Source organism: Corynebacterium bouchesdurhonense, assembly GCF_900078305.2.
GTDB classification, from domain to species: domain Bacteria; phylum Actinomycetota; class Actinomycetes; order Mycobacteriales; family Mycobacteriaceae; genus Corynebacterium; species Corynebacterium bouchesdurhonense.
This window is the reverse complement of record NZ_LT546028.1, coordinates 518,611-744,791: the sequence shown is the minus strand read 5'-3', so window position 1 is coordinate 744,791 and position 226,181 is coordinate 518,611. Positions and strand designations below refer to the sequence as shown.

Below are 226,181 nucleotides of genomic sequence, written 5' to 3'. Positions count from 1 at the left end.
CGGGCGCACGTCGAAGTAGTAGATGCCCACCGCAACCGCGGCGAACCACGCAATGAACGGCAAGCGCAGCAGCAACGCGAGCGCCGAAACCGCGAGGATGGCTACCCACGCGGACTTTGATTGGCGCCCGGCCGCATCGAACGCGTCCGGGCGGGTCACGGCCGCAAGCACCGCCCCCACCGCGCCAGCGATTCCCGCCAGCACGTAGAGCGCCCGCTCCACATACAGCGGGGCGCTCATGATCAGTGAGATCTGCTCAACGGCCGTGGAATCCATACGGCGAGCTTACTCCACGATCTCGCCGTCGATGACCTCGCCGCCCTTGGCGTTCTCGCTGCCCTTGGCGTTCTCGGTGCCCTTGGTGTCCTCGCCGGCGAACTGGTCCTGCAGGCGGTTCACCAGGGAATCGAAGCGGCCGCGGAGATCATCGATCACGCCGCCCTCGCCCTGGGAGTTCTTGTCCAGCTTGTCCAGGCGCTCGTTGAAGTTTGCGCGCACGTCCGCCACAGAGGAACGCAGCGTCGCCTTCGCGTCCTCGGTGAACTTCACGTCACGCTCGCGGAAGCTGTTGAACGCCTTCTCCGCCTCGTTGGTCACGTTGGCGGCCCAGGAGCGCACCTCGCCCTCGGTGTTCGCGGAGTTGAGGGTCTCTCGCGCGGAGTCGGTTGCGCTCTTAAAACGCTCCGGCACGCCCTCGGCGAACTTGCCCAGCGCCGCACCCAGCGCGGAGCCGGCGGCCAGCAGCGCGTCGCCCGCCTCGCGGAGGTTGTCGCGCACCTCACCGGAGCGCTGCGCGCCCTCCTCGGCGGTGTTCGTGGTGTTTTCAGTGACGTGGTCGTTGGGAGTGTTGTTCTCGGTCATGGTTTGCGGCCCTTTCGTGGCTAAAAGAACAGGATCTGCGACACAGTGTAAATAAGGAGCCCGGCCAGCGCACCGACAATCGTGCCGTTGAGGCGGATGAACTGCAGGTCTTTGCCCACCATCAGCTCGATCTTGTCCGCCGCTTCCTCGCCGTCCCACCGCTGGATGGTCTCCGCGATGATGCCCACGATCTGCCCAGCACCGTTCTCCGCGGCGAAGTGCGTGACCCGCTCCAGCCGACGCTCAGCCGCCGCCCGGGTCTCGGGGTCCTCCGCGAGCTTTCGGCCGATCTCCAGCACGGAGCTTGTTGCTTTTCGACGCAAACTGGAGTCCGCGTTCAAACTTGCGTCGACAAGCGAGCGCGAGAGCTGCTCCCACATACCGGAAGCGGCGGAGCTGACCGCGCTCGAACCCATGATGTCCGCCTTGAGCTCCTCCACCCGGGTGATCATCTCGCCGTCAAACTGCAGGTCCTGGGAGAACTGGTAGATCTGCCGCCGGATGGCCAGGCGGGCCTCGTGGTTGGGGGTGGAATCCACGTCATCCATAAAGTTGACCAGCTCCCGGTAGACGCGCTCCCCCACCAAGTCCCGGGCGAACTGCGGGGCCCAGCGCGGCATGCGCTCGTCGATCATGGTGATGATGCTGGATTCCATGGTGCGCAGGCGCTTTTTGCCCCACCCGACCACATCATCCACGACGGGCTCGACCTTGCCGTCTGCGATGAAGCCCTCGAGCATGCGGCCCAGCGGCGGGCCCCAGATCGGCTCCGCGACCTTGTCCACCACGTAGGTGTTGATGAAGGCCTCTGCCTCGGCCGGGTCGATGCCCTCAACCATGCGGGCCGTGAACGTGCCGGCCTCGGCGCTGACCCGCTGCGCGTTCTCGGGCTTGGACAACCACCGTCCCGCGCGCTCCGGGATCTGGGCCTGCATGACCTTGTCGGTGATGGTGCGGGCGTTGAGGAAGTTCTCGCTGACGAACTCGCTGAGCGCATCCGCCACCTGGTCCTTCTTGTTGGGGATGATGGCGGTGTGCGGGATGGGGATGCCCATGGGGTATTTAAACAAGGCGGTGACGGCGAACCAGTCCGCTAAACCACCGACCATGCCGGCCTCCGCCGCGGCGCGCACGTAGCCCACCCACGCCGGAGCATGCCCGCCCGACTGCCACCAGGAGCGGGCGAGGAAGATCACCGCCATGACGCCGAGCAGGCTGGTGACGAAGATCTTGTGGTTACGCAGGACTTTCCGCCGTTCGGACTCATTGGAGGGCGACGGCATGAGCGGCATCTGGTTAGCCATACAAGCGATTAAAGCAGCTCACCCACACACGGAAAATCCCCGGCTCCGCAGTGGGAGCCGGGGATGGGTGCCGCGGGTGAATGCCGCGGGTCGAGGCCGCGGATCTGTACCGCGCCTTAGATCCTTTAGTTCCGGCGGCCGGTGGTGCGGCGGTACTCCTTGTACCCCTTGCGGCCGCGCGAGATCAGCAGGAAGCCGAGCGCAAGCGTGACCGCCATCTCGATGGCGCCGAGCATCATCAGGGCGTTGGAGTAGTCCTCGGACTGGGCGCCCCAGCCGTAGAAGTGGGCACCGATACCCCAAACCATGATGCCGAAGCCGAAGAGGGACGCGAGGATCAGGCCCATGGCCACCCAAGTGGAGTACTGCGTCAGGGAGGAGTGCGGCGAGCCCAGGGAGACCGGGTCGTAGCCCTCAATGTATGAATCTTCGAGCTTGGTCTGGTAGCCCGGGAAGGACTCCGACCGGATGTCCGCTACCGCATCTTGGGAAGCCATGGTGTGTTCCTTACGTTTCCTTGAGAGGTATTACTTCGAAACTATACGGTACGAGCTCTTAGTCGTCACCACCGCGGAAAGCAGCGCGAGCGCGCTCCGCGTTGATGGCGCCGACCGCATCCAGCGGGATGCCGGCCGGGCACACGTCCGCGCACTCGCCGTACAGCGAGCAGTGGCCGAAGTTGGTCTCCAGCTCGTCGACCATCTTGCGGGCGCGACGGGCACGCTCCTGCTTGCCCAGGGGCAGCAGCTTGAGGTGCTTCAGCTTCGCGCCGGTGAACAGGTGCGCCGCACCGTTCGGGCAGGCGGCCACGCATGCGCCGCAGCCGATGCAAGCCGCGTAGTCGAGCGCCAGCTCGGCGTCGTGGTGGTTCACGGCCAGAGTGTCGGCGTCCGGGGCGGTGCCGGCGGCCACGGAGATGTAGCCGCCCTGCTGCATAACGCGGTCGAGGGCCGAGCGGTCAACCGCGAGGTCCTTGATCACCGGGAACGCACCGGAGCGGAACGGCTCGATTTTCAGCGTGTCGCCGTCCTTGTAGTTGAACAGGCGCTGCAGGCAGGCCGTGGTGTTCTGGCCGGCGCCGTGCGGGCGGCCGTTCACGGTCAGGCCGCAGGTGCCGCAGATGCCCTCGCGGCAGTCGTGCGCGAAGGTGAAGGGCTCCTTGCCCGCCTCAACGTAGGTCGCGTTGACGTGGTCGAGCAGCTCCAAGATCGACATCTGCTCCACGGCGTCGTCGACCTGGACGGTCTCGAAGTGTCCGTCAGTATCGGGTCCGGCCTGACGCCAGATCTCAAGTGTCAGTTTCATTACTTGTAGTTCCTTGCCATCAGCGGGATCGAATCGAAGTGCAGGGGTTCTGCGTGGCGGATGAACTGGCCGTCACCGGCCGGCTCCCAAGCCGACACGAAGCACCAGTTCTCGTCGTCGCGCTCGGCCTCGCCGTCCTCGGTAAGGTGGTCCATGCGGTAGTGGGCGCCGCAGGACTCATCGCGGTCCAGCGCGTCCACGCACATCAGCTCGCCCAGGTTGATGTAGTCAACCAGGCGCAGCGCGGCCTCGAGGGTCTGGTTCATGTCGTTCGGGTTGCCCGGGATGTGGAGGTTACGCCAGAAGTCCTCGCGCAGGGCGCGGATCTTGCGGATGCCCTCTTCCAGGCCCTCCACGGTGCGGGACACGCCGCAGTGCTCGTAGAGGATGGCGCCGAGCTGCTCGTGGAAGTACTCCGGGCCGTGCGGCTCCACAGCCTCGATGCGCATGAGACGCTCGATGTGGTCCTGGGTGCGGGTGATTGCCTCGGCAACCTCCGGCGCCTCCAGCGGGAGGACCTCCTCGCCAAGGTGGTCGGCGAGGTAGTTCGGCACGGTGAACGGGAGGGTGAACCAGCCGTCCACGGACGCGGACAGCAGGGAGTTCGCGCCCAGGCGGTTCGCGCCGTGGTAGGTCCAGGAGCACTCGCCGGCGGCGAAGAGGCCGTCGATGGACGTCATCTCGTTGAAGTCCGTCCACAGGCCGCCCATGGTGAAGTGGACGGTCGGCGCGATGCGCATCGGCTCGTGGTACGGGTTGGCGCCGGTGGAGTCCTCGTACATCTCGAAGAGGTTGGAGTAGCGCTCGCGGATCGTGTCCTCGCCCAGGCGCTCGATGGCGTCGGTGAAGTCGAGGTACGCCGAGTTGTGCAGCGGGCCCACGCCGTAGCCGGCGTTGAGCTGCTGGGAGATGGCGCGGGACGCCACGTCGCGCGGCACCAGGTTGCCGAAGGCCGGGTAGCGGCGCTCCAGGAAGTAGTCGCGCTCCTCCTCCGGAATGTCCTTCGGGTCGCGGTCGTCGCCCTTCTCCTTGGGCGTCCAAATGCGGCCGTCGTTACGCAAGCTCTCGGACATCAGGGTGGTCTTCGCCTGCCACTTCGCGTTGACCGGCAGGCCGGTCGGGTGGAACTGTACGAAGCACGGGGAAGCCAGGTACGCGCCGCGCTCGTAGGCGCGCATCATCGCGGAGGCGTTGGAGTTCTTGGCCAGCGTGGTCTTGTGGTACACGTTGCCGTACCCGCCGGTGGCGAGGATGACGGCGTGGCCGGTGAACGGGGTGATCTCACCGGTGATGAGGTTGCGGGTGACAATGCCGCGGCACGCCTTCTTCCCGTCCTCTTCGGTGACAATGAGGTCCATCAGGTCGTTGTGGGTGAAGATCTCCACGTTGCCCAGGTGGATCTGGCGCTGCAGCGCGGACGCGGTGGACAGTTGCAGCTGCTGGCCCGTTTGGCCGCGGGTGTAGTAGGTGCGGGAGACCTGCACGCCACCGAAGGAGCGGGTGGCCAGGGTGCCGCCGTACTCGCGGGCGAAGGGGGCGCCGATGGCGTTCATGTGGTCGATCACGCGCACGGACTCGACGGCCAGACGCCAGCAGTCGGACTCGCGGCAGCGGTAGTCGCCGCCCTTGACGGTGTCCTTGGTGTGGCGGTACGCGCCGTCGTTGTCCACCTTCTTGCCGCGGGCGGAGTTCACGCCGCCCTGGGCCGCGATGGAGTGGGCGCGGCGCGGGGCGTCGTGGTAGGTGAACACCTGCACCTTGTAGCCCAGCTCGCCGAGCGCGGCCGCGGCGGCGCCGCCGGACAGGCCGGTGCCAACAACCAGCACGGTGAACTTGCGGCGGTTCAGCGGGGAGACCAGGTTCATGTGGTCCTTCTGGTACTCCCACATGTCGCGCATGCGGACCTTGGTGCGGTCCGGCTCGTTGCTCTCCAGGATCTCGCCCGGGGTGACGCCGGGCACGGCGGATGCCGGCTGGCGGAAGCCGGCGTTGACGTCGGCACCCTTGGTTTGCTGGGCACCCTGCTGCGCGGCGCCGGCGGAACCGGCGTTCGCGTTGATAGAGGTAGTCATAATTTTCTCCGTGTAGTCCTAACGGGTAGTCCTAGTCAGCCTTTACCGAGAGAATTCCGGAACCCAGCCGAGGGCGATGGCGATCGGCATCACGATGTTGCCGACGACGACGATGAATGGCAGGACGTAGGCCAGCAGCACCATCCAGCCACGGCCGCGCTCACCGAGCCAGCCGAGGTCAGAAACCGCCAGGTAGATACCGTGGGTGAGGTGCAGAGCCAGCGCCACCATGGCCAGGACGTAGAACAGGGTGACAAACCAGCGCTCGGGGGCGAAGGTGGCCAGCAGGTTGTCGCGGACGGCGCCGTGGACGAACTCGTCGGAGGCCACAACCTCGCCGAAGGTGAGGTCGAGCAGGTGGAAGATGATGAACAGCAGCAGGATCACGCCGGTGGCGAGCATCGCGCGGGTGGCGGTGGACTGCCAGCCGCCCATCAGGTTGGTGCGCTTGAACTTGCCGCGGGAGCGCGCGGAGCGGGCGCGGAGGGTGAAGGCACCCCAGATGTGCAGCGCCAGGCAGGCGAGCAGCACGATGCGCACGATCCAGAGGAATCCCTCGCGCGGGAACAGCGGCTCGCCGATGGTGCGCAGCCACTCGCCGTACTCGTCAATCGGCGCGACGCCGTGGTTGAGCGGCATAAAGATCTTCAGGTTGCCCACCATGTGGCCCAGCACGAACAGGCCGAAGATGAGGCCGGTGATGGCCATGGTCAGCTTGACGGCCCAAGTTGGGAAGGACGGCCGCTCGCGCAGCGGCGCTTCAGTGATTTTTCCGTGACGAATGGCTTCACGGTCTGCGTTTTTTACAGTCATGGCACCTCCAGTGTCGATTTCACTTTAAGGAAGGGGCCCGTCTCTTACCTACTTTCCGGCCAGCGTTCGCGCACCCCGCCTGCCGGCACGCGCCCGCTCGTTCGCGCAGCGGCGGGCAGGGTGCCTTCTATTAGGGATTTCCGCAAAAACGCGTCTGCATGTGATTTCCGCCACTCACACCGTGCGCCACCCCTTTAAGCGTCAAACTTTGGTTGGTAAGTGGCACCTAACCACGGGCTTTCCAAAAAGTCTGTATCGTCGGACGCATGGCTGATAACAACAATGACAACCTGAACAACTCCGCGTCCCGCGTCATCGACGCCCCCGCGAAGGAGATCTTCGACATCCTCTCCAACCCGGAGCGCCACCCCGAGACCGATGATTCCGGCATGGTGCAGTCCGTCGACCAGGGCGAGCGCCTGAAGGCCGTGGGCGACACCTTCACCATGAACATGACCAAGGAAGACGGCGATTACCAGACCGTCAACGAGGTCTTCGCCTTCCAGGAGGGTCGCGTCATCGGCTGGAAGAACGTGGAGAACATCACCGCCGAGGTCAAGGTCGGCGCAAAGTGGCTCTACGAGCTCGAGCCGGTCGATCCGGACCACACCCGCGTCGCCCTCACCTACGAGCGCGACGAGATCGAGTCCGACCAGGTGCGCAAGATGAGCGAGAACTTCGACGACGACTTCCTGGCCAAATCCCTCGACGCCCTCGCGGAGGCTGTCTCCGGCACCGAGAGCTAGTACTTGTCGACACAACCTAGGAGCACGCACCGGCCACCCCAGGCCGGTGCTTCTCTTCTGTGTCGGCCCGCGCACTGCGGGCAAACAGCAAGAACGCCCCGGACAGCGCCCGGGGCGTTCTTCACCTACCCGCTGCTTACAGGTTGATCATGTGGCCCTCGATGCCGTGGGCGATCTCCTTGAGCGCCTCCGACAGCGTCGGGTGGATGTGGATGTTGCGCGCGATCTCGCCTGCGGTGAGGTCGAAGCGCTGGGCCAGGGTGACCTCCGGCAGCAGCTCGGAGACGTTGGCGCCCACCAGGTGCGCACCAAGGATCTCGCCGAACTCGGCGTCCGCCACCAGCTTGGCAAAGCCGGCGGTCTCAGCCAGGCCCACGGCCTTGCCGTTGGCGGTGAACGGGAAGGTGGCCACCTTGATCTCGCGGTCCGGCCACTTCTCCTTCGCCTGCTCCTCGGTGTAGCCCATGGAGGCCACCTGCGGGTTACAGAAGGTGGCGCGCGGCGTCATCATGTAATCCTCGATCTCGAGGGTCTCCGCATCGGCGATGGTCTCCGCGGCGATGATGCCCTGCGCCTCGGCCACGTGGGCGAGCTGGAGCTTCGCGGTCACGTCGCCGATGGCGTAGATGTGCTCGACGTTGGTGCGCATGCGCTCGTCGATGGCGATGGCGCCGCGGTCGGTAAGCTCCACGCCGGTGTTCTCCAGGCCGTAGCCCTCGGTGCGCGGGGCGAAGCCGACGGAGATCATGACGCGGTCCACCGTCAGGGTCTGGGTGTCCTCGGTGCCGTTCTTCTGAATATCCACCTCAACGGAGTCGCCGTTGTCGCGCACCGCGGTCGTGGCGTGGCCGGTGAGCAGCTTCACGCCCAGCTTCTTGTACGCCTTGGCAATTTCCTTGGACACGTCCTTGTCCTCGTTCGGCAGGACGCGGTCCATGTACTCGACCACGGTGACGTCCACGCCGTAGTTGGACAGCACGTAGGCGAACTCCATGCCGATGGCGCCGGCGCCGACGATGACCATCTTCTCCGGGGCCTCGGGGTTGAGGATCTGCTCCTCGTAGGACACCACGTTGTCGGACAGCTCGATGCCCGGCAGGGTGCGGACCACGGAGCCGGTGGCGATGATGCAGTCGTCGAAGGTGATGACCTTGCCCTTGTCGTCGCCCTCGGTGATCTCGATGGTGGAGGCGTCCTTGAACGAGCCGAGACCGTTGATCTCGGTGATCTTGTTTTTCTTCATCAGGTAGTGCACGCCGCCCACGATCTTCTCGGAGACCTTGCGGGAGCGCTTGTGGGCATCGGTGTAATCGAATTCCACGTCGCCCTTGATGCCGAAGGTCTTCGCGTCGTGCTTGAAGATCGACGCCACCTCGGCGTTCTTGATCAGGGACTTGGACGGGATGCAGCCCACGTTGAGGCAGACACCGCCCCAGTACTTCTTCTCAACTACGGCAACCTTCTTGCCCAGCTGAGCTGCGCGGATAGCGGCAACGTAGCCACCGGGGCCCGCGCCGAGGACAACAACGTCAAAATGTTCGTTACTCACGATCTCAAGGATACGTGCCGCCCCGCATCGGCGTGAGGTCTCGGCCGGGTAATGCCGGGGATATCTGGCAATATATATGGAGCGAACGCACACACCCCTGCCTTGAAGCCTAGAAAGCCACACCGATGAAGTTTTCCCGCCCCGCTGCATCCGCCGCAGCTGCGGCCACCGCCGCCGCAGTAGCCCTCGCCGTCGCCGCCGTTCCGGGCGTGCGCACCGCCTCCGACGAGCAGCCCCAGGCGCTGGCCACCCAGGTGGCGCCGGTGCGACCCGCCAACCTGGAAACCGAGGCCGTGGTGCCAGCGGCGCCAGCGGTGCCAGCGGAGGAGCCGGAGAAGATCCCCAGCGCCACCGCGCCGAGCCCACGAGACGGACTCCTATCTCGTATGCCGTCTTCTGCTTGAAAAAAAAAAAATATTCATACGTATGGCGGTGTCTGGTGCGGATCTCCGAGCCCCGGCAACCCCGCCCCCCGCCTGTTCCGCCTCCCCGCGGACAAGGCCATCTTGAACCGCATGGGTTTTAACAACGAGGGTGCCATCACCGTGGCGGAGCGCCTGGCCAAGCGAAAGCCCCGAAGGCGTTGACCCGGTTGGCGGCTCCGTCCCGGACGGGGACAAGGCCGGCCTGGCAAACGCCGTGGAGGAGCTGCTGGGGCCGGACGCCGAGGGCGCCGAGGTGGACAACATGCCCGCGGTGGCCGGGGAGAACCTGGCCGGCAGCACAGCCACGCCGGAGAAGGTGAGCGAACTTACGGCCGCGCCCGTCAACTACAAGGGCAACCCCCAGGCCTGGTTCCACAACATCGGGCTGATCAAGGGCGGCAAGGCGTACCAGGTGTACTCCGACTCGATGGGCCGAAACATCCCGGTGGCGGTGATCCGCGCGACCAACCCGGACGGCACCTTGCTCACCGGCGCACCCACCTACTACCTACTCAACGGCGCGGGCGGATCCGAGCAGGACACCGACTGGCTCACCCAGGCGTTTGAGCAGGTGCGCGACACGTTCCAGGACGAGCCGGTGAACGTGGTGATCCCGATGGAGGGCGCGTTCTCCTACTACGTGGACTGGCTCAGTGACCCGCAGCCGAACACGTACCTGCACGGCAAGCAGAAGTGGTCCACCTTCCTCGGCTCCGAGCTGCCCAACTCCATCGAGCCGTTCCTGAACGCGAACGGCACGCGCGCCGTGTCCGGCTTCTCCATGTCCGCCACCTCGGCACTGCTCCTGGCGGAGCACAACCCGGACCAGTACGCCGCCGTGGGTTCTTTCTCGGGCTGCGCCGCAACCTCCACCGCGCTGCCGTCCTTCTTTGTGGGCCTGACCGTCAACCGCGGCTCCGCCGGGCGCGGCAACCTCTCCCCCGCTGACCTGTGGGGCGCGCGCGGTTCCGAGTACAACCGCTACAACGACGCGCTGGTGATGGCGGAGAAGCTGCGCGGCACGCAGACCAAGCTCTATATCTCCGCCGGCACCGGCCTGCCCAGCAGCACCGACATGATCGGCGAGCTAAAGAAGGCCAAGGAGCTGACGTCCTCCGAGGCGCTGGCCCAGGCACTGACCCTGCAGGTGGAGGGCGGCGCGATCGAGGCGGCGATGAACGCCTGCACGCACGACCTGCACACCAAGCTCAAGGCGCTCGACGTGCCCGTGACCTTTAACAAGCGCGCCACCGGCACCCACTCCTGGCCGGTGTGGCACGACGACCTCAAGGTCTCCTGGGAGCGCGTGATCGGGCCGGCGCTGCTGCCCGGGAAGTTCCAGCAGTAGGGGCGGGAAGTCAGGTAATAACGCAAAAACCGCGGTGGCCGGGTGGCCGCCGCGGTTTTTGCGCTGGGTACTTGGGTTCTCGGGTCGAGAACAGGCCCTAGAACAGGCCCCAGAATAGGCTCTAGAACAGGCCCAGGCCGTACGCGATGGTGGACGAGGTGGAGGAACCGAGGTGGATGACCTGGCCGAGGACCTCGTTGACCTGAAGCTGCAGCTGCTCGATCGGATTCATGGGAACGCTCCTTTTGGGGTAGTGGATTGCGCACTATTGTTGCACAAGTTGCTTAAAGTGACCGTAATATAGCGAGGCATGAGCTTGAAGCGCACCGTCACCGCCACCCTCGCCGCCGCAGCCGTCTCCCTCAGCGCGCTGGGCGCGGTGGCCACCGCCCCGTCCGCGGGCGCCGCGATCCCCGCCGCGCAGGTTGCGGGGCAGACCCCCGTCGGCACCGTGAAGGCGTGGGACGCGCCGCGCAGCCCGTCCCTGGTGGCGGGCACCACCAAGCCGCAGGACTGGGTCCAGCAGGTGGACCACAAGACTGTGCTCTCCTACAAGGTCTACTCGCCGTCCATGCGCCGCGACATCCCCGTCGCGGTGATCCCGGCCACCAACGCGCAGGGCCAGCGCGTGTCCGGCGCCCCCACCGTCTACCTGCTCAACGGTGCCGGCGGCGCGGAGCAGAACCAGGATTGGCTGAAGATGGCGCCGGTGAAGGAGTTCTTCGCGGGCAAGGGCGTCAACGTGGTCATCCCGCAGGCGGGCGCGTTCTCGTACTACACCGACTGGCTTGATGACACGATGAACACCGCCTACCTGCAGGGCCCGCAGAAGTGGGAGACCTTCCTGGCCAAGGAGCTGCCGGGCCCGATCGAGCGGACCCTGGGAGCCGATAGCCGCCGCGCGATTGTGGGCTTCTCCATGTCCGGCACCTCCGCGCTGGTGCTGCCGGAGCACTACCCCGGCTTCTACAACGCCGCGGCCTCCTTCTCCGGCTGCGCCGCCACCAGCTCCCCGGCGGGCTACAACTTCGCGCGCCTGACGGTCAACCGCGCGGGCAACAGCGATTTCACAACCATTACGCCGGAGCGCATGTGGGGCCCGATGAACGGCCCGTACAACCGCTGGAATGACGCGCTGGTCAACGCCGAGCGCCTCCGCGGCACCGCGCTTTACATCTCCACCGCCACCGGCCTGGCCGGCCGCCCGGACCAGGTGGGCTACCTGCTGGGCCTCGGCGCGCCGGACGGCGTTGCGCAGGTGGCGTCGGCAAAGCTGCAGGTTGAGGGCGGCGTGATCGAGGGCGCCATCAACCAGTGCTCGCACGACCTGCGCGCCAAGCTGGAGGGCCTGAACATCCCCGCCACCTACGAGTTCCGCAACGTGGGCACCCACTCTTGGCCGTACTGGCGCGATGACCTGCAGAAGTCCTGGTTCACCACCATCGCTCCCGCGTTCGGCATGTAGTTCGGGGCCGTTGCTTGTCGACGCAACCGGGGGCGTCGACAAGCAATAGCCCCGCGCTGAGGGGGCACTAGACTGGCAGGCAATTATGAGCAATCTCAGGCTGCGAACCACGCCAATCCCAGGCCACCGCGACTCGTACACCGGGGTGGACTTCAACCTCGGCTTCCACGTCACGCACTACGACCTGGACCTCTTCTACAAGATTGTGCCCAACCGGCTCGAGGGCACGGCCACGCTGACGCTAACCACCTGGCGCGACCTGGACCACCTGACGCTGGACCTGGCCGACACGATGCGGGTACGCAGCGTGGCCACTGCCTCGGCCGCGGTGAAGCGGTTCCGCCAATCCGGCAACAAGCTGCGCATCTCGTTCGCCGAGCCGGTGCCGGTGGACACGGAGTTCCGCCTGGCCATCCGCTACCAGGGCAACCCCCGGCCGCGCCGCACCGCGTGGGGCCACCTCGGGTGGGAGGAGCTGACCAACGGCGCGCTCACGGCCAACCAGCCCAACGGGGCGCCCACCTGGTTCCCCTGCGACGACACCCCGGACGAGAAGGCCACCTACTCCATCCGGCTGCGCCCGGACCAGCCCTACCAGGTCATCGCCACCTCCACCGCGCGGCCGATCCCCACCTACCTGGCCACGGTGAACGTAGGCGAGTTCGTGCGCCACCAGCTGGGCCGCAACACCGTGGGGTGGCTGCCCCGCGGAGTGGCGCCCGGGGATTTCGCCCTGCAGCAGCGGATGCTGGACTACTTCGAGGGCGTCTTCGGCCCCTACCCGTTTGAGGATTACCAGGTGGTGGTGCACGAGGACACCCTCGAAATCCCGCTCGAGGCCGCCGGCGCCAGCATCTTCGGGCGCAACCACACGAGCGGCAACGAGCGCCTCATCGCGCACGAGCTGGCACACCAGTGGTTTGGCAATTCCCTGGGCATCGCGCAGTGGAACGACATTTGGCTCAACGAGGGCTTCGCCTGCTACTCCGAGTGGCTGTGGGCGGATTTTTCGGGGCAGATGCCTATCGACGCCTCCGTCCGCGCGCACTACCGCGCCCTCACGCCCCAGGACTTCACCATCGCGGACCCGGGCCCGCGCAACATGTTCGATGACCGCGTGTACAAGCGCGGCGCCATCACCCTCCACGCGCTGCGCCGCACGGTGGGCGACGAGGCCTTCTTCGCCGCCGTGCGCTCGTACGTGGCCCGCTCCTCCTACGGCGTGGTGGAGCCGTTCGACCTGGCCAACGCGCTGCGTCCCTACGGCGACATCGACCCGGTGTGGGATGCCTGGCTCAACCACACCGCCCTGCCGGAGTGCCCGTGAGGAACCTCTCCCTCGCGACCCTGTTCTCCGCCGCCGCCGGCTTCATCCTCATGTGGGTGGCCGGGTGGGCGCTGAACCCGGAGACGGAGCTGCGGTACTTCATCGCGTTCTGGGGGCTCTTCTTCGCGGGCACCGGGCTCATTGACGGCATCACCCACGAGACCACCCGGGCCGTGGCAGCGTCGCGCGAGACCGGGGCGCGCGGCTCCGCCAACCCGTGGCGCTTCGCCGCCCGCGCCGCCGCCCTGGTGGTGCTGGCTGGCGTGGGCCTGGGCGTGTGGGCCATGCGCGCGCTTGTGCCAATGTCGCCCGGCCTGGCCACCAGCCTGCTGGTGTTCGGCCTGGTCAGCTACATCTTCCAGGCGGTGCTCGCCGGCATTTTGAGCGGCGCCAACCTGTGGGACGAGTACGCCGGGCTGGTGGCGCTCGACGCGGGGGTGCGCCTCGCCCTGGCGGTGGTGGCGTGGGCGCTGGGCTGGGGCCTGGGTGCCTTCTTGCTGATCACGGTGATCGGGGCGGCCAGTTGGCTCGTGATTTTGGGGGCTTCCCCGGCGGCCCGCGGCAAGATCCGCGTGGCCCTCGACGTGGACAAGGAGGCCTTCATGGGCCGGGTGGCCACCGCGATGGTGGCATCCGGCGCCTCCGCCGCCCTGATCACCGGCTTCCCCACCGCCATCTCCGCGGCCGTGCCGGACACGGACGCCGCGGCCTCGGTGCTGGTCGGCGCGATCAGCAACGCCATCATGCTCACCCGCGCTCCCGTGCTGGTGCCGCTGCAGCGTTTCCAATCGGCCCTGGTGGTGCGGTTTGTGCGGCAGCGCGCGCACATCTACCGCGCACTGGCGGCCCCGGTCGGCGCGGTGCTGGGCCTTGGCGCGGTGGGGTTCGCCGCGGCCTGGCTGGTGGGCCCCTGGATCCTGCGCGCCGCCTTCCGCCCCGAGCTCTACGTGGGCGGCCTGACCCTGGGCCTGCTCACCTTCGCCTCCGCCTTCATGGGCACGCTGATGGTCACGGGCGTGGCCGTGCTCGCCATGGAGCGCCACGGCTGGTACGTGGCCGGGTGGATCGCGGCCTCGGCCGTGGCCTTCACCATCCTCTTCGTCGGCCCGTGGGGCGTGGTGGCCAACGTGGTCGTGGCCCTCTACTTAGGCCCCGTCGCCGGCGCGCTGGTGCACGCGGTGGGTCTGCGCCGCGCTTCCCGTGACCCCGCTGGAGACCCGGCGGCGCCGGCGAGCCCGGCGGCCGAGCCGCGCAAATAGGCATATCTGGGGGCACGCGCCGCAAACAGGCATATTCCAAACAGGCATATTGGCGCCCCGCAAAATCTGACCTGCGGATATGCCTGTTTGACGCCCGTGAAGCCGCCCGCGAATATGCCTGTTTGGGCCAATATGCCTGTTTGAAGCACCGGGTACAGTGGCTGGGCATGGGAGAAATGCTGGTGACGGGCGGTGCCGGGTTCATCGGCTCGAACTTCGTGCGCATGGCGCTTGCGCACACCGACGATCGCATCGTGGTGGTGGACAAACTCACCTACGCGGGCAACCGCGCCAACCTCGCGGGCCTAGAACAGGGCCTAGAACATGGCCGAGAACAGGGCCCAAAACAGGGCCGGGTGGAGTTCGTGCGCGGGGACATCGCCGACGCCGAGCTGATGGACCGCCTGGTGGCGTCGGCGGACACGGTGGTGCACTTCGCCGCCGAGTCGCATAACGACAACTCACTGCGAGACCCGGGCGCCTTCGTCCACACCAACGTGGTGGGCACGTACGCACTGCTCGAGGCGGTGCGCGCGCACGGCGCCCGGTTGCACCACATCTCCACCGACGAGGTGTTCGGCGATCTTCCGCTGGGCACAGACGAGCGGTTCACCGAGTCGACGCCCTACAACCCCTCATCGCCCTACTCGGCAACCAAGGCCGGCTCGGACCACCTGGTGCGGGCGTGGGTGCGCTCGTTCGGCATCAACGCCACCATCTCCAACTGCTCCAACAATTACGGCCCCTACCAGCACGTGGAGAAGTTCATCCCGCGCCAGATCACCAACATCCTCACCGGCCGCCCCGCCAAGCTGTACGGCTCGGGTGCGCAGGTGCGGGACTGGATCCACGTGGACGACCACAACTCGGCGGTGCTCGCCATCCTGGAGCACGGCACGCCGGGCGAGACGTACAACATCGGCGCGGACCAGGCGGCGGTGAGCAACAAGGAGGTGGTGGAGCTGATTTGCGAGCTCACGGGCGGCACGTACGAGCACGTGGCGGACCGGCCGGGGCACGACCTGCGCTACGCCATGGACGCCTCCAAGCTGCGGCGCGAGCTGGGGTGGCGGCCGCGCTACACCGACCTGCGCGAGGGCCTCGCGCAGACGGTGGCCTGGTACCGGGAGCACGTGCGGTGGTGGGAGGGGGTGAAAGATGGCGTCGAAAAGCAATATGCCCAATCCGGGCAGTAGCTTGGCAGGCATGCAAACCCCCATCGAAGGCCTCACCGTGCACGAGCTGGCGGTGCACGAGGACAACCGCGGCTGGTTCAAGGAGAATTGGGCGGGGCAGGCGCTGGTGCCGAGGCAGCAGAACGTGAGCTTCAACGCCAAGGCCGGCACCACGCGCGGCATGCATGCCGAGCCGTGGGACAAGTGGGTCTCGGTGGCCACCGGCAGGGTGTACGGCGCGTGGGTGGACATGCGCGAGGGATCGGCGACCTTCGGCGAAAAGTTCGGCACCGAGATCGCCCCGGGCACGGCGGTGTTCGTGCCGCGCGGGGTGGCCAACGGCTTCCAGGCGCTGGAGGACAACACCGCCTACATCTACCTGGTCAATCAGCGCTACCGGCCGGGCGGGGAGTACGCGTTTTGCTCCTACCGCGAGATCCAGTGGCCGCTTGCGCCCACCGAGCTTTCAGCGGCCGACAAGGAGCATCCGCTGCTTGTCGACGCCCCCTTGGTACCACCCCGCAAAATCCTCGTGACCGGCGCCGGCGGGCAGCTCGGCACGGCGCTGCGCGCGGTGTGGGGTGAGCGGGAGGCGGAGTTTCGCACCCGCGCCGAGCTGGACATCACCGACCACGCTGCGCTCGCCGGGGTGGACGGCTCGCGGTACTGGGCCGTGGTGAACTGCGCCGCGTACAACGACGTCAACGGCGCCGAAGCGGACCGGGCGGGCGCGTGGGCCGCGAACGCCGAGGCCCCAGCGGCGCTCGCGCGGCTCTGCAACGAGCACGACCTGACGCTGGTGCACGTCTCCTCGGACTACATCTTCGACGGCACCCGCGACGTGCACACCGAGGACGAGGTGCCGAGCCCGCTGAGCGCCTACGGGGCGTCCAAGGCCGCGGGCGACACCGCGGCGCAGACCGCGCGGAGGCACTACGTGGTGCGCACGAGCTGGGTCTTCGGCCACGGCGCCAACTTCGTGGCCACGATGGCGGGGCTCGCGCGGGCGGGCAAGCAGGCCAACGTGATCATGGACCAGCGCGGGCGCCCCACCTGGGCCGAGGACCTGGCCAAGGGCATCGCCCACCTGCTGGCCGCGGGCCCAGAGCGGGCGCCGTACGGGGTGTACAACCTCACCTCCGACGGCGACACCGCGGGCCGCGACGAGATTGCCATGGCCGCGTTCGTGGCGGCGGGCGGGGACCCGGCGAGCGTTCACCCCGTGACCACCGAGCAGTACCGCGAGCTGGCCGGGCCCGAGGCGCCGCGCCCCGCGGAGTCCACCCTGGCGCTGGACAAGATCAAGGCCACCGGGTTCTCCCCTACCAACTGGCGGGCGGCGCTAGCGCTGTACCTGGCGTAAACCTGACTGCGGGCTGCCGAAGGGATAGACTTGCCGCCATGAATCGCACCCGCACCTCCATCGCCCTGGCCACCGCCGCCATGTGCGCCACCGTCCTGGTGAGCAACGCCGGGGCCGAGCCCACGAGACGGACTCCCATCTCGTATGCCGGCCTCTGCTTGAAAAAAAAAAAAAAAAAAAAACTGCCGTAAAAGGTTTGGGAACCGCCACCCCCACCACCACGGGCCCGAAGAGCGACACGAAGTCCATCCTCCAGGCGTTTTCCTCGCGCGACTTCTCCGACGTGAGCACCCCCGCGGTGATCCTGTTCGTGATCGGCATCATCACCGCCCTGCTCAACGCGGCCATGCGCATCGACCCGGCGCAGGTCGACGCCGTTATCAACCAGGTGCGCTCGCAGCTGCCCTTCTAGCCTATGAAGGGCATTATCCTCGCGGGGGGATCGGGCACGCGCCTGTACCCGATTACCAAGGGCATCTCCAAGCAGCTGATGCCCATCTACGACAAGCCGATGGTCTACTACCCGCTGACCACGCTGATCAGCGCCGGCATCCGCGAGATTTTGGTGATCACCACGCCCGAGGACAAGGCGGCTTTTGAGCGTTTGCTTGGCGACGGCTCCCAGCTCGGCCTCATCCTCCACTACGCCGTCCAGCCCGCGCCGGAGGGCCTCGCCCAGGCCTTCCTCATCGGCGAGGAGTTCATCGGCGACGACGATGTGGCGCTCGTGCTGGGCGACAACATCTTCGACGGCCCCGGCTTCGCGGGCGTGCTGGGTGACGCGCGCCGCGCGGACGGCGGCGCCATCTTCGCCTACGAGGTCTCGGACCCCCAGCGCTACGGCGTGGTGGAGTTCGACGAGCGCGGCACCGCGTTGAGCATCGAGGAGAAGCCCGCCGCGCCGAAGTCCAACTTCGCTGTGGTGGGCCTGTACTTCTACGACAACGGCGTGGTCGACATTGCCAAGTCCATCACCCCGAGTGCCCGCGGGGAGCTGGAGATCACCTCCGTCAACGAGGCCTACCTGCGCGAGGGACGCCTGCAAGTGCACCGCCTGCAGCGCGGCGACGTGTGGCTGGACACCGGCACCATCGACTCCATGGCCGAGGCGAGCGCGTACGTGGAGGTGCTGCAGAAGCGCACGGGGCAGGTGATCGGCTCGCCGGAGGTGGCCGCGTACCGCGAGGGCTTCATCGACGCGGCGCAGCTGGAGCGCCTCGCGCAGCCGATGCTGAAGTCCGGCTATGGGCGCTACCTCATCGACGCCGCCAGAGACTAGAGAGAAGGAGCCACCCATGCCCACCCTTGCCGCCCTGATCACGGTGTACCACGGCACCGACGCCGGCGAGCTGGCCGTGGCGCTGCAGTCCCTCGCCGTGCAGACCAGGCCGGCGGACGAGATCCTCATCGTGCTTGACGGCCCGGTCGACGCTTCGGTGGAGGGCGTGGTGCAGGGGTTCGTCGAGAAGCAACAGCGCGCACGGGTGCTGCGCTTGGAGCGCAACCTCGGCTCCGGCCCGGCGTCACAGGCAGGCCTGGAGGCGACTGACGCCGAGTACGTTGCCCGCCTCGACGCGGACGACGCGGCCAAGCCCGAGCGCTTCGCCGTGCAGCTGGACTACCTTCAGGCGCACCCCGAGGTGGCGGCGCTCGGCACCGCCGTGGAGGAGTTCGAGGGCGCGCTCACCGGCGGCGGGAAGATCCGGGCCCTGCCCGCGGACCCCAACGGGTACGTGAGGCTGAACTCGCCCATCAACAACCCCTCGGTGATGTTCCGCCGCGACGCCGTGGTGGCGGTTGGCGGGTACAAGGACGTGCCGTTCATGGAGGACTACGACCTGTGGGCGCGACTTGTGGCCGGCGGCTACCGCCTGGCCAACCTGCCGGAGGCGCTGACCTACTTCCGCGTGGGCGAGGGGCAGCTGGCGCGGCGCTCCGACCCGCGGACCCGCCGCTCGGAGCGGCAGATGCAGCGCAATTTGGTGGAGTACGGCCTCATCTCGCGGCCCCGCGCGGTGGGCAACTGGTTGGTGCGCAACCTCTACCGCGCGCTGCCCGTGGGCGTACTCGAGCGTGTGTACTCGCTTCTCTTCCACCGCGCCGAGTAACGTTAGGCGGCGATGACTACCTCTGCCGCCTTCGCCGACACCTGGCTGATCGTGCCCTGCTACAACGAGGGCCCCGTGATCCAGCAGGTGCTCGAGCACGCGCGCGGGACGTTTCCTAACATCGTGGCGGTCAACGACGGCTCCGCCGACAACTCCGCGGAGGCGATCCGCGCGGCTGGCGCCCACCTGGTCAACCACCCGGTGAACCTGGGTCAGGGCGCGGCGATCCAGACCGGCGTGGAGTACGCCCGCGCCCAGCCCGGCGCGCAGTACTTTGTCACCTTCGACGCGGACGGCCAGCACCAGGTCAAGGACGTGGTGCGCATGGTCGAGCGGCTGCGTAGCGAGCCGGTGGACATCATCGTGGGCACCCGCTTCGCCGGCCAGGAGGAGACCCAGGTGCCGTGGATCAAGCGGGTGGTGCTGAAAACCGTGGTGCTGCTCTCCCCGCGCACGCGCCGCCTCGGGCTGACGGACGCGCACAACGGGCTGCGCGCCTTTAATAGGCGCGTGGCGGACGAGATGAACATCCGCATGAACGGCATGTCGCACGCCTCGGAGATCGTCGCAATGATTGACCAGCGGGGCTGGCGCGTGGCCGAGGAGCCGGTGGACATCCTCTACACCGAGTACTCCATGAGCAAGGGCCAGTCCCTGATCAACGGTGTGAACATCTTGGCCGACGGTTTGGTTGCGCGGAGGCTGCCATGATCCAGATCCTGTTGCTGCTGGCTGTCATTGGGCTGGCGTGGTACTTCTTCACGCACCGTCGCAAAGCGAATGCGAAGGCGTGGGTGAAGATCGGGTTTGTGGCGATGATGCTCGCCGCGGTGTGGGCCATCGCCAGGCCCGACGACGTCACGGTGGTGGCCAACTGGCTGGGGGTGGACCGCGGCACCGACCTGATGCTCTACGTGCTCATCATCGCATTCTTCTTCACCACGCTGTCCACGTGGACGCGCTTCCGCGAGCAGGAGCTGCGCTACGCGCGCCTCGCCCGGGCGGTGGCGCTGCAGAACGCCGAGCCGCCGCGCGCGGGCCAGGCGCGCGGCGCGGGCTAGGGCACGGGCACGGGCTAGCTAGTAGCCGCGGCGGATCCACTCCTCCAGGTGCGGCGCTTCCTCGCCGATGGTGGTGTGGTCCCCGTGGCCGGTGCGCACCACGGTCTCGGCCGGCAGGTCGAGGACCGACTTCTGCAGTGAGTGGATGATGGTGTCGAAGCTGGAGAAGGAGCGCCCCGTCGCGCCCGGGCCGCCCTGGAAGAGGGTGTCGCCCGAGAAGAGCTCGCCGGCCTCCGGGGCGTGGATCACCACGGAGCCGGGCGAATGGCCCGGGGTGGACAGCACGCGCAGCTCGGTGCCGGCGATGGTGAACACGTCGCCATCGCGCAGCTGGCGGTAGTGCGCGCCCGGGTTCTGGCGCTGCCACAAAAAGCCGTCGGTGGGGTGGAGGTACACCGGGGCGTCGACAAGCGAAGAAAGCTCCGGCGCGGCGTCGATGTGGTCCGAGTGGCCGTGGGTGGCCAGGATGCCCTTGACGCGCCTGCCGCCCACCGCGTCGGCGATGGCGCGGGCGTTGTGGGCGGCGTCGATGATGTACACCTCCGAGTCGTCGCCCACGATCCACACGTTGTTGTCCACCTCCCACTCGCCGCCGTCGAGCTTGAACAGGCCGGAGGTGACAACGTTGTCGATACGCAGCTGGCTCATCAGAACTCCACCACGCTCCGCAGCACATCGCCGCGCTTCATCTTTGCAAAGGCCTCCTCGATCTCGCCGGCGCCGATGCGCTCGGAGACGAACTCGCCGAGCGGGAAGCGGCCCTGCCGGTACAGCTCCACGTAGGCCGGGAAGTCCCGCTCCGGCAGGCAGTCACCGTACCAGGCGGGCTTGATGGAGCCGCCGCGGGCGTACAGGTCAATCGCGGGGATGTCCACGTGGTCGGTCTGATTCGGCACGCCGACCATGACCATGCGGCCGGCCAGGTCGCGCGAGTAAAAGGCCTGGCGCCAGGTGGGCTGGATGCCCACGGCGTCGATGGACACGTCGGTGCCGAAACCGCCGGTGAGCTCGCGCACGCGCTCGATCACCTCGTCCTCGCTCATGTCCTTCGCGCAGACGGCGTGGGTGGCACCGAAGCGTTCCAGCGCTGCGTCGCACTTCCGCTCATCCACGTCCACCGCGATCACCGTGGTCGCCCCGGCCAGCGCCGCACCCGCGACGGCAGCCAGGCCCACGCCACCGAGGCCGAACACGACCACGGATTCGCCGCGCTGCACCTCGCCGGTGTTCACCGCGGCGCCGAGGCCAGCCATGATGCCGCAGCCCAGCAGGCCGGCGGCCGCCGGGTCCGCCTCCGGGTCAACCCTGGTGCACTGCTTCTCGTGCACCAGGGTCTTCTCGGCGAAGGAGCCGATGCCGAGCGCGGGCGTGAGCTCGGTGCCGTCGGCAAGCGTCATGCGCTTCGACGCGTTGTGGGTGTTGAAGCAGTTCTTCTGGTCGCCCTTGCGGCAGGCGCGGCACTCGCCGCACACGGCACGCCAGTTCAGCACCACGAAATCGCCGGGCGCCACGTGCGTGACGTCCTCGCCGACCGTTTCCACGATGCCAGCGGTCTCGTGGCCGAGGAGGAAGGGGAACTCATCCGCGATGTCGCCGTCGCGGTACGCGAGGTCCGTGTGGCAGACGCCGGTGGCCTGGACCTTGACCACCACGTCGTTCGGGCCGGGATCAGGGATGACAATGTCCGTGACCTCGACGGGGGCGCCCTTTTCGCGGGCGATGACTCCTGTGACTGTTTGTGTCATGTCCCCTAACTTAGGAGCGGGCGATCACATTTGCCACATGGTCGTGCCCGCGCTGGTTCACGTGGATGGGCAGGTTGCCGGGGCCGCCGTAGAAGTCCACCATGCCGGCCCACATGCGCAGGTTATCCGGCGCGCACATGTTGTTGTTCCAGGTGGACGGCTTCATGTCCAAGAACTCCACGCCCGCGGCGCGCGCGAGGTCCACCTGCGCCCACTGGGCGGTGTTCTCCCACTCCTGCACCGCGGCGAACCGGGTGAAATCGGAGACGTTCGGGGCGACGTGGAAGAGGCAGACGCGATCCCCGGCGGTGATCTTGGGGTAGCCCACGATCTGGATGCGGGCGTTGGGGGCAGCCGCGCGGATGCGGTTGATCTGCGGCACCATCGCGGCCACGAAGTCGCGGCGGATGGCGGCGCTGTCCCGGCCGTCATTGTGGTACGTGTCGTTGAACCCGGTGGTAATGATCACCCGCGCGGTGGCGGGGTTCAGGCCGCGGTCATTGATGGCGCGGGTGACCTGGGAGGCGAACTGGGGGCCGGGGTGGATGGACACGGTGCCCGTGCAGGAGTAGTCACGCGCCGCCAAGCCGAGCTTGCCGGCCGCCTGCTTGCCCCAGTTCACGGGGGAGGTGGGACACCAAGTGGTCACGTCGGACTTGCCGCGCGGGTCCAAGCCCAGCTTGCCGGCGGCCCACTGGGGCACGCTCGGGTCAGAGATCACGGAGTCGCCCAAGATGACCATGTCGCGCTCCTGCGCACCCGCCGCCGGCGCGCAGAGGCCCGCGGCGGCGAGGAGGGCGGTGGCCGCGGCCGCTACCCGGCGACGGAAGGGGTGTGTGGGCATGGGGAACCTTTCTGCTCGGTGCCTGGCTGGGACACGCCGGCCGTATTACCACCAGCACCATACGTCACAGGAAGAACTTACGCTACATTACGTAACATGCGACCAACTCGCCGCCCGGCGTTCCTCCTTCGTTCATTCGCCCGCTTCCTGCCCGCCGTTACACGCGCCGGCATCGTCAGCACCGAAGGCAGCCCCCGCGCCGCCGCGCAGCTCGTGCCCAACCTCGCCCGCTACTGGTTCTCCACCGCCCGCGAGCTCGAGCAGGGCGCCGCAGCCACGCCCGATCGCACTGCGCTTATCGACGACTCCGGTGTCCTCTCCTACCAGCAACTGCGCGACCAAGCCCGCACGGTGGCCTCCTGGCTGACCCAGCTCCAAGAGGACCGCGGCCTAGACGAGCTCCGCATCGGCGTGATGGCCCGCAACGGCCGCGGCATCATCCTCCCCCTCGGCGCGAAGGGCTACACCGGCGGCCACATCTTCCTGCTGAACATCGGCTCCTCGCCCGAGCAGCTGCGCGGCATCTTCGCCGAGAACCGCATCAACGTGCTGTTCATCGACGACGAGTTCGCGGACCGCGTGCCCGCGGCCGTGGCCGAGGAGGCCGGCATCACGGTGGTGCGCGCCTTCACGGAGCCAGCCGCGCCCGGCGCGCCCGGCGGGGCGGGCCTGACGTTGGAGGACGTGGTGCTGGGGGGCGTCGACAAGCAACTGCCCCTCTTTCCCAAGCACGGCAACATGGTGCTGATGAGCTCCGGCACCACCGGCATCCCCAAAGGCATCGTGCGCCCCGAACCGCGCCTGCCGTTCGTGCTCGCAGGGTACCTGGAGGCGATCCCGTGGCGCTCCGGCGACACCGTGCAGCTGTCCGCCTCCATCTTCCACACGTGGGGCTGGTCCGCGCTGCAGGTGGCGCTGGCAAGCCGCTCCACCATCGTCACGCGGCGCGTGTTCGACGCGGAGGCCTGCTTCAAGCAAATTCAGGATTACCGCTGCGACGGGCTGATCTCCTCGCCCATTTTCTTCAAGCAGATGCTGGCGCTCGACGAGGACTTCGACACCTCCAGCCTGCGCTACCTGGCCTCCGCCGGCAACGCGATCACGCCGGCGCTGCTGCGACGCACCACCGAGCGCTTCGGGCCGATCCTGGCCAACATCTACGGCTCCACCGAGCTCGCGCTGGCGGCCGCGGCCTCCCCCGAGCAGATGCAGACGGACCCGACGATTGCCGGCAAGGTACCCCCGGGAACGGTGCTGAAGCTTTTCGACGCATCCGGAGAGGAAGTCCCCACCGGCCAGACCGGGCGCATCTTCCTCCACAACGAGACGGCGCTGAAGGGCTACACCAACCCGAACACCGAGGTGGTGGAGATCGACGGCCTGGTGGAGATCGGCGACCTGGGCTACATGGACGAGCACGGCTTCTTGCACGTGCAATCCCGCAACGACGACATGATCATCGTCGGCGGCGAGAACGTGCACCCCCAGTCCGTCACCGAGGTGCTCGAGGAGATGCCCGGCATTGGCGAGGTGTACGCCCACGGCGTGGACGACGAGGAGATGTTCAAACGCATCGCCGTGTGGGTGGTGCCCGAGGAGAGCGAGCACGGCCGGGGCCTGGACGCGGACGCCGTGCGGGACTGGGTGCGCGCGCGGCTGGCGGACCACTCCATCCCCCGCGACGTGCACTTCATGGACGAGCTGCCGCGCAACCCCATCGGCAAGGTGGTGCCACGGCTGCTGCCCGGCATCTAGCGCCGGGACGCGGGACGCGGTGGCCGATCCCGCAAATAAAAAATGAGCCACCTGCGAGAATCGAACTCGCGACCTTCTCATTACGAGTGAGATGCTCTACCGACTGAGCTAAGGTGGCCGGACCCGCGGCATGCGCGCGTACCGAAAAGGAGTGTAGCCGACCGCCGCCTCGCGGTGAAACTCGCAGGTGAGCGCGGGTGCTGGGCGGGCGGCCCGGGTTAGCGCACGCCGCAGGCGAGGCGGATGCGCCCCAGCATCCCGTTGAAGGCCACCGCGGGCATGACGTTCTGCCCCAGGCGCTCGCGGCACTGCCCCACCGCATCGAGGCACTCCACCAGCCCCTCCTGGCTGACCCGCTGCGCGATCTCGGCGGACAGGCCCTCGAAGTCCGGGTGCGTCAGCGGCACGCCAGCTTGCGATTGCAGTACCAGCGCGTCCCGGTACACCCCGGCGAGGTCCACCAGCACCAGGTCGAACATGTCGCGCTTGCGGCGCGTGCCCCGCTTCTTCTGGTCCTCCTCCAAGCGTTTGACCTCCGGGGCGCTGTCCTCGGTGGCCCTGCCCACGCCCTTGCCGCGCGCGCCCCGGCCGATGGCGGCCTCCAGCTTGGCCACCTCCGCGGCGTCGGCCTCCGCGTACGCGTCGATGGCTTCCTTGTTCACCGCCTTGACCAGCGCGCCGGCAGCCTGAAACGCGCGGGCGCCGAAGAAGACGTGCTCCGCCAGCTGGATCGCCGCCGCGCGGCGGCGCTGCGCCTCCGGCGAGGTGACCATCTTGCGGGCCCGGCCGATGTGCCGCAGCGAGGTGGCGGCGGCGAGGCGGGCGTGCTCCTCCGAGGCGCCCTCCTCCTCCATCAGCACCCGCACCACCTCGGCCTCCGAGGGAACGGGGATGTAGATGTGGCGGCAGCGCGAGCGCAGGGTCTGGGAGATGTCCTCCGGGCCCGTCGACGGCGCACACAGGATGATCACCGTGTGCTCGGGCGGCTCCTCCACGGTCTTCAGCAGCGCATCCGCGGCCTCGGTGGTGAGCCGGTCGGCGTTGTCGATGATGACTACGCGGTGCTTGGCCACCGTCGGCAAGCGTGCGGCTTGGGCCACCACCCCACGCATCCCCTCGACGCTGATGCTGAGCTTGTCCGGCACCACCCGCACCACGTCGGTGTGGTTGCCGGCGAGCGCGTGCCGGCACCCCTCGCAGCGGCCGCAGCCGATCTCTTCGGTGTTGGTGCACACCAGCGCGGCGGCGAACGCGAGCGCGGCGTTGGAACGACCCGACCCAGGTGGGCCCGTGAACAGCCAGGAGTGCGCCAGCGCGCGCGGGTCGGCGCCGGGCACGCCCCGGGCGGCGGCCGCAGCGGCGAGGATGGTGTCGCGCACCTTGGGGGCGTCTGCCAAGCGCTCGCTCACGCTGCGGGTACTCACAAGGCGACAGCGTAGTCGTTCCTGCGGGGACGGCGCTAAGGTGATCAGCATGAATCGACTCAGGCACGGCGCGCGGTGGCTCCTGCGCACGTCCTGGCCGCTGTACGCGGCCAGCGTGCTGGGCACCAGCGTGATCGGCGCCGTGCTGATCATGATCTTCATCCGCTACTTCATCCCCATGCCGGAGGTCCAGGAACTCACGCTGCAGCACCTCGGCCTAGGGGCCATCGGGGTGGCGTACCTGCTCATCGCCGTGGTGCTGGGCGTGGTGGTCACGCTCTTCCTCTTCCGCCCCGTGCTGGAATGGCAGCTGCGTCCCGACGACCACGACCCCAACATGGTGCGCAACCTGGTGCTGCGCCTGCCGGTGCTGCAGACGCTGATTGTGGTGGCGGTGTGGGCCGTGGGCATTGCCATCATCACCGCGGTGGCGTTCCAGATTGACTGGCAGCTGGCGCTGGTGATCTTCGTGGCCACGTCCATGGCCTGCTTCGTGGTGGCGGTGCTGACGTACTTGCAGGCGGAGCGCCTAGTGCGGCCCGTGGCCGCCACCGCCCTGGCGCGCCGCTTCGAGGATTCCACGCTGGAGCCGCCGATCAAGCAGCGCCTCTACATGACGTGGTTCACCACCTCCGGCGTACCCATGATCGGGGTGCTGCTGCTGTTCATCGCGCAGCAGCGGGGCTTTTTCACCCAAACCCCCGGCGAGCTGTTCCCCGCCGTGTTCGCCCTGACCATCACCGCGCTGGTCACCGGCGCGCTCGGCATCGCGTTCTCGGTGATGAGCGTGGTGGACCCGATCAAGGAGCTCCAAGACGCCATCAACCGCGTACGCCGCGGCGAGGCCAACACCCAGGTGGATATCTATGACGGCTCCGAGATCGGCGTGCTTCAGGCCGGGTTCAACGAGATGATGCGCGGGCTCAACGAGCGCCAGCGCGTGCGCGACATCTTCGGCCGCTACGTGGGCATCGAAGTGGCGCAGAAGGCGCTCGAGGAGAAGCCGGAACTGGGCGGCGAGGACCGCAAGGTGGCCGTGGTGTTCATCGACGTCATCGGCTCCACCACCTTTGCCGTCGAGCACACGCCCGAAGAGGTGGTTGAGGAGCTGAACAAGTTCTTCGAGATCGTGGTTGAGGTGGTGCACCGCAACAAGGGCGTGATCAACAAATTCCAGGGCGACGCCGCCCTCGCCGTGTTCGGCGCGCCCGTGTCGCTGCACGACGCCGCCTCGCACGCCCTCCAGGCCGCCCGCGAACTGCGCCGGGACCTGGGCGGACTCGAGCTGCAGGCCGGCATCGGCGTGGCGGCAGGGCACGTGGTTGCCGGTCACATCGGCGGCTCGGACCGGTTCGAGTACACCGTGATCGGCGACGCGGTCAACGCCGCCGCCCGCCTCACTGAGCTGGCCAAGGACACCCCGGGCCGCGTGCTCACCAACGCCGCCACCCTGCGCGCCGCCAACGAGGTGGAGCAGCAGCGCTGGACGCTGATGAAGTCCGTCGAGCTGCGCGGCCGCAACAAGATGACGCAACTCGCCCGCCCGGTGCGCTCCACCCTGGCGGACCGCTACTAGCGCCGCCCGCGGGCGCTACTTCTTCCGGGCCTTGACCACGCGCTTGGTGGTCTGCGCCGGTTTCTTCACGGTTTTCTTGGCCGTCTTCTTGGCCGTTTTCTTGGCGGCCTTCTTCGCCGTCTTCTTCGTGGCCGTCTTGCCGCCCTCCTCCGCCTCGCGGGCGCGGCGGGCGGAGAGCAGCTCGTTGGCGCGCTCGTCGGTCATCGTCTCCGGGGTATCGCCGCGCTGCAGCGAGGCGTTTGTCTCCCCGTCCGTGACGTAGGGCCCGAAGCGGCCGTCCTTGATGGTCATGGGCTTGCCGGTCACGTCGTTGTCGCCCAGCATCTTCAGCGGCGGCTTCGCTGCTGCCCGGCCGCGACGCTTCGGCTCGGCGTAGATGCGCCGCGCCTCGTCCAGGGTGATGGAGAAGATCTGGTCCTCGCTGGCAAGCGAGCGCGAATCATTCCCCTTTTTCAAGTACGGGCCGTAGCGGCCGTTCTGGGCGGTGATCATCTCGCCGTCCGCCGGGTCCTCGCCCACCTCGCGGGGCAGGGAAAGCAACCGCAGCGCCTCCTCGAGTGTCACACTCGCGGGCTCCATGGACTGGAAAAGGGACGCGGTGGCGGGTTTGAGCTGCTCCTCCACCAGCTCCTCGATGCGCTTCTCCTTCTGCGCCGCGGCCGTCTTGGTCTCCCAGTTCTTGGCCCGCTTGCCCTCCTTGGCGCGCTCGGCGTCCTCGGCGGCGCGCTCGGCGGCTACCACCTCCTCGGCGCGGGACTCGGCCTTGGCGCGCTCGTCGTCGCGCACGAGCTCGGTCACGTACGGCCCGAAGCGGCCCTCCTTGGCCACCACGATGCGCCCGTTGGCGGGGTTGGTGCCCAGCTCACGGCCCGACTGGGGGGTGGAGAAGAGCTTCTCCGCCATGTCCAGGGTGATCTCGTCGGGGGTCGCGGACTCGGGGAGGTTGGCGCGCTGGTATTCCGGCTCGCCGCCCGCGCCGGTGCCCACCACCCGCTCGATGTAGGGGCCGTAGCGGCCCACGCGGACGAGGACGGGGCGGCCCTCGGAGTCGTCGAAAAGCTTGAGCGAGTTGGCCTCGCGCGCGTCGATGGACTCGAGGTTGTCCTCGATCATGTGCTTCAGGCCGCCGCGGCGCGCGATCGCGTCCGCCATGGTGTCGCGCGCGTCCGCGTCGCCGAAGTAGAAACCGGAGAGCCACTGCGTGCGGTTCTCGTTGCCGTGCGCGATCTCATCCAGCTCGTCCTCCATAGAGGACGTGAAGTCATAGTCCACCAGCGCGTCAAAGTTGTTCTCCATCAGGCCCACCACGGAAAACGCAACCCACGTGGGCACCAGCGCGTTGCCGCGCGCGGCCACGTAGCCGCGGTCCTGGATGGTCTTGATAATGCTGGCGTACGTGGACGGGCGGCCGATGCCCAAGTCCTCCATCTTCTTCACCAGCGATGCCTCGGTGTAGCGCGCGGGCGGGTTGGTGGAGTGGCCATCCGCGGTGACCTTGGTGGTCTCCAGCGCGTCGCCCTCGGACACCTGGGGCAGGCGGGTCTCCTTGTCCTGCGTGTCGCTGTACGCGCGCAGCCAGCCCGGGAAGGAGATGGTGCGACCGGTGGCGGCGAACTCGGCGCGCTCGCCGGACCGCGCCGTGCCCGCCACGGTGACCTTGGTGGAGTTGCCGCGCGCGTCCTCCATCTGCGAGGCAACGGTGCGCTGCCAGATCAGCTCGTAGAGCTTGAACTCCTCCGCGTCGAGCGAGCCGGCGAGCTGGCCGGGGGTGGCAAAGCGCTCGCCGGCGGGGCGGATCGCCTCGTGCGCCTCCTGCGAGTTCTTCACCTTGCGCTCGTACACGCGCGGGGACTTGGTTACGTAGTCCGCGCCGTAGAGCTCGGTGGCCGCGCTGCGCGCCGCGTCCAGGCCCTGCTTGGACAACGCGGTGGAGTCCGTACGCATGTAGGTGATGTGGCCGTTTTCGTACAACCGCTGCGCGATGCGCATGGTGCGCGCGGAGGTGAAGTGCAGCTTGCGACCGGCCTCCTGCTGCAGGGTGGACGTCATGAACGGCGGGTACGGGCGGCGGGTGTAGGGCTTCTCCTCCACCGCGGTGACCTGCATCGGGGACCCCTCGAGGCCCTCGGCGAGCGCCTGGGCGGTGTGCTTGTCCACAACCCGGACGTCGCCCGATTTCACCCGCCCGCGGTCATCGAAGTCCCGGCCCTGCGCAACCCGCTCGCCGTCCAAGGCGACCAGCTTGGCGTCGAACTCAATCTTCTCCGCCGCGGGCAGCAACGAGGCGGTCACGTCCCAGTACTCGGCGGAGATGAACGCCATGCGCTCGCGCTCGCGCTCCACAATCACCCGGGTGGCCACGGACTGCACGCGGCCGGCGGACAGGCGCGGCATGACCTTCTTCCACAACACCGGGGACACCTCGTAGCCGTAGAGGCGGTCCAGGATGCGGCGCGTCTCCTGCGCGTCCACCAGGTCCATGTCCAGCTCGCGGGTGTTCTCCGCCGCCTCCTGGATGGCGGACTCGGTGATCTCGTTGAACACCATGCGCTCCACCGGCACCTTCGGCTTCAGCGTCTCCAGCAGGTGCCAGGCAATGGCCTCGCCCTCGCGGTCTGGGTCTGTGGCGAGCAGGAGGCGGTCCGACTGCTTGAGCTTGTCCTTGAGGTCCGCCACCTTCTTCTTCTTGTCCGGGCTGACCACGTAGATGGGGCTGAAGCCGTCCTCCGGGTTCACGCCGAGCTTGGCCCACGGCTCTTTCTTGTACTTGGCGGGGATGTCCGCCGCGCGGCCGGGCAGGTCGCGGATGTGGCCCACGGAGGCCTCCACGATGTAATCGTTGCCCAGGTACTTCTGAATCTTCTTCGCCTTCGTCGCCGACTCCACGATGACGAGCGTCTTGCCGTTAGCAGCCACGCCGCGCTGACACCTCACTTCGAACGTTGTTACCGGCCCTGGAACAGCACCTATATATAAGGACACGCGCCGGTAGCTCAAACTCCCCTATTTGTATCAGACGCTATTGACGGCGCGGTCTCGAACACCTCACCCCCGGGGGCTACACTCGCGGAGGTGTTCCGCCGTGGTTGCTCGCTGAAGGAGGTTGCATGAGCATCGTCGACACACTCGTCGAGTTCCTCCACTCCCTGATGGGCATGCCGCTGTACTACCCCCTGGTCAGCCTCATCATCATCGGCGACGCCCTGTGCCCGCTGTTGCCCAGCGAGACGGTGCTCAACCTCTCCGGCGCGTTCTCCGCCTCGCAGGGCGTACCCAACCTGTGGGGGGTGTTCGCCGCCTCGGTGGCGGGCGGCATGATCGGCGACAACTTGTGCTTCGCCATGGGCGGCAAGCTCATCGGCTACGTGGAGCGCCTGGACCCGGCCTCCAAAGCGGGCCAGGCCATCACCTGGGTGCGCCGCAACATGAAGCGCGGCGCCGGCATCACCATCATCGTGGGCCGCTTCCTGCCGTGGGTGCGCTGGGTGGCCACCATCGTGCTCGGATCCGTGCAGTACCGCTGGGGGGCGTTCTTCTTCTACGACACGCTCGGCGTGATCCTGTGGTCCCTCATCGGCGTGGGCAGCGGCTACGTCGGCGGCGCGCTGCTGGCGGATTACCCGTTCCTGGCCATGATCGCCGGCCTCGTGGTCGGCTCGCTGGTGGGGGCGCTCATCCGGTGGGCCCAGGTGCGGATCTCGGAGTGGCGCGACGTCCGCCAGGGCGTGTCGGTTATCTAGGCGGCGCTTCAAGGGTGCGTCGACAAGCAAAAGCCCCCGCTTAAAAACGGGGGCTAATTCAGGCTCGGCGCGCGACGCTTAGATAACGTGCACCTGCTGCGCCTGGGGGCCCTTCGCGCCCTCGCCGATTTCAAACTCCACCTGCTGGTTCTCCTCCAGCGTGCGGAAGCCCGAGCCCTGGATCTCGGAGTAGTGGACGAACAGGTCGGCGGAGCCATCGTTCGGGGCGATGAAGCCGTATCCCTTCTCAGCGTTAAACCACTTGACGGTGCCAGTTGCCATTGTCAGTGAGACCTTTCAAAACATGTGATTGATTTGGTTTTCCGTCCACCAGGACTTCGAAAAACCGTTTTCGAAAGACCTGGTGCCCGCGTACACAATCCTCGCGAGCACCTGTTTAAGGGCGCACACAAAATCTGTGACCGTCCACTAGTCTGCCACGAAACGCGACCGCCGGCACGCCTTTGCCCGCGCGGTGGCTAACGTTGGTTGGGTGGCAGACATGACGGCGGGGCACGGATTCGGCGGGGAGCTGCTCGAGGCGCTGCGCCGGCGCTTCCCCAACTCCACGCTCACGCACGTGGAGACGGTGCCGGCGTCCCCCGCCACCTACGGCGAGTGGCCGGCGTGGGTTGAGCCGAGCTTGGAGCGTTTGCTTATCGACGCCTCCATTCAACGCCCCTTCTCCCACCAAGCCGCCTGCGCCGAGCTCGCGTGGGCCGGCACGGACGTGGTGATTGCCACCGGCACGTCTTCCGGCAAGTCGCTCGGCTACCAGCTGCCGGTGCTGTCCGCCCTGGCCGCGGACCCAACCGCCTGCGCCATGTACCTCACGCCCACCAAGGCCCTCGGTTCCGACCAGCTGCACGCCACCGCGGAGATGGTGCGCGGCGCCGAGGGGCTGCGCACCATCTCCGCGGTGGCGTGCAGCTGGTCGGAACCGAGCATGTCCGGGTTGGTGAACACGAAGCGGGTCTGCTCGCGGATGCCGAGGCCCGCCCCGGCATCCGCGAGCAGACCCGCTTCGTGTTCACCAACCCGGACATGCTCCACGCCGGCATCCTGGCCGCCCACCCGCGGTGGGCGCGGCTGCTGCGCCACCTGCGATTTGTGGTGGTGGACGAGTGCCACACCTACCGCGGGGTCTTCGGCGCGAACGTCTCCCTCGTGCTGCGCCGCCTCCTGCGCATCGCCGCCGCCTACGGCGCGCACCCCACCATCGTGTTCGCCTCCGCCACCGCGGCCGACCCCGCCGGCCAGGCGTCGCGGTTGTGCGGGCGCCCAGTCGCCGCGGTCACCGAGGACGGCGCCCCCACCGGCGAGCGCACCATCGCCCTGTGGGAGCCCGGCTTCATCGAGGGCGCGGAGGACGAGCTCGGCGCGCCAGTGCGCTACCCCGCCACCACGGAGGCAGCTGGCATCATGGCCAAGCTGGTGGACGAGGGCGCGCGCACCTTGACGTTCGTGCGCTCGCGCCGCGCCGCCGAGACCGTGGCCATGCGCACCCAGGAGGAGCTGGTGCTGCTGGGCCGGCCCGACTTCGCCCCGCGCATCGCCTCCTACCGAGCCGGCTACCTGGCGGAGGACCGCCGGAGGCTCGAGCGCGCGCTGGACGAGGGTGAGCTGCTCGGCATGGCCACCACCAACGCCCTCGAGCTGGGCATCGACGTGGGCGGCCTAGATGCCGTGGTGATGGCCGGCTTTCCCGGCACGGTAGCCTCCTTTCGCCAGCAGGCTGGGCGCGCGGGGCGGCGCGGCCAGCACGCGATGGTTGTGCTGGTGGGCCGCGACGACCCGATGGACACCTACCTGGTGCACCACCCCGAGGCCCTGTTGGGCCGGCCGGTGGAAAGCAGCGTGTTCAACCCAGCCAACCCCTACATCCTGCGCGGCCACGTCTACTGCGCCGCGGTGGAGCGGCCGTTGAGCCCGGCGGACGTGGAGGCGTTCCGCGCCGCCGAAGTGGTCGACGAGCTCACCCGGGCCGGCTACCTGCGCCGGCGCGGGGACCGCTACTACGCCGTGCCGCGCCTCGAGGGCGAGCTGGCCCCGGAGACTGCGCACTCGTCCGTGTCCCTGCGCGGGGGCTCGGGCCACGAGGTGGCCATCGTGGACGTCACCGACGGGCGCCTCCTCGGCACCGTCGACGCGGCGCGGGCGATGAGCCAGGTGCACGACGGCGCCGTGTACATCCACCAGGGCGAGCACTTCGTAGTGCAAGCCCTCGACCTGGAGGAATACGTGGCGCTGGTGGTGCCCGAGCAGCCGGACTACTCCACCCAGGCCCGCTCGACCACGGACATCACCATCCTCGGCGAGCCGTCTGCGCTGGTGAACCCGTCCCCGGGCCTGTGGGTGGCCAACGTGGATGTGGAGGTGACCGACCGCGTGACCGGGTACGTGGTGCGGCTTGCCGACGGCACCGTGAGCGAGCACATCCCCCTCGACCTGCCCGAACAGCGGCTCACCACCAGGGCGGTGGCGTACACCATCGACCCGCTCGCCCTCGACGCCATGGGCATCACACCGGGCGAGGTACCCGGCGCGCTGCACGCCGCCGAGCACGCCGCCATCGGGCTGCTGCCGCTGTTGGCCACGTGCGACCGCTGGGACATCGGCGGCGTGTCCACCGCCCTGCACCAGGACACGATGCTGCCCACGGTGTTCGTCTACGACGGCCACCCGGGCGGCGCCGGCTTCGCGGACGAGGGCTTCGCCCGCTTCCACGAGTGGATCACGGCGACGTACGAGGCGGTGCGCTCCTGCGAATGCGAAGACGGCTGCCCGTCCTGCGTCCAATCGCCGAAGTGCGGCAACGGCAACCAGCCGCTGGACAAGCACGCCGCCCTGAAGCTGCTCGGCGCACTCGTGACCATGACCGCCGGCTGAGGGGGCGCACCGGCTAGCCCGGGCCGGCCCTGGCGTTGGCGGTGGCCCGCCCGCGAGCCGCGCCCACAACCACGTCGCCCCCGGCCACCTCGCAGCCGTGAAGCTGCGCGCCGTTGAGCTCGGCGGTCCGCGCTGCCGCGGCGCAGGTGTCGGCGCCCGCGTAGTAAGCGGTGGCCCCCGCGACGGCGGCGAGATCCGCCGCCACCCGCGCCCGGTGGCTGTCCGCCACGCCTGCGACCACCGCGGCGACGGCCAGGGCGAGCACCGCCACCGCGGCGATGATGCCGGCGGAGGTCACGGTGGCGGAGCCGTCGTCGCGAAGCAGGCGCTTCACTGGAACTCCACCGGGAAGACGGCGGCGGCGCGCATGGTACCGATAGCGGCGGGTACCGCGGCGGTGGCGGTGACCAGCCCGCCGGATTCCGCGAGCGAGACGCTGCCCCGGGACGGCTCGTAGGCGACCCCGATGGCGGCGGCGCGGGCCGCGGCCCCGGCGATATCCACCGCAGAAACGTAGGCGGCCATGGTGGCGATGCCGGCGACGATCGCCGCGGCGACGCTGACCAGCACGCCGAGCGAGAGGGCCGTTTCGATCGTGGTCATCTACTTGGGCGTGTTGCTCAGCGCGTCGGTGATCACGCCCTCGATGCCGGAGACGACGCCGTTGCCGTTGACCACCATGTAGAGCACGCCTGCCAGGGCCGCGGCGGCCAAAGATCCAAAGGCGTATTCGATGGTGCTCATGCCCTCGTCGCTACGAAGTTTCCTAAGCGTGTTGGCGGTGAAGTCGACGCAGGCGGCGGCGCGGGTGTGAGCGGCCGCGGAGACGGCGAGCAGTTGGTTGTGCATGGCAGGTCCTTTCGGTGAGTGTGTGTGATGTGCGGGGAGTGCTATGGCGCTCAGTGCAGGAGGCTCGCGCCGAGGCTGATCACCACGGGTGCGAGCCCCAGCGCGAAGAACGCCGGGAGGAAGAAGGCGGTGAGCGGGATCGCAATGAGCACGCCCGCCCGCTCCGCCTTGGCGGTGGCGGTGTCGGCGGCTTCCTCGCGCAGGCGTTCCGCAATGCGGTCGCACGATTCAGCGAGGGCGGCCCCCGACGAGTTGGACAGGGTGACAAGGTGGGCCAGGTCGGCTCCGCCCGGCAGGGCGCGGAGTTCGGACCAGGCGCGCTCGGGATCGGCCCCGAGCGCCAGAAGCGCGGCGGTGGTGTGCCACGGGCTGGTGTCGCCGGCATAGGTGTCGGCGACCGCCGCGGCGGCGAGGGCGGGCGGCAGTCCCGCCTGGGCACAGGCAGCGAAGAGCCCGATATCGCCCGCGGCGCGCTCCGCGGCCGCCGCAGGCGCCCCCGGCGGGCCGTCCCGGGGGCGCTTCGGGTCCCGCGCCCCCGCCCCCAGGCGGCGCGACGGGAGCGTCGAGGGGACGGCGAGCGCCGCGGCCGCGAACAGCGAGGCGGTGACGGGGATCATGCGGCGGCCCTCCCGATGATTTGGCTCGAGGCCACCACGCCGGCGCAGACCAGCGCGGTGCCGCCCACGAGCAGCGCCCCGCCGATGCCCGGCGACAGCAGCAGCTGCAGCGGGTGCGCCCCCATCGCCGCGCCCAGGGCGATCCCCGCCAGCGGGAGCAGCGCCAGTACTGCCGCCGTGGTGCGCGGGCCGGCGAGGGCGGCGTGCGTGGCGGCGCGGTGCCGGAGCGTGTGGTCGATCTCGTCGCGGGCGAGGCTGAGCAGGCGCGTCACCGGCACGCCGCGGGAGATCGACAGGGCCCACAACGCCGCCACCCGCGAAAGCTCCGGGGTGGCCAGCTGCTGCGGCGCCACCCCGCGCTGCGCGGCGGCGGTGAACTGCACCACGTCGCGCCGCAGCTCCGGCGGGGCGTCAGCGGGCAGGTGGGCGGCGGCCCGGGACGCGGCGTCGGCGGGCGGGGCACCGGCGCCGAGCGCGGCCGCGAGGGGACCGGGGAATTCCGCGGCCGCCGCCGCCCCCGCGGGTGCGGCGCCGGCGCGGCGGCGCCTGGCCACCGTGTGCACCGCCGGGGCCGCGGCCGCGGGTCCGGCGATGACCACCGCCGCGCGGTCGAGCGCGAACGCCGCGAGCGCCACCGTCGCAACACCCGCCGGGATGGCGGCGGGGCGCACCCGCGGGGAGACGGCGCCGCCGAGCCGGCTGGCGGGGCTCGGCGCGCTGACCGCGAGCGCCCCGGCCGGGAGCATGGCGGCGGGCATCATGCGAGCTCCCCGTAGCCGGGGCCGGGCCCGGTCTCGGCGTCCCACACCACCCGCACCGTGACCGGCTGGCCCTCGAGTACGCCGATCTGCTGGACGCGCCGGGTGCCGTCGACAAGCCGCTTCACCCCCACCACCGCGTCCACGGCCGCCGCCAGCTGGGCGTGCAGGCCGGCGCGGTCGAGCCCGCCCAGCGCGGCGAGGGCCTCCAGGCGCGCGGGCACCTCGTGGATGGAGTTGGCGTGCAAGGTGCCTGCGCCGCCCTCGTGCCCCGTGTTGAGCGCCGCGAGCAGGTCGATCACCTCGGCTCCGCGGATCTCGCCCACCACAATGCGGTCGGGTCGCATGCGCAGGGACTGGCGCACCAGGTCCGCCACGCTGATCTCGCCGGCGCCCTCGGTGTTGGCGGCGCGGGTGGTCAGGTTCACCACGTGCGGGTGGGCGGGTGTGAGCTCGAGCGTGTCCTCGATGGCCACGATGCGCTCCTCCGGTCCAGCCTCGGCGAGCAGCGCGGACAGCAGCGTGGTTTTGCCTGACCCGGTCCCGCCCACCACCAGGAAGCTTTTCCGCCGCCGCACCAGCTCGCGCAGCAGGTCCGCGCGCTCGGTGTCCACCGAGCCGCGCCGGCGCAGATCGTCCAGGCTGGCGGTGGCTGTGCGCAGCACGCGCAGCGAGAGGCAGGTGCCGGGCTTCGCCGTCGGGGCGAGCACCGCGTGGAAGCGCAGCAGGGTGCCGCCGGGGCGGGTGAGGTGGCCGTCGCAGAACGGCCGCGCGTCATCCAACCGCCTGCCTGAGCGCAGCGCGAGGCGGGTGGCCAAACGCCGCACGTCGTTGTCGGTGTCCAGGCCCGCCACCTCCACTCGCTCCAGGCCCCGGCCGCGGTCCACGAACACCTTCCCGGGGCCGTTGACGCAGATGTCGGTCACGTCGCCCGCCGCCAGCAGCGGCTCCAGGGGCCCGACGCCGGTGGTCTCCTCGCGCAGGCGCCGCATCAGCTCGAGCACGTCAACGTCGCTGATCACTACGGCTTCCTCGCGGATCAGCTCCGCTAGGCGCTCGGGTGTGGGGGTGTCCGGCTCGTCCGCCAAGCGCCGCTGCACCCGCTCAAGTACCTCGTGGTTTGCGCCCATCAGCCCATGACCTCCGCGAGGATGGCGTCGCTGGGCCGCGCGAGCTGGCGGGGTAGGTGCCGCGGCAGCCCCCCGCGCTCCACGCTGCGGGTCAGCCCGCGCGCGCTGCCCACGCGGGTAAGCACGCGCGAGCCGGTGATGCGCTCGAGCTCGCCCGTCTCGAGCGCCTGCCAACCGGAGTCGCGCACCACCAGCGCGTGCGGCACGCCGGCCGCAGCAAGTTCCGCCACGATGCGCGCTGCCGCCGCGGCCGGCCGCAGCTGCGGGGTGAGCACCACGCAGGCGAGATCGCAGCGGCGCGGGACGAGCTCCACGGGCGCGTCCAGCACCGTGAGCCCCGCCGATCCGACCGTGCCCACCACGGCCTCCACGTCGCGCGCGCCAACCCGGTACGGGTCCGCGACCGTGGTGCGCGGATACGTCAGCACCGCAACCCCGTCCGCGGTTGCCGGCAGCGCGCGCCGCACGTCCGCGCGCGCTACCACGCCATCGCCGAGCTCGATCTCGCCCCACCTCGCGCCGGGCTCGTTCTCGATGCCCAGCAGCAGGTCGAGGCCTCCCGAGCACCGGTGCGCGTCAACCAGCGTCGGCTCGTGCCCGCCCGCGCGTTTGCTTATCGACGCCCCCAAGGTGGACACGCCCACCCCACCCGCGGCGCCAACCAGCGCCACCACACGCCCGGTGTCCGGCTGCGCCCCGGCGGGCTGGCGGCCCCCGGGGCCCGCCCCCCCGGGGGCCGCCGGGCACCCGGCGCGGGGGGGCGGCGGGTCCGGCCCCTATAAACCTCCGACGGCGGCCACCGTCCTAAAAATCCTACTCTACTGGAGGTGTAATCAGAATGGAACCACGTGGGGCGAGAGCACGAGCAATAGGAGCACGACCAGCACCATCAAGACACGCGAGATAGTCGGCAGCGTGAGATGTGGCGAGGAGGAACGTGTTTGGTGAGGGGGCGGTGGCAAAGGGGGCGTCGACAAGCACAGCGAACGCCCCGGGCCGCGCGCGGGCGAGCTCGGCGGAATCGGCCGCGCACAGGACTGGTCTGCCGCAGGCTGCAGCGATGTGGAGGGCCTCGGGGTGCAGCGCCGGGTCATCGACGGCGACGACGATGGGGGCGACGCGGCCCCGCTGGCTATTCGTTAGTTGCATCTGCGGCATGAACGCAGCATGGATCGTCGAAACGAACAGCGCAAGACCCCCGCCCTGTTCTGTGGATAACGTGGGGCCGCGGACCGGTTCGCGCCCCGGAACCTGTGGATAACTAGCACCTTATTGGCACAGGATTTTCAACAAGCCGGTTGACGGGAGGTCTACACTGCCCCCTATGGCGACCACGGCGGCAGCGTTTTTCGATCTGGACAAGACGATCATTGCCACGTCCTCCGCCTTCGCCTTCGGCAAAGAGTTCCTCAACAGCGGGATGATCACCCGCCAGGAGGCTCTGGAAATCTCCCTGGCCAAGGCCAGCTACATGTGGCTGGGCCAGTCGAGCGAGAAGATGGACTCCACCCGCGACGCCCTCGCGCAGATGGCGGCGGGCTGGCGGGTCGAGGACATCCAGAAAATCACCACCGAGACCATGCGCACCGTGGTCACCCCCGCCATCTACGCCGAGGCGCGCGAGCTCATCCGCAGCCACCACGAGGCTGGCCGGGAAGTCATCATCATCTCCGCTTCCGCCTCCATCCTGGTGGAGCCCATCGCGCGCGAGCTGGGCGTGGACACGGTGGTAGCCACCGAGCTGGAGGTCGAGGACGGCGCGCTGACCGGCCGCGTGACCCGCTACCTCAAGGGCGAGGCGAAGGCCGACGCGGTGCGCCGCTTCGCCGCCGAGCGCGGCTATGACTTGGAGGACAGCTACGCCTACTCCGACTCCGCCACGGACATCCCGATGCTCGCCCTGGTAGGCCACCCCGTGGCCGTGAACCCGGACCGCGCGCTGAAGAAGCACGCGATGCACAGCGGCTGGGGCGTGCTCAGCTTCAAAAACCCGGAGCCGCTCATCGCCGTCCCCAACGCGCGCGAGGTGGGCATCGGCGCCGGCATCCTCGCCGCGGTGGGCGCCGCCCTCGCCGCCGGCTTCGCCGTGACGAAGGCGCTGCGAAATACTAAGGAGAGCGCTTAGCCGGGTATTGGGCCGGGTATTGGGCGCAGAGACCGGTTTATGGCTAGTGTGGTGTGGGATAACGCACACGCAGGAAGGTACGAAACAGTGAGCAACAAAGGTCTCTACACCAGCGGTTCCACGGCAGTCTCCGCCAAGGTGGATTCCATCCCGCTGCATGACGCCGGTGTGACCCAGCCGGGCCACGATTCCATCGGCACCCTCATTTCCAACGCCACCGAGCAGGTGTCCACCCTCGTGCGCGGCGAGATCGAGCTGGCCAAGGCCGAGGTTGTTCGCGAGGTAAAGAAGGGCGCCATCGGCAGCGGCCTCTTCGGCGCGGCCGGCGCCATCGCCCTGTTCGCCTCCTTCTTCCTCTTCATCGACCTAGCGGAGATGTTCGCGTCCTGGATGCACCGCGGCTGGGCCTTCCTGCTGGTCTTCCTCATCATGCTGCTGGTCTCCGGCCTGCTCGCTTTCATCGGCTTCCGCAAGCTGCGCAAGATGCAGGCCCCGAAGCGCACCATCGAGTCCGTCAACGAGCTGCGCAACCTGGTGCCGGGCCAGGCGCAGGAGAACCTGCGCAAGGATGAGAGCGGCCTCTACACCACCGCGCCGGTCTCCGCGCCGGCCAACGCAACCCGCCCCACCGGCGGCTCCACGGCGGTCACGAACCGCTAAGCGCCCGGCAGATGGGCCACACGGTGCGTCGCAACCCGCCGAGCGTGGTGGAGCTCGAGGGCGACTTCACGCACCGCATGCTGCACACCCGTGGCATCCGCCTCCACGTGGCGGAGGCCGGTGACCCGTCGAACCCGCTGCTGCTCCTCGTACACGGCGCGCTCGGCGGGTGGTTCGATTTCAAGGACGTGATCGCGCCCCTGGCGGAGCTGGGGTACCACGTGGCGGCGCTGGACCTGCGCGGCTACGGCATGTCGGACAAGCCCGCGCCGCGCGCGGGGGACGTCACGCACATTCTGGCGGGGGACATCGCGGGGGCGGTGCGCACCATGGGCCACCGCGAGGCCCGCATCATCGGCGCTGACACGGGCGCAGTGCTCGCGGACGCCGCCCAGCTGCGCTACCCGGACCTTGTGCGGTCGGTGGCGGCGCTGCCGCTGTCCCGCGGCGCGGCGGCCGCCGCGGGCAGGCTACCGTCCCGGGCCCTGCGCGCCAGCGGCCGGGTCCTCGACGCGGTGCTGCGCGCCAACCTGCGCGCCGACACCACCGACGCGTTCCACGGCACGGAGCGCTTCGAGGAGGCGCTGCGGCTGCGGAGCCAGGCCGCTCGCATCGACCACGCGCTGCCCCACATCGCCGCGGTCTCCCGCCTGCGGCCGCTGCGGTGGCGCGGCGCCCGGACAGCCGGGGCGCACCCCTCACCCTTCGGGCCGGGTAGGTTGCCGCAGGTGGAGGACCCGGCGGCGTTCGTGGGGGGCGTCGAAAAGCAACTGCTCTAACCCACGCAGGCTTGCGTGGCGGCCGGCGCCCGCAACGTACCCACATCCCCGACGCGGTCCGCGATCTGCGCGGCGGTGAGCGCGTAGCCGGTGTCGGTGGCGTCCATCGAGGCACCGAAGATCATGCCCGCCACCTCGCCGCCCGGCGTGAGCAGGGGCCCGCCCGAGTTGCCCTGGCGGATGTTGCCGCGGATGGTGTAGGCCTCGCGCTCCACGCGGCCCTGGGCGTAGATGTCCGGGCCGGAGATGTGCAGGCGGCCGCGGATGCGCGCCGGGGCCGCCTCGAACGGGCCCGAAAGCGGAAAGCCCATCACCACGGCGTCGTCACCGGTGGCCAGCTCGTGCTCCGCCCACGCGAGCGGAGCGATGCCCAGGCGGTCGGCGCGCAGCACGGCGATGTCCACGTCCGGGTCGTAGAGCACCACGTCCGCGGACTTCACGCCCACCACGGTGTCTAGCGAGACCGCGTCGGTGCCGGCCACCACGTGGGCGTTGGTGAGCACGTAATTGTCCTCGATGACAAAGCCCGTGCCGGTCAGGCGCCGCTGGCAGGAGCCCGCGTCGCCCATCACCTGCACCACCGCGGGGCGCACACGCGCCACCACGTCCGCGTCCAGCGCCGCCGCGTCGGGGGCGTCCACGTGGGCGCCGCGCGGCGCGTTGAACGGGGAGACGAGCGGGGGCATGCCCGACTCGTCCAGCAGCGCGGCCAGGCGGGCGGGCAGGGTGGCCAGGACGTCCGGCGCGGCGGCATCGATGGCGGCGAGCACCCGGGAGTTGCGCAGTGCCTGTCCCGGCTCCCCGGGCAGCGACGCCGCCAACGGGATGGAGATGAACCACAGCACCAACGCCGCGGCCAGGGCCTGGAACACGGCGCCCAGCACGGAGTCCACCACCCGGGCGAAGCGGCGCCGCACCCCGGCGCGCAGCTGCGAGCCCGCGGCCGCGCCGCCGATGTTGCCCAGCGCCACAAAGCCCACCACCACGGCTGTGAGGATCACCACCCGCCAGGGCGCGGACTCGGACAAGCCGGTAACCGCGGGCGCGAGCGCGAGGCCCACCACCAGCCCGGCGAGCACGCCGACGGCGGACAGCACCGCGGCCAGCGCCCCCTGGCGCCAGCCCGCGTAAACGGAGAGCAGGATCAGCGCGGCGAGGACGGCGTCAAGGGCGAGCTGCACGCGTGCCACCTCCTCGCCGTACCGATGTTCCGGCTCATGCTACCCGTGGCGCTCGTTGTTGCGGGAACGCGCGAGGGAATCGGCGAGGTCGTGCACGGGGGCGTCGACAAGCAATGCCCAGCCCCCAAGCTCGAGGAGCACCGCAAGGAGCACGCCGGTGAAACCCCAGATGAGGTAGCCGCCAGCCCAGAACGCGGGCCCGGTCCAGCCGCGCCAACGCACGCTGAGCCGGTTGGCGGGGGCTGCGAGGTCTGCCACCGGCACGAAGAACACGTCGTCCGTCTCGTCCTCGCTCGCGGGGTGGACGGGGCCCGGGTCCGACGCGTACGCCACCACCGGGCGCACGCGGCGCGCGGACCCGCCGGTGGTCACGGCGTCCAGCACCGCCAGCGGCACGACCCGGCCGCGCTCTAGCCCTGTCTCCTCGGTTGCCTCGCGCAGGGCGGCGTCCACGGGCCCGGCATCGCCCGGGTCGATGCGGCCGCCAGGAAACGCCATCTGCCCCGAGTGGCTGCGCATGTCGGGGTGGCGGTGGGTGACCAGCACTGCGGCGTCAGCCGGCAGCTCACGCGCGTGCGGGTCGCCGGTGAAAAAGATGAGCACGGCGGCCTCGTCGCGCGAGGCGCTCCTGGGCAGGCGCCCGTTCAGCATCCGGCGCACGCGCGCCGCGCCGCCCGGGCTCACCGCGTCACCCTCCAGCGCCCCGAGCAGCGGCCGCATCCACGCCGGCGCCGCCGCCGGGCGCAGCGCCACGTCCTGCGCGCTCTCCACCTACAGCACCCCCGCCACAGCAGTTTCGAGCTCGCTTGCCGACGCAAACGGCCTCGCGAACACCCCAACCTGCTCGCCGCCGCGGTACACCAACAGAATCGGCACCACGCCGGGAAGGCCGAGCTGGCCCGCGAAGGCGCCGTGAGAGTCCTGGTAGCTAGGCAGGCGCACGCCGAGGTCATTGAGCAGCGCCACTCCGGCCGCGGCGTTGGCGTCCGCGTGCACGCCCACCACCTGCACGTCCGGGTGGGCGTCGGCGTAGGCCTGCAGCAGCGGCAGCTCCTCGCGGCACGGCACGCACCACCAGGCCCACAGGCTCACCAGCGTCACGCCCGCTCCACCCGCAGCGCCCTCAGCACCGGTTTCCCCGCCCAAGCACGGCAGCTCCACGCCGCCCACGCCTGCGCCGGGGCAGTCGGGCCGCAGCTCGGCGCCGGGAATCTCGGCCGCGCTCGAGGCGGCGCTCGAGGCCGCGCTCGAGGCAGCGCTCGGGTCCACACCCTCAGCGCCGCTCCCCGCGCCCGCGCCGCCGCCGCGCAACAGCACCACCGCCCCGGCGATCACCGCCGCGGTCAGCAGCACCGCCGCCGCGACCCCGGCGATTGCCATCCGCTTCGATTTCCTGTCCACCTACGCCTCAGCCCCGTCCTGCGCCGCCGCGCCGCCGAGCCCGACCATGTCCAGGATGTGCCCGCGCTCCGGCCCCGTGACCAGCTTGGCCGCCTCCTCGGGCTCCGCCGGCCCCACCAGCCCGAAGCTGGGGCAGTCCCACGCGATCGGGCAGGCCCCGCACGCCGCCTTGCGCGCGTGGCAGACGCGACGGCCGTGGAAGATGATGCGATGGGAGAACATCGTCCATTCCCGCTTCTCTATCAGCTCGCCCACCGCCCGCTCAATTTTCACCGGGTCGGTCTCCTGCGTCAGCCCGAGGCGCTTGCTCAGCCGTTGGAAGTGCGTGTCCACGGTGAGCCCCGGCAGGCCGAAGGCGTTGCCGCGCACCACGTGCGCTGTCTTGCGGCCGACGCCGGGCAGCTTCACCAGCGCGTCGATCTCCACGGGCACCTCGCCGCCGTGGTCGGCCACCAGCGCCTGGCCCAGCCCGATGAGGTTGCCGGCCTTGGAGCGGAAGAAGCCGGTGGAGCGGATGATCTCCTCCACCTCCGCCTGGTTGGCCGACGCGTACGCCTGCGCCGAGGGGTACGCGGCAAATAACGCCGGGGTAACCATGTTCACCCGCGCGTCGGTTGTCTGCGCGGAAAGCACCGTAGCCACCAGGAGCTCCAGCGGGTTTGAAAAGTCGAGCTCAGCGTGCGCGTTTGGGTAGGTCTGCGCCAGCGTGCGGTTCACGCGCCGCGCCCGCCGCACGAGCCCTAACCGCGTCTCCGTGCCCTTCGCCGCCGGGTGCGCGCCGGGCCGCCGGTGGGAGCTTTTGCTTGTCGACGTCATACGGGACATGCTAGCCACCCGTTTCCTTCCCGCTTCGGCCCCGTGACCGCTACCATGGTTGGTATGACGTTTCTGCTCGCGATCCTCGCGCCCCTCGGCCTCGGCCTGTTCACCGTAGCGATGGAGCGCATGGAGCGGTCCGTGGTGGGCCCCGTGTTGGGTTCTGTGGTGGGCCCTGCTGCCGGTTCAGCGGTGGGCTCGGCTGTGGGCGGCGGGGCGTCGGCGTAGCAGCAGCGGGACAACCACGCGCCTGCAGCGGTGATGGTAGTCTCACGGGGGAAAGCGCGGGTGTGACAAACCCGCAAACACTCCCCCGGAGTGAGCGTTACCACGCGTAGGGCCGCGGCTGGGACATTCGCATCCGGCGCTGAGCCGGGAGATTCGAGGAGGTTTTATGGACGGCGTGCAGCAGACCCTTGCCCGAGCGGGCATTTTCCAGGGGGTCGATCCCGATGCAGTGTCCGAGTTGATCCAGGACATGGAGACGGTCACGTTCCCACGCGGAACCACGATCTTCGACGAGGGCGAGCCGGGTGACCGCCTCTACATCATCGTCGACGGCAAGGTGAAGCTCGCCCGCCACGCGCCGGACGGACGCGAGAACCTCCTGTCCGTGATGGGCCCGTCCGACATGTTCGGCGAGCTGTCCATCTTCGACCCGGGCCCGCGCACCTCCTCGGCCGTCTGCGTCACCGAGGTCACAGCCGCCACCATGGACTCCACCCTGCTCAAGCAGTGGATTGACCAGCATCCGGAGATCTCCCAGCAGCTCCTGCGCGTCCTCGCCCGCCGCCTGCGCCGCACCAACGCGTCCCTGGCGGACCTCATCTTCACCGATGTCCCCGGCCGCGTGGCCAAAACACTGCTGCAGTTGGCCAACCGCTTCGGCACCCAGGAGGGCGGCGCCCTGCGCGTGAACCACGACCTCACCCAGGAGGAGATCGCCCAGCTGGTGGGCGCGTCCCGCGAGACCGTGAACAAGGCGCTGGCCACCTTTGCCCACCGCGGATGGATCCGCCTGGAGGGCAAGAGCGTGCTCATCGTGGACACCGAGCACCTGGCCCGCCGCGCGCGCTAGGCGGAAGCGGCACACCAAAAACGCCGGCGGCGGGGAGTTCCCCGCCGCCGGCGCTGCCGTAGGCTCCTAGCCCTGGTTCTGCAGGTAGCGCAGCGCCACGCGGGTGGACTGTTCAGCGGCGCCGCGCAGCACCGGGTCCACGTCGTCGTAGATCGCGTCGACCAGGGTGTTGATGTCCGCGTCCTGGCCGTGGGTGGCCAGCGCCTCGCGGATCTGGTCCAGGCGCTGGTTGCGGCGGTCGATGTACTTGCGCGCGTACGCCGAAAGGTCTTCGCCCTCCGGGCCGTGGCCCGGCAGCAACATCACGCCTCGGCCGTCCTCCTCGAGCTTCGCCAGCGTCTCCAGGTAGGCGCCCACGTCACCGTCCGTCTCGGAGATCATGGTGGTGTGGCGGCCCGCGATGGTGTCGCCAGTGATGATGCCCTCCAGCTCGCTCTCCCCCGGCTGGCCGGAGTAGACGTAAAAGGACACCGAGTCAGCGGTGTGGCCCGGCGTGTGCACCACCTTCAGCGTCGGGGTAACGCCATCGACGCTGATCAGCTCACCGCTCACAAGCGGCTCAGCCCCGCTGCAGTACTGGGGGTCGAAGGCGCGCACCGGCGCGCCCGTGAGCTGGCGGAAGCGCTCTGCGCCGTCAGCATGGTCGTGGTGGCGGTGGGTGAGCAGGATCAGCGCCACTTTTTCAGCCTTGGACTGCAGCACGTTGAGGTGGCCCTCATCCTCCGGTCCCGGATCCACGACGATGCTGTACTCGTCCTCCGGATCCCGGATCACCCAGGAGTTCGTCCCCTCAAGCGCCGCGTAGCTCGGGTTGGGCGCCAGGACGACAGCGGCGGATGCCGTCACCGGGCGCAGTTGACTGTAGGCGGGGTGTTTCATACCCCCTACCCTACCGCGTTGGCCGGCTGCCCAGCCCCCGATGTGAGCTCCACTACCAGCTCGATCTCCACAGGGCTGTCCAGCGGGAGCACCGCCACGCCCACGGCGGAGCGAGCGTGGCGCCCGGCCTCGCCGAAGATCTCCCCGATCAGCTCGGATGCGCCGTTCACCACGGCGGGCTGGCCGGTGAAAGATGCGTCGGAAGCCACAAAGCCCACAACCTTCAGCACGCGGGCCACGTTGTCAATGCCCACCAGATCATCCACCGCGGCAATTGCGTTGAGCGCCGCGGTGCGGGCGAGGCGCTGCGCGTCCTCGGCGGACACCTCGGCGCCCACCTTGCCGGTGGCGGGCAGCGCGCCGTCGACGAACGGCAGCTGGCCGGATGTCCACACCTGGTCACCGGCGCGAACTGCCGGCACGTAGGCGGCAACCGGGGCGGCCACCGGCGGCAGCTCGATCCCCAGCTGGCCCAGTTTCGCGGACCACTGGCCGCCGTGCTGCTCCGCCACGGCCTACTCGGCCTCGCGCTTGAGGTACGCGACCACGTTGTCCGGGTTCGGGCCCGGGGTCACGGTGACCAGCTCCCAGCCGTCCTCGCCCCAGGTGTCGAGGATCTGCTTGGTTGCGTGGGTGAGCAGCGGAACGGTGGCGTATTCCCATTTCTTCATGGGCACCACCCTACCGCGGCGCGCGCCACCGGCGGCGGGGTTATGCGGCGTTAGAGGCCCTCGATCTCGTTGCCGGCGGAGAGGTACGCGGCCCAGTCGGTCACGTCCGGGTTCTTGCGCAGCACCGCGCGGCGCTGGCGCTCGGTGAGCCCGCCCCACACACCGAACTCCACCTTGTTATCCAGCGCATCGGCGCAGCACTCGATCTGCACCGGGCAGCGGCGGCACACCACGGCGGCCTTGCGCTGCTCGGCACCGCGAACGAAGAGGGCGTCCGGGTCGCCGGTGCGGCAGCTTGCCCTGGTCACCCAGTCACCGCGGTCAAATACAAGGGTGCCGGAGGAGTTGCACTTGCGGGCGGTCGACGGGGTTTCTGCGGGGGTTGGTCGTCCAAGCGTAGTGGTCATGGTGTGCCTCTTTTCCGGATCACGTTGCACTTGTAAGTGTATTCACAGCCTCCCATTACTGTCGAATGGATCACAAATTCAGGGGAGTTTTCGATTCACCCACCACGGGCAGATCCTTTACTGTAAGGGGGTGTCTGCCCTACGTTCCCTCGGGAAATTGCTGCTCGCGCTGCTGGCCGCCGCGCTCGCTATCACGCTGTGTATCGCCCCCCTCGCGGGGCTGGGGGGCTACGCGGTCGCCCGCACGGACGAGACGATGCAGTCCAACCTCTCGGACATGTCCGGGGGCGACGTACCCGGCGTAACCACCATCACCGACGTGAACGGCACGCCCATGGCGCGGATCTTCAGCCAGCGCCGCTACGAGGTGGAGAGCAACCAGATTTCGGAGCACGTCAAGCACGCGCTCGTCTCCACCGAGGACCGCCGCTTCTACGAGCACGAGGGCGTGGACATGCAGGGCTTCGCCCGCGCGATGGTCACCAACGTGTTGGCCGGCGGCGTGGAGCAGGGCGCGTCCACCATCAACCAGCAGTACGTGAAGAACTACCTGTGGCTCATCGACGCGGAGAATGACGAGGAGGCCCAGGCGGCCACCGAGCAGTCCATCCCCCGCAAGCTGCGGGAGATGCGCATGGCCTCGGACCTGGACAAGACGCTGGACAAGGACCAGATCCTCACCCGCTACCTCAACCTGGTCAGCTTTGGTAACCACGCCTTCGGCATCGAGGCCGCCGCGCGCACCTACTTTGACAAGCCGGCCGCCAACCTCGACCCGGCGCAGGCGGCGCTGCTGGTGGGCCTGCTGCAGTCCGTGGAGTGGCTCAACCCCTACACCAACCCGGAGGGCGCGACGCAGCGCCGCAACACGGTGCTCAACAACATGGCGGCGGAGGGCTACCTCCCGCAGGAGGAGGCGGACCGCTACGCGGGCGCGCCGCTGGGCGTGCTGGAGAAGCCGAACCTGCTGCCCCAGGGCTGCATCACGGCGGGCGATAACGGCTTCTTCTGCGACTACGTGCTGCGCTACCTGGCGGACAAGGGCCTGAGCCAAGAGGACATCAAGCACGGTTCCTACACCATCACCACCACCCTGGACCCGGATGTGCAGGCCTCCACCATCGCGGCCGTGCGCAGCTTCGTGGCGCCCACCACCCCCGGCGTGGCGCAGGTGCTCAACGTGATCCAGCCCGGCGAGGACACCCGCCCGATCACGGCCATGGCCTCCTCGCGCTACTACGGGCTGGACCTGGACCAGAGCCAGACCATCCTGCCCCAGCCGGCGTCCGTGGTGGGCAACGGTGCGGGCTCCGTGTTCAAGGTGTTCACCGCGGCGGCCGCGCTCGAGCAGGGCTACGGCCTAGACACCATGCTGGAGGTGCCCACCCGCTCGGTGGTCTACGGCATGGGTAAGGGCGGCGCCGAGAACTGCCCGCCGGACGCGTACTGCGTGGAAAACGCCGGCGTGTACGCCCCGCGCATGACGCTGCGCGATGCCCTGGCGCAGTCCCCCAACACCACCTTCATCGAGCTGATCCAGCAGGTGGGGGTGTCCTACACCGTGGACTTGGCGGTGCGCCCGGGGCTTCGCTCCTACCTGGACGAGAACAGCTTCGGCGACGGCCGCTCCATCGCCACCGCGGCGAAGGAGGAGAACATGGGCGCCTTTACCCTCGGGCCCCTCGCCGTGAACGACCTGGAGCTGTCCAACGTGGGCGCTACCCTGGCCTCCGGCGGCCGGTGGTGCGAGCCCACGCCCATCGTCAGCGTCAAGGACAAGCACGGCCAGGAGGTCTACCTCAAGCGCCCCGCGTGCGAGCAGGCCATAGACCCGGAGATCGCCGCCGCACTTGCCAACGGCATGGCGCAGGACGCGGTCAACGGCACCGCGGCCAAGGCAGCCGGCGCGGCCGGGTGGACTGCCCCGGTGGCGGCCAAGACGGGCACCACTGAATCCCACCAGTCCACCGCGTTCCTCGGCTTCACCCGCGGCATGTCGGCGGCGTCCTACATCTTCAACGACGGCACCCAGCAGGCCCCGCTGTGTTCCGCCCCCGTGCGCCAGTGCCCGCAGGGCAACCTCTACGGCGGCGACGAGGCCGCCTCCACCTGGTTCCAGGCCGCCCTGAACGTGCCCGGCGCGGCGTACACGGGTCTGCCGCCCTCGACGTACGAGTACAACCGCGGCACCCGGCGCGGCGTGCTGGATGAGACGATCGGCATGAACCAGTGGTCCGCCAAGTCCTCGCTCGAGGCGCAGGGCTTCACCGTCACCGTGGTCACCGTCTACGGCGCGGGCTCCCCGGCCGGCACGGTGGTCTCGGCGGTTCCGAGCGACCCGAACCTTTCGCGCGGCTCGGTGATCACGCTGAACATTTCCGACGGCACCGGCACCGCCGCCCCCACCACCGCGGGCACCGCGACGGGCACTGCCACGGCCCCGTCTCCTTTACACAACTCACCCCGGCCGCCGACCTACGCCGTGTGCGCTCGGTGGGCGCCCGGCCCGGGACGTCCGCCGGCGGCGTCAGGGGTGTAAAAGAGACGGGCCGCCCCCACCACGCCGGTTGACTTGCGCGAAATCGGCCGCCAGTTCGGGGACATGGCGGACGGCCTCTCCGGCCTGCTGAACTAGCCGCTACCAGCTGCTACCAGCCGGAGCTCGCCGCTACTGTCCCAGGCGCGCCTTCACGGCCGCGGAGAGGCGCTTGCCGTCGGCGCGGCCATCGGCGCGGGCGGTGACCTCCTTCATCACGGCGCCCATCTGCGCCATGGATGAGGCGTTGAGGTCGGCTACGGTTGCGTCGACAAGCGAAGCAAGCTCCTCGTCCGTGAGCTGCGTGGGCTGGTACCCCTCGAGGATCCCGGCCTCGGTGAGCTCCTGCGAGGCGAGGTCCTCGCGCCCGTTGCTCTGGTAGATCTCGGCGGACTCGCGGCGCTTCTTGATCTCGCGGGCGATGATCTTCTGAATCTCCGCGTCGTCCACCTCGTGCTTGGTGCCCTCGGTCTCGGCGGTCTGGATCGCGGCCAGCAGCATGCGGATGGTGCCGGTGCGCTCCTTCTCCTTCGCCTTCATGGCTTCCTTCAGGTCCGCGCGGATTTTGTCCTTCAATTCACTCATGGCACCCAGCGTATACAGTTAGCCAAATGAAGTTGCGCACGCTGTTTGGGGCCTTTTGCTTGTCGACGCTCACCTGGGCCAACCTCCAAACCCGCAACTTCCACCTCCAGGAGTACGAGCTGCCGCTGCTGCAGCCCGGCACCCTGCGGCGCGCGAAGACGGGCAAGCGCAGCTTCGACATCCTGCACGTGAGCGACCTGCACATGATCCCGGGGCAGCGTCGCAAGGTGGAGTTCGTCTCCTCCCTCGACGCGCTCGATCCCGACCTGGTGATCAACACCGGGGATAACCTCTCCGACGAGCAGGCGGTGCCGTGGGCGCTCGACGCGCTCGGGCCATTGCTCGACCGCCCCGGCGCCTTCGTCTTCGGCACCAACGACTACTGGGCGCCGCGGCCCGTCAACCCACTGAAGTACCTCACCGGCACCAAGCGCGAGCCGAGCTACGTGGACTTGCCCTGGCAGGGCATGCGCGCCGCCTTCATCGAGCGCGGCTGGCGAGACGCCACGCACCAGCGCCTGGAGTTCAAGGCCTCCGGCGTGCGCCTCGCCCTGGCGGGCGTGGACGACCCGCACCACCAGCTTGACGAGTACGCGCAGGTAGCCGGCGCGCCAAACCGGGACGCGGACCTGTCCATCGCCCTGCTCCACGCCCCGTACCGGCGGGTGCTCGACGCCTTCGAAGCCGACGGCTACCAGCTGGCGCTCGCCGGCCACACCCACGGCGGGCAGATCCGCCTCCCCGGCGGAAAGGCGATTGTGACCAACGCGGACATTGACCGCCGGCGCGCCTCCGGCCTCCACCGCTACGGCCGGATGTGGATGGAGGTCTCCCAGGGCCTGGGCCAGTCCAAGTACGCGCCCGTGCGCCTCTTCTGCCCGCCCGCCGCGACGCTGCTGCGCGTCACCGAGCGCGCCGAGTAGCGCGGGTAGGGTCCGCGTTGAGCCCGCTCACCTGCCGTTTTGGCGCGGCTGCCCCGCGGGGGTAGGCTGTTTCGAGTACCGAGGGCGATCGCCCAAGGCACAGCCGGGATATGGCGCAGCTTGGTAGCGCGCTTCGTTCGGGACGAAGAGGTCGCAGGTTCAAATCCTGTTATCCCGACCAACACACCCGCCAGTGGCACCGCCGCTGGCGGGTTTCGCGTTGGGCGGTCCCGCTGGCCGGCGGGCCGCGGGGCTAGGAGCGGGGTTGGATCTCGCTCTCCACGACCCACTTGTGGCGCTTCATCTGCATGTCCGGGTCATCGATGTCCACCATGTAGACGGTCTCGTCGGTGGAGGAGGCGATGGTGGCCTCGGCGCCCTCCATGCCCTGCATGTGGTCGGCGAGGACCTGCTTCACGGTGCCGTCGGCAAGCCGCTGCGTCCCAGCGTCCCGAAGCTCCTCCTGCACCACCCACTTGTGGTCCAGCACCGGCGCGCCGCCCGTGGTGGGCGTGTAGTCGATGGCGTACGCGATGGTGTCGTACGCGCCGGAGATGGTGGCGTTTGCGCCGTCCATGCCGGGCATGTGGTCGGCGGTGAGCGTCACCTCGGTACCCACCGGGTACTTCGGGCTCGCGGCCTCGGCGATGCCGGCGGGGGCGGGGCCGCCGTCCGCGGGGTGGTCGTGGCCCGCGTGGCCCCCGTGGTCCCCGTGGTCGTGTGCGGCGGCCTCGCTGGACATGGTCACGGTCTCCGTCTCATCAGCGGACTCGGAGTTGGAGCAGGCGGCGGCGCCGGCCAGGGCGAAGGCGGCGGCGCCAACCGCGGCGGTGAACTTGCGCGAAACAGGAAACGAAAGAAATGTAGCCATGCCGGCCACTGTACGCCGGCGCCCAAAGCCAGCCGCCCCCCAAAAGCCGGAACGCACCCTGTGCGGCTGGGGGCTGCACAGGGTGCGTCGACAAGCAGGCGCGAAGCAGGTGCGAAAACTAGCGCTTGCTCGAACCCGCGATGGGGCCGAGGAGCGCATCCACCTGGAACGGGAAGATCAGCGCGATGAGGCTGAACAGGCTGACCAGCCCGGTCAGGCCCGCGAGGATCCAGAGGATGATGCTGGAGGCGGAGGAACCGGTGGCCTGCGCCGGCTGCTCCTTCTCCCACTTGGTGCCCAGGTCAACGGCGCCGTTGGTGTTCAGGGCGTCGATGCCGAGCGCGTTGTTCACGGCGAAGAAGATGTCGGTCTGGTCGATCTGGCCGGTGATGTTCGCAGCACCCGGGCCGGAGGCGGCGACGCGCAGCTGGGCACCGGTGTGCTCCTGGCCGCCGAGGGCGTCCTTGTCCTGGTTGGTCTTGGAGGTGGCGAAGTTCACCGTCATGTCGGAGCCGTCGGCGGTGGTCAGCTTGGTGGTGCGGCCGGCGGTCGCCGCGTCGTTGTAGGTGATCTGCGCGGTGTGGGCGTGGTCCGCGGTGGCGATGATCAGGGTCTCCTCGCCGGTTTCCTTCACCCACTGCTGCACGGCCTGCACGGCCTCGTCCAGCTGGCCAACCTCGCCGATCAGGCCGCAGGCGTCCGCCTGGTGGTCGGCCTTGTCCGGGGAGGCGGACTCGACCTGGAGCAGGAAGCCCTTGTCATTCTGCAGCAGCTCGAGCGCCTTGGTGGTCATGGCTGCCAGGCGCGGGGTCTCGGCGGTGAACTCGGGGTTGGCCTCGCAGGTGGCTGTGGCTTTTTCAGCGTCGGTGGTCGGGATGGTCTGGTTCAGCACGCGCGGCATGTTGCCCTCGGAGAACAAGCCCAGCACCGGTTTGTCGGCGCTCGCCTCGGTGATGCCGTTCAGCTCGGACGCGGTGGTGACAACCTGGTAGTTGTTGTCTTTCGCGTTCTCCAGCACGGACTTGCCGGCGGTCCAGGTGGTCTGATCCCAGTTGCCGCCCTTGACCACCTCGGCGTCGAAGTACTTGCGGCCGCCGCCCAGGGTCACGTCGGCGCGCAGGTCTACCAACTGCTCGGAGATGGAGCCGAGGCCGCCGTTCTCGCGGGCGTCCTCCGCGCCGACCACCTTCTTGTCGCCGGACGGCGCGTAGTAGGAGCGCTTCTGGGAGTGCACGGCAAACGCGGCCGGGGTGGCATCCTGGATCTCGGCGGTGGTGACGTTGCCGATCTTCATGCCGTTGGCCTTGGCCAGCTCACCCATGGTGGGCACCGGCTTACCGGCGTTGTCCACGCCGAGGGCGCCGTTGTACGTCTTCACACCGGAGTTCCAGCCGGTGCCGGACGCCGCGGAGTCGGTGACGTAGTTGGGCAGGCCGGTCTCCTTATCCAGCGCCCAGGTGGTCTGGTAGCCGGTGTAGTCCAGGTTGTCCAGGCCCTCGAAGCGGCCGGCGGAGCCCTTGAGGTAGTTGCGGGCGGCGGTGATCTCGGAGTCGCCGGTGCCGTCGCCGATCAGCACCACCACGTTCTTGGCCTTCGCCTTGTCCACCTGCTGGCCCTCAGTACCGAACTGGGCGCACTCGCCCACCTTCGGGGCCTCGCCCGGGGTGACCAGGTAGCACAGCTCGCCAGAGCCCTTTGCTTCTCGACGATTAGCCAGCGACATCACCTTGCTGCCCTTGGTAATCTCCCACGGCTCCTGGCCACCCTTGGTGCCGCCGTTGAGGCCCAGCGCGTTGGCCATCACGTAGAAGGCATCGGTCTGGTCCAGCTGGCCGTTGACGTTCTCGGAGCCCGGGCCGAAACCTGCAATGCGCACCTGGGTGCCGGTGTGCTGCATGGAGAAGTTCTTGTTATCAAAGGGGTCGCCCACCTGCTTGGCATCGAAGGTGTCATTGCCATCCTTGTCCTGCCACGCAAGCGTGCCGAAGGCCACGGACATCACGGAACCGCCGTCCTTGGGGGTCTTCAGGCGGGTCACGGCGGAGACGGACGGCTCGCCGTCCGGCACGATCTCGGCGGTGTGCGCGTGGTCCGCGGTAACCACGATGAGGGTGTCGCCGTCCTGCTTGGCAAAGTCGAGCGCTTCCTTGATCACTTCGTCGATCTGCTCGGTCTCGCCGATCATGCCGCAGGCGTCTGCGTCGTGGTCAGCCTTGTCAATGGAGGCGGACTCAACCTGCAGGAAGAAGCCCTTCTCGGCGTTCTTGTCGTCCAGCAGCTCGATGGCCTTCTTGGTCATCTCCGCGGCGGTCGGCTCGTTGCCGGTGTTTCGCGGCGTGCAGGTCTCCGGCGCGGTGGTGCCGTCGGTCTTCACCGGCACGGTGCGCTCGTAGCGGCGGGTCATGTTGCCGTCGTTGAACAGGCCCAGCACCGGGTGCTTCTGGTCGGCCTTGGTAATGCCCTCCAGGCCGGCCTTGTCGTCCACCACGGTGAAGCCCTTGGCCACCGCGTTCTCGCGGACCGACTTGCCGGCCGCCCACGCAGCGCCGCCGTCGTTCTTCTCGGTCAGGAACGGGTTACGGTTCTCGCCGCCCTCAACAACAGCGGCGTTGAAGTACTTACGGCCGCCGCCGAGCGTGACGTCCGCGCGGGTGTCGATCAGCTGCTCGGAGATGGAGCCCAGGCCGCCGTTCTCGCGCGCCTCCTTGCCCTTGACCGGCTTCGAGGTACCAGACGGTGCGTAGTACCCGCGCTGCGAGATGTGCGAGCCCATCGCACCCGGGGTTGCGTCCTGGATCTCCGCGGTGGAGACGTTGCCGGTGCGCATGCCGGCGTTCTTGGCCATCTCGATGAGGTTCTCGTGCGGCTTGCCCTTGATATCCACGGACAGCGCGCCGTTGTAGGTCTTCACGCCCGCGGACCAGCCGGTTGCGGAGGCCGCCGAGTCGGTCACGTACTGGCGCTTGCCGTCCTTGCCCACGGCGAAGGTGGTGTACGCGCCGGACGCGGTCAGCTCGTCCAGACCCTCGAAGCGGCCGTTCGCGCCCTTGAGGTAGTTGCGGGCCGCGGTGATTTCCTGGTGGCCCATGCCGTCGCCGAGGATGAAGATGACGTTGCGGGCCTGGGCGTCGGTGTTGCCCTGGCCGCCCTTGCCAAACTGGGTGCAGTCGCCGGGCTGCGGCGCGCGCACGGTGCCCTGCGAGTCGATGGTGATGCAGGACTCTTTTCCGTTGAAGCTCTGCTCCGCCGAGGCGGCGAGAGCGGTGGGCAGGTTGGCCATGGCCAGCGCGGAAACGCTGACCATGGCGGTTGCTGCCTTGTGGGAGAAGCGCATGAGAACTCTTTCTGCGAGAAGACGTATCTGGTTTTTAAACCGATAGGCAAGCTATTCCCACGAACTTTCCAGAAAGCAGCATTTACGTGAACTTTGCGTAACGCTCGCATTCTCCCAGCTCACAGCCCCAGCACAGGCATTCGCTATTGAAAACGGTTGCGTTTTGGGGCATCGTGCTTATCGACGCCCCCTTCCCACCTACCTCCCCCCACCCGGCATAACCATGGGCATCGCCACCGCGGCCGCGCCCACAACCGCGAGCAGCGCGAGCACCACACCGATCACGATTCCCACACTGCTCGATCCCCCGCCCCCGTTACCCGCGGGCGGATTGGCGGGCGAGGGGTTCTGCGTCGGCGGCGTCGTCGTCGACGCGTTGGTTGACGTTGTCGGCGTTGGCGACGTGGGCTTCGAGGGGACCGTGGGGGCGGAGCTCGGCGGCGTTGCGGGCTTCGACTGCGTAGGGCTGGTTGACGTTGTGGTGGACGGCTTTGCGCTCGGGGGCACCTTCTGCGTGGTTGTGGTTGCAGGGGGCGCGGCCCCAATCTTCTGCCCCGTTACCAGGGGGTCCAACCCCGCCGGGGCCCCTTTCGTCTTATCCCAGGTGTGCGTGACCTGCCCCTCCCCCTTTGCCTGCGGCACCACCGTCCCGGTCTCGCCGCCCTCGAAGGAGACAGCCAGGCTCACCGTGTGATTTCTGGTGTCGGTAGGGTTTGGAACACCCGGGACACCGAGGCGGGCGCGGGCCCCCGCCGGTACGTAGAACGGGGCGCCGCTCGCGATGGCAGCCTCGGTCGCGTCATCCCGCTCCGCCTGCCCACTCTGCCCGTCATCTGTGACAACCGGAGTGTCGTCGATGAAGAACATCGTGGTAGCCCAGATCTCACCGCGTGCCGTACGGACGAGCCCCAGACCCACCCCCTGATAAACGGGTGAAAGCATGTTTGCGTTGTGGTCTGGGGAGTTGCGCCAATCCTCGAAGAGTTCCGAGGCGGCCCTCCTCCAAGCCTCCTCAGAATCGGCGTAGGGGCCGCTGAACACAATATTCTCGCCCGAGTACCCCCAATCTTCCCGGTTCGAATGGCGGAACGCGCCGTCATTCACCCGGACACCATTCTTGAACACCGGTTCGCCGAACTGAGGGTTACGCAGATCCTTAACCATCTGCTGGGACCACCCGAGTGCTTTGGCGTCGTACACCTCGTGCGTGACCAAGCGGTTGAGGCCGTTTGCTTCCCGGTATTCGTTGATGAGTTCTTCGATGGCCTGGGCGGCGAGGCGGGCGTTCTTTTCGGATGCTTGATTTGCGGCTGGTTGCGCGGGCTGGGCTATACCGGACGGCGCCTCGGCGACCTGAATCCCAGAGAGCGCGAGCGCGGCCGCTAGAGCGACCGCGGTAATGCGAGTGCGTGTCATACGCAGGATCGTAGCCGCACGCGCCAACGAGCACACAGCGAATGCGCAGATTCCCGCCAGCGCAAAGCCAAAAAAAAGAAGGCGGCCCGTTTCCGGGCCGCCTTCGTTTAGTTCATCGCCGTGCTGGCAGCGCGACTACTTCTTCGAGCTGAGCGCAATCAGCCCGTTGTCGAAGCCGTCCTCAGAACAGGCCTGCGCGATAAGCACACCGGTCAGGGAGACCGCGGCGATCGCCCCGAGCACGATGCCAACCGGCTCGAGCTGCTTCGCCAGAGGAGCGAACTGGCGGTTGATGGCGTCGACCTGAGCGTTAATCTGGCGCACCCATTCCGGCTGCTCGATGCCGAAACCGAAGTCCGGGATGCTGCGGCGGATCTGCTCGTTGATCTGGGCGCTTGCCTGCTGGATCTGCGGACCGAACGCCTCGTTCACGCCGTAACCGATTGCGCCCAGCAGCGCGACCGGCAGCAGCCACAGGATCGGGCTGTTGGCCGCGAACGCGTTAGACACGCAACGCTTGGCCGTGTCCGAAGAGCCCTTGCCGTTATCCGGCGCGGGGACAACACCTGTGCCGTTCACCTTCACCTTGGCAAAGACGGTGGACTTGACACCGTTGGCATCCACCTCGATCGGAAGGTCAACCTCGCTGCCCGGCGTCGCATTCGCGGGCACGGTCACGTGGACCTGGCCGGTCTCGGGATCGACGTCTCCAGTCCAGCCCTTCGGCCAGTCGAGCTTGCTGTACCGGTTGCCCAGAACCGCGTTGGTCGGCTGGATGTCCGCAGACTGACCCGGCAGCAGCCCAACCTCGCTGTAGACCGGCTTCTCGCCCTTGGTACCCACCTTGATGATGTGATCCGTCGGCTCGGTGGTCGTCTCCGTACCGTCCGTGTTGTGGACGGTACGACCCGGCTTGCCCTCCTGGGCAACGACGTACTTGCCGGCCTCGAGGGTCGGGTCCTCTACAACCTTCACCTCGTAAGCCTTCTCCTCGGTCCACTCGACTCCGTCGGCCGGCCTGCTGCCCACGCGGACAACGCGCTGGACGGGCTCCTTCACGGTTGCAACGGTCGGCTTGCCGTTGATCACGGTGACCTTCACCTGGCCGTTCTCACCCGGGATATCCTCGACCTCGGTACCCGGCTCGAGCGTCGGGTCGAAGACGATCTTGGTGGTGAACGGCAGGTCGACTACCTCGGAAAGCTCCGGGGCGCCCGGCTTCTTGGTGCCGATGCGGATCACCGCGTTCTTCGGGGCCTTGGTGACCTGCGTCTTGGTGACAGGGTCGCCAGAAGGCTTGCCGTCGACAAGCTTCTGCGTCGTGGTGACTACCTCTTCACCGAGCTCACCCTGGACGATGACCTGCGTGCCCTCGTCAAGGGAGTCGTCGTAGATGACGCTGGTCTTGAACTCGACCGGGCGGGTCAGCTGGTTGACGATCTCATCATCCTTGGCGCGCGGGCCGTACTCGATGATGCGGTTCACCGGCTCGATGCGCTGGTCCTTGTTCTCAACCGTCGCGGACTCGCCGTTGGCCTTGAACTCGACGTGGTAGGTGATCTGACCGTCCTGGCCTTCTTGGACGACGCGGGTATCGCCCGGTGCCAAGTTCGGGTTCTCGCGGAACTCGGTGGAGAACGGGATCGGCTCGGTCCAGGTGACATTCTCACCAGCCACAGGCTGCTTGGTGCCGACCTTGATCACGCGCGGCTTCGGCTCGGTGATGACCTTCTCGGCCACCTCCGGCTGGCCGTTGACCAGCTTCTGGGTGACGGTGACTTCCTTCTCACCATCTGCGCCCGGGTTAGCGGGATCCTCCTGGTAAGTGCCAGCCGGCAGGTTCGGGTCGTACTCGATCCTGACCGGTGCCGGGATCGGAGCCTTGAACGTGCTCTTGACAGGCTCGGCGTTCTTGGTGCCGACCTTAATGATCTGTTCAGTCGGATCAGTCTTCTCGGTCGTACCGTCAGCCTTGTGGACGACCTGGCCCGGCTTGCCTTCCTGGGAGACGACGTACTTACCGGCCTCGAGGTTCGGATCCTCTTCAACCTTGACGTTGTACGGGGTCTCCTCAGTCCACTCGACGCCTTCAGCCGGCTTGCTTCCGACGCGGACAACGCGCTGGACCGGCTCCTTGACTGTCTCAGCCGTGGCCTCGCCATTCTCGAACGTGACCTTGACCTCGCCGTCGACGCCCTTGACATCCTCAACTTCCGTTCCCGGCTCAAGAGTCGGATCGAAGATGATCTTCGTCGTGGACGGGAGCTTCACCGTCTTGGAGACAGGCTGCGGTTCAGCCTGAACCGTGGTGGTTGCGGTTGCCGTTTCCTTCACCGTCGTCGGGATCGTGGTGGTGATAGTCGTCGGGACTTCCTTGGTCTCCGTGACCGTAGTCGGAGTGCCGCTGACCGTAGTCGGCACTTCCTTCGTCTCCGTCGTCGTAGTCGTGATGGTAGTCAGGACTTCCTTGGTTTCGGTCTCCTTGACCGTGGTCGGAACCTGCGTGGTTTGCGTTTCCTTAACCGTGGTAGGCACGGTCGTCGGAACTTCCTTGGTCTCCGTAATGGTCGTAGGAACCGTTGTCGGGATCTCCGTCGTCTCCGTAATCGTCGTCGGCGTTCCGTCGACAGTCGTCGTCACCTCGGTGGTTTCAGTGACAGTTGTCGGAACTTCCGTCGTCTGGGTGACGGTGGTCGGGACCTGTTCCGTTGCGGTAGACGTAGTGGTGATCGGGTTCGTGCCAACACGAATGATGGCATTCTTCGCCGGCTTGGTCTTCTCAGTGGTGATGGTCGGCTCGCCAACGGGCTTACCGTCCTTGATCTCCTGGGTAGAGGTGATCTTCTCTTCGCCGTTCTCACCTTGCTGGTCGACCTTCTGCTCACCAGCCGGCAACGTGTTGTCGAAGATGATCTCGGTCTCGAAATCGATCGGACGGGTTGTCTCAGACTTCAGAGTCTGGTCTGCAATCGTCGGACCGTACTCAATGATCTGGTCCTTCGGCTGCTTCGTGATCTCTTCACTCGTGCTCGAGGTTGCGTCGCCGCCAGTGGCCCTGAAGTTGGCCGTGACATTCTTCTCGCCATTCTCGCCCCGCTGGGCGGTCTTGACCTCGCCCGGCTTCAGATCCGGGTTCGGGCGAACGACCGTGTCGTACGGGATCGGCGCAGTCCAGGTCACTGCACTGGTCGCAGAATCAGGCTTGGTACCGATGGTCACGACCTGCTCAACAGGCTGCTCAACAATCTCCTCAGTGGTGGTCGCTTTACCGCTCGGCTGACTGTTGACCACAAGCTGAGTAATCGTCACCTTCTTCGTGCCCGGCTTACCCACCTGAGTCACCTTCGACTCGCCCGGAGCAAGCGTCGTGTCGTAAACGAAACGAGTCGGGAACGGAATCTCCGCCTCGTACGAGTTGACGGTCTCACCCGTAGTCATCGTGCCAACGCGGACAACCGCGTCGACCGGCTCCTTCGTGCGATCCGTGGTGATCGTCGGCTCGCCAACAGGCTTGCCGTCTTTGATCTCCTGGGTCGAGGTGATGGTGTCGACACCGTTCTCACCCTGCTTATCGACGACCTGCTGACCCACCGGCAACGTCGGGTCCGCCACAAACGTGGTGTTGAACGGAACCGGGTTCGTCGTGGTCGACGTCAGGCTCTGGTCCGCAATCGTCGGGCCGTACTCGATGATCTGGTCGGTCGGCTCGGTGCGGCTGGTCTCTTCCTTCACCGCAGCCTCACCGTTGGTGCCGGTGAACGTCGCGGTGTACTTCGCCTCACCGTTGACGCCTTCCTGGACGGTCTTGACCTCGCCCGGCTTCAGATCCGGGTTCGGGCGCACGACCGTGGAGAACGGAATCGGCTCGGTCCACTCGACCTTGTCGGTGGCGGTTGCCTGCTTCGTACCGACCTTGATCACCTCGGTGACCGGCTGCACCGTGACATTCTCTTCACGGTTGGTCTCGGTGACCTGGCTGTTGACGATGGTCTGCGTGACCTTAACGGTCTTCTCGCCAGCCTTACCCGGCGTCACAACCTCGTAGGTCCCGGCCGGCATATTCGGGTCGATCTCAACCTTGGTCTCGAACGGCACCGGCTCGGTGTGCTCAACCGTGGTCGCACCCTCGGTCTTCGTGCCCACGTGGATGACAGCATCCTGCTTCTCGGTCACCGTGGTGGTCGTGACCACCGGGTCGCCGGACGGCTTGCCGTCAACAAGCTTCTGGGTGCTCGTGACCTTCTCCTCGCCGACAACGCCCTGCGTATCGACGACCTGCTGACCCGCCTCGAGGGTGTTGTCAAAAACGATCTTCGTCTCGAACGGGATCTTGCGGGTGGTCTCGGTCACCAGCTCCTGGTCATCCAGGCGCGGGCCGTACTCGATGATCTCCTCGACCGGCTGCTTCGTGTCCTCGGACTCAACGACCGAGGCCTGATCACCGGTAGCAGTGAACTTGGCGGTGTAGGTGCGCTCGCCGTCCTCACCCTTCTGCACAACCTTCTGCTCGCCCGGAGCAAGCTCAGGGTTCGGACGCGTCGTCGTGCTGTACGGGATCGGAACCTTCCAGGTCACATCCTTGGATGCCTCGGCCGGCTTGGTGCCGATGTGGACGACTTCGTTGGTCGGCGCAGTGGTCTGCTCCCACGTGCCGTCGCGCTTCTGCTTCTCCACACCTGCGACGCCTTCGGTAACCGTCTTGTACTCGCCGGCGGGGATCTCCGGATCGTAGACGTACTCGACATCGAATGGCACCGGGCGCGTCGGAACGTCGACGACGTTCACAACCGCCTGAGTGGTATCCGTGGAACCGTCCGCGTAGGTCACAGTGACGGGAATCTTCACCTGGGTGCCCGGCTTCGCGTCCGCCGGTGCGGTCGCGGTGATCTTGCCGTCGTTATCGATGCTGACGGTCCAGCCTGTGGGAACCTCACCCAATTCGTAGGGGTTGTCCTCGGCGAGGCTAACGTTATCCGGCTTCTGGAGATCGACAACCAAATTTGCCGTATCACCGGGGTAGACAGTCTCAACAGGGTAAGAGGGCTCAGCCTCCCAGTTGTTGGTCAGCTTCACGACGGTGGTGACGGGAACCTGAGCCACCAACCCATCCTGGGTTTCCACCCTGACGGTCGCGGTGTTCTTGTCGCCAGGCTTCGCGTCAGCTGGCGGGGTGGACGAAACGACACCGGTGTTCGGGTCGATCTTGTATTTCCAGCCGTCTACTTCCTGCTCAAGGATCGGCTGGTCCCCGTTCTTGCCGAAGGAGAACGTCGAACCCTTTGGAGCATCCTCGACCTGGTGCTCAACCGCTTGGTTCGGGCCGGTGGTCTCTACCGAGTAGACCGGAGCAAGATCGCCCTTGATTACGACGATCGTGGCCTTCACCTTCTGCGGCTTGTTCTCGTCGTAATGGGCGAGCACCGGAAGGTTGAGGACGTAGCCTTCGGGCGCAGTCTTCGGAATCGTAGTGGTGATTTCACCAGTGGTCTCATTGATCTTGACGTTCCAGGTGCCGCTGTCGTCCGTCAAGGTGAACGTCGTCGTGCCGTCTTCGAAAGTGTAGCGCTTCGGGGCCTCGTCGGTCGTGTTGCCACTCAGTCCGCGCTCGGGAACCTCGGGCTTCATGCTGACGTCTTGGTTCGGTTTGTTTGTCACCGTGTCGTAGTCAGGGATCTTGATGTCCACGATGGCCTGGAACTGGACCTCAATCTCATCCTTGGTGCCGTCCGGGTAGGTGGCCGTCACCTTCGGGGTGATGACGGTGCCCGGCTCGACAGACTCATCCGCTACCGCGGTGACCTTGCCGGTGTTGTCGACGGTGACGGTCCAGCCATCGGGCACGCTGGACGGGTCAACTACGTACTCCGCCGGGTGGACCGCCTTATAGCCCCTCATGATGGGCTTAAGTGCAATCTGAGAGGTGATCTCTTCGGTCACCTTGCCCTTGGCGAGGTTTGGGCGCACCAAGTCAGTGACCTGGGTGTTGTTCGGATCGACGATCACGAGCAGGCTCAGCTCATCCGTCGAGCCGTTTGAGTACGTCACGACGACCCTCGGCTGAGCAAACGTGCCCGGCTTCGGGTTTTCCGGGGCAGTGACGGTGACGTTGTATTCGCCGTCCATTTCGACGGTCCAGCCCTCGAAAACATATCTCTCGTCGAGCTCAACCGTGGCCTCGAAGCCGCCGTTGGCCTTCTTCTTTTCCAAGTCCGTGATCAGGTCCGGGACTTGAGTGAAGGTGACCTTTTGCGGCTCGGTTGCGAGCGGACCAGTGGCGCTATCGACGCCGGAGATGATCTTCGCTTCGGTCTTGTCGTACTTCGGGTCGTGGTATTCCGTGTCGTCCAGGGTGAACGTCGCCGAGTCAATGACGTTCGGCTTGCTGTAACGCCCGAGCGAGTTGGAAGCATCAAACGCTTTGCCCTCTCCGGTGTTGTTGTGCTCAACCGCAGTCTGGAGCTGAGCCACAGATCGTGGTTTCGCGGTAACGGAGAACTTCACGTTCCTGTTGTTCGCCAGCTTCGTTCCGCGATACTCGGGCCAGGTGAAGTAGATGTCTCCCTTATCGTCGATAAGAGCAGGGCCGATGTATTCGCCAGTATCGCTAAAGGCCTCAGCAACCATTCGGGACAACGAATCGTCCGTACCGCCGCTCTGAACCGCCGGAATGTTGATGTGACCGACCTTGGTTTTCTCACCAGGGACGATGACATGCTCCTCGAAGCTGTCCCACGACACCGTGATCGGGTTACATTCAATGTCCTCGCTCGGCCACGGGTTGACCACAGCCCTGTACCTAGCGTTTCCCCCCTTAGTGGCATGCTGAGAGCCTTGAGAGTTGTCTTTCGTATACGTTCCAACCCACGCGTAGCGCACCCGGTTATCGGTGCTGGCGTTTGCGAACTGCTGCACCTCTGCTTCGGTCAGGTCCGAGAAAACATTCAAATTTCTCTGGCCGCGGGCTGCCGTAATATCGATGCTCTCATCGGCCTTTGCGTTGACTGTGAGAGGCGGATCGACAGGAAATACAGCATCAGGATCCATGGAGGAAACCGAGCCAGTAGGCAAGAGGTCGCCATGGTTGCCCGAATTGCTGAAGCTCCAGTCCGCGAAGGTGCGGTCCTTCGAGTTGTCGAAGGCGAGGCTTAAACCCCACTCCGTCTTATTTCCAGTGGAGGTGCTCGGTTCAAAGCTCGTCCACGAAAAGCCCGCCTGGCTGCCACTCTCCGGTTTGCCCACCACGGCACACGTCCCTGAATCGAGGTCCGAATCCTTTTGAGCGTCCTTTTCAATCGCGCCCGTGCCGGCTTTGCCGCGGATGCCACCTTTGAATTCCGCCGCTGCGGCGGACGGCGCGAGGGGGCCCGGGCCGACGACACTAAAGGCGCCGAGCGCCAAAGCAATGACAGATGAAGCTGCGACACCCGTGCGGGCGCGCTTCTGTGAACGTCGAGACGAATCAGTCACAGTTACTCCTTAGTAAGTAGGATCGCCAAGCACCTGCGTACCCCCCGCTTCCGGGCAAGGTGTCCAGACAATGCGTCCGGGAGTTCCCCGGTACATCGATGCTCAATGCGATTGGAAACTAGTAATTGCCCCGAAAAGGGCAGACCATACAACTATCCCACGCCGCTGGTTTTGTGGTCAAGTGTTTTAACGGTGCCGAAAGGGATTCGACCGTTCTTGGGCAGTCTACAGAGTTTCGAACAAACCGGCTCCGGGCCTATACCCCGCCGGCCTCACCAAGTAGGCACCGAGCGCCGAACACCAGCCAAGCCCGCCGCCGCAACGGTGAGGCTCAGCAGCAGGCCGGAAACCACCAATCGGTAATCTGCTGCGTTGGCACATGCAGCAATGGCGGCGGTTGCCCAGTGCATCGGGAAGACCTGGGACGCGGTCACCCACGCGCCCTCAAGCGAGGTGGTCGCGGCCTGGCGCCACACCCAGCCAACCAGGCCAGTCTGCGCCACGGCCAGCACGCCGGCGATGCCCAGCCCCGCAGCCGGGCCAAAGACTCCGGCCAGCACCTGGGTGATCCCGGCCGAGGCGAGCACGCCGAGGGCCATGGAAATTGCAATGCCGGCAAGGGGGGCCGCTCCGAGGTGGCTCCCCAGAACCCACGCCAGCGCCGCACCAGCGGCGGCAATGCACGCGGTCCCGGTGCCCAGAATCCAGACGCGCCCGCGCGCGGCGAGCCACCCGGCGGCGGCCAGCGCCACGCCGCTCAGGACGGCGAGGGCTGCAAGCAGCATCGCAGCTAGCGGGGAGAGCGAGGGGCGAGCAACATCCGAAGCGCCGGCAACCTCCGCGGCAGCGCCATCGACCCCAGCGCCAGCGCCAGCGGCACCGGTGCCCGCGGCCACGGCGACGGGGAGGGCGGCGCGCACCGCGGAAACCTTGGAGGCGGACTGGTTGGCTAGGTTGTCCAGTTTGGAGGCGCCGTCGACAAGCTGCGCTATGCCCCCGGAAGCCTCCCCCACCTTGCCCTCAAGCTCGGCCAAGCCAGAGGCGAGCGAGGCGGCGCCGTTGGTGGCTGTATATATACCGTCGTGGTACGCGTAGCCGGGCACGGCGAGCTGGTTTGCCAGGTCGCGGGAGCCGTCGCGAAGCTGATTCATCTTGGCCACGGCGTCGGCGGGGATCTGCGCGGTGGCGGCCTGCTCACGCAGGGCCTTGAGCGAGTCTCGGGAGGCCACCACGTCCGGGTCGCGGCTGTCCTTCGTGCTCTCCAGCGCGCGGTCAATGGCGGCAACCACCTGGCCGCGGATGGCCTCGAAGCCGGCCACCTGGTCCACCACCTGGCCCACGGAGTCCGCCAACTGGGTGGCGCCCGAGCCGAGCTGGCCGGTGCCCGCCTGCAGCTGCACCATGCCGCCGGAGAGTTCCTGGGCGCCGGCGCGGGCCTGGGCGATGGCGTCGGTGAGCGCCGTCTTGCCCTCGTCGAGCTGGTCCACGCCCTTCACCAGCTGCGAAGTACCAGCTGTCAGGAGGCTGAGCTGCGCCGCGGCGTCGGAGGTTGCACGGCGAGCGTCGATAAGCGAATCGCCCCCAGACACCGGCGCGCTCCACGTGGACGCCGGGTGCATTGGCAGCATTGCCGCCACGGCGAAAATGAGCGCAACTATCCCCAGACGCCACTTCATGGCACAGTATTTAACTAAAAGCGCAGCCCTAACCGGGGAGGCGCACCGCTGCGGGAGCGATTGCTACGGTGAACCACGCGCTTCTTGTACAGGCGGCAGGCAGACACAACCGAGAATAGAAATACTCACCATGACACTTCCACTCGTGCTCGCGCTCGTGGCCGCGGCGGTGGTCCTTTCCCCGATTCTGGTGCGGTCCATGGATCGCGCGGCTGGGTACCCCATCGCCGCCCTCTTCTTCGCCGCGGCGGGGGTCCTCGGACGCCACCTCGGCGAGGTCTCGGACGGCAACCCGCTCACCTGGCACCGCACGTGGGCCAGCGACATCCTCGGCCCCGGCACAGGGGTGGAGTTCGCGCTGCGGGCGGACGGTCTCTCCATCTTCTTCGCGCTGCTCGCGCTGGTGATCGGCGGTGTGGTGATGTGCTACTCCGCCGCGTACCTGCCGCGCAACGAGGGCAACACCAGCTTCTACACCATCATGACGGCCTTTACGCTGTCCGTCCTTGTGCTCGTGCTTGCGGACGACGTGGTGCTGCTCTTCATCGGCTGGGAGCTCGTCTCCATCGCATCGTTCATGCTCATCGCCCGCTCCGGGTCCTCCGGCGAGGACGGCTCCTACCGCACGCTGGCGCTCACCTTCTTCGGCGGCCTGACCCTGCTCGCCGCGCTCGCGCTCGCCGCCGCAAGCACGGGCACCACCTCGCTGACCCAGATCCTGGCCTCCGACGTCTGGGCGCAAGACCACGGCCTGGCCGTCACCGTCGCCGTGCTGGTGGCCGTCTCCGGCTTTACCAAAGCCGCGCAATTCCCCTTCCACTTCTGGCTCCCGGAGGCAATGGCCGCGGCCACGCCGGTCTCCGCGTTCCTCCACGCAGCAGCCGTGGTCAAGGCCGGTGTGTACCTGCTGCTGCGCTTCTCCACCATCTTCGCGGACGTGACCGCCTGGAACGTCCTGCTCACCACCACGGGCCTGTTCACTGCGCTGATGAGCGCCACCTTCGCCATCACCAAGACCGACCTGAAGCACCTCACGGCGTATTCCACCGTGAGCCACCTGGGCTGGATTGTGGCGGCCATCGGCATCGGCACCCCGCTGGCGCTCGCCGCCGCGCTCACCCACACGCTCGCCCACGCCCTGTTCAAATCCTCCCTGTTCATGCTGATCGGCGTGGTGGACCACGAGGCCGGCTCGCGCGACATGCGCCGCCTGGGCAAGTTGTACGACAAGATGCCGTTCACCTTCGCCGCCACCTGCGTGGCCGCGGCGTCCATGGCCGCCGTGCCGCCCCTGTTCGGCTTCCTGTCCAAGGAGTCCATCCTCGACGCCTTCGAGCAGTCCCCCTACGGCGCGGTGCTGTTGGCGGTGGGCGGCGTGGCCGCCTTCCTCACCTTCGTCTACTCCGCCAAGATCGTCTTCGGCGGCTTCGTGGACGGCCCGAAGGACACCACCGGCGTGCACGAGGCGCCCGTGGCGCTGTGGCTGCCCGCCGCGCTCCCCGGCCTCATGTCCGCCGTAGTGCCCTTCCTCCTCGTCCCGGTTTCCGGGCCGATCTCCGCCGGCGTGCGGGCGATCACCGGCGAGGACTACCACGCGCACCTGGCCCTGTGGCACGGCGTGACCCCGCCGTTCCTCGTCTCCCTGGCAGTGCTGGTGGCCGGCATCGCCTTCATCCTCTTCGCCCGCAAGCCCTTCTTCGCCCGCGCGGAGAACAAGGAGCTGCTGCCGTTTAACGGCAACCAGGCCCTGCGCGGCCTCTACCTCTCCTCCAAGGCGCTGGGCCGGCAGTGCGGCAGGCTGGCGGACAGCTTCAACCCGTCGCGCCACCTCGTCCCTATCTTCGGCCTGGTGGTGCTGGTGGGGCTGTCCACCGCGCTGCTCACCTCCGGTGTGGACGGGGTGCCGCTCGCGCCGCGCGCCGAGGGCATCGACGTGTGGTGGGACCTGATCCCCTTCGCCATCATCGCGCTGTCCGTGGTGGGCCTGGTGTCCACGCGGTCCCGCCTGGCCTCCACGGTGCTCATCGGCACCGTCGGCGTGGGCATGAGCCTGCAGATGCTGATGCTGGGCGCGCCCGACGTTGCGCTGACCCAGATACTGGTGGAGTCCCTCACCGTGGTGGTGATGATGGTGGTGCTGCGCTACCAGCCGCGCATGTTCCCCGAGACCCCGCGCAGGCGCCAGGTGGCCGCCGCCGTCTTCGCCCTGCTGGCTGGCCTGGTGGCCTTCCTCGGCGTGTGGGGCCTGCTCGGCCGCCACGACCGCTCAGATCTGGCTGAGTGGTACCTCACCCAGGGCGGGGAGGCCACCGGCGCGGACAACATCGTGGCCGTGATCATCGTTGAGTTCCGTGGCTTCGATACCCTGGGCGAGCTCTCGGTGCTGGGCATGGCCGCCGTGGTCATCGCCGCGGTGACGCAATCCATGCCGCGGCACATGTTCGAGGCCGGCACCCGCCCCCGCCCGTTCGGCCAGTCCCAGTTCAACGCCCTGCCGCTGCGCAAGGCCGCGGCGCTGGTGGTGCCCGTGCTGGTGGTGCTCTCCGTGATCATCTTCTTCCGCGGCCACACCGCCCCCGGCGGCGGCTTCGTCGCGGCGCTGGTGCTCGCCACCGCATTCGCCCTGAACTACCTCTCCCGCGGCGCGGACACATTCATCGTCCGCGAGCTTTCCCCGGTGAAGCTGGCCGGCTGGGGCATCATCATCGCCATCTCCTCCGGCTTCATCGGCTTTGTCGAGGGCGGCTTCATGTACGCCATCCACGGCGAGATTGCGGGCCAGCACCTGACCACCTCGCTGATCTTTGACTTTGGCATCTACCTGGCGGTGCTCGGCATGGTCACCCAGGCCATCAACCGCCTGGGCGGCTACCTGCGCCCGGGCACCGAGGTGGCCAACCTGGACTACTCGCGCGACGAGCCGGAGAACCCGCTGCCCTCCATCCCGGAGCCCGAGCACCCGGAGAACGCCGTGGAGGCGCACCCCGCGCCGCTGAACCCGGCGCACGACCCGAAGCCAGTGACGGAAAAGGAGCTGTAGGAGCAATGGTTATCGCACTGACTATCGCGGTCCTGGTGGCCGGCGCCGTCTACCTGGTCATGCAGCGCGGCATGGTGCGCGTGGTGTTCGGCATGTCCCTGTTCGGCCACGCCGCCAACCTCACCCTGCTGGCCACCGGTGTGGGCGCCTGGCGCGGCGAGGCGTTTCCCTCCCGTACGCCGTTCGAGGAGATGTCCGACCCGCTGCCGCAGGCGTTCGTGCTTACCGCCATCGTGATTGCGATGGCCACCACCACGATCCTGCTCATGCTGGCGTCGCTTGGCCGCAACGACGATCCCTACGAGACCCCCACCTACACCGACTCGAACTACGCCCTGATGAAGCTGAGCCCCACCGCCCTGTCCCCCGCCGGGCGCCGCGCCCGCCTCAACCCGAAGAAGCTGCAAGAGGTCCACGACATGGAGGTGGAGCGGTAAATGGCTGCCACCACCGCGAGCGCACTCCTGCCCGTCTTCATCGCGCTGCCGCTGATCGTCTCCGCCATCACGGCGCTGAGCCCGGCGAAGAAGGTCAACGACGCGCTGTCCATCCTCATCCCGCTTGTCAACCTGGCCGGCGGCATCTGGCTCTACGCCTACACCGCCGAGCACGGCCCCATCTCGCACGTGCTGGGCAAGTACCAGGCCGGTGTGGGTATCTCGCTGGCTGCGGACCAGTTCTCGGCCATCATGTTGGTGACCACCATGATCGTTGCGGTGACGGCGAACTGGTTCGCCATCACCGCGGGTGAGACGCAGGCCCGCTATTACACGCCGCTGACGCTGGTGCTCATCACCGGTGTCTCCGGCGCCCTGCTGGCGGCGGACCTGTTCAACTTCTTCGTCATGATTGAGGTCATGCTCATGCCGTCCTACGGCCTGATCGCCATGACCGGAACCAGGCACCGCCTGCTCTCCGCCCGCACCTTCGTGCTGGTGAACCTGGCCGCCTCCACCCTGCTGGTGATCGGCGTGGGCTACCTCTACGGCGTGTGCGGCGCGGTGAACATCGCCGCCCTGCGCGGTGCCGCAGCCGGCAACGGACCGGTCACCGTGGCCGCCGGCCTGGTGGTCATCGCCATCGCCGCGAAGGCGGGTGTCTTCCCGGTGCACACCTGGCTGCCGCGCACCTACCCCTCCACCTCCGCAGCCGTGATGGGCCTGTTCTCCGGCCTGCACACCAAGGTGGCGGTGTACATGCTCTACCGCATTTGGGTGGTCATCTTCGACATGGACGCCCGCTGGAACACGATCATCATCGTGTTCATGGTGATCTCCATGCTGATCGGCGGCTTCGCCGGCCTTACCGAGTCCACCATGCGCCGAGTCCTGGCCTACCAGATGGTCAACGGCATGCCGTTCATCCTGATCATGCTGGCGTTCACCCAGGGCGGGGAAAATGCCCGATACGCCCTGGCCGCCGGCCTGCTCTACACGCTGCACCACATGATCACGGTGGGCGCGCTGGTGCTCAACGTTGGCGCGATCGAGGAGACCTACGGCACGGGCACCCTGTCCAAGCTCCCCGGCATCGCCAGGCGCGCCCCGCTCCCCTCGGCGGTGTTCGTGGCGGGCGCCCTCTCCCTCGTCGGCTTCCCGCCGTTCTCCGGCATCTTCGGCAAGGTCACCATCGTGCTCGCCGCGGCGAAGCCGGGAGACTGGCGCTCGTGGGTGGTCATCACGGCCATCATCGTCGCATCCTTCGGCGCGCTGCTTTCCATGATGCGGATGTGGAAGATGGTGTTCTGGGGCCGACCGATGCAGCACTACCCGCACGCCCTGAACGTGCAGTGGAAGTTCCTGCTGCCGTCGCTCACCCTCATGCTCATCTCGCTAGCCATGTTCGTGTTCGCGGGCCAGCTGTGGGACGCCACCACGGGCGCGGCCGACGCGCTGCTTAACGTGGACGCGTACAGCGCCGCGGTGCTGGGCGCCGACCCGGTGGGCGTGCCGGATACCGCTTCGATCCAGGGAGGCCAGCGATAATGAGCAAGTTCGGGCACGCGATCGCCTACACCGGCTGGATCATCAAAGAGATCTTCGCCGCCGGCATCGACGCCACCGTCGCCGCGTTCAAGCCGGACTCGGGGCTCGAGCCGGTGATCATCTTCTACCCGCTGCGCGTGGAGAGCGACTGGGACATCTTCTGGTTCTCCACCTCCATCACCGTCACCCCGGGCACCCTCTCCCTGGGCCTGCGGCACCGCACCGAGCCGGACGGGCCCGAGATCCTGATCGTCCAAGCCGCCTTCGGCTCCGATCCCGAGGACATCATCGCGGGCTTGGCAGACATGGAGGAGCACCTGAACCCAGCGGTGAAGGACATTCCGGTGGACGCCGCGGCTGTGCTGTGGGAGCCCTACGAGGTGCTCGAACCGGACCAAGCGGCGGAAGACACCCCGCCGGCAGAAAGGATGGAGTGATGTTCGAGACAATCATCTCCGCTTGCATGATCGTCATGGCCCTCGCCCTGCTGGTAGGCCTCGGCGCGGTGATCTGGACCAAGGACGAGCTCTCCCGCGCCGTGATCGCGGACCTAGTGTTCTACGCCATGATTGCCATCTACCTGGTGTGGACCTTAGTCACGGACACGATGATCGGCTACGACGTGGCCATCCTCGCCGCCCTGGTGTGCGGCGTGATCCCCACCATCTCCATGGCCCGCATCATCACCAGGGGGCGCCGCTAATGACCACCGCAGAAATCATCGTCGCCGCCCTCGTGGTGCTAGCCACCGTGTTCGTTGTGGCCACCGCCATCCTGCAGGTGCGCGCCAAGGAAGCGCTCACCCGCGCCAACCTGCTGGGCCCGCTCGTGTGCCTGGCGTTCCCGCTGCTGATCCTGGCCAAGCTCATCCGCTCCTGGAGCACCACCGGCTTTGACCTCGGCGAGCTCATCTTCGCCCTGATCGCGGTGGCCGGGGTGTGGATCGTCGGCTCCGTCGGCTCCTTCATCATGGGCCGCGCCCTCTACGGCGTCACCGTCGTTGACCGGCGCGACGCCAGCTAAAGTTACCGCTTGTGAGCAGGAGCGACGACGACTACGTCACCGACCTCGCCCTCAAGGCGGGGCGGGGCGACAAGGCCGCGCTCACAGAGTTCATCGCCCGCACCCAGGATGACGTCTGGCGCCTGCTGGCCCACCTCGCCGGCCGCGAGTACGCCGACGACCTGACGCAGGAAACCTACCTGCGCGTCCTGCACTCCCTGCCCAGTTTCGCCGCCCGCTCGTCGGCGCGCACCTGGCTGCTCTCACTGGCGCGGCGCACGTGGGTGGATTCGGTGCGCCACGACATGGCCAGGCCGCGCAAGTCCGCGACCGAGTACGACACCGTGGCGGCCACCACCGCCAGCCCGGACAACCCCAACACGTGGTCGGAGGTCATGGACGCGTGGGCGTTGGTGGATGCGCTGCCCAGTGAGCGTCGAGAAGCAATAGTGCTCACCCAAGTGCTCGGGTACACCTACGAGGAAGCCGCAAAAATTGCCGGCGTGCGGGTCGGCACGATCCGCTCCCGCGTCGCCCGGGCGCGGAAGGATCTGGTGGCTGGGGCCGACAGTGCCGCCGGGTCTGGCTAAACTTAGACCGCTCATTGTTAATTCGAATTTCATCGGGAGCGAGCTCCATGCTCAAGACCGCAATTCTCATCTCATTTGCATTCATCGGCACGCTCGTGGGCGCCGGCTTCGCGTCGGGCCAGGAAGCACTGCTGTACTTCTCGTCCTTCGGCACCCAAGGCATCTGGGGCGCCGTGCTCAGCTCCGCGCTGATGCTCATCTCGGGCGTGACCATCCTCCAGCTCGGGTCCTTCTTCCAAGCCAAGGAGCACATGGAGGTGCTGGGCAACATCACCTCCAAGGTCATGTCCTGGATCCTGGACATTGCCACCATTGTCACCCTCTTCGCCGTCGGCTTCGTCATGTTCGCCGGCGCCGGCGCCAACCTCAACCAGCAGTTCGGGTTCCCCGTCTGGATCGGCGCCGTGCTCATGCTTGCCATCACCATCGGCTTCGGCATGCTGGACGTGGACAAAGTCACCGGAGCCATCGGCGCGCTAACCCCCGTGCTGCTCGTCCTGGTGATCTTCGGCTGCAGCTACACGCTGATTAACGCCCACCCGGACTGGGCCGCGCTGAACGAGGCGGCCGCGCAGGTGGACACCACCTTGCCCAACTGGTGGGTCGGCGCGCTGAACTACACCGGCCTGAACGTGATCTGCGTGGTCTCCATGGCCTTCGTCATCGGCGGTAACCAGCTGGACACCCGCGCGGCCGGCCTCGGCGGGTTCCTTGGCGGCATGGCCTACCTGATCATGCTCATGCTGCTGGCCGTCACGCTGTTGGTGAAGGTGGAGGACGTTAGCGGCGAGGACATGCCGCTTCTGACGCTGATGAATGACATCAACCCCACCCTCGGCGTGGTGATGTCTTTGGTGATCTTCGGCCTCATCTTCGCCACCTCCCTGGGCATGTTCTTCGCCCTGGGCAAGCGCCTCGCGCGCGGCCGCGAGGAGAAGTTCCGCGTCATCTTCATCGCGGCCTGCCTGGTGGGCTTCGTGCTGTCCTTCGTGGGCTTCCAGCAGCTGGTTTCCGTGGTCTACCCCGTCCTGGGGTACCTGGGCCTGCTGCTGATCGTGGTCATGGTTGCCGCCCGCCTGCGCGGCGCGCAGAAGCTGCGCAAGGAGGGCCAGCGCCGCCGCCGCGCGATGGAGCTGACTCGCCTGAAGCTGGACCCGCGCGAGCGCTTTACCAAGAACGACCAGCGCGAGCTCGAGCACGTGACCGCCATGTCCGTGATGGACGACGAGGAGCTGGTTGAGGCCCTGGAAGAAGAGGTTGCCCAGGAGCTGGCGGAGGACGACGAGATCGACTTCGACCCCGAGGACCGCGACGGCGAAGTGGTGTACGTCTCTTACACCGAGCCGGTGACGCAGGACGAGTACGAGCCCGACGAGCCGTGGAACGACCACTCCATCGACGAGCTCATCGCCGCAGACGAGGAAGAGATGCGCGAGCGCGAGGCCGAGGAAGCCGCCGCAGCCGAGCAAGCCGCCGCAGCCGAGGAGGCCGCGGGCAAGGGCGGCGCCGAGCGGTAGCCGCGGCTAAACGCCGAGCGGTAGCCGCCGCCTAAACCAGCAGCTCGGCGATCTGCACGGTGTTCAGCGCCGCGCCCTTGCGCAGGTTGTCGCCGGACACCACGAAGATGAGGCCGCGGTCGCCGTCCACCACCTGGTCCTGGCGGATGCGGCCCACCAGGGAGTCGTCCTTGCCGGTGGCCTCGAGCGGGGTCGGCACATCCACAACCTCCACGCCCGGGGCGGCGGTGAGCACCTCGCGGGCCTGCTCCGGGGTGATGGCGCGCTCGAACTCGGCGTGCACCACCATGGTGTGGCCGGTGAACACGGGGATGCGCACGCAGGTGCCGGCGACCCGCAGCTCGGGCAGGCCGAGGATCTTGCGGGACTCGTTGCGAAGCTTCTGCTCCTCGTCCGTCTCCAGCGTGCCGTCATCCACCAGGTTGCCGGCCAAGGGCAGGGCGTTGAAGGCGATGGGCGCCACGTACGGGCCGAAGTCTTCGGGCGCCAACGCGGCGCCGGAGCGGGCCAGCTCGGACGGGTCATCCAGCGACGCGACCTGGTCCGTCAGCGCACGGACCCCGGCAAGGCCGGAGCCGGATACGGCCTGGTAGGACGCCACGCGCATGGCCACCAGCCCGGCGGCGTCATGCAGCGCCTTGGCCACCGGCATGATCGCCATGGTGGTGCAGTTCGGGTTGGCAATGATGCCCTTGGGCAGGTCGCGCGCGTCCGCCGGGTTGACCTCGGAGACGATCAGGGGCACCTCGTCGTCCTTGCGCCACGCGGACGAGTTGTCCACCACCTTCGCGCCGGCGGCGGCGAAGACGGGGGCCCACTCGCGCGACGTGCCGCCGCCCGCGGAAAACAGGGCGATGTCCACGTCGGCGACGGATGCCTCCGTCACCTGGGTGAGGTCCTCCACCTCAACGTCCTGGCCGCGGAACGTCAGCGTGGTGCCGGCGGAACGGGGCGAGGCGAAGAAGCGAACGCGGTCGCACGGGAAGTCGCGCTCTTCCAAGATGTCGCGCATCACGCGGCCGACCTGGCCGGTGGCGCCAACTACAGCAACGGTGGTCATAACTTTTCTCCTTATCGGCCGGTGCCCGCGTAGACCACGGCGGCCTCGTCGCCGCCGAGTTCGAACTTGGTGTGGATGGCGCGGGCTGCCTCCGCCAAGTCCGGCTCGCGCACCACGGCGGTGATGCGGATCTCGGAGGTGGTGATCATCTCGATGTTGATGCCGGCGTCGCGCAGCGCGTCGCAGAAATCGGCGGTGACGCCCGGGGGGGACTTCATGCCGGCGCCCACCAGGGAGACCTTGCCAATCTGGTCGTCGTAAGACAGGTCGTCCCAGCCCTCAGCCTGCTGCATGGCGCGCAGGGTCTCCAGGGTACGAGCACCGTCCGCCTTGGGCAGGGTGAAGGTGATGTCCGTCTTGTTGTCCTCGGCGTTGGAGATGTTCTGGATCACCATGTCGATGTTCACCTCGGAGTCCGCCAACGCGCGGAACACCTTGGCGGCCTCGCCAACGGAATCGCGGATCCCGGTGATGGTGATTTTGGCCTCCGAGTTGTCGGTGGCCACGCCGGTCAACACTGCTTCTTCCACGGGGATATCCTCCATTGCTCCGGCCACCAGCGTGCCGGGATCGTTACTGTAAGACGAGCGCACCCGCATGGGCACGTTCCAGGCGCGGGCGTACTCCACGCTGCGCAGCACCAGGATCTTCGAGCCGGACGCGGCGAGCTCCAGCATCTCCTCGAAGCAGAGCTGGTCCAGCTTCCGCGCGTCGGGCACGATGCGCGGGTCCGCGGTGTACACGCCGTCCACGTCGGAGTAGATCTCGCACTCGTCCGCGCCGAGCGCGGCGGCCAGCGCCACGGCGGTGGTGTCGGACCCGCCGCGGCCCAGGGTGGTCACGTCCTTGGTGTCCCGGTTCACGCCCTGGAACCCGGCCACGATGGCCACCTTGCCCTCCTCGATCGCGTCCTTCACGCGCCCCGGCGTCACCTCGATGATGCGGGCGTTGCCGTGGCGCTCGGTGGTGATCACGCCGGCCTGTGATCCGGTGAAGGACTGCACGTCCACGCCGAAGGAGGCCACGGCCATGGCCACCAGGGAGTTGGAGATGCGCTCGCCGGCGGTGAGCAGCATGTCCATCTCGCGCGCGGGCGGGGTGGGGTTGACCTGGGCGGCGAGGTCAAGCAGCTCGTCGGTGGTGTCGCCCATGGCCGAGCAGACCACCACCACGTCGTTGCCTGCCTGCTTGGTGGCCACGATGCGCTCCGCCACGGCGCGGATGCGCTCGGCGCTCTCGAGGGAGGACCCTCCGTACTTCTGAACGATCAAGGCCATAGGTGTGCCCTTCCTATATATCCGGCAATGCCAACCAGAATAACCTGTTCAAAGGGGCTCGTTTCAAGTAACGCAGTATTATCATTCGCCGTGCACAGCAACGTTTACGCGGTCATCCTCGCGACGATCTCCGCAGTGCTCATCGCCGCCGGCACGGTGTGGCGCCACCAGATTGTCCGCGGCGGCCACGCAGACGATGCCTCCCCCCTCGCGTCGGTGAAGCGGCCTTCCTGGTGGGGCTCGGTGGGGCTCGCCCTGTTGGCCTACGCGTTCCAGGTCGGCGCGCTGGCGTTCGGCTCCCTGCTGGTGGTGCAGCCGATCCTGGTGCTCTCGCTCATGCTCACGCTGGTGCTCTCGGCGCGGGTGGATGACCGGCGGATGACGGTGCCGGAGGTGTTCTGGGCGGTGGTGCTCACCGCGTGCGTGGGTGTGGTGGTGGTTCTCGGCCGCCCGTCCGCGGGCACGCGCGAGGTTCCGGCCTGGGAGTGGGCGGGGGTCACCGCGGGAGGGGCGGTGGTTGCGGCAGGAGCTTTCGCATTTGCTTACCGACGCTCCCCTGCCACCAAAGCCCTCACCCTCGGCCTCACCTGCGGCGCGGTGTTCGGGCTGCTGGCCGTGTACGCCAAGGTGGCCGTGGACGCCTTCACCGCGGGAGGCGCATCCGCCATGCTCACCACCTGGCAGTTCTGGGCGGTGCTCGGCTGCGCGGTGGTGGGCATGGCGCTGCAGCAGTACGCCTTCGACGCAGGCGAGCTCGGCTTGTCCCTGCCCGCCTCGAAGGTTGGCGAGCCGCTCACGGCCCTGGCGCTGGGCTACGCCCTGCTGGGCGAGAAATTTGCGGTGGGAAGCTCGTGGGGGTGGGGGCTGATTGGGGCGTCGATAAGCGGAATGCTCCTTGCAACCGCAATGCTGGCCCGCGAGGCCGCGGACTAGGGTAAGGTGCGCCACATGACGCGAAAGGCGCTCCTCCTTCTACGCCGCGGCGGGAATCAGGCCCAGTAACACGGCCGGCACCCCGCCGCGGAGTTTGTGACCGCCGGCCGTGGACACCCCCAACCGCCGCCGAAATAAAGGAGCAGCGAAGTGCCGAACCCCAACGAGTTTTACGTCCCCCGCGAAATTGTGAAGCCGAACGGCCCGCGCAACGAAGGCCAGCCGAGCTGGAACAAGCAGCGCGGATCCCAGATGCCGGTGGACCGCTACCTCTCGTTTGCCCAAGAGGTCGAGGACATCACCCTGCCGGACCGCACCTGGCCGGACAAGAAGATCACGGTCGCGCCGCAGTGGTGCGCCGTGGACCTGCGCGACGGCAACCAGGCCCTGGTGGACCCGATGAGCCCCGAGCGCAAGCGCCGTATGTTCACCCTGCTGGTGGAGATGGGCTACAAGGAAATCGAGGTGGGCTTCCCGTCCGCGTCCCAGACGGACTTCGACTTCGTGCGCGAGATCATCGAGCAGGACATGATCCCGGACGACGTGACCATTCAGGTGCTGGTGCAGGCGCGCGAGCACCTGATCCGCCGCACCTTCGAGGCATGCGCCGGCGCGAAGAACGTGATCGTGCACTTCTACAACTCCACCTCCAAGCTGCAGCGCGAGGTGGTGTTCCGCAAGGACCGCCCCGCCATTAAGAAGCTGGCCACCGACGCCGCCGAGCTGATCAAGACCATCGCGGAGGACTACCCGGACACCAACTGGCGCTGGGAGTACTCGCCCGAGTCCTTCACCGGCACCGAGCTGGACTTCGCGCTGGAGGTGTGCGACGCGGTGGTGGACGTCATGGACGCCACCCCGGATAACCCCATGATCATCAACCTGCCGTCCACCGTGGAGATGGCCTCGCCCAACGTGTACGCGGACTCCATCGAGTGGATGCACCGCAACCTGAAAAAGCGCGACTCCATCATCATCTCCCTGCACCCGCACAACGACCGCGGCGAGGGCGTGGCGGCGGCCGAGCTGGGCTACATGGCCGGCGCGGACCGCATCGAGGGCTGCCTTTTCGGCAACGGCGAGCGCACCGGCAACGTGGACCTGGTCACGCTCGGCCTGAACATGCTCACTCAGGGCGTGGACCCGCAGATCGACTTCTCCGACATCACCAAGATCCGCCAGACGGTGGAGTACTGCAACCAGCTGCGCGTGCCGGAGCGCCACCCCTACGGCGGCGACCTGGTCTTCACCGCGTTCTCCGGCTCGCACCAGGACGCCATTAACAAGGGCCTCGACGCCCTTGCGCAAAAGGTGCACCCGGGCGCCTCCTCCACCGACGTGAGCTGGGAGGAGCTGCGCGACACGGTGTGGGAGGTGCCCTACCTGCCCATCGACCCGAAGGACGTCGGCCGCACCTACGAGGCCGTGATCCGCGTAAACTCGCAGTCCGGCAAGGGCGGCGTGGCCTACATCATGAAGACGGACCACGGCGTGAACATGCCTAAGGCCATGCAGCCGGAGTTCTCCGCCGTGGTGCAGGCGATCACCGACACCGAGGGCGGCGAGGTGAACTCCAAGAACATGTGGGACATCTTCGCCGCCACCTACCTGGACCTGGATTCCCCGCTCGAGCTGGTGGATTATGAGATCTCGGGCGCCGCCAGCGACGACGATGACTCGGCCGTGACCGCCACCGTGGAATTCGACGGCGAACAGCGCGAGATCACCGGCAACGGCAACGGCCCCATCGCGGCGTTTGCCAACGCCCTTGAGTCCCTCGGCATCGACTTTGAGGTGCAGGACTACTCCCAGCGCGCCCGCTCCGCCGGCGACGACGCGGACGCCGCCTGCTACATCTACGCCGACATCGACGGCACCAGCGCCTGGGGCGTGGGCATCGCCGGTTCCACCACGCGGGCCTCGCTGAAGGCGATCGTCTCCGCCGTGAACCGCGGGCTGACGGAGGGCAAGACCGGGGGCGTGTAGCGAATAGCTCGCGGCGCGAGCCAGGAACCCGCCTGCCCCCCGCCGCCTCCCGCCAAAAATGGGTACCCTCGTGCGAAAAACGCGCGAGTGCGCTCCCCTGCCCTACCCGGAGGTGACCGTCGATGCCACCAGCCCTGTACGTGATTCCGGACCACGGTCTCGGACAGATCCGCTCCGTTGCCGTCGAGCGGGTGGACACGGCCGCGGTGGCCAAGCACCTGCGCACCTCCTCCAGCGATGCGGCGGACTTCGCCGTCACGCTGCGACGCGAAAGCCGCGAGAGCCGCACGGGCTTCGGCGTGTGGTTCCGGGAGGACCGCATCGGCGAGCTCGCCGCGGCCGACGCGGACGCGTACCCGGCGCTGAACACCATCGCCGACGCCGGCTACCGCCCGCTGGCCACGGCCCGGGCCGCGCGCGACGCATCCGGCACCGTCACCCTGGCGCTCCGCCTGCCCGCCCCTGAGCTGGTGCTGCCCGCCAACACCCCACCGGCGGAGCCGTGGCAGTTCCTGGAGCCGGGCGAGCCGCTCACCGTGCACTACCTGCCCGGTTCGCGCTACGCCCGGGTGGGCCGCAGGGTGCAGTACCTGGCCACCCTCGGCTTCGACGCCGCCGGCGAGGTGACGGTGTGCATCGACGGGGAGAAGGTGGGCTACCTCGACGCGGCCGCGGGCTCCAAGCTGGCGCCGACGCTGCGTTCGCTCGAGCGGTGGGGCGTGGTGGCCGTGGCCCGCGGGTTCCACGACCCGTCCGCGGGCGCGCCGCTTTTCACCGTCACGGCCGGGCCGGTGGAGTGCGTCCACCTCGACGCGGTGAGCCCGCTGCAGCCCCTCGACGCCGACGGGCGCCCGCGCGCCGCGGCCCTGCCGGGGCCGGTTGGGGCTGGGATTGGGTTTGTCGGGGGCGTCGACAAGCAAAAAAGCCCCGATCCCGGCGCGCGGCGGCGGGTGGCCGTAGCATCCGTGGCGGCGCTGACGCTGACGGGCACGGGCGTGGCGGCGCTGGCCGGGCGGAACCGGGCGGAGCACGAGGGCCACGAGAGTGCGGTGGCGATTGTGAGCAGCGACCCAGTGCTCACTCCAAGCGCGGCGGCGACCCCCACCCCGCTGACGCCGGAGCTGGAGATGGTCTCCGTGGAGGTCCTCCCCGCGGAGGCGACGTAGCGCCGGGCTAAGATGCGTGTAATGACCGCACCGAGCGAGCCGCAGGGCAGTGAATTCCCGTACGTGGCACTTACCGCGCAGGCGGCCGGAATTCACCCCTCAACCGGCCGCCTGCTCACGCTCGACGCGGTGACGTTCGACGGCACCGGGCGCGTCGGCGAGACGTTCTACCAGGTGTTCAACCCCGGCCGCGATGCCGGGCCGCGCCACACCCACGGGCTCGAGGCCAGCGACTTTGCCCAGGCGCCGCGCTTCTCGCGGTCGCTGCGGGGCTTAGACAAGCTTATCGACGGCCGCCAGCTCACGCTCCACAATTCGCCCCACGACTGGGGCTACATCGTGTCCGAGCCCCGCCGAGCCATGAACGCCGCGGCGCGCGCGAACCGGTCCCGGCGCGGGCGGGGCAACCGCCGCCGCCAGCGGGTGGGGCACGTGCCGAGGCCGGAGGGGATCGTGGACGTTCTGGCCACCGTGCGTCTGCAGGGCAACGTGCCGGTGGACACGCGCCTGCCCGCCCTGGCCGCCATCGCCGGCGTGTCGGTGCCGCCGCCCGCCGCCACCGAGGAGGAGCGCGCCCGCCAGCGCACCCTGACCCTGGTGGGCATGCACCTCGCGCTGCGGGACGCGGGCGAGCTGGCCGTGGCGGACCCAGCGGAGCTGGCGGCGGACCGCTTCGGGCTGCAGCGCAGCTCCCTGCGCGTGGACGCGGAGAAGGCGGCGGCCGCGGCCGACAACCCCGGCGTGTACACCCCCGCCACGGGCCTGCAACCCGGCATGGAGGTGGTGGTCACCGACGACGTGGCGTGCAACCCCGACGAGCTGATCGACCTCGGAGTGCGCGCCGGCCTCACCTACGCGGAGAAGCTCACGCGCCAGACCTCGCTGGTGGTCTCGGACGCGCAGGCCAAGGGCGTAGAGCTGCGCGGCAAGGCCATGCACGCCCACCGCAAGGACATCCCCATCCTCACGGCCGCGCAGTTCGCCCGCGCGGTGGAGGCGATGGAGTCTCGGGGCGGCGGCGCCGCGGAGTAGCCTGTAGCGCATGAATCCGAAAGGACCCCTTGCCCGGATCCGCTCCCAGATGGCGCTCTCGGCTGCCCGCCTGGCCACCACGGCGTCGCGCGCCACCGGCCGCGGCGCCGGCGGCATGATCGGCGGCCTTGTTGCCGGGGCGATCGACCCGACCATCATGGACCACCTCGGCGGCGGGCGCCCCGCGGTGCTGGTCACCGGCACCAACGGCAAGTCCACCACCACCCGCATGCTGGCGGGCGCGCTGCGCACCACCCACACCGTGGCCACCAACGACGGCGGCGACAACATGGACGCCGGCATCATCTCCGCGCTCATGGCGGGCCGCGACGCCTCCCACGTGGTGCTGGAGGTGGACGAGCTGCACGTGCCAAAGGTGGCGGAACGTCTCGAACCGCAGGCGATCGTCCTGCTCAACCTCTCGCGCGACCAGCTGGACCGGGTGGGCGAAATCAACTCCATCGAACGGGCCCTGCGCGCCGCGGTGAATGCGCACCCGGAGGCCACCGTCATTGCCAACTGCGACGACGTCCTAGTCACCTCCGCCGCCTGGGACCACCCCAACGTGGTGTGGGTAGCCGCCGGTGCCGGCTGGCTGGGGGATTCCGTGACCAACCCCCGCTCCGGCGGCCACATCGTGCGCACCGACGACGGGGACTGGTACGGCATCGAACAGCAGGGGGGCGCCCGCGAGTTCCGCCGCCCTACCCCCCACTACTCCGTGGACGAGGCCGGCCTGCACACCCCCGCCGGCACCGTGCCCCTGGACCTGAAGCTGCCGGGGCGCGCCAACCGGGGCAACGCTGCCCAGGCCATCGCCGCCGCGGTGGAGGCCTTCGGCGTGCCCCTGGACAAGGCGGTGCGCGCCGCCGAGGAGGTGGACAACGTTGCCGGGCGCTACACCACCGTGCACCTCGGCGAGCGCGACGTGCACCTGCTCCTGGCCAAGAACCCGGCCGGCTGGCAGGAGGCGCTGAGCATGCTGGACCGGGACGCGGACGGCGTGGTCATCGCCGTGAACGCCCGCCAGGGCGACGGCGAGGACGTGTCCTGGCTGTGGGACGTGGCCTTCGAGGACTTCGGGGACACCAAGGTGGTGGCCGCCGGCGAGCGCGCCACCGACCTGGCGGTGCGCCTGCTCTACGCGGGAATCGACCACCAGCTGGTGCACGACCCGGTGGAGGCCATCCGCGCCTGCCCGCCCGGGCGCGTGGAGGTGCTGGCCAACTACACCGCGCTGCTCAACCTGCGCCGCGCGCTGAGCAAGGAGGAGGACTACCGTGCCTAAGCTCACCATCGGCCTCGTGTTGCCGGACGTGCTGGGAACCTACGGCGATGACGGCAACGCGCTCGTCCTGCGCCAGCGTGCCCGCCTGCGCGGCATCGACGCCGAGGTCCGCCGCATCCTACTCACCCAGGACATCCCCGCCGACTGCGACGTCTACACCCTCGGCGGCGGCGAGGACTCCGCCCAGGTGATCGCCGCCGCCCGCCTCGCGGCCTCCCCGGGCCTGCAGGCTGCGGCCGCCGACGGTCGCCCCATTTTCGCCGTGTGCGCCGGCATGCAGGTGCTCGGCCACAGCTTCTTCGCGCACGGCACCGAGGCCCAGGGCATTTCGCTTCTCGACGTCTCCACCCAACCACTCCCCTCTCGAGCCATCGGCGAAGTCGCCTCGCGCCCCACCCGCGCCGGCGTCACGGCCCAGCTCACCGAACCGCTGACCGGCTTTGAGAACCACATGGGCGCCACCACCCTCGGGCCCGCCGCCGAGCCGCTGGGCAAGGTCACGCGCGGCACCGGCAACGGCGCGGGCGCCGGCTCCGATTCCGCCGGCTCTGCCGTGGAGGCCGTGGAAGCCGTCGAGGGCGTGGTGCAGGGCAGCATCATCGCCACCTACATGCACGGCCCGGCCCTGGCGCGCAACCCCCAGCTCGCAGACCTGCTGCTTGCGCAGGCCCTGGGCGTGCGCCTCGAGGACCTCGAGCCCCTCGAGATCCCCGTCATCGACCGCCTCCGCATGGAGCGCCTGAGCTAGCGCCTCTGATGCCCGCCGCTTCGATGTCTGCTAGTGGCTGCTAGCACACAACGCCCCAACGCCGAACTTCGTCACTGCGTGAGCAGGCATTTCGCTCTGACCAAATAAATGCGTGCTAGCGCCCCCGCCCAGGCTGCTAGCACACATGCCCGCGGCTGCGCCACCGGCGCCCCGGGCGCCCCGCCCCGCCCGCCTACAGCTTCAGCCGCCCGCTGAGCGCCCGGGACAGCGTCAGCTCGTCCACAAATTCCAGGTCCCCGCCCAGCGGCATCCCGGAGGCGAGCCGGGACACCGTGAGGTCCGGGAAGTCCTTCAACAGCCGCGCGATGTAGGACGCTGTCGCCTCACCCTCGGTGTCCGGGTCGGTGGCCAGGATCACCTCGGTGATGTCCGGGATCTCCCCGTCCGGCAGATCCGGCTGCACCCCGCCAATGCGCTGCAGCAGCGAGGCGATGGCCAGGTCTTTGGGCCCGATGTTGGCCAGCGGGTCGAGCGCCCCGCCCAGCACGTGGTAGCGCCCGGTGTACTCGCCGGTGCGCTCGATCACCTGGATGTCCTTGGCGTCCTCCACCACGCACACCGTGCTCTTATCGCGCCCCGAGTCTGCGCAGATGCGGCACACCTCCTCGCGCGAGACGTTGTTGCAGATGCGGCAGAAGGTCACGCCGTCCCGCACCGCCGCCAGCGCCGCGCGCAGCCGGTCGATGTCCTCCGGCTCGGTTTGCAGCAGGTAGAACGCGATGCGCTGCGCCGACTTGGGGCCCACGCCGGGCAGGCGCGCGAACTCGTCGATCAGGTCTTGCAGCGGTCCTTCGAACATGGCACTCCTCGGTAACCGTGAACTTTGTTACAAAAATGGCGTCAGATTCTTCATTTCCCCAGGTCGCCGAAACGCGTCCGGAAGAAAGTTCACTGCGCCGGCCACGCAAAAGCGCCCAGCCGCGGTGGCTAGGCGCTCGTGGCGGGGCAGGTTAGATGATGCCGCCGAAAGGAACCTCGCCCGGGCCGGCCGGCTGGCCGCCGCCGAACGGGCCGTCCTGCGCGCCGCCGGCAACGCCGGTGAGCGGGCCAATCTTCTCCTGCGCGAGCTGGCCGGCCTTGTTGTGGGCGTCGCGGTACGCGGCGAGGATGAGGTCCTGGAGGGTCTCGATGTCCTCCGGGTCCACGGCCTCCGGCTTGATGGTGAGGTCAGTAATCTCGGCGCCACCGGTCATGGTGACGGTGACGAGCTCGCCGCCGGCGGAGCCAACCACGGTGGTGTTCAGCAGCTCCTCTTGCGCCTGCTGCAGCGCGGCCTGCACCTCGGCGGCCTGGCGGATGAGTTCCTGCATGTCTGCCGGCATGTTCGGCTGGGTCATGGGTGTACCTTTCGCTTGGGTGTATTCTCCGCCCCACTGTACCCGCTCCCCACCGGGGTGGCGGGCCGCGCCCGGGGCCTACAGCGGTCGGGCGCCGAGCTCGCTGGCCAAGAGCTCCATCGCCACCTCGGTCGCGTCGCGGCGGTCGAAGGAGCTCGCCTCGCTCACGGCCTGGTCCGCCATGTCGCGCTCCTCGTCCTCGCGGGTGTATTCGGAGGCGGGAGCGGGCTCAATGCTTGTCGACGACTCCGACCCAACCTTCTCCTCCCCCCTCAACGGGTCCGGCGTGACGGGCGATGCCTCCCGGGCCTCCCCGCCGCCAGCTTCCCACGGATCGTAGGGCGGCTCGTCCTCGGCGGGCTCGGGCGGCGGCGGGATGTCGTCGCGCTCGCGCTTGGACTTCGAGGCCGCCTGCTCGCCGGCCGCGCGCGCCGCGGACTGCCAGTCCTGCGCCGCAGCCCGCGCAGGGGCGGGGTCTTCGGAGCCGCCGTCCCCGTCGCTTTCACTACTGCCTCCGGCCCCGGACTCCCCGCCGCCGGGGTTCCACACCTCGCGCCGCCCGCCGGCCTTCACGCCGGCCGCGGCCGGATCCGTTCCAATCACGCACCGCACCGCAACGTCCGCGCGCAGCTTCTCGGAAAACACCGCCGCGATGTCCGGATTATTGCTCGAGGCATTGATTCGCTCAGCCAGGGCACCCGTGTTGTGCCCCACCACCAGTGTATTTCCGTCGAAGCCGAGCGGCCTGGCCTCGGTGAGCATGATCTCTGCCACCTTGTTTCGCTCACCGACGGATTGCCGCAGCGAGGTCCAGTCCCGCTGCACGCGATCGAACAGCTCGTCGTAATTGATGGGATCGGGGCGTTCGCTTGCCGACGTCCCCGGCTCCCGCTCCGGCTCCCGGCGCTCCGGCTCCGGCTCCGGGCGCTTGGGCGCGGCAGGCTGCGGCTCGCTGGGCGCCGGCGTGGAGGAGCTGTGCACACCACGCCCCGCGGCGGCCGCGGCAGCAGCCGCCGCAGCTGCTGCCCCGCCGCCCTGTCTGCCGCCCGCCGCAGGGGCCGGCTGGGCGGTCGGTTGGGCGGTCGGCTGGGCGGTCGGCGTGGCCGGCGCAGCGGCCGCGGCCGGGCCGAAGGCGGCACCGCCGGCGGGCATGGTGAGCAGGTGGGCCATCACCACCTCCAGCAGCAGGCGCGGGGAGGTGGCGCCGCTGAGCTCCGGGATGCGGTTGTTGACCTCGGTGGCCAGCGCGGCGAGCTGAGGGGCGGTGAACTGGTCTGCTTCGGCGCGGAGGATCTCGGCGCGGTCCACGGGTGCGTCGACAAGCGATTGCCCAAAGGCGTCCGGCACGCTCTTGATCAGGAGCAGGTCGCGGAGGCGGTCGAGCAGGTCGGTGGCGAAGCGGCGCGGCTCGTGGCCGGCCTCCATCACGGCGTCGATGGTGCGGAACGCCGCCGACGCGTCGCGGGTGGCCAGGGCGTCGATCGCGGCATCCATGAGCGAAAGGTCCGTGACGCCGAGCAGCGGCAGCGCCAGCTCGTAGGTCAGGCCGTCCGGGCCCGCGCCGGAAAGCAGCTGATCCAGGATGGACAGCGTGTCTCGCGGAGAGCCGCCGCCGGCACGGATGACAAGGGGGTACACGTTCTCGTCCACGTGCACGCCCTCCTCCGCCACCACCTTCTCCAGCAGCTCGCGCATCTTCGCGGGGGCGAGGAGGCGGAAGGGGTAGTTGTGGGTGCGGGAGCGGATAGTGCCCAGCACCTTCTCCGGCTCGGTGGTGGCGAAGATGAAGATGAGGTGCTCCGGCGGCTCCTCCACGATCTTCAGCAGGGCGTTGTTGCCTTCCTTGGAGATCATGTGGGCCTCATCGATGATGAAGACGCGGTAGCGGGACTCCGCCGGCGCGAACACGGCGCGCTCGCGCAGCTCGCGCATGTCCTCCACCTTGCCGTGCGAGGCGGCGTCGAGCTCCATCACGTCCAGGTTGCCCGGGCCGCCCGGGGCGAGCGCGACGCAGGAAGCGCACACGCCGCAGGGGGTCGAGGTCGGCCCCTCCACGCAGTTGAGGGAGCGGGCGAGGATGCGGGCGGAGGACGTCTTGCCGCAGCCGCGCGGGCCGGAGAAGAGGTACGCGTGCGCGATCCGCCCGTTGTCCAGGGCGGTGGATAGGGGTTTGGTCACCTGCTCTTGGCCGATGACCTCTCCAAACGTCGCGGGGCGATATTTCCGGTAGAGAGCCACGCGCCCAACTCTAGTGGCTACAACCGACACCGGGCCGCGAGCCCGCTGCCGGTCGCCCGCTGCCCGCTACCCGCTACCCGCTACCGCTCGAGCGCCGCGAGGAGCACGCAGGTGGCCACCCCGTCCATGGCCTCCTCCACCTGCTCGATCGGCGGCATCGACGGCGCGAGGCGGATGTTGCGGTTCTCCGGATCCGTCCCGTGCGGGAAGGCGGAGCCGGCCTTGGTCAGGTTGATGCCCGCCTCCTTGGCCAGCTTCCACACGCGCGTAGCCGTGCCCGGCACCACGTCCAAAGAGATGAAGTAGCCGCCTTGCGGCTCGGTCCAAGACGCCACGCCCAAGCCGCCCAGGCGGTCCTCCATGATGCGCAGCGCCGCGTCGAACTTCGGGCGCAGCGAGCCCGCGTGCTTGCGCATCAGCGCGCGCACCCCCTCCGCGTCGCCCAACAGCTCCACGTGCGCCAGCTGGTTCTCCTTGTTCGGGCCGATGCCGCGGATGCCCGCGATGCCGCGGTACCAGTCCAGGTTGTCCTTGGACGACGCGAAGAAGGACACGCCCGAGCCCGCGTGCGTGATCTTGGAGGTGGAGCTCATGTACCAGAAGCGGTTCGGGTTGCCCGCCTCTGCCGCCATCGCCAGCACGTCCGGGTTCTCCGGGAACTCGTCGGTGAAGGTGTGCACCGCGTACGCGTTGTCCCAGATCACCCGGAAATCGGGCGCGCCCGTCTCCATCGCCGCCAGGCGCTCGGCGGTCTCGCGGGAGTAGACCGCGCCAGTGGGGTTGGCGTAGATGGGCACGCACCAGATGCCCTTCACCTGCGGGTCGAGCACAAGCTTTTCGACGCTCCCCATATCCGGACCGTTCTCCCCCATCGGGACAGGAACCAGCTCGAAGCCGAACTGCTCGGTGATGGCGAAGTGGCGGTCGTACCCCGGCACCGGACACAGCCATTTCACCGTCTCCTCTCGGCTCCATGGCCGCGGCGAATCGTTGGTGCCGAACGCGTAGGCGAAGGAGATGAGGTCAAACATGATGTTGAGCGAGGAGGCGTCGCCCGCGATGACGTTGTCCGGGTTGATGCCCAGCACCTCGGCCCACAGTTCGCGGATCTCGGCGATGCCGTCGGAGCCGCCGTAGTTCCGCACGTCCACGCCGCCCGCGGTGATGTAGGTGTCCTTCCCCGGCAGCGCCAGGAGATCCTGCGAGAAGTCCAGCTGCTCGCTCGACGGCTTGCCTCGCGTGAGGTCCAGCTGCAGGTTCTTGGCCTTGAGCTCCTCGTAGCGCTTGCGCACGTCCGCCTCGAGGGCCTCGCGTTCCCGGGGATCCAGTTCGTTCAAGGGGGTTGCCATGAACCGTGATTCTACCCACAGAAAGATTTAGGGGACCTCACGCACCTGACAGAGCTCGCTGACCCTTGCTGCGTTCCCGCCCTGGGGGAGTTCACAAGATAACACCGCGTGAGATCCTGCCCCACACTGTAGCGGGGGCCGTCGCCCGGACACAACCTGCCCCACTGGCCAGGTGTTTTGGCCGGGCGCACGGGGTGGTCTAACATGTCCGGAGACGCTTTCGGGCGTTGTAACAACTGGAGGATTCGACTAGCGGCCTATGTCACACGCCTGGAACGCGTGCGGGTAGCAATACCCTCGTGGGTTCAAATCCCACATCCTCCGCCGTATCCGGAACCGATCCGTGTGCTCTTTGGTGGGCGGCGGATCGGTTTCGTCGTTAAGCAAGGCTCCCCTTACCGTACAATGGCGGCCATGATTAACGAACAGCTCAAAGAAGCCATTACCCAGCAGGTCACCGAGGAGTACGGGGCCGCCTACACCTACCGCTACCTGGCCAACGAGATGGACGCGCTGTCCTTCCCTGGCATGTGCGCGTGGTTCACCGCGCAGGCGCAGGAGGAGCTGGAGCACGCGCAAAAGTTTGCGCAGCACCTGATCGACCGCGGCGAGCACGTGCAGCCACGCACCATCGAGGCCAACGCGCCCGAGATCCACGGCCCGCTCGACGCCTTCCGCGCCGCCCTCGAGCACGAGCGCAAGGTCTCCGAGCAGATCCGCACCATCACCCGCACCGCCGACGAGGTGGGCGACTTGGAGTCCCGCGGACTGCTCAACTGGTTCCTCACCGAGCAGGTTGAGGAGGAGGCGACCGTGGGCGAGATCGTGGATCAGCTCGAGCTCGTCGGCGCCGACGGTTCGGGGCTGTTGCGTATCGACGCCGCCCTTGCCAACCGCGGCACCACCCTGCCGCAGTAAGGCTGCGCCCGCGGGGGCGGCGGCGCGGGGGCGGCCTCTCCGGGGCGGCCGGACACCGCCCAGGCCCCTTCCGTACCCAAATGGTCATCAGTACCTGGTCATTAGTCATCGTCGCTTGGTAATACGAATCGGCGGGTCATCGACTAATGACCAGGTACTGATGACCATATGCCGTTCTGAGCCCCCGCCACCCCCCCCCCCCGCCCCCCCGGCCCCCCCCCCGGCCCCCCCCCCCGCCCCCGCGGGGAAACACCCTGCCCTATAAACCACTGACTCCGCCGACGAACCTACCCCGTTCACACTCGGTGTGCCCGTCCCCCGGGCGCAACCAAGGTAAACAGCAGCAGAACTTGCGGCGAAACCTGCGCAAAATCGCCCTCCCCACCGCGCGGGATAGGGGAACCTGCCCGAACATGTGAGGCGTGACAGGTTACGAGCCCCGGCAGACCGTGCCACAACCCGCGCCACAACCCGCGCCACAGACCCGCCGCCACGTCTCCCGCCGCACCTTCCTGCGCGCCACCGCGGTGACCACGGGTGCCGCCGGCGCGGGGATCACCGTCACCGCGCGGGCGCAGAGCTCCCAGACCGCCGCCCCGGCGCTGGCGGAGATGGACCTGCTGCCGCTGCCGTTCGTGCACGGCGTGGCCTCGGGGGATCCGCTGCCGGATTCGGTGGTGCTGTGGACGCGGGTGACTCCGGATGAATCCGCCACCCCGGGCAGCGGGCTGGGCGCCCCGACGCGGCTGCGCTGGGAGGTGGCGCTGGACCCGGGCTTCGGCCGCGTTGTGCAGGCGGGCGAGGTGGACTCCAGCGCCGAGACGGACCACACCATCCACGTTGATGTGCGGGGCTTGGGCGCGGGCACCGTCTACTTTTACCGCTTCACCGTTATCGGCGGCCCGCACGCGGGTGCCGTCTCCCCGCTGGGGCGCACCAAGACCGCCCCGCCGGCGGGCGCGCCCCTGGCCCGGCAGCGGTGGGCGGTGGCGTCTTGCGCGAACTGGGAGGCTGGCTTCTTCTCGGCGTACGCGGACATGGCAGAGCGCGGCTGGGCGGGGGACCTGGACCTCACCGTCTTTTTGGGCGACTACATCTACGAGTACGCCCAGTACGAGTACGCGGGCTACGGCCCAGTGCGCCTCCACGCCCCGGCGCACGAGATTGTGAGCCTGGCGGATTACCGCACCCGCTACGGCCGCTACCGCACGGACCCGGCGCTGCAGAACGCCCACGCGGCCCTGCCCTGGATTGTGGTGTGGGACGACCACGAAGTGGCCAACAACAACTGGCGCGACGGCGCGGACAACCACGACGCCTCCGAGGGGGACTTCTACACCCGGCGCGACGCCGCCATCCGCGCGTACTACGAGTGGATGCCGGTGCGCACCACCCAGGGGTCGCAGGAGGGCCACATCTACCGCTCCTTCACGTTCGGCGACTTGGTGGAGCTGACCATCATGGACCTGCGCACGTTCCGCGACGTGGAGTTCTGGCGGGGCGGCTCCCGCCAGCCGGGGGATGCGCGCACGATGCTGGGCTCGGAGCAGTACAACTGGCTCATCGGCACGCTGGAACGCTCGCGCACGAAGTGGAACGCGCTGGGGAATTCGGTGATGTTCTCCCCCATGCGCCTGGGCGCGGTGGTGCAGAACCCGGCGACGCGCCCGGTGGCCAAGGCGCTGTCCTCCAACATCCTGTCCTCGTCGGTGCAGGCGCCGGGCATCGACGAGGTCCCGCTGAACGGGGACCAGTGGGACGGCTACGACTTCGAGCGCCGCCGCCTGATCAACGAGCTGGGCCGCCTGGGCAAGCACCCGATCTTCCTCACCGGTGACATCCACTCGGAGTGGGCGCACACCATCACGCACAACGACACCCAGATTGGCTGCGAGGTGGTGTGCACCTCCATCACGGCGCCGAACGTGTCGGAGTCGACCAAACTGCGCCCGGGCCACCCGCTGCTGCGCACGGCCGAGGGATACATGCGCTCGGCCAACCCGCAGCTGCGCCACTGCGCGCTGGACACGCACGGCTACAGCGTGGTCACCATCACCGACGCCGAGGTGATGGCGGAGTGGATGCGCGTGGACGACATCCTCGCCCCCCTCTCCCCGGTCCGCCCGGCGGTGGCGCTGACGTGGCGCAAGAGCGTGGGCTTCACCGCCTAGGCCCACACCCAAGGTTCGCGCGGCAGGTCCGCGGGCTCGAAAGCCTGGGCCAGTTCCGCGAGGGTGCCCACGCCCGGGTGCCCGAGGGACGCCGCGATCGCCTCCACCACCGGCCGGTAGTCCCCGTCGGGCGCCATCTCGCGCAGGGTCACCGCCCCATCGCGCTTTGCTAATCTGCGCCCCCCTCGAGACACCACCAACGGCACGTGCACGTACCCCGGCTCCGCGTAGCCCAACAGGTGCGCCAGGTAGGCCTGCGCCGGCGCGGATGCCAAAAGGTCGTCGCCGCGCACCACCTGGTCCACGCCCTGGTAGCCGTCGTCCACCACCACGGCCAGGTTGTACGCCCAGTCCCCCGCCTGCGCCTGGTCCACCCGCCCGCCGCGTTTGAGAATCACGTCGTCCACCGCGCCCGTGTACTCGCCGCGCAGCGCGTCGCGCACGGTCCACTCGGGGGCTTGTGCTTTGAGACGCACGGCCGGCAGGCGCCCTTCTGTGTGCAAAAGGGAGCGTCGAGAAGCACGCTCCTGATCGGTGAGGTTCCGGCACGTGCCCGGGTACATGCCCGGCTGGGCGTGGGGCGCGGAGGCGGCCTCGCGGATGTCGCGGCGGGTGCAGTAGCACTCGTAGGTGGGCAGCGCGGCGAGCGCCTCGGCGTAGGCCGCGCCGCGTTCGTGCTGGTAGAGCACCGGATCGTCCCACTCGATGCCCAGGGCGGCGAGGTCCTCGAGCTGGCGTTGGGCCGACTCCTCGCTGGAGCGCTCCGAGTCGATGTCCTCCACGCGCATGTAAAAGCGGCGGCCGGACTGGCGCGCGAACAGCCACGCGAGCACCGCCGTGCGCAGGTTGCCGAAGTGGAGGTCCCCGCTCGGGCTGGGCGCGTACCTGCCGGCCGGGCCTTGAAATGCTGACATATGTGCCATGATATTGCGCATGTCACCCCGCGTTACCCGCTCGCCGTTCCCGTACCTGGTCGCCGTGTTCTGCGCCGTGTTCCTCATCTCCAACATCACCGCGCAGAAGGGCGTCGCCCTCGGCCCGTTGATCACCGACGGCGCCTTCTTCCTCTTCCCCATCTCCTACGTCATCGGCGACGTGATCGCCGAGGTCTACGGCTACAACGCGGCCAAGCGCGCGGTGTTCACCGGCTTCGGCATAGCGCTGCTGGCGGTCGCGTCCTTCTACATCGCCATCGCGCTGCCGGCCGCGGACTTCTACGACATGCAGGACACGTTTGCCGCCGTACTCGGGCTGCTGCCGCGCATCGTCGCCGCCTCCCTGGCCGGCTACGTGGTTGGCCAGCTGCTCAACGCGTGGGTGCTGCAGCGGATGAAGGACCGGTTTGGCACCGGCAACCTGTGGGCGCGCCTGATCGGCTCCACCATCGTCGGCGAGTTCGCCGACACCCTGCTCTTCTGCTCCATCGCCGCCGGGGTGATCGGCATCGCCACCGCGGGCGAGTTTGTGAACTACGTGGTGGTGGGCTTCCTGTGGAAGACCCTCATGGAGGTCATCCTCCTGCCCATCACCTACCCCACCATCGCGTGGGTGCGGCGGAAAGAAGAGGCGCTTAACGCGACCTCGTAGACCATGGGTTGACCCACGGCACCCCGAGATTTACAAAGTCCCGCTCGTTGCGGGTAACCACGCTCAACCCGTGCACCTGTGCAGTCGCCGCAATGAAGAGGTCCGCGAGCGGCCGTGGGTCGATGGCTTGTACATCAGCCGCTGCCACGGCAACCTCACTGTCGAAGGGCAACGTTCGTTCTTGAAATAACGGCTTCACTTGACCCTCAAGCCATAGCCGCAGACGAACTCCCTGATCTGGATCAACCCGTTCCTTGCGCTGCACTCCCACTTCTAGCTCAAATATGGTTAATGCAGAGACATACTGAGCGTCGAGAGGATGCCGCTGCGACCACTCTAAAACTCCACGGTCGACTTTTGTGGCGGGCTTCCGCAACTCGCTCACCACGTTTGTATCGAGTAGGTACCTCAAAACTTCGGTATCCGAGGCTCGAAGTCAACGCGCGGGGGATCGAATTCTATTTCGTCGCCGTCCATGTGCAGCAAACTGGCCCAATCCGTCGTCTGAGCCACCAGCGCTGAGTAACGCTCGGCTGAGAGCAACACGTGTGATGCCCTGCCGCTATCGGTGATGACTACCGGCTCCTGCAGCGCAGCTCGCTTTGCAGCTCCCACGTCCCGGCTGAATTCATTGGCACTCAAGGTTGTCATAGCCCACCTCCTGCAAAGACGCAGGTACAGAGTAAAGCGGGGCTGTGAGAACGTCAATACCCTCAGCAACTAGCGGCGGGACGCGTAGTAGCGCCCCAAGAACTCGTCCCGGTACGCCTCGTAATCCCCGGCCTCGATCGCGGCGCGGATGTTGTCCACCAGGCGGATCATGAACTCCAGGTTGTGCATCGTGCACAGCGTGCCCGCCAGGTACTCCTTGGCCTTGAGCAGGTGGTGGATGTAGGCGCGCGAGTAGTTCTCGGAGACGTCCCCGCCGAACTCCTCGTCCACCCCGCGGAAATCCCGCTTGAACTTCGCGCCAGCGAGATTCAAACGCCCATCCAGGGTGTACACGCCGCCGCGGCGCCCGAGGCGGGTGGGGGCGACGCAGTCGAAAGTGTCCGCGCCGGCCTCCACGGCAGTGAAGATGTCGTCCGGCTCCGAGATACCCAGCAGGTGGCGGGGCATGTGCTGCGGCAGCTCGTCCGTCACCCAGCCCACGATGGTGCCTAGGTTCTCCTTCTCCAGCGCGCCGCCGATACCGAAGCCGCCGAATCCGCGCCTGCCTGCGTCGCGCGCCTCCCGGTCCAGCTCGAGCAGGCCGCGCGTTGCTTGTCTACGCAGGTCTTCATACTGGGCACCTTGCACCACACCCCACAGCGATTGCTTGGGTTTACCTACCCGCTCGCGGGTGAGGCGGTCGTGCTCGTCCAGGCAGCGCTTGGCCCAGCGGCGGGTGCGCTCCACCGAGTGCTCCTGGTAATCCCGGGTGTCCACCAGCGTGGTCAGCTCGTCGAAGGCGAACATGATGTCCGCGCCGAGGGAGTGCTGGATCTGCATGGACCCCTCGGGCGTGAAGCGGTGCGCGCTGCCGTCGATGACGGACTTGAAGTCCACGCCGTCATCATCCACCCGGGCCATGCGGTCCTTGTTCGCGGCGCGGATGTCGCTCTCGGTCAAGCCGGCGATGTCCATGGCCAGCACCTTTTTAAAGCCCACGCCGAGGCTCATCACCTGGAAGCCGCCCGAGTCGGTGTAGGTGGGGCCGTGCCAGTTTTCAAAGGCGGCCACGCCGCCCGCCTCGTCCACGATGTCCGGGCCGGGCTGTAAGTACAGGTGGTAGGCGTTGGAGAGGATGGCCTGCGCGCCGGTCTGACGGATCTGCTCCGGGGTGAGCGTTTTCACCGTGGCCTTCGTGGCCACGGGGATGAACGCGGGCGTGGCGATGTCGCCGTGGGGGGTGTGGATGGTGCCGGTGCGGCCGTGCGCACCGGGTGCGTCGTCAAGCACAATGCCCTGCTCAAACGTGATGTCTTCACTCACTTCGCTACCTCCAATTCGGTGCCCTCAACATCGACCTCGGGCAGGATGCGGTCCAGCCACCTGGGCATCCACCAGGTGGAGCGGCCGAGGATGAACATGGTGGCGGGGACCAGGGACATGCGGACGAAAAATGCGTCGAACAGCACGGCGGCGCCGAGCGCGAAGCCGAAGATCTGGATGAACGGCAAAGGCTGGTTAATAAAAGCCACGAACACCGAGATCATGATGATCGCCGCGGCCGTGACCACGCGCGCGCCCTGGGTAAAGCCCTCCACGGCGGCCTCCTCCACCGCGCGGCGCTCGGCCTCCGGGTCGCCCGCGCCGCGCAGCTCGATGTAGTGCTCGCGGATGCGGGTAACCAGGAAGACCTGGTAATCCATGGCCAGGCCGAAGGTGACGCCGATGAGGAAGATGGGCAGGAAGGACAAGATGGGCGCCGGGGTGTTCACCAGGCCCCACAGGCCGTCCTGCCACACCAGCACCGTCAGGCCGAACGCGGCGCCGACCGAGAGGAGGAAGCCCAGGCCGGCCACCAGCGGCACCATGATGGAGCGGAAGACAATCATCAGCAGCACGATGGCCAGGCCCACCACAATGGCCAGGTAGAGCGGCATGGCGCCGGAGAGCTCCTCGGTGATGTCCATCTGCACGGCGGTGAGCCCGGTCAGGCCAACGTGCACGCCGGTGGCGTCCTCGATCCGGGCGTCGGACTCGCGCACCCCGTGCGCCACCTCAAGGGTGTGCTCCTCCTCCGGGCCGCCGTCCGGGGTGGCCAGGATCTGCGCGGCGGTGAAGTCCTCGTTCACCCCGATGATCTGGGCGTGCTCGATGCCGGCCACCGCGTTGGTTTCCTGCACCGCGTACAGGAAACTGGCCAAGGCCGCCTTCTGGGCGCGGCCGCCGGCGGCATCCGGGATGGCGTTCATGTACGGCCGGAGGATTTCGGCGTCCGGGTTCACGGCGTGGGCGTCCACCACCATCAACAGGGGCGCGTTCACGCCGGGGCCGAAGCCCTCCGCCATCAGGTCGGCGGACTTGCGCTGCGTGGTGTCCTTGTTGGAGGTGCTGTCTGAGGGCAGGGCCATCTCCAGGCCCAGCACCGGGGCGGACATGGCGCCGAGGCCCAGCACCACCGCGGCCATGACCACGGCCGGGAACTTGCGCACAAAGCCCACCCAGCTGCGGCCCATGGAGCGGGTGTCCAGGTCCTTGCCCGGGCGTGCGCCGGGGCCCGCGTTGCCGGCGATGCCCGGGATCTTCAGCCCGAAGGCTCGCTCACCCCACGCGCCGAGCAGCGCCGGCAGCATGGTCAGCGCCACCAGCACCGACACCAGCACGGTGAAGGCGGCGGCCAGGCCCATCCAGGAGAGGAACTCGATGCCGGCCAGCACGAGCGCCACCAGCGCCACAAACACGGTGGTGCCGGCGAAGACCACGGAGGAACCGGCGGTGCCCACCGCCATGCCCGCTGCCTCGGGCCCCGGGAGGCGGCGGCGCTCCTGGCGGTAGCGCGACAGGATGAACAGGGAGTAGTCAATGCCCACCGCCAGGCCGATCATGACGGCCAGCACCGGGGTGACGTCATTGAGCTCCACCCAGTGCGTGGTGGTGAGGATGGCCAGCGCGCCGATGCCCACGCCCACCACGGCGGCCACAATCGGCATGGTCGAGGCGATCAGGGAGCCGAAGGTGACCATGAGCACCAGAAGGGCCACGCCGATACCGATCAGCTCGGAGGTGGTGTTCACCGCGATGGCGTCGCCGTAGCCGGGGCCGCCCGCCTCCACCTGCAGGCCGGCTTCGCGCCCGATCTCCATGGCGTCCGCCACCACCTGCTTGTCCTCGTCCGTGACGGCGAAGTTGGTCTCCGCGTCGAACTCGAAGGTGGTGTAGCCGATCCGGGCGTCGTCGGAAAGCATGCGCAAGTAGTACGCGTCCTGCTTCGCGGCCTCCTCCGGCAGGCCCATCGCCGTCATCTGCCCCACCACCTGCCGCCCCAGGTCGTGGTTCACGCGCACCGGGTTGCCGAAGCGCTCCGTGCCCTCGATGCCGCCCAGGTTGTCGCGGATGTAGTCCACGGTGGCGTCCATCGCCGCCATGTACGCAGGCGCGTCGAGCCGCTGGCCCTCGGGTGCGGCGAAGACGAGGTTCACGCTGGGGGCTTTGGCAATGCCGCCCTGGCCCGGAAAGTTGTCATCCAGCGTCTGCAGCGCGTCGATGGCCGGCGTGCCGGAGACGTTAAAGTCCGAGGAGAACGGCTTGGACAGGGCGAACGCCGCACCCGCCGCGGCCGCCAGGATGAGCAGCCACGCGAGGATCACGCGCCACGCGTGCACGTAGGACCAGCGCCCAAGCTTGTACAGCAGTTTCGCCACAGCCACATCCTTCCCGGGTGCAAAACTTTAAAAAACCGGCACCGCCTGCGGCTGCAGGTGGTGCCGGTTATGTTTGGCGGTAGCGGCGGGATTTGAACCCGCGGTGGTTTGACCCACACTCGCTTTCGAGGCGAGCACCTTCGGCCGCTCGGACACGCTACCGCTAGCTAGCGTAACGGGTGAGCGTCCACGCGGCCAAATTGCTCGCGAGGCGCCTAGCGGTTCTCGGCCTCGTTCTCAGCCTCGTGCTCGTTGACCTTGTCCTCGACCTTGGCGGCAACCTCGTTGGCCTTGTCCTTGATCGCGTCGCCGGCCTCGGCGAGCTTCTCCTTCGCGCCGCCGAGGAGGCTGTCGGCCTTGCCCTCGTTCTGCAGCTGCTCGTTGCCGGTAACCTCGCCGGCTGCCTGCTTCAGATCGCCCTTGAGCTGGTCGCCCTTGCCTTCAAAAGCCATGATGGATCTCCTTTTCGTTGACGTAACGTGTTCCACCTAGTGTAGGGACGAAAGCTTGGGGCGGGGTAACAATTCCATTACAGGAGCGTTTGCTTATCGACGCTCCCGGAAGAACGCCCCCACCACCTGCGCCGCCTCCTCCTCCAGCACGCCGCCCCGGACCTCCACCTGGTGGAGGTGGTGCGGGTCCCGGATGGCGTCGAAAAGCGAGCCCACCGCCCCCGTTTTCGGCTCGAACGCGCCGAAGACCACCGAGCGAACCCTGGCGCCGAGTATGGCGCCGGCGCACATGGTGCACGGCTCGAGGGTGACCACCAACTCGCAGCCGTCGAGGCGCCACGAGCCGAGGGTGCGGGCGGCGTCGCGGATGGCCTCAACCTCGGCGTGCGCGGTGGGGTCCAAGCGCGCCTCGCGACGGTTCACGCCGCGGCCGATGACCTCGCCGGACGGCGAGTAGACCAGAGCCCCCACGGGTACGTCCCCCGGCGGCGTGGTCCGCGCCAGGGCGAGCGCCTCGCGCATCCGCTCCCGCGCCACCCGCTCCGGGCGGCTGGGGCTAGCCAACGGCATCCGTGAGCTCGTCCAAAAACCCCAGGTCCTCGGCGATGGTCTCGGCGAGATCGCGCGGATCCGCGTCGTCATCGAGCAGGATGCTCAAACGCTCCTCGGACAGGCCGAGGTCCTCGAAGATGGCGAAGTCCCCCTCGGCCCACGCCTCCACGTCATCCAGCTCGTCCGGGTCGATGTCCGGCACCTCGTAGCCTGCCTCGTCCAGGATGTCCGCGGCGAAGTCGTCGTCCACCGCCATCGTGGCGTCGGAAAGCAGGAGGCGCGTGCGACTCGGGCCCGGGCGCACCACCACCAGGTAGTCCTCCTCCACGTTGAGGATGGCAAAGGCCGCGCCCTCGCTGCGCAGCGCGCGCACCGCCTTGATGGAGGTGCTCAGGTCGGTGAAATCGTCCTCGAACTCGCGCACCACCCAGCCGCCGTCCGCGCGCGCGACCGTGCCCGCGTAGCCGTCCTCGTACTCCTGCGTCATGTTGCCCCGGCGTGGTCCGTCCCCGCCCCGCCCGCCCCGCCGCGCAGGCGCACTCGCCTACACTCGGACGGCATGAGCGACACCCCCACCCTCCGCCCCGTGTGCATCATCGGCAACGGTTTGATCGGCGGCTCCCTGATGCGCGACCTGGCGGCGCACGGTGAGCGCGTGTTCGGTTACACGCACTCCGGCGCGGGGGCGCGCAAGGCCGCGGCCGACGGCTTCGACGTCTCCACCGACCTGCCCGGGGTTCTGCGCCGCGCCGAGGAGGTGGGCGCCCTGATCGTGATCGCGGTGCCCTTCGACGTGGTGGCGGAGGTGCTGGACGCCATCGCAGCGCACGCCCCCACCTGCGGCATCACCGACGTGGTTTCCGTGAAGCGCCCGGTGCACGACCTGGTTGCTCAGCGCGGCATGCTCGAGCGTTACGTGGGCGGGCACCCCATGGCCGGCACCGAGGCGTCCGGCTGGGCCGCCTCGCAGGAGGGCCTGTTTGTGGGCGCCGCGTGGGTGGTCACGTACGACTACGCCGCAGAGGTCGAGCGCGTGCCCGCCGCCTGGGCCGACTTGTTCCGCGAGGTGTGCACCATGGCGGCGCTTGTGGGCGCCGAGTCCGTCCCCGTCTCGGCCGTGAAGCACGACGAGGCCGTCGCGCGCGTCTCCCACCTGCCGCACGTAATTGCGGAGTCCCTCTCCATCGTCGGCGACCGCGGCCGCACCCTCGCGCAGTCCCTCGCCGCCGGCTCCTTCAAGGGCGCCACGCGGGTGGCCGGCACGCAGCCCTCGCTGGTGCGCAACATGTGCGAGACCAACGCGGAACCGCTGGTGGGCGTGCTGGACGAGTTCATCGAGGTGCTGCAAGACGCCCGCGACAGCCTCGCCGCCGAGCACCCCTCGATGGAGCACCTCGCTGAGGCCGGGCACCGCGCCCACGTGCGCATGTCCGCCCGTTCCGGCGCCCGCCGCGAGTCCGTCTCCCCCGTGGCCATTTCTTCGCGCCCCGTCATGCGCGTCCACCCAGGCGGCCCCGGGTGGGTGCAGCAGCTGCAGCAGATCGAGTCGCTCGGCGGCCGCGTCGAGGTGTTTTAGGGGGCTTTTGCTTCTCGACGCCCCCTAGCCCCGCGCTTGGGCACAGCCCCCAGCGCGAGGCCCCTTGCGCGAGACCCCTACGCGTCTCGGCGGCGGCCGAAGGCGATGTATGCCCCGCCGATCAGAAGCGCCAGCACACCCAGCGTGATCACCGTGGTCATCGGGGTACCGGTATCCGCCAGATCCCCGTCACGCGCGGTGGTCTTGGTGGTGGACGTGCTGCTCTTGGTGCTCTTTGTGGACTTGCTGCCGCCGTTCGAGCCGCCGGAGCTGGCCGAGCCGCCCGAGCTCGCCTTCTTCCCCGCCGTGGTGGAGGCCGCGGTGGTGCGGCCGGTGACCACCGTGTCATTCAGGTTGGTGCTGCGCACGCCCGTGGTTGCCGTGGTGGTGGCGGACGTGGTCTTGGTGGTCGTGCTCTTGCCGGAGCGGCCGTTCAGGCCCGCGCCCACCGCAGCCGGACCCGCGATGGCGGCCACCAGCGGCTGCACCTCCTCGATCACGTCTAGGATCTCCTGCGGGCGCGACTTGGTGGAGCTGGTGGTGGTGGAGGCCTTCGGGAGCTTCAGCTCGAGATATTCCTTGGTCACCACAACATCCTCGGAGGTGGTCCGGTAACCGGACGGCGCCGTCTTCACCGAGAGCGTCAGCTTTTTATCGCTCTCTACCGGGCCCGGAATGTAGACAGCCACCCAGCCGTTCTCGTCGGTCAGACCGGCGTTCTCGGAGGTGTCGTTTAGGTTATCCCAGGTGCGGGTCTCGATCTTGGTCGCGCCCATGTTGTAGACCTGGGCGAACTGAACCGGGTCCCCGTTCGCGGTCACCACACGGACCTTAATGGTCTGCCCCTCGACCGTTTTCCCGGTGGCGGGCTTGCTGGCCTCGGATGAGGTCTGCTGATCCAACTGGATCTCTCGATCAGTGCCGCCCGCGGAAACTCGGATGTCCTTCTCAATACTTCCGAATTTGAGCTTCACCGGGTAGGAACCCGTGGCGGGCACCCGGATGAGCGCTACGCCGTTCGCGTCAGTCTTCGGATCAATAATTGTTACATTCTTGTCCGAGCTCGTGATCTCCGCGTCCGCAATGCCCTTGCCGGCGAGTTTGACGGTGAGCTGTACCTCAACCGACGCCGCAGCCTTATCGGTGTCCTTGTCGGCGGCGGGCGCGTCAGCCTCGCCGTCGGTGCCTGCGAACAGGGTAACGCGGTGGCTCAGCTCGCCCGCGGTCACCGTGGAGGGCTGGCCGTCGATGTAGGCGGTCACGTCGCCGGCGGAAGCCGGGATCTCCGCGGAGGCCTGGCCGTTCTTGTCGGTCTTGGTGGAGATGCCCAGCTCGTCGATCTCCACGGCTACGCCGGACTTGGCGTGGCCGGCGTCGTCGGCGACGGTGAACTTGACGGTGCGGTCCTGCGCCGGAGCCTCGGTGGTGGTCACCGCGGGCACGGCCTGGGTGTCGGCGGGCTGCTCGGGGGTGGCGGTTTGGTCCTCGGGTGCGTCGACAAGCGATGCGCTCTCAGACGCGGTCGGCTCCGACGAGGGCGCAACCACGGTGGGCACGCTGAAGGTGGGCGCGGCCTTCTTGGTGGTGGGCGAGACCGGTGCGCTGCCCGGCAGCGGGGCCGGCTTGTCCACCTGGGTGACCGGCTTGTACGGCGCGCCGACGCGCAGGTAGGCGATCTCGCGCAGGTTGTCGATGATCTCTCCGCCGAAGTTTGTGGCGGTGACCTCGTCGCCGCGCACCTCGAGGGTACGTGCCTCATCGTCCGCGAACACCAGCGTGTCCCGGTTCTTGGTGTAGGCGTAGTTCAGGCCCCCCAGCTCCTGCGGCTTGGCGCCGGCGGCGACCTTCAGCTCGGAGATGCGGATGCGGCCGGTGGTGGTGTCCAGCGCCCACTTGTACTCGCGGCCCTCCGGCGAGGAGGACACGGCGTAAAGCTCGTGCTCGTTCTCGCCGAGCGAGGCCCACGCGCTGGGCAGCCCGACGTCACCCGGGTTGCCCTCCACCTTCAGCTTCAGGCTCTTCACGGGCACGGCGGTGATCTGCTCCACGCGCTCCTTCACCACATCATCCGAGAGGTCGATGGTGCGGATCTGGGAGCCGGAGAAGAGCACGAGGGTGCCGTGCGGGGTGAAGGCGGCGGAGGCGATGTCCTTGGTGTCCACACCCTTGAGGTCGAGCGCGCCGAGGTCCGCGACCTCATCCATCCACGGGATGAAGCGCAGCAGGTGGCCGGCCGGCTTGCCGCCCTCGCCCGTGGAGACTGCGTAGAGGCGGTCCGCCGACGGGTTGTGCGCCACCGCGGTGTAGGTCCAGCCGCCGGAGGAGTAGCGCGCGTTGGCGCTGCCGCTGCCCGCGTGCGGGGTAAGGATGGAGCCCGCGGCGCGCTCCAAGCTGCCCACGCCGTTCTGCAGGGTGGCCACGATGCGCTTCACGTCGGAGGGATCGGCCTTCGGCGCCGCGGCCGGGGTGGCGGCGGCCGGCGCATCCGGGGCCGGGGTGCTCAACGAGGGCGACGGCTGCGCCTCGGCAGGCGCGACCGTAGCTGCGCCGGCGACCGCGATGGCCAGCGAAATGCCAGCAACGCGACGGGGGTTCCTTGAATTCTTCATGCGTACCTCTCGTTGAATAAGGGCGCGCACGGCGCGACCCACATAGCCACCCAACAACATAGCCGTCACACTGCGACTTCTCAACGCTTACGCCAAGGGAACTCTCACGCCACTCCCCCGTACCCGGAGACGCGAAAACCCCCGCTGAACGGGGGTTTTGTTTGGTGCGCCCGGAGGGATTCGAACCCCCAACCTTCTGATCCGTAGTCAGATGCTCTATCCGTTGAGCTACGGGCGCTTGCAACGAGAAGTGAGACTACACCGAACGGAGGGTTCCACCAAAACCGCAGGTTGCATGCTTTTCGACGCCCCCTTCCCACCTTTCCCCGGGGGCACCCGCCACATCCCGCGCCCCCAAATTTCGCGTTCCTTCCGCGTTCCGCTGTAAAAAACCCAGAAGGTTTTGCGATACTACCCATGGTTTTCAACGACTCCGCCCCGGCGCGAGTCCGCCGCCCCCCCCCGCCCCTGGTTTTCTGAAGGAGCCCCCGTGGCAAAACCCATCCGCTCCCGCCGCATCTCCGTCGCGGCCGGCGCCCTGTCCCTCGCGCTGCTCACCCCGTCCGTAGTAGTGCCCGAGACTGCATCCGTATCCTTCCTCCCGGCCGCCGCTGCGCAGACGGTTGCTGACTTCAGCCAGCGCTACACAACCGGCAACTTCTGGAATGTTAACGAAGCGGCCGTCGACGGCCTGCAACTCGACCCGGGAACCAAGGTGGCGCCGACCACCAACACCATCTTCAACTGGAAGTTCCGCAACGACAACGGCACCCTGATGCTCATTCGCCCGCAGTCCAGCACCGCATTCAGGACCGGGGACGTGGACATTCGAGTGAAGGTCACCCCCCAGGGCGGCCAATCCTTCACCACTACCCTGAAGGTCAACGTGGTTGACGAGCAGCCGACGGACCCAACGCAGCCGGAGGCCGCACCGGCGGGCGTCGACAAGCAAAAGTTCGACGACCGCTACGACACCGCGAACTTCTGGAACAAGAAGGAAGCCGCTGTGGAGGGGCTCCAGCTCGACCCGCGCACGAAGGTGGAGCAGGACACGCTTATCAAGAACTGGAACTTCCGTAATGACGGCGGCGCGCTTGTGGCGATCCGCCCTGCCACCAGCATCGGATTCAACAAGGGCGACAAGGACATCGCCGTCAACGTCACCGAGTCGAACGGCGCGACCTACAAGGCAACCCTGAAGCTCAACATCATCGATGAGGCCCCAGATAACGCTGACCAGGGCAAGTTCGACCAGCGCTACAACACCGCAAACTTCTGGAACGAGAAGGAAGCAGTGGTGGAGGGCCTCCAGCTCGACCCGGGCACGAAGGTCGAGCCGACCACCGACACGATTTTCAACTGGAAGTTCCGCAACGACAACGGAACTCTCGTCCTGATCCGTCCGCAGTCTTCCACCGCGTTCGAGACCGGCGAGGTGGATATCCCGGTTAAGGTCACCGAGGCCAACGGCAACACCTACCGCCCGACACTCAAGGTCAACGTGGTGGATTCCCGCACCCCGCAGAAGTGGGAGGATGACCTTAACGAGACCTACGAGCTGGACTTTGAAAAGACGAACCAGCCGAAGACCATTGAGGGGCTCACGCTGCCCGAGGGCGTGACCCTTGAAAAGGCTGGCATCACGCCTCCTCCGGGCTGGAAGATTTCCTCTCAGAACGGCAAGGTTGTGGTGACCCCACCGAACAGCTTCTCCGCCGGCTACCTTGAACTGCCGATCAGGGTTAACGACGGCACCGACAAGTTCGATGCCAAGCTGCGCATCATGGCCAAGAACCCGAAGACGGAGCCGAAGGATGTGGCCGGCACCGCGGCGGGCATCCTGGGCACCCTCTTGGGCGGGATTCTGGGCGGCGGCACCGGCGGCCTCGGCGGGATCCTCGGCTCCATCGGCGGTCTGCTTGGCGGCGGCGGTGGCGGCGGCACGGGTGAGGGCGGCGGTGGCGCAGGCCGGCTGATCAACGTGGTGATCACCAACAACGCCATTGCTTCCAACAACGGCAACCCGAGCGTGGTCATCACCAACAACGCTAACCCGACCGTGAACGTCGAGATCAAGGACAACGGTTCCAACAACGGCTCTAACAACAGCGCGGTGGTCACCGGCAACGCCAACCCAGTCATCACCGGCAACGCCAACCCAACAGTTGAGATCAAGGACAACGGCTCGAACAACGGCAGCAACAACAGCGCCGTGGTCACCGGCAACGCGAACCCAGTCATCACCGGCAACGCCAACCCAACAGTTGAGATCAAAGACAACGGCTCGAACAACGGCAGCAACAACAGCGCCGTGGTCACCGGCAACGCGAACCCCGTGATCACCGGTAACGCGAACCCTGTGATCACGGACAACGCGAACTCCTCGCTCGGCTCCTCTAACGGTGGCGGCGGCATCACTAGCCCGCGCTGCATCGTGGCCCTTGCCGGCCTGGGCCTGCCGCTCGCGGCACTGGTACCGATTGCCCTGGCGCAACAGGTGCGAATCCCGGGCTTGGAGCAGCTCGCGGCGCAGGCGGCCGAGGTGTTCAACAACGCCGCGGCGCAGTTCAACGTGCAGCCCGAACAGATCACCGCAGTAGCGGGCGGCGCGGTCGGCGCGGTGATCGCGCTGCTCGCGGCGGTTGCCGTGGTGTCGTGCATCCCCGGTGGTGCTGCGCCGGCGGCCCCCGCCCAGCCGGTGGAGAAGGCCGCACCGGTGGTGGAGACGAACCGCCCCGCCTAGCCCTGGAACCGCGAAAACCCCAGCTCAGCTGGGGTTTTTCTGTGCGCCCGGAGGGATTCGAACCCCCAACCTTCTGATCCGTAGTCAGATGCTCTATCCGTTGAGCTACGGGCGCCTGGCGGAGACGACAGGATTTGAACCTGCGGCCCTCGTCAAGAGGGCAACTCCTTAGCAGGGAGCCCCATTCGGCCACTCTGGCACGTCTCCAGACCTCGCAACAGTCTAGTCCACGCGGGTGCACCAACCAAATGGGGCCTTCGGAAATAGGACAAGGGACAACCGAAGGCCGCGTAGTTCCGAGGATCTTCAAAAATCTGCGGAAGCAGGACCTAAAAGACCAGGTAGGTGAATTATCTTTTTATATTCATGGCCGCGGGAAGCGGCGCGACCGCCCGTGGCCCGCGGTTGGCCACCACCAGCGCATTGCCCCGCGTGCGCACCGAAAACGCCCGTATACTCGTGCCCATGAAACTCAACACCTGGCTCAACTCCGGCTTTTGCGCATGCGGGGACCACACCGACCCCTCCAATTGGCTCGTTTGGTTCCCCGCCGAGCTTGCTTCGCTTACCGACGGCCCCCTTGCCGGCGACAGCGAGTCCGTTCCCTTCTTCCTCACTCCAAAGACATCCGCCCTCCAGGCCGGCAACGGGGAGATCGTGCTGCTCGGCGTGCCCCTCGGGGACCTTGAGGGGTCCTCGTGGCGTTTCGATGACCGCTCCGGCGCGGGCAGCGACGTGCGCTCCGCCGAGCGCCTCGAGGACGTCGCCCCGCTGATGGGCGCAGACTTCGGCCACCGCACCGGCGGCAGCGCTGTCGCCCAGGTGCGCGGCACCTTCCCCATCGAGCGCGTGCGCGTGGTTGCCGGCCAGAACCGCCCGGCCACCAAGCGCGCCATGGGCATCCTCAGCGCGGTTGCCTCCGACTTCGACGGCGAGCGCCAGTTCCATACCATGCCGGAGCTCTTCCCGGAGACCGCCGGGGCATAAGCGCCCTAGAAGGGGGCGTCGACAAGCAAATGCTCCCCCAGAAAAGAGCGGAGACGAGGGGATTTGAACCCCTGGAGGGATTAACCTCGCCGGTTTTCAAGACCGGTGCATTCGGCCGCTCTGCCACGTCTCCACGTTGCCCTACAGCAACGGAATTACCTTACTACATGAGAAAACGGGCCCCGCCGATCGGCGAGGCCCGTGCGAAGGGCGGCGTCCAGGATGGAGATGCCCGGTCCTGTGCGAGTAATTTCTCTCGCAGCCGCAGGACGACCGCGGGTTGACGTCAATATCGCTACGCTGAACAGGCATGAAAGCCATCACGCTGACTGATCCTGACAACCCGCGCTCCCTCGCGCTCACCGACGCCCCCATGCCGCAGCTCAAGGACGGCGAGGTGCTCGTGCGCGTCGCCGCGGCCGGGGTGAACCGCGGCGACCTAGTGCAGGCGGCCGGCAAGTACCCGCCGCCGAAGGGCGAGTCCGAGATCATCGGCCTGGAGTGCGCCGGCGTGATCGAGGACCCGGGCACCACTGGCCGGGCGAAGGGCGAGGAGGTGGGCTGCCTGCTGGCCGGCGGTGGGTACGCCGAGTACGTGGCCGTGCCGGAGGGCCAGCTTCTGCCCAAGCCGGACAACCTCAGCCTGGCGGAGCTGGCCGGGGTGGTCGAGGTGGCGTGCACGGTGTGGTCCAACCTGGGCATGCTCGCGGGCGTTGCGGAGCCGCACGCGGACGGCACCGCCAAAAAGGTGCTCATCCACGGGGGCGCGGGCGGCATCGGCTCCTTTGCCATCCAGCTGTGCAAGGCCCTCGGCTGCGAGGTGGCCACCACCGCAGGCAGCGCTGAGAAGCTCGAGTACTGCCGCGAGCTGGGCGCGGACATCACCATCAACTACCGCGAGCAGGACTTCGCCGAGGAGCTGCGCGGCTGGGCGGACGTGATCCTGGACATGGTGGGCGGGCCCTACCTCGAGCCCAACGTGAAGGCCCTGGCCACGGACGGGCAGATCGTGGTGATTGCGCTGCAGGGCGGCGCGAAAGGCGAGATCAGCCTGGGCCGGATGATGCCGCGCCGCCAATCGCTGCACGCCACCACGCTGCGCGCCCGCCCTCGCACTATGAAGGCGGACATCGTGCGCTCCACCGTGGAACACGTGTGGCCGCTCATCGAGGCCGGCCTGATCCGCCCCAACATCTCGGCCACGTTCCCGCTCGCCGAGGCCGCCCGCGCGCACGACCACCTCGACTCCGGCGCCAGCACCGGCAAAATCGTGCTCGAGGTGCGCTAGGCCAGGCTCGCCACGGTGCGCGTCAGCTGCACCACATCGGCCTGCGTGTTGAAGGGCCCCAGGCCCACGGTGACGGCGCCGCCCATCTCGCCCACTCCCATTTCAAGGAGCAGTGTGCTTAACGACGCCTCCGTTGCCACCACCCCATTCGCAACCAAGCGCTGCGACACGGTCGAGGACGGCACCCCGTTCACACCGAACGTCAGGCGGGGGATGCGGTCCAGGCTGGCGTGCTCCGCGGCCTCCCCGGACACGCCCACCACGTGCACCACCGGCAGGGTGCCCAGGAAGGTGTAGAGGTCCTCGCGCAGGTGGTCCATGTACTCGGCGGCCTCGCCCATGGATTTGACCAGGCGCTCCCGGCGCGAGCGGCAGCCCGCCCCGGCACCCGCCAGGGACGCGTAGTGCTCCACCGTGGCGGACACGCCGCCCGCCAGCCCCGGCGACACCGCCAGCTGCAGCACGTCGCGGTCGATGCGGCGGAACATGGTGTCGTCCCGGAACACCAGGGCCGCTATCTGCGGCCCGCCGAGCTCGGCCACGTCCAGGGCGATGATGTCCGCCCCGAAGCCCTCGAAGGACAGGGGGCGGTAGGGGGCGAAAGAGGATGCGTCGACAAGCACCCAAGCCCTGGAACGCTCCCGCACACGGTCCGCGATCTCGCGGACCGCAACCACCGTGCCCAGCTCCGGGTGCGCCGCCGGCACCGCAATGAGGCGGGTGGAGCCGTCCACCAACTCCGCGTACTGCCACGCCGGCAGCTCGCCGGTGGCCAAGTCCGCCTGCGCCCAGCGCAGCTCCGCGTCCACGCGGGTGAGAATCCGGTTCAGGCTCGGGCGCTCCACGTTGTTGAGCACCACCGAGGTGTGGCGGCGAAACAGCGGGCGCATCGCCGTGACCAACGCCATGTACAACGCCGGCAGGTCCGGGCCGAGAACCACGCGCTCCGGCGAGACGCCAACCAGGTCCGCCACGGCCGAGCGCGCGTCCGCCAAGTACGCGTCCCCCTCCGGGCGGCCCGCCTGCTGGCGGTAGTGGCTGCCACGCACCGGCTCCGGCTGCGGCACCGTGGACGCCAGACGGAAGGAACGCGCCACCGCCGAAGAGACCCGCTCCGGGACCTGCGGGGCGTCGTGCGCGTTGAGGTACGTCCAGCCGTCCGACAGCGACGTGTAGAGGCCGCGGACCTCAGCTACGTCATACGCCACGCCGCCTGCCCTCCTCACATGGTCTCTCCGGCCTACGGGTTACTTATTATGCACGGCCACCTTTGCGGCTGCATACCCCCTGCTCGTCCCCTTGCCAGCCGCCGCGTGCGGGTGTGCGGGCGGGTGCGTGTGGGTGCGGGCGCTAGGGTGAACACCGTGCAGGACAGAGATCAGCTGCGGGCCGACGCCGCCCGCATGACCAGCTCGCCCGTCTCCGAGACCCCGCCATCCAACTCCAAGACGTGGAGCATGGCGATGCGGGACCTCGCCCGCGGGTGGGGCCAGCACGAGCTGTGGCTCCAGCTCGGCTGGCAGGACATCAAGCAGCGCTACCGGCGCTCCACCCTCGGCCCGCTGTGGATCACCATCGCCACCGGCGTGATGTCCCTGGCGCTCGGGCTGCTCTACTCCATGCTGTTCCAGATCGACGTGGCCGAGTTCCTGCCCCACGTCACCGTCGGCTTCATCGTCTGGGGCTTCATCTCCGGGTGCATCAAGGACGGCGCCAACGTCTTCATTGAGAACGAGGGCCTGATCAAGCAGCTGCCCTCGGCCCTATCCGTGCACGTGTACCGCCTGGTCTGGCGCCAGCTCTTGTTCCTCGCCCACAACATGGTGATCTGGCTGATCCTGGTCATCATCTTCCGCATCCCGCTTTCCTGGCACACGCTCCTCGCCGTCCCCGGCCTGCTGCTGCTCGTGCTCAACGGGGTGTGGGTGACCATGCTCTTCGGCATCATCGCCACCCGGTACCGGGACGTCGCGCCCCTGCTCGAGGCCCTGGTGCAGCTGCTGTTTTACGTCACCCCCATTGTGTGGACAACCCAAACGCTGAAGGAGCAGGGGGGAGACGTCGCCAAGCGAGCTCTGCTTGCAGAGATCAACCCCCTCTACCACTACCTCGAGATTGTCCGCGCGCCCCTGATCAACCAGCCCGTGGCCGGCTACCACTGGCTGATCGTGCTCGCCTGCACCGCCGTGGGCACCCTGATCGCGCTGTTTGCCATGAAGCGGATGCGGTTCCGCGTACCGTACTGGGTCTAAGAGACGCTGAGGAGACACCCATGGTTTCTATTGACACCTACAACGCCTGCGTGGACTTCCCCATCTTCGACGCGAAGTCCCGCTCGCTGAAGAAGGCGGTGATGTCCAGCGCCGGCGGCAGGATCGGCAAAAACGCCTCCAACACCGTGGTGGTCGAGGCGCTGCGCGACATCAACCTGCACCTGCGCGAAGGCGACCGCGTGGGGCTCGTCGGCCACAACGGCGCCGGCAAGTCCACCCTGCTGCGCCTGCTCAGCGGCATCTACGAGCCAACCCGCGGCTCGGCGGAGGTGCGAGGTCGCGTGGCCCCGGTGTTCGACCTCGGCGTGGGCATGGACCCGGAAATCTCGGGCTACGAGAACATCATCATCCGCGGCCTCTTCCTCGGCCAGACGCGCAAGCAGATGAAGGCCAAAATGGATGAGATCGCGGAGTTCTCCGAGCTCGGCGACTACCTCTCCATGCCGCTGCGCACCTACTCCACCGGTATGAGGGTGCGCCTCGCACTCGGGGTAGTCACGTCCATCGAGCCGGAGATTTTGCTTCTCGACGAAGGCATCGGCGCCGTCGACGCCGCCTTCATGGCCAAAGCCCGCGTCCGCCTCGCCGAGATGGTGGAGCGCTCCGGCATTTTGGTTTTCGCCTCCCACTCCAACGACTTCCTGGCCCAGCTGTGCAACACCGCGCTGTGGGTGGACAAGGGCGAGATCCGCGAGGCCGGGCTGGTCGCCGACGTGGTAGAGGCCTACGAGGGCCCCGAGGCCGGGCAGTACGTGGCCGAGCTGGTGGACCGGTTCCACGGCGGGGGCGCCGTCTCTTTTACACATCTGACGCCGCCCCCGCCGTCTCTTTTCTCTCTTCCGGCGGCGGCCTCGCCCCACCAATTAACGACCACCACAACTCCTGACATCATAGACGAACTATCTTGTGGGCCGGGGCGTAGCGGCTGGCGGGGGCGTAGCGGCTGGCGGAGGCGTCGACAAGCAAAAGCCCCCGGCCCACAAGATAGTTCAGAGCGGCATGAACTATCTGACAAAAACCGCGTGAAACTGTTCATTTCCCCAGGTCGCGCGGGGAGGGCGGTAAGAAAGTTCACTCCGTGGCCGGCGAGCCGTGAACTTTCTTGCTCAGCAGCTCCCGCACCAGCGCCAACCCCTCAACCATGGTGCCGGAGGAGCACCGCACCAGCGTCCACCCGTGTGCCGCCGCCTTCAGGTTGATGAACGCATCCTTCTGCCGCTGCTCGTACCCCCAGTGGTGCTCGCCGTCGTACATGACCGCGACCCGCCGCTCCGGGATTGCCAGATCAAAAACGGTGATCAGTCTGCCGTTCTCAACCATATCCACCTGCTCGCACACGGAGCACCCGAACTCGCGGGCCAGTTGCTGGAGCAAAAGCCGCATCTCAGTTTCCTTGGGCGAATCCGCGCGACAACTGCTGTTTACCAGCACCGATTCAAGCCAGCGCCGATTCAGTTTGCCGCGGGCGGCATCCAGGATCTGCTCCGGCGTCAGCCCGAGGAACCGGCGAGCGCAATCCACCAGCTGCACCGCCATCACTTGCTCTGGCGAGAGGCCGGGAACGTCCACCGCCTTCCACCGGTGGGCGCCGCTTCTGATGTCCTGGAGTGCTTGCACCAGGGCGGCTGGTGGGGCAGCGGCGTTGAAGGTGCAGCCCCGGTGCTCGAGCTGCCACACCTGCAGCGGGGCGCGGGAACGGCGCCGCAGGCTGGGCGTGGTGCTGTCACCGTGGCTGTTGACGGCGTTCGCGTGCAACAGCGTGGTGTCGGCGCCGTCCACGAAGTAGCCGAGACCGTACAGCGCAAGCGCGCCGAACCCGCTCACCACGCAGCCCGGATGCTCGGCGGCGTGCGCTGCGGCCCGGGCAGCGGCGGGTGCGGGGTAGGCCACGCCGCGGGGATGCTGCTTGGCGTCGTGGGCCACCACCCATTCCTCGCGGCACTCCTCCGCAGCCAGGTAGTGGCGCGCGCTTATCTGCGTGTACGACACCCCGACGCGCCTCTGGGAGTGGTGCAGAATCAGCTCCGCGAGCTCTACGCGCATGCCGTCGAAAAGATTCACCATGCCCACTTAGACTGCGCCGGAGCCACGCAGGTTCCATCCGGCGGCCCGGTAGCGCACCATGACACAATGTTCACCATGACTGCCACACTGCACCGCACGGGGACAACGGCCGCCGTGATTGTCACGCACAAGCGCGTCGAGCTGCTGAAACACTCGCTGGAGCAGGTTGTGCACCAGACGCACCCGGTGGATTGGGTGATTGTGGTGGACAACGGCGCGCAGCCCGAGGTACGCGACCTCCTCACCCAGCTGGCCGGGGAAAGGGCCGTGTACCTGCCCAGCCGCACGAACCTGGGCGGCGCGGGCGGTTTCGCGTACGGGTTCCTGCACGCCCTCGCACTGGGCGCGGACGCGATCTGGTGCGCGGACGATGACGGCCGCCCCGCCGCCCACGACACCCTGGAAACCCTCTACGCGGCCGCGGAGGCCCACCGCCTCCACGAGGTCAGCCCGGTGGTGGCCAACATCGATGACCCGGCCAAGCTCGCCTTCCCGCTGCGCCAGGGCCTGACGTGGAAGCGCACCACGGCGGAGCTTGAGGGCGATTTCCTGCCGCGCTACGCCTCGCTGTTCAACGGCGCGCTGATCAGCGCCGAGGCGATGGAGATCATCGGCGTGCCGGATTACCGGCTGTTTATTCGGGGGGATGAGGTTGAGTACCACCGTCGATTAGCACAAAGCTCCCTTAAGTACGGCACGGCGCTGAACGCCACTTACCTGCACCCGGACGGCAGCGCGGAGTTCCACCCGATCATGGGCGGCCGGGCGCATGCGCAGTGGCCGGACAACCCCACCAAGCGCTACTTCACCTACCGCAACCGCGGCTACATCATCAACCAGCGCGGCATGCGCAAGATGAAGCTGCAGGAGGTGGTGCGGTTCGGCTGGTTCTTCCTGGTTGAGCAGCGCGACCCGGCCGCCTTTACTCGCTGGTTGCGCTTACTGCGGATGGGGGCACGGGAGGATTTCCGTCGCCCATAGGGGGCTTTTGCTTGACGACGGTCGGCTCAGCCGACGCAATCATCTTCGTCTCCCGGCGGAAAATCACATGCCTCTGGAGCACGAAGTTGGTCACCGTGGCCACGCCCTGGGCGATGACGAAGGAGACCAGGTCCCGCCAGAATTCGTGGAAGCCGAGGGCCTCGAGGGGGCGCGCCGCCCAGTCATAAATCAAAAGCTGTGCCGCCAGCGTGGAGGCGTAGAGGATGAACACCGCGCCGGCCTTCTTCGCGTTGACCTCGGCGCGGAACGCGAAGCGGGAGTTGAGCAGGTAGGCCGCGAGCGTGCCCACGCACCAGCCGACGGCCTTGGCGGGGATGCGCCCCAGCGGTGTGAGCTTGGTCAATGCGTAGGTGACGCCGAAGTCGAGGACGGCGCAGCCGATGCCGATGATGATGAAGGGCACCAGCTGTTTCTTCAGGGCGGAACCGTGTGCTGTCGAACTCACGCCGGGTGAGTCTACCCGCGCAGCAGGTCGCGGTAGAGATCCAGGCGACGCGCCAGCGGCAGGTCCGCCGCCAGCACGGCCAGTTCCACCAGGGAGGCGGCGCACAGGGAGCGGATCTCTTCGGCGTCCAGGTCGCCCCAGCCCAAAGACCGCATGATGGATTCGGTGAGGCGGCGGGTGGTGGGGTCGTCGGCGAAGCAGGCGTCCGCGAGCACGCAGGCCCAAAACGCGTCGCGGCTGCGCGGGTCGCGCTCCAGCGGGAGGTCGGCGAGCCGCGCGCGGACGCCCTCGCCCGCGGTATCCCCTGCACCGCGCTCAACCCCGCGCTCCACCCCCAGCGCCTGGATCAACGGCAGAAAGTCATGGGAGGCAGCGCGGCCGACCACGTCGCGCACGTCCCCGCGCAGCAGCAGCTCGAGCTGCTTCGCGCGCTCGGCGCCCAGCAGCCGGGCGTTGACGGCGGCGATGTCGAAGGGCCGCTCGCCGAACTCGCCAGACCCCGCCACGCACACGGACGGCGGGGTGGACTCGTCGCGCGGGTACACGTCCGCCAGCTGCATCTCGATGCGCCACAAGCCCCACCGGAAGCTGGTGGTGGCGCCGGCGGCTGAGAGGACGTCGCTAAGCACAAGCTCCGGATCGGCCTCGGCCCCCACCTGGCCGTCGATACCGAAGACCGTGGCCACCGTGCCGCAGCACTCGGCGATGGTGGTGCCCTCGTGGATGCCCACCCAGCGGTACACCGCGTCGTCGGACACGACGGAGCAGCGCACCATCAGCGTGTCGCCCGCGGCCTCGCCGCCCCGCCTCCCGGCGCGCGCCGCGTCGAGGCTGATCACGGGGGCGAGGTGCTCCGCGCGGTAAATGGTGCTGGACATGGGGCCCAATATAGCTACGCGGCGCGTTGCTTCGCCGCCACGTAGGCGGCCGCGCCGACGAGCCCGAGGAGGGCATTCGGCTTGGGCACGCCCCGTTCACCCAGCCAATCAGCCACCCCCGACACCGCCCGCGACGCGGCAGCCCCGGCCGTCACCGCCCCCGCCGCCAGGCCGCCGAGCACACCCCACGACACGGCCAGCGACTCCTGCTCGCCCTGCTCCGCCTCCACCACGGCCGTCAGGTCATTGCGCGGGTCCTCGTCAAAGGCGTTGCACACCGCCACCGCCGCCAGGTTCGCCGCGCCCAGCGCCAGCCGCGCCGGTGCAGAGCGGGCCGCGAGGATGGCGAAGATGAACCCCGCCTGCACCAGCTGGCCGCCGAGCGTGTTGTCCAGCGCGTTGTAGTCGATACGCGCCTCGTCGACGGCGTCTTGGATGGTCCCTGCGTTTTGCCCTGCGTTTTGCCCTGCGTTTTGCGTGGTCATGCCGGCCGATGGTACCCGGCCTGGGCGGGCGGGGCCCACCGGCTAGGGTTGAGCGCATGCACGCCGACCAGCCTCACCGCGCCGACCAGCCGGCCCCTCTCGACCACTTCATGCAGCAGCTGATGTCCCAGGAGCTGCCCATGCTGGACTCCGCCTCCCGCGCCCGGGTGGCGCAGCTGCTTCGCGAGCACCAGGAGGCCGGCCGGCCCACCATCACCTCGCAGGCGGAGCTGCCAGAGGAAATCCGCGCGCTGATGGAGCTGTAGCGCCCAGCCGCTGTAGCGCTAAAAGTCACACTTTTGGCTCCAGGCCACAGGCCGGCGCGCCGGTACGCTTGGGAGCCATGGAACTCCACACCGAACTGAAATCCCTCCACGGGTGGGGGCGCACCGCGAAGAGCACGGCGCACGTCCTCTCCACCCCGGACGTGGACGTGATCAAGGCGGCCGTCGCCCGGGTCGCGGACGAGAACTCGGAGCTGCCGGAGCACGCCCGCCGCGGCGTCATCGCCCGCGGCATGGGTCGCTCCTACGGCGACCCGGCCCAGAACGGCGGCGGCCTCGTGATCGACATGACGCCGCTAAACCGCATCCACTCCATCGACCCGGATTCCGGCATCGTCGACGTTGACGCGGGCGTGACCCTGGACCAGCTGATGAAGGCCGCGCTGCCCTACGGCCTGTGGGTCCCCGTCCTGCCGGGCACCCGCCAGGTCACCATCGGCGGCGCGATCGGCCCCGACATCCACGGCAAGAACCACCACTCCGCAGGCTCGTTCGGCGACCATGTCCTGTCGATGGAGCTTTTGCTTGCCGACGGCACCGTTTCCCACCTCGAGCCCCAAGGCTCCGCCGACGACCCAGACGGGACCCTGTTCTGGGCCACCGTGGGCGGCATGGGCCTGACCGGCATCATCCTGCGCGCCCGCATCCAGATGACGTTCACGGAGACGGCCTACTTTATTTCCGACACGGTGCGCACCAGCACCCTCGACGAGACGATCGAGGAGCACTCCCACGGCCAGGAGGAGGGCTACACCTACTCCTCCGCGTGGTTCGACGCCATCTCCGCGCCCCCTAAGACGGGCCGCTCCACCATCTCGCGCGGCTCCCTGGCCACCCTTGACCAGCTGAAGGAGTACGCGCCGAAGCTGGCCAAGGACCCGCTGAAGTTCAAGGCCCCGCAGCTGATGACGGTGCCGGACGTCTTCCCGTCCTGGACCATGAACAAGCTCTCGCTGATGGCCATCGGCGAGGCCTACTACCTCATGGGCTCCCCCAGCAAGAACGACATCAAGAACCTGACGCAGTTCTACCAGCCGCTGGACCTCATCGGCGAGTGGAACCGCGGCTACGGTTCCGCCGGCTTCCTGCAGTACCAGTTCGTGGTGCCCACCGACGCGGTCGAGCCGTTCAAGGACATCATTTACGAGATCCAGGCCTCCGGGCACTACACCGCCCTCAACGTGTTCAAGCTCTTCGGCGAGGGAAACCGCGCGCCGCTGTCCTACCCGATGAAGGGCTGGAACGTGTGCGTGGACTTCCCCATCCGCGACGGCCTGGGCGAGTTCCTGGACCGCCTGGATGACCAGGTGATGGAGTTCGGCGGCCGCCTCTACCTGGCCAAGGAGTCCCGCACCTCCGCCGAGAAGTTCCACGCCATGTACCCGGGCATGGCCGGCTGGCTGGAAACCCGCCGCGCCGTGGACCCCACAGGCGTGTTCGCCTCCGACATGTCCCGCCGCCTCGAGCTGAACTAGCCCAGAAAGGAACTTGAAATGCTTAATGCAGTAGGCCAAGCTCAGCACATCCTGGTTCTCGGCGGCACGTCCGAGATCGGCCTTGCCATCGCCCAGGAGCTGACTTCCCGCGGCGGTAACCCCGTGGTCACGCTCGCCGCCCGCGAGAACTCCCCGCGCATCGACGCCGCGGCAGAGACGCTGCGCGGCGCCGGCGCCTCCCAGATCCGCCTAGTCAACTTCGACGCCCTCGATTTCGACTCCCACCCCGCGGTCATCGACGCCGCCTTCGCCGAGCAGGACGTGGACGTGGCCGTGGTGGCCTTCGGCACCCTGGGCGACCAGGAAGAGCTGTGGCAGAACCAGGCCAAGGCCGTCGCGTCCGCCCAGACCAACTACACCGCCCCCGTGTCCGTCGGCGTGCTGCTCGGCCAGGCCATGCGGAAACAGGGCCACGGCACCATCATCGCCATGAGCTCGGTGGCCGGCACCAAGGTGCGCCGCTCCAACTTCGTCTACGGCTCCGCCAAGGCGGGCATGGACGGCTTCTACCTCCAGCTCGGCGAGGCTCTGCGCAAGGACGGCGTCAAGGTCACCGTGGTGCGCCCCGGCCAGGTGCGCACCAAGATGACGGCCGGTATGAAGGAGGCGCCGCTCACCGTGAACAAGGAAGACGTGGCCGAGGCCGCCGTGGACGCCGCGCTCAAGGGCGAGCGCTTCGTGTTCGTGCACAAGCTCTTCTGGCCCGTGTCGGTGGCGCTGCAGCTCATCCCGGCTCCCATCATGCGGAAGCTGAGCTTCTAGCCGGCGCCGCCCCGACACCGCCAATGTAAGAAAGTTCACCGGCCCGTGAACTTTCTTACGGAACAACCGCTTCGCGGCACCATTTCCCCAGGTCGCAAAACTGAGCGCGTAACAAAGTTCACGGTTTCCCCCAGGGACCGTGAACTTTTTCACCTGCGCCCACCAACCCGCCCCGCCGCGCCGCCCTGGGGAGGACGCGCAGGCGGTGTGCGAGACTAGGACGCATGACAACCACACCCGTCCGCACGCGCGAGGCCCGCGCGGAGGCTCCTGGAAATGACGCTCACGGTGTGCCGTTGGTAAGCGGCACCTGGATCCGGGTCCTCGCGTACGGCGCGGTGGGTGCGCTGCTGACCCTGGCCAGCTGGTTCGTGCTGCACAGCATCTCGCTGGCGGCGTTCAACACCTCCTACGTCACCAGGGCGTTGGCGGTCGGGGCGGCGTTCGCGGCGCTCATCCTCGCCGGACTGGCGGGCTGGATGTGGTGGCGCGGGCGCCGGAACCTGCTGTGGGAGGCGGTGCTCAGCCTCGCGCCGGCGATGCTGGTGCTGAGCCTGATCGGCGTGCCGCTCGCGGCCACGCGCCTTTACCTGGACGGCATTCAGGTGGACCAGGGCTTCCGCACCCAATTCCTGTCGCGGATGGCGGAGTCGGTCACGCACGGGGACATGAACTACGTGGACCTACCGTCCTTCTACCCGCTGGGCTGGTTCTGGCTGGGCGGGCGGCTGGCCAACGTGCTGGGAATGCCGGGCTGGGAGGTCTACCAGCCCTGGGCGCTGGTCTCCCTGGCGGCGGCCGCGTCCATGCTCACACCGATCTGGCACCGGCTCACTGGCTCGCTGCCGGCGGCCGCGGGCATCGCCCTGATCACCACCTCGGTGGTGCTCGCCGAGGTGGCGGTGGAGCCCTACGCCGCCGTGGTGGGCATGTTCCTCCCAGCCGCCGCAGTGGGTGCCCGGCGCGCCCTGGCCGGCTCGTGGCCGGCCACCATCGCGGTGATGGTGTACCTGGGCCTGTCCGCCACCTTCTACACGCTCTACACCGCGGTCGGCGCGCTCACCGTGGTGGTGTTGGCGCTGATCGTGTGCCTCACCGAGCGGCGCTGGTGGGACACCATCAAGCACCTGCTGGTGATCGGCTTCGGCTCCATCGCCATCGCGCTCATCTCGTGGGGCCCGTACCTGCGCAAGCTGCTCTCGGGCGAGTTCGACGCCCACTCCACCGCGAACCACTTCCTGCCGGAGGAGGGCACCTACATCCCCCTGCCCTTCTTCGAGCTCTCCATTGTCGGCCTGCTGAGCCTGATCGGCCTGGTCTACCTGCTGGTGCGGTCACGCTCCACAACGGCGCTGAGCCTCGGTGTGACCGCGCTGGTCTGCTACTTCTGGGTGGTGCTCTCCATGGCGTTCGCGCTGCTGGGCACCTCCTTGCTGGGTTTCCGCATCGAGGTGCTGCTGATGCTCATCTTCGCCACCGCGGGCGTGCTGGGCATCGCGGCGGCGGTCGAGGAAGGCGGCCAGCGTCTCTACCCGGAGCGGTGGAGCGCGCGGGCGAAGTCCACCGCCACGGTGGTGGCGGGCGTGCTGGTATGCGCGGGCACCCTGGCGTACGCGCAGCAGATCCCGGAGGAGAACCAGGAGTACATTGACCAGGCCTACGCGGACACAGACGGCTACGGCGAGCGAGCGGACCGCTTCCCGGCGGACGCGGCGCGCTACTACGCCGACGTGGTTGCTTTCCTGGAGGAGCACGGCCGCCGCCCGAACGAGGCCGTGATCTACACCGACGAGATCAACTTCATGGCGTTCAACCCCTACTACGGCTTCAACGCGTTTACCAGCCACTACGCCAACCCGCTGGGCGAGTTCGACCGCCGCAACGAGGAGCTGGTCTCCTGGGCCGAGCTCTCCCACTCGGACCCGGAAGCGCTCACGCAGGCGATCGACGCCTCGCCGTGGCGCGCGCCCGAGGCCTTCATCTTCCGCGGCGACATCGAAACCGGCACAGAGCTGAAGACGCACGTGGCGCACGACATCTTCCCCAGCCAGCCGAACGTCCGCTACGAGGGCCTCTTCTTCAACTCGGAGGCCTTCGGCGAGGCCGACTGGGACATGGAGCAGATCGGCCCGTTTGTCGTGGTCGTGCGTAAGTAACGGACCGTGTGGGACGGGAAAGTAGAGTGACTCACCGTGACAACTGTGTATAGCGCCACCGCACCGAGCCAGCCCACGCCGCCCGAGCGGGATCCCCGCCCGCAGCGGGCGCCGCGGTCCCTCACCGGCACCGCCATCTTCAGCGGCCTGCTGGCGTTCGTGCTCCTGGTTCTTACACCGCTGCTGCCGGTCAACCAGGTTCAATCCTCGCTGAGCTGGCCGCAGGACTCCTCGCTGACCGCGGTGAACGCGCCGCTGATTTCGGTGGCGCCGCAGGAGGTGGATCTGGAGGTCCCGGTGGGTGCCGTCGATAAGCTGCGCGATGGGCAGACCCTCATCGTGGGCACGCTGCCCACTTCCTCGCAGGAGGCCTTTGACCGCGGGCTGTTCGTCACGTCCCCCAACGGCGGCCTGGTGGTCTCCGCGTTGAACGAGGTCGTGCTTGACCTGCAGCCGAGCGAGGTCAAGGCGCTGCCCAAGGACGCGCTGCTGCGCGTGCACCAGACGGACGAGGAAACCACCGTGGAGATCACGGGCACCTCCATCCGCGAGGTGGAGGAGGATGACTACCGGGCGCAGTTCACCGGCATCTACACCGAGTTGGATCCGTCCGCGGGGCAGTTGCTTATCGACGCCGGCTTGAACGCCAACGTAGACATCAACTCCCGCTTCACCTCCTCGCCGAGCGCCCTGAAGTTGGCCGCCATGCTGGGCGGCCTCGCCTCCGCGCTGGTTTCGCTCGTGGCACTCGCGCGCCTCGACCGCCTCGACGGGCGCCGCCTGCCGGTCTTTGGCCCGCAGTGGCGCCGGCTGAAGCCACTGGATGGCCTGGTGGTGGCCGTACTGGGCTTCTGGCACGTCTTCGGCGCAAACACGTCGGACGACGGGTACCTGCTCACCATGGCGCGCGTGGCCAACGCCTCGGACTACATGGCCAACTACTACCGCTGGTACGGCGTGCCGGAGGCCCCCTTCGGCTCCCCGTTCTACGACCTGCTGGCGGGCCTGGCCAGGGTGTCCACCGCCTCTATGTGGATGCGCCTGCCCACCTTGGTCTCGGGCATCCTCATCTGGTGGATCCTCTCCCGCGAGATTCTGCCCCGCCTGGGCGGCGCCGTGGCGGGGCGGCGCGTGGCGTTCTGGACGGCCGGGCTGACCTTCCTGGCGTTCTGGCTGCCGTACAACAACGGCCTGCGCCCCGAGCCGATCATCGCGCTGGGCATCATCCTCACGTGGGCCCTGTTCGAGCGCGCCATCGACACGGACAGGCTGCTGCCGGCGGCGCTGGGCACCATCACCGCGGCCCTGACCCTGGCGTGCGGCCCGACGGGCCTCGCCGCGGTGGGGGTGTTCCTGGTCAGCCTGCCGGCGGTGTTCCGCACTATGGGGCGCAGGAAGGCGAGTGCCCCGCAGCTGGCTTTCATCGCGCCGTTCCTCGGCGCGGGCATGGCCGTGATGGTCCCGGTGTTCAAGGACCAGACCTTGGCCACGGTGCTGGAGGCCACGGCGGTGCGCGCCGAGGTCGGCCCGGCCCTGCACTGGTACGACGAGTGGACGCGCTACGCCACCCTGTTCCAGCAGACGGTGGACGCCTCGCTGGAGCGGCGCTTCCCCATGTACCTGTTCGCGTTCAGCATCGCGCTCATCCTGTGGGGCGTGGCGCGGCACGGGCAGATCCCGGGTGCGACGAGGGGCACGGTGCAGCGCATGCTGCTCATCGTGGGCCTGAGCACCTTCTTCCTCATGTTCACACCCACCAAGTGGACGCACCACTTTGGCATCTACGCGGGCCTGGCCGGCGCGGTGGCGGCGCTCGGCGCGGTGGTGCTGTCCCAGATCGCGCTGCAGTCCGCGCGCAACCGCACCTTCGCCATCGCGGCGGCGATGTTCCTGTTCGCCATCACTCTGGCCGGCTGGAACGCCTGGTGGTACGTGTCCTCCTTCGGTGTGCCGTGGTGGGACCGCACCGTGCAGTACAAGGCGGTGGAGGCCAACACGATCATGCTGGCGCTGACCCTGGTGGTGCTGCTCATCGGCGTGTTCCAGTCCCTGCGCCACAACGCCCGGCGCGCCGAGGCCAAAAGCATGGGCCTGGAGGCGGAGTTCGACGCGGCGAACCGGGTGGACACGCGCCGCTGGGCCGGGGTGATGTCCGCACCACTGGCGGTGCTCGCGGCCATGGTGGTGGCGTTCTCCTGCCTCACCTTTGTCAAGGCGTACGCGGCGCAAGCGCCGGCCTACTCGGTGGGCATGGGCAATGTGCGCACCTTCAAGGGCGATTCCTGCGCCCTGGCCAGCGACGTGCTGCTGGAGACGGACACGAACGATTCCTTCCTCACCCCGCTGGACGGCGTGCCGCTGGGCCGCTCCCTGGATTCCGGCGAGAACGTCGGCTTCACGCCCGACGGCGTGCCGGCCTTCATCGCCTCCGAGAACGGCAACACCACCGACGTGATCCAGACGGCGCAGACCGACGCGCAGGCGCAGCAGCCCGCGGACGAGGAGACGAGCGACGAGGCGCAGTCCACCTCGAGCGTGAACACGCAGGGCAACCGCCCGCGCAGCATGAAGGGCGTGAACGGCTCCACGGTGCGCCTGCCGTTCAACCTGGACTACACGCGCGTGCCCGTGGCCGGCACGTTCGAGGATGACCCGTCCACGGCCGCCCGCATCGAGACCTCCTGGTTTGCGTTGCCGGAGTCGTCCGAGAACGCCCCGCTGTTGGTCACCAGCGTGGCCGGGCGCATCGCGCACCACGACATCAACGGCGTGGAGCAGGAGGGAACCGAGCTGAAGCTCGAGTATGGGGCCCTGCTTGCCGACGGCACGGTGGACCCCCTCGGCGAAGTGGAGATGCTCGACCAGGGCCCGACGCCGTCATGGCGCAACCTGCGCTACCCGCTGGCGGACCTGCCGGCGGAGGCGGACGCGGTGCGCCTGGTGGGCAAGGACACCTCCCTGGCCGAGAAGGATTGGCTGGCCATCACCCCGCTGCGCAACCCGCAGCTGGAGGCGATGACCGAGGTGTTCGACGCCGACACCCCAGGCCTGCTGGACTGGTCGGTGGCGCTGCAGTACCCCTGCCAGCGCACCTTCAACCACTACGCCGGCGTGGCGGAGATCCCGCAGTTCCGCGTGATGCCGGACGCCCCGGGCAAGGCGCAGCTCTCCGGCTTCCAGGACTTCCTGGGCGGCGGCGCGCTGGCCACGGCCGAGGCCGTGAATTACTCTTACGAGGTCCCCGGCTACCTGCGAGATGACTGGCAGCGCGACTGGGGCTCCGTGGCCCGCTACGGGCTGCGGACGGACTCCACTGGTACCGCCCCCGAGCCCGCGCAGATCGACTACGAGACGGTGCAGCGCTGGGGCTGGTGGACACCCGGCCCCATGAAGATCCGCAACCCGAACGAGTAAGCAGATGCAGGTACGCCCCATGAAGTTGCCCCGTCTCGCAGGCGCCCTGATCGCCGCGGCCGCCCTCTGCGCGCCGGCGGCGCACGCCCAGCAGCCGGTCGCCCCGCAGCCGGTCGCGCCGATCACGTCCTCGGAGAACGCGGGAGCGCTCCTGCGCGAGCAGGGCTGCAAGCCGAACTACCTCATCGCGGTGCCGGGCGGGGCGAACACCGTGGCGGGCCTGCCCACGTTCCTGCCGCACGGCGGCCAGGTGTTCACCACGGGCCTGCGCACGCAGGCGGCCACCGGCGGGCGGATCCAGCCGCTGTGGGTGTCCTACAACTCGGCGGCGTTTGCCACCCGCCCGTACTTCGCCGTGTCCGCGGACGCGTACAACCACACGCGCGGCACCGTGGCCACGCTGGCCAACGCCTGCCCGCGGGCCACGTTCAGCCTGACCGGCTACTCGCTCGGCGCTGACGTGGCGGCCCGCCTGACGCGCGACATCGCGTACGGTGCCGGCCCCATCGGCCCGGAGCGCCTGGACGCGGTGGCGCTGATTGCCAACCCGTACCAGGGCGGTAACGGCGCGGTGCTCGGCCCCGGCACCTCCCCGGATTCGCGCGGCGCGCTGGGCCAGCTCGAGGGCGGCTACGGCCAGGTGTCCGGTCGCGTGCTGGAGATCTGCCGGGCGGACGACATCATCTGCTCCATGCGCGACAACCAGCGCGCCCTGGTGGACCCTGCGCTGCGAACCACCCTGGCCGCCGGCAGCGTGCCGGTGGCGGAGTACATCAACCAGTTCCAGCTGCTCGGACCGGACGTGGCCAGCCTGGTCACCGGGATGAGCGCGCACATGGATTACGGCCTGGGCACGCCGCAGCAGGCCGCGGACTGGATCGTCTCCCACAGCCCGGCCCACAGCCCGGCCCACTAGCCCGGCGCGCTCACCCCGCGCGCCCCGCTACAGTGGGGTCATGCACGACCTATTTGAGCTAGTCAACGGCGAGTGGGTGCGAAACCACGTCATCCCCGCCGACCGCGGCATCGACGGATCCTTCTACCAGCTGCGCGACAAGTCCGAGGCGGACGTCCACGCCCTGCTGGAAGCCGGTGGCGGGCGCGGCGGCGCGCTCTTCCGCTCCTTCATGGACACCGACGCGGTGAACGCGGCCGGGGTGCGCCCCCTCGACGCGGACCTGGAGAAGCTTGCGGTGTCCAACATCAACGAGCTGGTGCACAACTTCGGCGAGCTGGAGCGCGCCGGCATCGGCGGCCCGCTGACCTACTGGGTGGAGAAGGACTCGCAGGGCGAGCTCGCCGTGGCGTACCTGGTGCAATCCGGCCTGGGCCTGCCGGACGAGGCCTACTACCGCGAACCACAGCACGCCGAGACCCTGGCGGCCTACGAGCGGCACGTGGCGCGCATGCTCGGCTTCCTCGACGCCAAGTACCTCTTCGGCCTCACGCCGGAGCAGGCGGCCACCCGCATCCTCGAAGTGGAGACGCACCTGGCGGCCAGCCACTGGGACGTGGTCCGCGCGCGCGACGCCGTGGCCACCTACAACCCCACCGAGCTGGCGGAGCTGCCGCCGATCATCCGCACCCTACTGCAGGGTTCCGGCGTGCCGGAGGGCCGCCTGATCAACATGATGCCCTCCTACACCGAGGCGCTCGCCGGCATGCTGCGCCCGGAGGCGCTGCCGGACTGGCAGCTGTGGGCGGCGTGGAACATCCTGCGCTCGCGCGCGGGCGTGCTCAGCGAGGAGATTGGCAAGGCCAACTTCGAGTTCTACGGCACGCGCCTGTCCGGCGCCACGGAGCAGCGCGACCGCTGGAAGCGCGGGGTGGGCCTGGCCGAGTCGCTGGTGGGCGAGGAGATTGGGCGGGGTTATGTGGAGGAGCACTTCCCGGCGGCGTCGAAAAGCGACATGCTCGAGCTGGTTGCGTACCTGATCCGCGCGTACCGCGAGCGCATCACCAAACTCGAGTGGATGAGCGCCGGGACGAAGGACCGCGCGCTGGAGAAGCTGGCGCAGTTCAACGCCAAGATCGGCTACCCGGACCGGTGGCGCAGCTACGCGGGCCTGGAGTTCAGCGACTCCGGTGCCAAGCTGGTGGACAACGTGCGCGCCGGCGCGGCGTTCGAGCACGATTACCAGCTGGGCAAGATCGGCCAGCCCACGGACCGCGGCGAGTGGGTGACCACCCCGCAGACCGTGAACGCCTTCTACAACCCCGTGGTCAATGACATCACCTTCCCCGCCGCGATCCTGCAGCCGCCGTTCTTCGACCCGGAGGCGGACGCGGCGGAGAACTTCGGCGCCATCGGCGCGGTGATCGGCCACGAGATCGGCCACGGATTCGACGACCAGGGCTCGCGCTACGACGGCCTGGGCAACCTCAACTCCTGGTGGACGGACGAGGACCGCGAGCGCTTCGAGGAGCTCACCGCGAAGCTGGTGGGCCAGTTCCAGGGCCGCGTGCCGTCCGTGCTGGCCGCTCACGAGGGGCAAGGGGGCGTGAACGGCGAGTTCACCCTCGGCGAAAACATCGGCGACCTGGGCGGACTGGGTATCGCCGTGGAGGCATACAAGCTCTACCTGGCGGACCGCGATCTGCAGGACGTTAAGCCCCAGCCGTTCGGGGACCTAGAGGGCGAGTTCACCGGCTTCCAGCGCCTCTTCCTCGCGTGGGCGCGCGTGTGGCGCTCCAAGGCGCGCCCGGAGATGGCGGCGCAGCTGTTGGCGGTAGATCCGCACTCGCCCAACGAGTTCCGCTGCAACATCATCGCCGCGAACGTGGACGAGCTCTACGAGGCCTTCGACGTTGAGGAGGGCTCGGCCATGTGGCTCGCGCCGGAGGAGAGGGTGAAGATCTGGTGACGGAGCCGCTGAAGCAGGGCTCGCCCAGCGACTCCTACCCGGAAAACCGCCAGGACGCCGAGGAGTTCCAGGTCGGCGGCGTGGAGCGCACGCTGCCCGACGAGCTGCAGTTGGAGCAGCTGGTCTCCTACCTCGAGGCCACCTACGACGCATCCGCCGAGCAGTTCCTCGCGCTGTTGCCGGACCGCATCACGCACGCCGCGATGCTCATGCTCGGCTCCGCGGTGGACCACACCATGCCGGGCGTGGCCTTCCCCGGCGCCGTGCGGGCCGCCGCGCACGAGCTCGGCACCGTATTCACGCCCAGCGCACCGAGCGGGGCGTGGGGCATTTCGCTTTTCGACGGCCCCCCAAGCGCCCGCGAGCACTCCTGGCGCCCCGAAGTCGCCGGCGCCGCGGAACTGTCCGGCGCCACCATTCTGGACCTGGATGCACCGGCCGCCCTCCCCGCGGCGCTGGCCTTCGCCCGCGCGCAGGGCGCGGAAGCCGTGGCGGTGTGGGCCTTCGGCGCGGCCGCGGAGGCGCTGGCCGGCCTCACTGGCCCGCAGGACGCCCAGGTGGATGCCGTGGTGCTCACCTTCCCCACCGCCCTGCCGGAGCTCGACGGCGTTCCTGCGCTCGTGCAGGTGGCCACGCGCGACGAGGAGGCGCCCACCAGCTGGCAGCTCCCGGGCAGCGCCCGGCTCGCGCGGTACCACTCCACCCACCGCATCGCCACGCCGGCCGAGTCGCGGCGGCGGGTGCGCGACGTGGCCGAGTTCCTCGAGCAGGCTTTGGCCCGCTAGCCCTGCACGTGCAGGAGCTCGAGGATGCGCCGCTCGAGCTCGCCGAAGGCGGGGCTGGCCAGCTGGTCCACCCCGCGGGGGCGCGGCAGGTCCACCTCCACGATCTCGCGCACGGAGGCGGGGCGCGGGCCCAGCACCACCACGCGGTCCGAGAGCATGACGGCCTCGCGCACGTCGTGGGTGATCAAAAGCGCCGTCCACTCGTTGCCGGCCCACATCTCCTGTAGCCACTGCTGCATTTCCTGGCGGGTGAGGGAGTCGAGGGCTCCGAAGGGTTCGTCGAGAAGCAACGTGCTCCGCTCCTGCACCACCGTGCGAAGCAGCGCGGCGCGCTGGCGCATGCCGCCGGACAGCTCGAAGGGCAGGGCCTTTTCAAAACCCTCCAGGCCGAAGCGGGGGAACCACTCGCGCACCCGGGCGCGGGCATCGGCGCGGCGCATGCCCTGGACCTCGAGGCCGAGGGCGGCGTTCTCCTCGATGGTGCGCCACGGGAACAGCAGGTCCTTCTGGGGCATGTAGGCGGTCTGGTCGCGGCGGCCGCGGGCGTCGGAGCCGTCAAACAGCACGCGCCCCGAGGACGGGGAATCCAGGCCCGCGATGATGTTGAACAGGGTCGACTTGCCCGCGCCCGAGGGGCCGACCAGGGAGACGAACTCGCCGGGGGCAACGTCGAAGGAGACGCGGTCGAGCACCTCCAAGGTGCCGAAGGTGCGGCTGACGGCGTCGAGGCTCAGCCTTGGGGTGCTAGGCACGGCCCGCCCTCCTTTGCTTGACGTGCCACGGAATCACGGCGCGCTCAATCAGGTACGTGGACAGGTACAGCGCGATGGACATCAGCGCCGTGACCACCACGGCCGCCAGCACCAGGTCGGTGCGGAACGCGTTCTTCTGCACGCTCATGTAGATGCCCAGGCCCTGGCGGGCGCCGACGTACTCGGCGAAGATCGCGCCCGTCACGGCGTAGGTGATGCCCACGCGCAGGGACGTGAAGAAGGACGGCAGCGCCGACGGCAGGCGCACGAGCGTAAACTCGCGCCACCGGCTCGCGCCCATGCTGCGCAGCAGGGCCGAGGCGTCCCGGTCGGTGCGGTCGAAGCCCTCGATCAGGCCGATGGCCACGGGGAAGAAGGTCACCAGCGCCACCACCAGCATCTTCGGCAGGATGCCGAAGCCGAACCAGATGATCATCAGGGGCGCGATGGCGATGATCGGCACCGTCTGGGAGGCCACCAGGAGCGGGATCAGGCCCCGCTTGAGCGTGGGCGAGAAATCCACCGCCACGGCGATCACCCACGCGCACACCAGGGAGAGCGCGAACCCCGCCAGCGTCACCTCGAGGGTGGCCAGGGCGTGGGTGCCAATCACGCGGCGCTGCTCCCACCCGGCCGCGGCCACCCGCGTGGGCGCCGGCAGCACCTGCGGGCGCACCCCGGTCAGGCGCACGGCCGCCTCCCACACCGCCAGCGCGGCCAGCGCGAAGGCGACGGGCACCCAGGCGTTGGCCAGGCGCGCAGGGCGAGCCGGGCTAGTCGGCGACGTACTCATCGGTGAAGTAGGTGGACCAGTCGGGCTCGGTGGTAAGCGGGGTATCGGAGGCGTCGACAAGCAGCCCGTTGTCGTAGAGGAATTTGCCCAGCTCCGCCCACTGCTGCTCCGTCTGGTGGCCGAACTTGCCGTCCGCGTCCAGCATGTAATCCTTACTCAGGATGCGCTGGGAGCGCTTGAGAAAGTCCACGTCGGTGAGCAGGTCCGCGTTCTCCTGCTGCAGGATCTCGGCGGCGCCGTCCGGGTCCTCCACCGCGTCCTCGTAGCCGCGCTGCAGCGCCTGGATAAAGGCCTTCGCCTCCTCCGGGTGGGCCTCGAGGAAGTCATTGTTGCCAAGGATGATCACCTGGTAGCAATCCGGGAAGCCGTAATCGGTGTAGTTGTAGTGCTTCAGCTTCACGCCGCGGTCCTCGGCCTCTATGCCCTCCCACGCCAGGTAGGGCACGGTGAAGTCCACGTCGCGGGAGTACAGCGCCTCGTACGCGTTGGTGTTCAGGGTGACGTTGTCGAACTCGCCCTTGCCGCCGGCGGCCTTGATCACGCCCGACATCACGGCCTGGTCCGCCGGCGTGCCGAAGCCGCCGTACGTCATACCGTCCAGGTCCTTCGGACTCTGGATGTCATCCCGCTCCGCCAACACGCTCACCGCGGTGGCCCAGGTCTGCTCCACCGCCATGACGGAGCGCACGTTGGCACCGGCGGCCATGGAGATCGTCGCCGCGTCCTGGAAGCTCACGCCGAAGTCCGCCTGACCGGAGTCCACGATCACGTCTGGGTTGCTGTCGTTGAACGGCAGGATCTCCACGTCCAGGCCGGCATCCTTGAAGTAGCCCTTGTTCTGGGCCACGTAGAGGCCGGTGTGGTTGGTGTTGGGCGTCCAGTCCAGGGCGAAGCGCACCTTGGTCAGGCCGTCACCGGCCGTGTCGTCCTGGGCGCAGCCCGCCACGAACGCCGCGCCGAACAGGGCGGCGAGGGCGGCGATCACGGCCGCGAGTTGCTTGTGAGGTTTCATGTCCTCGGCTTCCTTTCACGCGGAGGAAGGCCGGGGCTTTGCCCGCGCGCGACAATCCCTCCGCCAGTACGAGCTGGATCAGGTTCTACGGGTTTACTCTCAGCCTCTCAGGCACCCCGTGTCACGTGTCTTCGTTTATAGCAGGCGAGCGCGGCAGGCTAGCGCGGCAGGCCAACGGGCAGGAGCCAGTCCACCGGGATGAGTCGCACGAACTCCTCGGGCAGATACGGCGAGAGCAGGTCGCGCACGCTGATTGCCGGAAGGCGCCAGGGGCCAAGCAGGATGGTCGGGCCCTCGGCCGGCGCCTGCGGCGGGGGCGCCACCGGGCCGGGCCGGTTGGTCACGTCGATGTCGCGCAGCGCCTCCGCCGTATTCGCGCCCGCGCCGCCGTAAGTCAGGGCCGCGGCGCTCCAGCCGTTGCCGAAGGAAACGGTACCGGTGGCGGTGTAGCGGTCATCGGACCAGCCGAACTTCGTGCCCTGCGCGCCCGGCAACAGCGAGGTGCCGTAGTTCTGCAGGTACCCGTCCGCGGCCACGGGCGCGGCCGTGCGCATCCCGGCCATGATCGGCGCGGCCACCGGGTCGTTGCGGATCTCCTGGATGAAGCGGGCCACGTCGTGCGCGGAGGTGGAGGTGGACCCCCAGCGGCCGTGGCGCTTGGTGGCGGTGAGGTTGAAGTCCCGGGCGATCTCGTCGATGGCCTGCGGGTAGCGCACGTCCAGAGCGGAGGCGATCGCGTCGTTGGAGAAGCGAATCATCTCCTCCACCCTGGCCTTATCCCCCGGCGCGCCGTGGTAGAGCACCCAGTAGCCCAGGTACAGCTTGGCCAGCGAGAGCGAGGGCCGCGGCGCGTCCAGGTCCGGCGAGCCGGTGGTCACCCCGTTGTCCCACACCACCGCGGTGGAGGCTGCGGCATCACCCGGAGTACCGGCCACGAGTACCGCCGCCGCCGTCAGCGCCGCCGCGCCCCGCCTGACCTGCTTCCGCATTCCCGTCACCACTGTTTCCTCCATTCCTTGTAGTCGGCCATCGTTGAGGCCGCCTGATCTTCCACTTGGCGGATGCCCACGCGGGTGTCCACCGTGTTCTGGTAGGCGCTGCCCTCGGTGAGCGCCGCGACGGCCCAGGTCTCGTCCCCGATCTCGCCCCAGGACACGCTCCCGGTGGCGCTCTCGCGGTCGTCCGCCCAGCCCATCTTCGAGCCCTTCACCCGCTCCAGCCGCGCGGTGCCGAAGCCCTGAATGAACCCGTCCTTGGCCACCTTCTCCTGCTGCTTCATCCCGGTGAGCAGCGGTTTCGCCACCGGGTCCCAGATGATGGAGGAGGTGAAGGTGGCCACGTCGCGCGCCGAGGTAACAGTCTTGCCCCAGTAGCCCGCGCGGCTGGTCTGCCGCAGGTCGAAGTCCTCCGCGATCTCGTCGATCGCCTCGGGGTACTTCGCGTCCAGCTCGGTTGCCACGGCGTCGTCGGAGGAGGCAATCATGCCCGCCACCTCGTCCTTCTCCGCGTCCGTGCCGTGGTAGAGCACGTAGTACCCCAGGTACAGCTTGGCCAGGGACAGCGCCGGGCGCGCGTCCTCCGCAGCCGGCGACATGGAGATGCGCCCGTCCGGGTGCACCACGGCCAGCGCCGTCCGGTCGCGGTCGTAGGCCGGATCCACGTGGTACGCGTGCGCGGTGTGGGGGGCAATGCTTATCGACGCCACCGCCAACGCCGCCCCCGCCCTCAGCCTCACACCCTTCACGGCCCGCTCCCCTACAGCTCCAGGATGGAGTCGGACTCGCGGGCGTCCTCGGAGCGGGGCTGTTCCACCTCGCACAGGAAGAAGCCGGCGCCGGCGGGGTCCTGGGCCACCACGATCTCGCCGAAGACGGTGGTCTCCGGGCCGGCGACGACCTCCCCGCCGAACTCGCCCACGGCGTGGGCGCCGCGGAGGGCGTCCTCCGCGCCGAAGTAGATGGACCAGAAGCCGGCGGATTCGGCGAGCTCGGGGTCGCTGACAAGCAACAAGCCCGCGAACGGCGCACCCTCGCGCTCCGCGAGCACGTACCCGCCCTCGCGGCGCAGCTCCCAGTCGAAGAGCTCGCCGTAGAAGTCGATGGCGGCCGCGGACGGCGCGACGTACTCGTACCAGACGGGCACGCCCGGCTCGCCGGCCGCGACAAACTGGTCCTCGCCCGCGGGCTCGATCAGGCCGAAGATGCTGCCGTGGGGGTCCTGGCAGACGGTCATGCGCCCGAGCGCCACGTCGGCGCTGCTGACCACCGCACCGCCGAGCTCCTCCACGCGCCGCACCGTCTCCTCCTCGCCCGCGAGGAAGTACACCACCCATGCGGGCACGCCCTGCTCGGCGCGCACCACGCCGGCTACCGGCAGGCCGTCCTTGCGGGCCACGCGGTAGGCGTCCTGGCTGACCTCCCAGCCCAGCACCTTGGAGTAGAAGTAGGCGGCCTGCTGCGGCTCGGCGGTGATGAGGTCCTGCCAGTACGGCATGCCCGGCAGGGCTTCGAAGGCGGGCATCTACATGTTCCTCCACTTTTCGGGGTCGAAGTCGTCGTTCGCGGTGCGCTCGTCGAAGTAATCCCCGTCGTCCCCGCCGCCCGCGACCACAGTGGCGGTGGTGCCGGCGACGGTCACCTCGGAGCCGCCGACCAGCAGAAAGCCCCGCGACGCCACGGGCTCGCCGTCCACCAGCACCTCGCCGCCGGCGATGAGCTCTTTCGCGTGCCCGCCGGTTTCCGCGAGGTTGGCTAGTTTGAGGAACTGGCCCAGTTTGATGGAGTCGCCTGCGATGGGCACCTCAACATGCATGGGCACAGTCTAAACGCTGCGGCTTCTTTAGCTGAATCCTGCGAGCGCGCTGAGGCCCTCCCACAGCATCCACACCGCCAGCGCCGCGAAGATCGCGCCCGTCACCGCGTCGATGACCGCGCCGTAGCGCTGGATCGGCCTGGCCAGCGCGCGGACCGCGGCCGCGAAGCCCACAAACCACGCCGTGCCCGTGACAATCAGGGTGACCGCGATCGCCGCCATCCACTGCCACCCCATGCCCGGGCGCACGAACTGGGCAAACACCGCCGCGAAGAAGAGCAGCGCCTTCGGGTTGGCCAGGTTGGTGGCCACGCCCAGGCCGAACGCCCGGCGCGGGGTGAGCTGGGGCGCCGCGGGCACGGCGGCACCCACAGGCGCGGCCCGCGTACCCCGCGCCGCCCGGAGCGCGCCCGCGCCCATGTACAGCAGGTACGCCCCGCCCACCACCTGCAGCACCGCGAGCACCCGCGGCGCGGCCTGCACCAGCGCGGAAAGCCCGAGGAGCGAGGCGAGGATCCAAGCGGTGTTGCCCACCATGATCCCCGCCGCGCACGCCATGCCCGCCACCCGGTCCCGCGAGCCGACGCGGATGATCTGCACCACGTCCGGCCCGGGGCTGGCGATGGCCGCGAGCCACACGCCGAGCAGCGCCGCGAACGCTGAGGCCGTCATCTACCGCTCCGCCTGGTCTGCCGGCATGATGCCCAGCGTGTCGATGTTCACGTGCGGCGGCAGGGACGCCACCCAGCGGATCGCCTCCGCCACGTCCTCGGCGGTTAAGTTGAGCTTGCCCTCGTACACCTTCGCGGCGCGCTCGGCGTCGCCGGCGAACCGGTTGAGGGAGAAGTCCGTTTTCACCCGCCCCGGGTCGATCTCGCAGACGCGGATGTCCGGCGCCTCCTCCCGCCGGAACGCGCGCGTGAGGCCGCGCAGCCCGTACTTGGCGGCGTTATAGCCGGACCCGCCCGGGTACGCGTCGGTGCCGGCCACGGATCCGATGTTGATCACCAGCCCCTTCGCCGCCTTGAGCTGCGGGTACAGGGCTCTGGTTACGCGCATGGTGCCCAGCACGTTCGTCTCGTACATCCATTGCCAGTCCGCCGTGTCCGCGTCGCGCAGGTAGTCCAGCTGCTTCGCCCCGCCAGCGTTGTTCACCAGCAGGTCCACGCGGTCAAGAGCATGAAGCTTGTCGACGCTCCCCTGATCACCCACATCCAGCACCATCGCCTCGCCCCCGATCTGGCGCGCGATCTCCTCGCAGCGCTCCCGCCGCCGCGCCGCGACGATCACCTTCCAGCCGTCGCCCGCCAGCGCCCGGCACGCGGCCTCGCCGATGCCCGCCGACCCGCCCGTGACCACCGCCACCTTCTGCTCGCTCATGGGGCACAAGACTACCGGCGCATCTGGCGCATCGTGATGTTTATCCGCCCCTCCTTCAGCCCGGTGCCCTCCGGGCCCGTCCCCGGCTTGGCGCCCAGCACCCCGTGCCGCGCCCGGCGCGCCGGCCCGCCGAACACCAGGGCGTCGCCTGACATGAGCAACAGGTCCCGGTTGCCTTGCGGCCCCTCGATGCGGAACACCGTCTCCTCCCCGATGGACAGACTGACCACGGCGTTTGCGGATTCCTCCTCGGCGTCCACGTGCATGCCCATGCCCGCGCCCGGCGGGTAGAAGTTCACCAGCGCCGTCTCCACCGCCGGCGTAGGCCCCACCCGCGGGTCGATCTCCCGCGCCGCCGCGAGGATGCGCTCCGCCAGCGCCTGGTAGTTCTCCGGCACCGGCGGCACCGGGTACCCGTCCACCTCGGTGAGCATGCGGTACGGCTGGGTGGCCCAGTACCAGCCCAGCGAGAGCATCCACGCCTGCATCTGCCCCGCCTTCAGCACGGGCCGCCGCATGGCCACCGGCGTGCCCTGGACGGACCTGGCCAGCTCGCGCGCCTGCGCCACCAGGGCTTCCTGCTCGCCGAGGGCCAAGAAGCCGGGCAGGTGTACCACGCCCGGGATGGGGTTGGCGGGGTCGCGCGGGAGGGCGTCGAAAAGCATAAGCTCCCAGTATGCAAGGAATGGACCGCATGCGCTCGGGGCAGTGGTACCTGCCCGGCGGCCCCGAGGCGGATGCGGCGCACGCACGCTGTTTCGCGCTCACGCGGGAGTTCAACCAGCTCGGCAACACCGATCCGGGCCGCGCCGCCGAGCTTTTGCGCGAGCTCTTCCCCCGCGGCGAGGTACCCGAGATCTGGGGGCCGGTCCACGTGGAGTTCGGCGTGAACACCCGCTTCGGGCCGGGGTGTTTCATGAACTTCAACTGCACCATCTTGGACATCGCCGAGATAACCGTCGGGGCGCGGACATTGTTCGGGCCCGGCTGCCGGCTCATCACCGTGGGCCACCCGGTTGATGATCACCGCATGCGCGCCGAGGGCTGGGAAATTGCGAAGCCGATAACCATCGGCGAGGACTGCTGGTTCGGCGCCGGCGCGATGGTGATGCCCGGCGTGACCGTGGGAGACCGCGTGGTCGTGGCGGCCGGCGCAGTGGTCACGCGCGATATTCCGTCGGATTGCCTCGCCGCCGGGGTGCCCGCGCAGGTGAAGCGGCGGTTTTAGCTAGTTTCGTGGCCCGCATCCTCCTGATTAGACATGAGCGAGCATCCACCGCAGTTCGCTAATGCGCTGCCAGAGACCTTGCTCTCGAGCCGTGAGCTCGTAGTCGTAGGCTCGGCGCTCAAACTCCTCCATTGGCCCCTCCACTCGCTGCTCAAGACTTGCCAGCTCGGCCTGGGCCTCCACGACGGTCAGCCGCCGCAAGGATGGAACAGTCATTTTGGCACCTCCAATCTGATTTCATTGTTGACTCAATTTTGGCACAGCGATCCAACGTGGGATCGGCAAAATTGTGTTAGCAATAGCGAGTTATCGAACTCCTGTTCCCGTATCATTATTGCCGCACCGCGAGTTTCCCCAGTCTGGCGGGCCAACTCACGCGGTAACGGGGCCACCCGCTGGATCAGGAGAACCTCATCCGCTGGCAGTCGATCGCAGACCGCCAGGCCCTGGCCAACAGCCGAGGCTAGCTGGCCTGCCGCCGCGCCGGGCCACGCAGGTAGAAGGTGTCCACCACCTCGTACTTCGGCCCGCCGGAGCGCCCTTTGCCCAGGTGGGACTCCATGAGGTGCACCTCATCAACCACCCAGCGTGGCCCGCGGTAGACCGACAGGGCGTGGGCGTGGTCCTCCAGAAGCCAAAAATCGCGCGTCCGGGTTCCGGTGCGCGCGACGGTGAGGTGGGCTCGCTGGCGCCCCCGCATATCCGGCTCAATCAGCGAGTCCGCCATAAGCTCGCGCAGCCCCAGCTTGTCGCCGCCCACGCCGATCCACAACGTCCGCCGGTCGAAGCACCCCGCCCCGCGCAGCTGCAGCTCCAGCGCCGGGGCCCACGCGGTCGCCTGCGCCAAAATGTCCGTGACCAGCGCCGCGTCATTGGGTTGAGCGCCGTAGAAGGCGAGGGTGATGTGCCAGTTGTCCGGGTCGGTCCAGCGCGACTCGGTGCCGAACGTGTCGCGGATGGGGCGCAGCGCCGTGATCAGGTGCTCGCGAACCTCGACGGGTGGGACGATTGCTGCGAACAGGCGTCTCATGCCCCCAAAGGTACCCTGGATCACAATGTTTAACCTGGAACGAATCGGCCGCGGCCTGCCCGTGTCCCGCGTGATCGACCAGCTCCCCCAGTCCGGCCCGCTCGTGGTGGAGGCGCCGCCGGGCACCGGCAAGACCACGCTTATCCCGCCCGCCATCGCCAACGCGCACGGCAAAACCCTGGTCACCGCCCCGCGCCGGGTTGCGGTGCGCTCCGCGTGGCGGAGGCTTTCGCTTCTCGACGACCCCTCCCTCACCGGCTACTCCATCCGCGGCGAGCACACCGGCGGGCGCCTGGTGGAGTTTGTCACCCCCGGCGTGCTGCTCAACCGCCTGCTCAAAGACCCGGGGCTGGACGGCGTGGGCGCCGTGGTGGTCGACGAGGTGCACGAGCGCCAGCTGGACACCGACCTGGTGCTGGCCATGTGCATGGAGGTCGCCGTGCTGCGCGAGGACTTCTACCTCGCCGCCATGTCCGCCACCCTGGACGCCGCCGCCATCGCCGAGCACATGGGCGCCTCGGTGCTCACCACCAGCGCGCAAACCCACCCGCTCGAGGTCGAGTACGCCCCGCACCCCGGGCGCGCGGAGGGCACCCGGGAGTTCTACGCGCACGTGGCGGAGCTGGCGCGTGCCGGCGGCCACGCGCAGGGGCGCACCCTGGTGTTCGTGCCCGGCGCGCGGGAGGTGGACCTGGTGTGCTCCCTAGTCGGCGCGCACGCGGTGCCCCTGCACGGGCGCCTGAGCAGCGCGGAGCAGGACGCGGCCCTGACCGGCGACGCCCCGGTGGTGGTCTCCACGGCGCTGGCGGAGTCCTCCCTGACCATGCCGGGCGTGCGCCGCGTGGTGGACGCGGGCCTGTCGCGCGAGCCGCGCCGGGACGCCCGCGGCATGACGGGCCTGGTCACCGTCTCCGCCTCCAAGGCCAGCGCCGACCAGCGCGCGGGCCGCGCCGCCCGCCTCGGGCCCGGCGCCGTGGTCCGGGCCTACTCGCAGGCGGATTACCAGCACTTCCGCCCCGACACAGCCCCCGAGATCCTGGTCAGCGACCTCACCGGCGCCGTGCTCGCCATGCGCGCCTGGGGCTCGCCGGACCTGCCGCTGCTCACCCCGCCCCCGGCACCGGCCCTCGCCGAGGCCGAGGCGACGCTGGCGGACCTCGGCGCCGTGGACCCCCAGGGCGCGGTCACGCCGCTGGGCGCCCGCCTCGCCGCCATGCCCGTGGACCCTCGCCTGGGTGCGGCACTGCTCACTTTCGGCGCGGGCGCCGCGCCCACCGTGGCCGCCATCGCTGAGGGCGTAAGCGGGGACCTCGCCCGCGCGCAAGCGCCGAAGCGCCAGGTGGAGCGCCTGGCCCGCCTCGCCCCGCCCGGCCCCCCGGTTGCGGCCGGTCAGGTGGTGGCCGCCGCCTTCCCCCAGTGGGTGGCCAGGCGCAGCGGCGACGAGTACCTGTTGGCGTCCGGCACCCGCGCCGCCCTCGGCGTGGACATGGGCCGCCCCGAGTGGCTCGCGGCCGCGGACGTGCAGCGCACCCGCGCCGGCGCCGTGATCCGAGCCGCCGCCGCGACGGAGCTGCCCGCAGAGCGCGTGCGGGAAGAAATCAGGGCATCGCTTACCGACGGCAAGGTGCGCGGCCGCGCCGTCAAGGCAGTTGGCGCCATCGAGCTGTCGAGCACCCCGGTGAAGCTGTCGCCCGAGGAGGCTGCTGAGGTGCTCACCGGCCTCACCTTTGCCGACTTCCCCCTGGACGCCGACGCGCAGCGGCTGAAGGAGCGCGTGGACTTCCTCCGAGACCGGCTCGGCGAGCCGTGGCCCGACGTCGCCCGGGGCGACTACTCGCCGGAGGTGTTTCAGGTGTGCAAGGGGGCGTCGATAAGCAAGCTCGACATGCGCGGCGCGATCATGCGCAACCTCCCCTGGCCCGAGGCCGGGCAGCTCGCCGAGCTCGCGCCCGAGCGCCTCGAGGTGCCCAGCGGCTCGCACCCGCGCGTGGACTACGCCACCGGCCGCCCCGTGGTGCGCGTGAAGCTGCAGGAGTGCTTCGGCCTAGCCGCCTCCCCGCTGGTGGCGGGCGTGCCGGTGCTGTTCCACCTGCTCTCCCCCGCTGGGCGCGAGCTGGCGGTGACGGATGACCTGCGCAGTTTCTGGGACGGCCCCTACCAGCAGGTGCGCAAGGAGATGCGGGGCCGCTACCCCAAGCACCCCTGGCCCGAGGACCCGTGGAGCGCCACCGCTACCTCGAGGACGAACCGCCGCAAGTAAACTTGACATTTATGACAACTGCCCAGAGCAGGACCACCGTGACCGTGTGGACGCTGGTCTCCCTCATCATCGGCTCCACCCTCGGCTCCGGCATCTTCGCCCTGCCCCAGAACATTGGCTCCGTGGCCGGTCCCGGCGCGATGCTCACCGGCTGGCTCATCGCCGGGGTGGGCATGCTCTCCATCGCCTTCGTCTTCCAGATCCTGGCCCGACGCAAACCCGAGCTGGATTCGGGCGTGTACTCCTACGTGCGCGCCGGATTGGGGGATTTCATCGGCTTCACCTCCGGCCTGGGCTACTGGCTGGGCTCGGTAATGGCGCAGGTGGGCTACGCCACCCTCTTCTTCGGCACGGTGGGCCACTACTTCCCCGTCTTCCAGAACCAGTGGGTGCTCGCGGTGGCCGTGTCGGTGCTCACCTGGGTGATCTTCTTCGCGCTCACCCGCGGCGTGAAGCAGGCGGCGGTGATGAACCTGGTGGTCACCGTGGCCAAGGTGGTGCCCATCCTGTGCTTCATCCTGCTGGTGGCGTTCCTCGGCTTCTCCTGGGACACCTTCACGGGGGACTTCTGGGGCGAGGGCACCGGCACCGCCTTCAACACCCAGCTCAAGGGAATCATGCTCTACACGGTGTGGGTGTTCATCGGCATCGAGGGCGCCTCGGTGTACTCCAAGCAGGCCCGCTCCCGCAGAGACGTGGGCCGCGCCACCATCATCGGCTTCCTGTCCATCCTCTTCCTCCTGGTGGCGGTGTCCACGCTCTCCTACGGCGTGCTCACCCAGGAGGAGCTGGCCGCGCTGCCGGACAACTCCATGGCCGCGGTGCTGGAAGCGGTGGTGGGTCCGTGGGGCGGCCTGCTCATCTCCGTCGGCCTGTGCCTGTCGGTGCTCGGCGCCTACGTGTCCTGGCAGATGCTGTGCGCGGAACCGATCGTGCTCATGGCGCGCGACGGACTGCTGCCCAAGAGCCTCGGCCGCGTGAACGACGCCGGTGCCCCGTTCGCCGCCCAGCTAGTCTCCACCGTGGTGATCCAGTTCTTCGTCATCGTGTTCTTTGCCAACGAGACGTCCTACAACGCCATGGTGCAGCTGGCCACCATCATGTACCTGCTGCCCTACATTTTCTCGGCCATCTACCTGGTCACGCTGTGTGCCCGCCCGGAACCCAACCCCCGCTCCGTGGAGGTGCGCCCGGGCGCCCGCGAGAACCGCCGCCACCTCATCCTCGGCCTGGTGGCCTCGGTGTACTCGCTGTGGCTGATCTACGCGGCGGACCCGGTGTACGTGCTGCTGGGCGCCCTGATCGTGGTGCCGGGCATCCTGGTGTACGTGTGGAACAAGCGCCGCCGCGGCGAGGCGCTGTTCAACCGCTTCGAGTGGTTCGTGGTGGCCCTGGTGCTGGTCGGCGCCGCGTTCGCCCTGGTGGGGCTGCTCAACGGCACACTCGTGCTGGATTAGGCGAACTCGTCCAGCATCAGCTTCGTGCTCAGCACAACTACCAGCCCCAGCAGCGCATAGCGCACCAGCTTCGAGCCGCCGGCAAGCACCGTGCGCGCGCCGAGCTGGGCGCCCACAAGGTTGGCCGCGGCTAGGCCCAGCGCGAGCTTCCACTGCACGTACCCGCCGAGGATGAACACGCTGAGCGCACCGAGGTTGGTCGCAGTGTTGATCACCTTCGCCATCGCCGAGGATTCGAGGAAGGACTGCGAGAAGATCGCGGTCAGCGCCATGATCAGGAACATGCCGGTGCCGGGCCCGAAGATGCCGTCGTAAAGCCCGATCGCTCCCGCCGCGCTAAGAGCAATCGCTTTTCGACGCCCACTTTCCACCCGCATCCCCCCACCCGAACCAAACTCCGGGCGGGCGGCGACGAACGCGCCGACAGCGAGCAGCAGCACGATGATCACCGGGCGCACCACCTCGTCGCTCACTAGCGACACGGCCCGCGCCCCGCACGCGGAGGCGGCGAACGCGGCTGCCGCCAGCGCCCAAGTGACGCGCGGGACGCCCACCCGCCGCACCAGCGTGACGGCCGCAGACGCCGTGCCCGTGACCGCCGCGATCTTGTTGGTGGCCAGCACGGAGGCGGCCGGCAGCCCCGTCGCCCCCATGAGTACCGGGATGAGCACGAGCCCGCCCCCGCCGATCACCGCGTCGATCCAGCCCGCGAACGCCGCCGCGGCTGCGAGTATGGCGACGGTCACAGGGCTCATGGGCCAACAGAGTACTCTGTGGGCCGTGAATCGCTGGGTGTTTGTGGTGCCGCTGTCGGTCGCGCTCGGCGCGGGCCTGAGCGCCCTCCACGTGCCGGCGGCCTGGATCCTCGGCGCGATCATCGCCTCCGGTGGTGCGGCGCTTGTCAGCGGCCGCGAGCTGAAGCTCAACAGCACCCTGTTTAAGGTGGCACGCGGCGTGATCGGCGTGATGGCGGCCGTGCCCCTGGTGGGCATCCCGCCCGCCGAGCTCGCGCCCTTCCTCATCCCAGGGCTGTGCTCCGCCGCGATCATCATCGCGCTGGCGTTCGGCGGCGGCATCGTGCTGTCCCGCCACGGTGTTTCACGGGAAACGGGCGTGCTCTCCCTCCTCGCGGGCGGCGCGTCGGTGATGCCCGCCATCGCCGAGGAGGTGGGTGCGGACGCGCGCTACGTGGCCCTGACCCAGTACCTGCGCCTGCTCACCGTGTCCTTCACACTGCCCGTGGTCGCGTCGCTGTTAGCCGCCCCGGCCGCGGTGCCCGTGTCCGAGGACGCGGCATCGCCCTGGATGTGGCTGCTCGTGCCCCTGCTGGTGGCCGTGGGCCTGCCGGTGGGCAAGTTCCTGCACCTGCCCAACTCGTCCGTGTTCGGCCCGATGCTGGTCACGGTGCTGGCGGGCACGGTAATGGATGTTCAAATCGTGCCGCCGAAGCCGCTCTCCGTCGCGGCCCTGATCACCATCGGGTGGCTCGCCGGCGGCGGCCTGAGCGTGCCGGCGCTCAAGCAGTTCAGCAGGATGCTGCCGGCCACCGTGGCGTACATCCTCGGGCTGATGGCCGCGTGCGCCGGGGTGGGCTGGGTGGTGTCCACGTGGCTGGGCATCACCTTCTTCGAGGGCTACCTGGCCACCACGCCCGGCGCGCTGGAGACGGTGCTGGCGCTGTCCGCCGAGGGCGGCGCGGGCCCGGCCGTGATCGCGCTGCAGCTGATCCGCCTGATCTGCATCCTGGTCTTCGCCGCCTACCTGCCGCAGATCCTGGGCCGGCTGGACAAGCGCGGCTAGTGGTTGAGCACCTCGCTGGCCAGCAGATCCATGGGCATGGAGCCGAGGCGCAGCGCCTTGTCGTGGAAACGGCGCAGCTCCATGCCCTGCGCGACGGCTTTGTCGCGCAGCGTGAGCCAGTCCCGGTACCCCAGCGCGTACGAGGGGGCCTGGCCCGGCCAGCCCAGGTAGCGGTCCAGCTCGAAGGCCAGGTTCGCGTCCCCCATCGCGCAGTTGGAGCGCAGGAACGCCTTGGCGTACTGGGCGTCCCACACGCCTGAGCCGTCCGGGGTGGCTTTCTTCAGGTGCACCCCGATGTCCACCATCACGCGCGCGAGCCTTAAGCGCCGCGAGTCGAGCAGGCCCATGCGAAAACCCGGGTCCTCGAAGTAGCCGTGGTCCGCCATCAGGTGCTCGGCGTAGAGGGCCCAGCCCTCGCCGTGCGCCGCGTTCCAGCACATGGTGCGGCGCCACAGGTTGAGGGTGCGGCGCTGCAGCATGGAAGTGGCCAGCTGCAGGTGGTGGCCCGGCATGCCCTCATGGAAAACGGTGGTCAGCTCCTGCCAGGTGTGGAAGGTCTCTTGGCCCTTCGGCACGGACCACCACATGGTGCCGGGGCGGGAGAAGTCGTCGCTCGGCGGGGTGTAGAAGATGCCGCCGGAGCCCGCCCGGTCCACCGCGCATTGCACCTGGGGCATGTCCTCGGGGACGGTGAAATCCACCCCGCCCAACTCGCGGTGCACCTCCTCGTTCACGGAGGCCATCCACTCCATGAGCGCCTCGGTACCGTGCAGCTGGTAGCGCGGCTCGCGGTCCAGCTTGCGGTAGGCCTCGAGCACGCCCGTGCCCTCCCCGTACAGCGCCTGGGCCAGCTGCTTCTGCTCCTCCACCGTCACGGCGAGCTCCTCGCGCGCCCACGCGTACGCCTGGTCCAGGTCAACCTCGCGGCCCAGGAAGTAGCCGGAGAAGAGCTCGTAGCGGTCCCGGCCCACCGCGTCTTCGGTGCCGGCAAGCGGCGCCAGCTCGGTGGAGAGCCAGTCGGCGAACTCGGCGAAGGCGTCCCGGGCACCCACCACCACCTGGGAATCGGGGTCCAGGCCCTGGTCCTGCAGCTGGGAGTGCTCGCCCGCGAGCGCCTCGCACTGCTCGATCACGGCCTCTACCTGGCGGCGCGCGGCCACGCGGCCGGCGGACGCAGCCTCGGCGAGGGACTCGGCGTAGCCGCGCAGCGCCTCGCGCACCTTGGACATGCGCGACGCCACGGCGTCTAGGGCCTCCGGGGTGTCCTTGGGCATTAGCTCGAAGGAGTCGCGGATGATCTGGACCGGGGAGTCGATGTTGTTCAGCCAGCGCAGGTCCTCGCCCCGGTGGTGGAAGGCCAGGTAGGAGGCCATGCGGTCGCGCACGATGGTGGCGGTGAGGTGGTCCACGTCGTCGAAGTCCTCGTCGTCGTCCGAGTCATCCGTGGTGTCGTTGAGCGCCTCCACGTCCGCCACCAGCTCGCGGATCCGGTCCGCCACCGAGCTGAAGTACTCGGGGCAGAAGTTCTGCAGCTCCCCGTCGTGGCCGGGGATGCCCGCCGCGGTGGCGTCGGTGGGGCTCAGGGCGGCGAAGTCCTCGGCGAAGGCGTTGCAGGTTGCGTCGAGAAGCGAAGGCTCCCGCAGCGGCGCAGTCTCGGAAGCGGGGACCGCAGCCGGAACGGCGGCGGTGGCGGGGCGTTGCGTCATGGGTGGGCATTGTATCCCAGCGGGCGTACGCTCGTTTTGGATCGTTTTGGACAATGCGGTCTAGTTTGCGGTACTACTCTTTCTATGGCCTTCTCCCGCCCCCGCACGCCGGCCGCCAAGTGCTTGCACCTTGTGCGCCTGGGAGAGCTGACGTCCCGCAGCGAGCTCATCCAGGCAACCGGCCTCTCCCAGCCCACCATCACCCGCGCCGTCTCCGCGCTGGTGGATGCCGGCTACGTCACCGAGCGCCTGGATATGGCCAGGTCGAACGGCCGCGGCCGGCCCACCATCCCCCTCGAGCTGGCGGATCCGGGCACCGTGCACGCCGGCATCGCCATGGGCACGGAGGAGACGTACATCGCCCTGTTTGACCTCAAGGGCCGCACCGTGCGCAGCGTGGACCTGAACCTACCGGTGGCGTCGCTGGACAAGGACGACGTGATCCAGCACCTCATGGCGGGCCTGAACCGCCTCACCGCCGGGCTGGACCGCAGGCTGGCCACCGTGGGCGTCACGGCCTCCGGCACGGTCTCCGAGGATGGCTGCGTCACCGCCCCCAACCTGGGCTGGAACCACGTGAACCTGGGCCGCCAGCTGCGCGAGCAGTTCTCAGTGCCCGTGCAGGTCACCTCGGTCAGCGCCGCCATCGTCGGCTCGGAGATGCAGTCCCGCGCGGACTTGGACGTGCCGTCCGTGCTCGCGCTCTTTGCCGACGACTCCATCGCCTGCGCCGTGACCACCGAGGACGGCGTGGTGCCGGTGGAGGTCACCCGCGACGAGCTGACCACCAGCGGCCTGTTGGCGGACATCGGCCAGCCCGCCGTGGCCAGCCTGGCCGACGCCGTGCGACGGGAGGACGCGCGCGACGCCCTAGACCGTCGCGCCCGGGGCCTCGGTGAGCTGGCCGGGGAGCTGTGGGAGACCTACCACCCCGCCACCGTGGTGGTGGCTGGCAGCGCCTTCATCGAGGACCCGCAGGCCCCCGGCCCCTTCGCCCAGGCCGCGCGCAGCGTCGCGGGCGACCAGGTGGAGCTTCGCATGCTGCCCACGCACCGCGAGATGGTGCGCGACATCGCCCGCGCGGCCGCCCTCGACCCCGTCCTCACCGACCCCCTGGACGCCGTGGTGGTGCGCCGCAGCGCTTAGCTATCTTAGGGGGCTATCTAGGGGGCGTCGACAAGCGTGAGCCCCTCGCGGTGCCTCCGCGCGAGATCCACGTACGCGGCCGCGTGCCGCACGCGGTCCGCCCGCGTCTCGGGCCCGAGCGCCCGCTTGACCTGCGCCGGCACGCCCGCCGCGAGCGAGTAGGGCGGGATTTCTTGGCCCTGGAGCACCACCGCCCCGCCCGCGACGATGGACCCCTCGCCCACCGAGCTGCCCGAGAGCACTGACGCCGACATGCCCACCAGGCACGCGTCCGCAACCGCGCACGAGTGGAGCATGGCCATGTGCCCCACCACCACGTCCTGGCCCAGCACGGTCTCGCCGCCGGTGTCCACGTGGATCACGCTGCCGTCCTGCACGTTGGAGCGCGCCCCGATCACAATGCGCCCCACGTCCCCGCGCAGCACCGCGCCCGGCCACACGCTCACGTCCTCGCCCAGCTCCACGTCCCCGATCACGGTCGCGCCCGGCGCCACGTACGCCGTGGGGTGGATGCGCGGGGCCTTGCCTTCGAATGCGTAGATCATGCGCCCATGGTAGGGGCTCTCGCTTTTCGACGCCCCCTTATAGACCGTCCTGTCTACTTCGGCCTATTGCTTTTTCGGCGAGTAGGTGTAGGTTATCGTTCTGTTCTCATTTATAGTGAACCAACCTGTCTAGAAAGCGTGACACATGCACCTCCCCAAGTGGGCCACGGGCTTCGGCGCCCAAGTGATCGCCGGCCTCATCATCGGCCTCCTCCTCGGCTTCGCCGCCGCCGGCATGGGCGACGGCAACTTCCTCGCCTCCACCCTTGACTGGGTGGGCTCCACCTACGTCAAGCTGCTCAAGCTCCTCATCCCGCCGCTGGTGTTCACCGCGGTGGTCACCTCCATTGCCAACCTGCGCAAGGTCACCAACGCCGCCCGCCTCGCGGTGCAGACCCTTGTCTGGTTCGCCATCACGTCCTTCTTCTCCGTGCTGATCGGCATCCTGGTCGGCCTGGTGGTCAAGCCGGGCGTGAACTCCACCGTGGACGCCGCCAACGCCGCCGAGCCCTCCTCCACCGGCTCGTGGATGGGCTTCCTCAACTCCGTGGTGCCCGCCAACTTCCTGGGCATCGGCGCGAAGGTGAGCGACACCGGCTCCGTCTCCGTGTCCTTCAACGTGCTGCAGATCCTGGTGATCTCCCTGCTGATCGGCATCGCCGCCGTGCGGGTGGGCAAGGCTGCGGAGCCCTTCATCAACTTCAACGCCTCCCTGCTCAAGGTGGTCCAGGAGGTGCTGTGGTGGGTCATCCGCCTCGCGCCCATCGGCACCGCCGCCCTGATCGGCAACGCCGTGGTGTCCTACGGCTGGGAAGCCCTGGGCTCTTTGGGCAAGTTCGTCTTTGCCATCTACCTGGGCCTCGCGCTCGTGCTCTTCGCGCTCTACCCGGCTGTGCTCGCCCTCAACGGCCTGCCGGTGGCCGGCTTCTTCAAGCGCGTCTGGCCGGTGACCACCCTCGGGTTTGCCACCCGCTCCTCCATGGGCGTCATGCCCGTCACGCAGCGCACCACGGAGGAGTCCATGGGCGTGCCCACCGAGTACGCCTCCTTTGCCATCCCCCTCGGCGCCACCTCCAAGATGGACGGCTGCGCCTCCATCTACCCGGCCATCGCCGCCATCTTCGTGGCCCAGTTCTACGGCCTGCCGCTCGGCTTCGGTGATTACGTGCTGATCGCCGTCGTGAGCGTGCTCGGCTCCGCGGCCACGGCCGGCACCACCGGCGCGACCGTCATGCTCACGCTGACCCTGTCCACCCTCGGCCTTCCGCTCTCCGGCGTGGGCCTGCTGTTGGCCATCGACCCGATCATCGACATGGGCCGCACCGCCGTGAACGTCACCGGCCAAGCCCTGGTGGTCACCGTGGTGGCCAAGCGGGAGGGCATCCTCGACCAGGACGTCTGGGACGCCGCCGAGCGCACCGAGCGGGACCCCGAGCCCGCCGAGCCCGCCGCGGTTTAGTAGAAGCCCATCTGGTGCCCCACCGTGGCCAGCACGGTGATCAGGGACACCACGGCGGTGATGATGCCGGCGATGGCCTGGATCTCCTCCAGCGACGCCCCGCCTTCCTTGCGCTGCGAGCTGGACGAGTGCTGCTGCGGGGTGGACTCGGCCACGCTGGAGGCGGGAGCCGGCGCCGGGTCAGCCAGCGCGGCGGGTGCGAGGGTCAGGGTTGCGGAGGCCGCGACGGCGGCGGCGAGCAGGCGGGTGCGCACGATAAGAGCCTTTCTCGGGCGGAGGGAAACGACGCCCAAAGAATAACCCCCACGCCGCATACGCCGCCATCGCGATCACCGGCACGAGCGTGAACGGCAGGCCCGGCACCGGGATATAACCGTGCGCCACGTTGTACGCCGTGTACGGCAGCATGAGCAACACCATGGGCACCACGCCCCACGCGCAGTAGACCACGGTGCCGAAGACGGCGATCCACACCCAGTGGTGGTGCCAGGAAAACGGGCTGACCAGGCAGCCGGCCATGCCGATGAAGGCTACGGCCAGGGGCACCTGGGAGCGCGAGAGGGCAACCAGCGCCGCCGCTGCCGCGAGCAGCGTGACCGCAACCGCGCACGCCAGCCACACGCCGGTGGACTCCACGCCGAACTCGCGCTCGAGCACCTGTCGCAGCGCCTGCGCGCCCGGGTTGTCGGCGTAGCCCACGCGGTCCGAGTTGAACATGGCGTCCGTCCAGAACCGCTTCGCGTCCACCACCTCGGCAAACCCGGTGGCCACGGTGCACAGGAAAGTGAACGCCGCCACAAACACCGCCCCCCAGCGCCGCTGCAGCACCATGAGCAGCAGGAAGAACGCCGGCGTGAGCTTGATCCCGGCGGCCAGCCCCGTCCCGATTCCCGGCAGCCGGTAGCGCCGCGGTAGAAAATCCAGGCACACCAGCCCCATCAGGAACACGTTGATCTGCCCAAAAAACAGGGTCGCGTGCACGGGCTCCGTACACAGCACAAAGAACGCCGTGAGCAGCAGCACGGGGCTTTTGCTTGCCGACGCCCCCTTCACCACCAACGCCAACACCACCACCGTGGCCACCTTCCACGCCACCCCGAGCGCCGGCGTGGCCTCCCCGAACCAGGAGAACACCACGCCCGCGAACGGCGGGTAGGTAAACGGCAGCCCGGGCAGCAGGTCACCCGAGTAGAGGGGCTGGTGGGCGGCCACTTGCTGCCCGCCCAGCAGGTACACCTCCAGGTCCGACGGCACCTTGGCGCCGAACGCGTTCTCCAGCACCCCGGCGTTGACCCGGTAGCGCCACACCGCAAAGGCGATGAGCGCGACCAGCCCGAGCGCGTTGCACACCGGCCAGGCCCTCCTCATAGGTCCAGCCCGTCCAGCACCTCGTCCAGCGCGTCGCCCACGCTGGTGCGCCACACCGTCTGCGCCTTGCCGTCCCCGCGGCCGGGCCCGCCGTTGATCACCGCCACCGGCTTGCCCTGCTTCACCGCGTCGAGCACGAACTTGTAGCCGCTCATCACGGCTAACGAGGTGCCGATGGCCAGCAAGGACGTGGACTCGGCGAGCCAACGGTCCGCCTCGGCCCGGCGCGCCCGCGGCACGTTCTCGCCGAAGTAGACCACGTTGGGCTTCAGCCGCTCGCCCCCGCACACCGGGCAGGGGATCATGCGGAAGCGCTCCACGTCCGCGGGGCTCAGCTCCACGTCGCCGTCGGGGTTGATCATGGAGCCGGTGACGCGCACCGACTCGAGGAAGTGGGGGTTGGCTTGCTCAAAGGATGCGTCGATAAGCGAGCGCTCGTGCAACGCCCCGCAATCCAGGCACACCACGCGCTCCATGTCCCCGTGCAGGGCGATCACCTCGCGGGAGCCGGCCTCGGTGTGCAGCCCGTCCACGTTCTGGGTGACAATGCCGCGGATCAGCCCGGCGCGCTCCAGCTCCACCAGCGCGTAGTGCGCGCGGTTCGGCGCGGCGGCGCGCATGTGCCGGATGCCCACAAAGGCGCGGGCCCAGTAACGGCGCACCTGCGCCGGCGAGTGCGCGAACTCCTGGTAGGTCATGGGCCGGCCCGTTCTCAGGCGGCCCCCAGGCGAGCGGTAATCGGGGATGCCGGACTCGGTGGACATGCCGGCACCCGTGACCACCAGCACCCGCGGGTTCCGCAGCATGCCCAGCACCCGCTCGCGCGCCTCTGCCGGGTCTGTCGGCTGGGCCGTCTCCTGAACCACCCGCTCTATCGAGCGCACGGCGCTGCGGTGCACCATGGCCACCGCCGGATCTTCAAACATCAGCGGAACGGCACCTCGCCGATCGTGCGCCGCAGCTTGCGGGTGCGCAGCTTGCGCGGGTCCTTGGCCAGCCGCTCCATCGCGCGGACCGCGCACATCACGTGCGCCTCCTTCGAGTTGGAATAGAAGGCCTGCGCGCCGGCCGGCAGTTTGGGCACGGCGTGCAGCGGCAGGTCGGAGACCGCCAGCAGGGTGCCGTAGGGCACGCGGTAGCGGTACCCGTTGGCCGCCAGGGTGCAGGACTCCATGTCCACCGCGGCCGCGGTGGAGCCGCGCAGCCAGTCCCACAGATCGCGCGGGGACTTCCACTCCCAGTTTCGGTCGCCGGTGCTCAGCACGGTGCCGGTGCGCATGAGGGAGGTGTCCTCCCCGTACACCTTGGACACTGCCTTCTCCAGCGTGCGCTGGATCTCGGGCACGGCGGGGATGGGCTGGTCGCGCCGGATGTGGTCATCCAGCACGTGGTCGTGGCGCTCGTACGCGTTGCCCAGGATGAGGTCCCCGATGCGCATGCGGGCGTCCAGGCCCGCGCAGTGGCCGATCATGATCCACGCCTCGGGCCGCAGCACCGCAAGCGAGTCCGTAATGGTCTTGGCGTTGGAGGGGCCCACCCCGATGTTGATCAGGGTGATGCCGTCCCCGTCCGCGGTAACCAGGTCGTAGCGCGGCATCTGGAACTTTGACCCCAGCTCCAAGTCCTCCACCGCCACGGTGTCGCTCACGGTCTCCCCCGACGGCAGCACCAGCCCCGTGTAGCGCGAGCCCTCCCGCGACAGCTCCCGCACGCCGAAGCGCACAAACTCGGTTACGTGCATGGCGTAGTTGGTAAAGAGGATGTACTTCTGCAGCGAGTCCACCGCAATGCCCGTGTAGTGCTCCAGCCTGGCTAGCGCCAGGTCGAAGCGCTGGGGCCCGAAGTGGAACAGCGGCTTCTCCTCGCCGTGGAACGCCGCCCAGTGGCCGTCCACAATCGCGTCGTCCACCTCGTCCAGGCTCGGCCGCGGCACGTCCTTGCTGGTGGAGGCCCGCACCTCGCTCAGGTCCCCCACCCCCGCGACGTACTCGGGCGGGATCTGCGTCTGCGAGTAGCCGACCCGGATCTCGCACTCGTAGTTGGAGGTCAGCGCCTCCAGCTGCGCCGTGAGGTAGCCGCGCATCAGGTCCGGCCGGGAGAGCGTGGCGGAGTAGGTCCCGGCCTCGTCCACGTAGCCGAACGGCTCGTTGCGGTCGATGGGCCGCCAGTCCGTCACCTCCACGGTGAGCTTGGGGTAGCGCACGTCGCGGTAGCGCTCCAGCTCGCCGCCCGCGATCGCGCTCCGCGCCAGATCGCACGACGCGCCATACAGCGATATCAGCTCGTCAACGGCCTGCTGGGCTCCATCAACTCGTTGCATGGTGCCCACCCTACTTGGGCTTTTTGCTTTCCGACGCTCCCACAGAGAAAGCCGCCAGCGTCCGCCGCACCTCCTCCATCCGGCGACCCACCTCTTCCGGCTCCGCGCCCTCGGCGAAGCCGCACACGAGCAGCGCCTGCGTGCCGGCGGCGAGGAAGCGCGCAGTGTCCGCCACCGCCTCCTCGCCCGCCTCCACGCCCGCCGCCTTGAGGTGGGCCTGAAGATCCGGGCGGATCGCGCCGGTGAGCTGGCCCAGAAGGTAGGAGGTGGCCTTGCCCTGGGTGCTCGAATCCATGAGCGAGCGCACCTCCGCGCCGCGCCCGTTCATCCCCATAATCAGCCCGGCCACCTGCTCCGCGTAGCCGTGCTCCGGATCGAAGCCCCCCACGAAGTCCGCGTAGATGGGCCCCAGGATCGATTCCGCGGCGGCGAAGAGCACCGACCCGCGGTCCGCGAAGTGCTCGTAGAAGACCTGCCTGCTCACGCCCGCCCGCTTAACGATCGCGGTGACGGACAGCTCCCGCGCCGGGTGGTCCGCCAACAGCTCCACCGTTGCGTCCACGAGCGCCCGGCGCGTGCGCACCGCGCGCGGGTCTGTACTCGCCTCACGGCGTGCCATCGGTTGTCCTCCTCCGTTCGCGATATTTATTCGCGCTACCTTACACCGCCTCCCCGCCCCGCTACGATGGGCCCCATGAGTACCGCCGAGGCCACGATTGCCCTGCTCAAAGACTTAATCCGCAACGGCTGCGTGAATGATCTCACCCCCGATTCCGGCAACGAGGCCCGCAACGCCGACACCCTGGAGGCCTTCTTCGCCGGCGCCCCCGGCGTGCGCGTCCAGCGCTTCGAGCCGCACCCCGGCCGCGTCTCCATCGCCTTCACCATCGACGGCACCGACCCGGACGCGGAGCCCCTGACCCTGCTCGGCCACACCGACGTGGTGCCGGTGGACGAGGCCAAGTGGACCCGCGATCCTTTCGGAGCCGAGGAGGTGGACGGCCGCATCTACGGCCGCGGCGCCACCGACATGCTCTACATCACCGCCGCCATGGCCGCCGCCGTGCGCGACGTGGCCGAAAGCGGCACCCGGCCCCGCGGCACCCTCACCTTTGTGGGCTGCGCGGACGAGGAGGCCCGCGGCGGCCTCGGCGCCGGGTGGCTGGCCGAGCACGCGGCGGACGCCTTCTCCTGGCGCAACTGCCTCTCCGAGGAGGGCGGCTCCCACTTGCCGGTCGCGGACGGCTCCGACGCCCTGGTGGTGGTGGTCGGCGAGAAGGGCGCGGGCCAGCGCCGCCTCACCGTGCACGGCGACGCCGGCCACGGCTCCACCCCCCACGCCCGCGACTTGGCCGTGGCCAAGATCGCCGAGGTAGCCCGCCGCGTGGCCGCCATCGAACCCGCCGTCACCCGCGATGAGCCCTGGCCCGGCTACGTCCGCGCCTTCAAATTCGACCCCGACACGGAGCGCCAGCTGCTGGAGGGCACCTCCTACGAGGCGCTCGGCCCCCTCGCCCGCTACAGCCACGCGATGAGCCACCTCACCATCTCGCCCACCGTGCTGCGCGCCGGCGGCGCCATCAACGTGCTGCCCTCCACCGCCTGGCTCGAGCTGGACATCCGCCCCCTGCCCGGCCAGACCCAGGAGGACATCGACGCATTGCTTGTCGACGCCCTGGGAGACCTCGCCCCCGAAGTAACAATCACCCACCTGATCACCGAGGACGCCACCATCTCCCCCACCTCGGGCCCGCTGTACGACGCCATCGTGGACACCTACGCCGAGTTCTCCCCCGACGCCGCCGTGGTACCCCCCATCGCCGCCGGCGGCTCCGACCTGCGCTTCGCCCGCCGCAAGGGTGGCGTCGGCTACGGCTTCGCCCTGCACCGCCGCGAACAGACCCTCGGCAGCGTCCTCGAGGAGCTCCACTCCCACGACGAGCACGTCGAAATCGCCGACGTCGAGCTCACCGCCCGCGCCTACCGCTCGCTAGTGCGCCGCTTCGTCGGGGCGTGATGGCGCTTAGTCGGCGCGCCTAGAACTCGTAGAGCGTCTCCCCGCCCGCGTGCACGCGCACACCCGGCTCCGGGTCGAGCCACGCGTCGAGCTGGAGGCGCTCACCCGCCCCGCCGCGCGCCTCGATCGAGATCGTCCCGTTCGTCTTGTCTAGCACCTCAACCTGCGCGTGGGTCAGCCACGGGTGCCGGCGCCGCAGCCCGATGAGCTTCTGGTGCTCCGTGAAGACCCACCCGCCCAGCGGCGAGAGCTCCTCAGGCGAGGCGGGCAGGGGCGGGCGCACGCTGTCGTCGGCGCTAAAGCCCTCGGAGCGCTCGCCCTCGAAGCCCTGCTCGTCCCCGTAGTAGATGCTGGGCATGCCGGGCACGCACATCAGCACCGCCAAGGCGAGGACCGCCTTTCGCTGCCCCACCTTCGACGCGATCCGGTCCACGTCGTGGTTGCCAATGAACGTGTTCGGCAGCACCCGCTCCGCGATCGCGTTGTGGCGCTCGAGGGAGTGGGCGAGCTCCCAAAAGTTTGCGTCGAAAAGCGAGCTCCAAATGCCCTTCCACAGCTCGTACTGGGTCACCGCGTCGAGCGTGCCGGCGGCGGCGATGGCGGCATAATCGCCGTGGATGACCTCGCCCAGGAACATGGCGTCCGGGAATTCGGCGCGCACGCGGCCGAGCACGTCGCGCCAGAACTCGGGCGGCACGGCGTACGCCACGTCGAGGCGCCAGCCGGCGATGCCGCGACGCAGCCAGTGGCACATGATGTCCGCCACCGCGTCCTTCACGCGCTCGTCCGCGTGGTGCAGCGCGGCCAGCTCGCCGTGGCCCTCCCAGTCTTTGTCCCCCGCCAGACCCTCGGCCACCCACGAGTGCGTGCGCGCGACGTGGTTGAACACGCCGTCCAGCATGACGTTGATGCCGCGCTGATCGCACTCGGCAATGAGGCGGTCAAAGTCCGCGTCGTCCCCCAGGCGCGCGTCGATGCGGTAGTGGTCGAGCGTGTCGTATCCGTGGCCGACGGACTCGAAGATCGGCCCCAGCAGCAGCCCGTTGCAGCCCAGCTCGATGAGGTAGTCCAGCCACCCCGTGAGCTGAGTCAGCCGGTGGCCGGCGTCGTCCCCGCCCCGGTCCCGGATCGGCGCCCCGGTCGCGCCGAGGGGGTACACGTGCCACCAGATGACGTGATCAAGCATGGCGATCATTGTACCGGTGCACTATGCGCGGCATAGTCGAACAGCGCGCTGCCCCGTGGCGGGATCGTTATCGCCGCGAATTATGCCGCGCATAGTTGCGCTGCCTGCTCCAGCGCTGGATTATGCGCGGCATAGAGATTTCGAACCGACAGCCTGCGCATTCGAACCTGCGTTCCATATTCGAAAACCCGTGTAGGACACCCCCACTACATTCTTCCCCATACCCAACCACCGACACCGCCACAGGGGGATCCGATGTCCGAGTTGCTCACCACCTTCACTCCGCCGCCAAGCAAGCTGGCCCGCAAGACGGAGGAGAAGATCCGTGCCTACCATCGCCACACCAACACCACCCGGGCGCTCCTGCTCGAGCAGATCGCGGTCTTCGACGAGAACGACTTCTGCATGCGCTACGGCGCCATCAGCACCGCGAGCTGGCTGGCCCGGGAGTTCAACTACCCGGACCCTACCGCCTACGAGTACGTGCGCGTGGCACGCAAGCTCCGCATGTTCCCCCTGCTCGCCGAGGCATTTAAGGAGGGCAAGATCGACTACACCACGGTGAGGTACCTGATCCGCTACCTCACGGCGGAGAACGAGGCCGAGCTGGTGGAGCTCGCCACCACGCTGTGCCACGCGGAGCTCAAGCTTGCCCTGGCCGGGGCCGATCCCGAGGACAAGGAGGACAAGGACAAGGACAAGGACGACAGCGAGCCCGACACGCCCTACCTCCGCACCCACACCCGCGAGGACGGCATGCTCAAGGGCGAATTCCTGCTCCCCGCCGTCGCCGGCGAGGAGTTCCTCGCCGCCCTCAAGATCGCTGAGCTGGCCGCAAGCGGCATCACCGAGGAGGAACCCGAGGAGCTCGACCCCGAGCTCGACCCTGAACCCGAGGCCGAGGAAGAGGCGTGCCCGGCCATGATGGTGGAGGGCCCGCGCGAGGACTCGAAACTGACCGTGGAGAAGATCCTGAACCTGCCCTCCCGGTTCGGCCCGCCGCTGAAGGACCGGATGTACGACGCCTTCATCACGCTGGTCAACATGGTGCGCGCCACGCCCACCAGCCCCCTGCGCGCCCCGGGCGCCAACGTGGCCATCGTCTGCACCGAGGACGGCCGGGCTTGGATGCCGCAGAACCCGCAGGCACCGTCGCGCGTGATCCGCGGGTACGTGGCCAACGCGATCGCGCGCGGGCACCTGCTGGACTCCACGGGGCTCACGCTGTTCGTGGGCAGGCAGCGGCGCCTCGCCACGGACGGCCAGGTAGCGGCGCTGTTGGCCGTGTGGGGCAACCAGTGCGCCATGCCCGGCTGCACCCACAGCAGATTCATCGAGATCCACCACATCCACGAATGGGCTGAAGGGGGCGAGACGGACATCGACAACCTCATCCCGCTGTGCTCGAGCTGCCACTCCAAGGTCACGCACGGCCTCGCACACATCGAGATCATCGGCGGCGAGATCGAGTTCCGCTTCCTCAACGGCTCCCGGTACCGCACGCAGAACCGCTGCCTACCCCGGCGCGCCACCGACTTCGAGGGCCCGCTCCTCGGCTACCACAAGGCGGGCGACCTCTGCTTTGCGTAGCGCGCACTATGCGCGGCATAGAGCGAGCCCGCTAGTCGACGGTAATCGGGGCCCCCTCCTCATCCCCACCGGCGATCCGGTCCAGGAGCGGCTGCAGGCCCTTGGCCAGGCGGTCGCGCCAGGTCTTGGCGGCCTCGTCGTAGCCGTGGTCGTGAGGCCAGAGGCCGCGGTGGGTGAAGTTCACCTTGGTCTGGCCGGAATCGTCGTCCTGCAAGTCAAAGATGAGGGAGGTGTCGTTCCACTCCGGGTTCTCGTTCTCCATGCCGCGGGGTTCCACGTGCCAGACCACGCGCTTGCCGTCGTCGGCCTCCTGCACCTTCATACCCATGTAACTGTCGTCGGATTCGGAGGAGAACTCGGAGCCCTCGGTAGCCGCGTTGCCCTCCACCTTGGAGCCCCACCATTCTCCGGGGCGGGTGATGGCGCTGTACACCTCTTCGCGGGAGGCGGGCACGGAGAACGAGGTGGTGAAGTCGCGGATGGCCTCGGCGGTGGTGCCGTCGGAGAACTTCCAGTCGGAGAGGTTGTGCTCCGGGTCGTAGATGCCCACCTCCACGCCGGCGTCGCGGTACTGCATCAAGCCGTCCTTGATCAGGTCGCGGCCGGCTTTATTGAAGGAGGTCACGCGGGAAACGTCGAGCACCACGCGGCCCGCGAGGTCGCGCTGCTCCAGGCCGTAGAGGATCTTCTCGGCGGCGGCGAAGTTGATCATGCCCTGCAGCCGCACCACGGTGGTGCCTCCCCGGCGCTCTACGCCGCGGATGCCCGGCGCGACGTAGAAGTTGGAGGACAGCAGATTCAGGCCCAGGCCGCTGGAGAGCTCGTGGAAGATCTTCACGCCGCGCACGGAGTTGCCCTGCTTGTCCAGGCGGGGGCTGAGGGAGGCGATGCCCATCTGCGCGGGCATGGTGCCGATCAGCCCGCCGGCCACCCCGGACTTCGCGGGGATGCCCACGTTGACCATCCAGCGGCCGGAGGCGTCGTACATGCCGGCGGAGACCATCACGGCCTGGGCCACGCGGCACGCCTCGGCGGAGAGGATTTTCTCGCCGGTCACGGGCTGGGTGCCGCCGTTGGCCAAGGTTGCGGCCATCACGGCCAGGTCGCGTACGGTGACCAGCACGGAGCACTGGCTGATGTAGCCGGCCAGGGCGTCGTCGGCCTCGTCGGTGACCATGCCCACCTCGCGCAGCATGTAGGTGATGGCGCGGTTGCGGTCGGCGCCCGCCATCTCGGAATCGTAAATGTCCTGGTCGATGGACAAGTCGCGGCCGGCCAGGCGCGAGAAGTAGGAGCGGATCTTCTCTATGCGCTCCTCAACCGGGATGTCCGGCCCGCCGATGAGCTGGTTAACGGTGATGGCCCCGGCGTTGATGAGGGGGTTGGCGGGGCGGCCGGTTTCGTCGTCAAGCGAAAGCTCATTGAAGGGGTCCCCGGAGGCCTCCACGCCGACGTGCTTGTGCACCTCCTCCGCGCCGTAAATATCCAGGGCGAGGGCGTAAACGAAGGGTTTGGAGATGGACTGGATGGAAAACTCGTAGTCGCAGTCGCCTGCCGCATAGATGTGGCCGGCGGTAGTGCAGATGGCCAGGCCGAGCTTGTCCGGGTCGGCCCGCTTCAGCTTCTCGATGTAATCAGCGTTCGCGCCCGCGTCCTGGTCGCGCACGCGGTCGAGGATGTCGTTGAGGTATTGCAGCACGGGCGAAGGCATGGCGCCCAGTGTAGGGAGGGAGCGTTTGCTTGACGACGCCCCCTTATAAACACGGTTATACTCGTGTTTATGTACCTCCCTGAGACCCCAGACCCGAAGAAAGCCCACCTCAGCGACGCGCACGCGGAGACGATCCGCGCAACCCTCGCACCGGTCGCGGCAAACATCGAGACCATCACCCGCACCTTCTACTCCAGAATGTTCGCCGCCCACCCGGAGCTCATTGCGGACCTGTTCAACCGCGGCAACCAGAAGCAGGGGGCGCAGCAGAAGGCGCTCGCGGCGTCGGTGGCCACGTTCGCGTCGCAGCTCGTCGATGAATCGGCTCCGGACCCGGTCATGATGCTCGACCGCATCGCCCACAAGCACGTCTCGCTCGGTGTGACGCGGGATCAGTACCAGATCGTGCACGACAACCTCATGGCCGCCATCGCCGAAGTGCTCGGGGACGCGGTCACGCCGGCAGTCGCCGAGGCCTGGGATGCCGTCTACTGGCTCATGGCGGACGTGTTGATCAGCCACGAGGAAGCGCTCTACGCGTCGGACGGCGTGGCCGCGGGCGACGTCTTCCGCACGGGCACCGTCACCGAGAAGCGGCAGCTCACCCCAACCGTCACCACGTACGTATTGGAGGGCAACTTCTCCGAGCCGCGGCCCGGGCAGTACACCTCCGTGGGCGTTAGGCTCGATGACGGCGCGCGCCAGCTGCGCCAGTACTCGATCGTGGAGGGCGACGCGTCGCACTACCGCATCGCCGTGCAGACGGACGGCGAGGTTTCCATGTTCCTCCGCGACCGCGTCGAGGAGGGCGACACCGTGGACGTCACGCTGGCCGCCGGTGACCTGGTCCTGCGGGAGGGCTCGAACCCGGTTGTGTTGATCTCCTCGGGCATCGGCTCCACCCCGATGCTGGGGATTCTGGGCCACCTGGCCAAGCACGGGGACGCGCGCCGCGTCACGTACATCCACTCTGACGATTCCGAGGACACCTGGGCGCAGGCGCAGGAGAGCAGGGAGCTGGTGAGCTCGCTTGCCGACGCCTCCATCCACCTCTCCTTCCGCGACCGGGACGAGCGGGTGGATATCACCGAGCACGACATCGCGGGCGCCGATGTCTACCTGTGCGGCGGCCCCGGGTTCTTGCAGGCCATCCGCGACGACATCGCGGCGCTGCCGGCGGACCACGCGCCGGCGAACGTCTTCTACGAGCTCTTCAGCCCGAACGACTGGCTGATCAACTAGACCCGTCCCGCGTGAACCGGACGCCGCACTGGCCGGGGCGGTCGAAGAGCATGAGCTCGACCTTGAGCGGCCCGGCCGCCTCGTCGAGGAAGCCCTCGTGCATGGCGCACACGGTGGGCGGCGGCGCCTCCCCGTCACGGGTGATGAACGGGCAGGCGCGTAAGCCGACGACGCTCACGCCTTCGCTCTCCTCCTCGGGGCGGGCAACCGGATCAAAGCCCATGTTCGCCAGCGCACGGGTGGCCGCGAACGCCGTCCCGTCCCCGGGGTCCGCCTGCGCCCGGGCCCACTGCCGGCCGAGGGCGCGGGCGGCCTCAACGTCCTCCCCGACCGCCGCCGCCACGAGCACCTCGACGAGCGCGACCTGCTCATCGGCGATCATGGCGCGGCTGGGGGTGCGCGCCCAGTAGATGTGCGTGGGCCGCCCGCGCCCCTCCGCGGGCAGCGGCGACCAGCCGACCAGGGCCTTTTCCACCAGCTGATCCAGGTGGCCGCGCACCGAATTGACGTGCAGACCCAACTGGTTGGCAATGGCGGTGACGGTCGCCCCGTCGGGGTGCGACCTGACAGCGGCGAGTACGTCGCGCTGCTTGGCACTCAACCCCTCCAAGGCGCCGCCGAGTTCGGAGGCTGACCGCGGTGGGACAATGTCGTCGTCGCGCATAGGTCTTACGATAGACCCTTGATAGCAGACACCTGCACCCGCGCGGCGCGCGCCATCAACGGCAGGAAGGACACGAGCGCGACGAAAGCGATGATGCGAAAGACCCCCTGGGCAGCGGGCGAGTCCGCCGCCAACCAGCCCGCCAGGCCGGCGTTGAAGGCGATGACGCGCAGCCAACCCGCTCGCGCGAGCTCGGCGAGCCCGGCGCGCACCGCCGCCGGGCCGCCGCCCATGGTGGTGGGGATGAGGTAGCTCATCGTGCCGATCAACACCTGGGCCGCGAACCCCATCAGCAGGGCCAGCGACGGTGGCTCGGGCGCCCCCGCGAACAGGCGTGCGGCGTACCAGAGCATGGACGCCAGGAGCCAGATGAGGCCGGCGAACACGCTCACCCCCGGGAACGAGATGCGCCCGCGCGGGTCGCGGGCCACCGCGACCACGTTTGCCACGAACCCCAGGAACATCCACGCCCACGCCGCCGTGTACACCAGCACGCCCGCCGCGGCCGCCCGGGGGCCGGCGAACGACCCCACCACGGCCAGTGCCGTCCCCGCGGCGGCGAGCGGGATGCTGATTCGGTCCCGGTCGCCCGCGCCGTTCACCCGCCACATTGCGGGGAAGAGCACGCTTAACGACGCCATCACCGCCAACCCCACAAACCCGCCCACGTTGGCCAGCAGGTGCGCGTGGAGCACCCGCACCTGCCACGCACCGGGCAGGCCAGCGGCCAGCGCGGCCCCGAGCACCGCGCCCACAACCAGGAAGAGCGAGGCGGCGACGTACCCCAGCACGGCGGGGCGGTGCCGCTTGCCCGGGCCTGCCGCGCGCACCTGGCCACCCAGCGCCGCGGCGTGCCAGGCCAAAACGGCGGCCACCAGCGCGGCACCGGCCCCCGTCACCACCCAGTGGCGGCCCCACGCCGGGGCGAGCAACTGGCCGGCGATCACGGTGATAACGCCGGCGTTAAGAAGGTAGATGCGAGTCAGCTGGGCCGGCCGCGCCGAGTCATCCAGCCGGCGCTGAAGGAAGCGCTCGGTGAGGTTCTGGCTCCACAGCACCACCGAGTTGGTGAGGATGCCCAAGGTGAAGATGTGCATCAGCAACCAGCGCGGCTGGCTGATCAGCGGCGAAGCGAGCGCGGCGAGGAGGAAAACGACCATCCAAACGGACACCGGCCGCGACGCGCGGCGGTGCCAGGTGCGGGGGCTGAGGTCAGTCATAGCTCGAGGTTACGCCCGATTTCGGGTTGTCGCGGAAGCACCACCACGTGACTAGAGCGAGGGCCGCGGCTACGGCAGCCACCAGCCCCAGCACGCTGTGGTAGGCGGAAGCGTAGGCCGCCTCGTAGGGGCCGTCGCCTATCGCGAGCCAGCGCCCGAAGAGGGAGCCGGTGACGGCCACGGTGATCAGCGAACCGAACTCGTAGGACACCTCCTCCACCCCGGCGGCCATGCCGGAGCGGTGGGCGGGGGCTGCGCCGATGATGGCGATGGAGGACACGCTCATCACCGCGCCGGCGGAGACACCCACCACGGCGAGCCCCAGCAGCTCGAGCGGGAAGGACCCGGCGCGGGACCCAGCTGCGAGAAGCAGCGCGCCCGCCGCGCCGCCCGCAAAGCCGCCGGCAATGAGCGGGAGGAAGCCGACGCGGCGCAGATTGGCGCCACCGAGGACGGAGGCCGGGAAGGCGGCCACCGCCATAGCGGTGATGGCGGTGCCGGCGGCGAGGGGCGAGAAGGCGTCGACAAGCTGCAGCTTCTGGGTGGTCTGCAGCTCGGTGCCGGTGATGACGAACATGCTGCCCATGGCCGCCAGCACCCCGCCCGTGAAAATGCGGGACCGGAAGATGTCCAGGGTGAGCAGCGGGTCCTCCAGGCGGCGCTGCCGGCGGGCGAACGCCGCGCCCCCCACCAGGGCCACCGCCGCGGCGGCGGCGAGGAGGGCCGGGCGGCGCTGCGGGTTCGCGGCCTCCTTGATAGTTAGCGTCAGCGCCGTGAGGGCGAGCAGAGAGTAGAGCGAGGAGGTCGCGTCCCAGCGCTTTGCGCGGTTGGGCAGGTTCGGCGGGGCGAGCAGGGCGGTGAGCACCACGGCCACAACCACCACGGGCACGTTGATGAGGAAGATCGACCCCCACCAGAACACCTCCAGCATCGCGCCACCGACCACGGGCCCCAGCGCCGCGCCCACCACGGCCACGGAGCTCCAGAGGCCGATGGCGGTGTTGCGCTCCTGCTCGTCCGGGAACGTGAGGCGGATCAGGGCGAGGGTGGCCGGCATCATGCTGGACGCGCCGACGCCGAGCAGGGCGCGGGCGGCCACCAGCGCCCAGGCCGAGGGGGCGAAGGCGGCGGCCAGCGACGCCACCCCGAACAGGACCAAGCCCACCATGAACATGAGCCGGTGGCCGATGCGGTCCCCCAGCGTGCCCGCGCCCAGCAGCAGCCCGGAGAGCACCAGCGGGTAGGCGTTGATGATCCACAGCGCCTGGCCCGGGGTGGTGCCCAGCTGCTCCTCGATGGCGGGCAGGGCCGTGAACAGGATGGAATTGTCCAGGCTGACCATGAACAGGCCGAGCGAGATCACTGCGAAGAAGGCCCAGCGCTGGGAACTGGTGTGGGGGCTGTATCATATACACAACTCCGAGACCAAGAGCACCATAGCGGGGGCGGCAACGCAAAAGCTCCGCAGTCTAAACTACGGAGCATCTGTGCCCGGGGGGGGACTTGAACCCCCACGTTCTTGCGAACACTGGCACCTGAAGCCAGCGCGTCTGCCAATTCCGCCACCCGGGCGTGTGGAACTTGACCAATATAAGACGCTGCGGGTTAGAACGCCAAATCGCCTGCTCAGCGGGGTGCGTTGGTGAGGCAGGTGGGGATCTCGGAGACGGGGATTACCACCACGTCGTGCAGCTGGTAGTCGATGTCCTCGAGGCGCTCGCGCAGCTGGGACAGCTCGGCCGTGTCCACCTGGTGGCCGGCGCGCGGCATCACGAAGATCTCGGCGTGCAGCACGTGCCCCAGGTCCCGGAAGCGGCCCTCCGCCTCGGCCACCCACGGCTCGTGGTTGGCGGCGTTGACGGCCTTGGCCATGAGCGGGTGGACGTTGCCCTCCATGTCGGTGGGGCGCGCGTCGGTGAGGTCCCGGACGGAGGTGCGGAGGTTGGACCAGCCGTCATGGATCACGGAGGCGGAGACGGCGATCGCGGTCGCGGCGTCCATCCACCACCAGCCGTAGCCCACGCCCAAGATGCCGATCACGGTGGCCACCGCCGTCATCCAGTCGGCCTTGTTCATGTCCGCATCGGCGTAGAGGACCTTGTCATGCAGGTCCTCCACCAGCTTCAGCTTCAACCGGCCCAGGATCACCGGGCCGGCGGCGGAGATGACCATCACGGCGATCATCAGCCAGCCCAGCCAGATGCTGTGGCCGAGAAGGACGACGGTGCCGATCGGCGGGCGCTCGCCGCCAGCCAGGCTCAGCGAGCTGTCCACCAGCAGGTACACACCCATAGCCAACAGCGCCGTGGCGGAGACGAGGTGGCCGACGTTGATGCCGCGGTGGTGGCCGTAGGGGTGCTTCTCCCCCGGTTGACGGCGGATGGTGCGCGCCGCGATCAGAAACGCGATCGGCGGCAGCAGCTCGAGGCAGTCCTCGTACCACGCCGTGCGCATCGCCTGGGATTGGCCAGCCACGATGCCCACTAGGGGGATGGTGACCACCTTGACGGCGAGCGTAATCCACTCGAGGCGGATCGCCTTGCGCATCAGCTCCCGCTGCTTCTGGGGCAGCGCCTCGGTGCCGGAACCGGTACTTGCTTCCATCTAGATCTCCCCCGTTGCACGGCTGAGGTAGCGTTCCAGCTCCACCAGCATCCGGTTCTCGCCGCGGCGCACGCCCATCACCATCTTGCGGGTGCCGCCTTCCGCCTCCACCTCTTCGTAGGGGCGGGTGAAGGCGATCTCCTCCGTCCACGGCGAGTCCGCCTGGAAGCCGCCGATGGCCACGTCGATGTCGCCGTCGCTCAGCCACTCCGCCAGCTCGCTCTCCGCGCCGACGCGCCAATCCACGTCCGCGCCCATCTCGTCCGCGAAGCCGCGCACGAGCTCGGCCTCGGAGCCCGACACGTCACCCGTGACGGGCTCCACGGTCGTCCACGGCTCGTGGGGGGAGACACCCACCACGAGCGTGCCGCCCTCGGCGCGCTCGAAGGAGCCGGCGGCGTCTTTGGGGTACGCCCCGCAGCCGGCGAGAAGGAGCGTCCCGGCGGCAAGTCCCGCCAGGTAGGCGCGGGTTTGCACCCGCGTTGCGCCGCGCGCGCCCCAGGGCAGCGCTCGGCCGGAAAAAGGCCGCATGGATGGACCCGCTTTCTGTCAGGGTGGGGCCGGTAACAACCCCGAAATCCTAGCCCAGCTGGGGCGGGAGCGCTCCGGGACCGCTGCGGCGTCTAGGTTCGTTTCTAGGTTCGTGTCGTAGCGACATTTATACTTGCTCATTTGTACGCGCATGAGTAGGACGAGAACCGGAAGGGAGGTGCGCGGGAAGTGTCGATCATGGACAGGCTGGCAAAGCTGGACAGCTCGATCCAGCGGAGCATGGACAACTCCATGGCCGCCGTCTTCGGCGGCAAGGTTGTGCCGGCGGAGATCGAGGAGCTGATCAAGCAGGAGGCCCAGGACTCCGTGGTGGTTACGGACAAGGACGAGTTTGTCGCCCCCAACGTGTACGCGGTGGGCGTGTCCTCCAAGGACCTGGAGAACCTGTCGCAGCGGCGTGAGCTTCCGGTGGACCTCGCCGAGCAGCTCATGCGCTTCGTACGCAACCAGGGCTGGTACCTCGACGGGCCCGCCGTGGTGCGCATCGCGGAGGAGTCCGGTCTTCGGACGGGCCAGCTGCGCGTGTCGTCGTACATTGATACCGTGCCCGACGTGGCCAGCGGGTTCGACGCCATCTTCGCCGAGCCCGCGCGCCCCGCGCGGCCGCACAACCAGGAGGATCACATGCCTGAACCAACCACCGGCGCGCCTGCCGCCCCCACCGTTAGCCTGCTGCTGCAGGACGGCTCCTCGCGCACCTACCTCGTGCACGAGGGCTCCAACATTCTCGGCCGCTCCAACGAGGCGGACCTGCGCCTGCCGGACACCGGGGTCTCGCGCCAGCACGCGGAGATCACCTGGGACGGCGAGGTCGCGGTGCTGGTGGACCTGCAGTCCACCAACGGCACCACGGTGAACGACGAGCCGGTGGACAACTGGCTCCTGGCAGACGGCGACGTGATCACGGTGGGCCACTCCAACATCGAGGTGCGCATCGTGGAGGGCCGCGAGCCCGCCGCGCCCGCCGCCCAGGGTGAGATCCCCCCGTCCCAGGCGCCGTTCTACCAGAGCGCCTCCAGCCACCCCGGCACCGAGTACTTCCGCACCTAGACCGCGTGCGCCTACGCTAGGAACCCACCCACCCACACTGAAAGGTACGGCCCATGGACTCCACGGTGATTCTGAGCGCCCGGTTCGGGCTGCTCGCCCTGCTGTGGCTGTTCATCCTGCTGGTGATGTGGGTGCAGCGCAAGGATGTGGTGCGGGCGGCTGGCAGTGTGCGTCGGCAAGCAACTGCCCAAACCCCCGTGAAGCGCGAAAAAGCGCGCCAACTGGCGGTGGTGGAGGGACCGCTGCGGGGCTCGCACATGGAAATTGCCAGCTTGGAGGCTGTGACCATCGGCCGCGGGCCGGACAATGACTTCCAACTCGGTGACGATTTCTCATCCGCGCGGCACGCCCGCCTCTTCCGGCGCGGCAGTGAGTGGTTCATCGAGGACCTGGACTCCCGCAACGGCACCTTTGTGCAGGGCATCCGCATCGACCAACCGGAGCGCGTGGCCGTGGGCACCGACATCAAGATGGGACGCACGATTGTGAGGCTGACGCCATGACCGAGAACACCGCCGATACGCGGCTGCGCCTGAACTTCGTCGCCGTTTCCGACCGCGGCTTGGTGCGCGGCAACAACGAGGATTCCGCCTACGCGGGGCCGCACCTGTTGGCGCTGGCGGACGGGATGGGCGGCCACGCGGCCGGCGAGATCGCCTCCCAGCTCATGGTCACCCACCTCGAGCACCTGGACAAGGAGCCGGGGGATGCGGACCTGCTCGCCCTGCTCGGGGCGGCGGCGGAGGACGGCAACGCGGCCATCGAGGCGTCCGTTGCGGAGCACCCGGAGCAGCAGGGCATGGGCACCACGCTCACGGCGCTGATGTTCAACGGCCGCGAGTTCGGCATGATCCACGTGGGCGATTCAAGGGGCTATTTGCTTCGCGACGGCGCCTTGGAGCACCTCACCGTCGACGACACGTTTGTGCAATCCCTGGTCAACGAGGGCAAGCTGCACCCCGAGGACGTCTCGACGCACCCGCAGAAATCCCTCATCCTCAAGGCCTACACCGGCCGCCCCGTGGAGCCGCACCTGGAGATGGTGGAGGCGCGGGCGGGCGACCGCGTCCTGCTGTGCTCCGACGGGCTGACGGACCCGGTCACCGACGAGACCATCGCGGTGGCGCTCGGCCAGGGCACCCCTGAGATCGCGGCGCAGCGCCTGATCGAGCTCGCGCTGCGCTCGGGCGGGCCGGACAACATCACCGTGGTGGTCGCGGACGTGGAGGCCGGCGCGGCCGCCGCGCCCGGCAGCGTCTCCCCGCTCGTTGCCGGCGCACTCGCGCCCGATTACGAGACATCGCACCCGGACTCCTCCGCCAGCCGGGCTGCGGCGCTGCTGCGCAGGTCGGAGACCATCGAGCCGGACCACAACCGAGCGAAGACCCAGCCGGCCGACGCCGCCGGCGACGATGCGGAGGGCCCCCTAAAGCGCCGCCGCGCGTGGCCGTGGGTTCTGGGCGCGCTCCTGCTGGCCGCGGTGCTGGTGTTCGCCGGCGCGATGTGGGTGCGCGGGAAGAGCGCCGACCTGTACTTTCTCAAGGTTGACCAGCAGGGCGAGTTCGTGATCGAGCACGGCTCCAAGTCCGATTCCGAGCCGTTGCAGCGCGCCTGCCTGGACGAGCACAACAAGCTGCGCATCGTCTCGGTGGATTCGCAGGTGGATTCGCAGGACGCCGCCGCCAGCTGCCACGTGTTCGGCCGCGCCGACCTCCCCGAGAGTCAGCAGGAGACCGTCGAGCGCGCGGAGCGCGCCGAGGGCGGCACGTACGACGAGGTCCTGGGCCTTTTGAGCCGGCTTGCCGAAGAGGCCCTGCCCGTGTGCGTAGACGCCAAGACAAGCTCGTGCCGGGAGGTGGAGCAGTGACGCGCGCTTTTCGACGCACCCGTGAGCTCACCCTCCTCCTCGCCTCCGCGGGCCTGCTCCTCCTGATGCTCTTCAGCCTGGAGATGAGCCAGGGCCGCGCCCTGACCCGCGAGATGCTCTACCTGGTGGGCGGCTTCGCCGCGGTGTACGCCATCGCGCACGTGGCCATCGCCCTGCTCGCGCCGTACGCGGACCAGACGATGCTGCCCGTGGTGTCCACCCTCAACGCCATCGGGCTGGTGATGATCTACCGTCTCGACTTGGCGGAGCGGCCCGACTTCGCCCCGCTGGCGCAGCGCCAGGTGCTGTGGTCGCTAGTGGGCGTGCTCTTCATGGTGCTCACCCTAGCCGTGGTGCGGGACCACAAGTCGCTGTCGCGCTACTCCTACCTCCTCGGCCTCCTGGGCCTCGTGCTGCTCGCCCTGCCCCTGGTGTGGCCGCAGCCTCCCGGGTACGAGGACGCGCGCATCTGGCTGTGGCTGGGGCCCTTTTCCATCCAGCCGGGCGAGTTCTCCAAAATCCTGCTGCTGATCTTCTTCGCCCAGCTGCTGGCCCAGAAGCGCGCCCTGTTCACAGTGGCGGGCCGGCGCTTTCTCGGCCTGACCTTCCCGCGCCTGCGGGACTTGGCGCCCATCCTGGTGGTGTGGGCCATCGCCATCCTCATCATGGCAGTCTCCAACGACTTCGGCCCTGCCCTGATCCTCTTCGCCACCGTGTTGGCCATGGTCTACTTCGCCACCGGCCGCACCTCCTGGCTGCTCATCGGCGCGGGCCTGGTGGCCGTGGGCGGCTACGCCGTGTACCAGGTCAGCTCCAAGATCCAGGACCGCGTGGCCAACTTCGTTGACCCCCTCGAGCACTACGAAACCTCCGGCTACCAGCCTTCCCAGGCCCTGTTCGGCCTGAGCTGGGGCGGGCTGACGGGCACCGGCCTCGGCTACGGCCACCCGGAGCTGGTGCCCGTGGCGCACTCCGACTACATCCTGGCCGCCATCGGCGAGGAGCTCGGTCTTGTGGGCGTGGCCAGCGTGCTGGTGCTTTTTGCCATGCTGGTCACTGCCGGCTTCCGCGCGTCCCTGCAGGTGCGCGACACCTACGGCAAGCTGCTGGCGGCGGGGCTTGCCACCACCGTGGCCATCCAAATCTTCGTGGTGGCGGGCGGCATTTCCGCCATGCTTCCCATGACGGGCCTGACCACGCCGTTCATGTCCGCCGGTGGTTCCTCCATCATGGCCAACTACATCCTGCTGGGCCTGCTCCTGCGCGTGTCCAACAGCGCGAACCGCCCCACCGAGTTCGGGGCGGAGACCATGTCCAAAGGCCCCCAGCGACGCCGGGAGAAGGTGGCGAGCTAGATGAACAAGTCGATCCGCCTCGGCGCGTCCTTCGCACTGCTGCTCATCGTGGCGCTGCTGGTGAACTTCACCGTGGTGCAGGGCCTCCGCGAGGAGAAATACGCACAGGACCCGCGGAACTCCCGCAACACCATCGAGCTGAACCAGATCGACCGCGGCCAAATCACCGCCGGGGGTCAGGTTCTCGCCCAGTCCCACAAGGGCGAGGAAGGCACCTACCAGCGCACGTACCCCACCATGCCGTACTCGTTCGCGCCGGTGGTGGGGTACGTGTCAAGCCAGTTCGGCACCTCCCAGCTGGAGGCCGGCTACAACGCCGCCCTGACGGGGGACGTGGCGGGCGGCACCTCGCGGTTCTTGCGCACCGGGCTGGAGGAGGACCAGCAGGGCGATTCGGTGGAGCTGACCATCGACCCGAACCTGCAGGCCTTCGCCTACGAGCAGCTGGACACCCAAGGCTACGAGGGCGCGGTGGTGGCTCTGCGCCCCTCCACCGGCCAGGTGCTGGCTATGGCCTCCACGCCCTCCTACGACCCGAACCTGATCTCCAACCCGGCCACCGCGGAGGGCGCCTGGGCCGACGTGAACGACAACCCGGGCAAGCCGCTGCTCAACCACGCGACGCAGGAGCAGCTGCCGCCAGGCTCGATCTTCAAGATTGTCACCGCCACCGCCGGCCTGCGCGCGGGCTTCACACCCGATTCGATGCTCACGGGCGAGGCGCAGACCATCCTGCCGGGCACCGAGATCCCCCTGACCAACTACGGCGGGCTGCCCTGCGCGGGCGGCGGGCAGGTGACGCTGGCCACCGCGTTCGCGCTGTCCTGCAACACCGCGTTTGTGCAGATGGGGCTGCAGGTGGGCGCTGACGGGCTGCGGGAGGCAGCGGCGGCCTACGGCATCGGCGAGAAGTATGACCTCGGCCTGCCCACCGCCGCCGGCTCCCTCGGTGACCTGCCGGGCGGGGCGGAGGTGGCGCAGTCCGCCATCGGCCAGCGCGACGTGACCATGACCGCCCTGCAGGCCGCCGTGATGGCGGGCGTGGTGGCCAATAACGGGGTGCGCATGGCGCCCTACGTGGTCAGCCGGGTGTTGCGCCCGGACTTGACTGAGGTGTCTCGGACCAAGCCGCGGCAGCTCAACGAGGCGCTCACCCCCGACGAGGCGGCCACCATGGCCGGACTGATGTACGGGTCCGAGCGCAACACCTGGGGCTACGACGGCAACGGATTCGCCTCCAAGACGGGTACCGCCGAGCACGCGGAGGGCGCGGACCCGCACGTGTGGTACGTGGCGTTCGACCCGGCGAAGGACGTCGCCGTGGCCGTCGTGGTGAAGAACGGCGGCCACCTCGGCGCCGGCGCCACCGGCGGCCAGGTCTCGTCCCCCATCGGGCGCGCCGTCTTGCGGGCCGCACCCGCCGCCGAGCCGGAAAGTGAAGGTGATGCACGATGAACACTGGGATGAACACTGAAAATCGCGACGAGCTCCAGCGGCTCGTGGGCTCCAACTACCAGTTGCAGTGGGTGATCGGCCACGGCGGCATGTCCACCGTCTGGCTGGCAGACGACGTGGCGGGCGAGCGCGAGGTGGCCATCAAGGTGCTGCGCCCGGAGTTCTCCTCCAACGAGGAGTTCCTCACCCGCTTCCGCAACGAGGCGCTGGCGGCGGAGGGCATCAACTCCCCCAACGTGGTGGCCACGTACGACTACCGGGAGGTGCAGACCCCGGCGGGCTTCACCATGTGCTTCATCGTGATGGAGTACATCCGCGGCGAGTCCTTGGCGGACCTCATTGCCCGCGAGGGGCAGCTGGACGAAGCCCTGGCGCTCGACGTGCTGGAGCAGGCCGCGCACGGCCTCGCCGTGATCCACCGGATGGGTCTGGTGCACCGCGACATCAAGCCGGGCAACCTCATGCTCACGCAGAACGGGCAGGTCAAAATCACGGACTTCGGCATCGCCAAGGCGGCCGCGGCGGTGCCGCTGACGCGCACCGGCATGGTGGTGGGCACCGCCCAGTACGTCTCGCCGGAGCAGGCGCAAGGCTTTACCGTCACGCCCGCCTCCGACATCTACTCCCTGTCCGTGGTCGGCTACGAGATGCTCTCGGGCACCCGTCCGTTCACGGGCGATTCCTCCGTGTCCGTGGCGCTCGCGCACGTGAACAACGAGCCGCCGCCGCTGCCGATCACGGTCACCGCCCCGGCGCGTGAGCTCATCGAGATCGGGCTGCGCAAGGATCCAGGCCAGGCTCCAAGACGGCAACGAGATGCAGCTCGCCGTGCGACAGGTGCGCGAGGGCACGCGCCCCGCGCAGCCGGGCGGCCGCACGCAGGTGATCGCGGCCGAGCCGTCCCCGACCGCGTCGACGCAAATGCTTGCCGACGTCACCGAGAACCGCACCTCCCGGCCCACCGGCGCCTACCCGCCTTCGGCGGCCCGGGCCATCGCGGCGAAACGCCCGCCCCAGCCGGCGCCGGCTGGGCAGGGGGGCGTCGACAAGCAAAAGCCCTCGAAGGCGTGGCCGATCGCCGCCGCCCTCCTGGCGCTGGCCCTGCTCGGCGGCGGCGGGGCGTGGGCGTGGTCCAGCGGCGCGTTCGACGGGCTGCGCAAACCCGCGGCGCCCACGCCGACGCCCGCGCCGACGCTGCCCACGGTCACGCAGACCGAGACCGTGTCCGAGGAGCCGGAAACTGAGACCGTGGTTCGCGAGACCGTGCGCGAGCGCCCCACCGTGACGCAGCAGGAGCCCGGCACCATCACGTTCGAGCCCGAAACCGAGGCCAGCACGCCGGTGTCCGCGCCAACGCGGACGAGCGCCCCCGCCGCACCCGCCACCGCCACACAGCGCGAGCAACCCTCCGCCACCCAGCCCGGCGGCGCGTCCGGGCACGCTGGCCAGGGGCAAGGTGAAGTAAACTCAACAGATGTTTCAGCAGCCCCAGGAGGAGACACGTAGCCCATGAAGATCGCTGACCGCTACGAGCTCGGTGACATCATCGGCACCGGTGGCATGTCCGACGTGTACGCCGCGACCGACACCGTGCTCGGCCGCGATGTGGCCGTGAAGATGCTCAAGGTGGACATGGCGCGCGACGAGAACTTCCGCGAGCGCTTCCGCCAGGAGGCCAAGAACTCCGCGCGCCTGAACCACCCCAACATTGTGGCGGTCTACGACACGGGCGCGCAGGACGTGGGCGGCGTGGACGTGCCCTTCATTGTCATGGAGCGGGTGATCGGGCGGAACCTGCGCGACATCGTGCGCGCCGAGGGCCCCCTGACCCCGCGCGAGGCGGCCGGCATCATGCAGCCCGTCACCCGCGCGCTGCAGTCCAGCCACGACGCCGGCATCATCCACCGCGACATCAAGCCCGCCAACATCATGGTGACCAACACCGGCGTGGTGAAGGTGATGGACTTCGGCATCGCCCGCGCGCTGGATGACTCCACCTCGGCGATGACGCAGACCTCCGCGGTGATCGGCACCGCGCAGTACCTCTCGCCGGAGCAGGCGCGGGGCAAGGCGGCCGACGCGCGCAGCGACATTTACGCTCTCGGCTGCGTCATGTACGAGTCCGTGACCGGCCAGCCGCCCTTCGAGGGTGAGTCGCCCTTTGCCGTGGCCTACCAGCACGTGCAGGAGGACCCGGTTCCGCCCAGCGAGCGCATCGAGGCGGAGCTGAGCCCCAACGAGGCCGTGAACGTGGACTCCGTGATCCTCACCGCCATGGCCAAGCACCCGGCGGACCGGTACCAGACCGCCACCGAGATGGGCGCTGACCTGGCCCTTCTGGAGCGCGGCAGCGTGACCAACGCGGCGCGCAACCACCTCGCGGCCGCGGAGCGAGACTACGGCGGGTCCACCCGCTTCGAGGGCGCGGACGACGCCACCGCGGTGGCCACCGCCGTCGGCGACGGGCAGCCGCCGCGCCGCGAGCCGGTGCGCGTGGAGCCCGTGGCCCCCGCCGAGCCGCCCGCGCCCCGCGCCGAGGCGGCGGCCGAGGCCTCGCGCTACGCCGACCACCGCCGCGCGAACGAGAAGACCAGCTCCAGCTGGATGAAGTGGCTCGCGGCAGTCCTCGGCGTGATCCTGCTCGCCGCGGCCGGCTGGTTCGCCTACAACTACTTCTCCGAGGACCCGGGCCCCACCACCACGCAGGAGAAGATGGTGGCGGTGCCGGACGTGACGGGCAAGTCCCGCCAGGACGCGGTGAACGAGCTGCAGCAGGCGGGCCTGAAGGTGGCGGTCTCCGACGAGCCGAGCCCGGACATCCCCCGCGGGCACGTCATTGGCACCAACCCCGTCGCCGGCTCCGAGCTGCCGCCGGGCGCGCTGATCACCCTCTCGGTTTCTTCGGGGCGCGAGCTTACCGACGTTCCCGATGTGACCAACCTCTCCGCCCAGGACGCCGCCAGGGTGCTGGAGGAGGCCGGCCTGGAGCTGAACCCGGACGTGCGCCGCGAGCACTCCGACGACATCCCGGCCGACATCATCCTCTCCCAGTACCCGGCAGCCGGTTCCCAGCTGTCCAAGGGCTCGCAGGTGACCATCACCGTCTCCACCGGCCGCGAGCGGGTGACCATCCCCTCCCTGGTGGGCCTCAACGTGAACCAGGCTACGGCGACGCTGTCCCAGCTCAACCTGCGTTCCACCGTCACCCGCGTGGACTCGGAGCGCCCCGACGGCGAGGTGCTGGCCGTGGCCGGCGCGAACACCGAGGTGGAGACCGGCACCACGGTCGAGCTACGCGTGTCCAACAACATGCTGATGAGCATGCCGGAGATCACCCGCATGACCCCGGGCGACGCGGACCGCGCTCTGCGCGAGGCGGGCTGGACGGGCCGCCTGGTGGCCGGCCCGACCGTGCCCACCGGCGCACTGGTGGACGAGGGGTTGATCGGCCACCAGGAGGTGCCCGCCGGCAACACCATCCGCAAGGACCAGGCCATCGGCTACAACGCGTGGAAGTTCGACGCTGCGGTGCTCAATCCGCTGAGGAACCAGCCCAACGCAGCCGGTGATACGATGCCCGGAAGAACCGTGCAGGACCGCATCCAGAGTGACCTGGAGCGGGCGCTGAACCGCTAACCCGAAGCGAAAGGACCCACAATGCCCAAGGCAAAGGTAACCAAGGACGCGGCGCGCCCGGTATCCAGCACCACCACGTCGGCCTCCCGCACGCCGGTGAAGATCAACACCGGCGGCACCCCGGCCTGGTACAAGGCGATCATGTTCGGCCTGATGATCCTGGGCTTGGCGTGGCTTATCGTCTTCTACGTCGCCGGGGACCAGATCCCGCTCCTGTCTGAGCTGGGCCCCTGGAACTACGCCATCGGCTTCGCCGGCCTCATCGCGGGCCTGCTCATGACCATGGGCTGGCGCTAGAACACCCGCTCCCCCAGGCCACCGGCACGCCGCCGGTGGCCTTTTTGTATCCACAGGAATCGGACGGTTGTCCACAGGATGTGGAAAGTACTGGTGTTGCTGGTGTTTCCACAGCCTGTGGATAAAGCTGTGCACTACTTTTTCCGGGCCGCCGGGCGCGGTGTTCGAAAGCGACGCGAGCTGGGATTTCTTGGTTCCAGCTCAGCGGGTGTTCGAGGAATGACACGGCTGTAGTTATCCACAATGTGGATAGGTCTGTGGGTAAACCCCACAGGGGTGGTGTTGGGGACAACGCCGTGGATAACTAGTAGATAGGCGTGGACAACGGGATGGTGGGGACCCAGGCCGCCACAACAGCCGCGGCGAGGGCCACCACCGCGGTGATCCACCGGGTGCGCGGGCGCGGGGAGGTCAGCGGCCACGCCATCAGGGCGCCGAACACCAGGCCGCCGGCGTGGCCCCAGAAGCTCACGTTCGCTGCCAGGAACGTGTAGGCGATGTTGACCACGAGGAGGGCGATGGGGGCGCGGAGGTCTACGGAGCGTCGAGAAGCAACTGCGATCAACACAGCGATGAGCGCGAAGAGCGCTCCGGACGCGCCCGCGGTGGGCACCGCGAAGTTGAACGCGAGCACGCTTGCCGACGACCCAATCACGCTCGCCGCATACGCCACCGCGTACGGGCCGGTGCCCACGTACCGCTCGATCTGCGGGCCGATGAACACCAGCATCAGCATGTTGACAAAGAGGTGGGAGATGTCCAAGTGCAGGAACCCGGCGGTGAGGGGGCGCGCAAACCCCCAGCCCTCCACAAGCGGGCCGAAGAGGATCATCGCGGCGCCCAGCGGCGAGTCCCAGACGACGTTGGTCAGCGAGCGCGCCTGCACGGCGGTGACCGCGAACACGAGCACGCACACGGCGGCGATGGTGGCCGTGGCGGGGGCGCCCCTGAACTGGGTTCTGAGGGCGGGGGGCAGCGGAGACATCGCGGCCCAGCCTAACCCGGGCACGCGAAAGCCCCCGCGAGCGACGCGGGGGCTGGGGCGGGGAGCGCTAGGCGATCTCGACGGACTCGATCACCACGTCCTCCACCGGGCGGTCCATGCGGCCGGTGGGAACGTTAGCGATCTCGTCCACGACCTTCTTGGAGGCCTCGTCGGTGACCTCGCCGAAGATGGTGTGGCGGTTGTTCAGCCACGGGGTGGCGTCCACGGTGATGAAGAACTGGGAGCCGTTGGTGCCCGGGCCGGCGTTGGCCATGGCCAGCAGGTACGGGCGGTCGAAGGAGAGCTCCGGGTGGAACTCGTCCGCGAACTGGAAGCCCGGGCCGCCGGTGCCGGTGCCGGTCGGGTCACCGCCCTGGATCATGAAGCCCGGGATGATGCGGTGGAAGATCGCGCCGTTGTAGAACGGGCCCTCATTGGTGCCGGAGGCGTTCTGCGCGGAGTACTCGCGCTCGCCGGTGGCCAGGCCGGTGATGGTCTCCACCGTCTTCGGCGCGTGGTTGCCGAAGAGGTCGATGACGATGTCGCCGTGGTTCGTGTGCAGGGTCATGGTCTGCGTCTTCTGAGTCATGGTGCCCAGAGTACGCGGGTACCGGCTGCGTGGGGCGCCCCACTCCCGTGAAACTCGAAAGTAGCAGCTCGTTATGGCCCCTCAAACGGGCGATAACGAGCTGCTACTTTCGAGTTCTGCAAAGGGGGCTACTGCTTGCCGACGGGGTGTGGGCGCCTAGCCAGCCCCTCTCCGCCGGCGCCAGTCCTCGCCGTGCTGTGGGCGGTTGGGGGTGGCGGGCACTTTGGGGGCGTCGAGAAGCAAAGAGCGCTCTTTGAGCTCGAGGATCTGCTGCACCACCTCAGCCTCGCGCTTGAGTATCTCCCACGGCTGGACGCGGGCGAACTCGTAGTTCTGTACGCGAACCCAGTTTTCGCGGGTGACCTGCTCGAGGGCGGCTTGCTTCGGGTTTTCGTCGAATTTGATGTCGCCGTCGATCTCAATGGCCAGCTGCCCCCACAGCAGATCGGGGCGCGCGAACCGGCCGATCCACATCTGTTCCTGCACGGTGATGCCGCGCTCCCGCAGGATGACACGCAGCAGCGACTCGTACGGGGACTCGGAGAGGGTCGAGCTCCATTCCAACGCTTTCCTGGCGTGCGCAATGCCGGGCTTGCCCGCCAGCCGGTGGATGCACGCCTCGAGCTCCACGCGCGCGATCTCGCGCTCACCGAGGGTCTTGTGTGCAAAAAGGGAGTCCATTGCCACCACGCCGTGGCGGACGCCGTGCATGCGGGCAATGTCCACGGCGGTGCGGGCCCGCGTGGTGGTGAGGAGGGCGTCATGGCCGTGGGCGACCCTCTGGATGTCCACGGGCGGAATCCGCATCGAGCGGTACTCCACCCCGGCGGGCCACTGCGCCCGCCGCGGTGCCGGGTGGGCCGGATTCGCCAGCGTAACGGGCGCGCCGGCTGCGGGCAGGGTCCAGATCCCCAGCACGCTCGCCGCCGACCGGCCGATGAGCACCGCTTTCTGGGCCGCGACGCCCACCGCGTAGGCCTGCAGGAATTCGCGCTCGTGGTCCCGCAGCACCCGCCAATCCGCTTCCGCGATGAATTTGGTAGCGGACAGTCTCCTGCACTCCTGCTCGTCTGCCCGCCCCGGCCTGATAAGGCGCGCGACGAGTGCTCTTCTATCCATTGACCCCCCGATCATTCGTTGCCCCACAGCGTAGCGGGCGCGCGGGGGAATGTCCGGATACGCGCGAAACTCGAAAGTAGCAGCTCGTTATGGCCCCTCAAACGGGCGATAACGAGCTGCTACTTTCGAGTTTTAGAAGAGAGGCGCCGCCAGGGGGCTACTGCTTGCCGACGACCTCGTCGCGCGCCGCCACCAAGTTACGCAGCGAGGGATCCACCTCGGCGTAGCCGCGGGTCTTCAGGCCGCAGTCCGGGTTCACCCAGAGGCGCTCGGCCGGGACGTTCTCCAGGGCCGCCTCGATCAGGCCCACGATCTCCTCCTGGCTGGGCACGCGCGGGGAGTGGATGTCCCACACGCCCGGGCCGATCTCGGAGTGGAAGGACTCGTCCAGGTCCTCGAGCAGCTCCATCTTCGAGCGGGCGGCCTCGATGGAGGTCACGTCCGCGTCAAGGGCGGCCACGGCGTCGATGATCTGGCCGAACTCGGAGTAGCACAGGTGGGTGTGGATCTGAGTCGCCGGCTGGGCCTCCAGGGCCACCAGGCGGAAGGCGCGCACCGCCCAGTCCAGGTAGGCCTGGCGGTCGTCCTTGCGCAGCGGCAGGAGCTCGCGCAGCGCCGGCTCGTCGATCTGGATCACCTTGATGCCGGCCTCCTCGAGGTCGCGGACCTCGTCGGCGAGCGCCAGGGCGATCTGGTCGGCGGAGACGGCCAGGGGCACGTCGTCTCGCTTGAAGCTCCAGGCCAGGATGGTCACCGGGCCGGTGAGCATGCCCTTCACGGGCTTCTCGGACAGGGACTGGGCGTAGGACGACCACTCCACCGACATCGGGGCCGGGCGGGAGACGTCGCCGACCACGATCGGCGGGCGGGTGCAGCGGGAGCCGTAGGACTGGACCCAGCCGTTCTCGGTGACCACGAAGCCGTCGAGAAGCTCGGCGAAGTACTGCACCATGTCGTTGCGCTCGGCCTCGCCGTGCACCAGCACGTCGACGCCGATCTCCTCCTGCAGCTTGATCACGTTCTTGATCTCTTCGCGCAGGGCCTCCTCGTAGTCCGAGTCGGTGAGCACGCCGTCGCGGTGGTCGGCGCGCGCCTGGCGGATCTCCGGGGTCTGCGGGAAGGAGCCGATGGTGGTGGTGGGCAGCTGCGGCAGGCGCAGGGCCTCGCGCTGCACCTCGTTGCGCTCGGCGAACGCCGGCTCGCGCTGCACGGATCCCTCCGGCAGGGCGGACACGCGCTCGGCCACCTGGGCGTTGTGGGTGCGCTCGGACTCGCTGCGGGTGCGCACGGCGCGGTCGGAGCGGGCGAAGGCCTCCTCGGCTGCCTCCGGGCCGGCGACGAGGGCGCGGACCTCACCGATCTTCTCGTCGGCGAAGGAGAGCCAGTTGGCCACGTCCACCGGGAGGTTCTTCTCGGCCTCGAGGGTGTGCGGCACGTGCTGCAGGGAGGTGGAGGTAGACACGTGCGGGTTGTCGGCGATGCCGAGAGCCTCGAGCAGCTCGAGCTTCTGGCGCAGGTTGGCGGCCCACACGTTGCGGCCGTCGATCAGGCCGGCGACTACGGTGGTCTCCCCGGGGGCGTCGACAAGCAGCTCGCGAACGCGCTGCGGGTACTCGGCGTCCGCATCAAGCGTCCAGGGGGCGAGGTCCACCTGCACGGCCTCGGCGCCGAGGGAGGCGATCACCGGCAGGGCCTCGCGGGCGGCGCCGTACGGGGTGGTCAGGTACACGTTCGGGCGGGCGTCGGCGGCCAAAAGCTCGGTCCACGCCTCGCGCAGGTGCTCGGCGATCTCGGCGTCCGGGGTGGACAGGTCGGCCACCACGGCGGGCTCCGCAACCTGGACCCACTCAACGCCTGCGTCCTTCAGCGCGGCGAAGACCTCGGCGTACGCCTTGACCAGCTGCGGCAGCAGGGACCACTCGGCCGGCTTGGACAGCGCGAGCAACGTCACCGGGCCGACCAGGTAGGGGCGCACGGTGTGGCCGGCCTCGCGGGCCTCCTCCACCAGGCGCACGATGCGCTCCGGCGCAGGGGTGATGTCCTGGCCGGCGGCAACCTCGGGCACGAGGTAGTGGTAGTTGGTGTCGAACCACTTGGTCATCTCCAGCGGCACGCGGGTGTCGTTGCCGCGGGCGAGGGCGAACTCCTCGTCCAGGTCGGTGCCGCCCGGCACGAGGCCGACGGTCAGCGCGGTCTCGAGCACCTGGTCGTAGTACGCAACGTCGGCCGGGATGGCGTAATCCTCGTCCAGGCCCAGGTCGCGCAGGCGGTTGTAGGTGTCAATGCGCAGGGCGCGGGCGGTGGAGCGGAAGGTGTCGGCGTCGATGCGGCCGGCCCAGTAGCTCTCCAGCGCGCGCTTGAGCTCGCGGTTGGCGCCGATGCGCGGGTAGCCCTCGATCGTTGCCTTGGGAAATGGTGCGGTCATGTCCTGTCCTTATTTATTACTAGGGTGCGAAAATGCCGATGCGCCCGAGCAGATCGCGCGTGACGGCGAGGTTGTTGTGCGTGTAAATGTGCAGTCCGCCCGTGCCCGCATCGAGGATCGTGCGCGCAAGCTCGGCGGAAAGTTCCATGCCCCGCTCGTATTCCTCCTCCGGGGAGGAAGCGGACGCCAGTTGCTTTTCGACGCTCCCCGGCACCTCCAGCCCCGAGAGCTCACCCATCCGCCTCGCCCTGCTCAGGCTGGTGATGGGCATGATGCCGGGGATGAGCGGGATGCGCACGCCAGCCAGGCGGGCGACCTCCACAAACTCGAGGTAATCGGAGGCGTCGAAGAACAGCTGCGTAATGGCGAAGTCAGCGCCGAGGCGCTGCTTGGCCAGCAGCACGTCCAAGTCGTGGTCGAAGTTCTTCGACTCGGCGTGGCCGGAGGGGTAGCACGCCACCGACAGGGCCAGCTTGCCCGCCGCGAGGCGGAACGCCTCCTCCTCCTGCACCTCGTTGATGAGGTTGAGCAGGTCGGTGGCGTAGGGCAGGTAGCCGTCGGGCAGCCTGGTCTGCCCGGGCTGCAGGTCGCCGCGGAGGGCGAGGAAGCCGCGCACGCCGACGTCGATAAGCTGGCGAATCCACCGCTCGAGCTCGTCCGCCGTGCCCGCGGTGCAGGCCAGATGGGCGATCGGGCGCAGATCCGTCGTGCTGGCAACGCGGGCGATGAGGGCGGAGGTGCCCTCCAGCCAGTCGCTGCGCATGGAGCTGGTGACCGAAACGTAATCCGGGTGGTAGGCAGCAAGGCCCGCGATCAGCTCGTCGAGCTTTGCCGTGTCCGCGGAGTTGCGCGGCGGGATCAGCTCGAAGCTCAGCGCCGTTCGGGTGCTGCGGCGGCGGGCGGCCGGGGTGCTACCAGCCGCTTCGTCGGGGCTGTCGAGGGGCGCCGAAGCAGACAGCCGCGTCGAAGCAGGATTCCCACGCATGAGAAAACCTTTCGATACTTGTGAGTGTCTGGCCGGGCTCGGCACGTGACGTTCAACCGTTATTCAAACCGTTTTGCAACGGTGCCTGTGAAACTTATTGCCCGCCTCGAAACGGCACAATGTACCTCTCGGTCTATTTTTCTCCGGCGCAGGTGAGGGGGGTTCCGCAGCGTGAATATATTTCGCTTCGGTGGACAGCTTGGTTCATTTTGCGCGGGTCGCGGCTCGGCCCTCGCACCTGCAGATTTTCGCTACCCTGGCTGTGAACCCAACCGATGAAGGAGACCCAACCATGAACCTCTCTACCCTGAGCCTGGCCGTCAAGGGCGCCAACAGCGCGCTGAACTACCTGCGCGACAACGGCAAGAAGAAGGAGCGCGAGATCTACGACTCGCTGCTCGAGGCCGTGCGCGAGGGCAACCTCGACGACCTGGCAGACAACGCCAACCAGGACGAGCTGGAGGAGCTCTTCAGCACCGCGCGCCGCGAGGCGGGCGACGTGACCCGCGACATCCACAACCGCCTGGACCGCCGCCGCGCCGCCTTCGCCGCGGCCGCGCCGGACCGCAAGGCCCGCCAGGAGGCGCTGAAGCACGACCTGCGCTTCCAGGAGGAGAAGAAGGGCTCGGGCGCCGGCAAGGTCATCGCCACCGTGCTCGGCATCGCCGGCGCGGCCGCCGCGAGCTGGGCGGTATGGGAGTTCTGGCTGAAGGACAGGCTAAACGACGACTCCTCCACAACCACCAAGCGCACCTCGCCGGCCCCCACCCGCACGGAGACCGACTCCCGCGGCTCTTCCACGCTGGTGTACTCCACCCGCACTGAGGACGAAACGGAAGCAACGGTGCGCAACGAGCCGGACAACGACATGCGCCCGAACGCCGACATGCGCGGCGCCGCTGGCCCGCTCGGTGAGGAACCGGCGCAGCGCGACGAGGAGCTGCTGGCCTCCATCGACGAGCAGCTGACCACCCTCGACGCGCTGGATGATGATCAGCGCGAGGCGACCGCGCCGCGCCACGAGCAGGGCGGCAAGCACGAGCTCAACCCCGACCGCGAGGTGGACAACCGCTAGCCCCTACACCGCGGGGGCGCAGCGCCACGCCGCGAGCAGGTGGCGCACTAGGCGTCCGCGGACGTCTGGGAAGAGCTCGGTGAACTGCGCGTCCATGGGGCGCGTGACCACGATGAGCTCGGCAGCGAGTTCTGCGGGCGTGAGGTCCGGATCCACCAGCCCGTGGGCGGCCGCCTTCTCCAGCAACTCGGATACCTGGGCGAAGAAGCGCTCGCGGGCGGCGGCCGCCTCCACGTCCGTGGCGGCTGGGATCTCGGCGGCGAGCTCCGCAACGAGCATGCCCACGCCGTAATCCACCAGCCTCCACACAAACTGCTCCCACTGCTCTTCCGGCGCGGCGTCGAAGGCGGCGATGGTTGATGCGAGAAACTCGTCGAACAGGTCGATGAAGCCGATGGCGCAGGCCTCGCGCAGCTTCGCTCGCGAGGGAAAGTGGCGGTAGACGGTGGCGATGCCCACGCCGGCATCGGACGCGATGCCCTCCATGGTCACCGCGGACGCGGGGCGAGTGCGGTACTGCTCCATCGCGGCGGCGATGATTTGGGCCCGTTTGGCCCGGGCGTCAGCGCGCATTGCCGTCTCCCCCTTTCTTTTGACACGGGTGGGGCGGGCGAGCATGATAGCACCTGTTTTTAAGTGATAGCTAACCCTCCGTTTGGAGTCAAAATGACAGTAGTACTCACCACAACTGACCTGGTGGTGCGCGAAGGGCGCACCCCGGTCAACCTGGTGGCGGAGGAAGGGCTGACCGTCGTGCAGACCAAGCGGGAGACGGGCGGATCTACCCTCGCGATGGCGCTCGCCGACCGCTTCAAGCCCTACTCGGGCACCGTCGACGGCCCCGGCTTCAAGCGCACCGCCCTCGCCGGCGTCGACTTCATTGACACCCTTGAACGGCAGGTCTCCGCTCGCGAATGCATCCGCGAGCAGGTGGCCTGGGCGCAGCCCTTCTACAAGCCCGTGCCGAAGAAGATCATGGACCACAAGCTGGTCGAGCCCTGGCTCGCGCCGCTGCAGCTGGAGGACCTGGACCAAGACGCCCGCGTGGGCGATCTGGGCGTGATGGACCGCTTCCGCCTGCGCATCCTCCTGGCGCTCGTGTCGCGCCCGAAGGCGGAGCTTTTGGTGGTGGACGACATTGACTCGGTGAAGAAGATGTCCCTTCGCCAGCAGATCCTGGATGACCTGGTGGAAGTGGCGAGGTACGTGCCCGTCATCGCGACAACTGTGAACGAGGAGCTATGAGCGGGCTGCACATTGGAACCAACTTCCGGAAATTCTTCCACGGCACCCTCCCGCCGCTGGCGCTGCTCGCCATTTCGCTCCTGCCGCTGCTCTTCGGCGGCCTTTTCGTTTGGAGCTACTTCGACCCGCTGGGCAACTTTGACAAGGTGCCCGTCGCCCTGGTGAATTCCGACGAGGGCGAGGCCGGCCAGCAAGTGGTGGACGAGCTGGTGGAGCAATCACCGATGGACTTCCACGTGGTGAGCCCCGAGGAGGCCCGCGAGGGCGTGGAGAGCGGCAAGTACTACCTGGCGCTCGAGCTGCCCACGGACTTCACAGCGGCCGCCACCAGCGTCAAGGACGATGACCCGCACCAGGCCAAGATCAACGTCACCCTGAACGAGACCAACGGCTTCATCCCCACCATGCTGGGCAACACGGCCACCACGCAGGTTGCGGAGGCGGTGTCCAACACCATCGGCGCCGAGGTGGTTGACCAGCTCTTCGTGGGCTTCAACACCATCGGCGAGGGCATGGACAAGGCCGCGGACGGCGCGAACCAGCTCGACGAGGGCGCGAACACCGCCAAGGACGGCGGCGAGAAGCTCGATGAGGGCGCGACCAAGCTGGACAACGGCATGCAGGAGTTCAACTCCCAGCTGCAGAAGATGCCGGCGGCGGCGACCAAGCTGGACGAGGGCGCGGGCAAGCTGCAGGACGGCGCCCAGCAGCTCTCCACCGGCATCACCACCGCGGCGGACGGGTCGAAGCAGCTCGCTTCCGGCCTGGGCGAGCTGCAGAAGGGCACCGACACCCTGGGTAGCGGCGCCGCGCAGGTCGCCGGCGGCGTGGACAAGATCACCGGCGTGGCCGGGGCGATCGGCACCGCGCAGACGGCGATCGCGGACATCGACGCCAACCTGGCCCAGGTGATCGCGGACCTGGACGCGTCGCCCATCCCGGGCACCAAGCCGGTGGCGGATCAGGCCCGCGCGATCCGCGGGCAGCTGAACAACAGCGCGCTGAACCAGCTGGCCAATAACGACATCGTGGGCCAGCTGGTCAAGCTGCAGCAGGGTGCGCACGAGGTGGCCAACCAGCTGCAGAACCCGGAGGCGAAGTACCGCTCCGGCGTGGACAAGGCAGCGGCGGCGTCTCAGCAGCTGGCGGCCGGTCTGGCCAAGCTGCAGGACGGCTCCGGCACCCTCCTCGCCGGCATGACCGAGCTGAAGAACGGCACCTCTCAGCTGGTGGTCGCCGCGAACACGGCCTCGGACGCCTCGTCCAAGCTCGCCGACGGCTCGAACCAGCTCGTTGTGGGGTTGGGCCAGCTTAACGATGGTTTGGTCAAGCTTTCCGACGGCACCGGGGAGCTCTCGCTCAAGCTTTCCGACGGAGCCAAGGAAGCGCCCCGCTGGGAGGGCGACCGCCTGGACAAGGCGGTGAAGTCCGCCTCCAACCCGGTGGTGGTGAACCAGGTGGGCGACGAGGTGACCTTCTTCGGCCGCGGCCTGTCCCCCTTCTTCCTGGCGCTGTCCCTGTGGTTCGGCGGCCTGATCATGTTCATGGTCCTGCCCCCGCTGTCGCGTCGCGCCATCGACTCGGGCGCGCCGACCCCGCGCGTGGCCCTGAACACCCTGGTGCCTGCCTACTTGATCGGCCTGGCGCAGGTGATCGCCCTGTGGATCGTGCAGGTCTTCGTCCTGGACATCAACCCGCTCCACCCGGGCTGGCTCTTCCTGGTCCTGGCGGTGTCCTCCTGGGCCTTCATCACCGCCATCTTCGCGTTGAATACCCTGTTCGGCGTCTCGGTGGGCCGCCTCATCACCATGGCCCTGATGTCGCTGCAGCTGGTGGCCTCCAACGGCCTCTACCCGCCCGAGGTGCAGCCCGAGTTCATCCAGTGGGTGCACAGGCTAGACCCGATGACGTACGTGGTGGACCTCACCCGCTTCGCCCTGTTCGGCACGGCCGCGTCCGACCCGCGCATGCACCGCGCTGTGGTGATCCTGGTTTGCCTGGCCGTGGGCTCCTGGCTGGTGGCCTGCTTCGGCCTGCGCCGCCTGCGCCGCCCGACGGAGAAGGACATCTACCCGGAGATCTCCGTCTAGAAAACATGCAGCGGATTCCCTTCGGCCCGGCGGGGGCGGACGCCCCCGCCGTCGCGGCCGGCATGATGCGCATCGCCGGCGCAAGTGACGCGGAGATCCGGGAGCTCTACACCGCCGCCCGCGGGGTGGGCATCGACTTCTTCGACCACGCCGACATCTACGGCTTCGGCCACCCGGGCGGGACGGGCACCCACCACTGCGAGCGGCGCTTCGCCCGGGCCCTGCGCCTCTCCCCCGCCGAGCGCTCGGAGATCACCCTGCAGACCAAGGTGGGCATCCAGACGGACCCGCCGGGCTACGACCACTCCTACCGGCACATCGTGGCCGCGGCCGAGGCCTCCCTCGAGGCCTTGGAGACGGACTACCTGGACGTGCTGCTGCTCCACCGACCCGATGCGCTCGTGGAACCCGAGGAGGTGGGAAGGGCGTTCGATCACCTCCACGCCGCGGGCAAGGTGCGGGCGTTCGGTGTGTCTAACTGCACGGTGGGGCAGATGCGTTTGTTGCAAGGGGGCGTCGACAAGCAATTGCTCTCAAACCAGGTGCAATTCTCGCTCGCGCGGGCGCGGTTGGTTGCGGACGGGTTTGCTGGGCGCGGCGACGGGCTGGTGGAGTACGCGCGGGCGGAGGGCGTGACGCTGCAGGCGTGGTCCCCGCTGCAGGGCGACGGTGGCACGTTCATCGGATCCCCCGCCTACCCCGAGCTGAATGCGGAACTCTCGCGCATCGCCGCGGCGCGTGGGGTGGCGCCGTCGGCGGTGGCCATCGCGTGGATCACCCGGCACCCCGCGAAGATGCAGGCGGTGCTCGGCACGACCAACGCCGCGCACCTGCGGGAGGCGGCCGCTGGCGCGGATGTCGAGCTGAGCCGCGAGGAGTGGTACAGCCTCTACCGCGCGGCGGGCAACCCCCTGCCCTAGCGCGCCGCGGCGGGCTGGGAAGACGGGGTGGCCTGGGGTGATGGGGTGAGCCGGCGGAGCTTGTCCAGCTTGAGGCCCCGGCCGCCGTCTGCCTTCGTGTCTGCGTTCGCGATGGCGTGGCTGGAGGTCGCCTCCTCCAGGCCGCAGGCGCGCATGACCGCGTCGCCCACGACGAGGCCCGCCGCGATCAGCGCCAGCGAGCCGAGTGCGAGGCCGATGGTCTCCGGGTTCACGATGGCCAGGGCGTCGTTGACGTTCGCAGCGCGGTTGGCGCGGTCCTCGTTGAAGATTCCGAGGCCTTCCTGGATGTGAGCGTTGGTCTCCCGGATGGCGTCGCTCAGCTGCACCTGCAACCCCTCGAGACCCGGGATCCGTACCTGGGTGAGGATCCCGAGCGGGATGAGCAACAACAGCGGGGAGGCCGCGCCGACCACCGAGGCGGCGCACTTGCCGTCGCTCGAGCCCGTGCCCGGGCTGGGGGTGGGCGCGGTGAGCTGCGCGTTGATGGTGATGTTGTTGGTGACGGTGTCGCCGTTGTTGCCGGTCCACGCGAGGTTCAGCGGGCCCGCAACCGGTTTGCCGTCGATGCGGGTGATGGTCCAGGTGCCGTCGCCGTTGTCTCGCAGTGTGTACTCGCCGTCGCCGCCAACGACGACGAGCTGGCCGCCGCTGCCGGGGACGCGCACCGTGATCCCGCCGCCGCCGGGGCCGGGGATGACCTCGATCTGACCTGGCGTGGGTGCTGGGGTTGGTGCGGGGGCCGCGATGGTCAGCGTCCAGCGGGTAATCACGTTGCCGCTGCCGTCACGCTCCTCGATGATGACGACCCCGGTTGCGCCCGGTGCCGGGGTGATCACGCAGGTGCCGCTGCCGTCGCAATCGACAACCACCAGCTCCGGGCGGTTGATCCAGATGGTGTGGCCGTCCCCGATGGTGAGGCGGGCTTCTATTGTCAGCTCGAAGCGGTGCTCGACAGTGACCGGCATCGACTTGGGGGCCGGCTTCTCCGCCGGCGCGGGCGTGATGGTGACTGTGTACCTGATCTGGGTGCGGCCCCTTGCGTCCCTCCCCTCGACGACGACGGTGCCGTTTGCCCCCTCCCGCGGCACAATCGTCCAGGTGTCGCCGTCTTTCACCAGCTCCGCGTACTCACCGCCGCTGATGAGCACCAAGTTCGACCCGGTCACCGCGGCGGTTTGTTTGCTGGTGATGGTGTAGGTGACCTGCTCGACTGGGGCGGGCGTGATGGTGACGTTGTAGCGGACAACCACCTGGCCGTTCTCGTCCTTCTCCAACACCACGACCGTGCCGTCTGCGCCCTGCTTCGGGTGCAGCGTGAAGGTGTTGCCCACCCGGTCGGTGCCGCCGAGGAGGCCCTCCCCCGTCTCGATCGTGAACGTATTGCCCGACTTCCGCGTTGTCACCCGCAACTCATCGCGGTCGCCCATCTGCTTGTCGACGACCCGGGCCGTCGGGGGTTTCGCGGTGGAGATGATGTCGTAGGTGTAGCGCGCGGTGACACGGTTTCGCGCGTCGAGGATCTCGACGACGGCGGTGCCGTTGGCACCGGATTTGCCCTGAAACGTCAATTCAGACCCTGCACGGGTGACGCTAATGACCTCCACACCAGCCACAGTGCGATATGTCGACATCCCCTCAAAATCCTGCGAGTACATAGTTCCGTCGACAAGCAAGCCCCTCCGCTCCTCCACCTCAGGCGTGGTGTCCTCCACGGAGATGGAGTAGCGGTATTCCGTTCCGGCGGGGTCTTTGACCACCACGATGGCTTCGCCGCCGACGCCCTCCCTCGCGCGCACCACGATCGCGCCGTTCTCCTCGCGGACGGTGACGAGGTCCTGGCCCTTCACCAACTGCCACGTGCCGGTGGTGTCGAGGGTGATTTGCTCACCGTCGTCGATGCTGAGGAGCCGGTTGACCTTTTTCGTCTTCACGTTGACGGTGATGGAGAAGCGGTCGGTGTTGCCGCTCGGGTCCACCACGTCGATGACGGTGGTGTGGGCTTTGGCGTCGGGAAGCGGCGCGATGATGAGGCGCTCCCCCTCCAAGCGCGCGGAGACGTTCTCGCCGCCGGAGATGATGGACCACCGGCCGCCGGCGGGTACGTGGATCACGCCAGAGCCGTTGCCGTCGAAGTTCCACACCAGGTTGTGGGTGGTGGCGGTCGGACCCGAAGGGGTGCGGGCGGTGTTATCCACGCTCACGGTGTACTTGAAGGTGGAGCCGAGCGAGTCGGTCACCACAACCACCACGTCGCCTTTCGCTCCCTCGTGCGGCACCACAACCAGCTTCCCGGCTTCCTGCGACACGGTGGCCAGGTGCCCGCCCTCGGTGACGGTGTAGCGCCACTGCCCGGCGATGGGCACGTCAAGGTGGTTGGAGGTGGCGGTGTACTTGTGCACGTAGGTGTACTCGGCGCGGTAGTACTGGGGGGCCGCCTGCGCCACCGCTTGGGCAGCGGACGGTTGTGCGGGCAGGATGCCGCTGAATGCTACGGCCGCCGCGGTGGCGCCCGCAATGAGGCGTTGCTGAGAATCAGATAGGAACACGGGGATCTCCAGAGAAACGGGCCGCGGGCGCGGCGCAGGTGAAAAACGCATGGATCTGGCGTGTTTCCCCCCTGTAGCGGTACTGATGCCAGCGACGGGAAACAGACCGTTAAGGAGATTAAGCTAAACTTTTCCTTAACGCGCGCGGAGCGTGTTCTTATGTTTACTCATACTGCCGTCAGGGTATCTCAGTCCCGAGCCCCCTTGTCCGCATGTTCCCAGCTAGAGGCCCCGGGTGGCCTAAGAATCTTCCAAGTACCCGCACCCCTAGGCGGGGGTAACCACCGCCCAGACACGCACCCGCCAACGCAAAAACACCGGCCCCGCAGAGCCGGTGTTTGCAACCTTGATCCGAAACTTCCCCCTGGAGGTGGGGAACAAACGCGTTACCTCGCTGCGGGCCCGCGCCCGCGGCGGCTGGCTAGATCAGCTTGCCGATGATCTTCAGCACCGTGGACAGCCCACCATCCTTCAGGATGCGCGGGGTGAACAGGTCCTTCACACCGGCGGCGGAGTTGATGATGCCGTCGGTAACCTCGAGACCCTTCTTCGCGTTGTCCAGGCGCTGGCTGGTGATGTCGATCTGCGCGCGGTCGCGCTCTTGGCGCTCCTGCCAGCTCAGCTTCTCCTTGGTCGGCTTCGCGGCGGTGGCCGTCGCGGTGGTGGCCACGGCGGTCTCGGTAGCGGTGGCGGTCTCCGCAGCCTGCGCCGGGGTGCCGGCCAGGACGATCGCGCCCGCCAGGACGGATGCCGCTGCGGCGTTGGTGAACTTCTTCATGGTGTGCCCTCCTGAGGTGGTGGTTGGGTGGTGTGGCACAGACGTTAAGCCCGCAGGCAGGCCTAATCAAGCAAAATCGCCGCTTCCGCACAGACTCGGTACGAAGGTATATCCGCTGGTCAAAGGTCTCTCTGCCGCCGGGCGCCCCGTGTTCTGGGGGTATTCGCCGCATCCACGACCAAGGGGCTTTATTGCTTATCGACGCCCCCGTAGACGAACGTTCCGCGGGGGCACTTGCGTTCAGAAGGGGGCGTCGAAAAGCAAAAGCCCCCCAGACCCGCACTTGGGTTCCTACCGCGAAGCGCGGCTGTACACAGTGGCCTTTCGCCCTTGTCCCCCCACCATGACTACGTACCCCTCGGCGAGGAGCGGATCGAGTGCGTAACGGACCTGGGCAGGCGACAAGCCCGTCCTCACCTGCAACTCCTTAATCGTCACTGATCCGTGGGAGCCAATGGCCTCATAAACTCTCGGAACGTTCTTTCCCAAGGAACGTAAAATCCGCTCGTCAGAGCTCTTGCGACGCGCCCTAGCCTCAGAGCGATTGTTCTCCCCGACAGCGAAATAGACCCCGTCCTCATAACTCAGAAATTCAGTGTCAGACAACCGATCGAGCATGCGCCTACATGCTCTCTCACCCAAGGGGGTGTACATTTGCACGATCCGCTGCAGCGTCGCTCCGCCCTGGCTGCGTAAGTTGACCAGTAGATCCTCCTCAATCGGGACAAGACGCCGCTTTCTTTGCCGTTGTAGTTCCTCTAGCCACTGATTCTCGGTGTCACTGAAACGTGATCCGCGGGGGAAAAGCACTTTGAACGTGACACCATTATCGATGAACTGTGGCTTTGGTAAACGAGCCTCTCTCGTAGCACTGAGAATCTCCTGAATTCCTCCACCCTCACCCTCGATGACGCGCTCGCCATCTGGCGTCCTCAGATACCGTGCGATCTCATAAAGCCGCTTGTTTACAGGGGCTTTAGTCAACTCAGGGCTTTCCAGCTGGGACACTGATAATCCACGCAAACCACCCGGGCTGACCACCACAAGCATTTTCTCCGTGATCCGGACCTCCACCTTCTTGCCCACCTCTACGGATGGCCCCAGATCCCGGTGGACCAGCGCATTCGCTAGCACTTCTCGGATGGCTGAAGGCGGAAACTCGGGTTCATCTACAAGATGCCCACTCTCCGTGTATCTGCTCACTGTGTCAGAGTTTTGCCTGACCCAATTCATGATCTCAACAAGCATGACCGGCAGCGGCCCCTCAATCTCCTTGAGATTCTTATGGCGGCCTACACCCTCACCGCGAGCCAATCTCACCGCGACAGTTGCACCGAGAGCAGGTTCAACTGACTGAGGCAGGTAACCCAGCGCATATAGGCCCCCCAAACGAAGATTGCCTCGGTTGTCGGTTACGTTGGCAATTTGGAGCAGTTGTGAGTCATCGTTAATCCTAGATAGCCGAGTTCTGGACTGACGCACCGATCCGACAAAATCCTCGAGCACCTCGCTGTCGAGCACACTGGTATCCGTTCCATGAACAATCTGGAAATCGAAGTGCGTTTGCTGACTAGCTGTGAGCGCAGAGAGCTCCAACATCTTTAGATCGTTGGCGTTCATCTGGTAGTCCCCGTCAGCTTGACGCAGGTACGCCTTGTTCTTGAACCTTGCCGGTTTCTCCGTCGGCATCAACGGTGTGACTTCCACAACCACAACGTGCTTGTCCTCAATCATGTGATGGAAGAACTCAAGCTGCGGGGCTGGATCCACTGAAGAACGATTGACCGATGCGATCGCTTTCTGCATCGCTGCTGGATCTTCAATACCGGTGACTTCAAAACCTTTCCGCTCGCTAACGCCAAGAATGATCGCGCCAGCCTGCGGCATATTAGCGAATGCGCTTAGAGTCTCGCCGAGGTTCTCCGGAACACCTCCGGCGGCAGTTTTACATTCAACAAGAGTCATATCGTCCCCGAAAGCACGCAGCTCCCTGATCGTTTCGGCGAGACGTTCGGCATCCCAGCTCATGATGATTAGTCTAGATCGTCATTCACACTTTCTCTACCTGGACATTAATAGTTTCAAACCCAGACTGCGAATTAAAGTGCAAAATAAGTAGCAGTTTCACGGTTTGCCCCATAACCATGCGACCCCTCCAACGATCAGAACCTCGAACTTCATGGATGAAAACTCCTCCTCGCGTTGCCTACCCGATTTGCGCCTACCAACGGACCGCAATCACGTATTAAGGGCGGTGGCTGTCCCCGGATACTAACGCCCAACGCACAAAACCCGCAGACCTTGAGATCTGCGGGTTTGTCCTGTGGAGCATAGGAGAATCGAACTCCTGACATCCTGCTTGCAAAGCAGGTGCTCTACCAACTGAGCTAATGCCCCAAAATGCCCCGGCAAGCGGGGACATTGTGGGCCTAGCAGGAATCGAACCTGCGACCTCATCGTTATCAGCGATGCGCTCTAACCGACTGAGCTATAGGCCCTTGGAACGAGATAGAACATTACCCAGGGGCAGTGCGTGCGCCAAATCGCCAGGTCAGCGCCTATCTCGGCCCATCTCGGCCCGGTGCGCGCCTAGCGCACCCGGTTGGACATGGTGAACGTGATGCCGCCCACCAGGTCGGCGACGGAGTTGTAGATCACCGTCATCAGCGGCGCCATGACCGCGGTGAAGACCACACCGATCAGGCCCACGAGCCCGGCCACGGAAAGCACCAGGGTCATGTCGATGACCTGGTCGCCGCCCACGCCGCCGATGAGCGAGTTCAGCGAGTCCACCACGCCGGCGCGCTCGAGGCCGTAGTAGATCAGTGTGGCCGCCAGCATCCAGGCCACGAAGCCGATGAGGGCGAGGATGGTGGCGATTTTGAACACCGACCCCACCCCAACGTGCTTGATCGTTACCTTCCGCGCAGCCATGGGCTACTCCTCATCCTCGGAGCCGGCCTCGGGCCCGGACTCGCCGTCGGCGGCCTCGGCGTCGCCCGCGCCGGACGCATCGGTGATGCCGGACTCGATCGGGTCGTCGTCGCTCCACTGCTCGCCGGAGACACCCAACCGGGCCTCCTCGAGGGTCTTCTGGCCGGTTGCCACGGCGGTAGCCTCCTCCTCGCCCTCGTCCTCCACGTTGCGGTCGATGGCCAGCAGCTCCACGCCGTCTCCAAGGTCCACCAGGCGCACGCCCATGGTGGCGCGCGAGCTCGGGCGGATCTGGTTGACCTCGGTGCGGATCACGCCGCCGGCGGAGGTGATGGCAAAGATCTGGTCCTCCTCGGACACGGCCAGCGCGCCGATGAGCTTGCCGCGCTTCGGAGTGTACTTGAACGTCATCACGCCCATGCCGCCGCGGCCCTGCGGGTTGTACTCCTCAATCGGGGTGCGCTTGCCGTAGCCGCCGGAGGTGGCCACCAGGATGAAGTCGCCGTCTTGCACCACGGTCATGGCCAGCAGCTGGTCATCGTCGCGGAAGCGCATGCCCTTCACGCCGGCGGTGGCGCGGCCCATCGGGCGCAGCTGCTCGTCGTCCGCGGTGAAGCGGATGGCCTGGCCCTGCTCGGAGACCAACAGCAGGTCGTCCTCGTCGCCGGCGAGCGCCGCGCCGATCAGGGCGTCGCCCTCGTTGAGGTTGATGGCAATCAGGCCGGCGGAGCGCGCGGACTCGTAGTCGGTCAGGCGGGACTTCTTCACGCGGCCGTCACGTGTGGCCAGCACCAGGTAGGGCGCGTCGGTGTAGCTCTTGATCTGGATTACCTGCGCGATGCGCTCCTCCGGCTGGAACTCCAGCAGGTTGGCTACGTGCTGGCCGCGAGCGGTGCGGCCCGCTTCCGGCAGCTCGTAGGCCTTGAGGCGGTACACGCGGCCGAAGTTGGTGAAGAAGAGGATCCAGTCGTGCGTGGAGCAGATGAAGAAGTTCTTCACCACGTCGTCCTGCTTCAGCTCGGCGCCGCGCACGCCCTTGCCACCGCGTTTCTGGCTCTTGTACGCGTCCACCTTGGTGCGCTTGGCGTATCCGGTGGAGGTGATGGTCACCACCACGTTCTCGCGGGCGATGAGGTCCTCCTCGGTCACGTCGCCGGTGGCGGCCACGATGCGGGTGCGGCGCTCGTCGCCGTGCTTGTCCACAATCTCGCGCAGCTCGTTGCCCACAATCTCCCGCTGCCGCTCGGGCTTGGCCAGGATGTCCTTGTAATCAGCGATCTGCTTCTCAATCTCGGCCAGGTCGTCCACGATCTTCTGGCGCTCCAGGGCCGCGAGGCGGCGCAGCTGCATCGCCAGGATCTCGTTGGCCTGGATCTCGTCGACGTCGAGAAGCTCAATGAGCCCCTGACGCGCATCGTCCACGGTGGCGGAGCTGCGGATGAGCGCGATGACCTCGTCGAGGGCGTCGAGCGCCTTGACCAAACCGCGCAGGATGTGGGCGCGCTTCTCGGCCTCGTCCAGGCGGTACTGGGTGCGCCGGACGATGACCTCGATCTGGTGCTTGACGTAGTACCGCAGCATTTGATCGAGGCGCAGGGTGCGCGGTACGCCGTCCACGATGGAGAGCATGTTGGCCGGGAAGTTCGTCTCCAGCGATGAGTGCTTGTACAGGTTGTTCAGCACCACACGCGGCACGGCGTCGCGCTTCAGCGTGACCACGATGCGCATGCCCACGCGGTCCGAGGACTCGTCCTCGATGGTGGAGATGCCGGCCATCTTGCCGGCGGTGACCTGCTCGGCGATGGAGTGGATGAAGTTGTCCGGGTTGACCTGGTACGGCAGCTCGGTGATGACGATGAGCTGGCGGTTGCCCACCTCCTCAATCTCCGTCACGCCGCGCATGCGGATGGAGCCGCGGCCGGTGGTGTAGGCGTCCTTGATGCCCTGGTCGCCCACGATCAGGCCGGCGGTGGGGAAATCGGGACCCTTCACGCGCTCCATCACGGCGTCGAGCGTGGCCTGCTCGTCCGCCTCGTGGTTGTCCAGGATCCAGTAGATCGCCTCCGCCAACTCGTTCAGGTTGTGCGGCGGGATGTTGGTGGCCATACCCACGGCGATCCCGTTGGAGCCGTTCATGAGCAAGTTTGGCACCCGCGAGGGCAGCACGGCCGGCTCCTGGGTCTTGCCGTCGTAGTTCGGCGCGAAGTCCACAGAGTTCTCGCGGATGTCGCGCACCATCTCCATGGCCAGCGGCGTCATCTTGCACTCCGTGTAACGCATGGCGGCCGGGCCGTCATTGCCCGGGGAGCCGAAGTTACCCTGGCCGTCCACCAGCGGGTAGCGCATGGACCACGGCTGGGCCATGCGCACCAAGGTGTCGTAAATGGCGGAGTCGCCGTGCGGGTGGTAGTTACCCATCGTGTCCGCCACCGGCTTCGCGCTCTTCACGTACGAGCGCTCGGGGCGGTAGCCGTTGTCGTACATCGCGTAGATGATGCGGCGGTGCACCGGTTTCATGCCGTCGCGCACGTCCGGCAGCGCGCGGCCCACGATCACGCTCATGGCGTAATCGATGTAGCTGGTCTGCATCTCCTCGTTGATGTCGATGGGCTGGATGCGGTCGAAGCCCTCGCCGTCTAGCGTGTCGTCGCTCATGTGCTGCCTTTCTTGTTAGTCACAGGCCATTCTAGCGGCCCGGGAGCGTCGGTAAGCTGCCCGCCGCGATACCACTTTGGTATCGTTTTTCCCATGGCTATGACGCTGCGCCTCAGCGCGGACGAGGACAAAGCGCTGGTGCTGCTCGCCTCCGCGTGGGGCTGCTCCAAGCAGGAGGCCGCCCGCCGCGCCGTGGTCTTAGCCGCCGCCCGCATGCTGGACACCGCCGAGGTGCAGGCGCTCGCCCGCGACATCGTGCCCGAATACCGCGCCACTGAGGCCCGGATCCGGCAGGCCCGCGCATGAGGCCGCTCACCCCGGAGCAGGTGCTCGCGGTCGCGGACGAGTTCTGCGCCGCGCGCGGTGTACACGTGCGATCGTTTGGGGCCCTCGCCGCCTGCGCCGCCGTGCCCGGTGCGCGCATCCACGGGGTGCCGGTGTGTGGCTCGCCGCGGGAGGGGGCTTTCTTGCTTTTCGACGCCACCGTGCGCCTCAAGCCCCTCACCGACCACAACCAAACCTTCGCCGCCGTACTCCGGGACACCTACCTGCGCTGGTGCGACGGGTGAAGCCCCGCCCGCGCCCAGTACCGCTCGCATAAGATATGGGTGTTCTCGTCCCCCGACGCCCCGAGGTTCCCATGACCTACGCTGCCCCCCGCCGCACCGCCCACGCGATCACCGCCGCCGCGCTCGCGGCCGCGCTGACCTGTACCGCCGCCCCCGGCCCCGCCCACGCGCAGAGCGCGGCCGGCGAGCTGCTCACCGGCTCCAGCCGCGGCAGCTCGACGGCGCCCGAGCACCCCAACCCCGAGTCGCTCGACGTCCCTGCCCCGCCGGCACTCGGCAGCGCGTACACCGGCAGTGCGCCGCTGACCATCGCTATCGCGCTGGCTCTCACCGCCGGGGCGGGCCTTTTGGTGGTGGAAGCCACGCCGCCGCTGCGCGAGGCCAGGGACCAGCTAGCCGCCCAGGCCGCCCAGGCCCTCGCGACGGCGCGGAACCTGCCACTCCCCCCGGTCGCGCTCCCGCGCACCGCGTGATACTGTTGTGCCCGTTGTGGTTACAGTGGCTCGTGTGATTCGTGTGACTGTGGTGGAAGAATCGCGACGCCGCGAAGCGGTCCCCCGGGGCCGCTTTTTTCATGCCCCCCGGCCGCCCCGCCCACCGCGACGTACACTGCGACGTACACCGCGACGTACACTGCGCCCATGACTGATCTATCTGCCCTCCTCAACGCCGGCAACCGCGAAGGCCTAGTGGCGGACCTCACCGCCCTAGCCGAGAAGACCGTGTCCAACCAATCCGGGCTGACGGCCATGGCACTCAAGTCCGCCGTCGCCGCCGGCAAAAAAGCGGACCCGAACGCCATCCCCAACGGCATCAACCAAGCCCTGCCGCAGCTGGTCAGCGAATTGCAGCCCTTATTCGACCGCTACGAATCAGGCAACGCGGCCAACTTCGGCGCTTTCCTCTCCTCCCGCGGCGGCGAGGTGGTGGAGAAGCTCCTTAACGCCGTCGACGCCTCCACGGACCAGATGCCCGGCCCCGCCAAGGCGGCGTACTCCACCCTGCGCGGCAAGGCCGCAGGCGTGATCGAGCCGGTGCTCCCCGAGTTCGGCCAGATCATCGAGCGCCACCTCTAGACGTCCAGGAAGCGAACGTCCTTCGCCTTGCGGGTGATGAAGCTGCGGCGCGCCGCCACGTCGTCGCCCATGAGGATGGAGAACAGCTCGTCGGCGCGCTGCGCGTCCTCGAGCTCAACGCGCCGCAGGATGCGGGTCTCCGGGTCGAGCGTGGTCTCCCACAGCTCCTTGGCGTTCATCTCGCCGAGGCCCTTATAGCGCTGGATGCCGTCATCGGTGTTGATCTTGCGGCCCTCCTCCAGGCCCGCCGCCAGCTGCTCGTCGCGCTCGCGGTCGGAGAACGCGTAGCCCGGCTCGCCCTTCGCCCACTTCAGCTTGTACAGCGGCGGGTTGGCCAGGTACACGTGGCCCTGCTCGATCAGCTCCGGCATGAAGCGGAACAGCAGCGTGAGCAGCAGCGTCGCGATGTGCTGGCCGTCCACGTCCGCGTCCGCCATCAGCACGATCTTGTGGTAGCGCAGCTTGTTGATGTCAAATTCATCGTGGATACCCGTGCCCAGCGCGGTGATGATCGCCTGCACCTCGGCGTTCTTCAGCACGCGGTCCATGCGTGCCTTCTCCACGTTTAGGATCTTGCCGCGCAGCGGCAGAATCGCCTGGTGCATCGAGTCGCGGCCGCCCTTGGCGGAGCCGCCCGCGGAGTCACCCTCCACGATGAAGAGCTCGCTTTTCGACGGATCCTTCGAACGACAATCCGCCAACTTACCGGGCAGCCCGCCCAGGTCCGTGGCCGACTTACGGCGCACCAAGTCGCGGGCCTTCCGCGCCGCTTGGCGCGCCTGCGAAGACGCCACGGCCTTGTTAACAATGACCTTCGCCTCGGCCGGGTTCGCGTCGAACCAGTCCGCCAGGTTCTCGTTCACCGCGCGCTGCACGAAGCCCTTGATCTCCGTGTTACCCAGCTTGGTCTTGGTCTGGCCCTCGAACTGCGGGTCCGCCACGCGCACCGAGATCACGGCAGCGAGGCCCTCACGGCAGTCATCGCCCGTGAGGTTGGGGTCCTTGTCCTTGATCAGCTTGTGCTCGCGCGCGTACTTGTTCATCAAGCTGGTCAGGGCCGCGCGGAAGCCCTCCTCGTGGGTGCCGCCCTCGTGGGTGTTGATGGTGTTGGCAAAGGTGTGCACCGACTCCTTGTAGGAGCCGTTCCACTGCATGGCGATCTCCGCCTCGTGCTCCTTGCCCTTCTGCTCGAAGCCGATGATGGTCGGGTGGATGGCCTGCTTGTTCTTGTTCAGGTAGCCAACGTAATCGATCAGGCCGTCCGGGTAGTGGTAGGTGACCTTCTTCTCGCGCTTCTTCTTCGTCTCGGGCGCGACCTCGTCGGCCGAGTCCGGCGCGGGGGTGTCCACCTTCTCGGACACGGTCTCGTCGTCGAAGGAGACCTCGCCGATCGCGGCAGCGGTGTCGCCCTCTTCCGCGATGGCCTCCAGCTCGAGCTCCTCATCGGTGGCCCGCTCGTCCTTCAGGGTGATGGTCAGGCCCTTGTTCAGGAACGCCATCTCCTGCAGGCGCCGGGAGATGGTGTCGAAGCTGAACTCCACCGTCTCAAAAATCTCCGGGTCCGGCCAGAAGCGGATCGTGGTGCCGGTGCCGCGGGCGTTGCCGCCCTCCACCAGCTCGTCCGGCACGGCGCCCTCGAAGTTCTGGATCCAGTGCTTGCCGTCGCGCTTGATGTCCGCCTCGACGCGGGTGGACAGGGCGTTGACCACGGAAATGCCCACGCCGTGCAGGCCGCCGGAGACGGCGTAGGACTCGGAGTCGAACTTGCCGCCGGCGTGCAGCTGCGTCATCACCACCTGCACCGTCGGCGCGCCAGAGGGGTGCATCTCCACCGGGATGCCGCGGCCGTTGTCCACGACCTCCACGCCGCCGTCCGCCAAAAGCGTCACGTCCACGCGGTCCGCGTAGCCCGCCATCGCCTCATCCACCGAGTTGTCCACGACCTCCCACACCAGGTGGTGCAGGCCGCGCACGCCGGTGGAGCCGATGTACATGCCTGGGCGCTTGCGCACGGCCTCGAGGCCCTCCAGGATGGTGATCGATGAGGCGTCATAGTGCGGTTGTTGCTCGGCCACGGAAGCGGTCACTCCTCTTTTGTTCGGGCCCCACCCGCCGCGGGGGCGCTGTGAGGCGATCTAACCCGCTTCATCTTACACCCCAGAGGGGTCATACACCGCAGCGGTAAAGGCAGCGAGAGGGCGTTTCTCGCGCTGTTTTCGCGGTGCGGGCCCCCGCGCCCGACTCGCCTACCCGTACGTGTCGCGGGGGCCGCGGCCCTTCACGTGGAGAGCGCCGTAGCGCCAAGACTTCGTCTTCGGGCCGTAGATGTGCAGCTTGGTCACCACGTCCGGACCCACCTTCGCCGCGATGGCCGAGAGCACCGTGGCCTGCATGTACTTCATCTGGGTTGCCCAGGCGGTGGTATCGCAGGAGACGTGTACCTCGCCCTCCTTGATCATCTCCACGGTGGTGTGCTGGGCAATCTTGGCACCCACCAGGGTCTCCCAGTTGCCCATCACCCAGCCGTAGGCCATGTGCTCGGTCCAGTCGCGGCGACGGATCTCCCTGCCCATTAGGGAGGCGAAGGAGTCGACCTTGTACCCGCGCGGCAGGGCCCGGCCGTCCAGGCCGGTCGGGCGGCCGCGGCGCGGGCGGGGGGTGGCGGTGGAGGGTGCGTCGACAAGCGAAAGCCCCGGTACGCGTACCTCGTTGGCGGCGCTGCGCAGCGGCGTCACCGGGCGTCCCTGGCGGGAGAGGTCAGGAAGGCGGCCGCGGCGGCGCGCCATGTCGCGCACCGTAACGAAGGTGTCACGCACCAAGTCGCTCAATGCCGCTCACCCCCTCCTCCATGTGCACCTGGTAGCGGGCGGACACGGCATCATCCAGGTTGCCGGGCAAATCGTCGCCCACCGCAGCCGTGATCAGGACCTGCTCCGCACCCTCCGCCACGTGCACCAAGCGCTCGCGGCGCTTGGCGTCCAGCTCGGCGAAGACGTCGTCCAGAATCAGCACCGGGTCCGACCCCGCCGCCGCCAACAGCTGATACTCCGCCAGGTGCAGGGCCAGGGCGTAGGACCAGGTCTCGCCGTGGGAGGCGTACCCGCGCGCGGGCGCGTCCCCCAACATCAGCACCAGGTCGTCGCGGTGCGGGCCCACCAGGGTGGTGCCCCGCTCGATCTCCTCGCGGCGGCGGCGGCCCAGCTCGGAGAGCATCGCGGCCTCGAAGATCGCCGGGTCACGCACCCGCTCCCCGCCCGCCAGCTCGCGCACGGCGGCGTCGAGGGTGGACTTAGCGCGGATGGAGGCCGGGCGGGATTCCGGCGCAACCGCCGCGTAGGAGGAGGTGGTCGGCTCGGCGAGGGCGTCGATAAGCAAAAGGCGCGCGGCGATGAGCTGGCTCCCGTGCGCGGCGAGCTGGGCGTCCCACACGTCGAGCGTGGTCAGCGCGCTCCCCCCGGCCTCGTCCTCGTATCCGCGGCGCAGCGCCGCGCTCGAACTCCGGAGCAGGGCGTTGCGCTGGCGCAGGACCTTCTCGTAATCCGCGCGTACGCCTGCGAGCCGCGGGGTTTGCAGCGCCAGCAAGTCGTCCAGGAAGCGGCGGCGCTCCTGCGGCTCGCCGTTGACGAGGCGCAGGTCTTCCGGCGAGAACATCACCGTGCGCAGCACGCCAAGCAGCTCGCGGGGGGATTTCAGGCGGGTGCGGTTGATCTGCGCCTGGTTGGCTCCCTGCGCGTTGAGCAGCAGGTGCGTGGTCAGCGCCCGGCCCCCGTTGACAGTGGTGGCGGAGACGCGGGCGTTGCTCTTCCCTGCCCCCACCAGCGGGCCGTCCCCCGAGACCCGGTGGCTGGACAGGGTGGAGGTGTAGCGCACCGCCTCGACGATATTGGTTTTGCCGTGACCGTTGCGGCCCGCGAACACGGTGACCCCGGGCTCAAGCTCCAGGTGGAGCTGCGCCCACGAGCGGAAATCCCGCAGGTCCAGTTCGGCGACGTACACCGGTTGCCCTAGCCAGGCAGGCGCACCGGCATGAGCAGGTACGTGAAGTGCGTCTCCGGCGTGGGGAACGTACCGTCCGCGGCCGCCTCCGGCAGCTCCGCGGGCTCCGGAATCATGATGGCCGGACGCGATGCCTCGGTGAAGCCGAACATCACGCGGTCCGTGTCAATGACCGAGAGACCGTCGCGCAGGTAGCCGGCGTTAAAGGCGATGAGCAGCTCATCCGCGCCGGTAAAGGCGGCGGGGATGGTCTCCTGCGCCTCGCCCGAGTCCGCGCCGGAGGCGTGGAGCGCCAGCTCACCGTCGCTAAAGTGCAGGCGGATCTGCGCGTTGCGGTCCGCCACCAGGGAGACGCGGCGGATGGACTCCAGCAGCGGCGCGATCTCCACGCTGGCGATGGAGCTGTGCGCCTTCGGCAGTAGCGGCGCCACGTTGGGGAAGTCCGCGTCCAGCATGCGGGTGGTGGTCTCCCGGGCGCCGGAGTGGAGGCCGAAGAGCCCGTCGCCGCCGATGTTGCCCGCGCCGCCCACGGCGATCTCCACCGGGTCATCGATGTGCGTGTCCAGCGTGCGCGCCGTGTCCAGCAGCGTCTTCGCCGGGATGAGCAGCTTGGCCTGCACGTCCGGCGAGACCGGGTTCCACTCCAGCGAGCGCACCGCGAGGCGGAAGCGGTCGGTGGCGGTGAGCTTCAGGTGGTTGCCCTGGACCTCCATGTGGATGCCGGTGAGCATGGGCAGCGTGTCATCGCGGCCTGCGGCGGCGGCCACCTGCGTCACGGCGCCGGCCAGGGCGGCCGGCAGGATGCTGCCGGTGACCTCAGGGAGGGCGGGGAGCTGCGGGTAATCGTCCAGGCTCATCAGCGGCAGCTCGAAGCGGGCGGCACCGCCGCGCAGCTTCATCTTGGACTGATCGGTGGTCACCTCCACCGGCTTGGCGGGCATGTTGGACACGATGTCCGCCAGCAGCTTGCCGGCTACGGCCACCCGGCCTGGCTGGTCCACCTCGGCGCCGATACGCACCCGGCTCGAGACCTCATAGTCAAAGCCCGCGAACTCCAAGCCGTTGTCGTCCGCCGTGATCACCACTGCGCGCAGCACCGGCTGCGTGTTCTTGGTGGGCAGGCTGCGGGCCACCCAAGCGACGGCCTCCGCCAGGTCATCCTTGTGTACGCGGAATGACACGGCGGTATCGCCGGTGCTCTCTACCATGGCGCGCGGGCCCCCTTGAGATCTCAGCTGGGATCACTGCGTGATCGTTGTAATTACCGTTCTCACTCTAGGCAAGCGGGTCCGTTTTTTCTAAGCGCTCGTCACCGGCGCTTTGGGCCCCGATCCGGTCTTAAGGGGCGGCCGACGGGCCGGGTGTCCACACGCTCTCTTTCTCCTAGAGGAATTACAAGTTAAAGAGTGGGTAACAACAGTAGGTGTTGTGGAGTCTGTGGATGACCCTCTTCCGCTCGAGCTCAGCCCGGTGATTCGGGGTGGGGAGCGGTGTGTGGACGGGTTGGGGATAACCGGGGCCGGGCTGTGGACCGTTTTGGCGCCGGCGCGTAATTACACATTTTCCGCGCTGTTTCCCACCGGTTTCCCACACCCAGGCTGAGAGTTGTCCCCACGTGCGGCGCGGCTGTGGAAAACAGCCGATGTGGCCGGCCTCACGGAACTACGCGGCTGTAATTACACAGCTGTGGAGAGGGCTGTGGAAAGGCCCGGGTGGGTAAAGAAGGGCACCCCCCTACCGCATCCGGGCGCGGTTCTTCACCAGCTGCGTGAGTTCCTGGATCTCGTCGTAGGTGCCGCGGTTCTCCGCGATCTCCTTGCGGATCTTGCGGTCCGCGTACATCACCGTGGTGTGGTCCTTGCCGCCGAACTCGTCGCCGATCTTCGGCAGGGACAAGTCCGTCAGCTCACGGCACAGGTACATCGCTATCTGGCGGGCGTGCGCCACGTTGCGGGTTTTGCCCGCGCCGGTGAGCTGGTCCACGGCCACGTGGAAGTACTCGGCGGCGGCGTCCTTGATGGTTGCGGCGGTGATGTTCACGTCCGCCTCGTCCGGGAGGATGTCGCGCAGCGCCACCTGGGCCACGTCCATGGTGATCGGCTCGTTGATCAGGGAGGAGTAGGCCGAGACGCGGATCAGCGCGCCCTCCAGCTCGCGGATCGAGGACTCGAACTGGGAGGCGATGAGCTCGAGTACGTCGTGGCTGACTTCGGTGCCGTCCGCCGCCGCCTTCTTCAGCAGGATGGCGATGCGCGTCTCCAGGTCTGGCGGTTGGATGTCGGTGATCAGCCCGCCCTCGAAGCGGGTGCGCAGGCGGTCCTCCAGCGTGGTCAGCTGCCGCGGCGGCCGGTCGGAGGAGAGGATGATCTGCTTGTTCTGCTGGTGCAGGGCGTTGAAGGTGTGGAAGAACTCTTCCTGCGTCCCCTCCTTGCCCTCGAGGAACTGGATGTCATCCACCATCAGGATGTCCAGGTTGCGGTAGCGCCGCTTGAATGATTCCTGCCGGTCATCGCGCACCGAGTTGATGTAATCGTTGGTGAACTCCTCCGAGCTCACGTACTTGATACGCAGCGAGGGCTGCAGCACCCGCGCGTAGTTGCCAGCGGCGTGAAGTAGGTGAGTTTTGCCCAGGCCCGAGCCGCCCCAGATAAACAGCGGGTTGTAAGCGCGGGCAGGGTTCTCGGCCACGGCCACGGCGGCGCCGTTGGCGAAGCGGTTGGAGGAGCCGATGACGAAGTTCTCAAATGTGTACTTCGGGTTCAGGCTCGCCTCGCGGTCTGGGTCGTGCGCGGGCTTCTCGCGGTGGATGCGCTGCGGGACCGTGGGGTGGGGGCTTTGATTGCTTGTCGACGCCCCCTGTGCCCGCCCCTGCCCCGCATGCAGCTGCGCCAACTCGTCCAGGCCCATCGGTATTTGCTCGCCAACCTGCGGGTATGGGCTTGAGACGGCCGCGCTGCGCTCCAGGGGCGACTGGGTGGACAGCCAATCCTTTTCCTCCGCGGCCGGCGCGGCGGGGGCGGCGGGCGCCTGCTCAGCCGGCGCCGCGATGGAGACGGCCAGCGCGAAGGGCGTGCCGAGGCGGCTGTGCAGCAAGGCGGTGATGTGGGGCGCGAGGGACTCCTCAATCACCGTCTTGGCCGCCGCGTGGGGCGCGGAGAGCAGCACGTAGCCGTCTACCAGCACCACGGGGCTGACCAGCTGCAGGTACGCGCGCTGTTGGTGGGTCAGCGTGGGCACCGAGGAGTTGGGTCGCTCGGAGAGCTGCAGCAGCTCGCTTACAAGGTCGCGCCACAGTGCCTCGAGCTTTTGGTCGGCCACTCCCCGCTCCCTTCCGCAGGTTGCGCGCCAGCCGCTCGGGCCGGCACTGATCGATCGTCAAAACTACTTCGCAGTGAATCCCAAGAATTCCCTGGGTTTCCACAACGGCGGTGGACGCTTTCGGGCGCCTCACCTTGTGTTCCACAGCGTTATACACAGCTGTGGATGACTCTACAACGACGAGTTATCCACAGTGATCTCCGCGTCTGTGGATAAACCGGTGATGGGTGTGAAACTCGTTCTACCTGCCGGTTTAGGCCGGTATCGGGCAAAGTCTCAACCATTACTTCACAGTTATCCACAGCCGGTGGGGATCGCGGCGTGTGACATTGTGGTGTTGTGTCATTCGTACCGCGTCTGACCTCGCGGTGCGTAGTCGCGGCCTCGGAAATTCCTGTGAGCACCCCTGTGGACACGCGCCCGCGTTCGAACAGCCGTTCCGCCGCCGCGGTGCGCGCCCGGGCGCACCCGCTGGCCGCCCCGGCGATTTGGCCCCCCACCTGCCAAAAAGCACAGGCGTGTAATTCCGGGGGTGGCCCCGGGGTGGGCGCCTGTGGCGGGGCCGGAACGCGCCGCGGCGATTTGTCCGAGCCGGGCGAAATCACGTACTCTAGTGAACGTCTGCCACACCAGTAGCAACTCACGGAGCAACCGGTGTGCTTGAGAGCACCACCTGTGCAGTGGACCGGGCCGCCCCCCAGGGCGAGGCCGCGCGGGAGGTGCATGCGAACGTTGAACGCAATCTCACATCCACGTTTCATCACCGGGACGGCCTCTGCCCCGGGAGGGTGTCGGCGCACGAGCCGCCGGCACTCGCTGGCCGTCGCATACGTTTAAGGAGTACTTCCGTGTCGAAGCGGACCTACCAGCCGAACAACCGCCGCCGTTCCCGCAAGCACGGCTTCCGCGCCCGCATGCACACCCGCGCCGGCCGCGCCATCATCTCCGCGCGCCGCAAGAAGGGCCGCGCCAAGCTCAGCGCATAGCCGCTGACCGGAGACCGGTGCTACCCCGCCCACACAAGCTCACCTCCTCCGCGGACTTCCGCCGCGCGATGAGGAAGGGCTCGCGGGCGGGGTCTTCTGCGCTGGTGGTGCATGTCTACGCGCGCGATGATCTCGTGGTGCGCGGCGGACCCCGCTTCGGGCTCGTGGTGTCCAAGCAGGTGGGCAACGCGGTCATGCGGCACGCCGTGTCGCGGCGGCTGCGGGAGGTGGTTCGGGGGAGCGTCGACAAGCTTGCCCCAAACCACGATGTAGTGGTGCGGGCCCTGCCGGCCTCCGCCGCGGCAACCACCGCGGAGCTTGAGCGCGATTACGCGAGCGCCCTCAACCGGGCCCTGAAGAAACTGCCCTGAGGAAGATGCAGTGAGCTACTACAACTTCCTGGGCGAAGAGATCCCCGCCGCGCGCGGTCCGGTAGCGAAGGCGCTGGTGGCGCTCGTGCGCGGTTACCAAAAGTACCTCTCACCCCTTAAGATGAGTGGGAGCTGCCGTTTCATGCCGGTGTGCAGCGCCTATGCACTGGAATCCGTGTCTCGGCACGGCGCGCTGCGCGGCGGTGCGATGGCCGCGGCGCGGGTGTGCAAGTGCGGCCCGTGGCACCCCGGGGGCTTCGACCCCGTGCCGGGCAGTGCGGCGGGCGTCGGAAGCGGCGCGGAAACGGCTGAACCTGTGAGCGACGAGGAGTAACACCGCAAAGTGCTGAATTTCATCTATTGGCCGATCTCGTGGGTGCTGAAGTTTTGGCACAACGTCTTCGGCTACATCTTCTCCCCCGAGTCGGGGGTGTCCTGGATCCTCGCGATCGTGTTCCTCACGTTCACGGTCCGCATCTTCCTGGTTAAGCCGATGGTCAACCAGATGCGCTCCATGCGCAAGATGCAGGAGATGCAGCCGCGGATGCAGGAGATCCGCGAGAAGTACAAGAACGACCAGCAGAAGATGGCCGCGGAGACCCAGAAGCTGTACAAGGAGATGGGCACCAACCCGTTCGCCTCCTGCATCGTGCCGCTGGTGCAGATGCCGGTCTTCCTCGGCCTCTTCCACGTGCTGCGCTCCTTCAACCGCACCGCCGGCCCGAACCAGCCGGGTTTGAGCGTGGAGCAGAACCGCGAGATTGCAAACTACGCGTTCCAGCCGCATGACGTGCAGTCCTTCCTGGACGCGAACTTCCTCGGCGTGCCGCTGTCCGCCTACATGTCTATGCCCGAGGAGGCCTTCGCGGCGTTCACCGGCGTGGACCTGACGCGCGGCCACATCATCGCGGTGTGCCTCCCGCTCGTGCTCATCTGTGCGGTGTTCACGCACCTCAACGCTCGCTTCTCGGTGGACCGCCAGAAGGCCCGCCGCGCCTCCGGCAAGACCGCCGCGCCGCAGGGCGAGCAGGCCGCCATGATGGAGGCCCAAATGGGCATGATGAACAGCATGATGCTGTGGATCATGCCGATCATGATCGTGGCGTCCGGCATGCTCTGGCACATCGGCCTGCTGTTCTACATGCTGTCCAACAACATCTGGACGTTCTTCCAAACCCGCATCGTCTACAACAAGATGGACCAGGAGGAAGAGGAAGAGGAGGAGCGCAAGCGCGAGGCCAAGCGCGCCACCGCCCCCGCCGTCGGCGCCCGCAAGGTGGACAAGCGCTCGAAGAAGCAGCGCAAGCAGGGGCAGTAGCTTTTCGACGCTCCCTTTCACCCAACCCGCATCCCCGCCAGCCGGTGATGCGGGTTTTTCGCGCTCGGGCTCGGGCGTTTACTAACATCGGTGTCGTTATCCACCCGCCCTGCCGCGAGAAGGAGTGCACAGCCGTGTCAGACGAGATTCCCCAACTTGCCAGGGAGGTGTTCGGCGACCGCGCTGAGCTGGCCGCCGCCTACCACCGCTCCCTCGCCACCACCGCGGCCGAGCGCGGCTTCATCGGGCCCAAGGAGGTGGACCGCCTGTGGGAGCGCCACATCCTCAACTGCGCCGTGATCGGCGAGGCGTTCGAGGACGGCATCCGCATTGCGGACATCGGCTCCGGCGCCGGGCTGCCGGGTGTGCCGCTTGCGATCGCGCGGCCGGACCTGAAGGTGACGCTCATCGAGCCCCTGCTGAAGCGCTCCACCTACCTTTCCGAGGTGAAGGAGGAGCTCGGCCTGGACAACGTGACCGTGGTGCGCGGCCGGGCGGAGGAGCAGCAGGGCGGGGCGTTCGACGCGGTGACCTCGCGCGCCGTCGCGCCCTTGGGCAAGCTCGCCCGCTGGTCTCTGCCGCTGGTGCACCGGGGTGGGGCCATGGTGGCGATGAAGGGGGCGTCGGTAAGCGAGGAGCTCGAACGCGACGCGGCGGACATCGCCGCGGCCGGCGGCGCTGACGCGGAGATCTTCACCGTGGGTAAGGCGCTGGAGCAGCCCACTACCCTGATCCGGATCGTGAGGAGGTAGGTCGTGACCCGCGTGATCACCGTGGCCAACCAGAAGGGCGGCGTGGGTAAGACCACCACTAGCGTGAACATGGCGGCCGCCCTGGCCCGGCAAGACAAAAAGGTGCTGGTGGTGGACCTGGACCCGCAGGGCAACGCCTCCACTGCGCTCGGCGCCGAACACACCTCCGGCACCACCTCCAGCTATGAGGTACTTATCGGCGAGGCGGCGCCGGTGGACGCGATGCAGCCGAACCCGGAGAACGGCAACCTGTTCTGCATCCCCGCCACCATCGACCTGGCGGGAGCGGAGATCGAGCTGGTGTCCATGGTGCGCCGCGAATACCGCCTGCACGACGCGCTGCGCGAGGGCTTTCTGGCAGAGCACGGCTTCGACTACGTCTTCATCGACTGCCCGCCGTCCCTGGGCTTGCTCACCATCAACGCCATGACGGCGGTGGACGAGGTGCTGATTCCCATCCAGTGCGAGTACTACGCGCTCGAGGGCGTGGGCCAGCTGCTTGGCAATATCGGCATGATCCGTCAGCACCTGAACCACAACCTGCACATTTCCGCCGTGCTGTTGACGATGTACGATGCGCGGACCCGCCTCGCCTCCGAGGTGGCGGGTGAGGTGCGCGGGCAGTTCGGCGAAGTGGTGATGAAGAACGTGATCCCGCGCTCCGTGAAGGTGTCGGAGGCGCCCGGGTACGGGCAGACCGTGATCGACTACGACCCGGCCTCCCGCGGCGCTATGGCGTACTTCGACGCCGCCCGCGAGCTGGACGGGCGCGGGGATTACCAGCCGCACGCCAGTACCGGGCCGATCGGGGTGAGCCCCGAGGTGGCCGCCCAGCTGGACGGCGCGTACGGCGAGCCAGGCACAGGTGCAGACGCAACAGAGGGTGAGGAGTAGACCATGGCACAGGAACGCAAGGGCGGGCTCGGCCGCGGGCTGGCGGCGCTGATCCCCTCCGCCCCGGCGGAGATGGATACGTCCGGCAAGACCGGCGGCATCGGGGGCGGCGCCTCAGACATCATCTTCGGCAAGGCGGACTCCGCGAAGCAGTCCCGCGCCGAGGAGTTCTGGCAGGCCGAGAAAGGTGCGCGCGAGCAGGGTGCGCGGGAGCAGGGTGCGCGCGAGCGGCAGTCGAAGCCCCGGCCCAAGGGCGCGCCCCAGGTGGGCGGGCCAGTGCCGGGCGCGCCGACCGTGGCGGCGAGCGAGCGCAACGTGATGCAGCCGGTGCCCGTCGGTGGCGCGCGCTACCAGGAGATCCCGGTTGGGCAAATCATCCCCAACCCCAAGCAGCCGCGCCAGGTCTTCGACGAGGACGAGCTCGACGAGCTGGTGCACTCCATCCGCGAGTTCGGGCTGCTGCAGCCCATCGTGGTGCGCGACACCCGCGAAGGCTTCGAGCTGATCATGGGGGAGCGCCGCTGGCGCGCGTCCTCCAAGGCAGGGCTGAAGTACATCCCCGCGATTGTCCGCGACACTTCGGACGAGGACATGCTCCGCGACGCGCTGTTGGAGAACATCCACCGCGTGCAGCTCAACCCGCTCGAGGAAGCGGCCGCCTACCAGCAGCTGCTGGAAGAGTTCGGCGTCACCCAGGAGCAGCTGGCGGACAGGCTCGGGCGCTCCCGCCCGGCCCTCACCAACTCCATCCGCTTGCTCAACCTGCCGGTGTCGGTGCAGCGTCGGGTGGCGGCTGGGGTGCTCTCGGCCGGCCACGCCCGCGCGTTGCTGGGCGTCAAGCTCGGCAGCGACACCCAGGCAGCGCAGGACCAGCTCGCCGAGCGCATTGTCAAGGAGGGACTCTCTGTCCGCGCGACCGAGGAGGCCGTGACGCTCCTCAATCGAGGCGGCAAGCCGGAGGACAGGCCGAAGCGCGATCCGGCTCCGCAGCCGGAGTTCCTCTCCACCGCCGCCGAGCGCTTGGCGGACGCGTGGGACACCAAGGTTTCCGTCTCCATGGGCAAGCGCAAGGGCAAGATCGTGGTCGAGTTCGGCGACCGTGACGACCTTGAGCGCATCATGGGCCTCATCCAGCCCGGCGCTGATTAAATCACGCAGATGTAATCCATCGCGCAGCGTTCGGCTACACTTCAATTCATGCGCACCGACGAGATCAAGCAGCTCATTAAGCAGGGTGAATCCCTGAGCATTGCATTCGCTCGCCGCATCTCGTCGGCATATATCAATGAGCGCCGCGTGATTGAAATAATGGCTTGCTTGGCCAACGCCGAGGGCGGCACGCTGCTCATTGGCGTGGACAGTGATGGGAACGTCTCGGGCTGCTACCCGTTCCACGGGGACTACACGGACCCGGCGCAGCTCGCCGCGGCCATTTTCCGGCAGACGTCGCCGGGGCTGCCGGTGGACGTAACCGTCGCCGAGGTAGACGGCCGCGAGGTGGTGGCCATCCACGCCCACCCCCAGCCGAGCCCCGTTGCCACCAAGTGGGGCGTGTACCGCACCCGTCGCCTCAACGCGCAGGGCGCGCCGGAGTGCGCCGGCATGGAGCCCGCCTACCTCTTCACCCGCTACCGCGACGCGAACGGGATGGATTGGGCGCTCTCCCCCGCCGGTGGGGCCTCGATGGAGGACCTCGACCCGCGCGCGATCGCCGCCTACCGGGCGATGGTGAAGGACGAGCGGCTTCGCTCGCTTTCCGACGCCCCCTTGGTCCGCGCGCTCGGCTTCCTGGACGACTCAGCCGAGCCGGTGTCCCTCGGGGCGGTCGCGCTCTTCGGCACTGCGGAGGCCCTGCGCCGTCACCTCCCCCACCACCAGCTGACGGTGAGCGACCGCCGCGGCACCCCGCGGACGGTGCGCAGCAGCGCGCCGCTCGCCCCGATGCTCGCGGACCTAAGGCGCAACGAGGAGTCGCTGGGGGCCGCGTTTCCACTGGTAGTCAACGCGTTGGTGCACCGGGACTACTTCATGCCGGGGGCGGTCTACGTGGCGCTGGACGGGGACGGAGCCCGGGTGAGCAGCCCGGGCGGCGCGCCGCGCGGCGTGGACCTGGAGGCGGCTGCGGCCGGCACGCCCACCTACGCGCCGCGCTCGCTCTACCTGGCCACGGCCCTGGCGCGCACCGACGTGATGCCGGGCGCGGGCGAGGGGCTCGCAGCGGCCGGGGCGGGTCGCGTCTCCTTCGCCGGCACGCACGAGCAGGGCGTGGTGGCGAGCGTGGAGTGGGCGGGGTCGAAGGGGGCGAAGGCCGCGAAGGGGGCGTCGACAAGCGTTGCGCACCCGGCGGGCACGAACGAGGAGCGGGCACTTGCCGCGGTGCGCGCGATCGGCGAGGCGGGGGCCTCGAGCAGCGAGGTGGCCGAGCGCGCGGGCCTCAGCAGCCAGCAGGCCTACCGGGCGCTGCGCAAGCTTGTGAGCGCCGGGCTGGTCCGCCGCACCGGCGAGACGCGGATGACCAGGTACCTGCCCTAGGCGCGTTCCTGGGCCAGGAGGTCGGTGAACTTGTAGGTGCCGGTTGGCTGGTCGTCCATGTCCATGAGGTAGAGGCGCTTCACCGCCACCACGATGGCCTCCGCTATCGCGTCGCGCTGGTCTGGGTCGGTGATCACCGACACGTCCTCTGGGTTCGACACGTAGCCCGTGACCACCTCCACCGAGGGCATCCTGGTCAGGCGCAGCATCTCCCAGGTGCGGGCGTGGTTGCGGCAGTTGCGCAACGGCGTGCGGGCCGCGATCTCGCGCTGGATGTAGCCGGAGAGCGTCTCCCCGGTCAGCGACGAGGTGCCCAGCTCCGAGCCGAAGTAGAAGGTGGCCACGCCGTTGGCCTTGTCGTTGGGGTAGCGGTCCAGCTTCAGGGAGATCACCACGTCCGCGTCGAAGCTGTTGGCCAGGTCCGCCCGCGCCTTGGCCGAGGGGTTGTCACCCCGGGGACGCGAGAGGATCGTCTCCATTCCGGCCGCCACCATTCGCCCCTCCACGCGCTGCGCGAGGTCCCAGAGGATCTCCTCCTCGTAGATCTCGCCGTAGCGGCCGCGCACCGCGTCCCCGCGCTCCGCGCCGCCGAGCGCCGGGTCGATTACCACGCGCTTGCCGGTCAGGTTCGGGCCGGCCTGGCGCACGTGCTCGCGCTCGCGGATGGCGTGGGCGGAGCCGCCGGTGATGCGCCGGCCGAGCAGGCTCAGCGCGCGCAGCGTGTCCGGGCCGCACACCCCGTCGTCCTCCAGGCCCGTGTCCAGCTGGAAGTTGGCCAGGGCCTCGTGGGTGTGGGGGCCGAAGCGACCGTCCACCCGGCTGGAGTAGAAGCCCAGCTCGTGCAGCTGATTCTGCAGCTGGCCCACGTCGTCGCCCACCAGCCACTGGTTGGGCTGGTAGCTCAGCACGCGGGCGCCGAGGGTGTATGAAGCCTCCCGCAGCTCGCGCAGCGTCAGCTCGTCAATCTCCCCGGTGGGTACGATGCCGCGGGACTGCTGGAAGGCGCGGAGGGTGTCGGCCAACGTGTCGTCGAAAAGCATCTCGCTCTTCGAAAACCCCTGGGAGCGGTAGTCGACGCTGCCCTCGTAACCCTCGATCAGGCCGAGGCGGGCGAGGGCTATGCGGACCTCGGCCACCCGTGGGCTCGAGTCACCGGCGCGGAGTGTGTCTCGCACCATGCCCCCTTTCAGGAAGGTTATCGCGGAATCTATCCAGTATAGAAGGTTAGGCGTGGGCCTGGACGCGCTGGAGGATCTCGTTCTTCGGGCGCAGGCCCACGAACTCGTCCACCTTCTTGCCGTCCTTGAACAGCAGCACGGTGGGGATAGACATGACCTGGAACATGGCGCCGAGGGTGCGCTCGTTGTCCACGTTCACCTTGGCCACCTTCACCTGGCCCTCCAGCTCCTGGGCGATCTCATCCAGCAGCGGGGAGAGCTTCTTGCACGGCCCGCACCACTCGGCCCAGAAATCCACCAGCACCGGCGTGCTGGACTCGATCACCTCGGACTTGAAGGTGCCCTGGGTGACGTCGATTGGTGCGCTCATGGATGCTCCTTTGTGTGCGAATAGTCGGCCCCTACTTTAGCCCCCCTAGAGCGAAGCGATGTAGTGCTGGGCATCCAGCGCGGCGCGGCAGCCGGAGCCCGCGGCGGTGATGGCCTGCTGGTACGTCTTGTCCACCAGGTCGCCGCACGCGAACACACCCGGCACGCTGGTGCGGGTGCTGGGCTCATCCACCTGCACGTAACCGGCCTCGTCCACGGCCACCTGGCCCTCGAGGAAGCCGGAGCGCGGGTCGTGCCCGATGGCCACGAACATGGCGGTGGCGTCCAGCACGCTGCGCTCGCCCGTCTCCGTGTTGAGGATGTTCAGCCCGGCAACCTTGCCGCCGCCGTCTATCACGGACTCCACCACCGAGTCGGTGAGGAACTCGATCTTCTCGTTCTCGCGCGCCCGCTCAAACATGATCTTCGAGGCGCGGAAACGCTGGCTGCGGTTGATCAGCGTGACCTTAGAGGCGAACTTGGTCAAAAACGTGGCCTCCTCCATGGCGGAGTCGCCGCCGCCCACCACGGCGATGTGGTGGTCCTTGAAGAAGAAGCCGTCGCAGGTGGCGCAGGTGGACACGCCGTGGCCGGTCAGCTCGGCCTCGCCCGGCACCCCCAGGTGGCGCGGGGCGGCGCCGGTGGCCAGGATGACGGCCTTGGCGCGGTACTCGTCCCCGCCCACGTAGACCTTCTTCACGTCCCCGGAAAGGTCCACGCGGTCCACCAGTTCGGAGCGCAGGTCCGCGCCGAACTTCTCGGCCTGGGCGCGCATCTCCTCCATCAGGTCCGGGCCCATGATGCCGTTTTCGAAGCCGGGGAAGTTCTCCACCTCAGTGGTGTTCATCAGCTCGCCGCCGTACTCGAAGCCCTCGAAGACCAGGGGCGCGAGCTCGGCGCGCGCGGCGTAGATGGCGGCGGTGTAGCCGGAGGGGCCGGAGCCAACGATGATCACGTCGTGCACGCGGCCGTCGTCCTCCTGGGCGGCTGCGGTGGTGGGCTGGGCGGCTGCGGCGGACGGCTGGATGCCGCCGCCGAGGGTGATAAAGCCTGGGTTGGTCATGCGGCTAGTGTAGCGGCCTGCGCAACTACCCCTCCGCGATCGCCGCCGCGACGCTCTCGCGGGCTCGGTGCCTGCGGGATTTCACGGTTCCGGGCCGCACGCCCAGGCGCTCGGCGGCGCCCTCGACGCTCATGCCGTAGACGTCGATAAGCACGAGCGCCTTGCGCTGCGCCGCAGGCAGCGTGGCCACCGCCTGGCGAAGGGCGAGGAACTGCTCCACGGAAGCGGTCGGGTCGTGCGCCAACAGCCGATTGGAGTCCGGCGAGACCGCATCGTGGTCGTCGTAGCTGATCACCCCGCCGCCGCGCTCGAGGCGCCGCTGGTGGTCCAGCGCGGCGTTGATCACGGTGCGGTGCAGCCAGGTGCTCAGCTTCGCCTCGCCGCGGTAGGTGTGCATGCTTTTCGACGCCCGCAGCAGCGCCTCCTGCACAATGTCCTGGGCGTCCTGCTCGTTGCGCGCGTAGTTGCGCGCCACGTAGTACATCCGCTGGCGGTGGCGGCGCACGATCACAGTGAACGCGCGCGTGTCCCCCGCCACGTAATCCGCGGCCAGCTGCCGGTCGGTGCGGTGCGGCATTGCTCCCCCTTGTCTCCCCCGGGCGTTACTCGCCCTTACTTTGCCGCGCCGCGCGCCCCCCTGCCCCCTTTCGGGCGCGCACTTCAGTGCTCACCCGCGTTGCGTGTACCCGATTACTGAGACCTCCCGCAGCTCGGCCGCCTCATCTGCCGGGAACGCCAGGAGCACCGCCGTGATCTCCTGCGCCGCGTCCGCGCCGGTCGGGGCCGCATCGATGTTGTTCTGGCCCGCGTGGAGGGTGCCCTCCGCGAGGACGGGCAGCGAGCCCCCCGCGAGGGCGGCGACTGGGTCGTCCGCCACGCCCGCGGGCAGGCCGAGGACTTGGTAGGGCGTGGCGGAGGAGGCGTCGACAAGCACATGCTCTAGGGCGAAAGACTCCCCCGAGCGGGGCCGCAGGAGCAGGGTGCTGCCGGGCGGGGCGGTGAAGGTGGTGGCGGTGTCCCCGTCCGCGACGTGCGCGACGGGCCCGGTCGGCGGGGTGTCGGGGGCATCGGGGGCAACGAGCAGCTGCGCCTGCAGTGGGCCGATGACCACGGGCAACGCGCGCGACGTTGGGGTCTGCGAGCCGGCGGTCTGCGTGACGCCCTGCACGGACTCCTGGTTCACGGGGCCGCTGGTGTCGTCGCCGGAGATGAAGCCCACCAGGTAGGTGGTCAGCGCGGCGATGGCCACCACCGACGCCACCGCGAGCGCCGTGAGCGCCACCACTGTGATCGGGCGGTAGCGGCGGGCCCCGAAGCCGCCCCGCACCTCGGCGGGCTCGCGCGGCTCCTCCGCGGGCTCGAGGTGGTCGAGGCGGATGATGGTCGAACCGCCCGCGGGGCGTGCCGGCGCGGCGGCGGTGACGGTGCCGGGCAAGTTGGCCTCGCGGCGCAGCGCTGCCTGGATGTCGCGGAAATCGTGCGGTTCGATGGCGCCCGCGTCAACCAGCGCGCGGGTGTTTTGCACCAGCTCGTCGAGCGCGCGGGAGTTCACGTTGGCCGTGAGCACTCCCAGCGCGGAGGCAAAGGCGGAGGCGTCGCGGGCGGCGGTGGACTCCGGCAGCACCGCGGGGAACGCCACGCGCACCTTGCCGTCGGTGTCCACGCGCAAGCGCTGGCGGTTGTCTAGGCCCACCGGGACGTCGCTCGAGTGCGCCGCGGCGAGCGCCCCGGCGAGCGGGGCGAGCGCGTTGGCCACCGCCTCGGTGTGCAGCGTCTGGCCGCTCTCCGCGACCGCCTTCAAGGCGGTGCCCTCCACCCAGTCCGCCACGATCAGCGCGCCCGAGCGGTAGGACAGCACCTCGATATTGTCGGCGATCGCGGGATGGTTGAGTTTGGCCAGCTTGCGGGTCCTGCGCGCCACGCCGGCGGCCTCGATGGCGGCCTCGCGCGGGCTGGCCGGCATGAGCGGGGAGGCGCCGGTGGTGTCCACGAAGGTGAGGGCCACGGGCCTGCCGGTGGCCACCTCGCGCGCCTGCCAGAAGCGGGCGCCGGTGGTGGCGCCGTGATCGCGGATGAGGCGGAAGCGCCCGTCCGAGACGAGCGCGCCAGGCACGAGCCGCGGCCCGCGCACCACGCCGGCGGACAGGGGCGGCGGCACCGGGGAGGCGTTGAAGGTGTCGGAGGCGAGGAACTGGTTGGACACGTCGCGGGGGTCAACCACGCCCGTGTCCAGCGCCAGCTCCTCGTCCGGGCTGATCAGGCGGTTCAGGCCCGGGATGCGGGCCAGCGCGCCGGCAAGGTTCTGCACCTCCGGCAGCTTCGAGCGCGACAGCACTAGGCCGGTCACGGCCACGAAGACGGTACCTAGCAGCGCCACCTCGATGAGCAGACCCAGAGACGGGGCGCCGATCAGCTCCGCCAGGGCGCGGGCGAGGTCCACCCCGGCGGCGTCGCGAAGCAACCAGCGCAGGCCGAGGGTGAGCGCGATGCCCACCAGTCCGGCGCCGATCGCCCAGGCGGAGGTGCGCAGCACCGAGCGGACCTCGAGTGTGCCCAGCTTGTGGCGCAGCAGCTGCCCGCCGATGAGCGCGCCGGCAACGAAGCCGAAGCCGTTGGCAGCGCCCAGGAGCACCACTACGTGCTCGGGGCTGTCCGCCACCATTGGGGCGAGGTAAGACAGCACGACCTTGGTGCCGGTGATGCCGGCGATGATGAAGGTGGGCGTCCACGCTTCCTCGCGCGCGTAGAAGACGCGCAGGTGCAGCATCACCAGCGCGTACGGGATCAGGGTGAATGCGGAGAACGCGATGGTTAAGCCCAGGGTGTCGGCAGCCTCCGGGTCGAAGGATCCGTAGGCGAACAGGGCGCGGCCGATGTCCGGGCCCAGCGCCGACATGAAGATGATGATGGGTATCAGGGCGATGAAGGTGAGCTTCGTGCCCATGGTCAGGTCATCCACCACCGCCTTGTCGTCGCCGTCCGCGGCGTTGCGGGACAATCGCGGCATGATAGCGGTGAGCAGGGTGACGCCGATGATGCCGTACGGCATCTGCAGCAGCATCCAGTGCTGCTGGTAGATGATGGGCGCGGCGGCATCGGCGTTGGCGGCGATGCGGGTGGTGACCACGTAACCGAGCTGGCTGATGGCCACGTACGTGATAATCGCCAGGGCCATCCCGCCGAACTGCTTCAGGCGCTCGTCGATGCCCCACAGCGGCCGCAGGTCGATGCCCAGCTTCTTCAGTGCCGGCAGCATGATCAGGCACTGCACCACCACGCCAAGCGTGGTGCCGACGCCGAGCAGGAGCACGTGCGGATTGCTTATCGACGCCGGCGCCGCGGGGTTCAGGCTCCCCGGCAGCGCCATGTACGCGACCAGCACGGCGATGGAGACCAGGTTGTTGGCCACCGGCGCCCACGCGCCCGGCCGGAAGTGCTCCTTGGTGTTGAGCACCGCCATGAAGAGGGAAAATGTGCCGTAGAAGAAGATCTGGGGCAGCAGCAGGTACGCGAACGAGGTGGTTTGGACGAGGTTGACCTTGGAGTCCTCGTCCACCATCAGCTCCGCGAGCAGCGGGGCACCGACGACGGCGAGCAGCGTCACGGCCGTCATCAGGGTCAGCGTGAGGGTGAACAGCCGCCGGATGAAGGCGGCGCCGTGGTCCGCGTCCTCCTTCTCCGCGCGCACCAGCACCGGCACCACCAGGGCCGTGAGCACAGAGCCGAGCACGATCTCCGTGATCAGGTTGGGCAGCGTGTTGGCCGTGTTGAAGGCCGAGGCGACCGCCGGGCCCAGCGCCGCGCCGATGAGCACGGTGCGGATGAAGCCGGTGATGCGCGAGATCAGCGTGGCCACCGCCATCGAGCCGGTGGCGCGCACCACCTCCTCGTTCGACGTGCCCTCCTCGCCAGGGCGGCCCGCCCCCGCACCGCCGCCCGCGGCGTCCACGGCGGTGGCGGCCGCGGCCTGCGCGGCGGCCTCGCCCTGGGCGCTCATTGCCCCGGTGGCGGTGGTTTCCGCCGGGACCGGCGGCGCGATAGTCTCACCCTTGGGGCTGGTGGTGAGCAGCGAGCGGTCGGGCTTGCCCCCCTCGGCGCGGGCCGCATCGGGCTTGGGGGTGCGCGGCACCGGCACGGGCGCGGGCGGCGCCGGCTCGACAATGCGGCGGCGCAGGCCAGCGCGCTGCTTGTCCGGCTGTGTCACGTCGTTTACTCCATTCGAAGGTGTTGCGGTGGCGGTGCTGCCTCAGGTGGCCCGTTGGTCAGGCTCCCTCGGCCTGCGGGGGCTTTGCCGCGGCTTCGGCGGCGGCTGTTCGGTCCCCGGCGGCGGCGCGCCCCGCGGCGGCCCCGCGTCCCGGCCGGCGCCGGTTCCCGCGCGCTTGCGGCGCATGCCGACGGAGTACAGCAGCATGAGGGCGAGGCCCACCGCGCCGAGAGCGACGAGAATCCAGCCGCGCACCGCCTGGCTCGGGGTGCGCACGGAGATCTCCACCGGGCGGGAGATGGCGTCGCCCCGCGGGCCGGCGAGGTAGAGCGAGAGGTTCGTGCTGCTGGAGTTGCCCGGCAGGTCCGCGGTCATCTGGACGGTGACCGATCCGCGGGCGGGGATGCGCAACTGCTCGGGCGTGTGGAGCGTGGCGCCGTCTTCGCTGGTGTAGCCGATGGCGGTGTCCACGGGCAGCGGCATGCCGTTGCGGGCGACGATAAGCAGCGGGCTGGACGGCGAGGTGCGGGTGTAGACGTTGCCGGGCGGGATGAGGGTGACCGCGGAGCGCAGCTCGCTCAAGGTCGCCCGCGACCCGCTGAGGCGTTCCGCGGTGGTCTCCGCGGCCGCGGTGTAGCCGTCCAGGCTGCGGCGGGCCGGGGGTGAGAAGGCGTAGAGGATGTCCCGCCGCAGCGGCAGCGTGAAGCCGTAGCGGGTCAGGGCGATCGAGGGGTCCGGTGCGAGCAGTGTGGAGAGGTCGTTGATAAAGCGCGCCTGCTGGGTAGCGGAGAGCAGCTCCGCATCGGTGTAGGCGGCGGGGTCCGCGTACTCCGTGCCCACCCGCGTTGCCTGCGGGATCTCGGCGCCGGCAGGAGGGGTGATGTAGGTGGCGAGGGTGACCGGGCGGGCCTCGCCGGTGGCGATGGTGGAAGCCAGGGCGCCAAGGAGCGTGGCCGCGGACTCCGCGTCCCAGGACGCCGGGGGGTTGAGCAGCACCGGCTCGCCCGGCGGCCGGTTTGGGTAGGTCCAACCGGAGCGCACCGCCAGCTCCACCGCCGCGTCCGCGTTCGCGCGCCGGGCCGCCGGGGAGTCGAGGCGGTAGTTGTAGCGCAGGTGCTCGTCGGCGTAGCCGGCGGTCTCCGGGTGCTCCCCCACCTGTGCCAGCGTCGCCGCCAGGGAGTCCTGGTAGCGCACGGCCATGATGCCGGGCTCGAGCCAGGCGAAACGCTGCGCCGGCGTCTTGAACTTCAGCTCCCCGGTTTGCGGGTCGGTCTCGGGGGCCGGGTCCGGGGCACGGTCCACCGTGCCCGCTGGCAGGAGGACCCGCACGGGCTGGGCGGGCTGCGGTGCCGCGGCCCACCCGGGGGCCGCGGGGTCCTGGCGGTCGAGTGCGCTGCGGCCGTCGCCCGCCTGCGCGGTGTCTCCGCCGCCCTGCGGCCCGGTCTTGCCCGCCTCCGCCACGGCCCGGTCCCAGGAGCCGCTCATGCCCTCGGCGGGGATGGTGGAGCGCGAGTGGTCTGCCCAGCCGAGCGCCGGGACCGTTTCCGCTGCCGCGTATCCGCCGGCGGGCACAACCACGTTCTGGGTGCCAGTGCGGCCCAGAACGCGTCCGAGTACAAAGGGCCCGCGCTCGACGGCCTCGCGCATCAGCCACGGATCACCGGTGCTCGCGACGGCGTTGATGTCGGTGTTCGCCCACGGCAGTGCCACGGTGCACCCGCGCGCGGAGAGCGCGCGCACCTTCTCCAGCCACGCTGCCGCGTCCCCGGCGCCGCGGCCTTGGTCCGCCCCGGCGCCCGTGCCGGCGCTGCCCCAGCTGTCGCGCAGGCGCTTCGGTTCGTCCACCACCGGGGCGCGGGTGTCGGCAACGGTGTAGCCGTGGGCCATACGGTCCACGGTGTCGATCAGCGCCGGGTCGAGCGCCGCGCAGGTGGCCTCCCCCACCGCTGGGTCTTCGGTGGCGCGCAGGTAGGCGCTCACCAGGGAGTCGAGGCGCCCGCCGGGGGCAAGCTGGTCCGCCAGCTGCTCCGACGCGAGCACGAGCGGCGGGCTCTCGGGTGCTTCGCCCGTTTCGCCAGGGAGGATATCCACCGGCGCCGAGATCGGGTACAGCGCGGTCACGCCCGTCGGCTGCGCGCCCTCGGGAACGGGCCCCGGCACGGCCACGTGGAAGCGCTCGCTGTCCAGGGTGGTGCCGGAGCCGTCGGTGAGCTCGAAGAGCAGGGGGTACGTCCCGCCCTCTGGCAGGGGCAGTTCGCCCGGGTCCACCTCGAGGTCGAGCTCGGCGGATTCGCCGGGGTCCAAGTCCGATTCGAGCTCGCGCGCGCGCCCCACTATGGCGTACTCGCTGGCCTGGGCGACGGCTGCCACGCGCTGGTCCGCAGTTGAGCCGGTGGCGGGGCCGCGCCGCGGGGTCACTGCCAGGCCCGTGAGGGCCGCATCCGAGCGGTTGGTCACGTGAAGTTTCACGTGAAACATACCGTTTTGTTGGCGCTGGGGGGCGTCGACAAGCGAAAGCTCCCCCACCTCGCCTTCCCCCGGCCTGATGTTGGGGTTAACCCACTGCTGCGCGACGTCGGAGTGGGACGGGTCGAGCGGGACCGGCAGCGCGGCCGCGGTGACGGCGAGGACGCACGCGGAGGCGGCCGCCGCACCCGCCGCGAGCCGGGCCGGCTGCCTCATCGCGGGGTCGCCCTTCCGGCCTCGGCTTCCTTTCTGGCCAGATCGGGCATGCGGTCCACGGCGATGCGCGCCAGTTTGCGCTCGTCGGCGTACGCGAGGCGCTCGATGAGCTCGCTCAGCGGCACCCAGGACACCTCGGTCACTTCCGGGTCTTCGTCGTTGAGCTCGCCGTCCACGAAGCGCAGCAGGTTGTGGTGCACCGTCTTGTGGATGCGCACGCCCTCGGAGACGAACCAGTAATCGATGGTGCCGAGGGTGTCGAAGGCCTCTCCGGAGATGCCGGTCTCCTCCCACACCTCGCGCTCGGCCGTGCGCCACTGGTGCTCGCCGTCCTCCACGTGGCCCTTCGGCATGGACCACAGCAGCCGTCCGCGGCGGTCCAGGCGCCCGATCAGCGCCGCGTAGATCTGGGAGAGGTCCACGTCCCCGTTCGGGCCGACCGCCTCCGCCATCCCGGAGACCACCAGGCCGCCGGCAGAGGTCTCGTCGCGGGTGTCGATGCTGGAGTCATACCTGTCCTGGTACTGGTGCTGGCGGCGCTGTTGCTGTTGGCGCGAGCCGCCGCGGCTGGACGGGCCCCGTCCGCGTGACCGCCGCCTGCGCTGGCCGCCGCCAGAGGCCCCCGAGCCGCCCTGGCGCTGGCCGCCGGTGCCGCGCTGCTCGGAACGCTCGGTGCGCTCGGTGCGCTCGGCACGTTGTTCCCTGCTTTGCTCGGTGCGCTGCTCCCCGCCGCGCTGCGGGTTGCGCCCCTTGCCCCCGCGCCCGCGGCGGCGCCGGCGCTTCGGGTGTGACCCGCCAGCTTTCGCGCCGCCGCCGGCATTGCCGGAGCCGCCGTTTCCGGAACCGCCGTTTCTGGAGCCGCCGCCGGAACCCCCGCCGTCCGCGCGCCGCTGCTCGCCCTGGGAGCGCTCCCGGGGGTCGGCGGGACCCGGGACGGGCCGAGTGTTCTCGTTCATTCGCTTCATCGTATCCGGCCCGGCCGTGGCCGTGGTACTTGCCGGGCCGGTGGCGCAGGTATCGTGTTCCAAGTGACAACGCCAGATGCCTACCCGGAAGTATTCGATCTGCCAGACCCCGCCGATCCGAACGCGGCGGCGGTGGTGATGGCGCGGGTGCAAGGGAGCGTCGACAAGCAAAGGCCCTTCCTCGAGCCCCTCGCGCGCGCCTTCGCCGAGCGGGGCGAGTCCCTGTTCCTGGTCGGAGGGCCGGTGCGCGACGCGATGCTGGGCAAGCCGGGCCATGACCTGGACTTCACCACCTCCGCACGGCCGGGCACCATCCGCGAGATCCTCGACGCGTGGGGCGAGAAGACGTGGGACACCGGCATCGAGTTCGGCACGGTGAGCGGCATCCGCCACGGGCAGCAGGTGGAGATCACCACCTTTCGCGCAGACCTTTACGACGGTGTGACGCGCAACCCCGAGGTGACCTTCGGCGACAGCATCGAGGCCGACCTGGTGCGCAGGGATTTCGCGTGCAATGCGATGGCGGTGGAGCTTTCGCTTGTCGACGGCACCCTCCAGCCGCAGTTCCACGACCCAGTGTCAGGGCTGGAGGACGTGCTGGCGCGCAGGCTGGACACGCCGCAGGCGCCCGAGGTGTCCTTCCGGGACGACCCGCTGCGCATGTTGCGCGCGGCCCGCTTCGTCTCCCAGCTGGGCTTCACCGTCGCCCCGCGCGTGTACGACGCGATGCGCGACATGGCCGAAGAGATCAACCGCATCACGGTAGAGCGCGTGCAGGCGGAGCTAGACAAGTTGATGGCCGGGGCGCGGCCCTGGGAGGGCATCGACCTGCTGGTGCAGACCGGCCTGGCCGACCACATCCTGCCCGAGATCCCGGCGCTGCAGCTGGAGCAGGACGAGCACATGCAGCACAAGGACGTCTACCGGCACTCCCTGACCGTGCTGCGCCAGGCCACGGAGCTGGAGGACCCGGACGAGGGCCCCGACCTGAAGCTGCGGTGGGCGGCGCTCATGCACGACATCGGCAAACCCGCCACCCGCGCGCAGAAGGAGGGCGGCGGCGTGAGCTTCCACCACCACGAGGTGGTGGGCGCGAAGATGACGCGCAAGCGCCTACGCGCGCTGAAGTACCCGAAGCACATGACGGAGGACATCGGTCAGCTGGTGTACCTGCACATGCGCTTCCACGGCTTCGACGAGGGCCAGTGGACCGACTCAGCCGTGCGCCGCTACGTCACGGACGCGGGTGACCTGCTGCCCCGCCTGCACAAGCTGGTGCGCGCCGACTGCACCACCCGGAACCCGAAGAAGGCGCGCCGGCTGCAGCGCACCTACGACGGCCTGGAGGAGCGCATCGCGGAGCTTGCGGAGAAGGAGGACTTGGCGCGCGTGCGCCCGGACCTGGACGGCAACGAGATCATGGAGATCCTCGGCCTCTCCCCCGGCCCCGACGTGGGCAGGGCCTGGAAGTACATGAAGGAGCTGCGCCTAGAGCGCGGCGAGCTGGACCACGACGAGGCCGTGGCCGAACTGAAGCGCTGGTGGGAGGAGACCAATGCCTGAGTTCTTTTACGCGGACCGCCTCTTCAACGCGCTGGAGCGCGAGGAGCCAGCCCCCGGCATGCTGCTGGTGGCCGCGCCCGGCATGCCCGCCCCGGAGTTCGCCCGCACCGTGGTGCTGATCATCGAGCGCGACGTGGACGGCACCTTGGGCGTGGTGCTCAACCGCCGCAGTGACGTGGCGGTGCAGAACGTGATGCCGGATTGGGTGGAGCTGGTCGCCTCGCCCCAGGCCCTGTACATCGGCGGGCCGGTCATGCCGCAGGCTGCCGTTGCGGTGGGCGTGAGCGCGAGCGGCGTGGACATCGCGGGCCACCCGCACTTCACCCGCTTGGCCAACCGGCTGGTGCACGTGGATTTGGGTGCGGACCCGGAGCTGCTCGCCGGCGATTTGGAGGGCATGCGCGTGTTCGCTGGGTACGCAGGCTGGGACACGGGCCAACTGGAGGAGGAGATCGAGCGGGGCGATTGGTTCGTGGCCCCCGCGCTGCCCTCCGACGTGGTCGCGCCCGGCGCCGCCGACCTGTGGGGCGACGTGATGCGCCGCCAGGCCATGCCGCTGCCCCTCTTCGCCACCTTCCCGGCGGACCTCGAGGACAACTAATGGCCGTTTCACGTGAAACATCGGCCGAGATCCGCAAGGGTCTTGGCGATATTTGGCTCGTCGGCCTAGGCCTCATCCCGCTCGGCCTCGCTTTCGGCCTGCTCATGACGCAGAGCGGCTTCGCCTGGTGGTGGACGCCGATCTTCTCCACCGTGATCTACGCGGGCTCCATGGAGTTCGTCGCGCTCAACATGGTGCTCGGCGGGGTGGGCCCGCTCTCCGCGGCGGTGACCGGCCTGATGGTGAACTTCCGCCACATCTTTTACGGGCTCACCTACCCTCTGCACCTCATCCGCTCCACGCCCGGCAAGGTCTACGGCACCTACGCGCTGACCGACGAGACCTACGCGGTGGTCTCCGCGCTGCCCCGCTCCACGCGGCTCACCGGCACCCGGCTGATGACCATCCAGGTGGTGGTGCAGCTCTTCTGGGTTGTGCCCGGCATCGTCGGAGCGCTGGTGGGCGGCATCATCCCGCCGGACATCGAGGGCCTGGACTTCGCCGTGACCGCGCTGTTCATCGTCCTCGCGTACGAGGCGTTCCAGTCCTCCCGCGACCTCAGCACGGTCATCACCGCCGCCCTGCTGGGCATCGCCTCCGCACTCCTCTTCCCCGGGCAGCTTCTGGTGGTCGCGCTCACCGCGTACTTCGTCCTTCTCCTGGCCCGGTTTTGGTCCCCGCGCCTGGACAACGCGATGGGGTTGGACATTTGATGGGCCTGCCCGCCGGCGTGACCCCTGCGATGGTGTGGGCGGTGCTGCTGCCCGTCGCCGTGGTGACCATCGCCCTGCGCGCCCTCCCCTTCGCGTTCAAGCGCCTCCTGCGGGGCAGCCCGCTGCTGGACTTCCTGGGCCTGGCTATGCCCGTCGGGGTGATGACGGTGCTCGTGGTCTACGCCGTCAGCGGCGCAGCGGAGGCGCGCGGCGGGGTGCTCGCCGCGCTCATCGCGGCCGCCGCGACGTTGGGGCTTCACGCTTGGCGACGCTCCATGGCCCTGTCCATCCTCGCCGGGACCGCCTGCTACATGGTCCTGGTCAACTGGGTGTTCTGAGCAAGCAGCCCCTACCCCGGGAATTTCGCGCGCGCTTCCTCCCACAGGCCCTCGAACTCGGCCTCGGTGAGGCGGGTGGCGGTGATGCCGTCGAGCTGGTCGTAGGTGCTGGGGTGCGGGACGGTACCGAGGGGCTGGTTGGCCTGGCCTATGACGCGGCCGTCGGTGTAGATGCCGGTGATGGTCTCGGCCGGGTCGAGCTCAATCATGCGGACCATCGTGCACTCGCGGCTGGAGAGCTCCTCCAGTTCTGCGATGTTGATCAGCTCCGCGCCGAGCTCGGGTACCAGGTAGTGGATGCGGACGTAATGTTTCACGTGAAACGCCTTCTATTCGGGGGTCTCGGCGGCGGGATGCGTCGCGGCGAGTTTGGACACGTGCGCCGAGCAGATCAGCAGCTGGACGAGATGGTAGATCATCAGCGGGATGATGAGGACGCCAAGGGTGGCACCGCCGAAGATCACGGAGGCCATGGGCAGGCCGGTAGCGAGGGATTTCTGGGTGCCGCACATCTGGATGGCCACGATGTCCGCCTCGGAGAAGCCGAGGCGCGCGGGCAGGGCCCGGGTGAGCCAGAGCATGGCAACCACCAGCGCCGCTGAGAACGCGACCAGGAACGCGATGGACCACGGCGAGATGGAGCTCCACACCCCGGCCACGATGCCCTTGGAAAAAGCCGAGTAGACCACCATCCAGATCGAGCCGCGATCTACGATCTTGGTGGCCTTAGATTTCGCGGCCTCGGCCACGCGCGGCAGGAAGTTATGGGCGAGCTGGCCGAGGACAAACGGCAGGAGCAGCTGCAGCGCGATGTCCGCGAACACCGAGCCGTCCACGTGCACGCCGTCACCCGCGCCCATGAGCAGCATCACTAGCAGCGGCGTCGCGATCACGCCGACGAGCGAGGACATGCTGGCCGCCACCACCGCGCCCGGGACGTTGCCGCGCGCGATGCCGGTGAGCGCCACCGAGGACTGCACCGTGGACGGCACCAGCGTGAGGAAGAGGATGCCCTGGTACAGCTCCGGGGAAATCAGCGCCGCGCTGGGGCGCATGGCCAGGCCGATGAGTGGGTAGGCCACGAAGGTGAACAGGAAGATGGTCAGTTGCAGCTTCCAGTTGGTCAGGCCGCGCAGCGCCTCCTGCGTGGACAGGCGCGCGCCGTAGAGGAAGAAGAGCAGCGCGATGGCCAGCTTGGTGGCCACGCCGAACACGTCCGCAAACGTGCCGCGGGCGGGCAGCGCGAACGCGATGATCACGGCCGCGACGATGCCGACAAGCAGCGGATCGGGCTTTTTCAAAAATCCGGGCATAGCCCAAGTGTACGAAGCGGGCCTATGGTGGGACGCATGAAACTGAACGAGCCGATCACGCTGCGATCCGCAGAAATCCGCAACCGCATCTGGCTGCCGCCGATGTGCCAGTACAAATGCGAGAACGAGGACGGTCTTCCCGGCGACTGGCACATGGTGCACTACGGGGCGCGCGCCGCCGGCGGCTTCGGTCTCATCATCGCAGAGGCCACGGGTGTTACGCCCGAGGGCCGCATCTCGCCCTACTGCGCCGGCCTGTGGAACGAGGAGCAGCAGCAGGCCTGGGCCCGCATCGTGCACTTCGTGCACACCCGCGGCGCCACCATGGGCATCCAGCTCAACCACGCCGGACGCAAGGCGTCCTCGTACCCGATGTTGCCTTCGTTCGCCGGCCGCAGGAGCGTTCCGCTTAGCGACGGCGGGTGGGAAACCGTCGCCCCCTCCCCCATCGCCGCCCACGGCCACGAACAGCCCCGCGAGCTGAGCACCGAGGAGGTGCGCGCGGTGCCCGGCGCCTTCGCGGATGCCGCGCGCCGCGCGGTCGCGGCCGGCTTCGACCTGGTGGAGATCCACGCCGCCCACGGCTACCTGCTTCACCAGTTCCTCTCCCCGCTCTCTAACGAGCGCACGGATGAGTACGGCGGGTCCCGCGAGAATCGGGCCGCGCTCCTGCTCGAGGTGGTGGAGGCAGTCCGCAGCGTGATCCCGGAGACCATGCCCCTGTCCGTCCGCGTCTCGGCCACCGAGTGGCTGGATCCGGAGGGCTGGAAGCTCGAGGACACCGAGTGGCTCGCCGGCGAGCTGAAGGCGCGCGGCGTGGACCTGATCGACGTCTCCAGCGGCGGCAACGCCAAGGCAAAGGTGCCGGTTGGGCCCGGGTACCAGGTGGAGCTGGGTGCCGCGGTGCGCGAGGCCAGCGGGCTGCCTACCGCGGTTGTCGGCCTGATTACCGAGCCGGAGCAGGCCGAGGAGATCGTTGAGGCTGGGCAGGCCGACGCGGTGATGATCGGCCGCGCTGCCCTGCGCAACGCCGAGTGGGCGCTTGACGCCCTCGCGGAGCTCGGGGCGAGCGGCGACGAGCTGCCCTACCCGGATTCCTACTTCCGCGGCTGGGCTTAACCGCCTCGAAACCTCCCCGAGCCCCCGCGGCCCCCGCTAGCCTTGGGCGGTGGCGGCGAGGGTGGCGCCGTTGTCCTCCAGGGTGGCGGCGGCCATCGGCTTGTCGGAGGGCCCGGAGACCACGGAGCCGTCCGCGATGCTGAACACCGAGCCGTGCTTCGTGCAGCGCACGGTGTCCCCATTAACCACCGTGATCTTGTTGCCCTGGTGGGGGCAGACCGCCGAGTAGGCCACAAAGGTGCCCTCGGTCGGCTGGGCGATAATGAAGCGGTCCAGGATCACCGCGCTGCCCACGGGGACCTCGGTCTTGGCCACCTCGTCGGACGGCGCTTGGCCGCAGGCGGCTAGGAAGGCGCCGGCGAAGGTGGTGGCGGTGCCGAGGATGAAGGTGCGTCGAGAACAGGTCATGGCTTGATCGTAGCCGCCTTCATTTCCTGCACGTACGCACGCAGCTCCGCCTTCAGCGCAGCCATGTCGGTGACGCGGCCCGCGCGGGGGTGCTCGTGCTCCACGTGCTTGGCAATGATGTTGGTGATGGCGGAGCCCGTGATCGCGCCGGATGCGCCTGCAGCGATGGCGTCCGCGACGTGCTCGGGGCGGGAGATGCCGAAGCCGAGGAGCACCGGCGCACCGCCGAAGGAGCGCACGTTGTCCACCACCTCGCGCAGCCCGTCCACCGTGGCCTCGTTCTCGGCGCCGGTGACGCCGTCGCGGGAGATGGCGTAGATGTAGCCGCGCGAGCTGGCGGCCACGCCCTCCAGGGTCTCGGCGGAGGCCTTGGCTGGGGCGATGTAGATCGGGTCGATGCCCGCTGCGGCGGCCGCGTCGCTGAAGGGCTGGGACTCGCGCACGGGGACGTCGGGAAGCAAAATGCTATCGGCACCCGCGGCGTGGAACTCCGGGTAGAAGCGGTCAAGGCCGCGCACGTAGGCCACGTTGGCGTAGATGAGCATGCCGATGGGGAGATCGGGGAAGCGCTCGCGCAGGGTGCGGATCTGCGCCAGCGCCCCCTCCACGGTGGCGCCGCCGTCAAGCGCGCGGACGTGCGCGCCCTGGATAGCGGGGCCGTCAGCCACCGGGTCGGAGAACGGCACGCCGAGCTCCACCGCGTCCGCCCCGGCTTCGACCACGGTGCTGATGATCTCGACGGCGTCCTCGGGCGTGGGGTCCGAGAGCATGATGAATGGAACGAACGCTCCATCGCCCTTAGCGTCGAGGCGCTCGAACATGGATTGGTAGCGGCTCATTTACTTCTCCTCGGCGTGTTCGGTGGCGGTGCCGGCGTGTTCGGTGGCGGTGTCGATCACCCAGTCGGCGTGCTCGTCCAGGGTTGCGCGCACGTGCGCGACATCCTTGTCG

General features: G+C 68.5%; 202 protein-coding genes, 11 tRNA genes, 1 other RNA gene, 4 pseudogenes and 1 riboswitch (2 of these 219 only partly in view). Of the genes and pseudogenes, 97 read left to right on the top strand and 121 right to left on the bottom strand.

Annotated features, from left to right (window positions below; genetic code table 11):
- From BN4252_RS08175 to BN4252_RS08145, 7 genes are all read right to left on the bottom strand, one after another.
- Positions 1 to 276 carry the 5' portion of a DUF2516 family protein gene (locus tag BN4252_RS08175; protein WP_078056841.1) on the bottom strand. Its footprint begins 33 nt before the window's first position, so only the first 276 of its 309 coding nucleotides appear in the window; its start codon is at positions 274 to 276; its stop codon lies beyond the left edge, outside the window.
- A 9-nt stretch (positions 277 to 285) separates the two neighbouring features.
- On the bottom strand, positions 286 to 861 hold the full coding sequence (locus BN4252_RS08170; protein ID WP_066528865.1) for a CGLAU_01105 family protein: 576 nt from the start codon (positions 859 to 861) through the stop codon (positions 286 to 288).
- 20 nt (positions 862 to 881) lie between these two features.
- The gene (locus BN4252_RS08165) at positions 882 to 2,165 is read right to left on the bottom strand and encodes a DUF445 domain-containing protein (RefSeq protein WP_078056840.1); all 1,284 of its coding nucleotides are present in this window, start codon (positions 2,163 to 2,165) and stop codon (positions 882 to 884) included.
- Between the two features lie 125 nt (positions 2,166 to 2,290).
- Positions 2,291 to 2,662, bottom strand: a complete 372-nt coding sequence (locus BN4252_RS08160; RefSeq protein ID WP_066528857.1) for a hypothetical protein — start codon at positions 2,660 to 2,662, stop codon at positions 2,291 to 2,293.
- A 58-nt stretch (positions 2,663 to 2,720) separates the two neighbouring features.
- Positions 2,721 to 3,470 carry a succinate dehydrogenase/fumarate reductase iron-sulfur subunit gene (locus BN4252_RS08155; protein WP_066528854.1) on the bottom strand — a complete coding sequence of 250 codons (750 nt, stop codon included), beginning with the start codon at positions 3,468 to 3,470 and terminating at the stop codon, positions 2,721 to 2,723.
- The gene (locus BN4252_RS08150) at positions 3,470 to 5,542 is read right to left on the bottom strand and encodes a fumarate reductase/succinate dehydrogenase flavoprotein subunit (RefSeq protein ID WP_230208612.1); all 2,073 of its coding nucleotides are present in this window, start codon (positions 5,540 to 5,542) and stop codon (positions 3,470 to 3,472) included. Before BN4252_RS08150 ends, BN4252_RS08155 begins: the two co-directional genes overlap by 1 nt.
- 42 nt (positions 5,543 to 5,584) lie before the next feature.
- A complete protein-coding gene (locus BN4252_RS08145) occupies positions 5,585 to 6,355 on the bottom strand; it encodes a succinate dehydrogenase cytochrome b subunit (RefSeq protein ID WP_066528850.1) in 771 nt (256 codons plus the stop codon).
- Between the two features lie 266 nt (positions 6,356 to 6,621).
- Between BN4252_RS08145 and BN4252_RS08140 the strand changes: the two genes are divergently transcribed.
- Positions 6,622 to 7,101: an SRPBCC family protein gene (locus BN4252_RS08140; protein ID WP_066528843.1), complete on the top strand. Its 480-nt coding sequence runs from the start codon at positions 6,622 to 6,624 to the stop codon at positions 7,099 to 7,101.
- A 136-nt stretch (positions 7,102 to 7,237) separates the two neighbouring features.
- Here the strand turns inward: BN4252_RS08140 and lpdA are convergent, their stop codons facing one another.
- On the bottom strand, positions 7,238 to 8,650 hold the full coding sequence (gene lpdA, locus BN4252_RS08135) for a dihydrolipoyl dehydrogenase (protein WP_066528842.1): 1,413 nt from the start codon (positions 8,648 to 8,650) through the stop codon (positions 7,238 to 7,240).
- A 449-nt stretch (positions 8,651 to 9,099) separates the two neighbouring features.
- On the opposite strand from lpdA, the pseudogene BN4252_RS08130 reads away from it, so the two are divergent.
- The 12 genes and pseudogenes from BN4252_RS08130 to BN4252_RS08075 form a co-directional block, all read left to right on the top strand.
- Positions 9,100 to 9,225: pseudogene (locus BN4252_RS08130) on the top strand (quinone-dependent dihydroorotate dehydrogenase); the annotation flags it as partial.
- Positions 9,185 to 10,423, top strand: coding sequence for an alpha/beta hydrolase (locus BN4252_RS08125; RefSeq protein ID WP_230208611.1), 1,239 nt, complete (start codon positions 9,185 to 9,187; stop codon positions 10,421 to 10,423). The pseudogene BN4252_RS08130 and the gene BN4252_RS08125, both read left to right, overlap by 41 nt.
- Positions 10,424 to 10,733: 310 nt before the next feature.
- Positions 10,734 to 11,888, top strand: a complete 1,155-nt coding sequence (locus BN4252_RS08120) for an alpha/beta hydrolase (RefSeq protein WP_187370936.1) — start codon at positions 10,734 to 10,736, stop codon at positions 11,886 to 11,888.
- Between the two features lie 85 nt (positions 11,889 to 11,973).
- Complete coding sequence (locus BN4252_RS08115; protein ID WP_066528837.1) at positions 11,974 to 13,215, top strand: M1 family metallopeptidase; 1,242 nt, start codon at positions 11,974 to 11,976, stop codon at positions 13,213 to 13,215.
- Positions 13,212 to 14,474: a hypothetical protein gene (locus BN4252_RS08110; RefSeq protein WP_066529345.1), complete on the top strand. Its 1,263-nt coding sequence runs from the start codon at positions 13,212 to 13,214 to the stop codon at positions 14,472 to 14,474. The genes BN4252_RS08115 and BN4252_RS08110 overlap by 4 nt, the downstream gene beginning before the upstream one ends.
- Before the next feature lie 167 nt (positions 14,475 to 14,641).
- Entirely contained in the window at positions 14,642 to 15,670 is a 1,029-nt protein-coding gene (gene rfbB, locus BN4252_RS08105; RefSeq protein WP_066528833.1) for a dTDP-glucose 4,6-dehydratase, read from the top strand.
- A gap of 10 nt (positions 15,671 to 15,680) precedes the next feature.
- Positions 15,681 to 17,012 (top strand): sugar nucleotide-binding protein, encoded by a 1,332-nt coding sequence (locus tag BN4252_RS08100; RefSeq protein WP_066528829.1) that lies wholly within the window; start codon positions 15,681 to 15,683, stop codon positions 17,010 to 17,012.
- 196 nt (positions 17,013 to 17,208) lie between these two features.
- Complete coding sequence (locus BN4252_RS08095) at positions 17,209 to 17,424, top strand: hypothetical protein (protein WP_066528828.1); 216 nt, start codon at positions 17,209 to 17,211, stop codon at positions 17,422 to 17,424.
- Positions 17,425 to 17,427: 3 nt separating this feature from the next.
- Positions 17,428 to 18,291, top strand: a complete 864-nt coding sequence (gene rfbA, locus BN4252_RS08090) for a glucose-1-phosphate thymidylyltransferase RfbA (protein ID WP_066528821.1) — start codon at positions 17,428 to 17,430, stop codon at positions 18,289 to 18,291.
- A 16-nt stretch (positions 18,292 to 18,307) separates the two neighbouring features.
- Positions 18,308 to 19,120, top strand: coding sequence for a glycosyltransferase (locus BN4252_RS08085; RefSeq protein WP_066528820.1), 813 nt, complete (start codon positions 18,308 to 18,310; stop codon positions 19,118 to 19,120).
- Between the two features lie 12 nt (positions 19,121 to 19,132).
- Positions 19,133 to 19,831, top strand: coding sequence for a glycosyltransferase family 2 protein (locus BN4252_RS08080; RefSeq protein ID WP_066528817.1), 699 nt, complete (start codon positions 19,133 to 19,135; stop codon positions 19,829 to 19,831).
- Positions 19,828 to 20,181, top strand: coding sequence for a DUF2304 domain-containing protein (locus BN4252_RS08075; RefSeq protein WP_066528809.1), 354 nt, complete (start codon positions 19,828 to 19,830; stop codon positions 20,179 to 20,181). The genes BN4252_RS08080 and BN4252_RS08075 overlap by 4 nt, the downstream gene beginning before the upstream one ends.
- Before the next feature lie 18 nt (positions 20,182 to 20,199).
- On the opposite strand, the gene BN4252_RS08070 is transcribed toward BN4252_RS08075, so the two are convergent.
- Genes BN4252_RS08070 through BN4252_RS08060 form a run of 3 tightly spaced genes read right to left on the bottom strand, consistent with a single transcriptional unit; the run spans position 20,200 to position 22,770 of the window.
- Positions 20,200 to 20,829, bottom strand: coding sequence for an MBL fold metallo-hydrolase (locus BN4252_RS08070; protein ID WP_066528807.1), 630 nt, complete (start codon positions 20,827 to 20,829; stop codon positions 20,200 to 20,202).
- On the bottom strand, positions 20,829 to 21,926 hold the full coding sequence (locus tag BN4252_RS08065; protein ID WP_066528802.1) for an S-(hydroxymethyl)mycothiol dehydrogenase: 1,098 nt from the start codon (positions 21,924 to 21,926) through the stop codon (positions 20,829 to 20,831). Before BN4252_RS08065 ends, BN4252_RS08070 begins: the two co-directional genes overlap by 1 nt.
- Positions 21,927 to 21,936: 10 nt before the next feature.
- Positions 21,937 to 22,770: a GDSL-type esterase/lipase family protein gene (locus BN4252_RS08060; RefSeq protein ID WP_066528799.1), complete on the bottom strand. Its 834-nt coding sequence runs from the start codon at positions 22,768 to 22,770 to the stop codon at positions 21,937 to 21,939.
- A 96-nt stretch (positions 22,771 to 22,866) separates the two neighbouring features.
- Between BN4252_RS08060 and BN4252_RS08055 the strand changes: the two genes are divergently transcribed.
- Positions 22,867 to 24,525 carry an AMP-binding protein gene (locus tag BN4252_RS08055; RefSeq protein ID WP_066528796.1) on the top strand — a complete coding sequence of 553 codons (1,659 nt, stop codon included), beginning with the start codon at positions 22,867 to 22,869 and terminating at the stop codon, positions 24,523 to 24,525.
- A gap of 45 nt (positions 24,526 to 24,570) precedes the next feature.
- Here BN4252_RS08055 and BN4252_RS08050 read toward each other — a convergent pair.
- Positions 24,571 to 24,643, bottom strand: a tRNA-Thr gene (locus tag BN4252_RS08050).
- A 100-nt stretch (positions 24,644 to 24,743) separates the two neighbouring features.
- Positions 24,744 to 26,000 (bottom strand): DNA polymerase III subunit delta', encoded by a 1,257-nt coding sequence (locus BN4252_RS08045; protein WP_078056838.1) that lies wholly within the window; start codon positions 25,998 to 26,000, stop codon positions 24,744 to 24,746.
- On the opposite strand from BN4252_RS08045, the gene BN4252_RS08040 reads away from it, so the two are divergent.
- Positions 25,999 to 27,525, top strand: a complete 1,527-nt coding sequence (locus tag BN4252_RS08040) for an adenylate/guanylate cyclase domain-containing protein (protein ID WP_066528788.1) — start codon at positions 25,999 to 26,001, stop codon at positions 27,523 to 27,525. The genes BN4252_RS08045 and BN4252_RS08040 overlap by 2 nt on opposite strands.
- Positions 27,526 to 27,540: 15 nt before the next feature.
- Here the strand turns inward: BN4252_RS08040 and topA are convergent, their stop codons facing one another.
- On the bottom strand, positions 27,541 to 30,441 hold the full coding sequence (gene topA, locus BN4252_RS08035) for a type I DNA topoisomerase (RefSeq protein WP_230208610.1): 2,901 nt from the start codon (positions 30,439 to 30,441) through the stop codon (positions 27,541 to 27,543).
- Between the two features lie 191 nt (positions 30,442 to 30,632).
- On the opposite strand from topA, the gene BN4252_RS08030 reads away from it, so the two are divergent.
- Positions 30,633 to 31,265 carry a DedA family protein gene (locus BN4252_RS08030; RefSeq protein WP_230208609.1) on the top strand — a complete coding sequence of 211 codons (633 nt, stop codon included), beginning with the start codon at positions 30,633 to 30,635 and terminating at the stop codon, positions 31,263 to 31,265.
- A 78-nt stretch (positions 31,266 to 31,343) separates the two neighbouring features.
- Here the strand turns inward: BN4252_RS08030 and BN4252_RS08025 are convergent, their stop codons facing one another.
- A complete protein-coding gene (locus BN4252_RS08025) occupies positions 31,344 to 31,547 on the bottom strand; it encodes a cold-shock protein (RefSeq protein WP_066528773.1) in 204 nt (67 codons plus the stop codon).
- A gap of 220 nt (positions 31,548 to 31,767) precedes the next feature.
- Between BN4252_RS08025 and BN4252_RS11640 the strand changes: the two are divergent.
- A pseudogene (locus BN4252_RS11640) lies at positions 31,768 to 32,118 on the top strand (DEAD/DEAH box helicase); the annotation flags it as partial.
- Here BN4252_RS11640 and BN4252_RS11635 read toward each other — a convergent pair.
- Positions 32,037 to 32,318, bottom strand: coding sequence for a hypothetical protein (locus BN4252_RS11635; RefSeq protein WP_392389928.1), 282 nt, complete (start codon positions 32,316 to 32,318; stop codon positions 32,037 to 32,039). The pseudogene BN4252_RS11640 and the gene BN4252_RS11635 sit on opposite strands and share 82 nt — an antisense overlap.
- Here BN4252_RS11635 and BN4252_RS08020 point away from each other — a divergent pair.
- Positions 32,292 to 34,154, top strand: a complete 1,863-nt coding sequence (locus BN4252_RS08020) for a Zn-binding domain-containing protein (protein ID WP_392389927.1) — start codon at positions 32,292 to 32,294, stop codon at positions 34,152 to 34,154. The two genes, BN4252_RS11635 and BN4252_RS08020, sit on opposite strands and share 27 nt — an antisense overlap.
- A gap of 13 nt (positions 34,155 to 34,167) precedes the next feature.
- On the opposite strand, the gene BN4252_RS08015 is transcribed toward BN4252_RS08020, so the two are convergent.
- Genes BN4252_RS08015 through BN4252_RS07985 form a run of 7 tightly spaced genes read right to left on the bottom strand, consistent with a single transcriptional unit; the run spans position 34,168 to position 38,182 of the window.
- Positions 34,168 to 34,488, bottom strand: a complete 321-nt coding sequence (locus BN4252_RS08015) for an Rv3654c family TadE-like protein (protein ID WP_066528771.1) — start codon at positions 34,486 to 34,488, stop codon at positions 34,168 to 34,170.
- Positions 34,485 to 34,757, bottom strand: coding sequence for a hypothetical protein (locus BN4252_RS08010; RefSeq protein ID WP_066528770.1), 273 nt, complete (start codon positions 34,755 to 34,757; stop codon positions 34,485 to 34,487). Before BN4252_RS08010 ends, BN4252_RS08015 begins: the two co-directional genes overlap by 4 nt.
- Positions 34,758 to 35,003 carry a DUF4244 domain-containing protein gene (locus tag BN4252_RS11550; protein ID WP_066528768.1) on the bottom strand — a complete coding sequence of 82 codons (246 nt, stop codon included), beginning with the start codon at positions 35,001 to 35,003 and terminating at the stop codon, positions 34,758 to 34,760. It abuts the gene before it with no gap.
- 50 nt (positions 35,004 to 35,053) lie between these two features.
- Positions 35,054 to 35,620, bottom strand: coding sequence for a type II secretion system F family protein (locus BN4252_RS08000; RefSeq protein WP_066528765.1), 567 nt, complete (start codon positions 35,618 to 35,620; stop codon positions 35,054 to 35,056).
- A complete protein-coding gene (locus BN4252_RS07995; RefSeq protein WP_066528762.1) occupies positions 35,617 to 36,381 on the bottom strand; it encodes a type II secretion system F family protein in 765 nt (254 codons plus the stop codon). Before BN4252_RS07995 ends, BN4252_RS08000 begins: the two co-directional genes overlap by 4 nt.
- Positions 36,378 to 37,508: a TadA family conjugal transfer-associated ATPase gene (locus BN4252_RS07990; RefSeq protein WP_066528761.1), complete on the bottom strand. Its 1,131-nt coding sequence runs from the start codon at positions 37,506 to 37,508 to the stop codon at positions 36,378 to 36,380. Before BN4252_RS07990 ends, BN4252_RS07995 begins: the two co-directional genes overlap by 4 nt.
- Positions 37,508 to 38,182 carry a hypothetical protein gene (locus tag BN4252_RS07985; RefSeq protein WP_066528760.1) on the bottom strand — a complete coding sequence of 225 codons (675 nt, stop codon included), beginning with the start codon at positions 38,180 to 38,182 and terminating at the stop codon, positions 37,508 to 37,510. Before BN4252_RS07985 ends, BN4252_RS07990 begins: the two co-directional genes overlap by 1 nt.
- A gap of 650 nt (positions 38,183 to 38,832) precedes the next feature.
- On the opposite strand from BN4252_RS07985, the gene BN4252_RS07980 reads away from it, so the two are divergent.
- The 3 genes from BN4252_RS07980 to BN4252_RS07970 all read left to right on the top strand — a co-directional run bounded on the left by BN4252_RS07980 (position 38,833) and on the right by BN4252_RS07970 (position 41,072).
- A complete protein-coding gene (locus BN4252_RS07980; RefSeq protein WP_066528757.1) occupies positions 38,833 to 39,633 on the top strand; it encodes an HAD family hydrolase in 801 nt (266 codons plus the stop codon).
- Positions 39,634 to 39,720: 87 nt separating this feature from the next.
- Positions 39,721 to 40,293, top strand: coding sequence for a phage holin family protein (locus BN4252_RS07975; RefSeq protein ID WP_066528754.1), 573 nt, complete (start codon positions 39,721 to 39,723; stop codon positions 40,291 to 40,293).
- 11 nt (positions 40,294 to 40,304) lie between these two features.
- Positions 40,305 to 41,072 carry an alpha/beta fold hydrolase gene (locus BN4252_RS07970; protein WP_066528752.1) on the top strand — a complete coding sequence of 256 codons (768 nt, stop codon included), beginning with the start codon at positions 40,305 to 40,307 and terminating at the stop codon, positions 41,070 to 41,072.
- Here BN4252_RS07970 and BN4252_RS07965 read toward each other — a convergent pair.
- From BN4252_RS07965 to nth, 4 genes are read right to left on the bottom strand one after another with little or no spacing between them, the layout of a single operon-like run.
- Positions 41,069 to 42,262: a MarP family serine protease gene (locus BN4252_RS07965; RefSeq protein ID WP_392389926.1), complete on the bottom strand. Its 1,194-nt coding sequence runs from the start codon at positions 42,260 to 42,262 to the stop codon at positions 41,069 to 41,071. The genes BN4252_RS07970 and BN4252_RS07965 overlap by 4 nt on opposite strands.
- Before the next feature lie 30 nt (positions 42,263 to 42,292).
- Positions 42,293 to 43,024: an NUDIX hydrolase gene (locus BN4252_RS07960; RefSeq protein ID WP_230208608.1), complete on the bottom strand. Its 732-nt coding sequence runs from the start codon at positions 43,022 to 43,024 to the stop codon at positions 42,293 to 42,295.
- A complete protein-coding gene (locus BN4252_RS07955; protein WP_066528749.1) occupies positions 43,025 to 43,633 on the bottom strand; it encodes a TlpA family protein disulfide reductase in 609 nt (202 codons plus the stop codon).
- Positions 43,634 to 43,654: 21 nt separating this feature from the next.
- On the bottom strand, positions 43,655 to 44,470 hold the full coding sequence (gene nth, locus BN4252_RS07950) for an endonuclease III (RefSeq protein WP_078056837.1): 816 nt from the start codon (positions 44,468 to 44,470) through the stop codon (positions 43,655 to 43,657).
- A gap of 63 nt (positions 44,471 to 44,533) precedes the next feature.
- Between nth and BN4252_RS11195 the strand changes: the two genes are divergently transcribed.
- Together BN4252_RS11195 and glxR are read left to right on the top strand one after the other, a co-directional pair.
- Complete coding sequence (locus tag BN4252_RS11195) at positions 44,534 to 44,698, top strand: hypothetical protein (protein ID WP_154670157.1); 165 nt, start codon at positions 44,534 to 44,536, stop codon at positions 44,696 to 44,698.
- 166 nt (positions 44,699 to 44,864) lie between these two features.
- Positions 44,865 to 45,548, top strand: a complete 684-nt coding sequence (gene glxR / locus BN4252_RS07945) for a CRP-like cAMP-activated global transcriptional regulator GlxR (protein ID WP_066528739.1) — start codon at positions 44,865 to 44,867, stop codon at positions 45,546 to 45,548.
- 66 nt (positions 45,549 to 45,614) lie between these two features.
- On the opposite strand, the gene BN4252_RS07940 is transcribed toward glxR, so the two are convergent.
- From BN4252_RS07940 to BN4252_RS07925, 4 genes are read right to left on the bottom strand one after another with little or no spacing between them, the layout of a single operon-like run.
- Entirely contained in the window at positions 45,615 to 46,427 is an 813-nt protein-coding gene (locus tag BN4252_RS07940) for an MBL fold metallo-hydrolase (protein WP_066528731.1), read from the bottom strand.
- Positions 46,428 to 46,432: 5 nt separating this feature from the next.
- Entirely contained in the window at positions 46,433 to 46,939 is a 507-nt protein-coding gene (locus tag BN4252_RS07935; RefSeq protein WP_066528728.1) for a RidA family protein, read from the bottom strand.
- A gap of 3 nt (positions 46,940 to 46,942) precedes the next feature.
- On the bottom strand, positions 46,943 to 47,098 hold the full coding sequence (locus tag BN4252_RS07930) for a DUF4177 domain-containing protein (RefSeq protein WP_096877789.1): 156 nt from the start codon (positions 47,096 to 47,098) through the stop codon (positions 46,943 to 46,945).
- 50 nt (positions 47,099 to 47,148) lie between these two features.
- The gene (locus BN4252_RS07925; protein ID WP_066528725.1) at positions 47,149 to 47,505 is read right to left on the bottom strand and encodes a WhiB family transcriptional regulator; all 357 of its coding nucleotides are present in this window, start codon (positions 47,503 to 47,505) and stop codon (positions 47,149 to 47,151) included.
- A gap of 130 nt (positions 47,506 to 47,635) precedes the next feature.
- Between BN4252_RS07925 and BN4252_RS07920 the strand changes: the two genes are divergently transcribed.
- A complete protein-coding gene (locus BN4252_RS07920; protein WP_078056836.1) occupies positions 47,636 to 50,044 on the top strand; it encodes a transglycosylase domain-containing protein in 2,409 nt (802 codons plus the stop codon).
- Positions 50,045 to 50,173: 129 nt separating this feature from the next.
- Here BN4252_RS07920 and BN4252_RS07915 read toward each other — a convergent pair whose 3' ends face one another.
- Positions 50,174 to 50,626 carry a GatB/YqeY domain-containing protein gene (locus tag BN4252_RS07915; RefSeq protein WP_066528721.1) on the bottom strand — a complete coding sequence of 151 codons (453 nt, stop codon included), beginning with the start codon at positions 50,624 to 50,626 and terminating at the stop codon, positions 50,174 to 50,176.
- Positions 50,627 to 50,652: 26 nt separating this feature from the next.
- Here BN4252_RS07915 and BN4252_RS07910 point away from each other — a divergent pair, with 26 nt between their 5' ends.
- Entirely contained in the window at positions 50,653 to 51,549 is an 897-nt protein-coding gene (locus BN4252_RS07910; RefSeq protein ID WP_066528718.1) for a metallophosphoesterase, read from the top strand.
- Between the two features lie 104 nt (positions 51,550 to 51,653).
- A tRNA-Pro gene (locus tag BN4252_RS07905) sits at positions 51,654 to 51,730 on the top strand.
- Positions 51,731 to 51,802: 72 nt separating this feature from the next.
- Here BN4252_RS07905 and BN4252_RS07900 read toward each other — a convergent pair.
- From BN4252_RS07900 to BN4252_RS07880, 5 genes are all read right to left on the bottom strand, one after another.
- The gene (locus tag BN4252_RS07900) at positions 51,803 to 52,420 is read right to left on the bottom strand and encodes a YdhK family protein (RefSeq protein ID WP_066528714.1); all 618 of its coding nucleotides are present in this window, start codon (positions 52,418 to 52,420) and stop codon (positions 51,803 to 51,805) included.
- A 118-nt stretch (positions 52,421 to 52,538) separates the two neighbouring features.
- Positions 52,539 to 55,754 (bottom strand): alkaline phosphatase, encoded by a 3,216-nt coding sequence (locus tag BN4252_RS07895; protein ID WP_066528707.1) that lies wholly within the window; start codon positions 55,752 to 55,754, stop codon positions 52,539 to 52,541.
- 198 nt (positions 55,755 to 55,952) lie between these two features.
- The gene (locus BN4252_RS07890) at positions 55,953 to 57,170 is read right to left on the bottom strand and encodes a CAP domain-containing protein (protein WP_066528698.1); all 1,218 of its coding nucleotides are present in this window, start codon (positions 57,168 to 57,170) and stop codon (positions 55,953 to 55,955) included.
- A 135-nt stretch (positions 57,171 to 57,305) separates the two neighbouring features.
- Positions 57,306 to 64,637, bottom strand: coding sequence for a G5 domain-containing protein (locus BN4252_RS07885; RefSeq protein WP_078056835.1), 7,332 nt, complete (start codon positions 64,635 to 64,637; stop codon positions 57,306 to 57,308).
- A gap of 272 nt (positions 64,638 to 64,909) precedes the next feature.
- Positions 64,910 to 66,313, bottom strand: coding sequence for a hypothetical protein (locus tag BN4252_RS07880; RefSeq protein WP_078056834.1), 1,404 nt, complete (start codon positions 66,311 to 66,313; stop codon positions 64,910 to 64,912).
- Between the two features lie 130 nt (positions 66,314 to 66,443).
- Here BN4252_RS07880 and BN4252_RS07875 point away from each other — a divergent pair, with 130 nt between their 5' ends.
- From BN4252_RS07875 to BN4252_RS07840, 8 genes are read left to right on the top strand one after another with little or no spacing between them, the layout of a single operon-like run.
- Positions 66,444 to 69,353, top strand: a complete 2,910-nt coding sequence (locus BN4252_RS07875) for a DUF4040 family protein (RefSeq protein ID WP_066528685.1) — start codon at positions 66,444 to 66,446, stop codon at positions 69,351 to 69,353.
- 5 nt (positions 69,354 to 69,358) lie between these two features.
- Positions 69,359 to 69,790: a cation:proton antiporter subunit C gene (locus BN4252_RS07870; RefSeq protein ID WP_066528677.1), complete on the top strand. Its 432-nt coding sequence runs from the start codon at positions 69,359 to 69,361 to the stop codon at positions 69,788 to 69,790.
- Complete coding sequence (locus BN4252_RS07865; RefSeq protein ID WP_066528674.1) at positions 69,791 to 71,338, top strand: monovalent cation/H+ antiporter subunit D family protein; 1,548 nt, start codon at positions 69,791 to 69,793, stop codon at positions 71,336 to 71,338.
- A complete protein-coding gene (locus BN4252_RS07860; RefSeq protein WP_066528670.1) occupies positions 71,338 to 71,775 on the top strand; it encodes a monovalent cation/H+ antiporter subunit E in 438 nt (145 codons plus the stop codon). Before BN4252_RS07865 ends, BN4252_RS07860 begins: the two co-directional genes overlap by 1 nt.
- Positions 71,775 to 72,041 carry a cation:proton antiporter gene (locus BN4252_RS07855; protein WP_066528668.1) on the top strand — a complete coding sequence of 89 codons (267 nt, stop codon included), beginning with the start codon at positions 71,775 to 71,777 and terminating at the stop codon, positions 72,039 to 72,041. The genes BN4252_RS07860 and BN4252_RS07855 overlap by 1 nt, the downstream gene beginning before the upstream one ends.
- Complete coding sequence (locus BN4252_RS07850; protein ID WP_066528665.1) at positions 72,041 to 72,361, top strand: Na+/H+ antiporter subunit G; 321 nt, start codon at positions 72,041 to 72,043, stop codon at positions 72,359 to 72,361. The genes BN4252_RS07855 and BN4252_RS07850 overlap by 1 nt, the downstream gene beginning before the upstream one ends.
- An 11-nt stretch (positions 72,362 to 72,372) precedes the next feature.
- A complete protein-coding gene (locus BN4252_RS07845; RefSeq protein WP_066528662.1) occupies positions 72,373 to 72,930 on the top strand; it encodes an RNA polymerase sigma factor in 558 nt (185 codons plus the stop codon).
- Positions 72,931 to 72,977: 47 nt separating this feature from the next.
- Positions 72,978 to 74,447 (top strand): YkvI family membrane protein, encoded by a 1,470-nt coding sequence (locus BN4252_RS07840; RefSeq protein WP_066528659.1) that lies wholly within the window; start codon positions 72,978 to 72,980, stop codon positions 74,445 to 74,447.
- Between the two features lie 31 nt (positions 74,448 to 74,478).
- On the opposite strand, the gene BN4252_RS07835 is transcribed toward BN4252_RS07840, so the two are convergent.
- Positions 74,479 to 75,507 carry an aspartate-semialdehyde dehydrogenase gene (locus BN4252_RS07835; RefSeq protein WP_066528656.1) on the bottom strand — a complete coding sequence of 343 codons (1,029 nt, stop codon included), beginning with the start codon at positions 75,505 to 75,507 and terminating at the stop codon, positions 74,479 to 74,481.
- An 11-nt stretch (positions 75,508 to 75,518) separates the two neighbouring features.
- Positions 75,519 to 76,784: an aspartate kinase gene (locus BN4252_RS07830; protein ID WP_066528653.1), complete on the bottom strand. Its 1,266-nt coding sequence runs from the start codon at positions 76,782 to 76,784 to the stop codon at positions 75,519 to 75,521.
- 90 nt (positions 76,785 to 76,874) lie between these two features.
- Between BN4252_RS07830 and BN4252_RS07825 the strand changes: the two genes are divergently transcribed.
- From BN4252_RS07825 to BN4252_RS07800, 6 genes are all read left to right on the top strand, one after another.
- Positions 76,875 to 77,717, top strand: coding sequence for a DMT family transporter (locus tag BN4252_RS07825; protein ID WP_066528651.1), 843 nt, complete (start codon positions 76,875 to 76,877; stop codon positions 77,715 to 77,717).
- Positions 77,718 to 77,867: 150 nt separating this feature from the next.
- Complete coding sequence (gene leuA, locus BN4252_RS07820) at positions 77,868 to 79,703, top strand: 2-isopropylmalate synthase (RefSeq protein ID WP_066528648.1); 1,836 nt, start codon at positions 77,868 to 77,870, stop codon at positions 79,701 to 79,703.
- A gap of 122 nt (positions 79,704 to 79,825) precedes the next feature.
- On the top strand, positions 79,826 to 80,869 hold the full coding sequence (locus BN4252_RS07815; protein ID WP_066528645.1) for a hypothetical protein: 1,044 nt from the start codon (positions 79,826 to 79,828) through the stop codon (positions 80,867 to 80,869).
- Positions 80,870 to 80,890: 21 nt separating this feature from the next.
- Positions 80,891 to 81,901: a DNA polymerase III subunit epsilon gene (locus BN4252_RS07810; RefSeq protein WP_066528638.1), complete on the top strand. Its 1,011-nt coding sequence runs from the start codon at positions 80,891 to 80,893 to the stop codon at positions 81,899 to 81,901.
- Positions 81,902 to 81,911: 10 nt separating this feature from the next.
- Positions 81,912 to 83,189, top strand: coding sequence for a Mur ligase family protein (locus BN4252_RS07805; RefSeq protein WP_066528636.1), 1,278 nt, complete (start codon positions 81,912 to 81,914; stop codon positions 83,187 to 83,189).
- Positions 83,182 to 83,937 (top strand): type 1 glutamine amidotransferase, encoded by a 756-nt coding sequence (locus tag BN4252_RS07800; protein WP_066528634.1) that lies wholly within the window; start codon positions 83,182 to 83,184, stop codon positions 83,935 to 83,937. The genes BN4252_RS07805 and BN4252_RS07800 overlap by 8 nt, the downstream gene beginning before the upstream one ends.
- Before the next feature lie 193 nt (positions 83,938 to 84,130).
- Here BN4252_RS07800 and recR read toward each other — a convergent pair whose 3' ends face one another.
- The 5 genes from recR to ffs form a co-directional block, all read right to left on the bottom strand.
- A complete protein-coding gene (gene recR / locus BN4252_RS07795) occupies positions 84,131 to 84,757 on the bottom strand; it encodes a recombination mediator RecR (RefSeq protein WP_066528632.1) in 627 nt (208 codons plus the stop codon).
- A gap of 151 nt (positions 84,758 to 84,908) precedes the next feature.
- Positions 84,909 to 85,295 (bottom strand): YbaB/EbfC family nucleoid-associated protein, encoded by a 387-nt coding sequence (locus tag BN4252_RS07790; protein WP_066528630.1) that lies wholly within the window; start codon positions 85,293 to 85,295, stop codon positions 84,909 to 84,911.
- A gap of 78 nt (positions 85,296 to 85,373) precedes the next feature.
- The gene (locus tag BN4252_RS07785; RefSeq protein WP_066528627.1) at positions 85,374 to 87,533 is read right to left on the bottom strand and encodes a DNA polymerase III subunit gamma and tau; all 2,160 of its coding nucleotides are present in this window, start codon (positions 87,531 to 87,533) and stop codon (positions 85,374 to 85,376) included.
- Between the two features lie 80 nt (positions 87,534 to 87,613).
- Entirely contained in the window at positions 87,614 to 88,882 is a 1,269-nt protein-coding gene (locus tag BN4252_RS07780) for an aminotransferase class I/II-fold pyridoxal phosphate-dependent enzyme (protein ID WP_066528624.1), read from the bottom strand.
- 23 nt (positions 88,883 to 88,905) lie between these two features.
- Positions 88,906 to 89,003, bottom strand: an RNA gene (gene ffs, locus BN4252_RS07775) — signal recognition particle sRNA small type.
- 117 nt (positions 89,004 to 89,120) lie between these two features.
- Between ffs and BN4252_RS07770 the strand changes: the two genes are divergently transcribed.
- The 3 genes from BN4252_RS07770 (at position 89,121) to BN4252_RS07760 (ending at position 91,971) form a co-directional block, all read left to right on the top strand.
- Positions 89,121 to 89,206: transfer RNA gene (locus BN4252_RS07770), tRNA-Ser, on the top strand.
- Positions 89,207 to 89,287: 81 nt separating this feature from the next.
- Entirely contained in the window at positions 89,288 to 89,800 is a 513-nt protein-coding gene (locus BN4252_RS07765) for a ferritin (RefSeq protein WP_066528621.1), read from the top strand.
- A gap of 422 nt (positions 89,801 to 90,222) precedes the next feature.
- The gene (locus BN4252_RS07760) at positions 90,223 to 91,971 is read left to right on the top strand and encodes an alkaline phosphatase D family protein (protein ID WP_230208607.1); all 1,749 of its coding nucleotides are present in this window, start codon (positions 90,223 to 90,225) and stop codon (positions 91,969 to 91,971) included.
- Here BN4252_RS07760 and gluQRS read toward each other — a convergent pair.
- On the bottom strand, positions 91,968 to 92,885 hold the full coding sequence (gluQRS, locus tag BN4252_RS07755; RefSeq protein WP_066528606.1) for a tRNA glutamyl-Q(34) synthetase GluQRS: 918 nt from the start codon (positions 92,883 to 92,885) through the stop codon (positions 91,968 to 91,970). The genes BN4252_RS07760 and gluQRS overlap by 4 nt on opposite strands.
- 19 nt (positions 92,886 to 92,904) lie before the next feature.
- Between gluQRS and BN4252_RS07750 the strand changes: the two genes are divergently transcribed.
- A complete protein-coding gene (locus BN4252_RS07750; RefSeq protein ID WP_066528595.1) occupies positions 92,905 to 93,558 on the top strand; it encodes a queuosine precursor transporter in 654 nt (217 codons plus the stop codon).
- Here the strand turns inward: BN4252_RS07750 and BN4252_RS07745 are convergent.
- The 8 genes from BN4252_RS07745 to BN4252_RS07710 all read right to left on the bottom strand — a co-directional run bounded on the left by BN4252_RS07745 (position 93,542) and on the right by BN4252_RS07710 (position 99,398).
- The gene (locus BN4252_RS07745) at positions 93,542 to 93,970 is read right to left on the bottom strand and encodes a type II toxin-antitoxin system VapC family toxin (protein WP_078056833.1); all 429 of its coding nucleotides are present in this window, start codon (positions 93,968 to 93,970) and stop codon (positions 93,542 to 93,544) included. The two genes, BN4252_RS07750 and BN4252_RS07745, sit on opposite strands and share 17 nt — an antisense overlap.
- Complete coding sequence (locus BN4252_RS07740) at positions 93,967 to 94,209, bottom strand: type II toxin-antitoxin system Phd/YefM family antitoxin (protein WP_066528587.1); 243 nt, start codon at positions 94,207 to 94,209, stop codon at positions 93,967 to 93,969. The genes BN4252_RS07745 and BN4252_RS07740 overlap by 4 nt, the downstream gene beginning before the upstream one ends.
- A gap of 69 nt (positions 94,210 to 94,278) precedes the next feature.
- On the bottom strand, positions 94,279 to 95,532 hold the full coding sequence (tgt, locus tag BN4252_RS07735; RefSeq protein ID WP_230208605.1) for a tRNA guanosine(34) transglycosylase Tgt: 1,254 nt from the start codon (positions 95,530 to 95,532) through the stop codon (positions 94,279 to 94,281).
- The gene (locus BN4252_RS07730) at positions 95,529 to 97,907 is read right to left on the bottom strand and encodes an MMPL family transporter (RefSeq protein ID WP_066528579.1); all 2,379 of its coding nucleotides are present in this window, start codon (positions 97,905 to 97,907) and stop codon (positions 95,529 to 95,531) included. Before BN4252_RS07730 ends, tgt begins: the two co-directional genes overlap by 4 nt.
- Before the next feature lie 74 nt (positions 97,908 to 97,981).
- Positions 97,982 to 98,069 (bottom strand) — tRNA-Ser (locus tag BN4252_RS07725).
- Between the two features lie 53 nt (positions 98,070 to 98,122).
- Positions 98,123 to 98,359, bottom strand: a complete 237-nt coding sequence (locus tag BN4252_RS07720) for a CsbD family protein (RefSeq protein WP_066528577.1) — start codon at positions 98,357 to 98,359, stop codon at positions 98,123 to 98,125.
- 93 nt (positions 98,360 to 98,452) lie between these two features.
- Entirely contained in the window at positions 98,453 to 98,929 is a 477-nt protein-coding gene (locus tag BN4252_RS07715) for a nucleoside deaminase (RefSeq protein ID WP_066528575.1), read from the bottom strand.
- Positions 98,916 to 99,398, bottom strand: a complete 483-nt coding sequence (locus tag BN4252_RS07710) for a tRNA adenosine deaminase-associated protein (protein WP_066528571.1) — start codon at positions 99,396 to 99,398, stop codon at positions 98,916 to 98,918. The genes BN4252_RS07715 and BN4252_RS07710 overlap by 14 nt, the downstream gene beginning before the upstream one ends.
- 72 nt (positions 99,399 to 99,470) lie before the next feature.
- Here BN4252_RS07710 and BN4252_RS07705 point away from each other — a divergent pair, with 72 nt between their 5' ends.
- Positions 99,471 to 100,487 (top strand): prephenate dehydrogenase, encoded by a 1,017-nt coding sequence (locus BN4252_RS07705; protein ID WP_066528568.1) that lies wholly within the window; start codon positions 99,471 to 99,473, stop codon positions 100,485 to 100,487.
- 77 nt (positions 100,488 to 100,564) lie between these two features.
- Here the strand turns inward: BN4252_RS07705 and BN4252_RS07700 are convergent, their stop codons facing one another.
- Positions 100,565 to 103,096, bottom strand: a complete 2,532-nt coding sequence (locus tag BN4252_RS07700; protein ID WP_066528566.1) for a hypothetical protein — start codon at positions 103,094 to 103,096, stop codon at positions 100,565 to 100,567.
- A gap of 162 nt (positions 103,097 to 103,258) precedes the next feature.
- Positions 103,259 to 103,334, bottom strand: a tRNA-Arg gene (locus tag BN4252_RS07695).
- A gap of 252 nt (positions 103,335 to 103,586) precedes the next feature.
- On the opposite strand from BN4252_RS07695, the gene BN4252_RS07690 reads away from it, so the two are divergent.
- Complete coding sequence (locus tag BN4252_RS07690; RefSeq protein WP_066528565.1) at positions 103,587 to 105,839, top strand: hypothetical protein; 2,253 nt, start codon at positions 103,587 to 103,589, stop codon at positions 105,837 to 105,839.
- A 42-nt stretch (positions 105,840 to 105,881) separates the two neighbouring features.
- Here the strand turns inward: BN4252_RS07690 and BN4252_RS07685 are convergent.
- A tRNA-Arg gene (locus tag BN4252_RS07685) sits at positions 105,882 to 105,954 on the bottom strand.
- Between the two features lies 1 nt (position 105,955).
- A tRNA-Ser gene (locus tag BN4252_RS07680) sits at positions 105,956 to 106,046 on the bottom strand.
- 258 nt (positions 106,047 to 106,304) lie between these two features.
- Here BN4252_RS07680 and BN4252_RS07675 point away from each other — a divergent pair.
- Positions 106,305 to 106,826, top strand: a complete 522-nt coding sequence (locus BN4252_RS07675; protein WP_096877787.1) for a hypothetical protein — start codon at positions 106,305 to 106,307, stop codon at positions 106,824 to 106,826.
- Positions 106,827 to 106,874: 48 nt separating this feature from the next.
- On the opposite strand, the gene BN4252_RS07670 is transcribed toward BN4252_RS07675, so the two are convergent.
- Positions 106,875 to 106,959, bottom strand: a tRNA-Ser gene (locus tag BN4252_RS07670).
- 177 nt (positions 106,960 to 107,136) lie between these two features.
- On the opposite strand from BN4252_RS07670, the gene BN4252_RS07665 reads away from it, so the two are divergent.
- Entirely contained in the window at positions 107,137 to 108,114 is a 978-nt protein-coding gene (locus BN4252_RS07665) for an NAD(P)H-quinone oxidoreductase (protein WP_066528557.1), read from the top strand.
- Here BN4252_RS07665 and BN4252_RS07660 read toward each other — a convergent pair.
- Positions 108,111 to 109,322, bottom strand: coding sequence for an aminotransferase class V-fold PLP-dependent enzyme (locus BN4252_RS07660; protein WP_066528550.1), 1,212 nt, complete (start codon positions 109,320 to 109,322; stop codon positions 108,111 to 108,113). The genes BN4252_RS07665 and BN4252_RS07660 overlap by 4 nt on opposite strands.
- A gap of 195 nt (positions 109,323 to 109,517) precedes the next feature.
- On the opposite strand from BN4252_RS07660, the gene wzm reads away from it, so the two are divergent.
- Entirely contained in the window at positions 109,518 to 110,366 is an 849-nt protein-coding gene (gene wzm, locus BN4252_RS07655; protein ID WP_066529335.1) for a galactan export ABC transporter permease subunit Wzm/RfbD, read from the top strand.
- 20 nt (positions 110,367 to 110,386) lie between these two features.
- Positions 110,387 to 111,166, top strand: a pseudogene (gene wzt / locus BN4252_RS07650) (galactan export ABC transporter ATP-binding subunit Wzt/RfbE); the annotation flags it as partial.
- Between the two features lie 292 nt (positions 111,167 to 111,458).
- On the opposite strand, the gene BN4252_RS07645 reads toward wzt, so the two are convergent.
- Complete coding sequence (locus BN4252_RS07645) at positions 111,459 to 112,451, bottom strand: hypothetical protein (RefSeq protein WP_066528543.1); 993 nt, start codon at positions 112,449 to 112,451, stop codon at positions 111,459 to 111,461.
- A 75-nt stretch (positions 112,452 to 112,526) separates the two neighbouring features.
- Here BN4252_RS07645 and glfT1 point away from each other — a divergent pair, with 75 nt between their 5' ends.
- Complete coding sequence (glfT1, locus tag BN4252_RS07640) at positions 112,527 to 113,432, top strand: galactofuranosyltransferase GlfT1 (protein WP_066529328.1); 906 nt, start codon at positions 112,527 to 112,529, stop codon at positions 113,430 to 113,432.
- Here glfT1 and BN4252_RS07635 read toward each other — a convergent pair.
- The 3 genes from BN4252_RS07635 to BN4252_RS11110 are packed head-to-tail and all read right to left on the bottom strand — an operon-like array spanning position 113,374 to position 115,261.
- Positions 113,374 to 113,898, bottom strand: coding sequence for a GtrA family protein (locus tag BN4252_RS07635; RefSeq protein WP_066528541.1), 525 nt, complete (start codon positions 113,896 to 113,898; stop codon positions 113,374 to 113,376). The two genes, glfT1 and BN4252_RS07635, sit on opposite strands and share 59 nt — an antisense overlap.
- Positions 113,899 to 113,909: 11 nt before the next feature.
- Positions 113,910 to 114,776: a hypothetical protein gene (locus tag BN4252_RS07630; protein WP_066528533.1), complete on the bottom strand. Its 867-nt coding sequence runs from the start codon at positions 114,774 to 114,776 to the stop codon at positions 113,910 to 113,912.
- Positions 114,777 to 114,790: 14 nt separating this feature from the next.
- Positions 114,791 to 115,261: a hypothetical protein gene (locus tag BN4252_RS11110; protein WP_066528528.1), complete on the bottom strand. Its 471-nt coding sequence runs from the start codon at positions 115,259 to 115,261 to the stop codon at positions 114,791 to 114,793.
- A gap of 56 nt (positions 115,262 to 115,317) precedes the next feature.
- Here BN4252_RS11110 and BN4252_RS07625 point away from each other — a divergent pair, with 56 nt between their 5' ends.
- The 8 genes from BN4252_RS07625 (at position 115,318) to BN4252_RS07590 (ending at position 127,022) form a co-directional block, all read left to right on the top strand.
- The gene (locus tag BN4252_RS07625; RefSeq protein WP_066528524.1) at positions 115,318 to 115,527 is read left to right on the top strand and encodes a hypothetical protein; all 210 of its coding nucleotides are present in this window, start codon (positions 115,318 to 115,320) and stop codon (positions 115,525 to 115,527) included.
- A gap of 77 nt (positions 115,528 to 115,604) precedes the next feature.
- Positions 115,605 to 117,020: an FAD-binding oxidoreductase gene (locus BN4252_RS07620; RefSeq protein WP_066528520.1), complete on the top strand. Its 1,416-nt coding sequence runs from the start codon at positions 115,605 to 115,607 to the stop codon at positions 117,018 to 117,020.
- 18 nt (positions 117,021 to 117,038) lie between these two features.
- A complete protein-coding gene (locus BN4252_RS07615) occupies positions 117,039 to 117,803 on the top strand; it encodes a decaprenylphospho-beta-D-erythro-pentofuranosid-2-ulose 2-reductase (RefSeq protein WP_066528514.1) in 765 nt (254 codons plus the stop codon).
- A gap of 224 nt (positions 117,804 to 118,027) precedes the next feature.
- Complete coding sequence (locus BN4252_RS07610; protein ID WP_078056832.1) at positions 118,028 to 119,959, top strand: galactan 5-O-arabinofuranosyltransferase; 1,932 nt, start codon at positions 118,028 to 118,030, stop codon at positions 119,957 to 119,959.
- A gap of 45 nt (positions 119,960 to 120,004) precedes the next feature.
- On the top strand, positions 120,005 to 123,373 hold the full coding sequence (locus BN4252_RS07605) for an arabinosyltransferase domain-containing protein (RefSeq protein ID WP_066528511.1): 3,369 nt from the start codon (positions 120,005 to 120,007) through the stop codon (positions 123,371 to 123,373).
- A gap of 19 nt (positions 123,374 to 123,392) precedes the next feature.
- Positions 123,393 to 124,289 carry a cutinase family protein gene (locus BN4252_RS07600; RefSeq protein ID WP_143341190.1) on the top strand — a complete coding sequence of 299 codons (897 nt, stop codon included), beginning with the start codon at positions 123,393 to 123,395 and terminating at the stop codon, positions 124,287 to 124,289.
- Positions 124,290 to 124,329: 40 nt separating this feature from the next.
- Positions 124,330 to 126,237 (top strand): M13 family metallopeptidase, encoded by a 1,908-nt coding sequence (locus BN4252_RS07595; protein ID WP_066528497.1) that lies wholly within the window; start codon positions 124,330 to 124,332, stop codon positions 126,235 to 126,237.
- On the top strand, positions 126,234 to 127,022 hold the full coding sequence (locus BN4252_RS07590; RefSeq protein ID WP_066528486.1) for a hypothetical protein: 789 nt from the start codon (positions 126,234 to 126,236) through the stop codon (positions 127,020 to 127,022). Before BN4252_RS07595 ends, BN4252_RS07590 begins: the two co-directional genes overlap by 4 nt.
- On the opposite strand, the gene BN4252_RS07585 is transcribed toward BN4252_RS07590, so the two are convergent.
- The 10 genes from BN4252_RS07585 to BN4252_RS07540 form a co-directional block, all read right to left on the bottom strand.
- Positions 127,019 to 127,774, bottom strand: a complete 756-nt coding sequence (locus BN4252_RS07585) for an ABC transporter ATP-binding protein (RefSeq protein ID WP_066528484.1) — start codon at positions 127,772 to 127,774, stop codon at positions 127,019 to 127,021. The two genes, BN4252_RS07590 and BN4252_RS07585, sit on opposite strands and share 4 nt — an antisense overlap.
- Positions 127,767 to 128,567: an ABC transporter permease gene (locus tag BN4252_RS07580; protein ID WP_066528478.1), complete on the bottom strand. Its 801-nt coding sequence runs from the start codon at positions 128,565 to 128,567 to the stop codon at positions 127,767 to 127,769. Before BN4252_RS07580 ends, BN4252_RS07585 begins: the two co-directional genes overlap by 8 nt.
- The gene (locus BN4252_RS07575; protein WP_066528475.1) at positions 128,548 to 129,579 is read right to left on the bottom strand and encodes an ABC transporter substrate-binding protein; all 1,032 of its coding nucleotides are present in this window, start codon (positions 129,577 to 129,579) and stop codon (positions 128,548 to 128,550) included. Before BN4252_RS07575 ends, BN4252_RS07580 begins: the two co-directional genes overlap by 20 nt.
- 37 nt (positions 129,580 to 129,616) lie before the next feature.
- Positions 129,617 to 129,708, bottom strand: a riboswitch (TPP riboswitch).
- 29 nt (positions 129,709 to 129,737) lie between these two features.
- Positions 129,738 to 130,568 (bottom strand): hypothetical protein, encoded by an 831-nt coding sequence (locus BN4252_RS07570; protein WP_066528473.1) that lies wholly within the window; start codon positions 130,566 to 130,568, stop codon positions 129,738 to 129,740.
- 5 nt (positions 130,569 to 130,573) lie between these two features.
- Positions 130,574 to 131,323: a hypothetical protein gene (locus tag BN4252_RS07565; RefSeq protein WP_143341188.1), complete on the bottom strand. Its 750-nt coding sequence runs from the start codon at positions 131,321 to 131,323 to the stop codon at positions 130,574 to 130,576.
- Between the two features lie 11 nt (positions 131,324 to 131,334).
- Positions 131,335 to 132,099 carry a VOC family protein gene (locus BN4252_RS07560; RefSeq protein ID WP_066528471.1) on the bottom strand — a complete coding sequence of 255 codons (765 nt, stop codon included), beginning with the start codon at positions 132,097 to 132,099 and terminating at the stop codon, positions 131,335 to 131,337.
- On the bottom strand, positions 132,100 to 132,390 hold the full coding sequence (locus BN4252_RS07555) for an RNA-binding S4 domain-containing protein (RefSeq protein ID WP_066528470.1): 291 nt from the start codon (positions 132,388 to 132,390) through the stop codon (positions 132,100 to 132,102).
- A gap of 27 nt (positions 132,391 to 132,417) precedes the next feature.
- On the bottom strand, positions 132,418 to 133,062 hold the full coding sequence (locus BN4252_RS07550) for a LysE family translocator (RefSeq protein ID WP_066528468.1): 645 nt from the start codon (positions 133,060 to 133,062) through the stop codon (positions 132,418 to 132,420).
- Positions 133,063 to 133,770, bottom strand: coding sequence for an SDR family oxidoreductase (locus BN4252_RS07545; RefSeq protein ID WP_066528466.1), 708 nt, complete (start codon positions 133,768 to 133,770; stop codon positions 133,063 to 133,065).
- 11 nt (positions 133,771 to 133,781) lie between these two features.
- Complete coding sequence (locus BN4252_RS07540; protein WP_066528461.1) at positions 133,782 to 134,435, bottom strand: alpha-ketoglutarate-dependent dioxygenase AlkB; 654 nt, start codon at positions 134,433 to 134,435, stop codon at positions 133,782 to 133,784.
- Between the two features lie 11 nt (positions 134,436 to 134,446).
- On the opposite strand from BN4252_RS07540, the gene BN4252_RS07535 reads away from it, so the two are divergent.
- Complete coding sequence (locus tag BN4252_RS07535) at positions 134,447 to 134,998, top strand: sugar O-acetyltransferase (RefSeq protein ID WP_066528458.1); 552 nt, start codon at positions 134,447 to 134,449, stop codon at positions 134,996 to 134,998.
- Positions 134,999 to 135,025: 27 nt separating this feature from the next.
- Here BN4252_RS07535 and BN4252_RS07530 read toward each other — a convergent pair whose 3' ends face one another.
- Both BN4252_RS07530 and thpR read right to left on the bottom strand, forming a co-directional pair.
- On the bottom strand, positions 135,026 to 135,214 hold the full coding sequence (locus tag BN4252_RS07530) for a hypothetical protein (RefSeq protein WP_066528453.1): 189 nt from the start codon (positions 135,212 to 135,214) through the stop codon (positions 135,026 to 135,028).
- Positions 135,215 to 135,461: 247 nt separating this feature from the next.
- Positions 135,462 to 136,028 carry an RNA 2',3'-cyclic phosphodiesterase gene (gene thpR / locus BN4252_RS07525; RefSeq protein ID WP_066529322.1) on the bottom strand — a complete coding sequence of 189 codons (567 nt, stop codon included), beginning with the start codon at positions 136,026 to 136,028 and terminating at the stop codon, positions 135,462 to 135,464.
- A gap of 25 nt (positions 136,029 to 136,053) precedes the next feature.
- On the opposite strand from thpR, the gene BN4252_RS07520 reads away from it, so the two are divergent.
- Positions 136,054 to 138,288, top strand: a complete 2,235-nt coding sequence (locus BN4252_RS07520) for an ATP-dependent RNA helicase (protein ID WP_066528448.1) — start codon at positions 136,054 to 136,056, stop codon at positions 138,286 to 138,288.
- An 11-nt stretch (positions 138,289 to 138,299) separates the two neighbouring features.
- Positions 138,300 to 139,745 carry an amino acid permease gene (locus tag BN4252_RS07515; RefSeq protein ID WP_066528445.1) on the top strand — a complete coding sequence of 482 codons (1,446 nt, stop codon included), beginning with the start codon at positions 138,300 to 138,302 and terminating at the stop codon, positions 139,743 to 139,745.
- On the opposite strand, the gene BN4252_RS07510 is transcribed toward BN4252_RS07515, so the two are convergent.
- A complete protein-coding gene (locus tag BN4252_RS07510; protein WP_066528442.1) occupies positions 139,742 to 140,500 on the bottom strand; it encodes a TSUP family transporter in 759 nt (252 codons plus the stop codon). The two genes, BN4252_RS07515 and BN4252_RS07510, sit on opposite strands and share 4 nt — an antisense overlap.
- A 25-nt stretch (positions 140,501 to 140,525) precedes the next feature.
- Between BN4252_RS07510 and BN4252_RS07505 the strand changes: the two genes are divergently transcribed.
- Positions 140,526 to 141,545, top strand: coding sequence for an AbrB family transcriptional regulator (locus BN4252_RS07505; RefSeq protein ID WP_230208603.1), 1,020 nt, complete (start codon positions 140,526 to 140,528; stop codon positions 141,543 to 141,545).
- Here BN4252_RS07505 and BN4252_RS07500 read toward each other — a convergent pair.
- Positions 141,542 to 143,251 (bottom strand): DUF885 domain-containing protein, encoded by a 1,710-nt coding sequence (locus BN4252_RS07500; RefSeq protein ID WP_078056830.1) that lies wholly within the window; start codon positions 143,249 to 143,251, stop codon positions 141,542 to 141,544. The genes BN4252_RS07505 and BN4252_RS07500 overlap by 4 nt on opposite strands.
- A gap of 84 nt (positions 143,252 to 143,335) precedes the next feature.
- Between BN4252_RS07500 and BN4252_RS07495 the strand changes: the two genes are divergently transcribed.
- Positions 143,336 to 144,397 (top strand): ROK family transcriptional regulator, encoded by a 1,062-nt coding sequence (locus tag BN4252_RS07495; protein WP_066528437.1) that lies wholly within the window; start codon positions 143,336 to 143,338, stop codon positions 144,395 to 144,397.
- Between the two features lie 17 nt (positions 144,398 to 144,414).
- Here the strand turns inward: BN4252_RS07495 and BN4252_RS07490 are convergent, their stop codons facing one another.
- The gene (locus BN4252_RS07490) at positions 144,415 to 144,942 is read right to left on the bottom strand and encodes a gamma carbonic anhydrase family protein (protein WP_066528435.1); all 528 of its coding nucleotides are present in this window, start codon (positions 144,940 to 144,942) and stop codon (positions 144,415 to 144,417) included.
- A gap of 145 nt (positions 144,943 to 145,087) precedes the next feature.
- Here BN4252_RS07490 and BN4252_RS07485 point away from each other — a divergent pair, with 145 nt between their 5' ends.
- The gene (locus BN4252_RS07485) at positions 145,088 to 146,401 is read left to right on the top strand and encodes a dicarboxylate/amino acid:cation symporter (RefSeq protein WP_066528430.1); all 1,314 of its coding nucleotides are present in this window, start codon (positions 145,088 to 145,090) and stop codon (positions 146,399 to 146,401) included.
- Here BN4252_RS07485 and BN4252_RS11105 read toward each other — a convergent pair.
- Genes BN4252_RS11105 through BN4252_RS07465 form a run of 5 tightly spaced genes read right to left on the bottom strand, consistent with a single transcriptional unit; the run spans position 146,398 to position 150,708 of the window.
- Complete coding sequence (locus tag BN4252_RS11105; protein WP_143341187.1) at positions 146,398 to 146,655, bottom strand: hypothetical protein; 258 nt, start codon at positions 146,653 to 146,655, stop codon at positions 146,398 to 146,400. The genes BN4252_RS07485 and BN4252_RS11105 overlap by 4 nt on opposite strands.
- On the bottom strand, positions 146,582 to 147,769 hold the full coding sequence (locus BN4252_RS07480) for a glycosyltransferase 87 family protein (RefSeq protein ID WP_078056829.1): 1,188 nt from the start codon (positions 147,767 to 147,769) through the stop codon (positions 146,582 to 146,584). Before BN4252_RS07480 ends, BN4252_RS11105 begins: the two co-directional genes overlap by 74 nt.
- Positions 147,766 to 148,695 carry a Sir2 family NAD-dependent protein deacetylase gene (locus BN4252_RS07475; protein WP_066528425.1) on the bottom strand — a complete coding sequence of 310 codons (930 nt, stop codon included), beginning with the start codon at positions 148,693 to 148,695 and terminating at the stop codon, positions 147,766 to 147,768. Before BN4252_RS07475 ends, BN4252_RS07480 begins: the two co-directional genes overlap by 4 nt.
- The gene (gene amn / locus BN4252_RS07470) at positions 148,695 to 150,098 is read right to left on the bottom strand and encodes an AMP nucleosidase (protein ID WP_455275854.1); all 1,404 of its coding nucleotides are present in this window, start codon (positions 150,096 to 150,098) and stop codon (positions 148,695 to 148,697) included. The genes BN4252_RS07475 and amn overlap by 1 nt, the downstream gene beginning before the upstream one ends.
- Before the next feature lies 1 nt (position 150,099).
- Positions 150,100 to 150,708 carry a TetR/AcrR family transcriptional regulator gene (locus BN4252_RS07465; RefSeq protein ID WP_066528418.1) on the bottom strand — a complete coding sequence of 203 codons (609 nt, stop codon included), beginning with the start codon at positions 150,706 to 150,708 and terminating at the stop codon, positions 150,100 to 150,102.
- A 75-nt stretch (positions 150,709 to 150,783) separates the two neighbouring features.
- Between BN4252_RS07465 and BN4252_RS07460 the strand changes: the two genes are divergently transcribed.
- Complete coding sequence (locus BN4252_RS07460) at positions 150,784 to 152,106, top strand: M20/M25/M40 family metallo-hydrolase (protein WP_066528412.1); 1,323 nt, start codon at positions 150,784 to 150,786, stop codon at positions 152,104 to 152,106.
- Positions 152,107 to 152,125: 19 nt separating this feature from the next.
- On the opposite strand, the gene BN4252_RS07455 is transcribed toward BN4252_RS07460, so the two are convergent.
- On the bottom strand, positions 152,126 to 153,292 hold the full coding sequence (locus tag BN4252_RS07455) for an alpha-amylase family protein (RefSeq protein ID WP_066529312.1): 1,167 nt from the start codon (positions 153,290 to 153,292) through the stop codon (positions 152,126 to 152,128).
- Between the two features lie 255 nt (positions 153,293 to 153,547).
- Between BN4252_RS07455 and BN4252_RS07450 the strand changes: the two genes are divergently transcribed.
- On the top strand, positions 153,548 to 154,882 hold the full coding sequence (locus BN4252_RS07450) for an HNH endonuclease signature motif containing protein (protein WP_066528409.1): 1,335 nt from the start codon (positions 153,548 to 153,550) through the stop codon (positions 154,880 to 154,882).
- A 31-nt stretch (positions 154,883 to 154,913) separates the two neighbouring features.
- Here BN4252_RS07450 and BN4252_RS07445 read toward each other — a convergent pair whose 3' ends face one another.
- Positions 154,914 to 156,593 (bottom strand): glutaminase, encoded by a 1,680-nt coding sequence (locus BN4252_RS07445; RefSeq protein ID WP_066528407.1) that lies wholly within the window; start codon positions 156,591 to 156,593, stop codon positions 154,914 to 154,916.
- A 69-nt stretch (positions 156,594 to 156,662) separates the two neighbouring features.
- On the opposite strand from BN4252_RS07445, the gene BN4252_RS07440 reads away from it, so the two are divergent.
- Positions 156,663 to 157,835: a globin domain-containing protein gene (locus tag BN4252_RS07440; protein ID WP_066528405.1), complete on the top strand. Its 1,173-nt coding sequence runs from the start codon at positions 156,663 to 156,665 to the stop codon at positions 157,833 to 157,835.
- Here the strand turns inward: BN4252_RS07440 and BN4252_RS07435 are convergent.
- The 6 genes from BN4252_RS07435 to BN4252_RS11335 all read right to left on the bottom strand — a co-directional run bounded on the left by BN4252_RS07435 (position 157,828) and on the right by BN4252_RS11335 (position 162,854).
- Positions 157,828 to 158,436: a helix-turn-helix transcriptional regulator gene (locus tag BN4252_RS07435; RefSeq protein ID WP_187370934.1), complete on the bottom strand. Its 609-nt coding sequence runs from the start codon at positions 158,434 to 158,436 to the stop codon at positions 157,828 to 157,830. The genes BN4252_RS07440 and BN4252_RS07435 overlap by 8 nt on opposite strands.
- A gap of 68 nt (positions 158,437 to 158,504) precedes the next feature.
- Entirely contained in the window at positions 158,505 to 159,719 is a 1,215-nt protein-coding gene (locus tag BN4252_RS07430; protein WP_143341186.1) for a copper oxidase, read from the bottom strand.
- Positions 159,712 to 161,082, bottom strand: a complete 1,371-nt coding sequence (locus tag BN4252_RS07425; protein ID WP_262360149.1) for an MFS transporter — start codon at positions 161,080 to 161,082, stop codon at positions 159,712 to 159,714. The genes BN4252_RS07430 and BN4252_RS07425 overlap by 8 nt, the downstream gene beginning before the upstream one ends.
- Before the next feature lie 125 nt (positions 161,083 to 161,207).
- Positions 161,208 to 161,291 (bottom strand) — tRNA-Leu (locus BN4252_RS07420).
- A gap of 54 nt (positions 161,292 to 161,345) precedes the next feature.
- Positions 161,346 to 162,323, bottom strand: coding sequence for a cation diffusion facilitator family transporter (locus tag BN4252_RS11340; RefSeq protein WP_066528399.1), 978 nt, complete (start codon positions 162,321 to 162,323; stop codon positions 161,346 to 161,348).
- Complete coding sequence (locus BN4252_RS11335) at positions 162,324 to 162,854, bottom strand: transporter substrate-binding domain-containing protein (protein ID WP_078056828.1); 531 nt, start codon at positions 162,852 to 162,854, stop codon at positions 162,324 to 162,326. It abuts the gene before it with no gap.
- A 189-nt stretch (positions 162,855 to 163,043) separates the two neighbouring features.
- On the opposite strand from BN4252_RS11335, the gene BN4252_RS07410 reads away from it, so the two are divergent.
- The 8 genes and pseudogenes from BN4252_RS07410 (at position 163,044) to crgA (ending at position 172,535) form a co-directional block, all read left to right on the top strand.
- Entirely contained in the window at positions 163,044 to 163,925 is an 882-nt protein-coding gene (locus BN4252_RS07410) for a DUF3662 and FHA domain-containing protein (RefSeq protein WP_066528393.1), read from the top strand.
- 53 nt (positions 163,926 to 163,978) lie between these two features.
- Positions 163,979 to 164,428, top strand: a complete 450-nt coding sequence (locus tag BN4252_RS07405; protein WP_066528390.1) for an FHA domain-containing protein FhaB/FipA — start codon at positions 163,979 to 163,981, stop codon at positions 164,426 to 164,428.
- Positions 164,425 to 165,792, top strand: a complete 1,368-nt coding sequence (locus tag BN4252_RS07400) for a PP2C family protein-serine/threonine phosphatase (protein WP_066528387.1) — start codon at positions 164,425 to 164,427, stop codon at positions 165,790 to 165,792. The genes BN4252_RS07405 and BN4252_RS07400 overlap by 4 nt, the downstream gene beginning before the upstream one ends.
- A complete protein-coding gene (locus BN4252_RS07395) occupies positions 165,789 to 167,147 on the top strand; it encodes an FtsW/RodA/SpoVE family cell cycle protein (RefSeq protein ID WP_066528384.1) in 1,359 nt (452 codons plus the stop codon). Before BN4252_RS07400 ends, BN4252_RS07395 begins: the two co-directional genes overlap by 4 nt.
- Positions 167,148 to 168,602 carry a penicillin-binding transpeptidase domain-containing protein gene (locus tag BN4252_RS07390; RefSeq protein ID WP_066528382.1) on the top strand — a complete coding sequence of 485 codons (1,455 nt, stop codon included), beginning with the start codon at positions 167,148 to 167,150 and terminating at the stop codon, positions 168,600 to 168,602.
- An 8-nt stretch (positions 168,603 to 168,610) separates the two neighbouring features.
- Positions 168,611 to 170,108: pseudogene (locus tag BN4252_RS07385) on the top strand (serine/threonine-protein kinase).
- A 3-nt stretch (positions 170,109 to 170,111) separates the two neighbouring features.
- Positions 170,112 to 172,238: a Stk1 family PASTA domain-containing Ser/Thr kinase gene (pknB, locus tag BN4252_RS07380; RefSeq protein ID WP_078056827.1), complete on the top strand. Its 2,127-nt coding sequence runs from the start codon at positions 170,112 to 170,114 to the stop codon at positions 172,236 to 172,238.
- A 21-nt stretch (positions 172,239 to 172,259) separates the two neighbouring features.
- On the top strand, positions 172,260 to 172,535 hold the full coding sequence (gene crgA, locus BN4252_RS07375; RefSeq protein WP_066528371.1) for a cell division protein CrgA: 276 nt from the start codon (positions 172,260 to 172,262) through the stop codon (positions 172,533 to 172,535).
- Between the two features lie 304 nt (positions 172,536 to 172,839).
- Here crgA and BN4252_RS07370 read toward each other — a convergent pair whose 3' ends face one another.
- From BN4252_RS07370 to BN4252_RS07350, 5 genes are all read right to left on the bottom strand, one after another.
- A complete protein-coding gene (locus BN4252_RS07370) occupies positions 172,840 to 173,520 on the bottom strand; it encodes a rhomboid family intramembrane serine protease (protein WP_066528368.1) in 681 nt (226 codons plus the stop codon).
- A 67-nt stretch (positions 173,521 to 173,587) separates the two neighbouring features.
- Complete coding sequence (locus BN4252_RS07365) at positions 173,588 to 174,109, bottom strand: peptidylprolyl isomerase (protein ID WP_066528367.1); 522 nt, start codon at positions 174,107 to 174,109, stop codon at positions 173,588 to 173,590.
- 156 nt (positions 174,110 to 174,265) lie between these two features.
- Complete coding sequence (locus tag BN4252_RS07360) at positions 174,266 to 175,228, bottom strand: GxxExxY protein (protein ID WP_143341185.1); 963 nt, start codon at positions 175,226 to 175,228, stop codon at positions 174,266 to 174,268.
- Positions 175,229 to 175,385: 157 nt separating this feature from the next.
- Complete coding sequence (gene metE / locus BN4252_RS07355; RefSeq protein ID WP_066528356.1) at positions 175,386 to 177,653, bottom strand: 5-methyltetrahydropteroyltriglutamate--homocysteine S-methyltransferase; 2,268 nt, start codon at positions 177,651 to 177,653, stop codon at positions 175,386 to 175,388.
- 19 nt (positions 177,654 to 177,672) lie between these two features.
- Positions 177,673 to 178,638, bottom strand: a complete 966-nt coding sequence (locus BN4252_RS07350) for a methylenetetrahydrofolate reductase (protein ID WP_066528346.1) — start codon at positions 178,636 to 178,638, stop codon at positions 177,673 to 177,675.
- Between the two features lie 292 nt (positions 178,639 to 178,930).
- On the opposite strand from BN4252_RS07350, the gene BN4252_RS07345 reads away from it, so the two are divergent.
- A complete protein-coding gene (locus BN4252_RS07345; protein ID WP_066528344.1) occupies positions 178,931 to 179,713 on the top strand; it encodes a hypothetical protein in 783 nt (260 codons plus the stop codon).
- Positions 179,714 to 179,716: 3 nt separating this feature from the next.
- On the opposite strand, the gene BN4252_RS07340 is transcribed toward BN4252_RS07345, so the two are convergent.
- Entirely contained in the window at positions 179,717 to 180,286 is a 570-nt protein-coding gene (locus BN4252_RS07340) for a TetR/AcrR family transcriptional regulator (protein ID WP_066528341.1), read from the bottom strand.
- Positions 180,287 to 180,379: 93 nt separating this feature from the next.
- Between BN4252_RS07340 and BN4252_RS07335 the strand changes: the two genes are divergently transcribed.
- The 3 genes from BN4252_RS07335 to BN4252_RS07325 are packed head-to-tail and all read left to right on the top strand — an operon-like array spanning position 180,380 to position 183,968.
- Positions 180,380 to 180,958: a hypothetical protein gene (locus BN4252_RS07335; RefSeq protein ID WP_066528332.1), complete on the top strand. Its 579-nt coding sequence runs from the start codon at positions 180,380 to 180,382 to the stop codon at positions 180,956 to 180,958.
- Positions 180,955 to 183,048 carry a YhgE/Pip domain-containing protein gene (locus BN4252_RS07330; RefSeq protein ID WP_066528329.1) on the top strand — a complete coding sequence of 698 codons (2,094 nt, stop codon included), beginning with the start codon at positions 180,955 to 180,957 and terminating at the stop codon, positions 183,046 to 183,048. Before BN4252_RS07335 ends, BN4252_RS07330 begins: the two co-directional genes overlap by 4 nt.
- A 5-nt stretch (positions 183,049 to 183,053) precedes the next feature.
- Positions 183,054 to 183,968 carry an aldo/keto reductase gene (locus BN4252_RS07325; RefSeq protein WP_066528321.1) on the top strand — a complete coding sequence of 305 codons (915 nt, stop codon included), beginning with the start codon at positions 183,054 to 183,056 and terminating at the stop codon, positions 183,966 to 183,968.
- Here BN4252_RS07325 and BN4252_RS07320 read toward each other — a convergent pair.
- The 7 genes from BN4252_RS07320 to gyrA all read right to left on the bottom strand — a co-directional run bounded on the left by BN4252_RS07320 (position 183,965) and on the right by gyrA (position 192,902).
- Positions 183,965 to 186,535 carry a hypothetical protein gene (locus tag BN4252_RS07320; RefSeq protein ID WP_066528306.1) on the bottom strand — a complete coding sequence of 857 codons (2,571 nt, stop codon included), beginning with the start codon at positions 186,533 to 186,535 and terminating at the stop codon, positions 183,965 to 183,967. The two genes, BN4252_RS07325 and BN4252_RS07320, sit on opposite strands and share 4 nt — an antisense overlap.
- A gap of 421 nt (positions 186,536 to 186,956) precedes the next feature.
- Entirely contained in the window at positions 186,957 to 187,313 is a 357-nt protein-coding gene (locus BN4252_RS07315) for a hypothetical protein (RefSeq protein WP_066528295.1), read from the bottom strand.
- Between the two features lie 291 nt (positions 187,314 to 187,604).
- Entirely contained in the window at positions 187,605 to 189,341 is a 1,737-nt protein-coding gene (locus BN4252_RS07310) for an ATP-binding protein (protein ID WP_066528288.1), read from the bottom strand.
- Positions 189,342 to 189,637: 296 nt separating this feature from the next.
- A tRNA-Ala gene (locus BN4252_RS07305) sits at positions 189,638 to 189,710 on the bottom strand.
- A 27-nt stretch (positions 189,711 to 189,737) separates the two neighbouring features.
- A tRNA-Ile gene (locus BN4252_RS07300) sits at positions 189,738 to 189,811 on the bottom strand.
- 91 nt (positions 189,812 to 189,902) lie between these two features.
- Positions 189,903 to 190,247 (bottom strand): DUF3566 domain-containing protein, encoded by a 345-nt coding sequence (locus BN4252_RS07295; RefSeq protein WP_066528279.1) that lies wholly within the window; start codon positions 190,245 to 190,247, stop codon positions 189,903 to 189,905.
- 3 nt (positions 190,248 to 190,250) lie between these two features.
- Positions 190,251 to 192,902, bottom strand: coding sequence for a DNA gyrase subunit A (gyrA, locus tag BN4252_RS07290; RefSeq protein ID WP_066528274.1), 2,652 nt, complete (start codon positions 192,900 to 192,902; stop codon positions 190,251 to 190,253).
- 93 nt (positions 192,903 to 192,995) lie between these two features.
- Between gyrA and BN4252_RS07285 the strand changes: the two genes are divergently transcribed.
- From BN4252_RS07285 to BN4252_RS07270, 4 genes are all read left to right on the top strand, one after another.
- Entirely contained in the window at positions 192,996 to 193,208 is a 213-nt protein-coding gene (locus BN4252_RS07285; protein WP_066528264.1) for a CopG family transcriptional regulator, read from the top strand.
- Complete coding sequence (locus BN4252_RS07280; protein WP_066528262.1) at positions 193,205 to 193,471, top strand: TetR family transcriptional regulator; 267 nt, start codon at positions 193,205 to 193,207, stop codon at positions 193,469 to 193,471. Before BN4252_RS07285 ends, BN4252_RS07280 begins: the two co-directional genes overlap by 4 nt.
- 71 nt (positions 193,472 to 193,542) lie before the next feature.
- Positions 193,543 to 193,944 (top strand): hypothetical protein, encoded by a 402-nt coding sequence (locus BN4252_RS07275; RefSeq protein WP_066528260.1) that lies wholly within the window; start codon positions 193,543 to 193,545, stop codon positions 193,942 to 193,944.
- 168 nt (positions 193,945 to 194,112) lie between these two features.
- Entirely contained in the window at positions 194,113 to 194,547 is a 435-nt protein-coding gene (locus tag BN4252_RS07270) for a DUF6918 family protein (protein ID WP_066528259.1), read from the top strand.
- Here BN4252_RS07270 and gyrB read toward each other — a convergent pair.
- The 5 genes from gyrB to dnaA form a co-directional block, all read right to left on the bottom strand.
- Positions 194,544 to 196,622, bottom strand: a complete 2,079-nt coding sequence (gene gyrB, locus BN4252_RS07265) for a DNA topoisomerase (ATP-hydrolyzing) subunit B (protein WP_066529307.1) — start codon at positions 196,620 to 196,622, stop codon at positions 194,544 to 194,546. The two genes, BN4252_RS07270 and gyrB, sit on opposite strands and share 4 nt — an antisense overlap.
- 171 nt (positions 196,623 to 196,793) lie before the next feature.
- Positions 196,794 to 197,333, bottom strand: coding sequence for a DciA family protein (locus tag BN4252_RS07260; protein WP_078056864.1), 540 nt, complete (start codon positions 197,331 to 197,333; stop codon positions 196,794 to 196,796).
- Between the two features lie 22 nt (positions 197,334 to 197,355).
- The gene (recF, locus tag BN4252_RS07255; protein ID WP_066528246.1) at positions 197,356 to 198,543 is read right to left on the bottom strand and encodes a DNA replication/repair protein RecF; all 1,188 of its coding nucleotides are present in this window, start codon (positions 198,541 to 198,543) and stop codon (positions 197,356 to 197,358) included.
- 8 nt (positions 198,544 to 198,551) lie between these two features.
- On the bottom strand, positions 198,552 to 199,751 hold the full coding sequence (gene dnaN, locus BN4252_RS07250; RefSeq protein WP_066528241.1) for a DNA polymerase III subunit beta: 1,200 nt from the start codon (positions 199,749 to 199,751) through the stop codon (positions 198,552 to 198,554).
- Positions 199,752 to 200,277: 526 nt separating this feature from the next.
- On the bottom strand, positions 200,278 to 201,861 hold the full coding sequence (dnaA, locus tag BN4252_RS07245) for a chromosomal replication initiator protein DnaA (protein WP_066528237.1): 1,584 nt from the start codon (positions 201,859 to 201,861) through the stop codon (positions 200,278 to 200,280).
- Between the two features lie 848 nt (positions 201,862 to 202,709).
- Here dnaA and rpmH point away from each other — a divergent pair.
- The 8 genes from rpmH (at position 202,710) to BN4252_RS07205 (ending at position 208,714) form a co-directional block, all read left to right on the top strand.
- Entirely contained in the window at positions 202,710 to 202,847 is a 138-nt protein-coding gene (gene rpmH, locus BN4252_RS07240) for a 50S ribosomal protein L34 (protein ID WP_066528234.1), read from the top strand.
- A 17-nt stretch (positions 202,848 to 202,864) separates the two neighbouring features.
- Entirely contained in the window at positions 202,865 to 203,218 is a 354-nt protein-coding gene (gene rnpA, locus BN4252_RS07235) for a ribonuclease P protein component (protein WP_066528231.1), read from the top strand.
- A gap of 10 nt (positions 203,219 to 203,228) precedes the next feature.
- Positions 203,229 to 203,552: a membrane protein insertion efficiency factor YidD gene (gene yidD / locus BN4252_RS07230; protein WP_066528227.1), complete on the top strand. Its 324-nt coding sequence runs from the start codon at positions 203,229 to 203,231 to the stop codon at positions 203,550 to 203,552.
- 9 nt (positions 203,553 to 203,561) lie between these two features.
- Positions 203,562 to 204,536: a membrane protein insertase YidC gene (yidC, locus tag BN4252_RS07225; protein ID WP_066528224.1), complete on the top strand. Its 975-nt coding sequence runs from the start codon at positions 203,562 to 203,564 to the stop codon at positions 204,534 to 204,536.
- A 134-nt stretch (positions 204,537 to 204,670) separates the two neighbouring features.
- On the top strand, positions 204,671 to 205,288 hold the full coding sequence (gene rsmG / locus BN4252_RS07220; protein ID WP_230208602.1) for a 16S rRNA (guanine(527)-N(7))-methyltransferase RsmG: 618 nt from the start codon (positions 204,671 to 204,673) through the stop codon (positions 205,286 to 205,288).
- 3 nt (positions 205,289 to 205,291) lie between these two features.
- Positions 205,292 to 206,182 carry a ParA family protein gene (locus tag BN4252_RS07215; protein WP_066528219.1) on the top strand — a complete coding sequence of 297 codons (891 nt, stop codon included), beginning with the start codon at positions 205,292 to 205,294 and terminating at the stop codon, positions 206,180 to 206,182.
- Positions 206,183 to 206,185: 3 nt separating this feature from the next.
- Positions 206,186 to 207,331 (top strand): ParB/RepB/Spo0J family partition protein, encoded by a 1,146-nt coding sequence (locus tag BN4252_RS07210; protein WP_066528217.1) that lies wholly within the window; start codon positions 206,186 to 206,188, stop codon positions 207,329 to 207,331.
- 48 nt (positions 207,332 to 207,379) lie between these two features.
- Entirely contained in the window at positions 207,380 to 208,714 is a 1,335-nt protein-coding gene (locus tag BN4252_RS07205) for an RNA-binding domain-containing protein (RefSeq protein WP_066528214.1), read from the top strand.
- Here the strand turns inward: BN4252_RS07205 and BN4252_RS07200 are convergent.
- The 7 genes from BN4252_RS07200 to BN4252_RS07170 all read right to left on the bottom strand — a co-directional run bounded on the left by BN4252_RS07200 (position 208,711) and on the right by BN4252_RS07170 (position 219,166).
- On the bottom strand, positions 208,711 to 209,889 hold the full coding sequence (locus BN4252_RS07200) for an N-acetylmuramoyl-L-alanine amidase (protein WP_316244774.1): 1,179 nt from the start codon (positions 209,887 to 209,889) through the stop codon (positions 208,711 to 208,713). The genes BN4252_RS07205 and BN4252_RS07200 overlap by 4 nt on opposite strands.
- Before the next feature lie 49 nt (positions 209,890 to 209,938).
- Positions 209,939 to 210,262 carry a thioredoxin gene (gene trxA / locus BN4252_RS07195; protein WP_066528208.1) on the bottom strand — a complete coding sequence of 108 codons (324 nt, stop codon included), beginning with the start codon at positions 210,260 to 210,262 and terminating at the stop codon, positions 209,939 to 209,941.
- Positions 210,263 to 210,307: 45 nt separating this feature from the next.
- A complete protein-coding gene (trxB, locus tag BN4252_RS07190; RefSeq protein ID WP_078056826.1) occupies positions 210,308 to 211,324 on the bottom strand; it encodes a thioredoxin-disulfide reductase in 1,017 nt (338 codons plus the stop codon).
- A gap of 25 nt (positions 211,325 to 211,349) precedes the next feature.
- On the bottom strand, positions 211,350 to 211,901 hold the full coding sequence (locus tag BN4252_RS07185; protein WP_066528207.1) for a sigma-70 family RNA polymerase sigma factor: 552 nt from the start codon (positions 211,899 to 211,901) through the stop codon (positions 211,350 to 211,352).
- 90 nt (positions 211,902 to 211,991) lie between these two features.
- Complete coding sequence (locus BN4252_RS07180; RefSeq protein WP_066528206.1) at positions 211,992 to 215,528, bottom strand: murein biosynthesis integral membrane protein MurJ; 3,537 nt, start codon at positions 215,526 to 215,528, stop codon at positions 211,992 to 211,994.
- Positions 215,529 to 215,570: 42 nt separating this feature from the next.
- Positions 215,571 to 218,210 carry a hypothetical protein gene (locus BN4252_RS07175; RefSeq protein WP_066528203.1) on the bottom strand — a complete coding sequence of 880 codons (2,640 nt, stop codon included), beginning with the start codon at positions 218,208 to 218,210 and terminating at the stop codon, positions 215,571 to 215,573.
- Positions 218,207 to 219,166: an NUDIX hydrolase gene (locus tag BN4252_RS07170; RefSeq protein ID WP_230208601.1), complete on the bottom strand. Its 960-nt coding sequence runs from the start codon at positions 219,164 to 219,166 to the stop codon at positions 218,207 to 218,209. Before BN4252_RS07170 ends, BN4252_RS07175 begins: the two co-directional genes overlap by 4 nt.
- A gap of 147 nt (positions 219,167 to 219,313) precedes the next feature.
- Between BN4252_RS07170 and BN4252_RS07165 the strand changes: the two genes are divergently transcribed.
- From BN4252_RS07165 to BN4252_RS07150, 4 genes are read left to right on the top strand one after another with little or no spacing between them, the layout of a single operon-like run.
- Complete coding sequence (locus BN4252_RS07165; RefSeq protein ID WP_066529294.1) at positions 219,314 to 220,738, top strand: CCA tRNA nucleotidyltransferase; 1,425 nt, start codon at positions 219,314 to 219,316, stop codon at positions 220,736 to 220,738.
- Positions 220,731 to 221,339 (top strand): YqgE/AlgH family protein, encoded by a 609-nt coding sequence (locus tag BN4252_RS07160; protein WP_066528200.1) that lies wholly within the window; start codon positions 220,731 to 220,733, stop codon positions 221,337 to 221,339. The genes BN4252_RS07165 and BN4252_RS07160 overlap by 8 nt, the downstream gene beginning before the upstream one ends.
- The gene (locus BN4252_RS07155) at positions 221,339 to 222,052 is read left to right on the top strand and encodes an AzlC family ABC transporter permease (protein ID WP_066528197.1); all 714 of its coding nucleotides are present in this window, start codon (positions 221,339 to 221,341) and stop codon (positions 222,050 to 222,052) included. Before BN4252_RS07160 ends, BN4252_RS07155 begins: the two co-directional genes overlap by 1 nt.
- Positions 222,052 to 222,390 (top strand): branched-chain amino acid transporter permease, encoded by a 339-nt coding sequence (locus tag BN4252_RS07150; protein WP_066528195.1) that lies wholly within the window; start codon positions 222,052 to 222,054, stop codon positions 222,388 to 222,390. Before BN4252_RS07155 ends, BN4252_RS07150 begins: the two co-directional genes overlap by 1 nt.
- 11 nt (positions 222,391 to 222,401) lie before the next feature.
- On the opposite strand, the gene BN4252_RS07145 is transcribed toward BN4252_RS07150, so the two are convergent.
- Together BN4252_RS07145 and BN4252_RS07140 are read right to left on the bottom strand one after the other, a co-directional pair.
- Entirely contained in the window at positions 222,402 to 222,707 is a 306-nt protein-coding gene (locus BN4252_RS07145; protein WP_066528194.1) for a hypothetical protein, read from the bottom strand.
- A gap of 12 nt (positions 222,708 to 222,719) precedes the next feature.
- A complete protein-coding gene (locus BN4252_RS07140) occupies positions 222,720 to 223,703 on the bottom strand; it encodes a bile acid:sodium symporter family protein (protein ID WP_066528193.1) in 984 nt (327 codons plus the stop codon).
- A 36-nt stretch (positions 223,704 to 223,739) separates the two neighbouring features.
- On the opposite strand from BN4252_RS07140, the gene BN4252_RS07135 reads away from it, so the two are divergent.
- Positions 223,740 to 224,822 carry an NADH:flavin oxidoreductase/NADH oxidase gene (locus tag BN4252_RS07135; RefSeq protein WP_096877783.1) on the top strand — a complete coding sequence of 361 codons (1,083 nt, stop codon included), beginning with the start codon at positions 223,740 to 223,742 and terminating at the stop codon, positions 224,820 to 224,822.
- Positions 224,823 to 224,858: 36 nt separating this feature from the next.
- Here BN4252_RS07135 and BN4252_RS07130 read toward each other — a convergent pair whose 3' ends face one another.
- The 3 genes in view from BN4252_RS07130 to trpB are tightly spaced (each overlapping or abutting the next) and all read right to left on the bottom strand, a layout consistent with a single transcriptional unit that may run on beyond the window.
- Positions 224,859 to 225,230: a Rieske (2Fe-2S) protein gene (locus BN4252_RS07130; RefSeq protein ID WP_066528185.1), complete on the bottom strand. Its 372-nt coding sequence runs from the start codon at positions 225,228 to 225,230 to the stop codon at positions 224,859 to 224,861.
- Positions 225,227 to 226,069: a tryptophan synthase subunit alpha gene (trpA, locus tag BN4252_RS07125; RefSeq protein WP_066528183.1), complete on the bottom strand. Its 843-nt coding sequence runs from the start codon at positions 226,067 to 226,069 to the stop codon at positions 225,227 to 225,229. The genes BN4252_RS07130 and trpA overlap by 4 nt, the downstream gene beginning before the upstream one ends.
- On the bottom strand, positions 226,070 to 226,181 hold the final stretch of the coding sequence (gene trpB / locus BN4252_RS07120; protein WP_066528181.1) for a tryptophan synthase subunit beta. The gene runs 1,184 nt beyond the window's last position; only the last 112 of its 1,296 coding nucleotides appear in the window; its start codon lies beyond the right edge, outside the window; its stop codon occupies positions 226,070 to 226,072. It abuts the gene before it with no gap.

What these genes read in the sequence shown, in the direction of transcription:
- BN4252_RS07850 (WP_066528665.1), top strand. Translation starts at nt 72,041, where the DNA reads ATGACCACCGCAGAAATCATCGTCGCCGCCCTCGTGGTGCTAGCCACC.
- BN4252_RS07900 (WP_066528714.1), bottom strand. Translation starts at nt 52,420, where the DNA reads ATGGCTACATTTCTTTCGTTTCCTGTTTCGCGCAAGTTCACCGCCGCG.
- BN4252_RS11110 (WP_066528528.1), bottom strand. Translation starts at nt 115,261, where the DNA reads ATGACCACGCAAAACGCAGGGCAAAACGCAGGGCAAAACGCAGGGACC.
- BN4252_RS07870 (WP_066528677.1), top strand. Translation starts at nt 69,359, where the DNA reads ATGGTTATCGCACTGACTATCGCGGTCCTGGTGGCCGGCGCCGTCTAC.
- BN4252_RS07430 (WP_143341186.1), bottom strand. Translation starts at nt 159,719, where the DNA reads ATGACTGACCTCAGCCCCCGCACCTGGCACCGCCGCGCGTCGCGGCCG.
- BN4252_RS07630 (WP_066528533.1), bottom strand. Translation starts at nt 114,776, where the DNA reads ATGTCCAGCACCATTTACCGCGCGGAGCACCTCGCCCCCGTGATCAGC.
- BN4252_RS07130 (WP_066528185.1), bottom strand. Translation starts at nt 225,230, where the DNA reads ATGACCTGTTCTCGACGCACCTTCATCCTCGGCACCGCCACCACCTTC.
- BN4252_RS07465 (WP_066528418.1), bottom strand. Translation starts at nt 150,708, where the DNA reads ATGGCACGCCGTGAGGCGAGTACAGACCCGCGCGCGGTGCGCACGCGC.
- BN4252_RS07995 (WP_066528762.1), bottom strand. Translation starts at nt 36,381, where the DNA reads ATGATGCCCGCCGCCATGCTCCCGGCCGGGGCGCTCGCGGTCAGCGCG.
- BN4252_RS07560 (WP_066528471.1), bottom strand. Translation starts at nt 132,099, where the DNA reads ATGCCCGCCTTCGAAGCCCTGCCGGGCATGCCGTACTGGCAGGACCTC.
- BN4252_RS07510 (WP_066528442.1), bottom strand. Translation starts at nt 140,500, where the DNA reads ATGAGCCCTGTGACCGTCGCCATACTCGCAGCCGCGGCGGCGTTCGCG.
- BN4252_RS07595 (WP_066528497.1), top strand. Translation starts at nt 124,330, where the DNA reads ATGCACGACCTATTTGAGCTAGTCAACGGCGAGTGGGTGCGAAACCAC.
- BN4252_RS07970 (WP_066528752.1), top strand. Translation starts at nt 40,305, where the DNA reads ATGGGCCACACGGTGCGTCGCAACCCGCCGAGCGTGGTGGAGCTCGAG.
- BN4252_RS08160 (WP_066528857.1), bottom strand. Translation starts at nt 2,662, where the DNA reads ATGGCTTCCCAAGATGCGGTAGCGGACATCCGGTCGGAGTCCTTCCCG.
- BN4252_RS07815 (WP_066528645.1), top strand. Translation starts at nt 79,826, where the DNA reads ATGCCACCAGCCCTGTACGTGATTCCGGACCACGGTCTCGGACAGATC.
- BN4252_RS07570 (WP_066528473.1), bottom strand. Translation starts at nt 130,568, where the DNA reads ATGCGGAAGCAGGTCAGGCGGGGCGCGGCGGCGCTGACGGCGGCGGCG.
- BN4252_RS07620 (WP_066528520.1), top strand. Translation starts at nt 115,605, where the DNA reads ATGGAACTCCACACCGAACTGAAATCCCTCCACGGGTGGGGGCGCACC.
- BN4252_RS08045 (WP_078056838.1), bottom strand. Translation starts at nt 26,000, where the DNA reads ATGCTGATCACCTTAGCGCCGTCCCCGCAGGAACGACTACGCTGTCGC.
- BN4252_RS07880 (WP_078056834.1), bottom strand. Translation starts at nt 66,313, where the DNA reads ATGAAGTGGCGTCTGGGGATAGTTGCGCTCATTTTCGCCGTGGCGGCA.
- BN4252_RS07350 (WP_066528346.1), bottom strand. Translation starts at nt 178,638, where the DNA reads ATGCGTGGGAATCCTGCTTCGACGCGGCTGTCTGCTTCGGCGCCCCTC.
- BN4252_RS07345 (WP_066528344.1), top strand. Translation starts at nt 178,931, where the DNA reads ATGAACCTCTCTACCCTGAGCCTGGCCGTCAAGGGCGCCAACAGCGCG.
- BN4252_RS07645 (WP_066528543.1), bottom strand. Translation starts at nt 112,451, where the DNA reads ATGGTGAATCTTTTCGACGGCATGCGCGTAGAGCTCGCGGAGCTGATT.
- BN4252_RS08000 (WP_066528765.1), bottom strand. Translation starts at nt 35,620, where the DNA reads ATGATCCCCGTCACCGCCTCGCTGTTCGCGGCCGCGGCGCTCGCCGTC.
- BN4252_RS07830 (WP_066528653.1), bottom strand. Translation starts at nt 76,784, where the DNA reads ATGGCCTTGATCGTTCAGAAGTACGGAGGGTCCTCCCTCGAGAGCGCC.
- BN4252_RS07715 (WP_066528575.1), bottom strand. Translation starts at nt 98,929, where the DNA reads ATGCCGTTGGCTAGCCCCAGCCGCCCGGAGCGGGTGGCGCGGGAGCGG.
- BN4252_RS07160 (WP_066528200.1), top strand. Translation starts at nt 220,731, where the DNA reads ATGCCTGAGTTCTTTTACGCGGACCGCCTCTTCAACGCGCTGGAGCGC.
- BN4252_RS07280 (WP_066528262.1), top strand. Translation starts at nt 193,205, where the DNA reads ATGAGGCCGCTCACCCCGGAGCAGGTGCTCGCGGTCGCGGACGAGTTC.
- BN4252_RS07860 (WP_066528670.1), top strand. Translation starts at nt 71,338, where the DNA reads ATGAGCAAGTTCGGGCACGCGATCGCCTACACCGGCTGGATCATCAAA.
- BN4252_RS07185 (WP_066528207.1), bottom strand. Translation starts at nt 211,901, where the DNA reads ATGCCGCACCGCACCGACCGGCAGCTGGCCGCGGATTACGTGGCGGGG.
- BN4252_RS07340 (WP_066528341.1), bottom strand. Translation starts at nt 180,286, where the DNA reads ATGCGCGCTGACGCCCGGGCCAAACGGGCCCAAATCATCGCCGCCGCG.
- wzm (WP_066529335.1), top strand. Translation starts at nt 109,518, where the DNA reads ATGACCAGCTCGCCCGTCTCCGAGACCCCGCCATCCAACTCCAAGACG.
- BN4252_RS07980 (WP_066528757.1), top strand. Translation starts at nt 38,833, where the DNA reads ATGGCGACCACGGCGGCAGCGTTTTTCGATCTGGACAAGACGATCATT.
- BN4252_RS08010 (WP_066528770.1), bottom strand. Translation starts at nt 34,757, where the DNA reads ATGACCACGATCGAAACGGCCCTCTCGCTCGGCGTGCTGGTCAGCGTC.
- BN4252_RS07520 (WP_066528448.1), top strand. Translation starts at nt 136,054, where the DNA reads ATGTTTAACCTGGAACGAATCGGCCGCGGCCTGCCCGTGTCCCGCGTG.
- BN4252_RS07705 (WP_066528568.1), top strand. Translation starts at nt 99,471, where the DNA reads ATGAGCGACACCCCCACCCTCCGCCCCGTGTGCATCATCGGCAACGGT.
- dnaN (WP_066528241.1), bottom strand. Translation starts at nt 199,751, where the DNA reads ATGGTAGAGAGCACCGGCGATACCGCCGTGTCATTCCGCGTACACAAG.
- BN4252_RS11340 (WP_066528399.1), bottom strand. Translation starts at nt 162,323, where the DNA reads ATGGAAGCAAGTACCGGTTCCGGCACCGAGGCGCTGCCCCAGAAGCAG.
- BN4252_RS07310 (WP_066528288.1), bottom strand. Translation starts at nt 189,341, where the DNA reads ATGAGCTGGGATGCCGAACGTCTCGCCGAAACGATCAGGGAGCTGCGT.
- BN4252_RS07275 (WP_066528260.1), top strand. Translation starts at nt 193,543, where the DNA reads ATGACCTACGCTGCCCCCCGCCGCACCGCCCACGCGATCACCGCCGCC.
- BN4252_RS07865 (WP_066528674.1), top strand. Translation starts at nt 69,791, where the DNA reads ATGGCTGCCACCACCGCGAGCGCACTCCTGCCCGTCTTCATCGCGCTG.
- BN4252_RS07665 (WP_066528557.1), top strand. Translation starts at nt 107,137, where the DNA reads ATGAAAGCCATCACGCTGACTGATCCTGACAACCCGCGCTCCCTCGCG.
- BN4252_RS07545 (WP_066528466.1), bottom strand. Translation starts at nt 133,770, where the DNA reads ATGAGCGAGCAGAAGGTGGCGGTGGTCACGGGCGGGTCGGCGGGCATC.
- BN4252_RS07295 (WP_066528279.1), bottom strand. Translation starts at nt 190,247, where the DNA reads ATGGCTGCGCGGAAGGTAACGATCAAGCACGTTGGGGTGGGGTCGGTG.
- crgA (WP_066528371.1), top strand. Translation starts at nt 172,260, where the DNA reads ATGCCCAAGGCAAAGGTAACCAAGGACGCGGCGCGCCCGGTATCCAGC.
- BN4252_RS07910 (WP_066528718.1), top strand. Translation starts at nt 50,653, where the DNA reads ATGAAGTTGCGCACGCTGTTTGGGGCCTTTTGCTTGTCGACGCTCACC.
- BN4252_RS11550 (WP_066528768.1), bottom strand. Translation starts at nt 35,003, where the DNA reads ATGCACAACCAACTGCTCGCCGTCTCCGCGGCCGCTCACACCCGCGCC.
- BN4252_RS07205 (WP_066528214.1), top strand. Translation starts at nt 207,380, where the DNA reads ATGCGCACCGACGAGATCAAGCAGCTCATTAAGCAGGGTGAATCCCTG.
- BN4252_RS07790 (WP_066528630.1), bottom strand. Translation starts at nt 85,295, where the DNA reads ATGACCCAGCCGAACATGCCGGCAGACATGCAGGAACTCATCCGCCAG.
- BN4252_RS07530 (WP_066528453.1), bottom strand. Translation starts at nt 135,214, where the DNA reads ATGACTGTTCCATCCTTGCGGCGGCTGACCGTCGTGGAGGCCCAGGCC.
- BN4252_RS08145 (WP_066528850.1), bottom strand. Translation starts at nt 6,355, where the DNA reads ATGACTGTAAAAAACGCAGACCGTGAAGCCATTCGTCACGGAAAAATC.
- BN4252_RS07575 (WP_066528475.1), bottom strand. Translation starts at nt 129,579, where the DNA reads ATGAAACCTCACAAGCAACTCGCGGCCGTGATCGCCGCCCTCGCCGCC.
- BN4252_RS07495 (WP_066528437.1), top strand. Translation starts at nt 143,336, where the DNA reads ATGGCCTTCTCCCGCCCCCGCACGCCGGCCGCCAAGTGCTTGCACCTT.
- glfT1 (WP_066529328.1), top strand. Translation starts at nt 112,527, where the DNA reads ATGACTGCCACACTGCACCGCACGGGGACAACGGCCGCCGTGATTGTC.
- BN4252_RS08170 (WP_066528865.1), bottom strand. Translation starts at nt 861, where the DNA reads ATGACCGAGAACAACACTCCCAACGACCACGTCACTGAAAACACCACG.
- BN4252_RS08055 (WP_066528796.1), top strand. Translation starts at nt 22,867, where the DNA reads ATGCGACCAACTCGCCGCCCGGCGTTCCTCCTTCGTTCATTCGCCCGC.
- BN4252_RS07460 (WP_066528412.1), top strand. Translation starts at nt 150,784, where the DNA reads ATGAGTACCGCCGAGGCCACGATTGCCCTGCTCAAAGACTTAATCCGC.
- BN4252_RS07990 (WP_066528761.1), bottom strand. Translation starts at nt 37,508, where the DNA reads ATGGGCGCAAACCACGAGGTACTTGAGCGGGTGCAGCGGCGCTTGGCG.
- rfbB (WP_066528833.1), top strand. Translation starts at nt 14,642, where the DNA reads ATGGGAGAAATGCTGGTGACGGGCGGTGCCGGGTTCATCGGCTCGAAC.
- BN4252_RS07840 (WP_066528659.1), top strand. Translation starts at nt 72,978, where the DNA reads ATGCTCAAGACCGCAATTCTCATCTCATTTGCATTCATCGGCACGCTC.
- BN4252_RS08085 (WP_066528820.1), top strand. Translation starts at nt 18,308, where the DNA reads ATGCCCACCCTTGCCGCCCTGATCACGGTGTACCACGGCACCGACGCC.
- BN4252_RS07720 (WP_066528577.1), bottom strand. Translation starts at nt 98,359, where the DNA reads ATGGCTTTTGAAGGCAAGGGCGACCAGCTCAAGGGCGATCTGAAGCAG.
- BN4252_RS07895 (WP_066528707.1), bottom strand. Translation starts at nt 55,754, where the DNA reads ATGCGCTTCTCCCACAAGGCAGCAACCGCCATGGTCAGCGTTTCCGCG.
- BN4252_RS07875 (WP_066528685.1), top strand. Translation starts at nt 66,444, where the DNA reads ATGACACTTCCACTCGTGCTCGCGCTCGTGGCCGCGGCGGTGGTCCTT.
- BN4252_RS07360 (WP_143341185.1), bottom strand. Translation starts at nt 175,228, where the DNA reads ATGGATAGAAGAGCACTCGTCGCGCGCCTTATCAGGCCGGGGCGGGCA.
- nth (WP_078056837.1), bottom strand. Translation starts at nt 44,470, where the DNA reads ATGACGTCGACAAGCAAAAGCTCCCACCGGCGGCCCGGCGCGCACCCG.
- glxR (WP_066528739.1), top strand. Translation starts at nt 44,865, where the DNA reads ATGGACGGCGTGCAGCAGACCCTTGCCCGAGCGGGCATTTTCCAGGGG.
- BN4252_RS07260 (WP_078056864.1), bottom strand. Translation starts at nt 197,333, where the DNA reads ATGGCGCGCCGCCGCGGCCGCCTTCCTGACCTCTCCCGCCAGGGACGC.
- BN4252_RS08165 (WP_078056840.1), bottom strand. Translation starts at nt 2,165, where the DNA reads ATGGCTAACCAGATGCCGCTCATGCCGTCGCCCTCCAATGAGTCCGAA.
- gyrA (WP_066528274.1), bottom strand. Translation starts at nt 192,902, where the DNA reads ATGAGCGACGACACGCTAGACGGCGAGGGCTTCGACCGCATCCAGCCC.
- BN4252_RS07370 (WP_066528368.1), bottom strand. Translation starts at nt 173,520, where the DNA reads ATGTCTCCGCTGCCCCCCGCCCTCAGAACCCAGTTCAGGGGCGCCCCC.
- BN4252_RS07555 (WP_066528470.1), bottom strand. Translation starts at nt 132,390, where the DNA reads ATGCATGTTGAGGTGCCCATCGCAGGCGACTCCATCAAACTGGGCCAG.
- BN4252_RS07270 (WP_066528259.1), top strand. Translation starts at nt 194,113, where the DNA reads ATGACTGATCTATCTGCCCTCCTCAACGCCGGCAACCGCGAAGGCCTA.
- BN4252_RS08080 (WP_066528817.1), top strand. Translation starts at nt 19,133, where the DNA reads ATGACTACCTCTGCCGCCTTCGCCGACACCTGGCTGATCGTGCCCTGC.
- BN4252_RS07150 (WP_066528195.1), top strand. Translation starts at nt 222,052, where the DNA reads ATGGGCCTGCCCGCCGGCGTGACCCCTGCGATGGTGTGGGCGGTGCTG.
- BN4252_RS07455 (WP_066529312.1), bottom strand. Translation starts at nt 153,292, where the DNA reads ATGCTTGATCACGTCATCTGGTGGCACGTGTACCCCCTCGGCGCGACC.
- BN4252_RS11335 (WP_078056828.1), bottom strand. Translation starts at nt 162,854, where the DNA reads ATGCGGCCTTTTTCCGGCCGAGCGCTGCCCTGGGGCGCGCGCGGCGCA.
- BN4252_RS08075 (WP_066528809.1), top strand. Translation starts at nt 19,828, where the DNA reads ATGATCCAGATCCTGTTGCTGCTGGCTGTCATTGGGCTGGCGTGGTAC.
- BN4252_RS07480 (WP_078056829.1), bottom strand. Translation starts at nt 147,769, where the DNA reads ATGAGGAGGGCCTGGCCGGTGTGCAACGCGCTCGGGCTGGTCGCGCTC.
- BN4252_RS07890 (WP_066528698.1), bottom strand. Translation starts at nt 57,170, where the DNA reads ATGACACGCACTCGCATTACCGCGGTCGCTCTAGCGGCCGCGCTCGCG.
- BN4252_RS07155 (WP_066528197.1), top strand. Translation starts at nt 221,339, where the DNA reads ATGGCCGTTTCACGTGAAACATCGGCCGAGATCCGCAAGGGTCTTGGC.
- BN4252_RS07580 (WP_066528478.1), bottom strand. Translation starts at nt 128,567, where the DNA reads ATGAGTACGTCGCCGACTAGCCCGGCTCGCCCTGCGCGCCTGGCCAAC.
- BN4252_RS07450 (WP_066528409.1), top strand. Translation starts at nt 153,548, where the DNA reads ATGTCCGAGTTGCTCACCACCTTCACTCCGCCGCCAAGCAAGCTGGCC.
- BN4252_RS07780 (WP_066528624.1), bottom strand. Translation starts at nt 88,882, where the DNA reads ATGGCAACCCCCTTGAACGAACTGGATCCCCGGGAACGCGAGGCCCTC.
- BN4252_RS07955 (WP_066528749.1), bottom strand. Translation starts at nt 43,633, where the DNA reads ATGGCAATCGCCGGGGTCGCGGCGGCGGTGCTGCTGACCGCGGCGGTG.
- BN4252_RS07540 (WP_066528461.1), bottom strand. Translation starts at nt 134,435, where the DNA reads ATGCTTTTCGACGCCCTCCCGCGCGACCCCGCCAACCCCATCCCGGGC.
- BN4252_RS07405 (WP_066528390.1), top strand. Translation starts at nt 163,979, where the DNA reads ATGGACTCCACGGTGATTCTGAGCGCCCGGTTCGGGCTGCTCGCCCTG.
- BN4252_RS08065 (WP_066528802.1), bottom strand. Translation starts at nt 21,926, where the DNA reads ATGACACAAACAGTCACAGGAGTCATCGCCCGCGAAAAGGGCGCCCCC.
- BN4252_RS07165 (WP_066529294.1), top strand. Translation starts at nt 219,314, where the DNA reads ATGGCGCGGGTGCAAGGGAGCGTCGACAAGCAAAGGCCCTTCCTCGAG.
- BN4252_RS07915 (WP_066528721.1), bottom strand. Translation starts at nt 50,626, where the DNA reads ATGAGTGAATTGAAGGACAAAATCCGCGCGGACCTGAAGGAAGCCATG.
- BN4252_RS08140 (WP_066528843.1), top strand. Translation starts at nt 6,622, where the DNA reads ATGGCTGATAACAACAATGACAACCTGAACAACTCCGCGTCCCGCGTC.
- BN4252_RS07365 (WP_066528367.1), bottom strand. Translation starts at nt 174,109, where the DNA reads ATGACTCAGAAGACGCAGACCATGACCCTGCACACGAACCACGGCGAC.
- BN4252_RS07335 (WP_066528332.1), top strand. Translation starts at nt 180,380, where the DNA reads ATGACAGTAGTACTCACCACAACTGACCTGGTGGTGCGCGAAGGGCGC.
- BN4252_RS07740 (WP_066528587.1), bottom strand. Translation starts at nt 94,209, where the DNA reads ATGACAACCTTGAGTGCCAATGAATTCAGCCGGGACGTGGGAGCTGCA.
- BN4252_RS08030 (WP_230208609.1), top strand. Translation starts at nt 30,633, where the DNA reads ATGAGCATCGTCGACACACTCGTCGAGTTCCTCCACTCCCTGATGGGC.
- BN4252_RS08070 (WP_066528807.1), bottom strand. Translation starts at nt 20,829, where the DNA reads ATGAGCCAGCTGCGTATCGACAACGTTGTCACCTCCGGCCTGTTCAAG.
- BN4252_RS07170 (WP_230208601.1), bottom strand. Translation starts at nt 219,166, where the DNA reads ATGAACGAGAACACTCGGCCCGTCCCGGGTCCCGCCGACCCCCGGGAG.
- rfbA (WP_066528821.1), top strand. Translation starts at nt 17,428, where the DNA reads ATGAAGGGCATTATCCTCGCGGGGGGATCGGGCACGCGCCTGTACCCG.
- BN4252_RS07615 (WP_066528514.1), top strand. Translation starts at nt 117,039, where the DNA reads ATGCTTAATGCAGTAGGCCAAGCTCAGCACATCCTGGTTCTCGGCGGC.
- BN4252_RS08115 (WP_066528837.1), top strand. Translation starts at nt 11,974, where the DNA reads ATGAGCAATCTCAGGCTGCGAACCACGCCAATCCCAGGCCACCGCGAC.
- BN4252_RS07625 (WP_066528524.1), top strand. Translation starts at nt 115,318, where the DNA reads ATGCACGCCGACCAGCCTCACCGCGCCGACCAGCCGGCCCCTCTCGAC.
- BN4252_RS08150 (WP_230208612.1), bottom strand. Translation starts at nt 5,542, where the DNA reads ATGACTACCTCTATCAACGCGAACGCCGGTTCCGCCGGCGCCGCGCAG.
- BN4252_RS08025 (WP_066528773.1), bottom strand. Translation starts at nt 31,547, where the DNA reads ATGGCAACTGGCACCGTCAAGTGGTTTAACGCTGAGAAGGGATACGGC.
- BN4252_RS07710 (WP_066528571.1), bottom strand. Translation starts at nt 99,398, where the DNA reads ATGACGCAGGAGTACGAGGACGGCTACGCGGGCACGGTCGCGCGCGCG.
- BN4252_RS07330 (WP_066528329.1), top strand. Translation starts at nt 180,955, where the DNA reads ATGAGCGGGCTGCACATTGGAACCAACTTCCGGAAATTCTTCCACGGC.
- trxB (WP_078056826.1), bottom strand. Translation starts at nt 211,324, where the DNA reads ATGACCAACCCAGGCTTTATCACCCTCGGCGGCGGCATCCAGCCGTCC.
- BN4252_RS07490 (WP_066528435.1), bottom strand. Translation starts at nt 144,942, where the DNA reads ATGATCTACGCATTCGAAGGCAAGGCCCCGCGCATCCACCCCACGGCG.
- BN4252_RS07805 (WP_066528636.1), top strand. Translation starts at nt 81,912, where the DNA reads ATGAATCCGAAAGGACCCCTTGCCCGGATCCGCTCCCAGATGGCGCTC.
- BN4252_RS07700 (WP_066528566.1), bottom strand. Translation starts at nt 103,096, where the DNA reads ATGAAGAATTCAAGGAACCCCCGTCGCGTTGCTGGCATTTCGCTGGCC.
- BN4252_RS07210 (WP_066528217.1), top strand. Translation starts at nt 206,186, where the DNA reads ATGGCACAGGAACGCAAGGGCGGGCTCGGCCGCGGGCTGGCGGCGCTG.
- BN4252_RS07475 (WP_066528425.1), bottom strand. Translation starts at nt 148,695, where the DNA reads ATGTTTGAAGATCCGGCGGTGGCCATGGTGCACCGCAGCGCCGTGCGC.
- BN4252_RS07315 (WP_066528295.1), bottom strand. Translation starts at nt 187,313, where the DNA reads ATGAAGAAGTTCACCAACGCCGCAGCGGCATCCGTCCTGGCGGGCGCG.
- BN4252_RS08120 (WP_187370936.1), top strand. Translation starts at nt 10,734, where the DNA reads ATGAGCTTGAAGCGCACCGTCACCGCCACCCTCGCCGCCGCAGCCGTC.
- BN4252_RS07750 (WP_066528595.1), top strand. Translation starts at nt 92,905, where the DNA reads ATGTCACCCCGCGTTACCCGCTCGCCGTTCCCGTACCTGGTCGCCGTG.
- thpR (WP_066529322.1), bottom strand. Translation starts at nt 136,028, where the DNA reads ATGAGACGCCTGTTCGCAGCAATCGTCCCACCCGTCGAGGTTCGCGAG.
- gluQRS (WP_066528606.1), bottom strand. Translation starts at nt 92,885, where the DNA reads ATGTCAGCATTTCAAGGCCCGGCCGGCAGGTACGCGCCCAGCCCGAGC.
- BN4252_RS08155 (WP_066528854.1), bottom strand. Translation starts at nt 3,470, where the DNA reads ATGAAACTGACACTTGAGATCTGGCGTCAGGCCGGACCCGATACTGAC.
- metE (WP_066528356.1), bottom strand. Translation starts at nt 177,653, where the DNA reads ATGACCGCACCATTTCCCAAGGCAACGATCGAGGGCTACCCGCGCATC.
- BN4252_RS07390 (WP_066528382.1), top strand. Translation starts at nt 167,148, where the DNA reads ATGAACAAGTCGATCCGCCTCGGCGCGTCCTTCGCACTGCTGCTCATC.
- BN4252_RS08100 (WP_066528829.1), top strand. Translation starts at nt 15,681, where the DNA reads ATGCAAACCCCCATCGAAGGCCTCACCGTGCACGAGCTGGCGGTGCAC.
- BN4252_RS07285 (WP_066528264.1), top strand. Translation starts at nt 192,996, where the DNA reads ATGGCTATGACGCTGCGCCTCAGCGCGGACGAGGACAAAGCGCTGGTG.
- BN4252_RS07135 (WP_096877783.1), top strand. Translation starts at nt 223,740, where the DNA reads ATGAAACTGAACGAGCCGATCACGCTGCGATCCGCAGAAATCCGCAAC.
- BN4252_RS07400 (WP_066528387.1), top strand. Translation starts at nt 164,425, where the DNA reads ATGACCGAGAACACCGCCGATACGCGGCTGCGCCTGAACTTCGTCGCC.
- BN4252_RS07855 (WP_066528668.1), top strand. Translation starts at nt 71,775, where the DNA reads ATGTTCGAGACAATCATCTCCGCTTGCATGATCGTCATGGCCCTCGCC.
- BN4252_RS07600 (WP_143341190.1), top strand. Translation starts at nt 123,393, where the DNA reads ATGAAGTTGCCCCGTCTCGCAGGCGCCCTGATCGCCGCGGCCGCCCTC.
- BN4252_RS07550 (WP_066528468.1), bottom strand. Translation starts at nt 133,062, where the DNA reads ATGACGGCCTCAGCGTTCGCGGCGCTGCTCGGCGTGTGGCTCGCGGCC.
- BN4252_RS07675 (WP_096877787.1), top strand. Translation starts at nt 106,305, where the DNA reads ATGAAACTCAACACCTGGCTCAACTCCGGCTTTTGCGCATGCGGGGAC.
- BN4252_RS07440 (WP_066528405.1), top strand. Translation starts at nt 156,663, where the DNA reads ATGTACCTCCCTGAGACCCCAGACCCGAAGAAAGCCCACCTCAGCGAC.
- BN4252_RS07835 (WP_066528656.1), bottom strand. Translation starts at nt 75,507, where the DNA reads ATGACCACCGTTGCTGTAGTTGGCGCCACCGGCCAGGTCGGCCGCGTG.
- BN4252_RS07535 (WP_066528458.1), top strand. Translation starts at nt 134,447, where the DNA reads ATGCAAGGAATGGACCGCATGCGCTCGGGGCAGTGGTACCTGCCCGGC.
- pknB (WP_078056827.1), top strand. Translation starts at nt 170,112, where the DNA reads ATGAAGATCGCTGACCGCTACGAGCTCGGTGACATCATCGGCACCGGT.
- BN4252_RS07930 (WP_096877789.1), bottom strand. Translation starts at nt 47,098, where the DNA reads ATGAAGAAATGGGAATACGCCACCGTTCCGCTGCTCACCCACGCAACC.
- BN4252_RS07925 (WP_066528725.1), bottom strand. Translation starts at nt 47,505, where the DNA reads ATGACCACTACGCTTGGACGACCAACCCCCGCAGAAACCCCGTCGACC.
- trpA (WP_066528183.1), bottom strand. Translation starts at nt 226,069, where the DNA reads ATGAGCCGCTACCAATCCATGTTCGAGCGCCTCGACGCTAAGGGCGAT.
- BN4252_RS07325 (WP_066528321.1), top strand. Translation starts at nt 183,054, where the DNA reads ATGCAGCGGATTCCCTTCGGCCCGGCGGGGGCGGACGCCCCCGCCGTC.
- BN4252_RS07940 (WP_066528731.1), bottom strand. Translation starts at nt 46,427, where the DNA reads ATGAAACACCCCGCCTACAGTCAACTGCGCCCGGTGACGGCATCCGCC.
- BN4252_RS07175 (WP_066528203.1), bottom strand. Translation starts at nt 218,210, where the DNA reads ATGAGGCAGCCGGCCCGGCTCGCGGCGGGTGCGGCGGCCGCCTCCGCG.
- BN4252_RS07445 (WP_066528407.1), bottom strand. Translation starts at nt 156,593, where the DNA reads ATGCCTTCGCCCGTGCTGCAATACCTCAACGACATCCTCGACCGCGTG.
- BN4252_RS07500 (WP_078056830.1), bottom strand. Translation starts at nt 143,251, where the DNA reads ATGACGCAACGCCCCGCCACCGCCGCCGTTCCGGCTGCGGTCCCCGCT.
- BN4252_RS08040 (WP_066528788.1), top strand. Translation starts at nt 25,999, where the DNA reads ATGAATCGACTCAGGCACGGCGCGCGGTGGCTCCTGCGCACGTCCTGG.
- BN4252_RS07765 (WP_066528621.1), top strand. Translation starts at nt 89,288, where the DNA reads ATGGCGGCCATGATTAACGAACAGCTCAAAGAAGCCATTACCCAGCAG.
- BN4252_RS11195 (WP_154670157.1), top strand. Translation starts at nt 44,534, where the DNA reads ATGACGTTTCTGCTCGCGATCCTCGCGCCCCTCGGCCTCGGCCTGTTC.
- BN4252_RS07140 (WP_066528193.1), bottom strand. Translation starts at nt 223,703, where the DNA reads ATGCCCGGATTTTTGAAAAAGCCCGATCCGCTGCTTGTCGGCATCGTC.
- BN4252_RS08060 (WP_066528799.1), bottom strand. Translation starts at nt 22,770, where the DNA reads ATGCCCACACACCCCTTCCGTCGCCGGGTAGCGGCCGCGGCCACCGCC.
- BN4252_RS07485 (WP_066528430.1), top strand. Translation starts at nt 145,088, where the DNA reads ATGCACCTCCCCAAGTGGGCCACGGGCTTCGGCGCCCAAGTGATCGCC.
- trxA (WP_066528208.1), bottom strand. Translation starts at nt 210,262, where the DNA reads ATGAGCGCACCAATCGACGTCACCCAGGGCACCTTCAAGTCCGAGGTG.
- BN4252_RS07810 (WP_066528638.1), top strand. Translation starts at nt 80,891, where the DNA reads ATGACCGCACCGAGCGAGCCGCAGGGCAGTGAATTCCCGTACGTGGCA.
- BN4252_RS07515 (WP_066528445.1), top strand. Translation starts at nt 138,300, where the DNA reads ATGACAACTGCCCAGAGCAGGACCACCGTGACCGTGTGGACGCTGGTC.
- recR (WP_066528632.1), bottom strand. Translation starts at nt 84,757, where the DNA reads ATGTTCGAAGGACCGCTGCAAGACCTGATCGACGAGTTCGCGCGCCTG.
- BN4252_RS07610 (WP_078056832.1), top strand. Translation starts at nt 118,028, where the DNA reads ATGACAACCACACCCGTCCGCACGCGCGAGGCCCGCGCGGAGGCTCCT.